This is a genomic window from Actinomadura luteofluorescens, assembly GCF_013409365.1.
In the GTDB taxonomy this organism is placed as follows: Bacteria; Actinomycetota; Actinomycetes; order Streptosporangiales; family Streptosporangiaceae; genus Spirillospora; species Spirillospora luteofluorescens.
The window spans coordinates 9,016,167-9,244,184 of the sequence record NZ_JACCBA010000001.1; the positions used below are offsets into that span (position 1 = coordinate 9,016,167).

A 228,018-nucleotide genomic window follows, 5' to 3' on the forward strand; every position below is an offset into this window, starting at 1 on the left:
ACCACCCGAGGTGATGTGGCGGAAGCTCATGGACCCGGAGGAGTCCACCGCCACCAGCAGGCGCCGACCGGACGGCTCCATGTGCCCGAACGACTTCTCGTACGCCTCTTCGAGCGCGTCGGCGATGGCCGGGACCGGCGACCAGTGCTGCACGTCGGCGCGCGGGTGCGGCTGCGCGCGGCCGGCCCCGTACACGCGCAGGGCGAGGAACAGGTCCATCGGGTGGATCCGGGCCTTCGCGAGCGCGCCGGCGTCGGTGAGTCGGCCCGCGGCGCGGCGGGTCGCGTCACCCATCGGTGTCAGCGTCCCTATCCGAGTCATCCGGGACAGGTTCCGAAGCAGCGCGGTCATCCCGATGGTGTCGACGAGTTCGTCCCACACATCCGGCTCGGTGAGAACCGCGTCCGGGAGGAACTCCCACGGCACGCCCCGGGACCGCACCACCTCGATCGCCTCGACCGGGCCGGTGACGGCCTGCGCGGTGAGGAACGCGTCCACTGCGGGCACGTGCGCGCGGACGTCATCGTCGGAGACGTTCCCGGCGATCCACCCGAACAGCGCACGCCGCGCCGGGGAGTCGGCCTTGGGGTGCGCGATGCGGAGCGCGTCCCGCAGCGCGAACGCCTCCCCGGCCGGGGTCCTGCGCTGCCGGGCCTTGCACACTCGCCACGCGACCTGGTCGACGTCACCGTTGAGGAACCACGACGCGAGCGCGGTCCGCATCGCCCGCCCGATCACAGGCGCGGTGCCGCTGCCGCTGCCGCTGGCCTTGCCGCCGAGGTTCTTCCAGTACCCGAAGAACGACGCGAGATGGTCCGTGGTCCGCGCGACCCGCGCCAGCGATGCCTTTACGGCCTGCCGGGTGCCGGCGTCGCCACGCGCCGCCGCGGCGGCCATGACGAAAAGCGCGGGACGGTTCTTCGGAGCACGCGGCGGGCGTGCCGTGGAGACCTCCGTCGCGAGGTTGACGGCCCGGACACCGTCCGCGGCGACCGCGTCGAACACGACCTGCGCGTTGTCCGCGGTAAGCCTGTCTTCACCGACGTAGTAGGTGCCGCCGGTGGTGCCGAGGATGAGGAAGTCCTCCAGTCGCGTCCACAGGTCCTTGGCGAAGCCGTAGCCGCCCGCGTTGTTGCGGACCTGCTCGGCCCCACGGCCGGGAATCGGCCGGCTCTGCGGCGTCTGAAAGGTGGACACCGAAGCAAGAGGATCACGGGCCATCGATGGCCTCCAAGGAATTCGACCCGCCTCAGGGGAGGATGTGGGGGCGGAGCAAGCACACGGGGGAGGGCGGATGTGGTGGCGCCCACCGGGTTTTTAGTCCAATGCTCTTCCTGACTGAGCTACCACCCGAAATTGCCGGGTGGGCAGGATTCGAACCTGCGACCCTTGGATCCGATAACCGACGGACTTCGACCCGCCCTTCCCCTGTGCTTTCAGCTCGACCCGTAGGGCCGGGTACACGCACGGATGTGGGAACGACCACCGGGCTGTTTCTTTTCCAAAGAGATAACCGATGGTCTTCGACCCGTGCGCGCACCGGACCCGACGCGCTGATCAAAAGGTAGCCCGCTTCTAAACCGCTCGCATCTGAATATCGGCGGGACTGTCCGCAGCGGCGGTGAGGCGGTCACGGTCCTGGCCGTGGCCGCCAATGCCGGGGGCGTAGCCGCTCCCTGGTCGCCCGTCACTCCCCGAAGCCCTCGCTTGGCCGGCGCGGGGGCCCGGCCCAGCGGACCAAGTTGTGGAACAGCTCCGCCTGCTCGACAGCGTCGTCCAGCGCGTTGTGCGTGTGCGGTCGGTCGGACAGCAGCTCGGAGGGCATCTGGCGTTTGGTCGAGCGGCTGATCGGAGTGCCCGCCTTGGTGGCGTACATGCTCTTGAGGTCCAGGTGCCGGGAGTGGCCGAACGGAGACCCGGTCTCGGTGAACCGCGTCCAGTACCAGTACAGGAACATCCAGTCGAAGCCGAGCGGGTAGGCCACCAGCACCGCCGTGGCGTCAGCCGAGGCCGCCGCCGCCCTCACCCAGCCGGCGGCTGCGCTCATCGCCTCACCCGGCTCACGGCCCTCGACGGCGAGCCGGCCGCGGTCCAGACCACTGATGCCCAAAGCCTCCGGCACGTAGTCGTCGCTGATCGGTTTCAGCTCCGCGTAGAACGTGGTCTCAGCCGGATCAACCGGCCTGAACTCGACCCCGTCAAAAGTCCCACACACGCTCATGCCAAAACTCAGCATGGAATACGGCCCCGGAATCGGCCCATCGGCCTCCACATCAACCGAAATATATGCCTCGCGCTTACCCATAAATGCTCAGCGATCTTCCTCAAGGAGCTGTGAGCGGATTGAGATCCGGGAGCAGGTCTCATCTGCCGCTGAAAAGGTATTCGGCTGTGCGCCGGAGGGCTGACTATGTCAGTGTGAACGTTGGGTTGGGATTTGGTGTGGTTCGAATAGAAGGATCTTGGACGAGGAGTACGGATGGTCGGCCCCCCAATCGGCCGTCCTCCTTGAAGACGATGGGAACGCCGCCCGGGGCGGCATAAGAGCTGTCGTTGTCCACGATGAATTCGCGGGCGCCGACGTTGAAGACATAGAATTCGTCGTTCTCGGTGATCAAACGATCATCCAGGCAGAAGGTTCCCATCGACCAGCCGGGCTCGAAATGTTCGCGGACGATCTCGCGAGCCTGCTCGTAGGTCACGGCCATGCCTTGCCTCCGAACGGTAGGTTCAGATCAGGGTTCGAAGAGAGGATCTGTCTGATTCTTGGGTGGTGTTGGGCGGTCGTCAACCCGAAGATACTCGGGGGAGTGTCCCATGGTGAAGTAGTACTCGGCGTCCTGGACGGGAGGTTTGGGTTGACCGTCAACAAAGCGAACTTTTCCTCCCACGTTCTCCACGCTGAAGACGTGCGAGCCGAAATAAGGGGCGTTCCAGGCGATGTGGATGATGCCCCGTGCCCCTGGCTCTTTGAACGCCTCCTCGATTTCAGCCTTGGTTCCACGGGTGAACGTGCCTCCCCACGCCTGCTCGATGGTGCTCAGGGGTCGGCCGCCTGGCCCGCCCTCGTCAGACCGCAGGTGCTTCTCCAGTGGACCGGCCGCTACTTCGTGTCCGCGTCGTCGCAACTCGTTTGCCTGTACGACGCCGGTGCAGTTCTCAGAGTATGCCGAGCTGGCCGTGTCATATCTCGAGTTTACTTTGTTCAGGGTCTGGTCGATCTCGGTGTCGACCTTCTTGTCGGCGAGTTGAGCTAGTTTGGCGCCGGTGTCCATCTGTCGTTCAATTTCGCTCTTAGTTCCCGCGACGGCAGCCGGAGAATCTGATTGTAGTGTCGATGTGCGGGCGGGTGGCGTGCGTATCGGTGGCTGAAGCGGGCTTCTCTGTCTGGGCTGCTGTGTGTGGTGCGACGATGAGCACGCACGATGACATATCGGCCCCTCTGTGTTGAGGAACCATGGTCAGCCAACTTCCCTCGTGCCCGTCCCCGCCGCCGCACAGCGCTGGCGGTGCGCCTTTCCCGGCGAGCTCGTCCAGGCGTGCGCCGCCCGTAGGTTCACCGCGATCCTTCTCGACGGCTGCCCGCTTCTCGACGAGGTGCTCCTCGCGGTGGACGAACTGGTGGTGAACGCCCTGCGGCACACCAGGTCCGGCCAGCCCGGCGGGGCCTTCACGGTGGAGCTCACCCGCTGGGGCGGCGCCGTCGCCGTCACCGATGAGGGCGCACCGTCCGAACCCGTCGTCACCGACGCGGGTGACGACGCCGAGTCCGGGCGCGGCCTGCGGACCGTCTCCCTTCTGGCCGCCGGTTGGGGCTGGTTCGGCAACGACCGGTTCCGCACCGTCGCCGCGCTGTTCGCCACGTCACTTGGTCTCAGCGCTCGCATCCACGGGCGAGACGCGCACGATCGCCTTGTCTGCATGGCTGCGGCGTCGAACGCTGGCGGACGGTCCGCAACGTCTCCGATGTGCTCGCCGCCGGGGCTTTGCCGTCAGCCCGGTGGGACGGTCTCTGGCCACCTGGTGAAGTATTTGCCCAGGTTCGGGTTCTCCTGTGTTCCCGTATGGCCGGTTCGGCGGTGTGGTGAAGAGAGCGATGTGGTGGGACCTCCGCGGAGGGACACTCGTCCATGCCTAGACGATTCAGACCCGTGCGGGCCATCGAGCGTGTTTTTCTCGGCCCTTCCACCCATTCCACTGCCCGCCGGACCTTGCGGCATGCTGCTCGGAGCGCTGACCCTCCTCCTCGCGGTGCTCGCCCTGAGTCCGTTGACGTCGCCTTCCCGGCAAGCGCAGAACCAGGGGGAAGGAACTCCCTCCGGTACTTCGTCCGGATCGTCAGATGAGTCTCCGACCGGGGTTGCGCCGAGTGGTGGGGGGACACAGCCGAACCCGAAAGCGACGGTTCCCAGCACCGGTTCGACGTCGACCGCTCCCGAGGAGAGACGCACGTCCCGGAAGGCGGCTCCACCAGGTCCCACGAGTGAAGGGCCACCGGGCACCCGGGAGCCGAGTTCACCGACGACGCCCGCACAAGTCCCGCAAGACGGGGGGTCGTCGGGCGAGGGGACGCCCAGTGACGAGCCGCGGCCGAGTGAGCAGCCGAGCTCGGATCTCGATCCCCGGTTCGGCACGTGCAAGGAGGCCAACGCCCACGGCTACGGGCCCTACGTGAAGGGAACCGATCCTGAGTACCGCTGGTACACCGATCGCGATCAGGACGGTGTCGATTGCGAACCGGCCCACAGCCGGATGCCCTGAAGAGATCAGTTGGCCTGGCAGGTGGGGCACCAGACTGTTCTGCGGCCGGATAGGCGGCGGCTTTCCAGAGGGGTGCCGCAGCGGGGGCAGGTGGGGGTCTGGGCGTCTCGGGCTCCGGTCAGCCAGGTTTTTCTGGGTGGGACGCGTTCGGCCTTGAGGGAGTCGCGGAGGACGCGGTGCATTGCTCGGTGGAGCGTGGTGACTTCGGGGGCGGTCAGGTCGCGGGCGGGGCGTAGGGGGTTGAGGTGGGCTTGCCAGCAGATCTCGTCGGCCAGGAGGTTGCCCAGGCCCGCGGTGATCGTCTGGTCGGTGAGGGTTGTCTTGAGGCGGCCTCGGTGGGCACCGAGGGTGGCGGTCAGGTCGTCGCGGGAGAGGTCCAAGGCGTCCGGGCCCAGGTTCTCGACGGTTTCGTCGGCCTCCTTACTGTTGGCGGCCAGGTGGACGCCTTGGAGTTTGCGCATGTCGCGGAAGCGGAGTTCGCCGTCGGGAAGTGCCCAGATGACGCGGTCGTGGCGGTGGCGCGGGTCGTCCAAGGGGTGCCAGGTGAGGGAGCCCGTCATGCCGAAGTGGAGCAGGACGACCGGGCCCTGCGCCGGGGCTAGCAGCCACTTGCCGTGGCGGTGCGGTTCTTCGAAGCGATGGCCGCGCAGCGACGTGCTCAGGCGCCGGGCGGTGACTCCGCGGAGGACGCCGGGGTCGAGCACCGACACCGAGGCGATCGGCTCCCCGGTGTGCTCGGCGAGCACCCGGCGGAAGCCTTCGACGTCAGGGAGTTCCGGCATGGCGGGTTCCTACCCGCCGCCGGCTCAGATCCGCGGGACGACGTGCGGCGCGATGCTGGAGAGCTTTTCGCAGGTCTCCTCGTATTCGCGGTCGGGGGTCGATGCGCTGACGATGCCCGCGCCGGCGCGCAGCCATGCCCGGCCGTTCTCGGCGTAGAGGGCGCGGAGGACGAGGGCGGAGTCCAGCGCGCCGTCGTGGGAGACGGTGACGACGGCACCCGAGTACAGGCCGCGGCGCTCCTCCAGGCGGGTGATGGCCTCGATCGCCTCGGGCTTCGGGATGCCGGACGCCGTGACGCCGGGGAAGAGGGCGTCCAGGGCGTCCCACGCGGTGTGGCCGGGGGAGAGGGTGCCGCTGACGCTGGAGCCCAGGTGCTGGACGCTGCCGCGTTCCTTCACCGTCATGAAGCCGGTGACGTGGACGGAATCCTGGTCGCAGACCCGGTAGAGCTCCTCCTGGGACGTGCGTACGGAGACGGCGTGCTCGTAGATCTCCTTGGGGTCGGTCTCCAGGTCGTGGCGGGTGCGGGCGTCAGTGGCGGCGCCGAGGCCGAAGGCGCGGGTGCCGGCCAGGGGCTGGGTCATGACGTGCCCCGAGGCGTCGACGCTCGCGAGTACCTCGGGGCTGAACCCGGTGGCCTGGAACCCGTCCAGGTCGAGCAGGAACGAGCGGGCCGGGGTGTTGGCCTCGCGGCCTCGGACGTAGGTCGAGACGACGTCGACCGGGTGGGGGATGTCCAGGCGGCGCGACACGATGACCTTCTGGTAGCGGCGCGCGTGGATTTCGCCCAGGGCCTCGGCGACGCGCTCGCGGTAGGGAGTGCCGCCGGTCCTGACGTCGACGGGGGAGGGCTCGCCGACGGAATGGCCGTCCGGCTTGGCCAGCAGTTCGGTGACCTGCTCGACGTCCGCTTCGTCCACGCCGGTGACGGTGACGCGGCCGTTTTCGGCCCGTACTTCGGCGCGGGGGACGATCAGGTGCGCGAGTCTTCCGGCGGGACGAGGCGCGGCGAACTCGAACGCGATCCAGCCGTAGGCGTTCCAGACGGGCAGGGGCGCGTCGGCGAAAGTGTCGCGGAGCGCGTCGGAGGGGCGTCCCGCCCAGGGTCGGATGACCGGGGCCTGGCCCGGCCAGTGGGCGCGGACGGTGTCGGCGTCGAGGACGACCTCGGCGAGCATGCCGCCCGCGAACGTCCATGAGCCGGGACGCTCGTAGACGACGTAGTCGTCGAACAGGCCCGATCCGGCCAGGCGGGCCATGAGGGCGAGCGGCGCCGAGGCATGCTCGACGGCCGGCTCGGCGGGGTTGGCGTCGGTGCGCAGACCAGTGGACAAGGCAGCTCCCTTTCGTGGCCGGAAGGTCAAACTTAGGTAAGGCTAACCTTGCATGATTTTTATAGGCAAGGCTAACCTAACCCGCGGTGGCGAAGCCGACGACGAAAGAGTTGAGCGTGGAGCAGACGACGGCGGCGCGGCGGCGCGAACTGATGCGGCGGATGATGGCCGAGGCCGGGCTGGGCGCGGACACCGCCCGGCTCGCCCCCCGAGAATCGGACGGACCCGCCCCCCTGTCCTACGCGCAGCAGAGCATGTGGCTGCACCACCGCGCCTTCCCGGACAGCCCCGCCTACAACGTCTGCCTGCTCGTCCGCATGGCCGGCCCGCTCGACGCCGAGGCCCTGCGCGAGGCGTTGCGGGCGCTGATCCGGCGGCACGCCGTCCTGCGCACCGTCTACGCGGACGATCCCGAGCAGCGGCCCGTGCAGATCGTCACCGGGGACGACTCGCTCGACCTGCCGCCGGTCGGGTGCGCGGACGCCGAGGCGCGGGCGGCGGAGATGGCCGCGCTCCCGTTCGACCTGCGGGCCGAGCGGCCGATCCGGCTGGAACTGCTCCGCCTGGGGGAAGACGAGCACGCGCTGGTGCTCGTCGTGCATCACATCGCCTGGGACGGCATGACCTGGGGTTCGCTCTCCCGCGACCTCTCCGCGCTCTACCGCGCGGCCGTCACCGGCGCCCCGGACGGGCTGCCTTCGCTGGACGTCCAGTACGCCGACCACGCCGACTGGGAGCAGCGGCGGCCCGTCGCCGAGGACGACCTCGCGTACTGGCGGAAACGGCTCGATCCGCCTCCGGCTCCGCTCGACCTGCCCGCGGACCGTCCGCGCGGGGCGGCCGTGTCCGAGCGCGGGGGGCGGCGGGCGCGCCGCTTCGACGACGCCGTCACCGAGGGCATGCGGAAGCTCGCCGCCGAGGAGAACCTCACCCCCTACACGGTCATGACGGCCGCGTACGCGGTCCTGCTGCACCGCTACACCGGTGCGGAGGACGTGGCGATCGGGTCGTCGGTGATGAACCGCGAGCACGCCGAGGTGGAGCGGCTCGTCGGAAACTTCGGTAACACGCTCGTGCTGCGCACCGACCTGTCCGGGACGCCGACGTTCCGGCAGGCGCTGCGCAGGGTGGGCCGCACCGTCACCGAGGCCTTCGCGCACCAGGCGCTGCCGTACGACCGGCTCGTCCAGGAACTGCGGCCCGCGCGCGGACGGGGGCGCTCGGCGTTCTTCGACACGATGCTGCTGTTCCTCGCCCAGGAGATCGGCGAACTGGACCTGCCCGGCATCACGTCGAGCTGGACGCACGTCCACAACGGCACCACGCACTTCGACCTGTCGCTGGAGGCGTTCGTCCGGCCGCAGGGGATGACGGTCGAGGCGACCTTCCGGCGCGAGCTGTTCGAGGACGAGCGCATCGACGCGCTGCTCGTCCACCTGGAGGCGCTGCTCCGCGACGCGCTGGCCGACCCCGATCGGCCCGTCGGCGCGCTGGAGGTCCTGAGCGCGGACGAGCGCGCCCTGATCGGTGAGGCGAACGCCACCGACCGCGCCCTGCCCGCGACCGATGTCGTCACGTTGTTCGAGGAGCAGGCGGCCCGTACTCCGGACGCCGCGGCGGTCGAGGCGGGTGACACCGCGCTCACCTACGCCGAGCTGGACGAGCGGGCGGCCGCGCTCGCCGCCGAGCTGCGCGCCCGGGGCGCGGGCCCGGAGAGCGTCGTCGCGCTCGCGCTGCCGCGAACGACCGAGCTCGTCGTCGCTCTCCTCGGCGTCCTGAAGGCGGGCTCCGCCTACCTGCCGCTGGACCTCGACCATCCCGCCGACCGGCTCGCCTACATGCTGGACGACGCCGGGCCGCTCTGCGCGATCGTCACCCGCGACACCGCGCCGCTGCTCCCCGAAGCCACCGAGCTCCTGGTGCTCGGCACCGATCTCCACGAAGGCGGAAACACCCGCACCACGTCCCCGCGCCCGGACGACCTCGCCTACGTCATCTACACCTCCGGCTCGACCGGCCGCCCCAAGGGCGTGGCGATCCCGCACGGCGCGCTCACGAACTTCCTGCTCACCACGCGCGCCCGGCTGAACCTCGGCACCGGCGACCGGCTCGTCGCGGTCACGACCATCGCGTTCGACATCGCCGCCCTGGAACTTTTCGTCCCGCTGATCAGCGGCGCGACGGTCGTCCTCGCGGGCCGTGACACGGTCCGCGACCCGGCCGCTCTCGCCGGGCTCCTGGCGGACGCGACGATCGTCCAGGGAACCCCGTCGCTGCTCGGCACGCTCGACCCGCAGGCGGTGAAGGGCCTGCGCGTCCTGGTCGGCGGCGAGGCGCTGCCGCCCGCGCTCGCCGCGTCGCTGGCGGAATCCGCGACGCTCGCGACCAACATGTACGGGCCGACCGAGGCGACGATCTGGGCGACGTCGGCGGATCTGCCCGCGGAGGGCATCGGCACCCCCTTCTGGAACACCCGCGCCCACATCCTGGACGCCGCCCTCCGCCCGGTCCCGCCGGGCGTCCCGGGCGAGCTGTACTTGGCGGGCGCGCAGCTGGCCCGCGGCTACGTCGGCCGCCCCGACCTGACCGCGGAGCGCTTCGTCGCGGACCCGTTCGGCCCGCCCGGGGCCCGCATGTACCGGACGGGCGACCTCGCCCGGCGCGCCCGCGACGGGGCCGTGGAGTACCTCGGCCGCACCGACGACCAGGTGAAGATCCGCGGGTTCCGGATCGAGCCCGCCGAGGCCCAGGCCGTGCTCGCCGCGCAGCCCGGCGTCGCGCAGGCCGCGGTCGTCGTCCGGGAGGACCGCCCCGGCGACCCCGGGCTCGTCGGCTACTACGTCCCCACCGGGGGCCTGGACGAAGCGGCCCTGCGCGGCGCGCTCGCCGAGGCGCTGCCCGAGTACATGGTGCCGTCCGCGCTTGTCGCCCTGGAGGAACTGCCCCGGACGGTCAACGGCAAGCTCGACCGCGCCGCATTGCCCGCTCCCGAGGCCGAGGTGTCGGGACGGGCGCCGCGCGACGCCCGCGAGGCCGCCCTGTGCGCGATCTTCGCCGAGCTGCTCGGCGTCGAGGGCGTCGGCATCGACGACGACTTCTTCGCGCTCGGCGGGCACTCGCTGCTGGCGGCGCGCCTCGCGGCCAGGGCCCGGACCGTCCTCGGCGCGGAGCCGACCATCGCGGACGTGTTCGAGGCGCCGACCGTCGCCGCGCTCGCGCCCCGCCTGGTCGCGACCGGCGCCGTCCGCGTCCGCGACGTCGCGCGGCCCGAGACCGTCCCGGCGTCGGCGGCGCAGCGCGGACTCTGGCTGGAGGAGCGGCTGCGCGGCCCGTCGGCCTCCTACTCGCTGCCGCTCGGGATCCGCCTGCACGGCCCGGTCGACGAGGACGCCCTCGACCGGGCGTTCGCCGATGTCGTCGCCCGGCACGAGGCGCTGCGCACCCTCCTCGTCGAGGGACCGGACGGCCTGCCCGTCCAGCGCGTCCTCGCCCCGGACGTCCCCGTCCGCCTCGCTGTCATCGACGCGCGGGACGAGACACCGGAAGGCCGCTCGGCCATCGAGAAGGCGGCCACCGCGCACGTCTTCGACATCGGACGCGATCTCCCCGTCCGAGGCACTCTCGTCCGGACGGGCGACGCCGACTGGTCGCTGATCCTGCTCCTGCACCACGCCGCCGCCGACGAATGGTCGTTCACGCCGCTGCTGGCCGACCTCGCCCGCGCCTACGAGGCCCGCCGGGACGGACGGCCCCCCGGCTGGGACCCGCTACCCGTCCAGTACGCCGACTACGCGGCCTGGCAGGTCGAAGCGGCCCCAGACACGGCGCCCCAGCTCGACTTCTGGGAAGAGACGCTCGCCGGGCTGCCCGAGGAGACCGCCCTGCCCTTCGACCGGCCCCGCCCGGCCGAGGCGAGCCGGCGCGGCGGGCTGGTGCCGTTCCGGCTTCCGGCGGCGGGGGCGCGGCGCCTGGCCCGCGAGACCGGCGCCAGCGTGTTCATGGTGCTGCACGCCGCAGTGGCGGCGCTGCTCCAGCGGTCCGGTGCGGGCGACGACATCGCGCTCGGTTCCCCGATCGCGGGACGCGCCGACGACGATCTCGCCGACCTGGTCGGTGTCTTCGTCAACCCGCTGGTGCTGCGCACCGACCTGTCCGGCGACCCGACGTTCGCCGAGCTGCTCCAGCGCGTCCGGGCCGCCGACCTCGCCGCGTTCTCCCACGCCGACGTCCCGTTCGAGCGGGTCGTCGACCGGCTCGCGCCCGAACGCTCCCTGGCCCGCGGACCGCTGTTCCAGATGATGATCGTCCACCAGCGGCTGGACGACGTGCGGCTCGCGCTGCCCGGCGTGCGCGCGGAGCCGTTCCTGCCGGAGACCGGCGGCGTGAAGTTCGACCTCGACCTGTACTTCGCGGAAGGCGACGACGAGGTCGAGGGGTTCGCGGCGTTCGCCGCCGACCTGTTCGACGCGCCGACCGTCGAGCGCCTGACGCGCGAGCTCGGCACGCTGCTCGCCCAGGTCACCGCCGATCCCGGCCGCCGGCTGTCCTCCCTCGGCGCGCCCGTGGAGCACCCCGACACGGCGCGGGAGTGGCCCGGCAGGACGGCCGCCGAGCTCATCAAGGCGCAGGTCGCGCGGACCCCGCACAGGACCGCCGTGGTCTTCGGCGACACCGCGCTCACCTACGCCGAGTTCGACCGCCGCGCCGAGGCGCTCGCCGACCGTCTCGCCGCCGCCGGGGCGGGCCCCGAGCAGGTCGTGGCGCTCGCGCTGCCCCGCTCGGACGCGTTCGCCGTCGCGCTGTACGCGGTGCTCAAGACGGGCGCCGCGTACCTGCCGATCGACGTGTCGTACCCGCCCGCCCGCATCGCCGCGATGCTCGACGCCGTCCGGCCGCTCCTGGTCCTCGGACGCGACGAGCCGCCGCTGGACGCGCCCCGCCGCGAACGCCCGGACGTCCGGCCCGACCACGCGTCCTACGTCGTCTTCACCTCCGGTTCCACCGGGGCGCCCAAGGCCGTCGCCGGCACCCAGCGAGCCCTCGCCAACCGGCTCGCCTGGGGAGCCGGCCTCGCCGCGCCCGGAATCCGCGCCGCCAAGAGCTCGCCCGCGTTCATCGACGGGACGACCGAACTGCTCGGCGGCCTCGTCGCGGGCGACACGGTCGTCATCGCCGACGCCGAGACCGCCGCCGACGCCGTCGCGCTCGCCGGCTTCATCGAGCGCCACGGCATCGGCCTCGTCACGCTCGTCCCGAGCCTGCTGGCGGTCCTCGCGGACAACGGCCCGCCGCCCTCGGTGACCACGTGGATCAGCAGCGGGGAGGCGCTGCCCGGCGCGCTCGCCGACCGGGTCCCGGCGCGGCTGGTCGACCTCTACGGGTGCTCGGAGGCCGCCGGGGACAGCCTCGTCGCCGAGGGCGGCGGGCTGCGGCCCATCGCCAACACCCGCGCCCACGTCCTGGACGCGGCGCTACGCGAGGTCCCCGCCGGGGAGCTGTACCTCGCGGGGGACGGGCTGGCGCGCGGGTATCTCGGCGACCCCGCCCGCACCGCCGAGCGGTTCGTCGCGAACCCGTTCGGCCCGCCCGGTTCCCGCCTCTACCGCACCGGGGACCGCGTCCGGCGCCGCCCGGACGGCGGGCTGCACTTCCTCGGCCGCGCCGACGAGCAGCTCAAGCTCCGCGGCTTCCGGATCGAGCCGGGGGAGGTGGAGGCCGCGCTCGCCGCCCAGCCGGGGGTGCGGGGCGCCGCCGTCGCCGCGCACGGATCCCGCCTCGTCGGCTACGTCGCGGGCGACGTCGAACCCGAGGCGCTCGACGCCGCGCTGCGCGCCCTGCTGCCCGACTACCTCGTCCCCGCCGAACTGGTCGTCCTGGACGAGCTTCCTCGCAATCCCAACGGGAAGGTCGACAGGCGCGCCCTGCCCGCCCCCGGGCGCCCGGCGGGCGGGCGGGCCCCGGCCACCGAGCCCGAACGCGTCCTCGCCCGCCTCTCCGCGAGCGTCCTCGGCCGCGACGCCGTGGGGGCCGACGACGACTTCTTCCGCACCGGAGGCGACAGCATCAGCGCGGCGCTCCTCGTCGCCCGCGCCCGCCGCGCCGGCCTGTCGTTCACCGTCCGGGACGTCTTCCGGCTGCGGACCGTCGAAGCCCTCGCCCGGACCGCCGCGCCCTCCGAAGGGAGGGGGACCGCCCAGGCGGCGGAACCGGCCGGTGAGCTCCCGCTCTCGCCGCTCCAGGAAGGGCTGCTCTACCACCTGATGCTGGCCGGCGAGGCCCGCGACATCTACGTGCAGCAGGCCGTGGTGACGCTGTCCGGCCCGGTCGACCCCGGGCGGATGGCGGACGCGGTGCGCGCCACGCTGGAGAAGTTCCCCAACCTCCGCGCCGGGTTCCGGACGGACGGCGACCGCGCGGTCCAGTTCGTCCCGGACGACTTCGACACTCCCTGGACGCACGCCGACGTGACCCCGCGGGACCTGGAGGCGTTCGTCGACGCCCAGCGCGCCGAGCCGTTCGATCCCGCCGCGCCGCCGCTGATCCGGTTCGCCCTCGCCCGCCTGGCCGACGACGACCACCGGCTGGTCCTCACCTCCGAGCTGATCCTGCTGGACGGATGGTCCGGCGGGCTGCTCGTCACCTCGCTGCTCGGCGCCTACACCGACGCCGCCGCCGAGGCCCGCCGCCCGGTCCCGGCCTTCCGCGCGTTCCTCGACTGGGTGAACGGCCGCGACCGGGACGCCGCGTCGGACGCCTGGCGCCGCGCACTGGACGGCTTCGACGAGCCCGCACTCGTCAGGCCGGGTCTGGTCGACGCGCCCGCCGACCTCGCGGGCGCCGGCGAGGTCCACCGCGCGCTGCCCGCCGGGCTCGCCGAGCGCCTGGAGGAGGTCGCGCGGGACCGGGGCGTCACCCCCGGGACCCTGTTCCAGACCGCGTGGGGCCTGGTCCTGATGGGCCTGACCGGCCGCGACGACGTCGTCTTCGGCGCCTCCGTCTCCGGACGCCACCCCGACGTGGACGACGTAGAGTCGATGGTCGGCCTGCTGTTCAACACCGTCCCCGTCCGCGTGCAGGCGGGCCCGGCGGACGCGCTCGCCACGGTCCTCGACCGGGTCCAGGCCGCGCAGTCCGAGCTGTTCGACCACTCCTTCGTCGCGCTCGCCGACGTCCAGCGCGCGACCGGGCTCGGCACCCTGTTCGACACGCTGTTCGTCTTCCAGAACTTCCCGGGCATGCCGACCGGCCGTGCCTTCGGGCCGGACGGCGACCTGCGGGTCCTCGGGCGCGAGGTCCGCGACGCCACCCACTACCCGATCACGATGGTCGTCGAGCCGGACGCCGGGCTGCGCGTCATGTACCGGGGCGACGCGTTCACCGGGGCCGAGGCCAAGCGCGTCACCGACCGCTACGTCCAGGTTCTGCGGCGGCTCGCCGAGGCGCCCGGAAGCCCGTGCCACCGCCTCGACCTGCTCGTCCCGCGGGAGCACGACCGGCTCCGGTCCGGCTGGGACGAGGCGCGGCATCCCGTGCCCGAGCTGACGGTCGCGGAGCTGCTCGCCGAGCGCGCCGCCGAACGGCCCGGCGACCCCGCGCTCGTGTCGCTTCCGGACGTCCGGCTCACCTACGGCGAACTGAACGCCGAGGTCAACCGGCTCGCGCGGCTCCTGCTCGCGCACGGCGCGGGCCCCGAGAAGGTGGTCGCGCTCGCCCTGCCGCGCTCGGCGCGGATGGTCGTCGCGCTGTTCGCCGTCCTGCGCACGGGCGCCGCCTACCTGCCGCTGGAACTCGACTACCCGGCCGACCGGCTCGACTTCATGCTCCAGGACGCGGCGCCGGTCTGCCTGGTCTCGCACCGCGACATCGCGGCCGGCCTCACCCACTCCGGGGCCACCCTCGCACTGGACGACCCGGCGACAGCGCAGCACCTCGCCGCGCAGCCCGGCCACGACCTGGCACCGGGCGAGGTCCCCGGGTTCGCGCCCGGCACGCCCGGCAGGCTCGACCACCCGGCCTACGTCATCTACACGTCGGGTTCGACCGGACGGCCCAAGGGCGTGGTGACGCCCTACCGGGGCCTCACCAACATGCAGTTCAACCACCGCGCCAACATCTTCGACCCGGTGGTCGCGTCGGCGGGGCGCCGCCTCCGCATCGCCCACACCGTCTCCTTCTCCTTCGACATGTCGTGGGAGGAACTGCTCTGGCTCATCGAGGGCCACGAGGTGCACGTCTGCGACGAGGACCTCCGCCGCGACGCCCAAGCCCTCACCGCCTACCTGCGGCGGCACGAGATCGACGTCATCAACGTCACGCCGACCTACGCCCAGCAGCTCCTGGAGGAGGGCCTCCTCGACGGCGGGCACCGGCCGCCGCTCGTCCTCCTCGGCGGCGAGGCCGTCCCGACGACCGTGTGGGAGCGGCTCGCGCGCGCCGACGGCGTCCTCGGCTACAACCTCTACGGCCCGACCGAGTACACGATCAACACGCTCGGCGGCGGCACCGAGGACAGCGCCACCCCCACCGTCGGCAAGCCGATCTGGAACACCCGCGGGTACGTCCTGGACGCCTGGCTGCGGCCCGTCCCACCCGGCGCGCCCGGCGAGCTGTACATCGCCGGCGCCGGGCTGGCGCGCGGCTACCTCGGCCGCCCCGACCTGACCGCCGAGCGCTTCGTCGCCGACCCGTCCGGACCGCCCGGATCCCGCATGTACCGGACGGGCGACCTCGTGCGCGTCCGCGACGACGGCAACCTCGACTTCCTCGGCCGCACCGACGACCAGGTGAAGATCCGCGGCTACCGGGTCGAGCTGGAGGAGATCGAGACCGCCCTCTCCGCCGAGCCCGGCGTCGGCCAGGCCGCCGTCGTCGCCACCGAGACGGACGTCCCCGGTGTGAAGCGCCTCGTCGGCTACGTCGTCCCGGACGGCTCCCGCGAGGGCGCGGCCGACGAGCAGCTCGCCGAGTGGCGGCAGATCTACGACACCGAGTACACCGAGGTCGGCACGGTCGTCCACGTGGAGGAGTTCGCGGGCTGGGACAGCAGCTACGACGGCGCCCCCATCCCGCTCGACGACATGCGCGAATGGCGGGAGACCACCGTCGAGCGCATCCGCGCGCTCGGCCCCCGGCGCGTCCTGGAGATCGGGGTCGGCGCGGGCCTCCTCCTCACCCGGCTCGCGCCCGGCAGCGAGGAGTACTGGGGGAGCGACTTCTCCGAGCCGGTCATCGCCAAACTCGGCGCGGACCTCGGCGGCGCCGGAGGGCCCGCGTCCAGGGACTGGAGGGCCGTGGGCCCCGGCTCGCCCGTCCGCCTCAGCTGCCGGCCCGCCCACGACACCGGCGGCCTGCCCGAAGGCCACTTCGACACCATCGTGATCAACTCGGTGGCGCAGTACTTCCCCGGCGCCGCCTACCTGGAGGACGTCGTCGCCAAGGCGATGCGCCTGCTCGTCCCCGGCGGGGCCCTGTTCGTCGGGGACGTCCGCGACCTGCGCACGGTCCGCTGCCTGCACGCCGCGGTCCAGCTCGGACGCGGCGCGGGCGATCTGGACGCGATCGAGCGCGCCGTCCGCATGGAGAAGGAACTCCTGGTCGACCCCGCCTTCTTCGCCGCGCTTGACGTCCCCGCCCGCGTGGACGTCCTCATCAAACGCGGCACCCACCACAACGAACTGACCCGCCACCGGTACGACGTCGTCCTGCGCAAGGACGCGGCCCCCGCCCCGGCGACGCCGGCCGTCGACTGGACCGCCCTCGACGACCTCAGGAACAGGCCTGCGGGACCGCTGCGGGTCCGGGGCATCCCCGACCCGAGGTCGGCGAGCGAGGTCGCGGCACTGCGGGCGCTGCGCGAGGGGGCCTCGCCGGACGAGGCGCGGGCCGCACTCGCCTCGGCCCCCGAGGGGATCGAGCCCGAGACCCTGCACGCGATGTTCCCGGACGTCGTGCTCACACCGTCCGACCAGGCCGGCCGCTACGACGCCGTGTTCGGCGGGGGAGCGGCGTGCCCGCCCGCCGAGCCCGGACGCGCGCCCGCCTCGTACGCGAACGATCCGGTCGCCGCGCGCGACCACGGCGTGCTGGCCGCGCGGGTGCGCGAGAGCCTCAAGGCGCGCCTGCCCGGATACATGGTGCCGAGCGCGATCATGACGCTGGACGCGCTGCCGCTCACGGTGAACGGCAAGCTCGACCGGCGCGCCCTCCCCGAGCCCGGGCAGGACGGCCCGCGCCGCACGGGACGGGCCCCGCGCACCCCCGTCGAGCGCCTGCTCTGCACCCTGTTCGCCGAGGTGCTGGACGCGCCCGGCGCCGGGATCGACGACGACTTCTTCGACCTCGGCGGCCACTCGCTGCTCGCGACGAGGCTCGTCGGCAGGGCGCGGGCGGTGCTCGGGGCGGAGCTGGCCATCCGCGACCTGTTCGAGGCGCCGACCGTCGCGGAGCTGGCCGGGCGCCTGCACCGCGGCGCCGAGGCGCGGCCCAGGCCCGTCCTGGAGCCGGGGGAGCGGCCCGAGCGCGTGCCGCTGTCGTCGGCCCAGCGGCGTCTGTGGATGCTCGACCAGCTGCTCCGCGAGGACGACGGGCCCCGCGACGCCTACCACCTGCCGCTCGCGGTCCGGCTGCGGGGCGAGCTCGACCTCGAAGCCCTGGAGGCGGCGGTCGGCGACGTCACCGCCCGGCACGAGAGCCTCCGGACGGTCTTCGCCGAGCACGTCGGCGTGCCCTACCAGCGGATCCTCGACCCCGACGAGGCGCGTCCCGTCCTGGAGGTGGCGACCTGCGCGCCCGAGGACGTCATCGCCAGGCCGTTCGACCTCGCCGAAGAGATCCCCCTGCGGGTCGCGGTCTTCCCGGAGGGCGAGCGGGACCACCTGCTGCTCGCCGTCTTCCACCACATCGCGTTCGACGAGTGGTCGTTCGGACCGTTCGCCCGCGACGTGGCCGAGGCGTACGCGGCGCGGCTGGACGGCAGGGAGCCCGCCTGGGAGCCTCCGCCCGTCCAGTACGCCGACCACGCCCTGTGGCAGCGGGAGCTGCTCGGCGACCCGGCCGACCCCGGCAGCGTCCACGCCCGGCAGCTCGACCACTGGGCGCGGGCGCTCGCGGACCTGCCCGAGGAGATCCCGCTGCCGGTGGACCGGCCGCGCCCCGGCACCGTCGGGCAGCGCGGCGGCACCCTCGCCACCGCCCTGCCGCCGGGCCTCACGGGCCGGCTCGGACGCCTCGCGCGGGACGCGAACGCCAGCATGTTCATGGTCTGCCAGGCGGCCGTCGCGGCGCTGCTGCACCGCACGGGCGCGGGCGACGACATCCCCCTCGGCAGCCCCGTCGCGGGACGCACCGAGGAGGCCGCGCGGGACCTCGTCGGCTTCTTCGTGAACACGCTCGTCCTACGCTGCGACGTGTCCGGCGACCCGGCGTTCACCGAGCTGCTCGCCCGCGTCCGGGAGGCCGACCTCGCCGGGCTCGCCCACCAGGACCTGCCGTTCGAGGCGGTCGTGGAGGCGCTGCGCCCGCGCCGCGTGCCAGGCCGCAACCCGCTGTTCCAGGTGATGGTGGGGTACGAGAACCAGGGCGTCGGCGACGTGCGGTTCCCCGGTCTGGAGCAGCGGGAGGCGCTGTTCGGGCCGGGCTCGGCGAAGTTCGACCTGGACTTCATCTTCCGGGAGGGCCCGGACGGGCTCCGGCTCGTCGTCGACTACTCCGCCGACCTGTTCGACCGCGCCACGGCCGCCGCGCTGGCGGACGGCCTCGTCGCGCTGCTCGCGGCCGTCGCCGACGACCCCGGCGTCAGGGTCGGCGCGCTGCCGGCCGTCCTGACCGCCCGCGCCGTGACCGCCGAGGAGGCCCCGCGGGCGGCGCGCCGGGACGACGACCGGGAGGCGGCCCTGTGCCGGATCTTCGCCGCGGAGCTCGGCGTCCCCGAGGTCGGCCCGGACGACGACTTCTTCGACCTCGGCGGGCACTCGCTGCTCGCGATGACGCTGGTGCGGCGCCTCCGCCGCGAGCCGGGCTGCGCGGGCCTGAAGATCGCGACGCTGATGGCGGCGCCCACCGTGGCGGGACTGCTGGCCCGGCTCGCTCCCGCCGATGGGAGCGAGGCCCCGCGGGAGTGAGGCGGCTCATACTTGCCCGGCCATTGCCTAGTTAGGTAAGCCTAACCTAATATCCCTGATCAACACCCTCCGGCTTCTCGACCCCCAACATGGAAGGTCCGCCATGCGCACCACGATGCGGCGCCTGACCGTCGCCGCCGCGCTCGTCCTCGGACTCGGATCGGCCGCCGCCTGCGGCGACGACGAGCCCACCGGCGGAGCCGGCGGCTCCGGCGGCGCGGCCGGGGCGTTCCCGGTCACCGTCGCCCACAAGCTCGGCTCCGCGCAGGTGAAGTCCGCGCCCAAGCGGATCGTCGCGCTCGGCGAGGTCGACCAGGACGCGCTGCTCGCCCTCGGCGTCACACCCGTCGGCATGGCCGAGCTCACCGGCGTCCAGCCCGACGGCCTGACCCCCTGGAGCGCGCCGAAGCTGACCGGGGGCAGGCCCAAGCTGCTCAAGGAGAACGAGGCGGGCTTCAACCTGGAGGAGATCGCCGCGCTGCGGCCCGACCTGATCCTGGCCGCCGGCGACTTCGCCATCGACAAGGAGTACGGCAAGCTCTCCAAGCTCGCGCCGACGCTCGCCTACCAGAACGGCCCCGCCGAGGACTCCTGGCAGCAGATCACCCAGCAGGTCGCCACCGCGATCGGCCGCCCCGAGGACGGCCGCAGGCTCGTCGCCGGCGTCGAAGCGAAGATCGCCGAGGTGAGGACGAAGCACCCGGAGCTGGCCGGCAAGGAGTTCGCCTTCACCAGCGTCTTCCCCAACGGGAACATCGCCGTCATGAAGTCCGGCGACGACACGAGCGTGAAGCTGCTCCAGCAGTTCGGCATGACGCTGCCCGAGTCGCTGAAGAAGCTGCCAGGCGACGGGTTCGCCGCCGAGCTGAGCATGGAGAAGGTCTCCGTCCTGGACGTCGACGTCCTGCTCGGCCACTACAACGACGACCCCGCCACCCAGAAGAAGATCGAGGGCAACAAGCTGTTCGCCGGGCTCGGCGCCGTGAAGCGCGGCTCCTACGTGCCGCTGGACCTGAAGTCGTTCTGGCCGCTGCGCACCCCCACCCCGCTCGCCGTCCCCTACGTGATCGACCAGGTCGTCCCGCAGATCGCCAAGGCCGCGAGCGCGGCCGGGCCCGCCTGATGCCGGAGGAGCGCATGCACACCCCCGTCCGCGACGTCGTCGGCATCGGGTTCGGCCCGTCCAACCTGGCGCTCGCCGTCGCGCTGGAGGAGGAGCACGGCGGCGCGGACGCGGTGTTCTTCGAGAAGCAGCCCGCGTTCGGCTGGCACCGCGGCATGCTGATCGACGGCGCCACCATGCAGGTCCACTTCCTCAAGGACCTGGTGTCGCTGCGCAACCCCGCCAGCCCGTACTCGTTCCTGGCCTACCTGCACGCCCGGGGCCGGCTCGTCGACTTCGTCAACCACAAGACGATGTTCCCGACGCGGCTGGAGTTCCACGACTACCTCGAATGGGCCGCCGCCGCGTTCGAGGGCCGCGTCCGCTACGGGACGGAGGTCGTCGCGCTCCGCCCGCACGACGACGAGGCCCTGGAGGTCGTCGTGCGGCGCGGCGACGAACTGGAGACGCACCTCGCCCGCAACGTCGTCATCGGCGCGGGTCTCGAACCCGTCCTGCCGGAGGGCGTCCGGGCGGGGGAGCGGATCTGGCACACCGAGGACCTGCTCACCCGGCTCGGCGAGCGCCGGGACTGGGCCCCGAACCGGATCGTCGTGGTCGGCGCCGGGCAGAGCGCCGCCGAGGCCGTCGAGTACCTGCACCGCACGTTCACCGGCACCGAGGTGTGCGCGGTCTTCGCGCGGTACGGGTACTCGCCCGCCGACGACAGCGCGTTCGCCAACCGCATCTTCGACCCCGAGGCCGTCGACCACTACTACGCCGCGCCCGGCGACGTGAAGCGCATGCTGTTCGAGTACTCCCGCAACACCAACTACTCCGTCGTGGACCTCGACCTCATCGACGAGCTGTACCGGCGCGCCTACGCCGAGAAGGTCGCGGGCGCCGAGCGGCTGCGCATCCTCAACGTCTCCCGCGTCCTGGACGTCGCGGACCGCGGCGCCGGCGGGGCGCGGGTCCGGGTCGCGTTCCTGCCGACCGGCGAGGTCGCCGACCTGGACGCCGACGCCGTCGTCTACGCCACCGGGTACCGCGAACGCGACCCGTTCGACCTGCTCGGCGAGGCGGGTGCGCACTGCCGCACCGGCCCGGACGGGCGCCCGGTCGTCGAGCGCGACTACCGCATCGCCACCGAGCCCGGCCCCGAGTGGGGCGTCTACCTGCAGGGGGCCACCGAGCACAGCCACGGGATCGCCTCCTCCCTGCTGTCCATGACCGCCGTGCGCACCGGGGAGATCGTCCGGTCCGTGGCGCGGCGGTCCGCCCCCGTCACCCCCGGCGTCCAGAGGAAGGCACGAGCATGACCACCAACCCGTTCGACGACCCCGAGGGCACGTTCCTCGTCCTCGCCAACGCCGAAGGCCAGCACTCGCTCTGGCCGGCGTTCGCCGACGTCCCCGCCGGGTGGACGACCGTGCACGGCCCCGAGTCCCGGTCCGACTGCATCGGGTACGTCATGGACAACTGGAAGGACATCCGCCCGCGGAGCCTGGCCGCCGAGACGCCGTGAGCCCGCCGGTCACGACCGCTCGGCCCTGGCCGCCTCCTCGAAGGCGGCCATGCGGGGCAGGACGTTGCCGAGCGGCGGGACCACCTCCGGCAGCGCCGCCATCATGACGGCGGGGGGCGGCAGCCAGCCGTCCTCCCGGATGCCCTGGACGATGAGGCGCTCGGCCTCGGCGCGGTCGCCGTCCTCCACCAGGCGGGCGATGACGCCCTCGAACGCCTCCCGGCGGCGGGCCGGCGACCGGATCTGGGCGACCATCCGCTCGGCCTCCGGCAGCCGCCCCGCCGCGGCGACCGCCAGCGCGATGTCCCGCAGGATCGGGCCCTGCCGGTGGTGGTGCTGCGGCTCCTCGCCGAGGATGCCCTGCGCCTGCTCGGGCAGCCCCGCCCGCAGCGCGGCGGCGGCGATCCCCGCGAACGTCGCCCCGCGGACCTTGGGGTCGCGCACGCTCCGGGCGATCCGCAGCGCCTCCTCGATGAGCCGCACGGCGCGGCCGGCGTCGCCGAGGGCGGCGGCCCGCTCCGCGACCGTGGTCATGGTGCTCCACGCGGGGAACGGCAGCCGCGACGCCCGCATGATCTCCGTCACCCGCTCCGCCTCGTCCAGCAGCCCGAGCTGCGCGGCGGCGTGCGCGATGTGCGACAGGGCCCGCTGGTGGCGCTGCTCGTCCACGTAGGTGGCGGCGAGCTGCTCGGCCTCGCGCAGCAGCCGCCGCGCGCGCTCGGGGTCGCCGATCGCGTCGGCGAGCAGGGCCAGCTCCACGAGCCCCCGGCAACGGGGCTCCGGATTGGTGATCGCGATGGTGCGGACGGCCGTCTCGGCGTCGTCCATCGTCCGGCCCGCCAGGTTCGCGTTGCCGGTGGCCGCGATGGCGGCGGCCAGGGATCCGAGCAGCTCGCCGCGGATCCGCATGTTGCGCACCCCGCGCGCCTCGCGGACCACCCGGCGGCGCAGGGCCCGCAGCCGCTCGGTGCTCGCCCGGCAGACCGCCAGCAGGACCTCCACCCGCAGCCGCGGGTCGGCCAGCCCGGTCGCGAGCCGCTCCGCCAGGTCCAGGTCGCCGGTCTCCACGGCCGCCGCCGCGAGCTCGGTCGCCGCCCCCTCGCTGGAGTCGGCGTCGAACCCGGCCAGCCGCTTCTCCCCGTCGGCCAGCAGCCGCCCGGCCGCGGCGGCGTTCCCGAAGCCGTGGGCGGCGCGCGCGACCTCGGTCAGCGCGGACAGGCCCATGGCCGGATCCGACACGAGCGCGACCAGCCGCCGCGCTGTGTCGAGGTCGGTGACCCGGGCCGCGGCCGCCGCCAGCTCCGTCGCGACGGCGTCGCGGGAGTCCTCGTCCAGACCGCCGAGCAGCTCCTCGGCGGCGGTCAGGAAACGCGCCACCCGGGGGTAGGCCCCGGCGGCGTAGGCGGTCTCGGCGAGCTCGGCCAGCGTCGAGACCCGCCGCCGGGGGCTGTCGACGACGGCGGCGATCCGCTCCGCCTCCCCGAAGCGGCCCCGGCGGGCGGCGACCACGGCGGCGGCCGTGATCTCGGACTGGGTCAGGTGCCGCACCGAGCCCGCGGGAGCCAGCTGCTCCGCCGCCAGGAGGTAGGCGACGGCCCGGTCGCGGTCGCCCCGGGCCGCGACGATCCGGGCGAGCCGGGCCAGGCCCGTGGCCCGGCGAAAGCCGTTCTCCACCCGGTCGACCAGCTGTTCGGCGTCGCCGAGACGGCCCGCCTCGGCCAGCTCACCGGCGGCGTTGACGCTCGCGAACAGCTGCTTGCGGGTGCGGCTCATGCCGGCCAGCGCCCGGTGGACGACGTCCAGGCGGCCGTCCCGCGCGGCCCGCTCCGCGATCGTCCCGAGCAGGGTGTTGCGCTCGTGCACGTCGATGACGAAGAAGGCCGCCCGGACGGCCAGCCCGGTCAGGCCGAGCTCGGTCGCGGTCCTCGCCGTCTCCGACGGCAGATCCTGCTGGGACGGGAGGCGCAGCGCCGCGTCGACGCCCGCCTCCAGCACGCCGGAAGCGCCCCGCAGCTCGGCGACATAGGTCTTGATCAGCAGGTTGACCGCCCGCGCCGCCTTGGGGGACGTCCCCTCGGCCACGGTCAGCGCGAGGGCCAGCAGGCCGCGCGCCGCGTCCAGGTCGCCTTCCGCCGCGACATCCGGGGCCGCCTCGACCAGCGGCGCCCACTGCCGCCGCGGCTGGAGCGAGACGAGGTCGGCGGCCGTCCTCATCAGCCGGATCGCGGTGTCCGGCAGGCCGGCGTCGAGCGCGCCGACGGCGGTACGGGCCGCGCCGAGCACCCTGCGATGGCCCTCCAGCAGCGCCGTGAGCCGTTCGGCCTCGTCGAGCAGCCCGGCGTCCACGACGCAGGTGAGCAGCTCGCCGAGCGCCGCCTGCCGGGACGCGCCGCCCTTGGCCGTCACGGCGTCGATCGCGGTCGCGAGCATCGCCTCCGCGGCGGCCCGCTCGCCGCGCAGCGCCCGCGCCCGCACGATGCCGCCGAGCGCCCGGGAGAGCGCCCGGGCCCCGTTGACCGACGTCCCCGCCAGCTCCTGCGCCGCCGCGAACTCGCCCCGGTCGGCCAGCAGCCGCACGAGCTCGGCGAACGTCTCCCACCGCAGGTCGTCGGGGGTCAGGAGACCCGCCAGGCGCTCGGCGTCCTCCCGCAGGCCCTGCTCGGCGGCGGCGCGGGCGGCGGCCACGATGATCGGCCACTGGTGCTTGCGGTCGGCGAACGACCGCGCGATGCGCTCCACCGAGTCGCACAGCCCGGCGCGGGCCGCGTCGCAGGCCATGTCCGTCATCAGCTCCCTGCGCCGGATCCGGGACGGGACGACGGAGGTGAAGAGCCGGGTGGCCTCGTCCAGGAGGGTCTCGGCGCGGGTGAAGCCGGGGCCGAGGGCCAGCGCGATCCGGGCCAGCGTCCGGGCCCTGCGCACCCCGCTCAGGATGCCCCCCGCCAGCAGCTCCGCCTCCTGGAGCCACAGCGCCGCCTCGGTCTCGGCGCCCGCCCGGTTCGCCGCCTCCGCCATGGAGATCAGGATGTTGGCCTTGATCGAGGCGACGGGGATGTCGCGGGCCATCCGCTCGGCGCGCTCCAGCTCCCCGAGCTCGGTCCAGGCCACCGCGATGACCTCGGGATGGACGCGGACCGGCAGGCGCAGCTGGTCGCGCCACAGCGCCAGCACGTAGATCACGGCGAGGTCGGGGGTGCCCGCCGCGAGGAGCAGCCGGATCGAGTCGGTCAGCGTCAGCACGGCCGGCTCCACCGTGCCGGTCCGCTCCAGCAGGCGGCTCCACCGGTCGGGCTCGTTGAGCCGCAGCAGGCGGTCCAGGTCCCCGTCGTCGGCCAGCGCCTGCGGGAACCGGTCCAGCAGGTACAGGGGGGTGTCTGCGGGCCAGCCGCCGGTCCGGTAGGTCTCGGCCCAGTCGAGCAGCCTCCCCCAGAAGCCCGCCATCGCCTCGGCGCCGAGGCGCTCGGTCGTGGTCTCCCGGATCAGGTCGTGGGCGAAGGAGTAGCGGCCACGGCCGTCGTCCTCCCGGCGCTCGACCAGCCGGGCGATCGTCTGCTCGACCAGTTCCCGGACGTCGTAGAGGTCCAGGCCGGTGAGCCGGGCGATGTCCTCGTCGGCCAGCCCGCCGCCGGAGGCCGCGAGCAGCCCGAGCACCTCGCGGCTCGTCCGGTCGCTCAGGTGCTGCTGCAGGTCGCGCTCGGCGGCGTTGCGCGAGGCGCGCGAGGCCTCGTTCGCGGCGAGCGTGCGGCGCTCGCACCCGCGCAGCGGATGCCCGTCCGGGACGTCGGCGGGCACCTCGGGGAAGTGCCTGCTGGTCACCAGCACGTGGCTGCCCGGCGGCACGTACTCGGGGAGCTGCGCCGCGACGCTGCTCTCGCGGTGCCGCAGGTGGTCGTCCTCGTCGAGCCCGTCCACGATGAGCATGAGATGGCGCCCGTCGGCGGTGACCCGCTCGACCGCGCGCTGCCACAGGTCGTCCAGGTCGAACGCGGTGGGCACGACCCCGGGCGTCGGAGTCTCGCCGACCAGCGGGGCCAACTGGTCGGCGAGCGCGGCCCGGTAGTCGGCCAGCCGCGAGCCGGCCGACCGGGACACGAAGAACGCGACCGTGACGACGTCGGGGGCGGGGTCCCCGGCGAAGGCGGCGGCGAGCGTCGTCTTGCCGGCCCAGGGCTCGCCCACCAGCCACAGGTAGGGCGTGCCGCTCGTGGCGAACTCCTGGAGCCGGCCGAGCTCGGCGTCCCGGTCGGCGGGGTCGGGGCAGCGGGCCCGCAGCTTGGTGATGGTCGACCAGTACCGCGACCGGCGCAGCGGCGCGGACGGCCCCGCGCCGCCCGGGTCCAGCCGCACGCCCGCGCCGTCGAGGAGCCCGTTCAGCCGCTCCCGGCTCGGCCGGGGCTCGACGAACTCGCCGGCGATCCGCGGCCGGTGCGGTCCGGCGGCGCTGAAGACGCGGGAGGCGGTCAGGGGCCCGTCCGGCTCGGCCCAGCGTACGACGCCGACCAGCTTGCCGCCGACCAGGACGGGACCGCCGGACAGGCCCCGGTACCGGCGGCCGGCGCGCTGCGGGGCGTCGTCGCGGTGCAGGTCGAGCAGGCCCGTCTTGACGTTGGCGCCGAGGAGGACGTCGCCGTCGACCTGGTCGACGTCGCGGACGCCGCCGAGCTCGCTCTCGCGGTCGTGGGAGGCGGGGAAGCCCCACGAGACGAACCGGGCGCGCCCGGTGCTCCAGGGGTCGACGTCCGCCAGCACCGCAGGGGCCACCGCGGGCAGCGAGCCGTCCGCCACCCGCAGCAGCGCCAGGTCGACCTCGGCGCCCTCGGCGGTCCAGACCCGCTCGGCGGCGACGGAGACCGACTCGTCCGGCGTGGCGAGCCGGACCGTCACGGTGCCGGAGGCGGCCAGGACGTGCCGGCAGGTGAGCACCAGCCCGGCGGAGATCCGGTAGCCGGTGCCGTAGCCCTCCTCGCCCTCCCCGACGAGCACCTCGACGGTGCGCCAGCGTGGTTCGTCAGGGATCACCGGCCGGGCTTGCGGAGCCGGTCACCCACCTCGATCGGCTTGCCGTCCACCTGCGGATTCAGCGTGACCGCCACCCGGTGCGTGGTGGTCTGAGCGAGCTTGCCCGACGCGCCGACCTCGACCACCCAGACCTTCACCTTGCCGTTGGCGCCGCCCTCCCTGACCACGGCGACCTCGAACTCGACCTCGACCGGCCCCACGCTGAAGCGGATCTCCTCGTCGGCACCCTCGAGCTGAGCCCGCGCCAGGTCGTCGCGGATCGCTTTGACTGCCTCTGCCAAGCCGATTTCCTGCATTGCTCCCCATTACTCGTAAGTGGGGAGAGTTTAGCGCTTTGTAGCGGGCCGGATTGAATTGAACGGAGGTCATGTCTTCGGCAGGGACGGCCTGTCCGCGAAGAACCTGGCCATGAGCTCGCTGGCATAATCCGGCCATTCGTGCCCTCCGCGCTGCCGGGTGCAGAGCGCGACGACGACGGGGCCCGGGCCCGTTCCGACGCAGTCGTCCGGCGCGTCCGGCACCGGCCACGAGAGCGCGGGCAGCTTGTCCACCCATCTCCAGAACTCCATGAGGACCTGGACGGGGATGAACGGGAAATGGACGTCCGCGTCCATGTTCCCGCCGCCCGTATAGGGGACCGACGGGTCCCACGTCCCGTGGAAGGCCAGCACCGACACCGGTTTGCGGGGCGTGCAGCCGATCGCGAGGGCGCCCGACACCACGGCGATCCCGGCGATCCTGTCCGACCGCTCGCACGCGTACCGGTACGCCATGCCGCCGCCGTTGGAGAAACCGGTCACGAAGACGCGGCGCGGGTCGGCGACGCCCTGCCGCACCAGCGTGTCGATCAGCTTGTCGAGGAACGCGACGTCGTCGACGCCGGTCCACCGGGCGAACCAGCAGCAGGCCCCGGCGTTCCAGGTGCCGAGGAGCCCGTCGGGGTAGGCGACGGCGTAGCCGTGGCGGTCGGCGACCTTGTCGAGCCCGCTCTGCTCGCGGACGTACTCGGAGTCGTTCAGGCCGCCATGCAGGGCCACGATGAGCGGCACGGGCGCGCCGTCATCGCGCTGGGGCGGGACGTGAAGGAGGTAGGGGCGGTTCCAGTCGCCCATGGGAATGGTGTGCTTCGACGTTCCCGGGGCGTCCTCGGACGCTCCGGCGGGCAGGGGGTGGGCGATGAGCGTCGCGAGGAGCGCCACGATCATCGCCGCCCGCACGGCGATCTTCATAGCGCGATCTAACGCCCGCCGCGCCCCGCCGGGCTACGCACCGGCGCGCAGAAAAGCCCGGCCCTTTTTGGCACGCCGGCGCGCGTCGCGGGACGAGGCGCCCCCGATGCAGCCACGAACCCGGCCCCGAACCGGCCTCCGCCGCCTCGGTGATGACGTGGCGGGCGGGTCAGTCGCGAGCGAGGGCGGCCAGCTCCTCGTCGGCCGCGCGCCGGTGCGCCTCGGCGTCCTCCCGGGCGCGCCAGGGGCTCCAGCGGCCGCTCATGACGAAGATGAACGGCAGGAACACGATCTGGCCGCCCAGGCAGACGTACCACCAGGTCCGCCACTGGCCGGGGCCGTCCTGCGAGGCCTTTTTCACCTGAACAGCCAGGCGAAGGTGTAGTAGCCGTTGTCCGGGTAGACGGCCAGCTGCGCGAAGCAGGCCGTGGCCGCGACCGAGCCCGATCCCGCCGACGAGCAGGAGGGGCTTGCGGACGCCGAGCCGGTCCGACAGCTGGCCGTACGCCACGAGGTTCGCGCGGTCCCACCGACAGCAGGATGAAGAAGCCGGACGACATCCCGTAGTGGGACATGATCGCCGTCGCGACGGCGCCGTCATGATGGTGGCGCGCGCTCGCCATCGTCCGGTCAACGTAGACCCGCAAAGTCGAAATGGCAATAAGTTCGACTGGTGAAACCGACCGGTCGGTATGACTACGTTTACATGCGGTTACCCCCTCGGCGATGGCCGCCGCTGTGCCCTCGCGGTGTGCCTCGACCGCATGCGACGCTCGCCATCCTGCGCAATGCCGACCGGACGGTACACGGCAGATCGGGGGCGGTTTCCGGCGGAGCCCGGAGTGGTCCATCGAGGGCGTTCATGCCGTTTTGGTCCAGGTGGACCAGCGCGCCGCTGACGTGTGTGACATGCCACGGGGCTCGGGCGCTGTGGAGAGTGGAAACCGGATCACGGCGGCGCCGGCGGGCTGCGAGGAGGGGAGCCCGCGCGTCGACGGCGCGGACCGGTGGCAGGCCGGGGCCGGACGGTTCCGCGGCGCCGGGGCGGACGCCGCGGGACCGTCCGGCCCCTCGGCGTCCCCGCCCCCCGGCCGACGGAACATTGACGGCGGGCCGCGGCGAAAATAAGGTGAACCGACCGGTCGGTATGTGCGGAATTTCCGGCGCCCGGCCGTTCCTGTCGCCGTCGCGGGCCTTCTCGGAGCAATGCCATGATCCTCAGCACGATGCAGGACTTTCCGCTGTCCGTCGCCGCGATCCTGCGGCACGGCGCGCGCGTCTACGGCCGCAGCGAGTGCGTGACGTGGACGGGCGGCGGTGCGCCCCGGCGCGCGACCTTCGCGCAGATCGCCGGCAACGCCGAGCGGCTGGCGTCCGCCTTGGCGAGGCTGGGGGTCCGCCCCGGGGACCGGGTGGCGACGTTCTGCTGGAACAACCAGGAGCACCTGGAGGCGTACTTCGCGGTGCCCGCCATGGGCGCCGTGCTGCACACGCTGAACATCCGGCTCTTCCCCGAGCAGCTCTCACACATCATCAACCACGCCGACGACCAGGTCATCATCGTCGATGACAGCCTCGTCCCGCTCCTGGCGCGCGTCGTGCACGAACTTCCCGCCGTGGAGGCGTTCGTGGTCGTCGGGGACGGCGACGCCTCGGCCCTGGAGGCCAACGGGAACGGGGCGCCCGTCCTGCGCTACAGCGAACTGCTCGCCGCGGAGGAGCCCGGGTACGCCTGGCCGGCGGTGGACGAACGCTCCGCCGCGTCCATGTGCTACACCAGCGGCACCACGGGCGACCCCAAGGGCGTCGTGTACTCGCACCGCTCCACCTTCCTGCACGCGATGGCCGTGCAGTCGGCGTCGCTGGTGGGCATCACCGAGGCCGACCGCGTCCTGACGATCGTGCCGATGTTCCACGTCAACGCCTGGGGCCTGCCGTACGGGGCGTTCCTGTCCGGGGCGACGCTGCACATGCCGGGGCCGTTCATGCAGCCGGAGCACCTGGTGAGGTTCGTCGCCGCCGAGCGCAGCACGCTGGCCTCGGCCGTCCCGACGATCTGGAACGGGATCCTGTCCCTCGGGGAGCGGGAGGAGATCGACCTGTCGTCCCTGCGGGCGGGAACCTCCGGCGGCGCCGCCGCGCCCCGCGTCCTGCTGGAGCGCTTCGAGCAACGGTACGGGCTGCGCATCATCCAGGGCTGGGGCATGACGGAGACGAGCCCGCTCGGCGGCATGGCGTTCCCGCCGCCCGGCGTCGAGCCCGGCACCGACGAGGACATGTACTGGCGGCTGAAGTCCGGCCGCGTCGCCGCCGGCGTCGAGATGCGCATCGTGGACGACGCCGGCGCCGAGCTGCCGTGGGACGGCGAGTCCGTCGGCGAGATCGAGGTGCGCGGGCCGTGGATCACCGGCGCCTACCACCGCGACCCCGCGCCCGGGAAGTTCGACGACGGCTGGCTGTGCACCGGCGACATCGGCACCATCGACGACCGCGGCTTCTACCAGATCACCGACCGCGCCAAGGACGTCATCAAGTCCGGCGGCGAGTGGATCTCCTCGGTGGAGCTGGAGAACCACCTGATGGCCCATCCGGCCGTCGCGGAGGCCGCCGTCATCGGCATCCCCGACGCCCGCTGGGACGAGCGCCCCCTCGCCTGCGTCGTCCTGCGCCCGGAGGCGTCCGCCGCTCCCGCGGAGCTGGCGTCGTTCCTCGCGGACAAGGTCGCCCGCTGGCAGGTCCCCGAGTACTGGACGTTCCTGGAGGAGATCCCTAAGACCACCGTCGGGAAATTCGACAAGAAGCCGCTGCGCGCCCGGCACAAGGACGCGGCGCTGGAGATCGAGCGGGTGGAGCGCTGACGGGCGGTCCTCAGTTCTCCAGGCCGTGGAGGAACAGGTCCACGTAGTGCTCGCTGATGGCGGCCGTCTTGAGGCGGCCGCCCGGGCGGTACCAGGCGCCGATCTGGTGGACGGTCCCGAAGAAGAAGTGGACGGCGATGTCGGCGGGCGTCTCGGTGCGGAACGTGCCCTCGCGCTGGCCCTCCTCGACCAGGGCGCGGAAGCGCTCGTGGTAGCGGCGCCGCTCGGCGCGGACGGCCTCGCGGCGGTCGCGGGAGAGCAGGTGCGTCGAGCGGAAGAAGACGGTGAAGTCGTCCAGGTAGAGGAACGAGGTGTTGAGGACGTCGACGGCGGCGGCGCGGAGCCGCTCGGCGGCCGTGCCGGGGCCGTCCGCGATCTGCTCCAGCCGGGACGTCTGCAGGCCGAGGAGCCGGTGGTAGATCTCGTAGAGGAGGTCGTCCTTGGAGCCGAAGTAGTGGTACATGGCCCCCTTGGTCACGCCGGCGGCGTTCACGATCTCCTGCACCGAGGTGCTCTCGAAGCCCTTCTCGGCGAACATCCGGGTCGCCACGGCCAGCAGCCGGTCGGGCAGCGGCAGGGTGCCGGGGATCCGGCCCGCGGGCGCCTGCGCCATCACTCCACCTCCGTCCGGGAACTCCCGGGTCTCGCGCCGCCCCGGCGCGGCCGCCCGCAGATCGCGGATCAGCCTACCGCCCGATGAGGATCCGCCGCGGTGGGCGCGGGGCCCGCGCGGATCGGCTGTTGACCGCGGCGCCCGGTGATTCTATCTTCATAAAATCCGACCAGTCGGTATGTGTTTTTTGGCCTCGGGGGATTCGCGCTGATTCATCGGCGAGGTGAGGCGACGTGTCCGGCTCCTCCGCGATCCTGGAACTTCGAGAGGTGACCGTCCGCTTCGCCGGGCTGGTCGCACTGGACGGGGTATCGCTCACGGCGCCCCAGGGCCGGGTCACCGGGGTGATCGGCCCGAACGGCGCGGGCAAGACGACGCTGTTCAACGTCGTGTGCGGGTTCGTCCGCCCGGAAGCCGGCGAGGTGCGCTGGCGGGGCCGGGTCCTCGGCCGCCACCGGCCGCACGACCTGACGAGGCTCGGCATCGCCCGCACCCTCCAGGGCCTCGGGCTGTTCCCGGGGCTGACCGTGCTGGAGAACGTGATGGTCGGCGCCGACCCGCACGCCAGGGCGGGGTTCTGGAGCGGGCTGTTCGCGCTGCCGCGCGCCGACCGCGACGAGGCGGCCCTGCGCGAGCGGGCCATGGCCCGGCTCGCGGAGCTCGGCGTCGCGGGCGAGGCCGCCCGGCTGCCGGGGCAGTTGCCCTACGGCGTGCAGAAGCGGGTCGCGCTGGCCCGCGCGCTCGTGGCCGAGCCCGGCCTGCTGCTGCTGGACGAGCCCGCCGCCGGACTGTCCGCGGCCGAGATCGACGAGCTGGCCGGGCTGATCCGCGGGCTGCGCGGCGGGCCCGGCGTCGTCCTCGTCGAGCACCACATGGACCTGGTCATGGGCGTCTGCGACCAGGTCGTCGTGCTGGACTTCGGCAGGGTCATCGCGAGCGGCCCGCCCGAGCGCGTGCGCGACGATCCGGCCGTCCTCGACGCCTATCTCGGCGAGGAGGTCACCGGTGCTTGAGGTGAAGGGCCTCACCGTCGCCTACGGCGCGGTCCGCGCGCTCGGCGGGGTGGACCTGTCGGTCGACGAGGGCTCGGTGACCGCGGTGCTCGGCGCGAACGGCGCGGGGAAGACCACGCTGTTGCGCGCCGTCTCCGGTCTCCTGCGGCCCCGGTCGGGACGCGTCGCGCTGGACGGCGCCGACATCACAGGGCTGGCGGTCGAGGAGATCGTCCGGCTCGGCGTCGCGCACGTCCCGCAGAACGGCGGCGTCATCACCGAGCTGACCGTGCGGGACAACCTGCGGCTCGGCGGGCTGTGGCGGCGCGACCGGGCGGCCCTCGCGCGCCGGGTCGCCGAGATGTACGAGCTGTTCCCGCCGCTCGCGCAGCGCCGGTCCCGCCTCGCGGCCACCCTGTCCGGCGGTGAGCGGCAGATGCTCGCGCTGGCCCGGGCGCTCACCGGCGCGCCGCGGCTGCTGCTGGTGGACGAGCCTTCGCTCGGCCTCGCGCCGCGCGTGGTCGCCCAGCTGATGGCCGTGCTGCGGCGGTTGTCCGACGAGGACGGCCGCACCGTTCTGCTCGTGGAGCAGAACGCTCGCAGCGCGCTTTCGGTCGCCGACCGCGCCGTCGTCCTGGACCTCGGATCCGTCGTGGCGGACGAGACCGCCGCCGCCATCGCCGCCGACGACCGTCTCCGCCACGCCTACCTGGGGTTCTGATGGTGCGCTTCCTCAATCTCACGCTCGCCGGGATCACCTCCGGGGCGGTGTTCGCGGCGGTCGCGCTCGCCCTGGTGCTGATCTGGCGCTCCACCCGCGTCGTGAACTTCGCGCAGGGCGGCATGCTGATGTTCACGACGTTCCTCGCCTGGAGCGTCATCGACGCGGGCGGCTCCTACTGGCTCGCGCTCGGCGCCGCGCTGGCGTCCGGGCTGGTGCTGGGCGCGGTCGTCGAGCGGGTCGTGGTCCGGCCGGTCGAGGACAAGCCGCCGCTGAACGCGGTGATCGTCACCCTCGGCCTGCTCGTGCTGCTCCAGGCGGCCGCGGGCATGATCTGGGGCGACACGCCGCACTCCTACCCGCCCGCCTTCACCATCAGGGGGTTGTCCGCCGGCGGGACGCGGCTGCTGCTGTCGCCGTTCGACCTGTTCGTCATCGGCGCCGTCGCCGCGGTCATGGTGCTGCTGACGCTGCTGTTCGTCCGCACCGACCTCGGGCTGCGGCTGCGGGCGTCGGCGTTCGCGCCCGAGATCGCCCGGCTGCAGGGCGTGCGCGTCGGCCGGATGCTGACCCTCGGCTGGGCGCTCGCCGCGCTCGTCGGATCCCTCGCCGGGGTGCTGATCGCCCCGTCGGTGTTCGTCGGGCCCGCCCAGTTCGACGCGATGCTCGTCTTCGGGTTCACCGCGGCCGTGATCGGCGGGCTGGACAGCCCCGCGGGCGCCGTCACCGGCGGGCTGCTGCTCGGCTGCGCCCTCAGCTACGTGTCCGGCTACCTCGGCTCGGAGCTGGTCGCCCTGGGGGCGCTCGCCGCCCTCATCACCGTCCTGATGATCAGACCGAACGGCCTGTTCGCCGCGAGCACCGGACGGAGGGTGTGACCCCGTGACCGCGCCCGTGCGAAGCGCCCTGCGCCGCTCCACCCTGACCCGGCACGCGGCCTGCGCCGCCCTCGCGCTCGCCGCCCTGTACGCCCTGACCACGGCCGCCGCCCCCTACCGGGACCTGCAGATCGCGCAGGCCGCCTACCTCACCTGCGCGGTCGCCGGCCTGACGGTGCTGACCGGGCTCGGCGGGCAGATCTCCCTCGGGCACGGCGCGTTCATGGCGGTCGGCGCCTACACCGCCGCGCTGGTCATCGGGCACTGGGGCTGGCCGCTCGCGGCGGTCCTGCCGGCGGCGGCCGGGGCCACCGCCGCCGCGGGCGCGGTGGTCGGCGCCGTCGCCGCCCGGCTGCACGGCCCCTACCTGGCCGGCGCCACCCTCGCCTTCGCCGTCGGGCTGCCCGGGCTCGCCAACTACGAGCCGCTCACCGGCGTGCTCGGCGGCCAGAACGGGCTGACGATCGTCCCGCCGGTCCCGCCCGCCGCGCTCGGCGAGGCGTTCCCGCTGGAGCGCTGGCAGGCGTGGATCTGCTGCCTCGGCGCCGTCGTCACCCTGTTCCTGCTCGCCAACCTGACCCGCGGCCGGTTCGGGCGGACGCTGCGCGCCAGCCGCGACGACGAGATCGCCGCCGCGCTCAGCGGGGTCCGCGTGGCCCGGCTGCGGATCGCCGCGACCGTCGTCTCGGCGGCCTGCGCCGGGCTCGCCGGCGGGCTGCTCGCCGTGGTCGCCACGCTGGCCGCGCCGGGCGCCTTCCCGCTCACGCTGTCCCTCCAGCTCATCGCCGCGATCGTCATCGGCGGGCTCGGCAGCCTGCCGGGCGCCGTGTGGGGCGCGCTGATCCTGGTCTACGTGCCGACCTGGGCGGCGGACCTGTCGTCCTCGTCCGGCCTCTCCCACGACATCGCGTCGAACCTGCCCCTCGCCATCTACGGCCTCGTCCTCATCGTGGTGACGCTGGCCTTCCCGCGCGGCGTCCAGGGCGGGCTGCGCGACCTCGGCGGCGCCGTCCGGCGCCGCGCACGCGGGAGGCGCGACCGGGCTCCCGGGCCGCGCGCTCCGGCGCCGAGCGACACATCGGGGCCCACCACAACGCACCCAGGAGGAGCAGATGAAGCGACCCCGGACGAGGCGGGCGCTCGCCCTGACGACCGCGGTGACGCTGGCGGCCGCGGCGAGCGGCTGCGGCGGTGACGGAGGGGGCGGCGGGTCGGCGGCGCCCGGCGTGACCGCCACCACCGTCACGATCGGCAGCCACCAGCCGCTGACCGGGCCCGCCGCGCCCGGGTACAGCGCCAACTCCGCGGCGTCCAAGGCGTTCTTCGACTACGTGAACGCGAACGGCGGCGTGCACGGACGCAAGATCGTCTACAGGTACGTCGACGACGCCTACAACCCGACGCAGACCGTGAGCGTGACGCAGAAGCTCGTCCTCCAGGACAAGGTCTTCGCGATCTTCAACGGGCTGGGCACGCCCACGCACTCCAAGGTGGTCGACTACCTGAACGCCCAGCGCGTCCCGGACCTGTTCGTCGCGTCCGGCTGCGGCTGCTGGGACCGGCCGGACGAGCACCCGCAGACGTTCGGCTGGCAGGTCGACTACATCCGCGAGGGCAAGATCCTCGGCGACCACGTCAAGAAGGCCTACGCGGGGAAGAAGGTCGCCTACTTCTTCCAGAACGACGACTTCGGCCAGGACGGGGTGAAGGGCCTCGACAAGTACATCCCCAAGGACCAGGTCGTCTCCCGGCAGTCCTACCAGCCGGGCAGCACCGACATCGGCGCGCAGGCGCAGGCGATCGCGCAGTCCAAGGCGGACGTCGTCGTGATGTTCAGCATCCCCACGTACACGGCGCTGTTCCGCCTCGCCTCGCTGAAGCTGAACTTCCAGCCGACGTTCGTCGTCAGCAACGTCGGGTCCGACCCGATCACCCTCACGGGGCTGCTGGAGAGCTTCGCGAAGAAGGGCGGCAGCGAGGTCGAGGGCAGCCCGCTCATCCAGGGGATGGTGACCGACGGCTACCTCGCCGCGCCGGGCGACGCCGCCAACAGCTGGACGGCGCTGTTCAAGAGGATCCACGGCCAGTACATCCCGAAGCTGCCGTTCAACGGCAACATCGTGTACGGGATGTCGGTCGCCTACACCTTCGTGCAGGCGCTCCAGGCGGCCGGGAAGAACCCGACCCGCAAGGGCATCGTGGAGGCGCTGGAGAAGTCGCGCTTCACGGGTCCGGGCGTGGTCCCGTTCGCCTACGGCGCGGATTCGCACGCCGGGTACACCGGGGCGGTCATCGGCACGATCAAGGGGCAGAACGTCGTGCCCCAGGGGCAGCCGCTGACCACCGACGACGGTGACGGGCCGATCCAGCCCTACACGGCCCCGCAGCCGCAGGCGCCCGCGGGCGGCGTCCCCGCCGCGGGCTGACGGGTTCCCGCCGTCCCGCGCGCTCCGGCGTGGGACGGCGCGGCCCGCCCGGCCGCCGCCCGCCTCAGGCGCGGACGACCTCCGGGCCCGCGGCGGCCATGTCGGCGGCGAGGTCGGTGTCCAGGCCGCTGTCGGTGATCAGCACGTCGATGTCGGCGAGGTCGCCGAACCGCACGAGGTGGTCATGCCCGATCTTGGTGCGGTCGGCGAGCAGCACCCGCCGCCGGGACGAGGCGATCATCGCCCGCTTCACGGCGGCCTCGGCCTGGTCGGAGGTGGTCAGCCCGCGCTCGATCGAGCAGCCGTTGGTCGCCATGAACGCCACGTCCACCCAGAGGTCGGCGAGCGGGCGCAGCACCCAGTCGTCCACCGTGGCGAGCGTGCGGCCGCGCACCCGCCCGCCGAGGATGATCACGGTGAGGTTGGGGCGGGTCGCCAGCACCGCGGCGTGCGGCGGAGAGTTCACGATCACGGTCAGCTCGCGGTCGGTCGGCAGCAGCTGCACGAACCGGGAGGTGGTCGTCCCGGCGTCCACGATGACCGAACCGTCGGCGGGCAGCTCCTCCAGCGCCGCCTTGGCGATGCGCTGCTTCTCCTCCGTCATCACCGCGTCCCGCGCCGCCAGCTCCGGCTCGAAGCCGAGCCGTTCGACGGGCATCGCGCCGCCGTGCACGCGCCGGACCGTTCCGGCCCGCTCCAGCACGGTCAGATCGCGGCGGATCGTCTCGGTCGTGACCGAGAACTCCTCGGCGAGCGCGACCACGTCCACCCGGCCCTTCGAGCGCGCCAGCGCAAGGATCGCCTGCTGCCGTTCCTCGGCGTACATGACCGTCGTCCCCACCTGTTCCATCTACGTCCCGGTGCGTCCATTGTGCCGGGGCCGCCGTGCCGGGGCTCGCAGGACGGTCAGGCGGGCTGCTCGGCGTCCAGATCGCGGGCGAGCAGGCCCGCGAGTTCGTCCAGCGCGCCGGCCGCCCCGTCCCCCTCGGCGGACAGGGTCACCTCCGTCCCGTGCCGCGCGCCGAGCGACAGCACGCCGAGGATGCTGCTCGCGTTGACGGGCGCGCCGTCCCCGATCCGGATGGTCACCGGCACCGGCTGGCGCGCCGCCGCCTGGACGAACAACTGCGCGGGGCGGGCGTGCAGCCCCTGCGCCGCGGCGACGACGACGTTTCGTTCGGACATGGCCGTCTCCTTCAGGGTTCGATCGTGACCTTGATGGCGGCGCCCCGGGTGACCAGGTCGAGGGCGTCGTGCAGGGCGTCCAGCGGGAGCCGGTGGGTGATGAGGTCCTCGACGGGGACCCGCCCGGACCCGATCATCTCCAGCGCGCGGGCGTTGTGCGCGGGGCTCGACCCGTTCGCGCCGACCAGGGACAGCTCCCGGTAGTGGACGCGGTTGGCGTCGACGGGGACGACCGGGTCGTCCTTGGGCAGGCCGCCGAACAGGCTGACCCGGCCGCCGGGCGCGACGAGCCGCTGCGCCAGGCCCTGCGCGGCGCCCGACGCCGCGGCGGTGATCGCGACGTCGGCGCCGCGCCCGCCGGTGCGTTCGAGGATCTCCTCGACGACGTCGACGGCGCCCGCGTCGAGCGCGGCGTCCGGCTTGACGAGCGCGGCGGCCCGCTGCAGCCGCTCGGCGTTGACCTCCACGAGGAAGACGCGGGCGGCGCCGCGGGCCCGCGCGACCCGCACGTGCAGGCAGCCGACCGGACCCGAGCCGAACACCACGACGTCGTCGCCCTCGCCGACCCGGGCCAGCTCCTGCCCGTTCAGCACGCAGGCGAGCGGCTCGGCGACCGAGGCCTCGGCGAACGAGACGCCGTCCGGGATCCGGTTCACCCCGTCCACCGCGAGCACCTTCGCCGGGACGATCATGTACTCGGCGAACCCGCCGTCGTAGTGGTAGCCCATCGACTCCTGCGCGGCGCAGACCGTCATCCGGCCGCGGCGGCACTCGGCGCACCGCCCGCACGGGATCGCCGCGATCACCTGGACGCGGTCGCCCGCGGCCCAGTCCCCGGCGCCCGCCCCGGCCTCGACGACCTCGCCGGCGATCTCGTGGCCCATCACCCGCGGCGGGACGATGTGGTGGTGCCCGAACCGGGAGATCTTGACGTCGGTACCGCAGGTCGAGCAGTTGCGGACGCGGATCTTCAGCTCGCCCGGGCCGGGCTCGGGTTCGGGGGCGTCCTCCAGGCGGATGTCGGCGGGGGCGTAGAAGCGGGCGACCTTCATGCGGTGTGTCCCTGTCCTGTCGGTTGCTCGTCCTCGGCCGGCGGGGCGAGCAGGGCGAGGACCTGCTCGGCGCCGGTGGCCTCGCGCAGCGCGCGGGCCCGGTCCGGGTCCATGAGGACCTGGGCCAGCTCGGCGAGGATCTCCATGTGGCCGTCGCCGCGCGCCGCGATCGCGATGCAGACGGTGACGGTCTCGCCGTTCCAGTCCGTCCCCTCCGGGAAGCGGACGACGGCGAGGGCGTCGCGGTGGATGAGGTCGCGGCCCCCGGACGTGCCGTGCGGGATCGCCACGCCCTCACCGAGGTAGGTGGAGATGGAGCGTTCACGCTCCAGCATCGCGTCGATGTAGCCGGGCTCGACGGCGCCCGCGTCGACGAGCACCTGCCCGCAGACCCGGACGGCGTGGTCGCGGCCGCCGGCCCGCGCGTCGAGCCGGATCGCGTCCGGGGCGAGCAGGCCGGCGGCGCCGTCAGGCATCGACCTCACCGCCGTCCTTGATCGCCTTGACCAGCCGGTCGACGGCGGGGTCGCCGAGGTAGACCTCGAACGGGATCACCGGTGTGCCGCCGGCGCCGCGCCGGGCGCGGGCCGCGAGCCCGGTGTGGCAGACGACCACGTCGGCGTCCGCGGGGATCGCGTCGACGGGCGTGTGCTCGACCGCGACGTCCTGCTTGCGCAGCGCCTTGCGGAGCTGCCCGGCGAGCATGACGCTGCTGCCCATCCCGGCGTCGCAGGCGATGACGAGTTTGCGGATGTCCTTGCCGTTCATCGTGGTGCGCCTTCCGTCAGTGGGCGGTCGTTTCCCGGGCCGCGCCGTCGGCGGGCTCCTGCGGGCCGGTCTGCTCGTCGGTGCTCTCCTTCGTGGCGCTCTTGTCGGCGGCGCTCTCCTCCGCGGCGCCCTCCCCCTCGCCGGCCGCGGGGTCGCCGTCCTCCGGGTCGGACTCGGCCAGCTTGCCGAAGCCGAGCAGGGCGGCGCCGACGCCGAAGGAGACGGCCGCGGAGGCGACCAGGCCGGTGTAGACGCCGACCCAGTTGCCGGCGCCGCGGGGCGTCTGCGCGAGGTAGGCGAAGATGCTGCCCGGCGACGGGGTCGCCACGAGCCCGGCGCCCGTGGCCACGAAGATCGCCACTCCGGTCACGCCGCCCGCCATCGCGGCCAGCATCATCCGCGGCTTCATCAGGATGTACGGGAAGTAGATCTCGTGGATGCCGCCGAAGAAGTGGATGACGGCGGCCGCCGGGACGCTCGGGCGCAGCCGCCGCGGCCCGAAGAACCAGTAGGCGAGCAGGACGCCGAGACCCGGCCCCGGATTGGACTCCAGCATGAACAGCACGGACTTGCCGTGCTGTGCGGCTTCCTGGACGCCGAGCGGCCCGAGCACCCCGTGGTTGACGGCGTTGTTGAGGAACAGCACCTTCGCCGGCTCGATGAGCAGGGAGGTGAGCGGCAGCAGGTCGTGGTCGACCAGCCATCCCACGCCGTCGCCGGCCCATTCGGTGAAGGTGTTCATGACCGGGCCGATGACCCGGTTGCCCGCGACGGCCATCGCGGCGCCGACGATCCCGGCGGAGAAGTTGTCGACCAGCATCTCGAACCCGGTCCGGACGCGGTCCTGCACGAGGCCGTCGAACAGCCGCAGCAGGTACGCGGCGAGCGGCCCGGTGATCATCGCGCCGAGGAACATCGGCACCTCGGCGCCGACGACGATGCCGACGGTGGCGACCGCGCCGACGACGGCGCCGCGCTGGCCGTGCACCATCCGGCCGCCGGTGTAGCCGATGAGCAGCGGCAGCAGGAACTTGATCATCGGGTCGACGAGCTCGCCGAGCTCCTTGTTCGGCAGCCAGCCGGTCGGGATGAACAGGGCGGTGATCAGGCCCCAGGCGATGAACGCGCCGATGTTCGGCATCACCATCGCGGCCATCCGGCCGCCGAGCCGCTGGATGTTCGCGCGGATGCCGCTCCCGGCGGGCTCCGGGGTGTAGGTGGTGGCCATCTCGGCCTCCTGTCGTTCGGGGGGTGGGGGTGGGTGCTGCGGTGTCAGGTGGGCAGGGGACGGGCGAGGTCGGGTCGCGGATGGATGCGGACGATGTCGCGCCGCACGTCGGAGGCGCCCGGCATGCGGCTGGCGGGCAGCCGCACGGCGGCCGCGCCCCAGGCGAGGCCTTCGGCGAGCGCGCGGGGCCCGCGGGCGCCCGCGGCGAGGAACCCGGCGAGCAGGGCGTCGCCGGCGCCGACGGTGCTGCGCGGATGGGCGACGGGCGCCTCGCCGGTGAGGACGCCGTCGTCGTCGACGAGCACCGCGCCCTGCGCGCCGAGGCTGACCAGGACCGCGCGGGCCCCCCACGCCCGCAGCTGCCCGGCCGCCTCGACCGCGTCGGCCACGGTGTCGACCGGGCCGCCCGCGGCCTCCGCGAGCTCCTCCCGGTTGGGCTTGACCAGGTCGGGCGAGGCGGCGACGGCGGCGCGCAGGGCCGGGCCGCTGGTGTCGACCGCGACGCGGACGCCGCCCGACGCGAACCGGCGGCACATCCGCGCGTAGGTGCCGTCCGGGACGCCGGGCGGCAGGCTGCCGCAGCCGACGACCCAGCTCGCGGAGCCGGCCGCGGCGGCGACCGCGGCGGCGGCCTCGTCCAGTTCCCCGGCCGACAGCGGGCCGCCGGGCTCGTTCAGCTTGGTGACGACGCCGCCGGGCTCGACGATGGTGACGTTGGACCGGGTCCGCCCGTGGGCGCGGACGGCGTGCACCCGCATGCCCTCGGTCTCCAGCAGCCGGCGCAGCTGGTCGCCGTCCGCGCCGCCCACCGCGACCACGGCGGCGGACGCGACGCCGTTGGCCAGCAGCGCCCGGGACACGTTGACGCCCTTGCCGCCCGGGTCCAGCCGCGCGGACCGGGCCCGGATGACCGCGCCGCGGGTCAGCACGTCGACCTCGATCGTGCGGTCGAGGCTCGGGTTGAGCGTCACCGTCACGATCATGCGCCGACCGCTCCGGGCTCCATGTGGCTTCCCTTCTGTTTGAGTTGGTTTCTCTTGTTTTAGTTCCGTTTTCTCTCCGGGTCAAGAGCGAACGGGCCGTCATGGTCGTCCCGTCCGATGGCGGGAAGGATGATCCGTGGTGGGCGGGGCGATGCGCGAGGCGGGAGGGGCGGCGTGAGCCGGAGCGAGGCGGTCGCGTCCGGGACGGAGGGCGAGCGGGACGGGGGACGGGCCGCGCCGGCCGCGCGGGAGATCGCCGCCGGGCTGGCCGTCCTGGTGGTGTACCGGGTGTTCACCCACGCGTTCAGCGGGGACCGCGGCGCGCACGGCGCGGCAGGCACCGGTACCGGCGGCGGCGCGCAGACTGGGGCGCTCTGATGGCCTGGTCGGTGGGCTTCAGCCTGCTCGCGGCGTTCCTGTTCGCCGCGGCGGCGGCTCTGCAGTACCGGGCCGCGAGACGGGCCGTGCACGGCGTCTCGGACGCCTCCGCCGCCCACGGGCTGATCCGCCGGCTCGTCCGCGACCCGGTGTGGCTGACCGGATGGGGGGTCAACCTCGGCGGGTTCTGCGCGCAGGCCGTCGCGCTGCACTTCGGCTCGACGGCCGTCGTCCAGCCGCTGCTGGTCACCCAGCTGGTCTTCACGATCGTGCTCGGCACGATCGGCACGGGACGCCCGCCCGCGCGCCTGGACCTGCTCGGCGGCATCGCCGTGTCCGCCGGCCTCGCCGTCCTGTTCACGGTCCCGGGAGCGATCCCGCCGCAGGGCGAGCCTTCCCGGCCGCGGATCCTGCTCGCCGGGCTCGTCGCCGCGCCGATCGTCGTCGTGCTGTCCCGGGCGGCGTGGCTGCGCAAGGGCCCGGTCCGGGCCGCGCTGCTCGGCGTCTGCGCCGGCCTGTGCTTCGCGGCGACCGCCGTCCTGATCAAGCTCACCACCGCCGACCTGGTCGACCGCGGCGTCGCGGCCACCGCGGTGGACTGGCCCGGCTACGCGCTGGCGGGCAGCACGCTGCTCGGCCTGGTCATCGAGCAGCGGGCGTTCGCGGCCGGATCGCTGCCCGCCGCCATGACCGCGATGACGATGACGAACCCCATCGCGTCCTACCTCGTGGCCGCCTTCGCCTTCCAGACGCTGCCGCCCCGGACGGCCGCGGCTTTCACGGCCCTGTCGTTCAGCGTGCTCCTGCTCACCGCGGGCGTCGCGCTGCTGTCGCGGTCCGCGCACGCGTCCCGCGAGGGCGATACGGTGCCCGAACCCTCCTGAAAGGATCCTCCGTGATCACCCGACGCGCCCTCGTCCTCGGCGGGCTCGGCGGCCTCGGAGCCGTCGCGGCCACGGGCGGCACCGGCTACGCGCTGGTGGAGAGCGGGACCGTCCCCGGCAAGGTCCGGCTGGACCGCGCGCTCGGCAGGTGCGGGGACGTCCCGGCGCCGCCGCCCGCGTCCGTCCGGACCGAGACGATGACCTGGCGTTCCGCGCATCGCCGGACGACCGTCACCGCGACCGTCGTCCCGCCCGCCGCGAACCGGTCGCCGCGCGGCCTGCCGGTGGTCGTCGCCCTGCACGGCACCGGCGAGGACGGCTCCTCCCTCGTGCGCGGCCTGGCCCTGGACCACTACCTGCCCGACGCCGTCGCCAACGGCGGCGTCCCCCCGTTCACGCTGGTGAGCGTGGACGGCGGGTCCTCCACCTACTGGCATCCCCGCGCGAGCGGCGACGACCCCGTCGGCATGATCGTGGACGAGCTGCTGCCGCGGCTGCGGGAACGCGGCGCCCGCACCGGCCGCGTCGGCGCCATCGGCTGGTCGATGGGCGGCTACGGCGCCCTCGTGCTGGCCCGCCGCCTCGGCCCCGCCCGCACGGCCGCCGTGGTCGCCGCGTCCCCGGCCCTGTTCGCCTCCTACCAGGACGCGGCCGCCACCAACCGCCGCTCGTTCGACGATGCGGCGGACTACGCCCGCAACGACGTCTTCGCCGCGCCGGACGAGCTGAGGGGCGTCCCGCTGCGCGTCGACTGCGGCACCAGCGACCCGTTCGCCGACCGGGTGCGCGAGTTCCGCGACCGGGTCCGCCCCGAGGGCGGGCTGGGGGACGGATGTCACGACGCGGCCTTCTGGCGGCGGCAGCTCCGCCGCGAACTGGCGTTTCTCGGGCACCGCCTGGGCGCCCGCTGACCACCTGGGAACTTCGGCGGTACCGGGCATGATGGCGTCATGAGCGACACCCCGGCCCGCACCGAGATCGGCGACCGGGCGGCCTACGCCGCCGCCGTCCAGACCGCCGTCGCGGCCTCCGCCGCCTACTACGGCGAGGGCGACTCGCCGCTCGACGACGACGCCTTCGACCGGCTGGTGCGCGGCATCGCCGCCTACGAGGCCGAGCATCCGGACGAGGTGCTGCCCGAGTCCCCGACGGGCAAGGTCGCCGGGGGAGCGGTGGTCGGCGACGTCCCGCACACCGTCCCGATGCTGAGCCTGGACAACGTGTTCTCCGCCGAGGGCCTGGAGACGTGGGCGGCGCGGCTGGCCCGCAGGCTCGGCCGCGAGGTCGCGGAGTGGAGCGTGGAACCGAAGCTCGACGGCATGGCGATCTCCGCCCGGTACCGCGGCGGGCGCCTCGTCCGGCTGGTGACGCGGGGCGACGGCGCCGCCGGGGACGACGTCTCGCACTGCACCGGCATGATCCTCGGCCTGCCGGGACGCCTCGCCCGGCCGCTCACCGTGGAGCTGCGCGGCGAGGTGCTGATGACGCGGGCCCAGTTCGAGGCCGCCAACGCCGCCCGCGTCGCCGCCGTGGGGTCGACGTTCGCCAACCCGCGCAGCGCCGCCGCCGGGTCCCTGCGCACCAGGGACCACCCCTACAAGGTGGAGATGACCTTCTTCGCCTACGGTGCCCTCCCGCTGGACGGCACCGACGGCGAGACGGCCGGGCTCCTGCGCGACCTGCCGCACAGCCAGGTCATGGAGCTGGTCGCCGGCCTCGGCGCCAACACCACCGCCGCGACGTCCGCCCCGGGGATCGTCGCGACGTCGATCGGCCGGGTGCTGGAACGGGTCGAGGAGATCGCCGCGCTGCGCGCCGGGCTGGACTTCGGCATCGACGGCATCGTGATCAAAGCGGACGCGGCGGCCGACCAGGCCGACGCCGGCCTGTCCTCCCGCGCCCCGCGCTGGGCGATCGCCTACAAGCTCCCCGCGGTCGAGAAGATCACCCGGCTGCTGGACGTGGAGTGGAACGTCGGCCGCACCGGCGTCATCGCGCCCCGCGCCGTCCTGGAACCGGTCGAGGTGGACGGCTCCACCGTCACCTACGCGACCCTGCACAACGCCGCCGACATCGGGCGGCGCGGCCTGATGATCGGCGACCACGTCACCGTCTACAAGGCGGGCGACGTCATCCCGCGCGTGGAGGCGCCCGTCGTCCACCTGCGCACCGGCGAGGAGCGGCCCATCGAGATCCCGGCGGCCTGCCCGCGCTGCGGCGACGGGATCGACGCCTCCCAGCAGCGCTGGCGGTGCGTGCGGGGGCGCGCCTGCCACGCCGTCGTGTCCCTGCGCTACGCGGTGGCCCGCGACCAGTTCGACATCGAGGGCCTCGGCGAGGGTCGCATCGACCAGCTCATCGCCACGGGGCTGATCAGCGACTTCGCCGACCTGTTCACCCTCACCCACGACCAGGTCATCGCCCTGGAGCGGATGGGCGAGACCAGCACCACCGCTCTTCTCGCCGCGATCGAGGGCGCCAAGGCCAAGCCGCTGAGCAAGGTGTTCTGCGCGCTCGGCGTGCGCGGCACCGGCCGGTCGATGTCGCGCCGCATCGCCCGCCACTTCGGCACGATGGACGCGATCCGCGCCGCCGACGCCGAGGCGTTCCAGGAGGTCGAGGGCGTCGGGCCGGAGCGCGCCGCGGTCCTGGTCGCCGAGATCGCCGAGCTGGCCCCGCTGATCGACAAGCTCGCCGCGGCCGGGGTCACCATGACCGAGCCGGGCGCCGCGGGGCCCGCCGCGCGGGAGGCCGGGCAGGCCGGGGCCGGCGCCGCGGCCCCCCTGACCGGGATGTCGGTGGTCGCCACCGGAGCGATGACCGGCCCGCTCGGCGGCCTGTCGCGGAACCAGGTGAACGAGCTGATCGAGCGCGCCGGCGGCACGGCGTCCTCGTCGGTGTCGGCCCGCACGTCCCTGCTCGTCGCGGGGGAGAGGGCCGGGTCCAAGAAGGCCAGGGCGGAGGCGCTCGGCATCGAGATCGTCACGCCGGAGGAGTTCGCCGCCCGCGTCGCCGCCTTCCTGTGAGCCGCGGCTACGCCGTCCGTTCGGCGCGGCCCGTCCGCACCAGCCAGCTCAGCATCAGCATCAGGTCGAGCCGGCCGTCCGGCTCGGTGAACCGGCCGCCGGTCAGCTCGGTGATGCGGCGCAGCCGGTACCGGACGGTCTGCTCGTGGATGTGCAGCCGCTCCGCGGCGATCACGGCGTTGTCGCCGCACTGCAGGTAGGTCAGCAGCGTCTCGGCGAGCGGCTGCCGGCGCGCCGGCGGCAGCTCCAGCAGCGGCCCGAGGGCGGCCTCGGCGGTCGCGCCGACCAGCTCGTCCGCCGCGAGCGTGGCCAGGGCCGCGATGTGGTCGGCGCACCGGAAGGGGCCGTCGCCAGGCAGCAGCCCCCGCTCCGCCAGGGTCAGGGCGTTGCGGGCCCAGCGCAGCGACACCGCGCCCTGCCCGATCGGGACGGTCGGGCCGAGCGCCGAGGTGCCGAGCCTGCGCAGCGCCGGCCACAGCCGGTCCTGGCCGGGGCCCTCCGGGTCGGGCACCACGAGGAAGGGGATCGGCGCCTCCCAGTCGGCCAGCACGGCGGGCGGCAGGATCCGGGCCCCGGCGGGCGCCCCCGCCGGCAGCGCCACCAGCGCGATGCTCTTCGGCAGCTCCCAGCGGGCGGCGACCGCCAGTTCGGAGATCGCCTCGTGCCCGGGCGGGGGCTCGGCGACCAGCAGGTCGCGGAGCCGGTCGCGGCGGCGCTCCCGCTCGGTCGCCAGCTGGCCCTGCTCGCGGGCGTAGCCCTGCGCCGCGGCGTCGGCGGCCCGTGCCAGCAGCAGGAACAGCGAGTCGGTGAGCCGGCCCAGCGTCTCGCGCGACCAGCCGAGCCGGTAGGCGTCCTTGATGAACCGGCGGCAGGCGACCTGGCTGCTCACGCGCATCGCGTTCTGCAGCGCGGCCAGGCTACGGCCGTGCCGCGCCTCCTCCTCGCCGAGCCGCATGTACAGCTCGGTGATCCTGCGCGGGTCCGAGGTCGGATGGTCGACGGAGTCCACGAAGAACGCGACGGTGTCGCTGACCGTCCGCTCCACCTTCCGGGCGTACTCGCCCCCGTCGGCGCTCGCGTACTCGGGGACCTGGTCGCGGATCTCCCGCTCCATCTCGTCCACGGCGGCCTGGAGGTGCTGCCGCAGCACGTCGGGCAGCTCGGCGGGCATCGGCCCATCTGTCATCCGTTGTCCGATCGGCGGGGTGGGTTCGGGCGAATCACCCTAGGCAAGAAAGCGAACGCTGTCATCACCGCCGGGAGGGAGGTCAGGGGTGGACGGGCTGCGCCGTGGAGGCGGCCGTGGAGGCGGCCGCGGGGACCGCGGGGGACCGCCGCCGCGCCGTCAGGCGGCGGCCGAGGTTCTGCGCCGGCCGTTCGACGTAGCGGTGCGCCAGCGCCGCCGAGGTGAGGACGGTCGCCAGCAGCACCACGCCCCAGGCCGCCCGGACCGGCGCCGACAGCCCCCAGGTGTCGCGTCCGGCGGCGTGCCAGATCGCCTGGATGACCAGCGGGTGCAGCAGGTAGACCGAGTAGCTGACCAGGCCGAGCCACACCAGGACGCGCGGCATGGAGCGGTTGCGCAGGGCGAGGCCGCCCAGGAACGTCAGCCACGCGGCGCCCACGGCGATGGACCAGTCCGGCCCGAGGGGGTTCGGGTTGGCGTGCAGGGCCCAGCTGGTCGGGGTGCGCATGCCCGCCGTCAGCGACAGGACGGGGACGATCGCCACCATCGCCGCGGCGGGCCAGAGCCGGAGCCGCCCGTCGTGGATGCCGCGGATCGCGGTCCCGGCGAACATGGTGGCGATGATGCACAGGCTCTCGATGGCGCCGATGCGGCTGTTCAGCACGAGCAGGACGAGGGCCAGCACGGCCACGACCGCGACGCCCGTCCGCCGCAGCCCGCGGCGCCGGCTGACCATGGCGGCCAGGCCGCCGGCGAGCAGCAGCGCGGCGGCGAGGATCGTCCCGCCCGGCCAGCGGGAGGCCAGCAGCCCGGACGGCAGCGCGACCCCGAGGATGGCCGCGCCCACGCCGAAGCCGAGGGCGACCCGCGCGCTGGCGCGGTGCACGCCGGCGACGAACATCGCGGTCACGAGCAGGTAGAAGACCATCTCGTAGGACAGCGTCCAGAACACGTTGACGACGTTCGGGACGCCCAGCAGGTCCTGGAGCATCGTCAGGTGCGCCAGCGCCGACGCCCAGGGCCGGTCGCCGATCGCGGCGGGCAGCCCGTAGGAGAGCCCGGCCGCGCCGAGCAGCAGGGCCAGCACCACCGACACGCCCCACGCCGGGTACAGCCGGAAGAACCGCCCGGCCCAGAACTGCCGGACGCTGCCGCGCCGTTCCAGGGAGAACGGCACCACGTAGCCGCTGACGAGGAAGAACACGAAGACCCCGTACCGGCCGAAGTCGAACCACGGGCCGGTCGCCCGGCGGACCTCGGGCAGCAGCACGTCCAGGGAGTGCTCGAACACCACCACCAGGGCGGCGAGGCCGCGCAGCGCGTCCAGCCAGCCCATGCGCGCCTTCGCCCGGGGAGCGCCGATCGTCGTGTCAGGGGTCGGGGTGTTCGTCGGCATCCGGGCCACCATAGGGGCCGAACCGTTACCGTTTCTAACGGGCTAATGAGATTTCTCTTAATCGCGGCAGCCGCTGCCTGACACAGCGTCACGGGCCGGGGACGCCGGATGAGCGGCGAGAGCAGGGCAGGCGCGGCGAACCGGAGGGCTCCGCCGGGCCCGGCCCGGCGGGGAAAATGTGATCTAATCCACAGTTCGCGTCAGCGGACGGCGACGGCGCCGTACAGGACCGGCTTCTCGCCCGGACCGGCGGGCCCTTCGCCGGGCAGCGGCGTCACCCCGGGCGGCAGCGGGCGGAACGGCCCGAGCAGCCGCGCGATCTCGGCGCCGCCGCGCGGGTGCACCGGGACCGAGGTCCCCTCGCGGTAGAGCCGCGCGGCCTCGGTGACCGGGCCGGGGGCGAAGTCGGCGGTGGCGTGCGAGACGACCAGCGCGCTGCCGGGCGCCGTGGCCGCCGCGAGGTCGGCGACGAGGTCCCCGGCGCCGGGGACGAAGTGCAGGACGCAGGAGAACACCAGCGCGACCGGTTCCGCCGGGTCGATCAGCCGCCGCACCTCGGGGCTGCCCATGACCGCGGCCGGGTCGCGGATGTCGGCCCGCAGCGCCGCGACGTTGCCGCCGTCGACGAGCAGCGCGCGGGCGTGGGCGATGACGAGCGGGTCGTGGTCGACGTACACGACGCGGGCGCCGCCGGCGCGGCCCGCGGCCATCTGGTGCAGGTTGTCGGTCCTCGGCAGGCCGCAGCCGAGGTCGACGAACTGCCGCACGCCGCGTCCGGCGAGCAGCGCCACGGAGCCGGCGAGGAAGCGGCGGGCGGCGCGGGCGGCGGCCGCCGCCTGCGGCAGGAGCCGCAGGATCCCCTGGGCGAGGTCGCGGTCGGACGCGTAGTTGTCCTTGCCGCCGAGGAGGTAGTCCTGGACGCGTGCCGGACCCGGCCTGTGCAGGGCGAGCGGGGTGGACTCCGGCGCCCTCGTCCCGGCCATGGGCATGGTGCTTCACCTGTCGCCTTCACCAGAGGGGATCGGTGCAATGGCTCACTTACGACGGTAGGCGGCCGCGGCGGGCCCGGGGGCGGCCGCGGCCGGTGGACCGTCCGAAACCCACCGGACACATGGCCGCATGGGGCCATCCGGGTTTGGCGCACCCCCGCCCGGTTCTGCGGCGGGCGATCGCGGCGCCGGTGCGTCCGCGCGCGGGCACCGGCGCGCGACTGGCCTTTTCCGGCCATGACAAGCACTTAACCGAAGACGCCGATTCGCAGTGGAGGGCCCTCCGGGTCACCGTCCGGGGTCGCGCCACATGAGCCAGACCGGCGGGCACCCCTTGCCCGGCAGCGGCAGCTCGCGCGTCACCCGGAAGCCGAATCGCTCGTAGTAAGGGACATTCCGCTCCTTGGACGACTCCAGGTAGGCGGGTAGACCTTCGGTATCGCAGCGGTCGAGCCGTGACCGCAGCAGTGCCGCGCCCAGGCCGTTGCCCTGCGCGGGGGGATCGGTGCCGAGTACTGCCAGGTACCAGTGCGGCCCGCGCGGGTGGTGCTTCTCGATCGCGCCGAGGGTGCGGAGGGTGGCGGGTGTCCTGGCCCCCAGGATGCGCAGCAGCGGCAGGGCGTGGGCCGCCTGCAACCTCAGGGGCACGCTCCACATGCCGGGCGGGTCCCACAGCGCGGCGGCCTCTGCATCGTCCCCGCGCCCGGTGGTCTCGACGGCCCCGTGGGGGAGGTGCACCCGCCGCAGCAGGATGCCGAACAACGCGGTCATCCGCCGCACGCGGGAGGCGTCGTCAGGCAGGAGCCAGCGCCACACCGGGTCGTCGTCGAAGGCGCGCCCGAGGACGGTCGCGATCGGTGCGGCGTCGGCGTCGTCCGCCACGCGGACGAGGGGGGACGAGCGGGGCTCGGACGTCATGGCGCGGCCTCCTCGGGGACGCGCCGATCCTCACCGGGGGCGCGGCCCCGAGTCAAGCGGGCTCACGCGCGGCAGCGGCGCTCGGCCCGCGACTTGGCCAGTTCCTCCAGGACGAGCGAGGCGCCGATCCCGACCAGCCAGGTGTCCTTCGCCAGCGGGATGCCCTGCGGGGAGGGGCGCAGCCCGCCCTCCTGCCGCGTGCCGGGCAGCCGCAGGTACAGGCCGGTCAGCCCGGCCGAGAACGCGGTGAGCGCGGCGCCCGCGATGAGGGAGGGCACCAGCGGCACCAGCAGCGCGGTGCCGAGCGCGACCTCCGCCCTGCCGAGCGTGCGGGTGAAGTCCCGCGGGTCCTGCGACTCCAGGAACGGGTAGGCGGCCTTCGCCGTCCCGTGGGTCTCTTCGGCCGCCGCGTCCAGTCCCTGGAGCTTCGACAGGCCCGAGTTCAGGACGAACGCGCCGACGGCCAGCCGGACGGGCATCTGGTGAGCGCGAGCAAGAAGACGCATCGTGTCCCCACAAACAGTCGGAAGACCGGGCGCAGGGCATCATTCCCGCCGATTCGCCTCTACACCCGATCGCCGGGTCAAGTCTCGTCATGCCGGCGCGGGAGGTTGTCTACCGCGCGGGGAGCAGGCGCCCAGGCGGCGAATGCCGCCGGTGGGGCAGCCGGAAAGCCTCCGGACGGACGACGACGCCCCCGGTGCCGCCGCTGCACGATCGGGACGTCGTCGAGAGAACCGGGAGAGCTGAGATGTCGACCGTCCAGTCGCGGCCGGCGGCCGCCGGGCAGTGGTGGCGGCCGCGGCCGCCGGTCCGCAAGACCGTCACCGTCGTGCACGTCGTCGCCTCCGTCGCGCTGCTGGGGGAGGTGTGGGGCCTCGTGCTGCTCAACCTCACCGCCGCGCTGACCGACGACGCGACGCTCGCGCATTCCGCCTACCGCCTGATGGGCGTGCTGGTGTTCGGGGGAGGCATCCCGCTCAGCCTCACCGCCCTGGTCACCGGCGTCGCGCTCGCCATCGGCAGCGCGTGGGGCCTGGCGCGGCACTACTGGGTGCTCGCCAAGCTGGTGCTGCTGATCGCCGTGATCCTCGCCGGGATGCTGCTGTTCACGCCCGGGGCGATGGCGGACGCGACCGCGGGCGGGGCGCCCGCGGCCGCCGGGCGGCAGTGGGAGCAGGTCGCGGTGGTCTCCTGCCAGCTCGCGATGCTGCTCACCGCCACCGCACTGTCGGTGTTCAAGCCCCGCGGCCGCGTCGGGCGGCGGCGCGCCCGCTCATGAAGCGGGCCGCCCGTCAGGCAGGCGCTCGGCGACCGCCCGCAGCGCCTCCACGCACGCCCGGACCGCCGGCCGGTCCGACCCGGCCTGCCACGTCGCGTAGATCTTGCGGCGGATGGCGGGCCTGGTCGCGACGATGCGGACCCCGTGCGGTACCGGGTCGCGGCCGAGCCGGGGGATGAGCGCGGCGGCGAGGTCGGCCGCCACGAAGGCCAGCTGGGTCGGGTAGTCGGCGACGTTGCAGACGATGTCGGGCTCCACGTTGTGCTCGCGCAGCGTCTGCACGAGCTGCTGGTCGCAGGTGCCGCCCGCCGTCCACGAGGCCCAGCGCATCCCGCGCAGCTCGTCCAGGGCGACCGCGCGGCGCCGGGCGAGCGGGTGTCCGGCTGGCAGCGCCAGGTCGATGACGTCGGACGACAGCAGGACGTTCGACACCGACGCGGGGAACGGCGTGACGAGGGTGTCCCAGCTCTCGACGACCGCGACGTCGATGTCGCCGCGCGCGAGGGCGGGCAGGATGTGCTCGGTCTCCGCCTCCAGCAGGGTCGGGGTGAGCCCGGGGTGCCGCTCGCGCAGCGTGGTGAGCGCGGCGGGGAGCACCGAGCGCGCCGCCGTCACGAACGCGCCGAGCCGCAGCGGTCCGGCGGCGGCCTCGCTCAGCCCGTCGAGCTCGGCCGCGGCGGCGGCCAGCTGGGCCATCACCCGCTCGGCGTGCCCGGCCAGGACGTGCCCGGCTCGAGTGAGCCGGACGCCCCTGCCCTGCGGTTCGAGCAGGGAGTGGCCCGTCTCGCGTTCCAGCTTGGCGAGCTGCTGCGACACCCCCGAGGGCGTCACGTGCATGGCCTCGGCGGCGGCCGCGATCGACCCGTGCACGGCCACCGCGTGCAAGGCGCGCATGCGCTCAACGTTGAGTGTCACAGTAGCGATGTTACCGGTTTTAGCTTAAAAACATTCGCTTGTGCTAAGTAGTCGCGAGACGGCAGCGTGGTGCGCATGCGACGGATCGATCCGCGGCTGCTCCTGATCGCCGGTGCCGCGTTCATCTCGGTGTCGGCGATCCTGTTCCGGCTGTCCGGCGTCTCGTCTGGGACGGCCGCGTTCTTCCGGTGCGCGCTCGCGCTGCCGGTGCTGGTGCCCCTGGCCCTCTGGGAGCGGCGCCGGACGGGACCGCGGCGCCGCGCCGGGGTCGACGTTATCGCGGGGCTGCTGCTCGGCGCCGACTTCGTGCTGTGGGGCGCGTCGATCGACGGCGTCGGGGCGGGAATCGCGACGGTGCTGGTGAACGTCCAGGTCGCCGTGGTCCCGCTGCTGGCGTTCGCGGTGTTCGGGGAGCGGCCCTCACGGGCCTTCGCGCCGGCCGTGCCGGTGCTGCTGGCCGGGGTCGCGCTGGCCGGCGGCATCGCGGGGCACGGCACGAGCGGGACGGACCCGGTGCTCGGATCGCTGTTCGGCGCGGGTGCCGGGCTGGCCTACGGCGGCTACCTCTTCCTCACCCGCCTCGCCGGGCACGGCCAGGAGCACCGGGCGCAGCCCGTCCTCCTGGCGACGCTGGGCGCGGGGGCGGCCTCCCTCGCGATCGGCGGGCCGTGGCAGGGCGTCGACCTCGCGCCGGGCTGGCCCGCCCTCGGCTGGCTCGCCGTGCTGGCCGTGACGGGACAGGTGTGCGGCTGGATGCTGATCGGCGCGGCGCTGCCCCGCCTCGGCGCCGACGTCGCCGGGGCCCTCCTGCTCCTCCAGCCGGTGCTGGCGGTCGCGCTCGGCGCGGTGATCCTCGGCGAGCGGCCCGCCCTCGCCCAGCTCGCCGGGTGCGGTCTCGTCGTCACCGCGATCCGGCTGGCCGGCAGGGGTAGCGTCTCCCCGCGTGACGACTCCGGAATGGGCCCCCGAGCACGAGGCGACGCCCGAACTGGCGAGCGCGCTGATCGGGCGGAGGTTCCCTGAGCTGCGCGGCGCCCCCGTGGAGCGGCTGGCCACCGGTTGGGACAACACCGTCTTCCTCGTCGGCGGGGACTGGGTGTTCCGCTTCCCGCGCCGGCGGATGGCGATCGGCGGGGTCGAGCGCGAGATCGCGGTGCTGCCCGTCCTCGCGCCCCGGCTGCCGCTGCCGGTGCCCGTGCCGCGTTTCGTCGGGGGGCCGTCGGACGACTTCCCTTGGCCGTTCTGGGGCGCGCGGCGCATCCCGGGCCGCGAACTCGCCGACGTGCGGCCGCCGGACGGGGACCGGGTCGTGCTCGCCGCCGAGACCGGGGCCTTCCTGCGGGCCCTGCACGATCCGGCCCTGGCCCGGGAGGCGGGGAAGGGCCTGCCGGTCGATCCGATGGGGCGCGCCGACCCCGCCGAACGCGCGTCGCGCACCCACGGCCGCCTGGACGCGATCGCCGCGCGAGGGGTGTGGGAACGGGACCCGGCCGTCGGTGAGTTCCTGGCCGCGGCCCAAGGCTGGGCCGCGCCGGGCGGGGAACCGGTGCTCGTCCACGGAGATCTGCACGTCCGGCACCTCCTGCTCACCCCCGGCGGGCGGGCTGCGGGAGTGATCGACTGGGGGGACGTCTGCCTCGGCGCACCGGCCGTCGACCTGTCGCTGGCCTACGCGGGGTTCGAGGGCGCCGCGCGGGAGGCGTTCCTCGCGGAGTACGGGCCGGTGCCGGGGGAGCAGGAGGCCGCCGCGCGCACCCTGGCGCTGAACCTCAGCGCGACGCTGGCCGAGTACGCCGCGTCGACCGGGCGGGAGGCGCTGCTCGCCGAGACCATCGCCGGGATCGGCCGGGCCCTCAGCTGAGGCCGGGGCTCTGGGTGCTCATGTAGACGCGGATCGTGGTGCCGTCCGGACCGGTGTGGACGCGGACCAGGTCGGCCAGGTGGTTGACCATGAGGATGCCGCGGCCGCCGTTCGGGCTCATGTCCGCGGGACGGCGGCCGGCGAGCGGGTCGATGATCGTCCCGGCGTCGCTGACCTCGCAGACCACGTGCCCGTTCTCCGACCAGAGCCGCGCGGTGCCCGAACCGCCGCCGTGCAGGCAGGAGTTGGCGGCCAGCTCGTTCACGGCGAGTTCGAGGTCGCCGACGGCCCCGGTGCCGAGGCCGAACCGCGCCCCCCAGTGGCAGGCGAACTCGCGGACGAGGGGGAGCGCGTCGATGTCGAAGGCCATCGCGACCGCCCCGGCCGACTCGGCCGGCTCGGGCAGCGGCAGGTTGTAGCGGCCGATGACGCGGTGCGGCGCGTAGTCGCCGCTCGGGTGCGGGCCGTACCGGTCGATCACGACCGGATGGGTGGCGCGGGCGTCGGCGATCGCCACCGGGTCCAGCCGGGCCACGTCGTAGGGGCACAGGATCGTCGCCTCGTGCCCCGCGAAGGCCAGGTTGATCAGCGCCTCGTGCTGGGCGCAGGCGGGGTACTCGGTCGCCGAGCGGCCGGGCCAGACCGGCTCGCCGATGATCCGCACCCGGCCTCCGGCGTGCCGGTCGGCGAAGTGCCGCAGCACCCCCGGGATGATCCGTCCGGGGTTGCGGCCCGCCTCCGCCATGTCGACCCAGGTCACCTGGCCGGCCGCCGCGCCGAGGGCGCCCTTCAGCTGGGCCGTGCGGGGGCCGGGGACCGCCACGGCCACCGGCTCGCCCGCGTCGAGGCCGGCGCGGACGAACGGCACCGTGCCCGCGAGGTACTCCGAGTCGCCGCGGTAGAAGAGCGCGGGGTGGACGAACGCGTCCTCGCGTGCCACGCCCGTTCCGCCGGGCCTGAGGCTCATCGTTCGGTCGCTCCGTCCGGTGCCGCCGTCTCGTGCATTCGACCGAGAATACGCGCAGGAAGGAAGCCGTACGAGCAGGGCCATGCGGACATCCCCCGAGGTCAGCCGATCTGATCTTCCGATCCAGCGGTACCCGCGAGGCGCCCTCTGAAAACAGACAATATCCGGACCAATCGCGCCCGGGGCCGCCGCGCCGCCCGCCCGCCACCATGTGACCGGGAGGTCATCAGCCGGGCAGGAGGACCGCGTCGACGACGTCGGTCAGCCGCCCGCGCACGCGGTAGGCGGCGCGCTGCCGCTCCGCGCCCGTCCCGCCGGCGGCGGCCAGGCGCCGCACCCCGCGGGCGACGGCGGCGAGGTCGCCGGTGCCGCGCAGCGCGGGCAGCACGTGCGCGAGCAGTTCCCCGGCCAGCTCGCCGAAGCTCGCGGACCGTCCCGTGCGCACGTCCAGGCCCCGCCCGCCCAGACCGTGCCGCGCCGCGAGCCAGTAGGCCGCGCGCAGCATCTCGGGGGGCGGTTCGGGCGCCCGCTCGCCGGCGTCCACCGCGTCGGACGACACCTGCACCAGTGCCCGGACCAGCGCGGCGAACTCCGACGCCTCGCCGGCCGTCGGGGCGACGTCCGCGAGCCGGACCTCGATCGTGGGCAGCCGCGCCGACGGCCGGACGTCCCAGAAGATCGTCCCGGAGTCCATGAGGGCGCCGCATTCGAGCAGCGCCCCGACGAGGTCGTCGTAGTGGCCGGCCGACGCGAAGTAGGGCGGAGGCCCCGCCACCGGCCACCGCGCCCAGGTCAGCGCCCGCCAGCAGGCGTGGCCGGTGTCGCGTCCCGCCCAGTACGGCGAGTTCGCCGCCAGGGCCAGCAGCGTCGGCAGCCAGGGGCGCAGGTGGTTGCTGACCTGGACGGCGCGCTCGCGGTCCGGCATCTCGACGTGCACGTGGCACGAGCAGATGCTCTGCTCGTCGTCCAGGCCGCGGTAGACGGCGAGGCTCTCGGCGTAGCGGGCGCCGCGCTCGATCGGGGCCGGCACGAGGTCCCCGAGCACGGGGGTCCCGGTCGCCGCGAGCCGGACGCCCTCGGCCGCCGCGGCGGCGGCCATCACCGCCCGCATCGAGCGGACCTGCTCGGCGAGCTTGTCCAGGTCGTCGCACGGGGAGGTCTTGGCCTCGGCGAGGTAGGCGACCAGCTCGGTCGAGGCGCGCTCGCCCAGCGCCGCGCCCGCCCGGCGCACCACGGCGGCGGCACGGGGGACGACCTCCCGGGAGACGGGATCGACGACGAAGTACTCTTCCTCGATTCCGAATCGCAGGGCCATCCCACCACCTCGGGCTCGGGCCTTCGAAGCTACGTCGCCGCGGCGCCGCGCGCACCTGCCGGGCGGTCCGGAATAGGCGTAAAGGGATCTCTTTGACCTCTTTTGACCCTGCGCCCAGCGGGCACTGGCCCCGGAGACCCGGTGGAAGGAAAGGGGGTGAGATCAGATGCCCGGATCGACTCCCGTCGGCGTGCTCCTCATCCTGCTCGCCGTCGCCGTGTTCGTCCTGGCGGGGCTGTTCTACCTCGGCGACAAGCGCGACGGCCCGCCCAACGGCTCGGACCGCGGCCGCTGAGACGGGCCGTCGGCGCGTGCCGCGCGGGCCCTCGGGTTCCTCAGGGGCCGGGGTCCACGAAGTACATCGACAGCGCGATGAGGTGCGTGACGACGACCACGCCGATGCCGAAGAAGAACAGCATCTTGGCGGGGCCGTGCGGGAAGACGGTGCCCGGCTTGAGCGGTCCGCGCTCGCGCTGCCGCGCGGCGATCCGCTCCTCGATCGGAGGCCGGCCGAACATCGCTAGCCCCGGGGCTCGTCGACCACGACGTCGGTCATGATGTCGACGGCGAGCGCGATGATGCCGCCGATCGCGACGACCGCGGCGCCCACTCCGAACACGATCCAGTCCGGGCCCAGGGTGATGCCGACGCCGCCGATGGCGAAACCGATGAAGATGATGGCCACGGCGACCCAGGACTTGGGGCGCCCGGCGTGGCTGCCAGTCGACATGCGTTCGTCTTTCCTCTTCGTGGTTCGGCGGTCGGGCGGGATTCGGGGGATGGGGCTACGACGCCGAACTCTAGCAACGCCCCTAGCCACGGGGCCTTCGGGGGTACCCGAAGATCGCCCCGTGGCCGGGGAGCGGCCGCCGCGGGGCGGGACGGATCAGACGAAAGCCCCCATACCGGTCGCCGCGCGCCCGACGATCAGCGTGTTGATCTCCCGGGTGCCCTCGTAGGAGTAGAGCGCCTCGGCGTCGGCGACGAACCGGCCGATGCCGTAGTCCAGGACGATCCCGTTGCCCGCCATCAGCTCGCGCGCCCAGCCGACCGCCTCGCGCATGCGGCTGGTGCAGTAGGCCTTGGCGAGCGCGGAGTGCTCGTCGCGGTAGAGGCCCTCGTCCTGGAGCTGGGCGAGGCGCACCACCATGCCGAGCGAGGCGGTGGCGTTGCCGAGCATCCTGACCAGGAGGTCCTGGACGAGCTGGAACTTGGCGATCGGCCGCCCGAACTGCTCGCGCTCCACCGCGTAGTCGCGGGCGATCTCGTAGGCGGCGAGCATCACCCCGACGGCCTGCCAGGCGACGCCGCTGCGGGTCTGGCGCAGGATCGCGGCGGTGTCGCGGAAGCCGCCGGCCCCGGCCAGCCGGTCGGACTCGGGGACGCGGCAGTCCTCCAGGAGGATGTCGGCGTTCTGCACGGTCCGCAGCGCGATCTTGTTCTCGATCCGGGTCGCGGTGAACCCGGGCGTGCCCTTGGCGACCACGAACCCCTTCACCTGGTCGTCGGCCTCGTCCCTGGCCCACACGACCGTGTGGTCGGCGAAGGTGGCGTTGCCGATCCAGCGCTTGGCGCCGTTCAGCACCCAGTGGTCGCCGTCGCGCCGCGCCGTGGTGCGCAGGCCCAGCGCGACGTCCGAGCCCCCGTCCGGTTCGGTGAGCGCGAACGCGCCGATCCTCTCCATCCGCCCCATCGCGGGGAGCCACCGCTCGCGCTGCTCCGGGGAGCCGCACCGTCCGATGCTGCCCATCGCGAGCCCGGCGTGCACGCCGAAGAACGTCGCCATGGACGGGTCCACGCGGGCCATGTCCATCGCGAGGAACCCGGTGAGCAGGCTGCTCGGCTTGTCGCCCGGGCACTCGTCGTAGGCCAGGCCGGCGACGCCGAGCTCCCCGTACTGCGGGATCAGGTCGAACGGAAACTCAGCCCGCGCCCAGCAGTCGTTGGCGATCGGCGCGACCTTCGCCTCCAGGAAGCCGCGCACCCTCCCGAGGATCTCCTTCTCCCGCCCGTCGAGGAGTTCCTGCATGTGGTAGAGGTCGCCGGGGAGTGGTTCCAGGGTCATGACCACCCCCCTTCCCGGACGGCGCACCCCTAACCGGGCGCCCCGCCGCGCGCCGTGTTCTGGTCAGCGGGACCCGGTTTCGAGCCGGATTCGGCCGCTCACCTACGATCCAGGGCATGACGGTGCCGCCTGAGGAACTCGAACTGGCCGCCGCCTTCCCCACGGCCGACCGCGACCGGTGGCGGGAGATGGTGAAGGGCGTGCTGCGCAAGTCCGGCGCGGCGAGCGAGGACACCCCCCTCGACGAGATCGAGGGCCTGCTGACCCGGGACTCCTACGACGGAGTGCCGATCGCCGCGCTCTACACGCGCGACGACGCGCCGCCGGGACGTCCCGGGCTGGCCCCCTGCGTGCGCGAGGTGCGCCCCGACGGCGAGGGCATCGCAGGATGGGACGTCCGGCAGCGGCACGCCCACCCCGACCCCGCCGTCACCCGCGAGGCGATCCTCGCCGACCTGGAGAACGGCGCCACCTCCGTCTGGCTGCGGCTCGGCGAGGGCGGCCTGCCCGTGGCCGCGCTCCCCGAGGCGCTACGCGGCGTCCTGCTGGACCTGGCCCCCGTGGTCCTGGACGCGGGAGCGTCCGCGGGCGAGGCCGCGGAGGCGTTCCTGGCCCTGGTCGCCGAGCGCGGGAACGCGGCTGCCGCGTCCGGCAACCTCGGCGCCGACCCGCTCGGCCTCGCGGCGCGCACCGGCACGCCCGGTTCGCTGGACGAGGCCGCCGCGCTCGCCGTCCGCTGCGTCCGCGAGTTCCCCCGGCTGCGCGCGGTCGTCGCCGACGGCACCCCCTACCACGACGCGGGCGGCGGCGACGCCGACGAACTGGGCGCCGCGGTCGCCGCCGGCGTCGCGTACCTGCGCGCACTGACCGGCGCCGGGCTGAGCGTGGACGAGGCGTTCGGGCAGATCGAGTTCCGCCTCGCCGTCAACGCGGACCAGTTCTCCTCCATCGCCAAGCTCCGCGCGGCGCGCCGCCTGTGGGCCCGGGTGGCGGAGGTCAGCGGCGCCGCCGAGGGCACCGTCGCGCGCGTCCACGCGGTCACCTCGTCGGCGATGATGACGCGGCGCGACCCGTGGGTGAACATGCTGCGCACCACCATCGCGACGTTCGCCGCCGGGGTCGGCGGCGCGGACGCGGTCACCGTCCAGCCGTTCGACGCCCGGCTCGGCCTGCCCGACGGCTTCGCCCGCCGCATCGCCCGCAACACCCAGACGCTGCTGCTGGAGGAGTCGAGCCTCGCCCGCGTCGTCGACCCGGCGGGCGGCTCCTGGTACGCCGAGAGCCTGACGGAGGGCCTCGCCCAGGCCGCCTGGGCCTGGTTCACCGAGATCGAGCGGGCCGGGGGCCTGGCCGCCGCGCTCGACTCGGGCCTCGTCGCCCGCCGCCTCGCCGCCACCTGGGAGCGGCGCCGCGAGGACATCGCCCGCCGCAAGGCGCCGCTCACCGGCGTCAGCGAGTTCCCCGACCTCGCGGAGACGCCGCCGCGGCGCGACCCGGCGCCGCCGGCGCCCGGCGGCGGGCTCCCGGTCGTCACGTACGCGCAGGACTTCGAGGCCCTGCGCGACCGCTCCGACGCCCACGCCGAGGCAGCCGGCGCCCGTCCGAAGGTCTTCCTCGCCACGCTCGGGCCGATCGCCGTCCACACGGCGCGCGCGTCGTTCGCCGCCAACCTCTTCCAGGCGGGCGGGATCGAGACGGTGACGGGCGCCCCCGAGGAGTTCGGGACGTCCGGCGCCGCGGTCGCCTGCATCTGCTCCAGCGACGCCCTCTACGAGGAGCGGGCCGCGGACGCCGCGCGGGTTCTGCGCGAGGCGGGTGCGGTGAAGGTCTGGCTGGCGGGTAAGGGAACCTACGAGGGGGTCGACGACCGCGTGCACGCGGGATGCGACGCGATCGAGGTGCTGGAGACCACCCTCCGAGATCTGGGAGTGAACGAATGATCCCCGACTTCACCGAGGTCGACCTCGGGACGGCGCCCCCCGCCGACGAGGCCGCCAAGCGGTGGCGCGCCGCGGTCGAGGGCGCCACCGGCGCCGACCCCGAGGCCCAGACCTGGGACACCCCGGAGGGCATCGGCGTCAAGCCCCTCTACACCGGCGATGACCTGGCCGGGCTCGACTTCCTCGGCACCTATCCGGGGATCGCGCCGTTCCTGCGCGGCCCCTACCCGGCGATGTACGCGACCCAGCCGTGGACGATCCGGCAGTACGCCGGCTTCTCCACCGCCGAGGAGTCCAACGCCTTCTACCGCCGCAACCTCGCCGCCGGGCAGAAGGGCCTGTCGGTGGCGTTCGACCTGGCCACGCACCGCGGCTACGACTCCGACCACCCCCGCGTGGCCGGCGACGTGGGCATGGCCGGGGTCGCGATCGACTCCATCTACGACATGCGGCAGCTCTTCGACGGCATCCCGCTGGACCGGATGAGCGTGTCGATGACCATGAACGGCGCCGTCCTGCCCGTCCTCGCGCTCTACATCGCCGCCGCGCAGGAGCAGGGGGTGGAGCCGGAGGCGCTCGCGGGGACCATCCAGAACGACATCCTCAAGGAGTTCATGGTCCGCAACACCTACATCTACCCGCCGCAGCCGTCCATGCGGATCATCTCCGACATCTTCGCGTTCACCTCGCAGCGGATGCCGAAGTACAACTCCATCTCGATCTCCGGCTACCACATCCAGGAGGCCGGAGCCACCGCCGACCTGGAGCTCGCCTACACGCTCGCCGACGGCGTCGAGTACATCCGCGCCGGCCGCGAGGCGGGCCTCGACATCGACGCGTTCGCGCCGCGCCTGTCGTTCTTCTGGGCGATCGGGATGAACTTCTTCATGGAGGTCGCCAAGCTCCGCGCCGCGCGGCTGCTGTGGGCGCGGCTGGTGAAGACGTTCGACCCGCGCAACCCCAAGTCGCTGTCGCTGCGGACGCACTCGCAGACGTCCGGCTGGTCGCTGACCGCGCAGGACGCGTTCAACAACGTCGCCCGGACCTGCGTCGAGGCCATGGCCGCCACGCAGGGCCACACCCAGTCCCTGCACACCAACGCGCTGGACGAGGCGCTCGCGCTACCGACCGACTTCTCGGCCCGCATCGCCCGCAACACCCAGCTCGTCCTGCAGCAGGAGTCCGGGACGACCCGCACCATCGACCCCTGGGGCGGCAGCGCCTACGTCGAGCGGCTGACCTACGACCTCGCCCGCCGGGCCTGGGGCCACATCACCGAGGTCGAGCAGGCCGGTGGCATGGCCAAGGCGATCGACGAGGGGCTGCCCAAGCTGCGCATCGAGGAGGCCGCCGCCCGCACCCAGGCGCGCATCGACTCCGGGCGGCAGCCCGTCATCGGCGTCAACAAGTACCGGCCCGACGTCGAGCAGGAGATCGAGGTCCTCAAGGTCGACAACGCCTCCGTGCGCGCGCAGCAGATCGACAAGCTGCGCCGGCTGCGCGAGGAGCGCGACGAGACCGCGACGCGGGGCGCGCTGGAGGCGCTCACCCGTGCCGCCGAGGCCGCCGAGGACGGCACCCGCCCGCGGGGGCTGGAGCACAACCTGCTCGCCCTCGCCATCGACGCCGCCCGGGCCAAGGCCACCGTCGGCGAGATCTCCGACGCGCTGGAGAGGGCCTACGGGCGCCACGCGGCGCAGATCCGTACGATCTCCGGTGTGTACCGGGAGGAGGCGGGACGGGTGACGGGCATCGAGAGGGCGCGCGCCGCGACCGCCGCGTTCGAGGAGGCCGAGGGCCGCCGCCCCCGCATCCTCGTGGCCAAGATGGGGCAGGACGGACACGACCGCGGCCAGAAGGTGATCGCGACCGGGTTCGCCGACCTCGGCTTCGACGTCGACGTGGGCCCGCTGTTCCAGACCCCCGGCGAGGTGGCCCTGCAGGCCGTCGAGGCCGACGTGCACATCGTCGGCGTCAACTCGCTCGCCGCCGGCCATCTGACGCTGGTCCCCGCGCTGCGCGAGGAGCTGGCCGCGCTGGGCCGCGACGACATCATGATCGTCGTCGGCGGCGTCATTCCGCCCGGCGACTTCGAGGAGCTGCGCGCGGCCGGCGCCTCGGCGATCTTCCCGCCCGGCACGGTCCTGGCGGACGCCGCGGTCGGCCTGCTGGAGGAGCTCACCGCCGCGCTCGGGCACGGCGCGCCCGAGCGCGCCTGAGGAGCGGGGCGGGAGTGACGAGGGAAGGCGGCGCCGAGGGGCGCCCGGCGGGCGTGCGGGGAGCGCCGTGAGCGCGCCGGGCCTCGACGACTACGCGGCCGGGGTGCGGGACGGGTCGCGGGCGTGGATCGCGCGGGCGATCACGCTCGTGGAGTCGGCCCGCCCGGACCACAGGGAGCTGGCGCAGAAACTGCTGGTCGAGCTGACCCCGCATGCCGGGAACGCCCGTCGCGTCGGGATCACCGGGGTGCCCGGGGTCGGCAAGTCCACGTTCATCGACGCGCTCGGCACCCGGCTGACGGGGGAGGGGCACCGGGTCGCGGTCCTCGCCGTGGACCCGTCCTCCACCCGGACGGGCGGCAGCATCCTCGGCGACAAGACCCGGATGCACCGGCTCGCCACCGATCCGGCCGCGTTCATCCGCCCCTCGCCCACCGCCGGGACGCTGGGCGGCGTCGCGAAGGCCACCCGCGAGGCGATGGTGGTCATGGAGGCGGCGGGGTTCGACGTCGTCCTGGTCGAGACGGTCGGTGTCGGGCAGTCCGAGACGGCCGTCGCCGAGATGGTCGACTCCTTCCTGTTCCTCACCCTCGCCCGCACCGGCGACCAGCTCCAGGGGATCAAGAAGGGCGTCCTGGAGCTGGCCGACGTCATCGCGGTGAACAAGGCCGACGGCGAGCACCGGAGAGAGGCCGAGCGCGCCGCCCGCGAGCTGGCGGGCGCGCTGCGGCTGCTGCGCAGCGACGAGCGCGTCCGCGCCACCCCGGTCCTGACGTGCAGCGCCAAGGAGGGCACCGGGCTGGAGGAGGTGTGGGGCGCGCTGGTCGAGCACCAGGACCGGCTCCGCGAGACCGGCGAGCTGGAAGCCCGGCGCCGCCGCCAGCAGGTCGGCTGGACGTGGGCGCTGGTGCGCGAGCGGCTGCTGTCCGACCTGCGCGGGCATCCCGGCGTCCGGGACGCCGCGCCCGGTCTGGAGCGGGAGGTCGCCGAGGGGACGCTGACCCCCGCCCTGGCCGCCGAGCGCCTCCTGGAGGTGTTCTCGCGGGACCGCTGAAGGGGTTCCGTATGTCCGAAACCTTGGGTTGTCCCAGGTCCCGGTCGCGGCGCACGGGGATCAGGTAGAAAAGTCGGATGGACGTCATCGCGCTCGATGATCCGACGGACGCGCAGATCCGGGGGTGGCACGCGGTGCTCGCCGCCGTCCACGCGGCCGAGCCGGACGGCGACCCCGCGCCCGACCCGGAGGGGACGGCGCGGCTGCTGCTCGGCGCGGAGGCCGGCGCGCGGCAGCGGCTGTGGGCGGCGGCCGCCGGCGGACGCGGCGCGGGCGGCGCCCTGGCCGCGGTGGCGGCGCTGCGGTTGCCCGGCGAGCCGGGCGCCGACCGTCCCGGCGAGGTCGACATCCAGGTCCGCCCCGAGCACCGGCGGCGCGGGCTCGGCGCCCGGCTCCTCGCCGCGGCCGCGCAGGGGCTGCGCGAGGACGGCCGCTCCAGCGTGATCGCGCAGGTCCTCGCGGGCACCCCGGCCGTTCCCTTCCTGGAGTCGCACGGTTTCGAGTGCGTGCTGACCCTGCGCGGCATGCTGCTGCGGCTGGAGGACGTCCCCGCCGAGCGCGTGGCGCGGCTGCTGGCCGAGGCGCCCGCCGGCTACCGGCTCGCGCGCTGGCGGGGGGCGGTGCCGGACGAGCACGCCGAGGCCCTCGCCCGCGCCAAGCACGCCATGGCCGACTTCGCCGAGTACGAGGGGACGCCCTGGGACGCGCACCGCGTCCGCGAGATGGCCGAGATCGTCGCCAAGCGCGGTGACGACCTCTACACGGTCGCTGCACTGTCGGGCGACGTCATCGCCGGGTTCACCGAGGTCGTGGTGCCGGCGGGGTGCGCCGGGCGCGCGGCGCAGTACGACACGGCGGTGCTGCCCGAACACCGCGGCAGGCGGCTCGGCATCTGGGTGAAGGCGGCGATGCTGCGCTGGCTGGGGGAGGAGTGCCCCGGCGTACGGGAAATCGAAACGGACAATTCCGGCGACAACGCCCACATGATCGCGGTGAACGAGGAGCTCGGCTTCCGCCTGGAGCGCGAGTCCCTGGAGTACCAGGCCGCGGTGTCCGCCCTCCCCGCCTCCGGTCGCTGACCGGAAAACACGTTGCCCCCGCGGCCCGCCGCTGGGCATTCTCATGGAGGTCTTCCGGGAAATGCCCGGAAGGCGGAGAATTGCCGAAGCATTTCCTCGTAGTTCAACGGCAGAACGCCGCACTGTTAATGCGGATATCCAGGTTCGAATCCTGGCGGGGGAGCGGCACGGGCCAGGGAGGTGACGCGGTGAACGTGCTCGTCCTGAACGCGTCGTACGAACCCATGCAGAGGGTCGATCTGCGGCACGCCATCCGGATGCTGGTGCGCGAGGTGGCCGTGGTCGAGGAGGCGGAGGAGGGCCGCACCTTCGGTCGCTTCCCGGTCCCGCGCGTCCTGCGGCTCGTTCGCTATGTCGCGATGCGCTGGAGGCACGGCAGGCGCCCGCCCTGGAGCAAGCGCGGCGTGTACCTGCGCGACGGGGGCCGCTGCTGCTACTGCGGCAAGCGCGGCAACACGATCGACCACGTCCACCCGCAGTCCCGCGGCGGGGCCGACACCTGGGAGAACACCGTCCTGGCGTGCGGCAGGTGCAACAACCGCAAGGGGGACCGGACGCTCGCCGAGGCGGGGCTGCGGCTGCCGTCGCCGCCGCGGGTGCCGCGCTGGGAGGAGCTCGTCGGGCCGTGACGGGGGCCGCCGGATCGGCCCGGCGCCGCCGGGGGAGGGGCCGGACCGCATCGCGCGGTCCGGCCCCTGGCCGTTCGCGGCGGCGCCGTCCGGTAGCCGCGCGTGACTCTATGTGTTTTGTGGAGCTTGTGAGGAAAATAGGGCGATTGTGGTAATGTGCCGCCAATCTTGAGCTTTGTTATCTAGGAGAGATCTGTGGCGGCCCTCGATCCCCCCGGCAGAACGCCGCGCCCTCCGCGCGGGCGCGCAGCGGCGAAGCGCCTCGCGGCGCTGGCCCTCGCGGCGGGCGTCTCGGCGGCCCTGCCGCCGGTGTCCGGGAGCGCGGCGGCACTCCCGGAGCGGCCGAAGGACCTGAAGAAGGAGTACGCCAAGCTCAAGGCGCGCTCGGAGAAGCTCTCCAAGGAGTACCGGGGCGAGCTCGTCTCCCTCGAGGAGGCGAAGAAGGCCGCCGAGCGCGCGGGCGCGGACGCGACCAGGGCCGGCCGCGAGTACGACGCCGCCCGGATCGACGTGGCCCGCCTGGCGGCCGGCACCTACATGACCGGCCGCCTCGACGTGATCCCGATGATCTCCTCGGCGGAGCCGGGCGCCGCCGTCCACGACGCCGCCGTGGTCGAGCACATCAGCCGCAACAACGGCCGCCGCATCCAGAGCCTGGAGGCGCTGAACACCAGGGCGGTCCAGTCGGAGGCGACGGCCCGCAAGAAGCTGGACGCGGTCAAGAAGGAGATCGACGACCTGGAGGGCCAGCGCGCCCGCGTCAAGAAGCTGCTCGTCAAGTACAAGCCGGAGACGACCCGCACCACCGTGCCCGGCGGCGGCGGCCGCCCGGACGGGGCGAGCGGCACGAAGTCCCCGATCGTCGGCAACTCGATGACCGCGCGGATGCGCACCGTGCTGCTGGAGATCGACGGGAAGTTCGGCGCCTTCCCGACCATCGGGTGCTCGCGCCCCGGCGACCCGCAGGACCACGGCTCGGGCCGGGCCTGCGACTTCATGGAGAGCACCGGCGGCAAGATGCCGAGCGCCTCCGCCCAGGCGCACGGCGACCGCGTCGCCCAGTACGTGATCGACAACGCGTCCCGCCTCGGCATCAAGTACGTCATCTGGAAGCAGCGCATCTACGACATGCGCGGCAGCGGCGGCTGGAGCCAGATGGAGGACCGCGGCAGCGTCACCCAGAACCACTTCGACCACGTCCACGTCTCGGTGCTCTGACGCGCCCGCGCTTCCCGGCGCGGGCGCCGGGACGCCGCTCGGGCGTCCTCACCCGTCGCCGAGCTCGACGACGGCCGACTCGCGCGCGGAGCGGGCGGCGGCCTCGATGACCTCCAGCCCGGTGATCGCCTCGGCGAGGGTGACCGGCGGCGGCGCGCCGTCCCGCAGCGTGCGCAGGACGCTCGCGTAGAAGTCGTGGTAGGCCCCGGCGGCCGTGGGCTCGGGGGTCTCGTGTCCGGGTGTGCCGAGCAGGCCGCTGGATCCGGGCGGCGCGATGCCGTAGCCGGGGTCCTTGGGGGTGAGGCCCGCGCGGAGCTGCTCCTCCTGGACGTCCATGCCCGAGACCGCGTACGCCGCGCGGCTGCCGAGGACGCGGAAGCGCGGGCCCTGGTGGGCGGCGGTGGCGCTCATCCAGAGGTGCGACCGGGCGCCGCCCGGGTGGGCCAGGGCCACGAACACGTCGTCGGGGGCCGCGGCTCCCGGGCGGCGGGTGTCGATCTCGGCGTAGACCCGCTCCGGCGGGCCGAGCAGCGCGATCGCCTGGTCGACCAGGTGGGACCCGAGGTCGAACAGGATGCCGCCGGCGTCGCGGGGGTCGGCGCTCTCCTTCCAGCTCTCCTTGACCTCCGGCCGCCAGCGCTCGAAGCGGGACTCCAGGCGCAGGACGTCGCCGAGGGCGCCCGAGGAGGCCAGCCGCCGCACCGTCTGGAAGTCGCCGTCCCAGCGGCGGTTGTGGAACGGGAAGACCGGCAGCCCCCGGACGGCGCTGAGCGCGGCGAGGGAGCGGGCCTCGGCCGAGGCGGCCGCGACGGGCTTGTCCACCACGACGGGCAGGCCCGAGGTCAGCGCGGTCCGGGCCAGCGGCACGTGCTGCCGGTTGGGGGCGGTGACCACCACCAGGTCGCAGGCGCCCGACGCCCCCCACAGCCGGTCCACGCTGTCGAGGACCTCGGCCTCCGGGTACCGCTCGCGCACCGCCCGCTGCCGTTCCGGGGAGCCGGTCACGACCGCGGCCAGCCGCATCCCCGGCACCGACGAGATCAGCGGGGCGTGGAACACCGAGCCGCCGGTGCCGTATCCGATCAGGGCAACACGCAGGTCCATGACTCGATCATGACCGATGGCGCGGCGGCGGCCGGGCGGCGGGGGCCCCGATGGGCCGGTCCGGGCCCGCACGGCGGCGCCGGTTCCACGTAGGCTTTCGTACGGGTTGTGTTGGATCGAGGGGGGCATGTTGCCGAAACCAGTGCTGCTGACGGTCGACGACGACCCGGGAGTGTCCCGGGCCGTGGCGCGGGACCTTCGTCGCCGGTACGCCGAGACGTACCGGATCGTGCGCGCCGAGTCGGGCGGGCAGGCCCTGGAGGCGTTGAGCGAACTGCGGCTGCGCGGCGACGACACGGCCGTGCTGCTCGCCGACTACCGGATGCCCGGGATGGACGGCGTGGAGTTCCTGGAACGCGCCATGGACCTGTTCCCGTTCGCGCGCCGGATCCTGCTCACCGCCTACGCCGACACCGACGCGGCGATCCGCGCGATCAACGACGTCGACCTCGACCACTACATGCTGAAGCCGTGGAACCCGCCGGAGGAGAAGTTCTACCCGGTGATCGACGAGCAGCTGGACGCCTGGGCGCGCGTCGACCGGCGCCCGCCGGGCGAGCTGCGGGTGGTCGGGCACCGCTGGTCGTCCCGCTGCTACGAGGTCCGCGACTTCCTGGCCCGCCACCAGGTGCCCTACACCTGGCTGATGGACGGCGACCCCGAGGGCGCCCAGCTGGTCGCGGCGGCCGCGTGCCCGGAGCTGCCGCTGATCGTGACCGCGGACGGGGCGACGCTGTCGGCCCCGTCCGACGCCGAGCTGGCCGCCGCGGTCGGGCTGCCGAGCACCCCGACCGCCGGCTTCTACGACCTGATCGTCGTCGGCGGCGGCCCGTCCGGGCTCGGCGCGGCCGTGTACGGCGCGTCCGAGGGCCTGAAGACGGTGGTCGTGGAGCGCCGCGCCCTCGGCGGCCAGGCCGGGCAGAGCTCCCGCATCGAGAACTACCTCGGCTTCCCCGACGGGGTGAGCGGCGCGCAGCTCGCCGACCGGGCCCGCCGCCAGGCCGACCGGTTCGGCGCCGAGCTGCTGCAGGCCGGCGAGGTCACCGCGCTGGAGTCGCGCGGCACGGCCCGGGTGGCGCGGCTCTCGGACGGCTCGGAGATCGCCGCGCACGCCGTCATCCTGGCCACCGGCGTCTCCTACCGCCGCCTCAACGCGCAGGGCGTGGACGACTTCGTCGGGCGCGGCGTGTACTACGGCGCCGCGCTCACCGAGGCGCCGTCCTGCGCGGACGAGGAGGTCGCCGTCGTCGGCGGCGCCAACTCCGCGGGCCAGGCCGCGGTGCACCTGGCCAAGTACGCCAGGAAGGTGCACATCATCGTCCGGGCCGACGGCCTGGAGAAGTCGATGTCGCACTACCTGGTCGAGCAGATCGCGGCGACGCCCAACATCGAGGTGCACACCGGCAAGACGGTGTGCGCGGCGGAGGGCGCCGACCGGCTGGAGCGGCTCACGTTCGCGTGGCCGGGCGGGAAGAAGACCATCGACGCGCACTGGCTGTTCGTGTTCATCGGCGCGGAACCGGGCACGGGGTGGCTGGACGGCTTCGTCGAGCGCGACGCGCGCGGGTACGTCCTCACCGGGCCCGACCTCGTCGGCGGGGGCCGCCGCCCCGCCGGGTGGCCGCTCGCGCGCCAGCCCTACCACCTGGAGACCAGCGTCCCCGGGGTGTTCGCGGCGGGCGACGTCCGCTCGGAGTCGATGAAGCGGGTGGCGTCCGCGGTCGGCGACGGCGCGATGGCCGTCGCGTTGGTCCACCGTTACCTGGAGCAGGCATGAACACGGCGTCACCGGAGCAGCTGCGGGAGCTGTTCCTCTTCGAGGACCTGGACGACGAGAAGCTCGGCTGGCTGTCGGCCTGCGGGACGGTCGCGGACTACCCCGGCGACGGGATCATCTGCGACCAGGGCGACGCCGCCGAGTTCCTCTACGTGCTGCTCGACGGCGAGATGGTGATGACCCAGAACGTCCGGGGCCACGTGGCGCAGGTCAGCCGCACCGACCGGCCCGGCACCTACGGCGGGGCCGTGCAGGCGTACCTGGGCGACAAGATCGAGCAGAGGTACCAGCACTCGCTGCGCGCGACGCGCCCCACGCGGGTCTTCGTGCTGCCGGCGTACAAGTTCGCCAAGATGGTCCGCAAGTGGTTCCCGATGGCCACGCACCTGCTGGAGGGCGTCTTCTTCGGGATGACCAACGCGCGGCGGGTCGTCGACCAGCGCGAGCGCCTCACCGCGCTCGGCACCATCACCGCGGGCCTCACCCACGAGCTGAACAACCCGGCCGCCGCCGCGGCGCGGGCCAGCGCCGAGCTCGGCGACCGGCTGATCGGCGCGCAGAAGAGCCTCGCCGACCTCGCGGCGCAGGGCGTCGACTGCACCCATCTCAGCGCGCTGGTGTCGCTGCGCCCGGCGCTGCCCGCCTCGCCCGGCGGGCGCCGCAGCCCGCTGGAGGTCAGCGACGCCGAGGACGAGCTGGGCGACTGGCTGGAGGAGCACGGCGTCGGCGACGCCTGGGACCTCGCGCCCGGCCTGGTGGCCGCCGGGATCGGCATCGAGCAGGCCGAGGAGGTCGAGCGGGCGGCGGGCGGCCACCTGCCCGCCGCGATGCGCTGGCTGGCCGAGGTGATGGAGGTGACCCAGCTCCAGGCGGAGATCTCCGAGGCGATGGGCCGCATCACCGCGCTGCTGGACTCGGCCCGCCAGTACTCCCAGCTGGACCGCGCGCCCTACCGGCGCACCGACCTGCGCGAGCTGCTGGACAGCACGCTCACCATGCTCAAGCGCAAGTTCGGGGACGGTGTGACGGTCAAGACCGTCTACGACGAGGCGCTGCCGCCCGTGCCGGTCTACGCGGCCGAGCTGAACCAGGTGTGGACCAACCTGATCGTCAACGCGCTGCAGGCGATGCAGGGCAGCGGCACGCTGACGATCCGCACCGCCCGCGAGGACGACTACGCGCTGGTGGAGATCGCCGACACCGGGATCGGCATCCCCGAGGAGGACCTCGACCGGATCTTCACGCCCTTCTTCACCACCAAGCCGGTGGGGCAGGGCACCGGGCTCGGCCTCGACATCTCCTGGCGCATCGTCGCGGGCCGGCACGGCGGCGACATCCGGGTGGAGTCGCTGCCCGGCGACACCCGGTTCCAGGTCCTGCTGCCGCTCACCGAACCCTCGGAGGAGTCCGCCGGGGAGACCGCTCAGTAGGACTGGAGCTCCAGCAGGTTCCCGCCGGGGTCGCGCAGATGGGCGGTGCGCAGCCCCGGCCCCCACTCGGGGCGGTCTTGCGGCCCGGCCACCTGGACGGCGCCGAGCCCGCGGAGCGTCGCGGCCGCCTCGTCCACGTCGTCCACGCGCAGCACCAGCATCGAGCCGTCCTGCCCGGACGGCGCAGGCAGGCCCGCGGTGCCGACGGCCTTCGCCATCCTGGAGCGCCCCATGACGACCAGGGCGGCCTCGCCCCGCAGGTCCCAGTTCGCGTACTCGGCCTCCGGGATCAGCTTGACCGGGTCGATCCCGTGCAGCGCGCGCAGCGCCGCCTCGTAGAAGCCCGCGCAGGCGCGGAAGTCGTCCACCAGAAGGCGCGGATACAGCGCGTCCATGCCGTCCCCTATTCATGGGTGTTCACCAATGATTGGGGTAACCCTACAATAGGCGGATGGACGAGACCGCCGGACCGCTGCCGCCCCGCCTGCTCGGGATCACCACGTTCGTGCTCGCCCAGGTCGGGCGGGCCGGACGCGTGCGGATGGGCCGGATGATGGACGAGCACGGCCTCGGCCTCTGGCACTTCGCCGTCCTGTCCGCGCTGGACGACGCCGCGCCCGCCTCGCAGCGCGACCTGGGCGCCCGGCTGCGCATCGACCCGAGCGACCTCGTCGAGGTCGTGGGCCGTCTGGAGGGGGCCGGCCTCGTCCGCCGCGAGCGCGACCCGGCCGACCGCCGGCGCTACGTGGTCGAGCTGACCGGGCGGGGCCGCGCGGAACTGGACGAGGTCACCCGCCGCGCGGCCGAGCTGGACGCCGCGCTGCTGGCGCCGCTCACCCCGGATGACCGGGCCGCCTTCGAGCGCATCGCCCGCGTCCTGCTCGCCCACCACGACCCGCGGGCGCGGCCGGGGCGCGCCGAGGCCCCGGCGCCGCCGAGCGCGCCGGGGCCGGGGGACGCGCCGCCTACTCGAAAAGGTCGGGCTGCTCGCGGGTGATCTGGTCGTAGAGGGGCTGGTAGTTGATCCAGCCGACCAGGTCGTTGCCGATCTGCTCGTGGGTCAGGACGGCGTTGTCGTGCTCGATCGGGACGACCTGCCCCGCGGCCTTGGCCAGCAGCTGCACCTGGCAGGAGCGCTCCATTGTGATGAACCACCAGGCGGCGGCGTCCACGGTGTCGCCGACGGTCAGCAGGCCGTGGTTGCGCAGGATGACGGCCTTGTGGCCGCCGAGGGCGGCGGCGATGCGCTTGCCCTCCTCCAGGTCGGTGACGACGCCGGTGTAGTCGTCGAACAGGCCGTGGTCCTGGTAGAACGCGCACACGTCCTGGGTGATGGGCTCCAGCTTCTGGCCGAGCGCCGAGATCGCCCGTCCGTGGGTGGAGTGGCTGTGCGCGGCGGCCACCACGTCCGGGCGCGCCTGGTGCACCTGCGAGTGGATCGCGAACGCCGCCTCGTTGACCGGGTAGCGGCCCTCGACGACCTTGCCCGCGTGGTTGACCAGGATCAGGTCGCTGACCCGGATGTGCTTGAACGACATGCCGAACGGGTTCACCCAGAAATGGTCGGTGCGCTCGGGGTCGCGGGCGGTGATGTGCCCGGCCACGCCCTCCTCGAAGCCGAGCTTGCCGAAGACGCGCAGCGCGGCGGCGAGGCGCTCCTTGCGGTGCCGGCGCTCGTCCGCGACGTCGTCGAACGTGGGCGGCAGCCGGAAGATCAGGTCGGTCGGCAGCTTCTCCAGGAACTCTTCCTCGTCGGACATCGCGCACTCCTCGGGCTCGTCTCCCGACCACCGAACACCATGGCCCCGCCCTCCGGCTAGACCGGCGGCGCCCAATGCCGCGCGCCCGATTGTCCGGACGGGACAACCAGGACGCAGAATGGAGGGATGGAGCCCAGCCCAGGAGACCGGTTCCTGCGGTTGCTGATCGAGCACACCGACGACCCCGTGCTGCTGGAGGCGACGGTCCGCGCCGCCCGCGGCCGGTCGGAGCTGGTGGCCGCGCTGCCGGAGGAGGAGACCAGGCGGCACACCCGCGCCCTGGTCCACGGGGTGCTCGCCGCGCTGGAGGACGGCGAGCCGGGCGAGGAGGTCCTCGCGGCCGCGGAGCGGCTCGGCTCGGACCGGGCCCGGCAGGGCGTGCCGGTCGCGGCGTTCCTGGACGGCTTCCAGGCGGGCCGCGCCCACCTCGTCCGGGCCCTCGTCGCCGACGGCCGCCGGATGGGCGTCCCGGACGCGGCGCTGCTGGACGGCGTGACCCGCATCGACGAGATCACCACCGCGCTCGTGCGGCGGATGGTCCACGCGCACCGGGTCGCCGAGCTGGAGATGGCGCGGACCGTCCGCGAGGGGCGCCTCCAGATGCTCCGGCAGCTGCTGCACGGCGAGGCCGTCCCCGTGCTCGCGCCGCTCGACCCCCGCGCCGCCTACCACTGCGTGGTGTCCGACGTCAGCGACCCCGCCGTGGCGGGACGGCTGGAGTCGGCGCTCACCGCCGCCGGGCCGGGGCTGTGCGGGCTCGTCGACGGGCGGCTCGCGGCCCTCGTCGCCCGGCTGCCCGGGCCGCGGGGCCCGCTCGCCGGGCCGTCCGGGCCGCTGCTGGTGGCGGCCCCGCCCGCCCGGCCCGGCGAGGTCGCCCCGATGTACGCGCTCGGTCGGCGGGCGCTGCGGGCGGGCGCCGCCGCCGGGCTCACCGGCATGCGGGAGCTGGCCGACCTCGCGCTGCTCACCGTCACCGAGGCCGAGCCGGAGCTCGGAGGCCTGCTCGCGGGCGCGCTGCTGGCGGGCCTCGACCCCGGCGAGCCGTTCCACCGGGAGCTGGCCGAGACCGCGCTGGCCTACCTCGACCACGGCGGCCGGATCGAGCCGACGGCCGCGGCGCTGCACGTCCACGGCAACACGGTGAAGTACCGGATCCGCCGCTTCCAGGAGCTGGCCGGGCGGCCGCTGCTCGATCCCGGCGCGGGCGCGGCGGTGTCGCGCACCGCGAACTGGTGGTGGGCCCTGCACCGCTGGCTTGCGGGGTCCGGGACGTGAACCGCCGCGGCGGCATGTATCTATTGGTGGGAGTGTTCCGCGGGGGACGCCCGAGAGAGCGGAGGAGCCGGTGAACGCACCGAGGATCGGCGCCGTGATGTGGCCCATGCAGTCCTGGCCGGAGGCCGGGGAGCTGTGGCGGCGTGCCGAGGACCTCGGCTTCCGGCACGCGTGGGTGTACGACCACATCGCCTGGCGCGGGACGACGCCCTGGTACGACGCCTACACCACGCTCGCCGCGGCCGCGGCGGTCACCTCGCGCGTCCGCATCGGCACGCTGGTGACCTCGCCGAACTTCCGGCATCCCGTGCCGACCGCGCACGCGATCAAGACGATCGACCACGTGAGCGGCGGGCGCCTGACCGTCGGCATCGGGGCGGGCGGCACGCGCCGCGCGTCCGACGCCGGGACCATCGGCCCCGACTGGAGCCCGGACGAGCGCGCCTCCCGGTTCGCCGAATGGGTGGAACTGCTGGACCGCCTGCTGACCGGCCCCGAGACCACCTTCGAGGGGGAGTTCTACACCGCTCGCGAGGTCGTGCAGGAACCCGGCTGCGTCCAGCGACCCCGGGTGCCGCTCGTCATCGCGGGGAACGGCCCGCGCGGGATGCGTGTCGCCGCCCGGCACGGCACCGGCTGGGTGACCAGCGCCCACGGCGCGGGAGACGAGCCGTACGGCATCGTCCGCTCCCGGCTGGACGCCCTGCGCGCCGCGTGCGACGCCGAAGGCCGCCGCCTCGACGATCTCGTCCTGCTGACCGGCTTCAACGAGGAGCCCTGGCTGGAGTCGGCCGGCGCGTTCGCCGACCTGGCCGGCCGCTACGCCGAACTCGGCATCACCGAGATCGCGCTGCACTGGCCCCGCCCCGGCTCGCCGTTCGAGGCGGACATGAAGGTCTTCGAGGCGATCGCCGCCGAGCACGGCGAGCCCCGCTGATGCCGTTCGTCCTGCTCGGCCTCGCGATCGCCTTCGAGGTGACGGCGACGCTGGCGATGCGCGCATCCGAAGGCTTCACCCGGCCGGGTCCCTCGGTGATCGTCGTGGCCGGGTACCTGATCTCCTTCGTCTTCATGGCCAGGGCGCTGACGTCGCTGAACGTCGGGCCCGTCTACGCCATCTGGTCCGCGCTCGGCACGATCGGCGCGTTCGCGGGCGGTGTGCTGCTGTTCGACGAGCCGGTCAGGCCGCTGACCATCGCGGGCGCCGTCATCATCGTGCTCGGCGTCGTCGTGATGAACCTGGGCGGCGGGGTGCACCAGGGCTGACCTCGGGGCGTGTTCGCCCGGCTCAGGCCTCGGCCGGCGTGGAGACGCGCTGCTGCTCCAGCTGGCCGCCGATCAGCTCGGTCGGCGTGCAGCCCGACAGCGTGCGGAAGTCGCGGTTGAGATGGGCCTGGTCGTAGTAACCGCAGGCGAACGCGGCCTCGGCGATCCCGGCGCCGCCGAGGAGCAGCCCGACGGCGCGCTGGAAGCGCAGCACCCGCCCCATCACCTTGGGCGGCAGCCCGGCCTGCTCCCGGAACCGGTGGGTCAGGTGCTTGCGGCTCCAGCCGACGTCGGCGGCGAGGTCGGCGACCGACACGGCGCGGTCCCCGTCCAGCAGCCGCCACGCCCGGACCACCTCCCGGTCGGGGGCGGGGCCGGCGTCGAGGCGGCGCAGGAGGAAGGCGTCCAGGATGGCGAACCGCGCGCCCCAGGTCGGCGCGTCGCCGAGCCGCTCGACCAGCGTCCGCGCCTCCCGGCCGAGCAGGTCGGGCAGGTCGGCGGCGGCGTTGGTGAGCCGCGCCATCGGGACGCCGAGCAGCGTGTAGGCGCCGAGCGGGGTCACGTCGAGCTGGATGCCGCGCTGCCCGCCGGGGCTGAGGTACATGCCGTGGCCGTCGTGCATCCCCGCGACGAACGATCCGTACGCGCGGTCGGCCACCCCCGGGTCGGGGACCTCCAGGTGGAGCGGCGGGCCCAGGTTGAGGATCATCACGGTGGTGCGGGTGGGCAGGGTCCGCATCCGGGACGGCACGGCCTCGGTCTCCCAGTAGCCGTCGTAGGCGCGCAGGAAGGGGCGCAGCGCGGGATGGGGGCGGCCCCGCGCCAGGCACCAGCCGCCCCGGTCGCTGAACTCGACCGGCCTGTCGCTCATGGGGCCAGTCCTACCACGTGAGGGTGACGGGACGGGCTACTCGTACACCTGCCCGCACACGGCGATGCGGGCCAGGTCCGCCCAGCTCATCGTGGTGATCGTGCGGACGTAGGAGCGCGCCGGCTGCTCCCCGGGGCCGGCCGGCAGGGGCACGCGGGCGCCGTCGGCCGCGTCCCAGCCGCCGAGGCTGCCCGCCACCGCGCACTCCAGGTACGTCGCCGGGTCGAAGTTGTACCAGCGGGCCGGGGTGGCGCGGGCGCCCGAGCCGGGCGGCCGGGGCGCCGGCACGCCGAACCGGGCCCGCGGGCCCGGGGGAGCGGACAGGAAGTCCTCCAGATCGGCGATCTGGGAGAGCAGGACCCGCTCCCAGTCGGCGTACCCGTCCGGCTCGTCGCCGGGCAGCGACAGGTCCTCGCCGCTCCAGGCGGGGTCGAAGGCCGCGGGCGGCGTGGTGGCGGCCGCCGCGAACATGGCCGCCACGTCGTCGGGCTCCAGGTGCGCCTGGCCGGCGAGCGTGGCGCCGACCTTCCACAGCGAGCGCAGGAACGCCGAAAGCGACCACGAGGCCGCCCTCGCCTCCTGGCCGAGCTGCAGGAACACCAGGTACAGGTCGCGGTTGGTGCGCACGGCGGGCCCCGGCGGGCCGTCCACCCAGTACATCTGCCGGTGCCGGACGCCGCTCTCCAGGACCATGACCTGGGCCAGCGCGGAGATCCGGGAGTCGTGCGCCGCGACGCGGAAGGCGTTGCCGAGGTCGTCCTGCCGCATGACGTCCCAGGTGTCCATCCGGCTCCTCCACGGTCGGTGCGGTGATCCACGCCCCCCGTCCGGAAAGTGTCCCATGTCCGGTGGGGGCGCGGCGGTCGCCGCGCCCCCACCGGAGGTGCTCAGGCCTTCGAGCGGTAGATCACCTGGAGCTCGGTGAACCCGTACAGTCCCCACGGGCCGTTCTCCACGCCGACGCCGCTCCACTTGAACCCGCCGAACGGCTGGTTGGGGGCGAGGGCCAGGTGGGTGTTGACCCAGGCGGTGCCGCACTCCAGCCGCCCCGCGACCTCCGCGGCCCGGTCGGCGTCGGTGCCCCACACCGACCCGGACAGCCCGAAGTGGGTGCCGTTGGCGCGCGCGATGGCGTCCTCCAGATCGGTGTACCTGACGATCGGCAGCGCGGGGCCGAACTGCTCCTCGTCCACGATCCGGGTGCCGTCGGAGACGTCGGCGAGGATCGTCGGCTCGAAGAAGTAGCCGGGCCCGTCGATCGGCCCGCCGCCCGCCGCCGCGCGGGCCCCGCCCGCGATCGCGTCGGCGACCAGCTCGCCGACCCGCTCGTACTGCGGCCGGTTGTTGATCGGCCCGTACTGGACGCCCTCGTCCATCCCGTTGCCGACCCGCGCGGCCCTGGCGCGCTCGGCGAGCGCGTCCACCACGTCCCCGTAGAGCGCCTCCGGGACGTACACGCGCTTGATCGCCGAGCAGACCTGCCCGTTGTTCTGGAACGCGGCGCCGAAGAGCCTGTCGGCGACCGCGGCCGGGTCGGCGTCGTCGAGCAGGATCGCCGGGTCGTTGCCGCCGAGCTCCAGCGTGACGCGCTTCAGGTCGGGCGCCGCCGCGGCCGCGACGCGCTTGCCGGTCGCGACGCTGCCGGTGAAGCTGATCTTGCGGGGCACCTCGTGCGCGGTCATCCAGGCGCCGAGCTCGTCGCCGCCGGTGACGACGTTCAGCACGCCGGGCGGCAGGACGTCGCGCAGCACCTCGCCGAGCTTCAGGCTCGACAGCGGGGTGAACGGGGACGGCTTGAGGACCATCGTGTTGCCCGCGAGCAGCGCCGGGGCGAGCTTCCAGATGCCGAGCAGCAGCGGGTAGTTCCACGGGGTGATCGCGGCGACCACGCCCATGGGCCGGCGCACGACCTCCACCCGCGCGCTCGCGTCGTCCTGGATGACCTCGCGCGGCAGTTCGAGGTCGGCGAAGTACTTCAGCCACACGCCCGCGCCGACGACCTCCATGGTCGCGTCGGCCAGGGGCTTGCCCTGCTCCAGCGTGAGGATCCGGCCGATCTCCTCGGACCTGGCGAACATGACGTCGGCCGCCGCGAGCAGGGCCTTGCGGCGCGCGGCCTCGTCGCGGCGCCAGTCGGCGTAGGCGGCCTGCGCCGAGGCCATCGCCGCGTCGAGCTGCTCCCGGGACGCGTCGGGCGCCTGCTCGGCCACCTCGCCGGTGGCCGGATCGATCACGCCGAAGGTGCCGGGCGCGGTCACGGCCCGGCCGTCGATGGTCATCGAGAAGTTCTCGGACACCTGGGTCCTCCGCTCACGGGGTTTACCGAACGAGATTCAGTATTCCCCCTCGCCGTCCTCCTGACGAGGGGCCGGGGCCCCGGCGGCGGAACGGGCGGCCCGGGTGGGCGGCGTCGACCTGACCGGTTCCGGCGACATCCCGGCGAACGCGGGCCGGCGGAGAGAGGATCCCCCCATGCGACCACGTTGCACAGCGGTGTTCGCCCTCACCCTCGCCCTCCTAGGACCCGGCGTGGCGACGGCGGCGGCCGCACCCCAAGCGCCTCCCGCCCGCCCGGCCGCGCCCGGGCTGTCCGGCTCCCGCCCCTGCGCGGGGCAGCCCGGCTTCACCTGCTCGTTCCTGACCGTCCCCCTCGACCACCGCGACCCCGGGGACGGCCGGACCCTGAGGCTGCAGGTCGCGGCGGCGGACAACGCCCGCGCGCCCAAGGGCGTCCTGATGTTCCTGACCGGCGGCCCGGGGCAGCCCGGCGTCCCGTTCATCACCGGCATCTCCAAGCGCCTGCCGGAGCTGGCGGAGAAGTACCGGTTCGTCATGGTCGACCAGCGCGGCACCGGCGAGTTCGGCGCGATCGACTGCCCGCGGCTCCAGGCGCAGGTGGACGGCAGCGACATCGAACCTCCCACGCCCGAGGCGGTGAAGGAGTGCGCCGGCGTCCTCGGCGGCCGGCGGCACTACTTCACCACCGAGCAGACGGTCGGCGACCTCGACCTGCTGCGCCGCGCGCTCGGCGTGCGGACCTGGACCGTGGACGGCGTGTCCTACGGGACCATGACCGGCGCCGCCTACGCCGCGTCCCATCCGGGGAACGTCAGGAGGCTCGTCCTCGACTCGGTGCTGCCGTTCGTCGACCCGCAGGGCGACGACATGCTCTACCTCACCGGGCAGCGGGCCACCGCGCGCGTCCTGCGCGACGCCTGCGCCGCCGCGCCCGCCTGCGGCTTCGACCCGGCCCGCGACCTGGCGTGGCTGGCCCGGCACCGCGAGGACGCGGTGCTGATCTGGGACATGCTGGTGACCTACGAGTTCCTCGACCCCACCTACCGGGACGCCGGCGCCCTCGGCGGGCTGGGGGACGTGGTGTCGGCGATCCACGACGCCCGCGGCGGCGACGCCGCGCACCTGGACCGCCTGCTCCGGGCGCTCGACTCCGGCGGCGGGGACCCCGCCGAGTACAGCTCGGGCCTGCACATCGCGACGATCTGCGGGGACGGCCGGTTCCCCTGGGGGACGTCCGAGACGGCGCCGGCCCTCCGCGAGGCCGCGCTGGAGCGGGCGCGCGACCACCTTCCGGCCGAGGCGACCTGGCCGTTCACCGCCGACACGGCGGTCGGGAACGGATTCGTCCAGGAATGCCTGCACTGGCCGTGGGCGCGGCACACGGCCGAACCCCGCCGCGCCAGGCTCTCGGTCCCGGTCCTGCTGGTGAACGGCGACCGGGACCTGTCCACGCCGCTGGAATGGGCGCGGGAGGAACTGCGGTACGCCCCGCGCGGCACGCTCGTCGTGGTGAAGGGCGCCTCCCACTCCATCCAGAACCGCGAGCGGGGGACCCAGGGCCGCGAGGCGGTCTACAGGTTCCTCAACGGCTGAGCCCGGACGCCGACGGGCGCCCCCGCGATTCCGCGGGGGCGCCCGTTTCGGCAGGTCAGGCGGCGAAGATGCGGTCCAGGAGGTCGCGGTAGCCGCGCAGCGCCAGGCGGAGGCGCTCGGTGTCGGCGGGCCCGCCGCCGTCCAGCGCCTCGGTGAGCGAGCGCCGGTGCGCGGCGAGCGCGCGCCCGAGGGCGTCGACGGCCTCGGAGGCCAGGCCGTCCGCCTGCCGCACCGACTCGCCGGGGTCGTCGACGAAGGCGGCCTGGACACCGTGCCACCGCTCCCGGAACCGCTCGGCCTCGGCTGAGGCGATCAGCTTCTCCTGGACGCCGGTCGCGGAGCCCGGAGCCGTGCCCGGAGCGGCGCCTGGCGCCGTGCCCGGTGCCGGGCCCGGCTTCTCCGGAGCGGCGTGCTTCGGCTCCGTGCTCTGGACGGGGGTCCCGATCGGGTCGGTGTCCCGGGTGGTCGCCTTGACCTGGTTGGCCTCCTGGCTCGGGGTCTTGATCGCGCCCGCGTCCCGGACGGGGGTGCCCGGCCGGTCCGTGCCGCGGTGGGCCGGCATCGGGTCGGGGACGGTGTCGGGCACGGTCTCCGGTGCCTGCGTCCCGGGGGCGGCCGGGGTGGATCCGGCCACGTGCCGGTCGTCCGTCGCCCCGGGCCCGCCCGTTCCCGCGGCGCGGGCGCGCTCGCCGGTGAGCGGACCGGTGGCCGCGGGCGTTCCGGTCTCAGTTCGCCTGTGCTCCATCGGGTCAGCTCCTCATGGTTCGTTCGTCGCCGCGCCGCCCGGCGGCCGGGCCGGTGGGCGCGGCGGCGTGCCTGCCGTCGTGTTCGCCGCCCGCGGTGGGCTCCGCGGCGTGCTCTTCGCCCTTGCCGTGGTGAGCCTTGCCGTGGTGAGCCTCGCCGTGGGGGGCGAGCAACTCCTCGAACAGGGCGCGGTAGTGCACCATGGCCTGGCGCAGGTCCTCGGTGGACGCCTCCTGGGTCGTGGCCTTCCCGCTGATGGTGTGGGCCCGCCGGTAGTGGTCCATCGTGCGGCCGTGCTCGACCGACAGGTGGGCGACCTTCTCCTCGAAGCCGCGCGCCGGGTAGCCGCGCTCGCCCATCACGACCGTGACGAGCTGGTCGGCCTGCTCGACCGCCGCCTCGGGGGCGTCGACGAAGCGTTCCTGGACGCGGACCCACTGCTCGCGGTACTCCTCGCGGCGCCGGGGGTCGAGCTCGCGCAGCTCCAGCTCCTCGTGGCGCTGCTCGCGGGAGCGCAGCTCCCGCTCGGCGGCCGCGCGGCCGCCCTGGCGCTCCAGGACCCGGTCGTACTCGGGGCCGAACCGCCGCCTGAGCCGCGCCGTGCGGGACCGGGTCATGGCGAGGTACCCGGCCGCGGCGAGAACGGCGACGACCACCAGGGCGACGACGACCCATATCGCGGTCGACATTGTTTCCTCCAACGTGCTGTCGGATCGAATGAGACCGCGATGCCCACCCCACGGCGTTCAAAACGATTCGCCATAAAACGGTACGGATTTCCTGCGGCGTCTCCGGCGCCCGTGTTCTGATGGGGGCGCTACCGGAACCCCGCGCCCCGCGGCGGGCGCGCTCGAATGGATGTGATGCGCGGTGCGCCACGCGTTCGGCTTCGTCCTCGGCGTCCTGCTGACCCCCGCGCTGGTGTACGGCGCGGCCTGGGGGTACGTCCAGGCCGGACAGTCCTTCGACGGCACCGGACAGGCGATCACCGACCGCACGCGCATCTACGGCGCGTTCGCCCTGCTCGCCGCCGTGGGCCTGGTGACGGGCGTGATCATCGTCGCGCGGTGGGCGTCGCCGCTGGTCTCGCTGGTCCCGGCGCTGGCGCTGCTCGGCGCGTCCGCCTTCTTCCTGGCCGACCCCGGCCGCGCCCTCGACCTGCCCGGCAGGGTTCCGCCGGCCGGCGACATGGACTACGGCCTGCGCATGCTGCTCGGGTCGGGCGTGTACGCGATGATGGGGTTCGCGCTGCTGATGCCCGCCTGGGCGCCGCGGCGCTGGGGGTCGGGCCGCAGGGAAGACCGCGCCGACGCGGACTTCTACTCCGCCGTGGGACGCTGACGGGCCGGGCCCCCGCGCGAGGCCCGGCCCGCGTCACGGGGCCCGGTCAGGTCCGGCAGAGGCGATCAGCCCTGCTTCGCGTTGATGACGAAGTGCGTCGTGTAGGTCTCGGCCAGGTCGATCTCGCCCTTCTTCTCCGCCACCTCGGGGGAGAACTGCGCCAGCACCTTCAGGACGTTCTCCGCGGCGTCCGGCTTCATCACGCCGTCCCCGTTGAACATGCTGATCGAGTCGCCGACGGCCTTCTCGTACAGCGCCGGGTCGCCGCCCGCGTAGTCCTTCGGCATCTTCGCCGCGATCTCCGCCGGCTTGTGCTGCTTGATCCAGCCGAGCGTCTTGACGAAGGCGTTGGCGAGCTTCTGCACGGTCTCGCCGTGCGACTTCACGTACGCGCAGTCCATGTAGAGCGAGCTGGACGGGTAGAGCCCGCCGAGCGCCTGGCGGGTGCCGTCCTCGGTGCGCATCTCGACCATGACCTTGCCCTTGCCGGTGCTGACGAGCTTGGCGATGGTCGGGTCGGTCGTCATGCCGGCGTCGATGCCGCCGTTCTCCATCGTGGAGATGAACGTCTGGCCCGCGCCCGCCTTCACCGTCGTGTAGTCGGAGGTCTTGACGCCGTTGCGCACGGCCAGCGCGCGGGTGATGAAGTCGGTGGACGATCCCGGGCTGGTCACGCCGAGCTTCTTGCCCTTGAACCCGGCCGGGGAGGTCAGCGAGCCCGCCTTGGACGCCGTGACCATCTCCGCCTCGCCGGGCACGTCCGCCATCTGCACGACGCTCTGCACGCACTTGCCCTTGGTCTGCAGGTGGATGGCGTGGTCGTAGAAGCCGACGACGCCCTGGACGTCCCCGGCGATGAGCACGTTCTCGGCCTGCGCGCCGGCGGGCTCGGTGAGCAGCTGGACGTCCAGGCCCTGCTCCTTGAAGTACCCGAGCTGCTCGGTCAGCTTGGCGGGCAGGTAGATGACCTTGTCGATCCCGCCCACCATGATCTTGACGGTGCCGCCGGACCCGCCGTCGGCCCCGGACCCGGAACGGGAGTCGCGGCAGGCGGACAGGGACGACAGGGCTGTGAGGGCGGCGAGCGCGGCGGCGCCCGCCCGGAGGGAGGTGCTGGGCATGACGGTTCTCCTGGTCGTGCTGGTGAGGGGTGGGAAGGCCCGGGAGCGGGGGCCGGGCGGGGCGGGGTCAGAGCTGGACGTCGTGGCCGGACGCGGCGGGCCGCCAGCGCAGCAGCCGGCCCTCCAGCAGCGTGAGCAGGTACTCGGCGAGCAGGGCCAGCACGGTGATGATGATCATCCCGGCGTAGATCCCGGCGGCGTCGAAGGTGCCCTGGGAGTGGTTGATGAGCAGGCCGAGGCCCTTGTCGGCGCCGGTGTACTCGCCGACGATCGCGCCGATGATGGCGAACCCGAACGCCGAGTGCAGCGAGGCGAGGATCCACGAGGTGGCGCTCGGCACCACGATCGTCCACAGCACCTGCGTCCGGCCCGCGCCGAGGATCCGCGCGTTGTTGACCAGGTTCCGGTCGACCTCGCGGGCGCCCTGGAAGGCGTTGAAGAAGACCGCGAAGAACACCAGCACGAACGCCGTCGCGATCTTGGACTGCATGCCGAGCCCGAACCAGATGATGAACAGCGAGGCCAGGATGATGCGCGGGATCGCGTTGACGGCCTTGATGAACGGCGCGCACACGTCCGACAGGAACCGGCTGCGGCCGAGCACGATGCCGAGCACGACCCCGCCGGCCGCACCGAGCGCGAAGCCCGCGACCGCCTCCTGGAGCGTGACCGAGATCTGCTCCCAGATCGACCCCTGCGAGGTGCCCTCGGTGAACCAGTCGACGAGCCGTTCCCAGATCTTCGACGGCATCGAGTAGTAGAACGGGTCGATCCAGTGGCGCGCGGCCAGCTCCCACGATCCGAGCCAGACCGCCACGAGCGCGACCCGGACGCCGGTGATGCCGAGGGTGCGGCGCAGCCCGGCGGTGCGCAGCCGCGCGATCGCGGCCCGGTCGCCGTGGTCGTCCGCCGGTACGGCGGCCTTCGGAGCGGGCTCGGGCGGGCCGGTGGTCTCCGCGGCGGTCTCCGCGGTGGTCTCCGCCTCGCGCGTCCTCGTCTCACGCCGCATGTCCGGCCCCTCTCTCGCGGGTGATCTGGACCTCTTCGCGCAGCGATTCCCACACCTCGCGGTAGATGTCGAGGAACGCGCCCGTCAGCCGGACCTCCTCGGCGTCGCGCGGCCGCTCCAGCGGCACCTCGAACACGCCCTTGATCGTCGCGGGCCCCGCGGTCATGACCACGACCCGGTCGGACAGCACGAGCGCCTCCTCCAGGTCGTGCGTGACGAACACGACGGCGGCGCCGGACCCCGACCACAGGCGCAGCAGCTCGTCCTGCATGAGACCGCGGGTCTGGACGTCCAGGGCGGAGAACGGCTCGTCCATGAGCAGCACGGACGGCTCGTTGACGAGGGTCTGCGCGAGCGCCACGCGCTTGCGCATCCCGCCCGACAGCTGGTGGGGGTAGTAGCCCTCGAATCCGGCGAGGCCGACCCGCGCGACCCAGTCCCGGGCGCGGTCGCGGGCCTCGCGCTTGCCGGCGCCCCGGTAGCGGGGCCCCGCCGCGACGTTGTCGAGGACGGACCGCCACGGCAGGACGGCGTCGTTCTGGAACATGTAGCCGACCCCGTCGGGGATCCCCTCGACGGGCCGGCCGTGGACGAGGACGCGGCCCGCGGACGCCGGCTCCAGTCCGGAGACCAGGGACAGGGTGGTCGACTTGCCGCAGCCGGTCGGGCCGACCACGGCGACGAACTCGCCCGGCCCCACGGCCATGTGCAGGTCCCTGACCGCCGTGTGGACGCCGCCCGCCGACCGGAAGCGCTTGGTGGCGCCGTCCAGTTCGATCACGGGCCCGGCGGGCCGCCCGGCGCTGTCTGGCTTGGGTGATGCTGATGTGGACACGGCGGCACCGTACGAATGTGGCGCGCGTCACCGGAACCCTTGCCCGCGATGTGCTCGCAAGCCGCGAATCCCCACGTTGAGCGCGATAGCCGAGGTTCTGCGCGTTCTGCTCACGCGGGGTCTGGGCGGCCGGGCCGGATTGGTCTACGGTGCACCTCATGCCCGTCCGGCCCCGCATCTCCTTCGCCCGCCAGGTGCTGATCCTGCAGGTGGGCGTGGTCGTCGTGGTGGCGGTCCTCGGGTACGGGCTGGTCGCCTGGATGCTCGACGGGCGGCTCCGCGACCAGTACGGCCAGCGGGCCCTCACGGTGGCGCGCAGCGTCGCCGTCGACCCGCAGATCGCGGCGGCGGTCGCCGCCGGCGACCCCGCCGGGCTCGTCCAGGACCGCGCCGAGCGGGTCCGGGTCCGGACCGGGGCGCTGTTCGTCGTGGTGACCGACAACCGCGGGCTGCGCCTGTCCCACCCGAACCCGCTGGAGCTCGGCCGGCACGTCAGCACCGACCCCTCCGACGCGCTCGCCGGGCGGGAGGTCGTCCGCGTCGAGCGCGGCACGCTCGGCCTGTCCGCGCGCGGCAAGGTGCCGCTGTACGGCCCGGGCGGGCGGATCCTCGGCGAGGTCAGCGTCGGGTTCGACGCCCGCGCCATCGACCGGGAGCTCGGGCACGTGCTGCGCGAGATGTCGCTGTTCGTCGCGGGGGCCGTCCTGCTCGGCGTCGTCGCGTCCGCCGCGATCGGCCGCAGGCTGAAGCGGCAGACGCTCGGCCTCGAACCGTACGAGCTGGTCGAGCTCGTCCACGAGCGGGAGGCGGTGCTGCACGGCGTCGGCGAGGGAGTCGTGGCCGTCGACACCGCGGGCCGGATCGCGGTCTGCAACGACGAGGCGTCCCGGCTGCTCGGCGTCGCGCCGGAGCGCGGCGCCCCCGCCGGGGACCTCGCCGCGCGGGGTGCGCTCCGCGACGTCCTCACGGGGCGGCGCGACGCCGCGAACCTGTTCGTCACGGCGGGGGAGCGCGTCCTCGTCGTCAACCGGCGGGAGGTTCGCAGGCACCGCCGCGACCTCGGCGCCGTCATCACGCTTCGCGACCGCACCGACCTGGAGACCCTCGCCCGCGAGCTGGACTCGGTCAGCACCCTCTTCGACGCCCTCCGCGCGCAGCGCCACGAGTACGCCAACCGGCTCCACACCCTCTCGGGGCTGCTCCAGCTCGGCCACAGCGAGGAGGCCGCCGACTACGTCGGCACCCTGATGGAGGACGCCGCGCGCCGCGCCCCGGCGCCCGACAACCTCCCCGACCCCCTGTCGGACCCGTACCTGCGCGCGTTCCTGTCCGCCAAGTCCGCCGTCGCCGCCGAGAAGGGCGTCCGGCTCGACATCGGCGCCGGCAGCTACGTGCCGGGCCGCGTCGCCGACGCCCTGGACGTGACGACCGTCGTCGGCAACCTCGTCGACAACGCCGTCGAGGCGGCGCGGCTCGGGCGGCGGCGGCCCGCCCGCGTCGAGGTCGAGCTGCTCGGCGACGGCCGCGACCTGCACGCCACCGTCACCGACTCCGGCGACGGCCTGCCGGACGGCCTGCGCGACGCCGTCTTCGACGACGGCGTCTCCACCCGCGACACCGCGGCGGGCCGCTCGCGCGGACTCGGGCTCGGCCTGGCGCGCCGCACCGCCCGCGCCCGCGGCGGCGACGTGACGTTCGTGGACGCGGGAACGGGCGGGCCGGAGGGGTGCGGGGCCGTGGCGGTCGCCCGGCTCCCCGGGGTGCTGGGCGCGGAGGCGGTGCGATGATCGACGTGCTCGTGGTGGACGACGACTTCCGCGTGGCGCAGGTCCACGCCGGGTTCGTGGCGGCGCTGCGGGGGTTCGCGGTGACCGGGCTCGCGCACTCCGCCGCGCAGGCCAGGTCCATGGCCGCCGAGCTGCGGCCCGCCCTGGTCCTGCTGGACGTCTACCTGCCGGACGCCTCGGGCCTGTCCCTGCTGCCCGAGCTGGACGCCGACGTCATCATGGCGACGGCGGCGGCCGACCCCCGCGCCGTGCGCGAGGCGCTCCGGCACGGCGCCCTGCACTACCTGATCAAGCCGTTCACCGCCGCCGCGCTGAACGAGCGCCTCACCGCCTACGCCCGCTACCGGGAGGCGCTGTCCGGCGGGAGCGAGCTCTCCCAGGCGGCCCTCGACGGCGCCGTCCGCGCCCTGTACGCGCCGCTGCACGCCCGCACGCCCGCCCCCAAGGGCCAGTCGCCCGTGACGACGCGGCTGGTCAGCGACGCGCTGCGGCGGGCGGACGCGCCGCGTTCCGCGGCCGAGATCGCCGACGAGGTCGGCATCTCCCGCGCCACCGCCCAGCGCTACCTCGCGGCGCTCGCCGAGGCCGGGCGGGTCGTGGTGACGCTGCGCTACGGCGCCACGGGCCGGCCCGAGCACCAGTACGCGTGGTCGCCCCGGTAGAGGCCGGCGAGGACGTCCTCGATGCCCGCCTCGCGCAGCGAGATGTCGCGGATGTCGTGGTCGCGGGCGAGCGCCGCGACCACCGCCGCCGCGTTCGCCGCGTTCGGCAGCCGGAGCCACTGCCGCGGCCCCTCCACCCGCTCGGCCTCGATCCCGTCCAGCATGATCGGCGGCGCCGGCCGGGCGAGCTCCACGACCAGCAGCCGGTCGGCGTCCACGGTGCGGCGCAGCTCCTCCAGCCCGCCGTCGTAGGCGAGCCGGCCGTGGTCGACGATCATGACGCGGCGGCAGAGCCGCTCGATGTCGCCGAGGTCGTGCGTGGTCAGCAGGATCGTGGTGCCGCGCTCGGCGTTGACGCGTTCCAGGAAGTCGCGGACGGTCGCCTTGCTCACCACGTCCAGGCCGATCGTCGGCTCGTCCAGGACGAGCAGTTCCGGGTCGTGCAGCAGCGCCGCCGCGAGGTCGCCCCGCATCCGCTGGCCGAGGCTGAGCTGCCGGACCGGGGTGTCCAGGAACGGCTCCAGCTCCAGCAGCGCGGTCAGCTCCGCGAGCCGGGCCCGGTGCGCGGCGGCCTCGACCCGGTAGAGCCGCCGCACGAGCGCCAGGCTGGCGCGCAGCGGCAGGTCCCACCACAGCGTCGTCCGCTGCCCGAACACCACCCCGATGCGGCGCGCGAGCGTCGTGCGGCGCCGCGACGGGTCCAGCCCGCACACCCGCAGGGTGCCGGACGACGCGGTGAGGATCCCGGTCAGCATCTTGATCGTCGTGGACTTCCCGGCCCCGTTGGGGCCGAGGTAGCCGACGAACTCGCCCCGCTCCACCGTGAACGACACCCCGTCCACCGCGCGCACCGGCCGGCGCGCCCGCCGCAGGACGCCCGAGCGCGTTCGCACGGTGAAGGTCTTGACCACGTCCTCGGCCTCGATCATCGGCACCGGCATCAGCTCCCTGTCGATCGGTAGTGCCGCAGGCCGGCCCGCCATGCGGTCGCCGCCGCCGCGCACAGCGCCGCGGCGACCGCCGGGGAGGCGAACCGCGCCGCGCCCGGCAGCCCGAGCGGGTCGGGACGGTCCAGGACGTACAGCGCGGGCTGCCAGTTGACGAACGCCAGCGGCACGACGAACGTCACCCCGCGGACCAGGTCGCGGGCGAACACGGTCAGCGGGTACTGGGTGAGGAACGCGCCGCCGTAGGTGAGCGACTTGCTCGCCCCGTGGCTGTCGACGAGCACGAACTGCATCGCGGCCGTCAGCACCCACAGCCCCCCGAAGATCGCCCCCCCGGACAGCACCATGACGGGGATCATCACCAGGCGGCCCGGGGTCCAGTGGACCTCCAGCCCGCTGAGCGCGTACCCGAGCACCAGCACGGCCGGGACGAGCTTGCCGAGCCGGCGCGGCGTGAAGCCCTCCGTCGCGATCTGGACCAGCGGACTCACCGGGCGCACCAGCATCGCGTCCAGCGACCCCTCCCGCACGTGCGCCCCGAGCCGCTCGGTCGAGCCGAGGACGATGTCGGAGAGCGCGAAGGACAGCGCCGACGTACCGTACAGGAACAGGACCTCGGACACGCCGAACCCGGCGATGCGCGGCGCCCGCGAGAACAGCACCATGATCGCGGCCGCGTCCAGGACGGAGACGACCGCGGTGGCCAGGCCGAGCAGCACCATCGACACCGGGTACTGCGCCGCGGCGCGGATCCACGTCCAGGCGAGCAGCCCGTACACGCGCAGCGCGCCGGGCGCGGCGGGCTCAGCCACCGTGGACCACCAGCCTCCGCCGGGCCGCCCGCGTGACCAGTGCCCCCGCCCCGAGCAGGACGGCCGCCCATCCCGCCTGGAAGGCCAGCGCGCCGGCCAGGCCGGCGCCGTCGTGGCGGCCGAGGAACACGTCCGCCGGCACCTGGATCTGCGCCGCCCACGGCAGGAGTTCGGCGGCCTGGCCGAGCCGCCCGGGGAACACGACGAGCGGCAGGATCATCCCGGAGAAGAACAGCGACATCACGAGCGTGACGGCGCTCAGGCCGCGGTCGTCGTGCAGCCAGAACATCCCCATCGCCACCAGGTAGCGCAGCCCGAAGCTCACCACCGCCGCCAGGACCAGCGCCACCGCGAACGCGGCCAGGTGCGCCGGAGCCGGCCACCGGAAGGGGAACGCCAGGGCGCCGGCCAGCAGCGGCGGCCCCGCGCGCAGCACCAGCGAACTCGCCGCGCGGCCGAGGTCGTGCGCCAGCCACCAGCCCATCAGCCCGGCGGGGCGGTGCAGGTCGATCGCGACGTCCCCGTTGCGGATGCGCTCGGTCAGCTCCATCCCGCCGAAGACCTGCACCGGCCCGATCAGGGCCTGGGTGACGAAGCAGAAGGTCACGGCGTCGGCGGCCGCGTACCCGCCGAGCGACGGCCGGACCTCCCACAGCGCCAGCAGCACGTAGGCGCGCAGGAAGCCGAACATCGTGTTGGTGAGCGACTCGGTCAGGGATCCGAGCGGATAGGCGGTGTGGCGGCGGAACCCGTACCACCACACCCACGGAAGAACGCCCACCTGCCGGGATCCTAGACCGGCGGCCCGGCCCCGACCACGTACTTTCGCACACAGACGGGCCCCCGGCGGGTCGCGCCGGGGGCCCGGTCCACGTGCGGGACGGACTCAGTCCTGCGGGATGTCGGGCTTGACGGGGGAGTAGAGCCAGTCCTTGAAGAACCCGCTCAGGTCCTGCCCGGCGATCCGCTGGGCCAGCGCCGTGAACTGCCCGGTCCGGGCGTTGCCGTACTTGTGCTGCGCGTACCACGTCCGGAGCAGGGTGAAGAACTTCTCGTCACCGATCTTCTCGCGGAGGAACTGCAGCATCATGCCGCCGCCGCTGTACACGCGGTCGTTGAACATGGTGTCGCGCTGCGGGTCGGCGGTCAGCACCGACCAGTACGGGCGCCCCGCCGCGTCGGGGAACGGGCGGGCGGCGTAGGTGGCGCGGGCCGCGTCGTGCACGGAGCGGCCGCCGTCCACCTCGGTGTAGTACCACGCGGACCAGGTGGCGAAGCTCTCGTTCAGCCACACGTCCTTCCACTGCGCGGGCGAGACCGCGTCGCCGTACCACTGGTGCGCCAGCTCGTGCGCGATCGTGCCGGTGCTGCGCACGGCCGAGTACACGGGCTTGCTCTGCGTCTCCAGGGAGAACCCGAGCGGCTGGCCGTTGAAACGGGCGTCGTCGGCGATCGCGCCGGTGCTGCCGAACGCGTACTCCCCGAACGTCTTCGACCAGAGGTCGGTGACCTCGCTGGTGGTGTCGTAGAAGAAGCTCACCGCGTCCGGCTGGGCGGCGAGCAGCTCGGGGTCGACGGCCGTGTAGTTGGGGACGCCGCGCGGCGTCCGGCCCTGCCTCACGTCCCACCGCCCGATGTCGATCGTGGTGAGGTAGCTCGCCATCGGGCTGTCCTCGCGCCATTTGAAGACCTCCGCGCGGGTCTTGGACGCGCGGCGGCTGAAGCCGGCCACGGCGGAGCGGTGCCCCGCCGGGCGGCCGTTGGCGACGGCCGTCAGGCCCTTCGGCACCGTGATCGTGTAGTCGTAGGTGGCCTTGTCGCTCGGGTGGTCGTTCACGGGGAACCAGGTGCTGGCGCCGTTCGGCTCGCCGCCGACGAACGCGCCGTCGGGGGTGTGCAGGAAGCCGTAGGGGGAGCCGAAGACGATCGGGGAGCCCACGATGGTCTGCGGCACGCCGCCGTACCTGATGACCGCGGTGAAGGTCCGTCCCTTGCGCAGCCCCTGCCGCGGCGTGATGACCAGTTCCTGGCCGTGCCGCTCGTAGCGGGCCTGTCGCCGGTCGACCCAGACCTTGTCGACGTCCATCCCGGACAGGTCGAGGTCGAACCGCGACAGGTCCTGGGTGGCGCGCGCGGTGACGGTCACGGTGCCGTCGAGCTGGTCGTGGTCGGGGTCGTAGCTCAGGTCCAGCGAGTAGTGGCGGACGTCGTAGCCGCCGTTGCCCTCCAGCGGGAAGTAGGGGTCGCCGACACCGGGGGCGCCGGGGGTGAAGCGCCCGTGCTGGCCGTGCCCGTCCGCGGAGGCGGCGGGCGCGAGCGCGACGACGCTCACCGCGGCGACGGCGAGCGGAAGCATCCGGCCGGGGATCGCCCGGGACCGGATGAACCGGGGGTGACGCGCCATCAGGGGTCCTCTCTCAGAGAGATCGAATAGCGGGGCTCACGATGCGCCCCGACGGCGGCGTTTGTCGAGATCCATTGCCGAATGTGGCCGGAACGTGAGGGCCGGACAAGGGTGGCCAGAGGGGCGGCGGGGGTGTTCCGGGACGCCGTAAGGCCCCCGCGGGTGTAGGGACGCGGGGGCCTTAGGGGTCCTGGGGATCAGGCCGGAGAGCGGGGCCGGCGGCGCCGGCCGGCGCGGGTCAGTGGAACTGGCCCTCTTCCGTCGAGCCCTTCAGGGCGGTGGTGGAGGAGTCGGGGCTGATGGCGGTGCTGACCATGTCGAAGTAGCCGGTGCCGGCCTCGCGCTGGTGCTTGACCGCGGTGAAGCCCTTCTCGGCCGCCGCGAACTCGCGCTCCTGCAGGTCGACGTACGCCGTCATGCCCTCGCGGGCGTAGCCGTGCGCCAGGTCGAACATGCCGTAGTTGAGCGCGTGGAACCCGGCCAGGGTGATGAACTGGAACTTGAAGCCCATGTGGCCGAGCTCGCGCTGGAACTTGGCGATGGTCGCGTCGTCCAGGTGCGCCTTCCAGTTGAAGGACGGCGAGCAGTTGTAGGCCAGCATCTGGTCCGGGTACTCGGCCTTCACGGCCTCGGCGAACCTGCGCGCCTGCTCCAGGTCCGGGGTGCCGGTCTCCATCCAGATGAGGTCGGAGTACGGCGCGTAGGCCTTGGCGCGGGCGATGCAGGGCTCGATGCCGTTGCGGACGTGGTAGAAGCCCTCGGCGGTGCGCTCGCCGGTGATGAACTCGCGGTCGCGCTCGTCCACGTCCGTCGTGATCAGGGTCGCGGCCTCGGCGTCGGTCCGCGCGATGATCAGAGACGGGACGCCCGAGATGTCCGCGGCGAGGCGGGCCGTGTTCAGGGTCTTGATGTGCTGCGAGGTCGGGATGAGGACCTTGCCGCCGAGGTGGCCGCACTTCTTCTCGGAGGCCAGCTGGTCCTCCCAGTGCACGCCCGCGGCGCCCGCGGCGATCATGCCCTTCATCAGCTCGAAGGCGTTGAGCACGCCGCCGAAGCCGGCCTCGGCGTCGGCCACGATCGGGGCGAGGAAGTGCGTGTCGCCCTCACCCTCGGCCCACTGCACCTGGTCGGCGCGCAGCAGCGCGTTGTTGATCCGGCGCACGACGGCCGGGACCGAGTTCGCCGGGTAGATGCTCTGGTCCGGGTAGGTCTGGCCCGCCAGGTTGGCGTCCGCCGCGACCTGCCAGCCGGACAGGTAGATGGCCTTCAGGCCCGCCTTGACCTGCTGGACGGCCTGCAGACCGGTCAGCGCGCCGAGCGAGTGGACGTAGTCCTCCTCGTGCAGGAGGGTCCAGAGCCGCTCCGCGCCGAGACGCGCGAGCGTGTGCTCCTCCTGGACCGATCCGCGGATCCGGACGACGTCCTCGGCCGTGTAGGTCCGCTCGATGCCCTTCCAACGAGGGTCGGACTCCCACTGCCGCTGCAGCTCCTCGGCTGCGCCCTTGAGGCGACTGTCGCTCATCATCTTGCCCTTCCGTGTCGTCCCCTGGGTGCTTGCTCCCGACTATGCCCCCGGCGCAAGCCCGTTATGAACTGACGAGTAACAGAAGAAGTGCGAAATTTCCGCTACGATGAAGCCGTGACGACCTTGCGGACAGAAGAACCCCTCAACTTGACGAGTGACGTCGATCTTGTGACCTTCGGCCAGCGGCTGCGCCATCTGCGCCGCGCCCGCGGCCTGACGCTGTCGGAGCTCGGCGAGCGCGTGGGCCGCGCCCCGTCCCAGCTCTCCCTGCTGGAGAACGGGCGGCGCGAGCCCAAGCTGTCCCTGCTGCAGGCCCTCGCCGCCGCGCTGGAGTGCCCGGTGGAGGAGCTCCTGCGCCGCCAGCCCCCCAGCCGGCGCGCCCAGCTGGAGATCCAGCTGGAGGAGGCGCAGCGCGACCCGCTGTACCGGACGCTCGGCCTGTCGCACCTGAAGGTCGGCAAGCGGATGCCGAACGAGATCATCGAGCACATCCTCGCGCTGTACGGGGAGCTCAAGCGCAGCCGCACCAAGCCCACCGCGAGCCCCGAGGAGGCTCGCAAGGCCAACGCCGAGCTGCGCCGCCAGATGCACGAGCGCGGCAACCACTTCGCCGACATCGAGCGCGTCGCGTCCCAGACCCTCGACTCGGTGGGGTACCGGCGCGGCGCGGTGTCGCAGGGGCTGCTGATGACGCTGGTCGGGCACTTCGGCTTCAGCCTCCAGTACGTCCAGGACCTGCCGCGCTCGGTCCGCTCGATCACCGACCTGCGCAACCGGCGGATCTACCTGGAGCGCGAGCAGCTCGGCATGCACACGCCGCGGACGATCCTGCTGCAGACCCTCGGGCACATCGCCCTCGACCACGACCAGCCGCGCGACTTCGCCGACTTCCTGCGCCAGCGCGTCGAGGCCAACTACTTCGGCGCCGCGATCCTGATGCCGGAGCGCAGCGTCGTCCCGTTCCTCCAGGAGGCCAAGGCCGCGCGGGAGCTGTCGGTCGAGGACCTGGCGGACGTCTTCTCCGTCTCCTACGAGATGGCCGCGCACCGCTTCACCAACGTCGCGACCCACCACCTCGACCTGCAGCTGCACTTCACCAAGAACGACGAGAACGGCACGATCTACAAGGCGTACGCCAACGACGGCCTGGCCTTCCCGCAGGACGAGGACGGCGCGATCGAGGGCCAGCGGATGTGCCGGGAGTGGGCCGGGCGGCACGTGTTCGGCGCCGCGGACCGCTTCTCCGTCTACTACCAGTACACCGACACCCCGAACGGGACGTACTGGTGCCTGTCACACATCGACCCCAGCCACGAGCGCGACTTCGCGATCACGCTGGGCGTCCGGTTCGAGGACTCCCGCTGGTTCCGCGGCCGGGAGACGACCCGGCGGGTCAGGTCGGCCTGCCCCGACGGCGACTGCTGCCAGCGGCCCCCGAAGGCGCTGTCGGACCGGTGGGAGGGGATGGCCTGGCCGTCGGCGCGCGCCCACTCGCACGTCCTGTCGGTCCTGCCGCCGGGAGCGTTCCCCGGCGTCGACGAGGCCGACGTCTACGAGTTCCTGGACCGGCACGCCGCCGAATGACGGACGTGTTGTGGCCGCGTTAAACCTTCGGGTCGGTCCGCCGTGAGCGGCGCGGGCGGCCGCTGATCTGGGCGGATCTGGCGTTTGCTGGGAGGCGAGGGGGACGTCGGCCGCAGGACGCCCGGTCCGGGCCGCCCCGCACGGAGAGGGGGCGCGCGTGCTGCCCGAGGTCGCGTCGTGGTTGGCCCGCCGTACGAGCGCGGCGGAGGACTGGCCGCCGCGTCTCCTGCTCGCCGCCAAGGGAGCGACCAGGATCAGCGTCGTGCTGCCCGCGCGCGACGAGGAGGCGACGGTCGGCGCGATCGTCGCGGCCGTGCGCGCCGACCTGGTCGAGCGGATCCCGCTGGTGGACGAGATCGTCGTGGTCGACTCCCGCTCCGCCGACCGGACCGCCGCCGTGGCCGCCGCGGCCGGCGCGGAGGTGGTGGCGCAGGACGCCGTGCTGCCGGAGCAGGGCCGCATGTCCGGCAAGGGCGAGGCCCTGTGGAAGTCCCTCGCGGCGACGTCCGGCGACCTGGTCGTGTTCGTGGACGCCGACCTGCGCGAGTTCACCTCGTCCTACGTGACCGGGCTGCTCGGGCCGCTGCTGACCGACCCCTCCGTCGGCTACGTCAAGGGCTGCTACGACCGGCCGCTGGTCGAGGGGGAGCGGCGCGTCGAGGGCGGCGGCGGCCGGGTGACCGAGCTGGTCGCGCGTCCCCTGATCAACCTGCACTGGCCGCTGCTGGCAGGCGTCATGCAGCCGCTCGGCGGCGAGTACGCGGGGCGCCGGGCGCTGCTGGAGCGGCTGCCGTTCGTGACCGGCTACGGGGTGGAGCTCGGCCTGCTGCTGGACGTCTGGCAGGACTCCGGGCTCGACGCGATCGCGCAGGTCGACCTCGGCCGCCGGTTCCACGCCCACCAGTCCACCGAGGCGCTCGGGGCGATGTCGGGCCAGATCCTGCTGACCGCCTGGTCGCGGCTGGAGCGGCACGGCCGGATGATGCCCCTCGCGGCCCCCTCCACCGCGCTCACACGGTTCCGGCGCGGCGCGGACGGGCACGACGCCCGCACCGCCGACGTGGCCGTGGGGGAGCGCCCGCCGATGATCGAGGTCCCCGGATACGCCGCGGCCCGCTCCCTGGCTCCCGGCCGCGGCTAGCGTCCCTTCCCGTTCCGCGCGAACCCCGCCGGCATGTTACCCGTGGTAACTCCGAAGGTGCTACCGTTGGTAACACGCGATATTGGAGAGAGGGTCAATTAATCATGACGAGTGCGGAGCAGACGCCGTTCTCGCTGGAGCCCAGCGAGGACGTTCGCGAGGTCAGGGACTGGGTGCACGAGTTCGCCAAGGACGTCATCCGCCCCGCGGCCCAGGAGTGGGACGAGCGCGAGGAGACCCCCTGGCCGCTGATCCAGGAGGCGTCCAAGATCGGCATCTACTCCCTCGACTTCTTCGCCACCCAGTGGCTGGAGGCCACCGGCCTCGGCATTCCGGTGGCGTTCGAGGAGCTGTTCTGGGGCGACGCGGGCATCGCCCTCTCGATCGTGGGGACCGGTCTCGCCGCCGCGTCCGTCGCCGCCGTGGGCACGCCGGAGCAGGTCAGCGAGTGGGTGCCGCAGATGTTCGGCAGCGCCGACGACATCAAGCTCGGCGCTTTCTGCGCCTCCGAGCCCGACGCCGGCAGCGACGTCGGCTCCATCCGCACCCGCGCCGTGTTCGACGAGGCCAAGGACGAGTGGGTGCTGAACGGCACCAAGACCTGGGCGACCAACGGCGGCATCGCCGACGTCCACGTGATCGTCGCCTCGGTGCACCCCGACCTCGGCAGCCGGGGCCAGGCCAGCTTCATCGTCCCGCCGAACACCCCGGGCCTGAGGCAGGGCCAGAAGTTCAAGAAGCACGGCATCCGCGCCTCCCACACCGCCGAGGTGATCCTGGAGGACGTCCGGATCCCGTCCCACCTGATCGTCGGCGGCAAGGACAGGTTCGACGAGCGCATCGCGCGCAGCCGCGAGGGCAAGAGCTCCAAGGGCCAGGCCGCGATGAAGACGTTCGAGACGACCCGCCCGTCCGTCGGCGCGATGGCCCTCGGCGTCGGCCGCGCCGCCTACGAGTACGCCCTCCAGTACGCCCAGGAGCGCGAGCAGTTCGGCAGGAAGATCGGCGACTTCCAGGCCATCGCCTTCAAGCTGGCCGACATGAAGTGCCGCCTGGACGCCGCCCGCCTCATGGTGTGGCGTGCCGCCTGGATGGCCCGCACCGGCAAGGACTTCCAGAACGCCGAGGGCTCGATGGCCAAGCTGATGGCCAGCGAGATGTCGGTCCAGGTCACCGAGGAGGCCATCCAGATCCTCGGCGGCAACGGCTACACCCGCGAGTACCCCGTCGAGCGCATGCACCGCGACTCCAAGATTTTCACCATCTTCGAGGGCACCTCGGAGATCCAGCGCCTGGTGATCGGCCGCACCGTCACGGGCCTCCCCGTCAGATAGCGACCGATCTGCGTGAACAGCCGAGCCGCCGCGGGTGTGCCGCCCGGGATGGGGCCCACTGTCGGCGGCTCGGCTCAGCGGCGGACGCGGTAGCGGATGTGGGTGGCCTCGGGCGTGTCGAGCACCTGAATGATCTCCAACTCGATCTCCGACGGCAGGACGTCGAACAACCGGCGGCCCGCGCCCAGGAGTACTGGAATGTGGTGTATCTGCACCTCATCCAGCACTCCGGCCTCGAGTGCCTGCTGCACGGTGTACGCGCCGCCACGAATCTGGACGTCCCGTTCCCCGGCGGCGGCCTTCGCCTGCGCCATCGCGCTTTCGATCCCGTCGTTCACGTAGGTGACCAGCGGATAGCCCCATCTGGCGGCCGGGCCGGGCGGCCGGTGGCTGGGGACGAAGATCGGGAGACCGCCGTGAGAGCCGCCCCAGTGGTCCATGAGCTCAGCGGTCCGCCGTCCCGCGAGGATCGCGCCGGCCCCGTTCCATTCGTCTTGGAACTGCTTGACCGGCTCGGGATGCTGGTCGGAGTCAGCCCACTTGTGCAGCCGCTCGCCGTCGTCGCCGCCGAGGAAGTCGTTGGGATCGGCGATGTACCCGTCGAGGGACATCGACATGTCGAGCACTGATTTGGACATGGCCCACTCCCTCGTTTCACGGCGTGGCCCCTCGGCCACCGCCCGCTTCCGGGTCCGGAGAATAACTGTGTCCCCAGAACACTGTGTACGGTAGAGACAGTTTCTGTGGATGGCAAGCGGGAGGCGACGTGGCGGTCAACGAGGATCCGAGGACACTGGCGGAACTGTTGTGGGGCCAGCGGAAGCCACGCAGCAGAGGCCCCAGGCCCGCCTTCGACCTCGCCCGGCTGGCCGACACCGCCGTCAAGGTCGCCGATGCCGAGGGTTTGGAGGCGGTCTCCATGCACCGCATCGCCGCCGAGCTCGGTTTCACCAAGATGGCCCTGTACCGCTACGTCAACGGCAAGACAGAGCTGATGGCCATCATGATCGAGGCGGCGGTCGGCACACCCCCCGACCTGAGCGGGGCGGCCGGCTGGCGGGCCAAGCTGGAGGAGTACGCCCGCGGACTGTCCACCGCCTGGCGGCGCCACCCCTGGCTGCCGTCGGTCACCGTGGGCGACCGCGTCATGGGCCCACGTGAGACCGCATGGTCCGAAACAGCCCTCAGCGCCCTCACCGGCACCCCCCTGACCCAACGCGAACGGCTCGACGCGGTCATGATGGTGTCCCACCACATCCGCGCCACCCACCCGGCCGCCACCCAAGGCACCCAGACCTGGACGGACGGCAGCGCCGCCCCCATCATGCGCGAGCTGCTACTCCTCAACGCCGACCGTTTCCCGCTGCTTGCCACCACCGTGGCCACCCCCTCAACCACCACCCGGCAGTTCGGCCTCCTCGCCCTCCTCGACGGCCTCGAACGCACCATCACCCAACGCACCCACAACAACGGCGACGAACAAACGGCTTCGCGCCCAGATCCTCCGTAAGCGGCGACCGCCAGCGAGGGCAGTGGGCGGTTTCCTGCCATTCGGCCGCTACGCAGTCGGGGCATCGCAGCCAGCGAACGCTACCCGCGCGGCTCGTGGATCCGGCTCCTCGAAAACCAGGGCCGAGGAGGATGGAATCACCTATGACCGCGAACTGGGTCGGGCGTCTGCTCGTAACCGAGGCGGCCACGTGTAACCACAATGAGAGCCAAACCGAACACGCCGTATCCGATCACGCTCACGATCGAGACGCCCTGCGTCAGACTCAAATGGACAGCAGGGGATGATATTCCAAGACTGATATAAGCAGGGCGAGAACGGGCACCGAGCAGAGTGACGATGACCAGCCACAACCTTCCTTCCGGTGATGGGCCGCGAGTCGACCGGCCCAAACGGCGGACCTTTTCCTCCGCCTTCATGTTGCGGATGGTCGAGGAGTACGAAGAGGCCGAGCGAGGTGACAAGGGTGCGTTTGCTTCGCCGCGAAGGACTTTGTGAATCCAGCATTGCGCTGTGGTGTCGGCAACGAGATTCCGGTGAATTGACCCCTTCGGGGAGCTGCCTCGGCCACACGGAAGGAAAGGACGCCGGACCAGGCATAGCTGGAGCAGGTGCGCAAGGAGAAAAAGTGGCTGGAGGGACCGAACGCAACGATGAGCAAGAAGCTGCACCAGACCGAGGCCGCGGTGGAGATCATTGAGGTGGTTCCATCCTCCTTGGCCCTGGCTTGCGGCCCTTCTTCCGCTTGGAAGGAGTGCCGATGGCCCCTCCGATGTCCCTTGTCGGCGTAACCGGCGGTCGCCCAGGTCACGGTGGTCTGCCGGATCATGGCGATCAAGCACCCGCCGCTGAAGCGCGGCCCCGTCGCTGCGCGCGCCCTCCGTGTGGGGGCAGGGAGGCGTCACCGGCTTACGCGCGACCGCGCAGACCCTGGACCAGCTCACCGGTCCGGCCATGCGGATGCGCCGCGAGCGGTGAACCGACCTCCGCCACACGATCCTCGATTACGTCATCGACCAGGCGGCGCGGACCAGCACGGGCTTCGCCTCGATGAGGTCGCCGGCCTGAAGGGCGCCGGCGCGCAGGTCCAGGTGGCTCGGCGTGGACGACCAGCCCGCGCCGCATGTCAGCGCCGCACCGCACGGGCACTGGCCCTTGAACGCGTTGCGGGCGATCCGCCGTCACTTCGGGTCGTGGCCCGGTTGCGGCCTCCATGTCCCAGGCGTCCCGGGCGGGGGAGAGGTCGGCCGGCGAGCCGACAAGGTCCTTGTCATCGGCGAGCCAGACGAGGACGGGATCAAGCGCGCCGAACACGAGAGGTCATATCTGGGCTGAGCAGGTTAAATGCAGGTCACCGAGCCACCCACGAAGATCTTCGCCATCTTCGAGGGCACCTCGAAGATCAAGCGCCTGGGCGCCGTCACGGGCCTCCCCGTCAGGTAGCAGGCGACCCGCACGGACGGCCGGGCGCCTCGCCCCGCCCGGCGAGGCTGGACGCCCTGTTCGAGCGCGAGGCCCGTTCCGACGGACCGCTCGGGGGCAAGGGAGAGGCGCCGTACCCTCATCGGTTACGTTGGGTGTGTGGAGGAGAACCTCACCGTGGAGCGGATCATCGACGTCGCTACCAGGCTCTTCGCCGAGCTTGGCTTCGACGGGACCCCGGTCGAGTTGGTGGCAGAAGCCGCCGGGGTGGACACGGCCACGCTCACGGCGCTTACGGGCGGCAAGACCGAGCTGTACAAGACCGTGATGGCGCGAGTGCATGAGGCCGAGGTGCACATGGTGCAGGCCGCGCTGGCCTCGACTCCTCGCACCATGGCAGGGCTGACCGAGTTGGCGGACGCCTACCTGGACTTCCACGTCAGCAACCCTCACACCTCGATGCTGTGGATGCACCGCTGGATGGGCGACGCGGCGGCCACCGCCGAACTCGACGTCCGGTACCGCGGACCGATCATCAGCATGGTCACCGACGCGGTCGGCCCCATGGCGCCGGACGACGTCCAGACCGACTTCGTCACCTGGACGATCATCTGGTCGGTCGCGGGCTTCATCACCGGTGGGATGCTGCACAGCGACCACTCACCGGCCAGGACCGCCCCGGCCGAGTCCGCCATCTCCCCCGAGACACTCGAAGAGTTCCGCACCAACCTGCATGCGCTGGTCCTGCGCATGTACGGCCCCAAGAACTACCCCTGATCCACCGCTCCGGAAGCGTCCGCTCTGCCGGGTCCCGGTATGCCTCGGACGCCCCGCGGGCTCCGGCGGTCTCGCTCTCGCTGACGGTCTCCCCGGAACGGAAACCGAGAGCCCGAAATGACGACCACCCGCCCCGTGGACGAGCCGCCGAGCCCGGAGGAATGACCGGGGGGACCGCCCCCCACATGCCGATTCCAGGCATCAGGACCAAATGAAAGAGACCATTCCAATACCCCGCTTCTGTCTCCGATTGTTGAGCTGGAGGCAGCCACCGTTTGGAAGAGACCGCCGGCGCAGCCTGTGGAACACACGGCGGTCAACCGATGGACCAGTCCCGAGACCGACCTGGCGAACGTCGCCGCCCGCGCCGTGACCGAAGCGACCGCTGCCGCTCACCTCGCGACCTTGCCCGACTTCGGAACCGCGCTGATCGAGCGGGCCCGCAGCGACCTGGCGAGACGGGCCGGGGAGTGCTGGTGATCAGTGCGGCGGAATTGAGCAGAGTAACCTAGACGGGCACAAACGCCAATAAAACCGTAGACCCCCCATCGCCCTCAAAAGGACAAAGAATGGCCGAAGAGCCCGGCGCTCCGACCGCCCGCCATCCGGAAGGCCCCCAGACGATCCCGGCGGCCCGCCGCCCCACCGCTGGAGTGGCCCGGTGAGTGACACCACGGCGCTCGGTGACCGGATGAAGGCGTACGAGCAGGCCACCCGCATGATCCTGCCGCGCCGCACCTACACGGTCGTGCGGGTCGACGGCCGGTCGTTCCACTCGTTCCTCCGGCACGCCGAGCGGCCGTTCGACGATGCCGTCATGGCCGCGATGAACACCGTCGCCGAGGCCCTCTGCGCGGAGATGTCGGGTGCGGTGTTCGCCTTCACCCAGTCCGACGAGTGCTCGGTGCTGCTGAGCGACTTCACCGGGACGGGCACGGAGCCATGGTTCGGCGGGGTGGTCCAGAAGATGGCCTCGGTCGCGGCGTCGACGGCGACGGTCGCGTTCAACGACGCGTACGTGCCCGCGAGTGGTGCGTCGCCGGCGTCCCGGGCGACGTTCGACGCACGGGTGTTCACGATCCCGGGCCAGGTGGACGTCGCGAACTACTTCCTGTGGCGGCAGCGCGACGCCGTCCGCAACAGCATCTCTATGGCGGCGCAGGCGCACTTCTCCCACAAGCGGCTCCACAAGATCGGCACCGGCGGGATGCAGGAGCTGCTGTGGAGCGAGGCCGGGGTGAACTGGAACGACTACCCGGCCGGCTGTAAGCGGGGGCGGGTCACGGTGCGGCGGACGGGGGAGCGGCCCGTGTCCTACACCGACCGCCGGACCGGGGACCAGGTGACGACGACGGCGATCCGGTCGTGGTGGGAGACCGACGCGGCCCCGCACTTCACCGCCAACCCCGGCGACTGGCTCGCCGAGACGGTCCCGGCCCTTCCCGCCCTGGCCGAGGAGCCCCACGTCTGACGACAGGCCCGCCCACACCCTGCCGCGTGGTCGATGGCCACGCCCGCCGCGGGCTCAGCGGTGCGGGTGTCGGGCGGGCCTGCCGGGCCGCTTCGCGGTAGCGCCGCGGCGCGTTGGGCGGCGGCCCGGCCGGGCTCAGGCCGCGGCGCCCAGGGTGCCGTGCGGGTCGAGGACGTACTTGCGCGCCGCCCCCCGGTCGAACTCGGCGTAGCCCTGCGGCGCCTGTTCGAGCGGGATGACCGACGCGTTGACGTTCCGGGCGATGTGCACCCGGTCGTGCAGGATCGCCATCATCAGCTGCCGGTTGTACTTCATCACCGGGCACTGGCCCGTGACGATGTACTGCGACTTGGCCCAGCCGAGGCCGATCCGCAGCCCGAGCTGCCCCTCCTTCGCGTTCTCGTCCGACGCGCCCGGGTCGCCGGTGACGTACAGGCCGGGGATGCCGAGCCCGGCGGCGGTGCGGGTGACTTCCATGAGCGTGTTGAGGACGGTCGCGGGCTGCTCGGTCCTCGCCCCCTCGTGCCCCTGGCCGCGTGCCTCGAACCCGACGCAGTCGACGGAGGCGTCCACCTCGGGGACGCCGAGGATCTGCTCGATCTGCGCGGCCACGTCGCCGTGCTCCGACAGGTCGATCGTCTCGCAGCCGAAGCCGCGGGCCTGCTCCAGCCGCTGCCCGTTCATGTCGCCGACGATCACGACGGCGGCGCCGAGCAGCAGGCAGGCGGTCGCCGACGCGAGGCCGACCGGTCCCGCGCCCGCGACGTACACGGTCGAGCCGGTGGTGACGCCGGCGGTGTAGGCGCCGTGGTATCCGGTCGGGAAGATGTCCGACAGCATCGACAGGTCGGGCAACTTCTCCATCACGGTGTCGCGGTCGGCCGGGAACCTGAGCAGGTTGAAGTCGGCGTACGGGACGACCGCGTACTCGGCCTGGCCGCCGTGCCAGCCGCCCATGTCGACGTACCCGTAGGCGGCACCCGGCCGTTCCCGGTTGACGTTCTCGCACACGCCGGTGTGGCGCTCCTTGCAGTTGCGGCAGCGGCCGCACGCGATGTTGAACGGGACGCTGACGAGGTCGCCGCGCTTGATGAACTCGACGTCCCTGCCGGTCTCGATCACCTCCCCGGTGATCTCGTGGCCGAGCGTGAGCCCGGCGGGCGCGGTCGTCCGGCCGCGCACCATGTGCTGGTCGGAACCGCAGATGTTGGTGGCCAGTACCTTCAGGATGGCGCCGTGCTCCAGCTTGCGCCCGCCCTGTTCGGCGAGTTCGAGCTTGGGGAAGTCCAGGTTCTCGACCGTGACCTCGCCCGGCCCCTGGTACACGACCCCTCGGTTGGTGTCCGCCACGTCCTCCCCCTCCGTGTAGAGAGTCGGCTCGCAGGCGCCCGGAACGGCGGACCGTGCTCGTCGCCCCCGTCCTCGGACGTCACGGGTGTCCACGAGGGATGTACCCGGTTTATAGCTAATAGTCCGATTTTCTGGCCAGGGGCTCGGGAGTCCGGCCGCCCGGAGCCGGGTGCGGGGGGACCGGAGTCGCGAATGGGGTCTTGACGGACGAAATGTTCGCGCTCACAATCGGCCCATCGGATCACCGCCGGGCACCGGCACGACTGCGGAGGAGGAGGCGATGGCGGACCACGGCACCCCGAATCCGCCGATCATGGCCGACGTCGCCCAGCTGGCGGGGGTGTCGCACCAGACGGTGTCGCGGGTGGTCAACGACCACCCGAACGTCTCGGCGCGGACCCGGGCCCGGGTGCAGGCGGCGATCGCCGAGCTCGGCTACCGGCCGAACTCGGCGGCCAGGACCCTGGTGACCCGGCGCTCCAGGACGCTCGGCGTGGTCAGCTTCGAATCCACGCTCTACGGTCCGGCCTCGATGCTGCACGGCATCGAGCAGGCGGCCCGGAACGCCGACTTCTTCGTCAGCATCGTCAGCCTGCGGGCGATCACGCAGCGCGCGCTGCTGGACGCGGTCGGACGGTTGGCCGAGCAGGCCGTCGAGGGCGTCGTGGTGATCGCCCCGCACACCTCGACGAACGACGTGCTGGCGCAGGCCGGCCGGCTCGTGCCGCTGGTGGGGGCCGGGTGCGGCCTGACCGCGGGGGTTCCGATGGCGGCGATCGACCAGCGCGAGGGCGCGGTGGCGGCCACCCGCCACCTGCTCGACCTCGGGCACCGCACGGTCCACCACGTCGCGGGGCCCGTGACCTGGCTCGACGCGGTCGGCCGGGCCGACGGCTGGCGGGCGACCCTGACCGAGGCCGGTGCGGCGGTGCCGGAGCCGCTGACCGGTGACTGGAGCGCCCGGTCGGGCTACGAGGCCGGGCGGCGGCTCGCGCGGGACCCCTCGGTCACGGCGGTGTTCTGCGCCAACGACCACATGGCCCTGGGCGTGCTCCGCGCGCTGCACGAGGCCGGCCGCCGGGTCCCCGAGGACGTCAGCCTGGTGGGCTTCGACGACATCCCGGAGGCCGCCTACTTCATCCCGCCGCTGTCCACGGTGCGCCAGGACTTCGGCGAGCTCGGCCGCCGTTCGCTGGAGTTGCTGGTGCAGCGCCTGGGCGAACCCTCGGGGCCGCCGGGGAATGTGCTGATCCCGCCGGAGCTGGTGGTCAGGTCCAGCGCCCGGCCGGCCCCGCGCACCTGACCGACCGATGCCCGCGTACTTCAGCGATGAGGGAATTGTGAGCGCTAACATCAACCAGGCCGCCTGCGTCGTCGGCGTCGACTTCGGCACGCTGTCCGGCCGGGCGGTCGTCGTCCGGGTCGCCGACGGCGCCGAGCTGGGCGGCGCCGTCCACGACTACGGCGACGCGGTGATCGAGCGGGTGCTGCCGGGCACGGGGGAGCCGCTCCCGCCCGACTGGGCGCTGCAGAACCCCGCGGACTGGCGGGCCGTGCTGCGCACAGCCGTCCCCGCCGCCGTCGCCGAGGCCGGAGTGGACCCGGCCCAGATCATCGGGATCGGCACCGACTTCACGTCCTGCACCGTGCTTCCCGTCCGGTCGGACGGCACCCCCCTGTGCGAGCTCCCGGAGCTGGCCGGACGGCCGCACGCCTGGCCGAAGCTGTGGAAGCACCACGCGGCGCAGCCGCAGGCCGACCGCATCACCGCGCTGGCGCACGAGCGCGAGGAGAAGTGGATCAAGCGGTACGGCGGCCGGATCTCCTCGGAGTGGCAGTTCGCCAAGGCGCTGCAGGTACTGGAGGAGGACCCGGACACCTACCGGCGCACGGAACGCTGGATCGAGGCGGCGGACTGGATCGTCTGGCAGCTGACCGGCCGCGAGACGCGCAACGCCTGCACGGCCGGCTACAAGGGGCTCCACCAGGACGGCGGCTACCCCTCCACCGACTATCTGGGCGCGCTGCATCCGGGCTTCGCCGACTTCGCGGCCACGCGCCTGGCCCACCCGCTCTCGCCGCTGGGGTCGCGGGTGGGGACGCTGACCGCCGAGGCGGCCCGCCGGACCGGCCTGCCGGAGGGCGTCGCGGTGGCCGCCGGCAACGTCGACGCCCATGTCACCGCCCCGGCGGCCCGCGCGGTCGAGAACGGCAGGCTGCTGGCGATCATGGGGACGTCGACCTGCCACGTGGTCAACAGCGGCGTCCTCGCCGAGGTCCCGGGGATCTGCGGCGTCGTGGACGGCGGCATCACCGCCGGAGCCTACGGCTACGAGGCCGGGCAGAGCGCGGTCGGCGACGTCTTCGCCTGGTGGACCCGCATGACCGGCCGGGACCACGACGAGCTGGCGGCCGGATCCGCGGCCGCGCCCGTCGGCTCGCACGGGCTGGTGGCGCTGGACTGGATGGGCGGCAACCGCTCGGTCCTGGTCGACCACCACCTGTCGGGCGTCGTCGCGGGCATGACCCTGGCCACCCGCCCGGAGGAGGTCTACCGCGCCCTCATGGAGGGGACGGCCTACGGGACGCGGGTCATCGTCGAGGCCTTCGAGGCGGCCGGGATCCCGGTCGAGGAGTTCGTCGTCGCCGGCGGGCTGAAACGCAACGCGGCGCTGATGCAGATCTACGCCGACGTCCTGCGCCGGCCGGTCTCCATCGCCGCCTCCGACCAGGCGCCGGCGCTCGGCGCCGCCATCCACGCCGCGGTCGCGGCGGGCGCCTACCGGGACGTCCCGGAGGCCGCGGCGGCGATGGGCCGGGTGGTCACCGCGGCCTACGCGCCCGATCCCGCGAGGGCCCGGGCCTACGACCTCCTGTACGCGGAGTACCGCGAACTGCACGACCATTTCGCGGCCAGGGGCGGAGCGAGCAGCGACGTCCTGCACCGGCTGCGGCGGCTGCGCAACGACGCGCTCGGCTCGGAAGGAGACCGGTGATGCCCGGCGCCCAGGACGACGGGATCCACGCGGTGCGGCGGACCGTCAGCGACCTGCACGCCGAGCTCGTCAGGTACGGGCTGGTGGTGTGGACGGCCGGGAACGTCTCCGCCCGGGTGCCCGGCCGCGACCTGATGGTCATCAAACCCAGCGGCGTCTCCTACGACGACCTGTCCCCGGAGGCGATGGTGGTCTGCGACCTCGAAGGGGCGGTCGTCGAAGGCGACCTGCGGCCTTCGAGCGACACCGCCGCGCACGCCTACGTCTACCGGCACATGCCCGAGGTCGGCGGGGTGGTGCACACCCACTCCGCGTACGCCTGCGCCTGGGCCGCGCGCGGCGAGCCGGTGCCCTGCGTCCTGACGGCCATGGCCGACGAGTTCGGCGCGGAGATCCCCCTCGGCCCGTTCGCGCCCATCGGCGACGACTCGATCGGGCGCGGCGTCGTCGGCACCCTGCGCGGCCACCGCTCCCCAGCGGTGATCATGCGCAACCACGGCGTCTTCACCATCGGCGCGGACGCGCGGGCCGCGGTCAAGGCCGCGGTGATGTGCGAGGACGCGGCGCGGACGGTGCACCTCGCCCGCCAGCTCGGCGATCCCGTCCCGCTCCGGCCCGAGGACATCGACCGCCTGTACCACCGCTACCAGAACGTCTACGGACAGCGTCCGTGACCCGCGAAGGGAGCAGCCCCGCGATGGCACCGACCATCTGGTTCCTCACCGGAAGCCAGTCCCTGTACGGCGAGGACACGCTCCACCAGGTCGCCGGGCAGTCACGGCGGATCGCCCAGGCCCTGGACGAGGATCCGGACATCCCGGCGGCGGTGCGGTGGCGCCCGGTGCTCACCGAGGCGGATGCCATCCGGCGCACGATGCTCCAGGCGAGCGCGGACGACGACTGCATCGGGGTCATCACCTGGATGCACACGTTCTCGCCCGCCAAGATGTGGATCGCCGGGCTGAACGCGCTGCTGCGACCGCTGCTGCACCTGCACACCCAGGCGAACGTGGAACTGCCGTGGTCGAGCATCGACATGGACTTCATGAACCTCAACCAGGCCGCGCACGGCGACCGGGAGCACGCCCACGTCCAGACGCGGCTCGGCATGGCGCGCACCACGGTGGCCGGGCACACGGCCGACCCCGCGGTCCGGGCGCGGATCGGCTCCTGGGTCAGGGCCGCCCGCGGATACGCCGACCTGCGGACGCTGCGGCTCGCCCGCTTCGGCGACAACATGCGGGACGTCGCCGTCACCGAGGGTGACAAGGTCGAGGCGCAGATCCGGTTCGGCGCCTCGGTCAGCGCCTTCGGCGTGAACGACCTCGTCGAGGCCGTCGACGCGGTGCCGGCCCACCGGGTCGGCGACCTCGCCGAGGAGTACGAGCAGGCGTACACCGTCGCACCGGAGCTGCGGTCCGGCGGCGAACGCCACCCGGCGCTGCGCGACGCCGCGCGGATCGAGCTCGGGCTGCGCGACTTCCTCGCCGCCGGGTCGTTCCAGGCGTTCACCACCAACTTTGAGGACCTCGGCGGGCTCACCCAGCTGCCGGGCATCGCCGTCCAGCGCCTGATGGCCGACGGCCACGGCTTCGGCGCCGAGGGCGACTGGAAGACGGCCCTGCTGCTGCGGGCCCTCAAGAGCGCCGCCGCGGGACTGCCCGGCGGCACCTCCTTCATGGAGGACTACACCTACCACCTCGTCCCGGGCCGGGAGCTCATCCTGGGCGCCCACATGCTGGAGGTCTGCCCCTCCATCGCCGACGGCGTACCGAGCTGCGAGGTGCATCCGCTGTCCATCGGGGGACGGCGGGACCCGGTCCGGCTCGTGTTCGACGCGGCGCCGGGACCGGGGCTCGTCGTCGGGCTGGCCGATCTCGGCGACCGGTTCCGGCTGGTCGCCAACGAGATCGACCTGGTGGGGCCCCCGGAACCGCTGCCCCGGCTGCCCGTGGCCCGGGCCGTGTGGGCGCCCCGCCCGGACTTCCGTACCTCCACCGAGGCCTGGCTGTCGGCCGGGGGACCGCACCACACGGTGCTGTCCCAGGCGGTCACCACCGAGATCCTGGCCGACCTCGCCGAGATGACGGGCGTGGAACTGCTCGTCATCGACGGCGACACCGATGTCGCCCGGTTCCGCCGCGAGATGCGCTGGAACCAGGCGTACCACCGCCTGGCGCAAGGCTTCTAGCCGCCAGGACCCCCCACCCCCGAGATCTGTGAGGAAACCCGTCCCATGACCAGATCACGCTTCGCGGTCAGGCTGGTCGCGCTGGCCGCGCTCGCCGGCGCCGCGATCGGCGGATTCGCCCCCTCCTCCACGGCGTCCGGCCGCCCCCTGAAGCCCGGGATCGGCAAGGACCTGTTCGGCACGATGCCCGACGGGACCAAGGTCTGGCGCTACACCCTGACCAACGGCTCGATGCGCATCCGGGTGATCACCTACGGCGGCATCGTCCAGACCATCGAGACGCCCGACCGGCACGGCAGGCTCGCCAACGTCACGCTGGGCTTCCCGACCCTCTCCGACTACCTCACCAAGAACAGCACGTACTTCGGAGCGCTCATCGGCCGGTACGGCAACCGCATCGCCAAGGGCCGGTTCACGCTCGACGGGCACGCGTACCAGCTGACCACCAACAACAACGGGAACACGCTGCACGGCGGCACGACCGGCTTCGACCAGCGCGTCTGGTCGGCGACCCCGGTCGCGTCCGGCGGCGACGTCGCGCTCAGGCTGTCCCACACCAGCCCGGACGGCGACCAGGGCTTCCCCGGGACGCTCAAGACCGAGGTGACCGTCTCCGTCACGCGGCACAACGCCATCCGGTTCGACTACCGCGCCACCACCGACAAGCCGACCGTCGTCAACCTCACCAACCACTCCTACTTCAACCTGGCGGGCGAGGGCACCGGCACGGTCTACGACCACCGGCTCCAGATCAACGGCTCCCGGTACACCCCCGTCGGCTCGTCCGAGCTGATCCCGACCGGCAAGATCGCCCCGCTGCGCGGGACCCCGCTGGACTTCACCAGGGCCACCGCGATCGGCGCCCGCATCCGCACCGGCTTCGACCAGCTCCTCTACGGCCAGGGCTACGACCACAACTTCGTCCTGGACGGCTCCGGGTGGAAGGTCGCCGCGCGCGTCCAGGACCCCGCGAGCGGCCGCACCCTGGCCATCTCCACCGACCAGCCCGGGCTCCAGTTCTACTCGGGCAACTTCCTCGACGGCACGCTGGTCGGCACCGGCGGCCGCGTCTACCGGCAGGGCGACGGGTTCGCCCTGGAGACCCAGCACTTCCCCGACTCGCCGAACAACGCGAACTTCCCCTCGACGGAGCTGGACCCGGGCCAGACCTACCACTCCACGACCGTCTACCAGTTCGGAGCCTGACATGGAGCGCATCGATCCAGTGGTCGAAGAGGCCGTCGACACCCTCGGCCTGAGCGAGCCCACACGGCGCCGGCTGCTCAGCGGCGCCGGCCTGGTCAGCGCGACGGCGGCCGCGTCGGCGCTGCTGGCCGCCTGCTCCTCGGACAACAAGAGCTCGTCCTCGGCCAAGGGCGGGCCCGGGCACTTCCCGAAGACGCCGAACTGGAAGTTCGTGTTCGTCAACCACGTCACCACGAACCCCTTCTTCACGCCGACGCAGTACGGCGCCCAGGACGCCTGCGCCCTGCTGGGCGCCTCGTTCCAGTGGACGGGGTCGCAGACCTCCTCGGTGCCCGAGATGGTCAGCGCCGCCAACGCCGCCATCTCCGGCAAGGCCGACGGGCTCGCGGTCTCCGTGGTGGACAAGTCCGCCTTCAAGGCGCCGGTGGACAAGGCGCTGGACGCCGGCATCCCGGTGGTCTCCTACAACGCCGACGGCGCCAAGGACGACCCCGGCACCAACCGGCTCGCCTACATCGGCCAGGACCTCTACACCTCCGGCTACCAGCTCGGCACCAAGATCGCAGGGCTGATGACCGGGGGAGACGCGGTCGGCTTCATCGCCACCCCGGGCTCGCTGAACATCCAGCCGCGCATCGACGGCGCGGCGGACGCCATCAAGGCCTCCGGCAAGCCGATCAAGTTCACCTCGGTCGCCAGTGGCGCCGAGCTGCCGAAGGAGCTGTCGACCGTCGACGCCTACGCCCAGGGCCACCAGAACGTCAAGGGCATGTTCGCGGTGGACGCGGGCTCGACCGAGAGCATCGGCAAGGTCATGCAGAAGTACGGCCTCAAGGGCAAGGGCGTGGTCGCGGGCGGGTTCGACCTCACCCCGGGCACCCTGAACGCCGTCAAGGCCGGCGACCTGGACTTCACCATCGACCAGCAGCCGTACCTGCAGGGGTTCCTGCCCGTGCTCGCCCTGTGGTTCTACAAGCTGTCGGGCGGCCTGGTCTTCCCTCCGGTGACCAACACCGGGCTGACCTTCGTCAGCAAGCAGACCGTCGGCCCGTACCTCACCACCAAGACCCGGTACGAGGGCTCCAGCCCGGCCCAGCAACTGGTGCCGCGGTCCGGCGCCATCGCTCACGTCTGACGGGAGGGGCACGGAGTGAGCGAGAGCACCCTGCGAGACCAGGCGGCGACCCCGGGCACGCCACCGCGGCGGCCCGCCCGGGGGCTGCCCGGCCTCGCCACCGACGCGTTCCTGCGCCGCCGTGAGGCGACCATCCTCCTGGTGGCGCTCGGACTGCTGATCTACTTCCAGACCGCCAAGTCGGTCTTCCTGACCCACGACAACCTGGTCAACGTGTCCCAGGGCACCGCGCCGTACGCCATCATCGCCGTCGGCGAGGTGTTCCTGCTCGTCAGCGGCGAGATCGACCTGTCGGTCGGAATGGTCTTCGCGCTGGCGCCCTTCCTCATGCACTACATGGTCGACTTCTCCGGCGTCTACCCGATCATCGCGATCGTGCTGGCGGTCCTGGCCGGCGCGCTCATCGGACTCGGCAACGGGCTGGTGACGGTCGTGCTGCGGGTGCCGTCGTTCGTCGCCACCCTGGGCTCGATGTTCCTGGTCCAGGGCATCATGCTCACCACCTCCCACGCCTACCCGGCGCAGATCCCCGAGGCGGCGGACGGCCTGGCGGGCTGGTTCGGGCGCGCCCCGTGGGCGGAGCTGACCTGGTGCCTGGTGATCGTGGTGTTCTTCCACCTGGTGCTCACCCGCACCCGGTGGGGGCTGCACACGGTCGCGACCGGCGGCAACCCGCTCGGCGCCGCCGAGGCGGGCATCCGCACCGGCCGGATCAAGATCGGCAACTTCATGCTCACCGGCGCGCTCGGCGCCTTCGCCGGCATCCTGGAGGCCTTCCGGGTCGGCTCCATCGACCCGAGTTCGGGCGGGTCGAACGCGATGTTCATCGCGGTGTCGGCCGCGGTCATCGGCGGCACCGCCCTGGCCGGGGGCTCGGGGACCGTCGTCGGCGCGCTGCTCGGAGCGCTGGTGCTGGCCGAGATGCAGAACGGCTTCAACCTCATCGGGATCAGCGCGAACCCGTTCAACATCATCCTCGGGTCGGCGATCATCATCTCGATGGTGCTGAACGTCCACCTGGCCCGGCTGCGAAGGGCGGGGCGCTCATGAGCGACGCGCTGAGGGTGGAGGGCATCAGCAAGCGCTTCGGCGGCGTGGAGGCCCTCGCCGACGTCACGCTGCGCCTCGGCAAGGGCGAGGTGCTCGGCCTCATCGGCGACAACGGCGCCGGGAAGTCCACGCTCATCAAGATCATCAGTGGCTTCCAGCGGCCGGACTCCGGGCGCATCCTCATCGACGGCACGGAGGTCAGCCCGCGCTCGGTGGACCACGCCCGCTCGCTCGGCGTCGACACCGTCTACCAGGACCTCGCCCTCGTCAACGAGCTCAGCGTCTACCACAACATGTTCCTCAACCGGGAGCTGGTGCGCTGGCCGCTGCTCAGCAACCGCGCGATGCGCCGGCGGGCCGCGCGGCAGCTGGCCGACATGGGGGTCCGGATCCCGTCGGTGGACGTCGAGGTCGCCAAGCTGTCCGGCGGCCAGCGGCAGGCCATCGCGGTCGCCCGCTCGGTCTACTCCGACGCGCGCATCCTGCTGCTCGACGAGCCGCTGGCCGCGATGGGCGCCAAGGAGGGCACGATGATCCTCGACCTCGTCCGCGACCTCAAGGAGCGCGGCGAGGTGTCGATCATCATCATCGCGCACAACTACGCCCAGGTACTGGACGTCTGCGACCGGGTCAACCTGCTGCAGCACGGGCGGATCTCCTTCGACAGGCCGACGTCGGAGACCTCCCTGCAGGAGCTGACCGACCTGGTCGTCGCCGACTACCGCCGCGGCCGGGGACTGTAGGCGCCCTTCGGGCCGGGCCCGGCTGGCCCGGCCCGAAGGCGTGCCCGCCTTCGGCGGGAGGCATGGTCAGGCGGACTCCGCCTGGGCCTTGAACCAGGCTCTCCGCTGGCCGAAGAAGAAGAGCACGGCCCACAGCGTCCAGACCAGGCCGTAGACGGGGTGCTCGCTGAACAGCGCTCCGACCGCGCCGGCGACCGCGCCGAACATCGCCGGAAGGCAGGCCGCGAAGGTCAGGCGGGGCATCACGGCGGCCGACAGCAGCAGGCCGATCAGCAGCCCCGGTGAGACGGCCACCGCCCACTCGGGCGGGCAGACCGCGACCATGCCCTCGCGGTGGGGGACGAGCACGATGCAGATCGCGGCGGCGATTCCGCTGAGGGCGCCCAGAAGCATGAGCCTGCCTTCCGCCGGGTGACACCCACGGTATTCCCGTCCCGCGCGGACGCCGCCGATCCCGGGTGGCCGGATGCGGGCGCCTCGCCGCCGCGGCCTCTACCGGGCGCCTCCGACCTGCTCGCGCAGGGGGAAGCGCTGCAGCTTGCCGGTGTTGGTGCGGGGGAGCCGATCGACGAAGCGGACCGACCTCGGGTACTTGTAGGGGGCGATCGTCCGCTTGGTGAAGTCCTGCAGCTCGGCGGCCTTGGCCGCGTCCCCCTCGACCCCTTCGCGCAGCACCACGAACGCCGTCACCACGGCGCCGCGGTCGGGGTCGGGGGCGCCGACCACCCCGCATTCGAGCACGTCCGGGTGCTCGATCAGCGCCTGCTCGACCTCGGGCCCGGCGATGTTGTAGCCGGACGAGATGATCATGTCGTCGCTGCGGGCCTGGTACCAGAAGTAGCCGTCGGCGTCGCGGATGTAGGTGTCGCCGGTGATGTTCCAGCCGTCCTGGACGTAGGTCTTCTGCCGGGCGTCGGCGAGGTAGCGGCACCCGGTCGGGCCGCGGACCGCGAGCTGCCCGGGAGTCCCGTCCGGGACCGGCCGGCCGGCGGCGTCCACCACGGCCGCCTGGTAGCCGGGGACCGGGACGCCCGTCGCGCCCGGCCTGATGGCGTCGTCGGCGGCCGCGACGAAGATGTGCAGCATCTCGGTCGAGCCGATCCCGTCGATGATCCGCACGCCCGTCTCCTCGTGGAACGCCCTCCACACCGAGGCCGGAAGGTGCTCGCCCGCCGAGACGCAGCGCCGCACCGCGGCCAGCCGCCGGGCCAGCCCGGCGGCCAGGATCGCCCGGTAGGTCGTCGGCGCGGTGGACAGCACCGTCACGCCGTGCTCCGCCGCGATCTCGGCGAGCTCGGCCGGGGTCGCCTTCTCGATCAGCAGGGCGGAGGCGCCGGCGCGGAGCGGGAACACCAGCAGCCCGCCCAGCCCGTAGGTGAACCCCAGCGGCGGCGACGCGGCGAAGACGTCGTCGGGAACGGGCTTGAGGAGATGCCGGGAGAAGGTGTCGGCGATCGCCAGCACGTCGCGGTGGAAGTGCATGGTGGCCTTGGGGCGTCCGGTGGTGCCCGAGGTGAACGCCAGCAGCGCGACGTCGTCGGCGGCGGTGTCGACGTCCTCGAAGGTCCCGTCCTTGCCCGCCGCCCGGGACACCAGGTCGCCGGCGTCGTCCGAGCCGTAGGGCACGGTGCGCATGCCTGGGGTCTGCGCCGCGGCGAGGTCGTCCAGGAAACGGTGGTCGCACAGTGCCAGGTTCGGCCGGGCCGACTCGGCGATGGCGGTCAGCTCCCGGGCGCGCAGCATCGGCATGGTCGTGATCACCACGCCGCCCGCCTTGAGCACGCCGAGCCAGGCCGCGGCCAGCCAGGGGTGGTTCGGCCCGCGCAGCAGCACGCGGTTGCCCGGCACCAGCCCGAGGTCGTCCACCAGCACCCGGGCCACCTGGTTCGCCCGCCGCAGCACGTCGCCGTAGGTCCACAGGAGACCGCCGGGGGTGCGCAGGCAGGGCCGGCCGGCGCCCACGGCCCTCGCCGTCTCGTCCAGCAGGACGTGCGCGCAGTTGAGCCGCTCGGGGTAGGCGACCTCCGCCGGTGTGAGGTCGAGATCGGGCCATTCGTCGTGGGGAGGCAGGTTGTCGCGGCAGAACGTGTCGACGTGCGCGGAGGCGCTGGGCTCCATCGGGCCACCTCTCCGTCCAAGGCGGGCGATGCCTCCGGCCGGGGGCCGGAGGCATCGCGCTGGAATGAGCGCGGTCAGAGAGTCCGCTATAAAAAAATATAGCTGGGTCGGCCGTGTCGTGGTAGTGACCGGTACCCGTCGCGGCGTCCGCGCCCTGGCCCCCTGGCCGCAACCGGCCCCGGCGGGCAGGCGGGGTCCGGCACGTTGTTTAGCCATTGACTTATATAAGTCGCACCGAAATAATGGCGTGATGCACGTGTTCGATGTCCTGGGGGACCCGGTGAGGCGCCGGATCCTGGAGCTGCTCGCCGACGGCGAGCAGACCTCGGGCGCGATCGCCGCGGTCATCCAGGCGGAGTTCGGGATCTCGCAGCCCGGCGTGTCCCAGCACCTTCGCGTGCTGCGGGAGAGCGGGCTCGCGACGGTCCGGGCGAGGGGCGCGCACCGCCTCTACGCCGTGGACTCCGCGACCCTGCGGGAGATCGACACGTGGCTGGAGCGCTTCCGCCGGTTCTGGACCCAGCATCTGGACGCCCTGGGCGCCGAGTTCGAGGACAAGTGAGCCCGCTACGCCCCCAGGAACTCGCCGCCGTTCAGGTGCAGGGTCGCGCCCGTCACGTGCGGGTGGGAGACGAGAAAGGAGACGGCGTCCGCGCACTCGTCCATCGAAAGGGTTCGCTCCAGGAGGGAGGCCTCACGATGGCGGGCGCGAAAGTCGGGCGTCATACGCCGGGCCACAGGTGAGTCTTCGACGATGCTGGGGGACAGCGCGTTGACGCGCACGTCCGGCGCGAGTTCCTTCGCCAGCGTCCGCGCGAGAGCGATCGTGGCCCCCTTCGCCGCGGCATAACACGGGTCGTAGCTTCCGCGATAGGCCGCCGGGGACGACAGGAAGACGATGCTCGACCCCTTCGCCAGCAGGTGGCGCGCACTCCGGATGAACAGGAGCGGACCGGTGACGTGCGTGGCGAACATCGCCGCCGCGTGCCGGCCGGTCAGCTCGGTCAGCGAAGCGCTCGGCTCCAGGTTGGTGGCGATGACGAGCGCGTCCAACGGCGGGCACGCCGCCGCCGCCGCGACGACCGAAGCCTCGTCCCCGATGTCGAGGCCGATGTCGGCACGCGGCGACCGGGACGCCACGAGGCACTCCCAGCCGGAGCCCCCCAACCGCCGGACCACGGCGCCGCCGATCGCGCCCAGCCCGCCGATCACGAGCGCCCGCCGCGGCCCTGCCTCCCGATCCCGCACGCGAGGGCTAACCCGCGACCGCGCCCTGGGACGGCGCGTCGGGCACCGACGTGGACTTCGGCACGCCCTTGAAGGTGAACTTGGCGTTTTCGGCGGTGTCGGTGTTGTCGGGGTCGAAGCCCTCGGTGCCGACGATGACGATCTGGCCGGGCTTGAGCTCGTTGTAGAGGATCTTCTCCGAGAGGTTGTCCTCGATCTCGCGCTGGATGGTGCGGCGCAGTGGCCGGGCGCCCAGGACCGGGTCGTAGCCGCGGATGGCCAGCAGGTCCTTGGCCTCCTGACGCAGCTCGATGCCCATGTCGCGGTCGTGGAGCCGCTGGTCGACCTTGGCGATCATCAGATCCACGATCTGGATGATCTCCTTGGGGGTGAGCTGGTGGAACACCACCGTGTCATCGACACGGTTGAGGAACTCGGGCCGGAAGTGCTGCTTGAGCTCTTCGGACACCTTGGCCTTCATCCGCTCGTACGAGCCCTGCTCGTCGTTCTGCCGCGCGAACCCCATCGACACGCCCTTGGAGATGTCCTTGGACCCAAGGTTGGTCGTCATGATGATCACGGTGTTCTTGAAGTCCACCACCCGGCCCTGGGCATCGGTCAGACGACCGTCCTCCAGGATCTGCAGCAGCGAGTTGAAGATGTCCTGGTGGGCCTTCTCGATCTCATCGAACAGCACCACCGAGAACGGCTTGCGCCGCACCTTCTCGGTCAGCTGACCGCCCTCCTCATACCCGACATAGCCGGGCGGAGAACCGAACAGCCGCGACACCGTGTGCTTCTCCATGAACTCCGACATGTCCAGCTGGATCAGCGCGTCCTCGTCCCCGAACAAGAACTCCGCCAGCGTCTTGGACAACTCGGTCTTCCCCACCCCGGAGGGGCCGGCGAAGATGAACGAGCCACCCGGACGCTTGGGGTCCTTGAGGCCCGCCCGGGTCCGCCGGATCGACTGCGACAGCGCCTTGATCGCGTCCTCCTGACCGATCACGCGCTTGTGGAGCTCGTCCTCCATCCGCAGCAGCCGCGTCGACTCCTCCTCGGTCAGCTTGAACACCGGGATCCCGGTCGCGGTGGCCAGCACCTCGGCGATCAGCTCATCGGTGACCTCGGCGACCACGTCCATGTCACCGGCCTTCCACTCCTTCTCCCGCTGCGCCTTCTGCCCCAGCAGCTGCTTCTCCGAATCCCGCAGCGCCGCGGCCTTCTCGAAGTCCTGCGCGTCGATCGCCGACTCCTTGTCACGACGCACATCGGCGATCTTCTCGTCGTACTCGCGCAGGTCCGGCGGTGCGGTCATCCGACGGATCCGCATCCGCGACCCCGCCTCATCGATCAGATCGATCGCCTTGTCCGGCAGGAACCGATCCGAGATGTAGCGGTCGGCCAGCTGCGCCGCCGCCACCAGCGCACCATCGGTGATCGACACCCGGTGATGCGCCTCATACCGGTCCCGCAGCCCCTTGAGGATCTCGATCGTGTGCGACAACGACGGCTCGGCCACCTGGATCGGCTGGAACCGCCGCTCCAGCGCCGCGTCCTTCTCCAGATGCTTGCGGTACTCATCCAGCGTCGTCGCACCGATCGTCTGCAACTCACCCCGCGCCAGCATCGGCTTCAGGATCGAGGCGGCGTCGATCGCGCCCTCCGCGGCGCCCGCACCCACCAGCGTGTGCAGCTCATCGATGAACAAGATGATGTCGCCGCGAGTCCGGATCTCCTTGAGGACCTTCTTCAAACGCTCCTCGAAATCACCCCGATACCGCGAACCCGCGACCAGCGCACCCAGGTCCAGGGTGTAGAGCTGCTTGTCCTTGAGCGTCTCGGGCACCTCACCCTTGACGATCTTCTGCGCCAGACCCTCCACCACCGCGGTCTTACCCACACCCGGCTCACCCACCAGCACCGGATTGTTCTTGGTACGCCGCGACAGCACCTGCATGACCCGCTCGATCTCCTTGTCCCGGCCGATCACCGGGTCGAGCTTGCCCTCACGCGCCGCCTGCGTCAGATTCCGACCGAACTGATCCAGCACCAGCGACGTCGACGGAGCCGCCTCCGACGGACCACCAGAAGCCGCCGGCTCCTTCCCCTGGTACCCGTGCAGCAACTGAATCACCTGCTGACGCACCCGGTTCAGATCCGCACCCAACTTCACCAGCACCTGAGCCGCGACACCCTCACCCTCACGGATCAACCCCAGCAGGATGTGCTCGGTACCGATGTAGTTGTGACCCAGCTGCAACGCCTCACGCAGCGACAGCTCCAAAACCTTCTTCGCCCGCGGAGTGAACGGAATATGCCCCGAAGGAGCCTGCTGCCCCTGACCGATGATCTCCTCGACCTGCTGACGCACAGCCTCAAGACTGATCCCCAGACTCTCCAGAGCCTTGGCGGCAACCCCCTCACCCTCGTGGATCAGACCCAGGAGGATGTGCTCGGTACCGATGTAGTTGTGGTTGAGCATCCTGGCCTCTTCCTGAGCCAGAACAACAACCCGCCGCGCGCGGTCGGTGAACCTCTCGAACATCTCCTCGCTCCTCCCGGGGCCGCCGGTTACTATCAGATTCTAAAGTGTTCTGGCGAGGATCGGTGGATGTTCGCAATGGGCGTAAGAGCCTGGGACGTCCCCGGCCCCGGCCGGTCGTCCGCGCGCCGGCCCGCGACCTGGAGGGGATCCATGTCTCTCGAGAACCATCCCATGGTCGACGCGCTGGTCTCGGGTCGCACCGATCAGTCCGGCGACCCGCGCGCCCCGCACGAGCGCCCCGAGCGCGATCAGTCCCGCTTGCGGATCAGCGTGACGCCGTCCCCGATCGAGAGGATGACCGCCTCGACCCGGCCGTCCGCGGCGACGTGATCGTTGAACTCGCGGATCGCCCGGGTGTCGGCGTCCCTCGCGCGCCTGGCCGCGGAGACCTCCGCGGGGGGAGTGTCGGCGACGGGGGCGACGACGTGGCCGCGCCACAGGACGTTGTCGGCGAGGACGGCGCCGCCCGGCCGCATGCGCGGGAGCAGCTCCTCGTAGTAGGCGATGTAGTTCTCCTTGTCGGCGTCGATGAAGGCGAGATCGACGACCGGGTCGGGGGCGAGCGCCCGTAGCGTGTCCAGCGCGGGGCCGAGCCGCAGCTGGATCCGGTCCGCCACGCCGGCCTCCGTCCACGCCTCGCGGGCGATCCGCCCCCATTCCTTGTCGACGTCGCAGCAGAGAAGGCCGCCGCCGGGAGCGAGCCCCCGGGCGATGCACAGCGCCGAGTAGCCGGTGAACGTGCCGATCTCGATCGCCCGGCGGGCCCCCATGAGCCGGGTCAGCAAGGTCAGGAACGCCCCCTCGTCGGGGCCGATCTGCATCCGGGCCACCGGGCCGAGCCGGGCGGTCCGCTCCATGAGCCGGCGCTGCGCGCCGTCCGCGGGGAGGCTGTGCGCGATGAGGTAGTCGTACAGTTCCGCCGTCACCGGCGTGGTCTTGAGCGCGCACATGGCCCTGGCCTCTCCGTGATTCTCCCAGAAACTTTAATAAATTGTAGCAACATCCTTCTCATTTCCAGGGAGCCCGCGCCGTCCCCATCGGCCCGCCTTGCTCGCTTTGAGCTGGTCAGTTAAGTGACCACTGAAATCCTCCGCCGCAGGGGCGCTGGCGGGAGGGCCTTGGGGTAGGGGTTGACGACGAAGAATCGCTATATAAAACTTCAGCGACAGGGCCCCGTCAACGATCCGCGGACCAGGCAGGTGCCCACCACACGTTCTCGACAGACGCTGGAGGTGTCTGGTTTGAGCTCTCTCCGTGAGACGTACGAGTCCCTCAACCTCGAACCCAAGCCGATTCGTCCGCACATCCTCGCCGCGGCCACCGTCGTGTTCGGCGACGACTACTACGCCGGCCGGCGGGAGACCATCAACCTGTCCGGCTTCGTCCAGCTGAACAAGTGGCCGATGCCGGGCTTCGAGCACCGGGTGGACGAGAAGGGCCACGCCGAGCTGGAGACCGAACTGATCAGCGCGCCCGAGGTCGGCATCAAGGGGTACAGCTACGAGCTGGACGACCGCATCCAGGTCCTGTCCAACCCGTTCCTCCCCAACTCCGGCCACGTGCGCCAGATCGTCCCGGGCAAGAACTTCCCGGCCGAGTTCTACATCCGGCGCTTCGGCATCCTCGAGACCAGCACCCTGCGGCTGGCCCACCGCAACGTCATCGACATCTACGGCGTGGTCGACAGCATCCCGCCGTACAAGAAGCCGCTGACCGGCCCGTACCTGGGCAGCCCGCGCGGCGACGGCCCGTTCGACGTGGTGCAGGCGCCCAACGTGGTGCGCGGGACCACCCTGCCCGAGGCCTGGTACCCGGCCAACGACGACAACGAGCCGGTCGGCCTGACGCCCACGGTGTTCTTCGCCGCGAGCGCCGGCCCCTGCATGTCGATGCTGGTCGACCCCTCCATGATCATGCAGGTCTCGCTGGAGGGGCAGATCGAGGTCGAGGTCGACGGCAGGACCGAGGTCATCGAGCTGGAGGGCGACTACCGCAAGGCGGCCGGCACGGAGATCCTCCTGTTCGGCCCCGACAAGCACGACGAGGGCCAGGGCGTTCTCGCCCAGATGGCCCGGGTCGCCATGGTCGGCCACAACGAGGCCCTCGGCGGCCGCGTGATGCTGCGGGCGAGCTGGCCGCGGCCGTCGGGCGGCACGCTGGGCGACGGCACCGAGGACAGCCTCAGCCGGGTCCGGTTCCCGAGCGAGCTGCACATCGACGCCGAGTTCGAGCTCGTGACGCCGCACGGCAACCTGTACGCGGCCCGGCCCGCCCACGTGGCCGGCAAGCTCAGGGACCTCGAGGCCACCGGCAGCGAGCTGAGCATGGTCGGCGCGGACGCGCCGCTCGTCACCACCGACGGCACGGTCAAGGCACGGCTGACCGGCGTCCGGCTGGCGATGCGCGACGCCCACGTCGGTGAGACGGCGGCGGTCAACATCTGAGGTTTCCCGCGAACCTCTTGACGTGTCCGGCGGGACTGGATCTGATGGAAATTCCAATAGTTCCAGTCTCGCCGGGACGTATGTGCGGCCCGCCCCGCCGGCCGTTCCGGGTACCTGCGAAGGGGAGGCGTCGTGGACCAGCGACTGCTGCTGATGCACCAGGCGATGCTCGCCGACCGGCCCCGGCTGGAGGCCTACGAGCGGGCGCTCGAAGACGCGATACCGCCCGGCGGGGTGGTCGCCGACGTCGGGGCCGGCACGCTCGCGCTGTCCCTGCTCGCGCTGCGGTGCGGCGCCGAGCACGTCTACGCCGTCGAGGCCGACCCCGAGACGGCCCAGGTCGCGGCCAGGATCGCCGAGCAGAACGACCTCAAGGGCCGGCTCACCCTCGTCCAGGGAGACGCGCGCCGCGTGCGGCTGCCGGTCAAGGCGGACGTCGTGGTCTCGGAGATGATGGGCAACCTCGGGCCGGAGGAGCAGATGATGGAGGTCCTCGGCTCCTTCGCGCGGCGCAACCTCGCCCCCGGCGGGCGGGTCGTGCCGGAGCGCCTGGTCACCCGGCTGGCGGCCATCGAGTTCGACGGCGAGGGCTGGGGGCTCTGGAACGAGGACTTCTTCGGCTACCGGCTGGACGCGGTTCAGGATTGTGTAGTTCCCGCCGCCCAGCTGCACTTCTTCCAGCGCCCGCCCACGATGCTCGGCGAACCGGCGGCCATCGCCGACCAGCACGGCGGCAAGGGGGCCTACCAGCGGGCGAGCCGGCGGCTGACCATCAACCGGACCGGCCGGCTGCACGCCATCGCCGGATACTTCACCGCCACCCTCGCGCCGGGCGTGACGCTGTCCAACCTCCCCTCGTATCCGGGCTGCAACTGGGCGGTCTGGATCTGGCCGCTGCGGCACACCGCGGTGTCGGCGGGGGACGTCCTGCACGTCCGGATGCACCGGCCCGAAGACGTCCGGGCGGCCACCGACTGGCGGCTTGAGTGCGGCCTCAGCAAGAAAGGAGGAGGCTGATGCCTTACGCGGCGGGGTCGGTGCGCGACATCCCGGTTCGCGGCGGCCTGAAACTGTGCGGGCTGACCTGGAGCGGGCAGTACCTCTGGTACTCGGAAGCGGTGCAGAACCAGATCGCGGCGATGGACCCCCGGACCGGCGAGGTGGTGCGGAGGATCCCGTGCCACGGCGTCCGCACCGACCTGACCACGCTCGGCGGCAGCCTCGTCCAGGTCGTGGGCGAGCGGCGGACCCTGCGCGTCTTCGACCCCGAGTCCGGCGACGTCGTCGGCGAGCTGCCCAACCCGCGGCCGGGGCGGCTCCTGTGCGGGCTGGAGGCCACCAGCCAGGGCGTGTGGACGGGATACGAGGACCTGCAGGTCATCGACCTGCGCAGCGTCGAGGACCTGCGGCTCATCGCCAGCTACCCGGTGCGCCGCCCGGTCGCCGGGGTCACCGTCTCCGACGACTACCTGGCCTACGCCGACTACCGCGGATGCTCCATCAACCTGATCGATCTGAACCAGGGGCGCGAGGTGGCCTCGATCACGGTCAACGGCAGTCCCACCGGGATCGCCTGGGACGGCAGGCTGATCTGGTACTGCGACCACGCGACCCTCCAGCTGCGGGCGATCGAGGTGCCGGGAATCACCGGAGGCAGGCAGCATGACGACGACAGGCGCTGAGCGGCGACCGGCGGCGGTCCCCGCCGCACGCGTGGCCCCCGCACGCCTCGCGCTCGCCGGCCGGGGCGCGCGCGTTCTGGCGATCGTCGCCGTCACCCTCGTGCCGGCCGGGATCGCCGGCCTCGTCCGGACGGCGCTGCGCGGACGCGCGGCGGGGCGCCGGTACCTCTACCGCCGGACGGCCGTCCTGCTGATGAGGCTCGGCCCCACGTTCATCAAGGCCGGCCAGGTCCTCGGCACCCGGCGGGACGTGCTTCCCGCGGAGCTCTGCGACGAGCTGTCGGTCCTCCAGGACTCGGTGGCGCCGCTGAACCGCGCCGAGACCCGCCGCGCCTTCGCGGAGGCCTACGGGACGCAGCCCCTCGGCGGGCGCTTCGCGCACGTCGACCGGCGGCCGGTCGCCAGCGGGAGCGTCGCCTCCGTCTACCGGGGCGCGCTCGCGTCCGGCGACCAGGTGGCGATCAAGCTGCGCCGCCCCGGCATCGACCGGGTGATGCGGCAGGACCTGGCGCTGATGAGGGCGGGCGCCGGGCTGGCGGCCCGCCTGCCCGTGTTCCGCGGCGTCCCGGTCACCGACGTGGTGGACAACATGTGCGCCGCCGTCCTCGGCCAGCTCGACTTCGGCCGGGAGGCCGACAGCCTGACGCGGCTGCGCGACAACCTCGCGCCCGTGCCCCGGGTGTGGGTCCCGCAGGTGCACCAGGCCGAGTCGAGACCGCGCTGCATCGTCATGGAGTTCATACCGGACCTGGACGTGGGCGCCGCGGCGAGATGCCCCCTGGCGATGCGGAAGCGGTTCGCGGTGTCGGCGCTGACCGCCATCTACCAGATGCTGTTCGTCGACGGCTTCGTGCACTGCGACATGCACCCCGGGAACCTCTACTTCACCCGCCAGGGGCAGGTCGTCGTGCTCGACGCGGGGTTCAGCGTCCAGCTGACCGAGCGCCTGCGCCGGCTGTTCGCCGAGTTCTTCATGAACATGTCCACCGGCCGGGGCCGCCGCTGCGCCGAGATCGTCATCGAGAGCTCGGCGGGGGTGCGCGACGACGCCGACCTCGAGGGCTTCATCGTGCGGATGGCCGACCTGGTCGAGCGCAGCCACGGCCTGCCGGCCAAGGAGTTCAGCCTGATCGCCTTCGCCACGGAGATGTTCGACCTGCAGCGCCGGTTCGGCATCCACGCCGCGCCCGAGCTGATCTTCCCGCTGCTGTCCCTGCTCGTCATCGAGGGGACCATCCGCGAACTCGACCCGGAGATCGACTTCCAGGAGACCGCGAAGCCCGTCCTGAACCGCGGCCTCTTCGGCGCCCGGTAGCGGCGCGGGAGCGCGCCCGGCCGGGCGGCCGGCGTTCGAGGCCGAGTTATATAAGTTTGATATTATTATTCCGTGCACGCGTTCGATGTTCTCGGCGATCCGGTCCGCCGCCGCATCCTGGAGCTGCTGTCCGGTGGCGGACACTCCTCCGGGGAGATCTGCGCCGTCATCCAGGAGGAGTTCGGCATCTCCCAGCCGGCGGTGTCGCAGCATCTGAAGGTGCTGCGCGACAACGGGTTCGCCTCCGTCCGGCCCGAGGGGACGCGGCGGCTGTACGCGATCGACCCCGCGCCGCTGCGCGAGGTCGACGGTTGGCTGGAGCAGTTCCGGCGGTTCTGGTCCCAGCCGCTCGACGCACTGGCCACGGAGGTCGCCAGGGGACGGCGCGAGAGCCGCGGCGCGGCCGGGAGCCGGGCGCCGGGAGAGGGCTGATCCCCCCTCAGACGGCCCGCCCCGGGCGGCGCGACGGCGAACGGATCGGCTACAGGCGCGCGACGAGGTCGGTGAGCTCGGCGGCGACGGCCGTGGGAGAGGGCAGGCCCGCGACCTCCGTGCGGACCTCGGCGGTCGCCGTCCTCAGCGTCTCGTCTCCGAGCAGGCGTTCCAGCATCGTCGCGGTGATCTCGTCGGCCGGCGCCGTCAGCCCGATCCCCCGGTCGCGCACGTCCTGCCCGATGGCCTCGGAGGCCACGTCCTGCGGGTCGAGCGCGACCATCTGGGGGACCCCGGCCTCGACCGCGGTCAGGACGGTGTTGGCGCCGCCGTGGTGCACGACCGCCGAGCACGTCCGGAACAGCTCGCCGAAGGGGACCCAGCCGTCGGCGGGACGGACGTTCGGCGGCAGCGTGCCGAGGGCGGAGGTGTCGACGTTGCCGAGGGCGAGCACGAAGTCGGCGTCCACCTTCGACGCGGCCTCGATGACCGGCGGCAGCGTGCCGAGGCCGAAGAACCTGGCCGAGAAGCCGCCGCCGAGCGAGAGCACGACTCTCGGCCGCCGCGGCCGCTGCCGCCAGAGCCCGCCCAGGACCCCGCCGCCGTCGTAGGAGTGCCCGCCCATGAACCCGCCCTCGGGCCTGGCGTGCAGCATGCTCGGCGGCAGCCGCTCCAGGATCATCGCGGGCCGCGGGATCGCCGGTATCCCGTACTCGTCGCACTGGTCCGACAGCAGGCCGGCCGTCAGCTGATGGGTCCGCCCGGTGGTGAAGGGCCCCAGGTTCCGCTGGACGGCCGGAACGCCGAGCCTGGCCGCCGCCATCGCCCCGGCGGTGGTCGTCTGCTCGTAGACGACGAGGTCCGGCCGCCACTGGTCGACCACCTCCATGGTCCCGGGGACCAGCGGCCGGTTGAACCCGGCGAACATGGGCGCCCGGGGGGAGATGTCCCTGTCCGGCCCGACACTCCGGAACCACGTCTCCGCGAACTCCGGATCGTCCTCGAGTACCTTCTGGGCGATCGCCACGGCGTCGTAGCCCGGCGCGACGTCGACCACCGGCAGGCCGGCGCCGGTCGCCCACTCGGGGCGTTCCGCGAGCGCCACGAGCACCTCGTGACCCGCGGAGCGGAAGGCCCAGGCCAGGGGCACGAGCGTGAAGACGTGGCCGGCCGCGGGGACGGAGATGAACAGCACGCGCATGGTGGGATCCTCCCTGGGGGGGCGTGGACCGGGCGCCGACGAGGAAATCTCCGGTCTACTCCTCCAGGAGATTACTATATATAGTTCAAGTGTCTAGCGAGCTGGAGGAGTTCGTGACGCCGCCGATCTGCCCGCCCGACCTGTCGGCCAGGCCGTACCGCGCGATCGTGGACCATCCCGCGGGCGTTCCGGCCGGCGCGGTGTTCCGCGCCTGGACCGAGCGCTTCGACCAGTGGTTCGCCCAGCCGGGTGAGATCGTGATGAGGGCCGAGGTCAACGCGCCCTACTTCTTCCAGACGTTCCACGAGGGGCGGCGCCATCCGCACTACGGCCGGTTCCTCCGGGTCGACCCGGGCCGGCTGATCGAGCTGACCTGGCTCAACGAGGCGGGGACCCGCGGGGTCGAGACGGTGCTGACCGTCGAGACGTCGCCCCGGTCGAGCGGCTCCCTGCTGCGCCTGACGCACGCGGGCTTCCCGGACGACAGGACGAGGGAAGAGCACGAGACCGCGTGGAGATCGATCCTCCTGGACCGCCTCGACCCCGTGCTGCGAGGGGCGGAGACCTGACCGGTGGCGACGCGCGCCACGCGTTCCCGATCCGAGGAGTGTTCCGCATGGCCACTGCCGAAGAGTACGAAGCCCTCTTCAAGGCCTTCGACCACGACGGCGACGGCGTCATCGAGCAGACCGACGTCGACCTGCTCGTGCAGCGGTGGTGCCGCGCGCTGCACGTGGTGCCCGGCTCTCCCCAATGGCTGGCGATAACGAGACCGTCCAACAGGCTGTGGCAGCACCTGGAGGGAACCGTCGACGCGGCCGGGGACAAGAAGGTGAGCAAGCGGGACTGGGTCGCCTCGCACGAGCTGCCGGGCTTCATCGAGAACGTCGCCATCCCATGGGGCGTCGCCGTGTTCGACATGGGCGCGGACGCCGACAAGCGGGTCTCCCTCCAGGTGTGGATGACGACGCATTCGGCGACGGGCTACCCGCAGCTGGAGAGCCTGGCCGGGTTCCAGCGCCTCGATGAGGACGGGGACGGGTACCTCGACAGGGATCCCTTCGTGAAGTACATCGAGGCCTTCTACCACCGAGAGCACGCCTGATCCCTCCCAGGGCGGCCCGCGGGGCATGGCATTAGACTTGCCTTATATAAGCTGCCGATTTATTATTTGCCCTGGACGGCCTGAACGCGGAGTGAGGGAGGCGGGCGAGATGACGACGTCCCAGCCGGTGGCGGGCGAGACAGTGCGCGGACCCCTGCTGACGCCCCGCGAGCGCCCGCCGGGGGCGGGCGCGCTCTCGGCGTCGCTGACCTTCGCGTCCCGCTCGCTTCTGAAGATCAAGCGGGCGCCCGAGGGGCTGTTCGGCGCCGTGCTGCAGGCGGTCATGTTCACCCTGCTCTTCACCTACCTCTTCGGCGGTGCGATCGCGGGGTCTCCCGGCAGGTACCTGGACTTCTTCCTCCCCGGGGTGTCGGTCATCGCGATCGTGCTCGCGAGCATGAACACCGGGTTCGTGCTGAACGTGGACATCGACCAGGGGGTCTTCGACCGGCTGCGGTCATTGCCGGTGTGGCAGCCGTCGGTGCTGGTCGGGGCGATGCTGGGGGACGTGGTCCGGTACGCGGTGGCGTCGGTCGTGCCGCTGCTGCTCGGGCTGGCGCTCGGGTTCCGCCCTGACGGCGGGCTGGGCGGCGTGGTGCTGGCGCTGCTGTTCCTCCAGGTGTTCGCCTTCAGCCTCGCCTGGGTCTGGGCCCTGATCGGCGTGGCGGTGCGCCAGGCGGCGTCGGCGCAGATGCTCATCATCACGCTGGACTCGGTCCTGCTGTTCGGCAGCAACATCATCGCGCCGCGCGAGACCATGCCGTCGTGGCTGCAGACCGCCATCGGGGTCAACCCGATCACCCACGCGGCGACGGCCGTGCGCGGGCTGATGCAGGGCACCGAGACGGCGGGCCAGATGGGGCGTGCGTTGCTGGCCTGCGCGATCCTCGTCGCGGTCTTCGCGCCCCTGACGGCGTACGCCTACTCGCGGCGCGGCCGCGCCTGAGCGGCGGGCGGCCGCCGCGCTTCCCTCCGGGACGCGAGCACGGGCTGTGCTACGTTATTTTAAAGTCAACTCGATGGAGCGGTGGCGCGACCGCACCCGGTCCGGACGGAGGGTCATGCCTGGCCAGCACACTTCGGGTCCCGCGCCCGTCCCGGCGGAGCCGGGCGGGCCCCGGTACGTCGCCGACTACCTGGAACGCCTCGGCGTCGGCGACCCGGGCGGGCCGTCGCGCTCCGGGCTCTTCGCGCTGCACCGGGCCCACGTGGAGCGGGTGCCGTACGAGGTGCTGGAGATCCAGCTGGGACGGCCGACCACCGCGGACCCGCGTGACGCGGCCGGCCAGGTGCTGAAGGGGCGCGGCGGGTACTGCGTGCAGCTCAACGGCGCGTTCTCCACCCTGCTCGCGGCGCTCGGATACGACGTCACGTGGCACCGGGCCGGCGTTCACGCGAGCCGCAAGCTGCCGCCGGTCGGCCCGGCCGAACCGGCTCCGCACCTGGTGCTCACCGTGAGCGTCGAGGGTGAGTCCTGGATGGTGGACGTCGGCCTCGGCGACGGGCTGCACGAACCCCTGCCGTTGCGTCCCGGCGAGTACCGGCAGGGCCCCTTCGCCTTCCGGCTCGGCCCCTCGGAGTTCGGGCCCGGCTGCTGGCGCTTCGAGCACGACCCCGGCGGCGCGATCGCCGGGCTCGACTTCTCGACGGCGCCCGCCGGTCCGGCGGACTTCGCCGAGTGGCACCCCTACCTGGCCACCGACCCCGAATCGCGCCTGGTGAGAACGGTCGCGGTGATGCGGCGCGACGCGACGAGCGTCGACAGCCTGACGGGATGCATGCTGCGGCACACCGGCGACTCCGGCGGGACGACGAGAGAACTCGGCACCTCGGAGGAGTGGTACGGCGCGCTCGCCGAGGTCTTCGGTCTCCCGCTGGCGGATGTGGGCCCGCAGGAGCGGACCGCGCTGTGGGCGAAGGTGCGGGGCGCCCACGAGGCCTGGCTCGATGCGCGGGCCCGGCGGTCCGCCGCCCGCGCCTGAGCGCACCGCACGGTCCCGGGCGCACCGGCCGGGCTAGGCCGGAACCTCGACCCGCGTGTCGTCGCCGACGACCAGCCGGGGCCGGGCCGAGGCGCTCACGCTGGCGTTGCGGCCGATGATCGAGTCGTGCAGGCCGGCGAAGCCGGAGACGGACGCGTTGTCGAGGACGATGGAGCCGGCGACGCCGGTGCGCCGCAGGACGCAGCCCCGGCCGATCGACGTGCGGGGACCGATGTGGCAGTCCTCGATGACCGAGCCGGCGCCGACGATCACGGGGCCCTCGATGCGGGAGCGCACGACCCGCGCCCCGGCCTCGACGACGACCACGCCGCCGACCTCGCTGTGCGCGTCGACCTCGCCGGCGATGCCGGGCTGCAGCGCCTCCAGGAGCCGCCGGTTGCAGTCCAGGACGTCCTCCGCGCGGCCGGTGTCCTTCCAGTAGCCGCCGTACTCGGTGGCCCGCACGTCAGCGCCCCGGGCCAGCATCCACTGGACGGCGTCGGTGATCTCGAGCTCGCCCCGGGCGCTCGGCTCGATCGACGCCACCGCCTCGTGGATGGCCGGGGTGAAGAAGTACACGCCGATGAGCCCCAGATCGCTCCGGGGCTCCTCCGGCTTCTCCACCAGCCGCTCGACCCGGCCCTCGACGTCCAGCTCCACGACACCGAAGGCGCGCGGGTCCGCCACCTTGTGCACCAGCACCTGGGCGTCGGGCCGCTGCGCGGCGAAGTCGTCGGCGACGTCCGCGACCCCCTGGGGCAGCATGTTGTCGCCCAGGTACATCACGAAGTCGTCGTCGGCCAGGAAGGCGCGGGCCAGGATCACGCAGTGCGCGAGGCCGAGCGGCCTGTCCTGGTGGATGTAGGTCACCCGCGCGCCGAACCGGGAGCCGTCGCCCGCGAAATCGATGATCTCCTGCGCCCGGTCGCCGACGATGATGCCGATCTCCGTGACGCCGAGGGCGCGGATGTTGAGCAGGACGTACTCCAGGACCGGCTTGTTGGCGATCGGCATCATCTGCTTGGCCATGGAGTGGCTGAAAGGGCGCAGCCGCATTCCCGATCCACCCGACAGCACCAGAGCTTTCATCGGTTGCTTCCTCGCAGGCGCGTAGAAGGATCGCCGGGCTCCCGCCAACGGGGCAGGAGGCCGGCGGATACGGTTTCGGCCATGCTGGGCGCCGCCGCGTCCCCGTCGGACAGCAGCGGCGGCTCGGTCGTCCCCCAGGGGAGCGCGAGGTCGGGATCCAGCGGGTTGATGGAGATCTGGGCTTCGGGCGCGTGGGTGCTGGACAGGGCGTAGCAGACGCAGGTGTCGTCGGTGAGCGCCAGGAAGGCGTGGCCGGCGCCTTCGGGGATGTAGACGCTCCGGCCCGACCCGGCGTACAGCTCGTTGACCGCGTGGTGCCCGAAGGCCGGGGAGCCGACCCGCAGGTCGACCACGATGTCGCGCACCGCGCCGCTGACGCAGGTGACGTACTTGGCCTGTCCGGGCGGGACGGTCACGCCGCGGATGCCGCGGAGCGTGTTGCGCCGCGACGTCGAGCAGTTGATCTGCCGCGGGACGAAGGGGCGCCCCAGCACGGCTTCGAGGACGTCGGCGCGCATGACCTCGAAGAAGCCGCCCCGCCGGTCCGAGTGGTGGTCGGAGGTGAGGACGTAGGCCCCGGGAACGGCCGTCTCACGGACGTGCATGGCGCGCCGATCGTGGCAGTCGCATCGTGGGGCCGCCCTCAGCCCCGGTCGGCGCGGTACGCGGCACGCAGGGTGGTCGAGGGGGCCAGCCAGGCCATGTCGGCGACGTTGGCCCGCGCGTGGGTCCAGTTCGCCACCAGCCGCCAGCCGCGGCCCTGCATGTAGGCCGCGACGGCCTGCCGGGTCGCCCCGCAGTGGTAGCGGGCCTCCGCGCTGCCCTCGATCACGGCCAGGTCCAGCCGGTCCAGGTCCGCGCCCGCCAGCACGTCCAGCTCCGCGCCCTGGGCGTCCACCACGAGCACGTTGCAGCCGTGCTGGACCTCGCGCACCGGAATGACCTCGGTGGTGTCCAGCCTGGTCACCGTCATCGGCGGCAGCGGCGCGAGCAGGCTGGCCTGCTGGTCGTACTCCGTGACGTGCAGGGTGGCCGTTCCGCGCTCCCGCCCCGCGGCGGCCATGACGACCTCCTGGGCGGGCCGGCCTTCCCCGGGCTCCGGCCGGCCGGCCAGGTGGCGCCCGAGTTCGCGGGCGAGCGCCGCGGAGTGGTCGCGGTTGGGCTCCACCATGACGAGCCGCCGGAAACCGCACCGGACGAGCGCCGGCACTTCCTGCCCGACATGCGCCCCGACCTGCACCACTCCCACCGGATCCACGCCGAGCCGGCCCATCAGCCCCGGGAGCTGCCGCTCCCACCGGACGTACACCGGGGCGGCCGACCGATCGACCTCGGTCAGGGCGCGGCCCTGCGGGGCGGGGGAGGACCCGTGGGACATCGACGTACCTCCAGAGAGGGCGGACACCACCCGCGCGGTGTTAACTTTAGAAGCATATAGTACAGTGAGGTTGCGCGGCGGGCCCGGGCGGTCCTCCTCCGAGATCGCGTCCGCGGCCGGCGGGACGCGGCACGGACCGGGACGCCGCCGGGTGAGGAGTCCTGCATGGCCTTGCGTGATGTACGTGTCCTGCTTCTGTATCCGCCGAACCAGAGCGCCCCGGGGACGGTGTGCAAGCCGAACGGATCGCTCGCGTACCCCAACCTCGGCGGCGCGCTGCGCGACCACGGCGTGGACGTGCGCGTGTTCGACGCGTGCGTCGGGGACGACTCCGACGAGCTCGACGGCATATTCGACAAGCCCGTCCAGCTGCCGAGCGGCTTCCTGCGGACGGGCGTCAGCGACCAGCGGATCCTGGAGGAGGTCGCGGCCTACGACATCGTGGGGATCACCTCGATCTTCACGGACCAGGAGACGATGGTCCTGCACTGCGCGCGGCTCATCCGGGCGGCCTTCCCGGAGAAGGTCCTCGTCTCGGGCGGGGTCAACGCGCGGTCACGGCTGCCGCAGTTCTTCCGGGCCGGGTTCGACGCCGTCTGCCTCTCCGAGGCCGAGGGCACGATCATCAAGATCGTCGACGAGGTGCGCCGGTCGGCCCGTCCGGACTTCGCGGGGATCAGCGGTGTCGCGGTCCTGGACTCCGGCGAGATCCGCGTCAACCCCGCACGCCCGGACGACGTGGTGTGGGATCTGGACACTCTTCCCATGCCCGCCTGGGACCTGCTGCCGAACGAGCGGTACTGGACCATCGCCCGGCCGCACTCGGGCGTGTGGGAGTCCGGCACGGAGCTGCGCTACGCGGACATGATGACCTCCCTCGGCTGCCCCTTCCACTGCGCCTACTGCCATATCGCGGGGGAGCAGGAGGGGAGCGTGAGCGGCCCCATCGGGCGGTACCGCGCCAAGTCCGACGATCGCGTGCTGCGCGAGCTGGACGTCCTGAAAGGACTGGGCGTCGAGCACGTGATGATCGAGGACGACTCGCTCCTCGGGAACAAGAAGCGCGCCCTGCGGCTGCTGGGGAAGATCCGGGGAGCCGGGGTCGACATCTGCGATCTGAACGGCATCAACATCATCCACCTCCTCAAGCGGTGGAAACCCGACCACGAGGTGCTGGAGGCCCTGGCCGAAGCCGGGTTCACCCAGCTCAACCTTCCGTTCGAGTCGGGCAATCTCCGGATCCTGCGCAAGTACGCGAGCAACAAGCTGAACATCGAGATGGCCGACATCGAATCGCTGATCGTGGCATTGAAGGACTACGGCTTCAAGATTTTCGGCAACTACATGATGGGGTACCCCGACGAGACCATGGAGGAGATCCAGTCCACGATACGGATGGCCCGCGATCACGTGTCCTTCGGACTCGACGCCGCGAACTTCTTCATCGTGGTCCCGCTTCCGGGGACGCCCCTTTTCGACACGGCGATTTCGGAGGGGCATCTTCCGCGCGACTTCGATCCGGACACGATGAACATCTACCGGGCGAACATGTCCGGAACGGTCGTTCCGTCGCATGTCCTTGAGGAGTTGCGCAGCCGTGCGTGGGAGGAGGTCAACTCCTCGACGTGGAAGAACGCGAAGAAGGCGTGGGCCGCGACGGAGAGCTGACGGCCCCGGGCGGCGCCGCGCCGGGGGCGGTCCCGGAAAGGCCGGCCGCGGTGCGGAAGGGACCCGCGCCGCCCGGCATCGCCGAAGGTTCCGCGAAGTGCGTCCCTCTGGGTATACACTTCTAAAGTGAACCTGGGAGGCGGTAGGAGTACGTGAATCAGCGTCGGAACTACGGACAGTACTGCGGCCTCGCCGGCGCGCTCGACATCGTCGGTGAGCGCTGGACGCTGCTCATCATCCGGGAACTGCTCACCGGCCCCTGCCGCTACAACGAACTGCTGGCGAATCTGCCCGGTCTCGGGACCAACCTGCTCGCCGACCGGTTGAAGTTCCTCACCGAGGTCGGGCTCATTCGGCAGCGGTCCCGCGAAGGTTCGAAAGTCAAGGCCTACGAACTCACGGAGCAGGGCGAGGGCCTGCGCGAGGCGGTGCTCGTGCTCGCGCGCTGGGGGCTCGGCGTGCTCACCGAGCCCAAGGCCGAGTACATCGTGCGCCCCCGGTGGGCGGTGCTCGCGGTGGAGGCGATGGCCGCACCGACCGTGGAAGGCCCCGACGAGCAGTACGAGTTCCGCATCGACGACGACGTGTTCCACATCACGGTGCACGAGGGCAAGGTGGCGGTCGCGCACGGGAAGGCGACCGAAGAACCGGCGCTCGTCGTCCACACGGACGCGGTGACCTTCGTCGACATCGGTGCCGGGCGCCTGGACCCGCTGGAGGCGACGCTCACGAAGCGCATCGTCATGGAGGGCGACGAGGACGCGATCATCCGCTGCTCGCGCCTGCTCGGCCTGGTGGCCTGAGAGCCGCTCCCGCAGGCGCCGTATCGGCGGCCGCCTTCCGGCCTTCAAAGACAGATCTCGATAGCCGCCCGCCCCTGCCGGTAAAATCGCGCGCGCCCGGGCCGCGGTCTTCGATGTCGCGTTCTACGGCGGGATCTTCCGGCGCCGCGCCGCCGGCCCGCGCCGGACTTGGACGTCCTATCTTGACGCCGTCGCGGCGATAGCTTTTACTGGCGGCGAGCGCCTCTATTTCCGTGACGACATGACCAAGACGTTGCACCGGCGCAGAGTAATGAGCCCACTACGTGATCGCCATCGACATGAGACCGTCAGCCGATTCTGATCGCCGATAGCACGGAAAGCGAAGAGCGCGTCGCGGCCGTCATCGGGAAGGTGCCATCAGTGGACTATGTGCGCATGGCCAGGCCGGCTCGTCCGAATCTCAGCGCGGGCGGCCTGACATCATATGGCTTCGCCATCGAGGCCGCGATCGGCCGGCGACCCATGCGCTATCTCGTCGGCCGTCGTTTTGTCGGCCCCTCGGCGGTGACCGGTCTATTCGTACTTCTCCCGCAGATCCTTGCCGGCAGCCATGTCTGGATAACCGAGAACTCCGATCGCGGCGAATGTGAAGTGGAAACACATATACCCACGATGAAGAATTCGGTGCGCCCGGTCGAACGCTATCTTTTCGACTGCCTTCCGCTCACCGACATCGGATACCTGGATCTCATGGCCTGGCGCTATCCCGGGCTGGGCGCCACTCCCGAGGACGTCGAGGTCGACATGTCCTGGAGCCGGTGGTCCGCGGCCGAGCCGCGGTGCTACCTGGGGCCGGTCACCACGCCCGGCCTCACCGTCACCGAGGCGGTCGACCGCGAGACCGGCATGGTCGTCGCGCGCGCCGTCGACCGCCTCCGGGAACCGTTCCGCCGCTGGGAGGTCGTGGAGATGGGCCGCCCGGACGTCGGCGGGTTGCCCGAGCGGGTCAGGGCCTCCCGCACCCGGACCGGTGGCTGGACGGACTTCCGCCGTGTCGGGGAGCCGGTCCCGGTGCCGCGGGAGGCGTTCGACGCCGGGCCCGCACGACTCCGGGAGGCGCTCGAACACGGGCTCTCCGGAAAGGCGGCCTGAGGATGGAGGATCGCGCCGGTGTCCGTTCACTGGCGGCGCGAGCGGTCCGGATAGGCGCGTTCGGCGGAGCGGCCGCGGTCCGCATGGCCGCCATCGCCGCGACGTCTTCCGGGACCACCCGCGGAACGCGGCTGGCCGCCGAGCTCGCGCGTCTCACGGAACGGCTGGGCGGGGCCTTCGTGAAGGCCGGGCAGATTCTCGGGACCCGCGTGGACCTCGTGGGGGAGACGGTCGCGAGCGCGCTCGGCAGGCTGCACGACAGCGTGGAGCCGATGACCCCCGAGGAGGCGCTGCGGACGCTCCGCGCCGGGCTCGGACCGATACCGCCCGAGCTCGTGAGGGCGGTCGGGGGGCCGTCGGTGGCCGGCGGTTCGATCGCCTGCGTGTACCGCGCGGAACGCGGGGGCCGGGCGGTCGCGGTGAAGGTGCGCCGCCCCGGCGCGGGCGCCGCGATCGCGGCGGACCTGGCCGTGCTGCGGGCCGTCGCCGCCGTCGCCGCGCGGCTTCCGGCCCTCCGCCGGGTGCCGTTCCTGGAGATCGTCGACCAGGTCGGCGACTGCCTCATGGCCCAGCTCGACTTCGGCGCGGAGGCGGCGAACCTGCGCCGGCTGCATGACGATCTCGCCGAGGTCCCGGGTGTCGTCGTTCCGAGGCCCGTCCCCGAACTGTGCGGAGACGGCATCATCGCGATGGAGTTCATCGAGGGGCTCGACCGCGGCGCGATCGACTCGCTTCCCGCACGGGTCCGAGAGGCGCAGATCACCTCGCTGGTGCACGCCGTCTACCGGATGCTGTTCATCGAGGGCTTCCTCCACATCGACCTGCACCAGGGGAACACCTACTTCATGCCCGACGGCACCGTCGTGCTCCTGGACGCCGGTCTGGTCTTCCGGATGAGCGCCGAGGCGCGGGAGAGGTTCACCGGGTTCTTCGCCGGCATGATCCGGGGGGACGGGGAGGTGTGCGCCGACATCCTGCTGTCCACGGTGCGGCGCACGGAATCGGAAACGAACATCGAGGCCTTTCGTGGTGAGGTATCCGACCTTGTCATGCGAAATGTTGGCATGGTGGCCCGAGACTTCGATCTCCCCGCGTTCTGCCTGGACCTCTTCGATCTGCAGCGGAAATACCGCCTCTACGCCGAGCCGGAGTTCATTTTCCCCATGCTCTGCCTGCTCACCTTGCAAGGTGTGGTCAAGCGCCATCATCCGATGATGGACTTTCAGTTGGAGGCCGCGCCTTTCGTGATGCACGGTCTTCTCGTGACAAGCGGCGCGACCGGCTGAGGCGGCGCCCCGGCAGGGGCAGGCGGTTAAACCGCGCAGGTGCGCGGCCGGCGGCCCATCGGTGCCGTGCGGGGCCCACGGGGCCGGCTGGGGGCGCCGCCCGGGCGGCGTGATCCCGGCGAGTTTATCCACGGCGGCGCATTCGTCATCTGGTAAGCGGCCGGAGCGATCGGCCGCGTCGTGCGGGGCATGCGCGGGAGCACGCTTCCGGCGTGGCACACGGGGAACCTCTATTAGGCGGTCTACGCAGCGCCGGGCGGACGAGCAGGGGATTTCGTGGTCCTGTCCCGCGGCGGGCCCGCCCGCCGCCGCCTCGGGCCAACACGACACCGGCGGGGCCTGCCGGAGCAGGTCCGCGCCCCACTCGGCGGTGCGAGGGCGGTGCGGCCGCCGCCGGCGGCGCCGGATCCGGGCCCCGGACCGAACGAATTTTACGGAGACGTCCAGCGTGCGCGCGATGAACGAGATCACTCAGAGCCCAACGCCATTGAGCTGATCTTTTGTGGTGAGACAACTTCATAGCGTGGCTTCGCGCTGTTCGGGCCGACGCGAAGCGTCCCCGCGGCTTCCCGAGCCCGCCTGTCCGAGATTACTAAGAGCATGTCTCATGTGGTCGGCCGGTGGATGCGGCATGATCGGTGCTCGTGATGTCGGACCTTGCGATCCGGCTGGTGCCGGATGAGCTGTGGGAGATCGTCGGCCCCCTGATCCCGGAGTTCGCGCCGCGGCGGCAGGGCGGCGGGACGGCGCCCGTGGACGATCGGATGGTGTTCACCGCGATCGTGTACGTGCTGACGAGCGGGTGCGCCTGGCGGCACCTGCCGGCCGAGTTCGGGGTGAGCGTGCCGACCGCGCATCGGCGCTTCGCCGCGTGGTCCGGCGCGGGGCTGTGGCCGCGCCTGCGCGACGCCGTGCTGGAGGAGCCCGGGACGCGCGGGCAGCTCGAGTGGGCGGCGGCGATCGTGGAGGCGGCCACCGCCCGGTCGGCGACCTGACCGTCGCGGGCAGGGCCCCGTGCTGTGCCGGCGGCGCGCCCGCCACAGAAAACTCACCCCTTCCACGTGAGACACGCTTGAAAGGTCAATGGCAGCGGTTCATCTCGATGAGATCACCTCGGCAAGGCGTTAATCACCGATTCGCCCTATTGACAACCTGCTGAAATAGTTTGACGATGACCATCATTGCTGCTCGCAGCGAAGGCTGGAGACGATCGCAGGTGGGCGGCCGACGGGCGTTAGGCGCGATCGGAGGGGGGCGGCCGCCGGTGGTGGGCGATCAGAGGGGGCCGAAATCAAGTCTGCCGGGAATTCGCATGCGCCACGGCCAAGGGGACCAGTAGAAGCCGTGGTCGAAATATTTTTCTCCAGCCTGTGACCTGAAGCGGTAAAAATGCAGCGTCTGGCGACTGTTCGGGAGGATATTCGTGTCCGGCTCCGGGAATGGGCAGCGTTACACATCGCCTCATCGGTCCCCCATAGAAGAGGCAAACCGGGTCTCCGCGGCCAGAATGGTCCTCGACCAGTCGGCGAGGCCGCGGCGGAGCGGTCTGGAGCTGCCCCCTCGCCTTCCCTTTGAGACATGGCAGCGGATCGGACGCCAGATATCCCTTATTTCGGACTGCTCGCGCTGGTGGCTCGGCGACTGGCTCATCTACGGAGAGCGGCATTACCCGAACCGGTACCGGATGGCCATCGAGGCCACCTCGCTCGACTACCAGACACTCAAGAACTACGCTTGGATCGCGCGCCGCATCCCGAGGTCCCGCCGGCGGGACCAACTCAGTCTCCAGCACCACGCCGAGGTGGCCGCACTCCCGCCATCCGAACAGGAGCACTGGCTGCAGCAGGCGGCGGAACTGGGCTGGACGAGAAGAGAGCTCAGAAAGCGCCTGCGCGGAATTCGCAACGGCGGCGACGGCAAGAAGCCGGTCGAGGCTACCGTTCGCATCGACGTGCTCGCTGAGCGCCAACGCCGCTGGCAGGAGGCCGCGGAAGCGATGGAGCTCAGCCTGGCGGAATGGATTGTGGTCATTCTCGACCAGGCCGCGGGCCAGCTCGACGAGGCCGTCGCGAAGAACGAAGAAGAGGCGTGACTTTTCGCCTTGCCGCGTGTATGAGTAGAAGGGCGTAAGGCCGCTCATACGCACTGCGCGGAAGTTGCTGGGGCGCTAGTCGGTCGTCTTTCGGCGACGCTGCCCCATAAGACCGCCCCGGCCGATGGCCACGGCGGTCGCCGCCGGCACGGCGGAAAACTCCCCGGCTGAACGCCGCCGGTCAGTATTGCCACTGTGGGGTTGGAATGGCCGCTGTAGGGAATCTGCTGACGCCGCCGTTGCGCGGCTTCCTGGAAATCGATCCGAAGACCCTCGACGTCGGGCGCCTGGGTTTTCCGCCGGGTGATCCGCAGGCTCGTGCCCGGCTGGCGGACGTGGTGCAGAGTTTCGCCACCGGATTCAACACCGCCCTCGGCGCGGATCCGGCGAGCCTGGATTTCACGGCACTGCCGCACGATCTACGCGGATTCGCCTTCGAAGGCGCGGCCATGGGCGTCGCCCTGGTCGACCTGGCCACGTTCTCGGGGGGCCGCAGGGTGCGCCTGCTGGCCGAAGGGCCGGGCGCGCGGTACATCCACCTGATCCACGTCGGAGTCGGCTGGGCGTACGCGCGCACGCATCTGCATCCGTGGACGGGCATTCGCTTCGGGCGGCCACTGCTGCGCTGGCTCGTATGGGACGGATGGGGTTTCCACCAGGCTTTCTTCAAGTCCCGGCGGGTGCTGGTCCGGCACTGGGTCGAGCGGCCGGCGCGCGGAAATATGCGGACAATTCGTGATCAGGGCGTCGGTCGGGCGCTGTGGTTCTACGCCGGCGGCGACCCGGCCGGAGTGGCCGAGACGATCGGTGCCTTCCCGGCCGCCCGCCGGTCGGACGTGTGGGCCGGCATCGGGCTGGCCGCGGCGTACACCGGGGCGCTGTCCCCGGAGCGGCTGGGCGAGCTGCTGGACCGGGCCGCGGGCTTCGAGGAGCACATCGCGCAGGGCGCCGCGTTCGCGGCGAAGGCGCACGTGGTGTCGCTGGAGGTGCCGGAGCGGTCCGCGGCCGCGATCGAGACGCTGACCGGAGCCGCCCCCGCGGTCGCCGCGGCGTGGACGGACGAGGCGGCGGTGACCGCCGAGCGGTGCGGCGGCGGCCCGGAGGGCTACGAGGTCTGGCGCGCGAGGGTGCGCCAGGCGTGGCGGAAGCACAACGAGGGGTGAGGGCATGACCAGAAGGATTCGGGTGTGGCTGGCCCCGATCTGCGCGGCGCTGCTCATCGTGGCGGGCTGGTACAACGCCCGGCTTCCGTCGGTGGCGCGGGCGGAGAACGAACGGCTGGCGAGCCGGTTCGCCTTCCAGCGGCAGCCGCTGAACGGCACGGCCTCGCCGCGCGACATACGCACGGTCGCCCCCGCCTACAAGGGGATCGACCACTGGATTTCCTCGGTCGGCGCGGCGGTGGCGCTCGCCGACATCGACGGCGGCGGCCGGGCCGACGACGTCTGCCTGGTCGATCCGCGCGACGACAGCGTCATGCTGACCCCCGCGCCGGGCACCGGGGCGCGGTTCCCCGCGACGAGCCTCGCTCCGCGCGGCCTGCCGTACGACAGGACGATGGCGCCGATGGGGTGCGTGCCCGGCGACTACAACGAGGACGGCCGCATGGACGTCCTCGTCTACTACTGGGGCCGTTCGCCGGTGCTGTTCCTGCGCACTCCGGCGGCGCTCGGCAAGAGCGACGCCTTCGCGGCGCAGGAGCTGGTGCGCCCCTACAAGGTGTGGAACACCAACGCCGTGTCGCTTGCCGATCTGGACGGTGACGGCCACACCGACATCCTGGTCGGGAACTACTTCCCGGACCGGGCACGGGTCCTCGACCCGACGGCGCGCCAGAGCGAGCTGCAGATGCAGGGCTCGATGTCCGCGGGCGTCAACGGCGGGGTCAACCGGGTCCTGCGGTTCCGGTCCGCGCAGGGCGGCGCCCGTCCTTCGGCCGTCTACGGCGAGGAGCGCCGACCCTTCTCCTACGAGGTCGCCAGGGGCTGGACGCTGGCGATCGGGACGCAGGACCTCGACGGCGACGGCCTGCCGGAGCTGTACTACGCCAACGACTTCGGCCCGGACCGCCTGCTCTACAACGAGTCCCGGCCGGGGAAGATCAAGCTCCGCCTCCTCAAGGGCGTGCGCCACCTCACCACGCCGAAGTCGATGCAGCTGGGCAGGGACTCCTTCAAGGGCATGGGCGTGGGGTTCTCCGACATCAACGCCGACGGCGTGCCCGACATCCTGGTCAGCAACATCACCCAGGAGTACGGGCTCCTGGAGAGCAACTTCGCCTGGGTGAGCACCCGCGAGAAGGTCGTGGGGCCGGACGGCCCCGCGTACTACGACGATCACAGCGAGCGGCTGGGGCTGTCCCGTTCGGGCTGGGGCTGGGACATCAAGGCCGGCGACTTCGCGGGCGAGGGGCGCGACCAGATCATCCAGGCCACCGGCTTCGTCGAGGGCAAGGACAACCGCTGGGCGCAGCTGCAGGAGCTGGCGATGTCCAACGACGAGGTCCTGGCGCACCCGCGCCTGTGGCCCAACGTGCAGAAGAAGGACGACATCTCCGGCAGGAACCCCAACCGGTTCTTCGTGCGCGGCTCGGACGGCCGGTACCACGACGTCGCCGGTCGGCTCGGCGTCGCCGACCGCGGGGTGTCGCGGGGCATCGCGCTCGCGGACGTGGACCACGACGGGCGGCTCGACTTCGCCGTCGCGAACCAGTGGGGTCAGTCGCACCTCTACCGCAACGTCCGCAGTGCGCAGCGGCCCTATCTCGGGCTGAGGCTCCTCCGCCCGTCCGGGGGATGCGAAGCGCGGCCCGGCGGTTCCGCCGCGCCGCTGCGGGCCGGCTCGTCCGGAGTGCCGGCGATCGGCGCGAAGGTCGTCCTGGACTCCGGAGCCAAGGGCCAGCGGACGGGCCAGGTGTATCCGGCCAACGGCCATGCCGGCGTCTCCTCGCCGGAGCTGCTGTTCGCGCTGGACGGGGCCGCGGCGCCGGTCCCCGTCACGGTCACCTGGCGCGACTCCTGCGGCAACCGGCACACCGGCAAGGTCCAGGCGACGCCGGGCTGGCACAGCATGCTGCTCGGCCCCGACGGTTCGATCAGGGAGATGGACTCGTGAACTCGGCGAACGCGGAAAGCACGACCGGCCCGGCGCCCGCCGCCCCGGCCAGGCCCGCCAAGGATCCGCGGATCGTCGCGCTGCGCCGGTTCGCGATCTCGATCACGGTCTTCAACATCCTCGGGCACACGGTCCTCGGGTTCGAGCCGTCATGGGCGACGCCGCTCGCCGCGATGGCCGTCGCGTACGTGATGGAGCTGGGGCTGGAGACCCTGGACGCCTGGGCGACGCGGCGGCCGGTGAAGTACGCGGGCGGGCCGGTCGCCTTCGTGAACTTCCTGATGCCGGCCCACATCACCGCGCTGGCCTGCGCGATGCTCCTCTACGCCAACGCGAGGCTGGGCCCGGTCGTCTTCGCGGTCATCGTGGCCGTCGCCTCGAAGTATCTGGTCAGGGTCCGGATCGGCGGACGGCCGCGGCACGTGCTGAACCCCTCCAACTTCGGCATCGCGGTCGTCCTCGTGCTGTTCCCCTGGGTCGGGATCGCGCCCCCGTACCAGTTCACCGAGTGGGTCGGCGGACCGCTCGACGTGGCGATCCCGGCGCTCATCCTCGCGGCCGGGACGATGCTGAACGCCAAGCTCACCGGGAAGATGCCCCTGATCCTCGGCTGGGTCGGCGTCTTCGCGCTCCAGGCGCTGATCCGGACCCCCATCGAGGGCACGGCGACGCTCAGCGCGCTGCTCGCGATGACCGGCGTCGCGTTCGTCCTGTTCACCAACTACATGATCACGGACCCGGGGACCACGCCGGTGCGGCCGCGCAACCAGGTCGTCTTCGGTGCGTCGACCGCCCTCGTGTACGCGCTCCTGGTCCACCTCCACGTCGTGTACGGACTGTTCTTCGCGCTCGTCATCGTGTGCGTGCTGCGCGGCGCCGCCCTGGCGATCATGGACGTGCGGCAGCGCGCCACCGCGGGCCCGGCGGCGCCCGGATCCGAGCCCGCGGCCGGACCCGGATCCGAGCCGCGGTCCGTGCCCCGCCCGGCGCCCGCCCGCGGGAGCGTGCTGGCGACCGGCGAGGAGGCGAAGTGACCGTCGTGAGCGACGCGATCGCCGTCGTCGGCCTCGGGTGCCGCCACCCCGACGCCGCCACCCCGGAGCAGCTGTGGGAGACGGTGATGGCGCGGCGGCGGGCGTTCCGGCCGCTCCCGCGCGAGCGCCTCGACCTCGGCGACTACGGCGACCCGGCGGGGGGACCCGACACGACCGATCTGCGGTACGCGGCGGTCCTCGACGGCTGGTCCTTCGACCGCTCGCGCCACCGCGTGCCCGGGCCGGCGTACCGGGTGACCGACCTCGCGCACTGGCTCGCCCTGGACGTCGCCGGGGACACGCTGACCTCCGCGGGCCACCCCGAGGGGCGCGGGCTGGACCGCCGGCGCGTCGGCGTGATCCTCGGGAACACCCTGACCGGCGAGTTCAGCCGGGCGGCGCTCATGCGGCTGCGCTGGCCCTACGTCCGCAGGAACCTGGTCTCGGCGCTCGCCGCGCGCGGCTGGGAGGCCGAGGAACTCGGCGGCCTCCTGCGGGAGGTCGAGGCGTCCTACAAGGAGCCGTTCGCCGAACCCAACGACGAGAGCCTCGTCGGCGGCCTGGCCAACGCCATCGCGGGCCGGGTGTGCAACCACTTCGACTTCCGCGGCGCGGGCTACACGGTCGACGGCGCCTGCTCGTCGTCCCTGCTCGCCGTCATCACGGCCTGCACCTACCTGCGCGACGGCGATCTCGACTTCGCGCTCGCGGGCGGCGTCGACCTCAGCCTCGACCCGTTCGAGCTGGTCGGGTTCTCCCGGCTCGGCGCGCTGGCCGGCTCGGCGATGCGGGTGTACGACGCCCGGCCCACCGGCTTCCTGCCCGGCGAGGGCTGCTCGATGGTCGCCCTGATGCGCGCCGGGGACGCGGCCGCCGCCGGGCGGCGGCCGATCGCCCTCATCAAGGGCTGGGGGATGTCCTCGGACGGCAACGGCGGACTGACCCGGCCGGACGTGTCCGGGCAGCGGCTCGCGCTGGAGCGCGCCTACGCGCGCGCGGGCTTCGGACCGGAGACGGTGGCGCTGTTCGAGGGCCACGGCACCGGCACCGAGGTCGGCGACCGCGCCGAACTGCACGCCCTCTCCGAGATCCACGACGGCCGGCGGAGGCCGCGGCCGGCGGCCCTCGGCTCCATCAAGGCCAACATCGGGCACACGAAGGCGGCCGCCGGCGCCGCCGGGCTGATCAAAGCGGCGCTGGCGCTGCGGCGCCAGGTGATCCCGCCGACCACCGGATGCGACGAGCCCCACCCGCTCCTGTGCGAGCCCGGCGCGCCGCTGCGCGTCGTCCGCGAGGCCGAGCCCTGGCCGGACGCCCCGCTGCGGGCCGGCGTCAGCGCGATGGGCTTCGGCGGCATCAACACCCACGTCGTCCTGGAGGCCGCGGACGTCCGCCGCACCACGGCGCGGCTGGCGACCCGGGACCGCCGGGTCGCGCGCGAGCCGCTCGACTGCGAGGTCTTCGCCCTCTCCGCCGACACGCAGGCCGACCTGGCCGCAGTCCTGGAACGGGTGGCGGCGCGGGCGGCGACGATGTCGTTCGCCGAGCACGCCGACCTGGCCGCCGCCCTCGCGGAGCGCGCGCACGGTGACGCGCCGGTGCGCGCCGCCATCGTCGCCCGGGACCCCGCGGAGCTGTCCGCGCGCGCGGAACGCGCCGGCGAGCTCCTCGCCGGGCTCGGCGCGCAGGGACTCGCCGCCCGGCCCGGCGTCTACGTCGGCCGTGGCGCCCCGGGCCGGGTCGGGCTGCTGTTCCCGGGGCAGGGCGCGCCCGTCCGGGACCGCGCCGGGGCCCTCGGCGTGGTCCTTCCCGAGACGGGGGAGTGCTTCGAGGGAGGGCTCCCGGAGGACCCGGTCGACACCGCCGTCGCCCAGCCCGCGGTCTTCCGCGCCTCCACGGCGGCGCTGCACTGGCTCGACCGGCTCGGGGTCGCGGCGGCCGCGGCGGTCGGGCACAGCCTCGGTGAGATCACCGCCCTGCACTGGGCCGGCGCGCTGAGCCGCCGGGACGCCCTGCACCTGGTGACCAGGCGCGGCCGCATCATGGCCGACCACTCCGAGGCGGGTACCGGGATGGCCTCCCTCGCCGCGCCACCCGGCGCGGTCACCGAGCTCATCGACGACGCCGACCTCGTGATCGCCGCCGACAACGGCGCCGTCCAGGTCGTCGCCGGCCCCCTCACCGAGGTCGACCGCGTCGTCAAGCGGGCCCGCGCGAAGGGGATCACCGCCGGAAGGCTGCGGGTCAGCCACGCCTTCCACTCCCCGGCGGTCGCCGCCGCCGAGCCGGTGCTCGCGCGCCACCTCGCCGATCTGGAGGTGGCCGGACCTCCCGGCCGCGTCTACTCCACGATCACCGGCCGCGAGCTGACCGCGGCCGACGACGTCCGCGCGCTGCTCGCCCGGCAGCTCACCGCGCCCGTGCGGTTCCGCGAGGCGCTGGAGCTCCTGGCCGCCGACTGCGACCTGCTCGTCGAGGCCGGCCCCGGCCACACCCTCGCGGCGATGGCCCAGTCGGTCACGGACGTGCCGGTCCGCACGCTCGACGCGGGCGCCGGGTCGGCGGCCGCGCTCGGCGACGCCACCGCCGCGCTGTTCGCCGTCGGCGCCGTCTCCGACCTCACGGCGCTCTTCGCCGAGCGCTTCCACCGCCCGTTCGACCTCTGGCGGGATCCGGAGTTCCTCGCCAATCCCTGCGAGAGCGCCCCGGCCGACGGCCTCGACGTCCGGTCCGGCCGTCCCGTGCCGGACGCCGCGGCCCCGGCCGGCCCCGCCACCGCCGCGGCGCCGGCGGCGGAAGCGCCGCCGGGAGCGGACGCCGACGTGCCCTCCGTGGTGCGCGGGCTCATCGCCGAGGCGCTGGAGCTTCCTCCCGATGTGATCGGCGACGGGGACCGGCTCCTCGGCGACCTCCACCTCAACTCCCTTCGCGTCGTCCAGCTCGCCGCCGAGGCCGCCGAGCGGACCCGCCGGGCCGTGCCGGCGGCCCCGCCGCTGTTCGCCGAGGCCACGGTCGGCGCGTTCGTCCAGGCGATCGAGGAGCTGCCCGCCGCGGAAGGCGAGACCGGCTCGCAGGGGCCGCCGGAGGGCGTCCGCGAATGGCATCGGGTGCTGGTCGAGTTCACCCGTCCCGTCGAGGTGGACGCCGAGCCCGCGTCCTGCACCTGGCGCGTCTTCGGCGGCGGGCGGCTCCGCGCGCTCGTCGAGCCGCGCCTGACCGCCCTCCCCGAGCAGGACGCTCGCCCGGCGGTCGTCGCGTTCCTCCCCGAGGACCCTGACGACCGCGCGATCGACGCGCTGCTCGAAGCGGCCCACCTCGCGGTGGACACCGGGGCGCCGTTCACCGTCGTCGACTCGGGGGACACGGCGTCGGGTTTCGCGGGCACCATCGCCGCCGAGTACCCCTCCCTGCCGGTCCGCTGGATCCGGGCCCTGGAGGCCGCCCCCGCGGACGCGATCGGCGCCCTGCTCGCGGCCTCGTGGCAGGGCCATGCCGAGATCGTCGTGGACGAGGACGGCCGCATCGGCACCCCCGCGTACCGGGCCGCCGGTCCCGCGCAGACCGGACGGGCGCCGGACGCCGCGCCTCCGCTGTCCGCCGGGGACGTGCTCGTGGTCACCGGAGGCGGGAAGGGCATCGGCTTCGCGAGCGCGAGCTTCCTGGCGCGGCGCTGGGGAGTGCGGCTGGGACTCATCGGGCGCAGCGGGCCCGACGGCGACGCCGAGCTGCGTGACAACCTCGCCAGGCTGCGGGAGGCCGGTGTCGAGTTCTGCTACCAGCCCGCGGACGTCACCGACCCGGAGTCGCTCCACCGCGGCGTCGCCGCGATCGTCGACCGGCTCGGACCGGTCAGAGGAGTGATCCATGCCAGCGGCCTGAACCGCCCGGCGCGGTTCGGCGAGATCGGCGCCGCCTGGGCCGAGCACGCGGCGCCCAAGCACCACGGGCTCCGTGCGCTCCTGGGCGCCGTCGACGCCGGGGGCCTGCGGCTGCTCCTCACCTTCGGCTCCGTGATCGGCCGTTTCGGCCTGGCCGGGGAGGCGCACTACGCCCTGGCCAACGGCCGCATGCGGGAGCTGGTCCGGACCCTCGCCCGGGACCTGCCGGACTGCCGGGTCGCCAACCTCGACTGGACGGTCTGGTCGGGAGTCGGCATGGGCGAGCGGCTCAAGGTGCTGGACGACCTCGCCCGCGCCGGCGTGGCGCCGGTCGCCCCCGACCGCGGGACCGAGCTCCTCGCCCGGGCGGCCGAGGCGCGGCCGCCGTCGCACTCCATGGTGATCAGCGGGCGGCTGCCGCAGCTCGGCCGCGCCGGGGAGGAGGCCCTGGACGGGCACCGCTTCCTGCGGCGGGTGCGCGCGTGGACCCCGGGCGTCGAACTGGTGGCCGAGGCCGAGCTGAGCCTGTCCGCCGACCCCTACCTCGACGACCACCGCATCGACGGTGTGGCCGTGCTGCCCGCGGTGTGCGTGCTCGAAGCGATGGCCCAGGCGGCGGCCGCGCTGACCGGCCGTCCCGTGGCGGGCGTGGCGGACTCCCGCTTCGACCGTCCCGTGGTCGTCCCCGAGCACGGGACCCGCACCGTCCGGGTATGCGCGCTCGTCCGCGAGGACGGGGACGTGGACGTCGCGGTGCGCAGCGACGAGACGGGCTTCGCCGTCGATCACTTCACCGGGACGGTCGCCTCGGCGGACTCCGGGCCCCCGGAGATCCCGGCCGGGACGGCGCCGGTGCCGTCCCACACCGGCGACGACATGTACGGGCCGCTGTTCTTCCACGGCCGGCGCTTCCGCAGGCTCCGCCGCTACACCCACCTGGAGGCCACCGCCTGCACGGCGGTGCTGGACGGCGACAGGCCCTGGCGGTTCGGGGAGGGCCTCCCAGCGGACCTCCTGTTCGGTGACCCCGCCCGCAATGACGCCTCGATCCACGTCCTCCAGGGGTGCGTCCCGCATCGGCGGCTGCTGCCGGTCGGGTGCGCGCGGTTCGCCGTCCACCGGAGCGGGGCCGGAGAGGGCGAGCTGACGCTCGCCGCGGTCGAGCGCGAGCACTCCGGCGCCGACTACACCTACGACGTGGTCGTGCGCGACGGCTCCGGCCGGCCGGTCGTGAGCTGGAGCGGGCTTCGCCTTCGCGACGTCGGCCCGCTACCGGTCACGACCTTGCGGCCGGTTCTCGTCGGGCCCTACCTGCAGCGCACGCTCAACGCCCTGCTCCCGGAGCGCGACATCCGGTTGGCCGTCGAGGCCGCCGGGCCGGACCGCGACCGCACCTCCGGCCGAGCGAACGGCGGGCCCTGGGCCGTGCTGGTGGACGGGGAGCCCGTCGCGTGTGCGCGGACCTCCGATCCGGCGCCGGAGCCCCCCGCGCACTGGAACGGTCTCGCCGACCGGCTCGGCCGCCTCGCCGGCGAGCCGGAACAGCAGATCCGGACCCGCCTCCAGACGGTCGGCGCCTGCCTGTCCGGGCCGCCGGGCCCGCCCGGCCTCACCGTCCAAGGGGTTTACGAGAACGGATGGGTGGTCCTTCAGACCGGGGGCGCGGACATCGTGTCCGTGGTCCTTTCCGTCGAAGGCGAAGCCGGGCCGGTGGCGATGGCGATCCCCGTCAAGGGGGCCTCGTGAAGGCGTACTTCGAATACCGGCACCGGGTGACTTTCGCCGACACCAACCTGGTGGGGAACGTCTACTTCACGAACTACCTGTCCTGGCAGGGGACGTGCCGGGAGCTGTTCCTCGCGGAGAAGGCACCGAAGACCGTGGCCCGCCTGAACGGCGACCTCGCGCTCGTCACCTCGTCGTGCTCGTGCGAGTTCTTCTCCGAGCTCTACGCGCTCGACACCGTGTCGGTGCGGATGTCCCTCGTGGGAATGGACTTCTCGCAGATCACCATGGGTTTCGAGTACTACCGGATCACCGATGGGCCGGCCCGGCTCGTGGCGCGCGGTGAGCAGACCGTCTCGTGCACGCTGAGGGCGGAGGACGGCCTGACCACCGTCGAGGTCCCGGGCGAGCTCCGGGCCGCCCTCGACGCCTACGCGCCGGATCCGCGGGGAGCCGGCCGCCCGCGTCCGGAGACGTCGCCGCGATGAGGTTCCGCGAACCCGCCGCGGGCGCGGAGGCCCGCGCGCCGGTCATCGGCATCGTCGGCTGCGGGCGGATGGGCACGGCGCTCGCGGAGACCTTCGCGGCCCAGCGGCGGCCGGTCCTGCTGGCCAGCCGGGACGGCCGGTCCGCGAGCGGACTCGCCGAACGGCTGCCGGGCGCCGGGGCGGGCGGCCTGGAACGGGTGGCCCGCGAGGCCGACATCGTGGCCCTGGCCAGCCCCCTCGCCGCCATCCAGACCGAGATCGCACCGCGCATCCGCGCCCACGTGGTCGGCAAACCGGTCATCGACATGTCCAACCCGTGCGGCCACGACCTGCTCGGCCACGGCTCGGCCGCCGAGCTGATCGCCCGCCTGCTGCCCGGCGGCGCGGTGGTCAAGGCGTTCAACTGCCTCTCCGCACGGCAGCTCGCCGGCGTCGCGCGGGGCGGCGTCACCCTGACGGTCCCCATCGCCGGAGACGATCCCCGCGCCAAGCAGGCGGTCCGGTCGATCATCGAGCCCGCCGGACTCGACGTCGCCGACGCGGGCGGCCTTCCCGGCAGCCGCTGGATCGAAGCGCTCGCGCAGCTGCTCATGCGTCTTGAGAAGCAGCCCGGACCGAGCGATGCCGTCGGGTTCCGGTTGCTTCGTCTCATTGCATGCGAAGCCACCTGGGCGAGGCCGTAGCTTCGAGATCACGACCGGATTCTGCTCGCTGAGCGTCTAGTCGATCGCTATCGGGAAGTGGTCGATGCCGCGTCCCACCCACGAGTCGCGGCGGACGGGCTCTCCGGCGGGCCGGATGCGGGGGAAGCGGTGCAGCAGCCGGGGGAGCGCGATCCGCGCCTCCAGGCGCGACAGCGGCGCCCCGAGGCAGAAGTGGCCGCCCGCGCCGAAGGTGAGCGGCGCGGTGTAGGGGCGGTCAGGGTCGAAGCGGTCGGGCCGGTGGAAGCGCCGGGGGTCCCGGTTGCCGGCCGCCAGGATGGCGACGACCTTCGTGCCCGCGGGGACGGTCGTCCCCAGCAGTTCCACGTCGGCCCCTGCCCAGCGGCTGGTCGCCTGCACCGGCGGCTCGAACCGCAGCACCTCCTCCGCGTAGGCGGAGGCGAAGCCGGGCTCGGCGCGCAGACGGTCGGCCAGGTGGGGATGCTCGAAGGACAGGAGCAGCGCGTGTGCCATGAAGAAGTTCGTCGTCTCGAACCCGGCCGTCAGGAGCAGCATCATGTTGCCCACCAGCTCGTCGCGTTCGAGCCCGCCCCCGTCGTCGTGCACCCGGACCAGGGAGCTGACGAGGTCCGCCTCGGGGCAGCGGCGGCGCCGCTCGATCAGCTCGTCGAAGTACACGGCCAGGTCGTCCATGGCCGCGTCCGCCGGGGCGAGCTTGGAGGCGTTCGTGATCCCCTCCAGGGCGGTCGTCACGTCGGCCGCGATGGACCGGAACCACGCCTGGTCGCGCTCGGGCACCCCGAGCAGCCCGCTGATCACCGCGATCGGGAGCCGCGAGGCGAACCCGGCGATGAAGTCGACCGGCGCGCCGCCCGCGCCCGCCTCCGCCAGCGAGTCCAGGAGCCGGTCGGTGATCTGCTCGATCGCCGTCTCGTAGCCCGCCACCCGCCGGGGCGTGAACTCTCCCCGCAGCAGGCGCCGCAGGCGGGTGTGCGCCGGGGGATTGCTGTAGAGCATGGAGTCGGTGTACGCGCGCAGCGAGGAATGCGCCCGCCACGCCGGGTAGAAGAGGTCGAAGCTGTCCCCGTCCTGGACGCGCAGCCGCGGGTCCCGCAGCACCCGGTCGCACTCGTCGTACCCGACGGCGGCCATCACCCCCGGTTTGATCCGCACCAGGTCGCCGTGCGCCCGTAGCTCCTCGTACAGGGGATACGGATCCCGGAGCCCCTCGCCCACCAGCGCCGCGAGCGCCTCGCGCGGCCGCATCGTGCCCGTCGCCATCGCCTCGTCCCTTCCGCGAGATTCCTCGTGGTCGCCGCGTCGCGGCGGCGGTCACCTGCCGGGGTGGAGCTCGACGATCGACACCGCTCCCGCGGGGTGGACGGCGGCGACGCCGAGTCCGGCCTCGGCGGCGAGCGCGGACAGCTCCGGCAGCGACCGCACCTTCCCGCCGCAGTAGGCGAGCATCCGCAGGTCCAGCCCGGTCGGCCCGGAACCGTCCGGACCGACGTTCTCCACGACGAACACCGAGCCGTCCGCGCCCGCCGCCTCCGCGCAGCGCGCCAGGATGGCGCGCGCGGGGTCGTCGGCCCAGTTGTGGACGACCAGGGACAGCACGTAGCCGCCGGCGCCCGGCGGGAGCGGGCCGAACATGTCGCCCGCCTCGACCTCGGCGCGGTCGGCGACGCCCGCCGCGGCCAGCGCCTTTCGCGCCGCGTCGCTGGCGGGGGGCCGCTCGACGAGCACGCCCCGCAGCCCCGGATGCGCGGTGAGCAGCGCGGCCAGCAGCGTGCCGTCGCCGCCGCCGACGTCCACCACGCGGCCGAGGGACGCCCAGTCGTAGGCCGACGCGATCCGGCGCGCCCGGTCCGCGCCGCCCGGGCGCAGCACGGCGCGGAAGGCGGCCTCGTGGCGGGGCTCGGCGGCCAGGTCGTCCCAGAAGGACAGGCCGAAGCGCCGCGGGTAGGCGGGCTCGCCCGTGCGCACGCTGTGCAGCAGTTCGACGTAGCACAGCTCGGCGCGGCCGCCCTCCTCGACGTCGAGGCAGGCGCGCAGGCCGCCCGGATGGTCGTCGCGCAGCGGCTCGCCCAGCGCGGTCAGCGCGTACCGGCCGGAGTCGTCCCGGCTCAGCACGCCGCGCACCGCGAGGTAGCGCATCAGCCGGGCGAGCCCGTCGGCGTCGGCGCCGGCGGCCTCCGCCAGTTCGGGCACGGTCCGCAGCCCGGACGCGATGTGGTCGGCGATGCGCAGCGTCGCCGCCACCCGCACCGCCATCGGGGTCGCGAGCTGGGCCATCGCCCACAGCGCGGGGACTGCCTCGTCCGCCGCCGCCGACACGGGTCCCGCGTCGTGGCGCCGCCGTGCGGGGTCCCCGGAGCGTCGGCCGTGCGGTTCGTCAGGCGTGACCATTCGGTTCATCGATCTCCCCGGTGCGCGGCTAGGGACGGAACAGCTCGGAGGGCATGGTGGTGATGCCGGCGGCGGTGCGGACCGGGAAGCCGATCTGCCCCAGGACGTCCCGCCGGACGTCGACGCCGGGCGCCACCTCCGTCAGCACGAGTCCTTCGGCGGTCATCTCGAACACGGCGCGTTCGGTGACGACGATGGCCCGCTGGCCGCGCTCCAGACCGGCGCGGACCGCGTAGGTGATGTGGTCGACCTCGGGCACGAGCTTCTGGATCTCGCCTTCCCGCAGGATGTCGAGCCGCCCGCCGTCGCAGGAGACGTCGAGGCCCTTGGTGGTGAGGGTGCCTCCGAGGACGATCCGCCGCGCGTTGTGCGCGATGTCGACGAATCCGCCGCCGCCCGGGCTCGTGCCCGCGAAGCGGCTGACGTTGACGTTCCCGGCGGCGTCGAGCTGGGCGAAGGAGAGCGCGGCGAGCGCGCAGCCGCCGCCGTCGATGAAGTCGAACTGGTAGGTGCCGTCGACCAGCGCCTCGGGGGAGTAGTTGGCGGAGAACTGCCAGCCGCCCATGACGACGCCGCCGAAGGAGCCGTGCTCGGTGGTGAAGGTGTAGTCGCCCAGCCGTCCGTCGTGGAACGCGCCGTCCTCCGCCATCGCGAGGATCGCGCTCGACGCGGCGCCGAACCCGAGGATCGTGGTCTCGCCCGGGCGGATCTCCCGCGCGACACGGCGCGCGATGACCTTGCCCGGGCCCGGCCGCAGGCGCGGGAGGCGCTCGACGGGGTGCGGCACCGGCCGCAGGTACCCCGGGTCGTTGCGCACCTCCGTCCCGATCAGCTCGCCCGCCGCGACCACGACGCGGTCGACCAGCGCGCCGGGCACCTGCACCTCGCGCGCGGGCCGGGAGCCGCGCGGCACGATCCGGGACACCTGCGCGATCACGGTGCCGCCGCTCGCCTTGACGGCGAGCGCGAGGGCGAGGGCGGCGGAGGTGAGCGGCAGGTCCTCGAAGGACAGGTTGCCCTGGGCGTCGGAGCTGCTGGCCCGGATGATCCCCACGTCCAGCGGCCAGGTGGGGTAGAGCAGGAGCTCCTCGCCGCGCAGCTCGACGACCTCCACCAGGTCGTCCTTGGCCCGCCCGGTGAGGCGGCCGCCGCCGTGCCGCGGGTCGGCGAAGGTGCCGAGGCCGATGCGGGTGAGGTACCCCGGGCTCCGCCGCGCGACCTCCCGCAGCCAGTGCATGGCGGCGCCGATCGGCCAGCTGTAGGCCTCGATCCGATCGTCGCGTATCAGCTCCGTGAGCGCCGGGCGGGTACCGGTGCGCGGGTGCCGCGGATTGATGTAGGAGCCGGCGACGATCCGGCGCATCAGCCCCTCGCGGGCCACGCCGTCCATGCCGCCGATGTCCATGGCGTCGCCCGTGGCGCAGGGGAAGAAGAAGGTCAGGTCGCGGGGGGAGCCGAGCCGCTCGAAGCGCTCGCCGATCGCGCGCAGCACCGCGTCGGGCGTGATCCAGCCGATGACGCCCGTGCTCGCGACGGACCGCCCGTCCCCGACGAGGGCCGCCGCGGTCGCCGCGTCACAGACCTTGCCCCCCACGGCAGCAGCCGCGACATCGTCCATCGCGTCCCCTCGGCGTCGCACCGGTCCCGGTCGTCCCGTCGCGGACGTGGTTCCCTCCGACCGGACGGCGTCAAGAACCAATACTATCAAAAACTATAGTTATCTCCCAGATCGGCGAATGGAGATCCCCGCATCACTCGCAGCTTTCGGTGTCGGTGGTCGGCCTTTTCGATCGCGAGACAATATGTTTTTCTAGTAGGACGTGCCGGAGGCGTGGAAAGCGAGGCAGCGTGCGACGTGGTCTGGACGCCTCGTTCTCCGCCCTTCCCCTGCACGCGCTGGCCGATGCGGCGCTCGCCCGCGCGGCCGAGCTCGGAGCCGAGCACGCGTCCTTCCGCCTCGACCGCGTCCGCACGGCCCGGCTGCTGCTGCGCGACGGCGTCCTCGGTGGCGGACAGGACGCCACGGACACGGGGCTGGCCGTGCGCCTGTGGCATCGGGGCGTCCCCGGCTTCGCCGCCGCCCCCGAGCTGACGCCCCGGGCCGCCGCCGGCGCCGCCGAGCAGGCGGTGGCCGTCGCCCGCGCGTGCTCGGCGATCGGCGGCGGCTCCGGTGAGCCGGTCGGCGAGCCGGTCCACCCCGCCGCGACGTGGATCTCCTCGTACCGGGTCGATCCGTTCGAGGTGCCCGAGGAGGAGCGCATCGCGCTCATGGCCGGCTGGAGCCGCCGGCTGCTCGCCGCGCCGGAGGTCGACCACGTGCTGGCCTTCCTCACGCTCGTCCAGGAGAACAAGTTCTACGCCGATCTCGCGGGCACGGTGACCGCCCAGCAGCGGGTCCGGGTCCATCCGCTGCTGTTCGCGCAGGGGTCGGACCCGCGCGGCGGCGGGGCGGCGACGCTGCGCACCCTCGGGCCTCCGACGGCCCGGGGCTGGGAGTACCTGTCCGGCGACGGCTGGGACTGGGAGCGCGAGCTGGCCGAGCTGCCCGCGCACCTCGCCGCCAAGCTCCGCGCCCGCCCGGTGCGGCCGGGCCGCTACGACCTCGTCATCGACCCCTCCAACCTCTGGCTGACCGTGCACGAGTCGGTCGGCCACACCACGGAGATGGACCGCGCGCTGGGCCACGAGGCGTCCTCGACCGGCACGACGTTCCTCTCCCCGGACGGGCTCGGCTCGCACAGGTACGGCTCGCCGCTGATGAACGTCACCGCGGACCGCACGGCCGAGCACGGCCTCGCGACGGTCGGCTTCGACGACGAGGGGGTCGCGGCGCAGTCGTGGAGCCTGGTGCGCGACGGGGTGCTCACCGGCTTCCAGCACGACCGGCGCACCGCGGGCCTGGCGGGCCTCGAACGTTCCAACGGCTGCTCGTTCGCCGAGTCCGCGACGCACGTGCCGCTGCCGCGGATGCCCAACGTCGGGCTCCGTCCCGCGCCCGGCGGGCCGTCCACCGCCGACCTCATCGCGGGGATCGAGGACGGGATCTACCTCGCCGGCTCCGACAGCTGGTCCATCGACATGCGGCGCCAGAACTTCCAGATGACCGCCCAGCGATGCCATCGGATCCGCAACGGCAGGCTTGACGGCCAGCTGAGCGGGGTCGCCTACCAGGCCTCCACGACGGAGTTCTGGTCGGCGCTGACCGCGCTCGGCGGCGAGGAGACCTACCGGCTCTTCGGCGCCGACCTGTGCGGGAAGGGCCAGCCGATGCAGGTGGCCGCCGCCAGCCACGGCTGCCCCGCGGCCGTGTTCACGGGGATCGAGGTCATCGACACCGGTGCGGAGGGGCTGCCGTGACGCTCGCGGAGCTGGCCGTCGAGGCCGGCAAGGACGCCGACGCCTACGTGGCGATCGTCGACGAGGCCTCCACCGCGCACGCGCGGTGGGCGGGCAACGCGCTGACGTCGAGCGCTCTCACCGCCGACACGAGGCTGACGGTGATCGCCGTCAGCTCGGACGCGCGGGGCACCGCCGCCGGCGTCGTCTCCCACCGCGGCGCCGTGGACGAGGACGCGGTGCGCGCCGTCGTGGCGGCGGCCGAACGCGCCGCGCGCACGGCGACGCCCGCCGCCGACGCGCGCCCCCTGCTGACCGGCGACGCCGTGCCCGCGTCGCCGGACTGGACCGAGGCCGCGCCCACGGCCTCGGCCGACGTCCTCGCCCGGTTCGCCACCGGCCTCGCCGCCACGTTCGAGCGGGCCCGCATGGAGCGCCGCCTCCTGTACGGTCACGCCGAGCAGCGGCGGCACACCACCTGGCTGGCGTCCTCCACCGGGCTCCGGCTGCGGCACGTCCAGACCGCGGGCGTCGTGGACCTGACCGCCAAGACGGAGGACGGCGCCGCCTCGACGTGGAGCGGAACCGGGGCGGCCGACCTCGGCGAGATCGATCCGCTTCCCATGTACGAGGGGCTCAGCACGCGGCTCGGCTGGGGACGCAGGCGCGTCGAACTCCCCGCCGGGCGTTACGAGGTGCTGCTGTCCCCGTCCTGCGTCGCCGATCTCATGCTGCGGCTGTACCGCGCCGCCGGGGCGAAGGACGCCGCCGACGCGCGCACGGTGTTCCGCGGCCCGGACGGCGGGACCCGGATCGGCGAGCGCCTGACCCGCGCGCCGCTCACGCTGCGGAGCGACCCGCACGAGCCGGGACTCCGGTGCGCGCCGTTCGTCACCGCCCGGGGCTCCGCGGACGTCGCGCAGGTGTTCGCGGACACCGTCTCGGTGTTCGACAACGGGCTGCCGCTCTCAGCGACCGAGTGGATCCGCGACGGCGTCCTGACCGGCCTGGTCCAGACCCGCCACTCCGCCGATCTCACCGGGCTCCCGGTCACGCCGCAGGTCGGCAACCTGGTGCTGGAAGGCCCGGGGGAGGGCCGGTCGCTCGCCGAGATGGTCGCGACCACGAGGCGCGGGCTCCTGGTGACCTCGCTGTGGTACGTCCGCGACGTCGACCCCCGGACCCTGCTGCTCACCGGGCTCACCCGCGACGGCGTCCACCTGGTCGAGAACGGCGAAGTGGTGGGGGAGGCGAACAACTTCCGATTCAACGAGAGCCCGGTGGACCTGCTGGGGCGGGTGACGGAGATCGGCCGCACCGAGCGGGCCCTGCCCAGGGAGAGGGACGACTCCACGCCCCGGACCGCCATGCCCGCGCTCCGGGTGGCGGACTACACGATGTCGGCGGTCAGCGAGGCGACCTGAGCATCGGCCCCGGCGCCTCCCGGAGCCCGGCCTTCAGCGGCTCCCACCAGGCCCGGTTCGCGCGGTACCACTCGACGGTCGCCTCCAGCCCGTCCTCGAAGCGCACGCGCGGGACGAAGCCGAGCCCTTCCTCGATCTTGGTGGTGTCGAGCGCGTACCGGCGGTCGTGCCCCTGGCGGTCGGGGACGTGGTCGACCCTCTCCCAGCCGGCGCCGCACGCCTCCAGCAGCAGGGCCGTCAGGTCCTCGTTGGACAGTTCCTTCCCGCCGCCGACGTGGTACACCTCGCCCGGGCGGCCGGACCGCAGCACCAGGTCGAGCGCGCGGCAGTGGTCCGACACGTGCAGCCACCCCCGCCGGTGGCGGCCGTCGCCGTAGAGCGGCACCCGCCCGCCGTCGAGCAGGTTGGTCACGAACAGCGGGATCACCTTCTCGGGGAACTGGTAGTGGCCGTAGTTGTTGGTGCACCGCGTGACCACGACCTCGAGGCCGCGGGTCCGGTGCCAGGCCAGCGCCAGCAGGTCCGACCCGGCCTTGGCCGACGCGTAGGGCCCGTTGGGCAGCAGCGGAGCGTCCTCCGCCCACGCCCCCCGGGCTATCGACCCGTAGACCTCGTCGGTCGACACGTGCACGAACCTGGCGACGCCGTGCCGCTGGGCCGCCTCCAGCATGTTCTGCGTGCCCAGCACGTTGGTCCGCACGAAGGGGGTGGCGGTGTCGATCGAGCGGTCCACGTGCGATTCGGCGGCGAGGTGGACGATCGCGTCCTGCCCGGCCACGGCCGCGTCGACCGCGTCCGGATCGCAGGTGTCGCCGTGCACGAACCGGTAGCGGGGATGCCCGGCGACGGGGGCCAGGTTCCGCGGGTTGCCCGAGTACGTGAGCGCGTCCAGCACGGTGACGTGCGCGCCCGCCGTGCCCGGCAGTTCGCCGCGCAGCGTCGCCCGCACGAACTCCGAGCCGATGAAACCGGCGCCCCCGGTGACCAGGAGTCTCATCGCCCCGCCTCCTCGGCGTTCGCTGGTGGTGGCACGCCCGCGGCGGGCGGGACGTGCCGGGGCATCGTCCCGCCCGCCGCGAGCGTCGATCAGGCCTGCGCGTCCCGGGGGGCGCGCACCGCCTCGGCCCGGACGGGCGTCTCGGCGGGAGTGCTGACGGCGACGCTCAGCTCGACCGGCGCCTTGCCCAGGCGCGGCCGCAGCATGTGGAACGGCTTCTCCACGACGATGTAGCTCGCGTAGCCGACCATCACGCACAGCGCCAGTTCGACGCCCAGGACTTCCCAGTAGCCGCCGATCTCGGGGGCGAAGAGCGGCCCGACGAACTTGGCGTACACGAAGATGTGCCAGAGGTAGACGCTGTAGGAGATGCGGCCGAAGAACCGCAGCAGCGAGTTGTCCAGCATCAGGCCCGCCAGCCGGAAGCGGACGCCCGGCACGGTCAGCGGCGCGAAGACGGCCACGGAGAAGGCGAGGAAGAGCCAGTAGTCGGCCGCCGCGGCCGGCGCCGCGACGTAGTCGACCAGGCGGTAGTCGGCGAGCGGGGAGAGGCAGGCCAGGACGAAGATGAGCAGCGCCCCCAGCCAGAGTTTGGCCGGATGCCGGCCGATCAGGCGGTACACCCGCGGCACCGCGTCGGGGCGCGTCTCCGCGGCGGCGGACAGCACGGCCAGCATCATGCCCACCGAGAGCCAGCCCATGTAGCTCATCGGCCAGAAGTACTGCGTCGGCCACAGCTTCATCGGGTCGTCCCGGAATTGCGGGAAATGGAGCCAGGTGAAGAAGCCGAAGCCGATGAACACCGGGACGGCCAGCGGCACGAGCAGCCGCTTCACCCGGGCCTCGTGGGATTCGGCGCGCCGCGCGTACCGGTGGAGGAGCCATGCGAACGCGGGCATGGCCAGGTAGAACAGGAAGTCGTTGGCGTTGCTCCAGGTGTGCATCATTCCCATGGGAATGGCGCCCTTCTCCCAGATCTGCAGGAGGAGCAGCGGGCGGACCCATTCCCAGACCCCGTGGACGGTGTCCCGGTTGAGCACGAGGAGAGCGGTGATCGTCAGTACCCAGTAGGCGGGCAGGATCCGCAGCGCCCGGCGCCAGAAGTAGCGCTTGACGTTCGGCTTCCGTTCGCCGGTGAGCGTGTACAGCGCGAACGCGCGGTACAGCAGGTAGCCGGTCATCACGAACCAGATCGGGAAGGCGACCGCCACCCGGTTCAGCATGATGGCCCAGACGCCGTTGCCGGTCGAGTGCATGTAGCTCCAGCCCTGCACGCTGGTCGCCACTCCGGTGTGGCCGAGGACGACGAGCAGCACGACGGCGCCGCGCAGTCCTTCGAGTTCCGGGATGAACTTCCGAGGCCGGTCCGATGCCGGGTCGGGTGCGGCGGCTCCCACAGCATCCCCGCCGGATGCCTTCGTTACCATGGGCGTTTCTCCCATCTCGCGCGACCCTGGATTCGACGGGTCGAGGCGAAGAGCGGATCGGATCAGACGATCCGTCGAGGCCGGCCGGCAGGCCGGTGCCGCCCGCAGAGCCGCGCGTTCCCCGTCACCGCCCTCGGGCCCATGTGGACCGCCTATGCCCGCCAAAGGTCCTACACTTGAGAAAACGATAGCATCGGCGTCGTAGAACGCGATAGTAGGCGACATAGGGGAATCTGACTTGAATAACTAGTATCGTGAAAGGCCGATCGAGAGCCTGAGGAGGCGGTCGATGCCCCACCCCGGAGAGTTCCGCGCGTCGCTGGGTTCCACCGGCCTGGAGATCGGCCGCCTCGGCCTCGGCACCGTGAACTTCGGCGGCCGCGTCGACGGGGCCGACGCGCACCGCCTCCTGGACCACGCGCTGGCGAACGGCCTCAACCTGGTCGACACCGCCGACATCTACGGCTGGCGCGTCTACAAGGGCCACACCGAGGAGGTGATCGGGAGCTGGCTGGCGGCGCGCCCGGGCCGCCGGGACGAGGTCGTCGTGGCCACCAAGGTCGGGAGCCCGATGAGCGACGACCCGGCCGACCGCGGCCTGTCGGCGCGGCGCATCGTCGCCGCGTGCGAGGCCTCCCTGCGCCGGTTGAACACCGACCGGATCGACCTCTACCAGATGCACCAGGTCGACCGCTCGGTCCCCTGGGACGAGATCTGGCTGGCCATGGAGCTGCTGATCCGCCAGGGCAAGATCCGGCACGTCGGCTCGTCCAACTTCGCCGGATGGGACATCGCCCTGGCCCAGGAGACCGCCGCGCGCCGCCGCGTCCCGGGGCTCGCCTCGGAACAGTGCGTCTACAACCTCGTCACCCGGCACGCGGAGCTGGAGGTGATCCCCGCGGCGGCGGCCCTCGGGCTCGGGGTGCTGGTCTGGTCGCCCCTGCACGGCGGCCTGCTCGGCGGCGTGCTGCGCAAGAAGGCGGAGGGGACCGCGGTCAAGTCCGCGCAGGGGCGCGCGGTCGACGCGCTGAAAGAGCACGGGACCGCCATCGCCGCCTACGAGCGGTTCTGCGCGGACATCGGGCGGGACCCCGCCGAGGTCGGCCTCGCCTGGACGCTCGCGAGGCCGGGGGTGACCGGGGTGCTCATCGGCCCGCGCACCCCCGACCACGTCGACGGCGCGGTCAGGGCGCTGGACAAGCCCCTGACCGAGGAGGAGACCGACCGGCTGGACGCCCTCTTCCCGCCCGTCGGCCGGGGCGGGCCGGCGCCCGCCGCGTGGATGAGCTGACCCCGCCTTACGCGATCTCTGCCGCTGGGAGGACGAGACAGGTGACCGCACCGAACCACCGGGACCCGCGCTCGCTGGCACGCGAGTCGGACCAGGAGCGCGACGTGCGCGAGCGGCTCACCCGGCTGCTGCGCGACACCCCGATCCCCGCCGAGTACCTGATCGACAACCTGGCGCTGTACCTGCGGCGCCACCAGCTCACCGATCTGCTGTGCATGGACGCGCTGTACCGCATGATCCTCGACGTGCCCGGCGTGATCATGGAGTTCGGCGTGCTCCACGGGCGGCACCTGGCCACGCTGACCGCGCTGCGCGGGTGCCACGAGCCGTACACCTCGGTGCGGCGCGTCATCGGCTTCGACACCTTCACCGGCTTCCCCGACGTCGCCGACGTCGACAGGGCCGGGCCGGGCGCGGTGGCCGGCCGGTTCGCCGTGGGCGAGGGCTACCCCGACCACCTGCGCGAGGTGCTCGACGCGCACGAGTCCGGCGAGCCCTTCGCGCACGTGCGGCGGACCGCGGTGGTCCAGGGCGACGTCCGCGAGACCCTGCCGCGCTATCTCGCCGACAACCCGGAGACCGTGATCGCGCTGGCCTACTTCGACCTCGACCTCCACGCGCCGACCCGCGCCGCGCTGGAGGCGATCCGGCCCTATCTGACCAGGGGCAGCGTGCTCGCCTTCGACGAGATCGCCTACTCCAAGTGGCCCGGGGAGACGGCCGCTCTGCGCGAGGCCGTCGGCCTGGACGGGGTGGCGCTGCGCACCCTCCCCGGCCGGGAGCCGCCCATCACGTACCTGCGCTGGGGCGAGTAGCGTCCGCGGCCTCCCGGGCCTCGGGCCGGCCGCGGCGGACCCCGACGAACAGGCCGTAGCCGTTCAGGCCGGCCTCCTCGTGCTCGACGTCGCATCCGGAGTCCTGGAACGCCGCCCGGAACTCGTCCGCGGTGAACATGGTGAAGGTCTCCACGGTGCGGAACGCGCGGACGCCCGCCGGACGGCCCACCGTCCAGCGCACGTCCATGTGCGCGGCCCGGTCCCGCCGGGTCGAGTGGGAGACCCGGGCGACGACCGTGTCGCCGTCCCGCACCAGGTCGGCCCCGACGAACCCCTCGATGAACCTTTCCGGCGGCCACCAGGGCTCGATGACCAGCACCCCGCCGGGGACGAGGTGGCCGGCCATGGCCCGCACCGCGGCGCGCATGGCGGCGACGGTCGGCAGGTAGGCGATCGCGGTGTAGAGGCACGTCACCGCGTCGAAGGCGCGGCCGAGGTCGAAGCCCCGCATGTCGCCGTCGTGCACGGTCACCCCTGGCAGCCGCCGCACGGCCCGCTCGCGCATCGCGCGCGAGAGCTCCAGGCCCTCGACATGGTCGAAGCCCGCTCGGAACGCCTCCAGGTGGGCCCCGGTGCCGCAGGCGACGTCGAGAAGGGACCGCGCGCGGGGACGGTGGGCGCGGATGCGCCGCGTCACCTCCGCCGCCTCCGCGCCCCAGTCCTTGCCGCGGTGCCGGTACGTCAGCTCGTAGACCTCGGCGTGCTCCGGGCCGAAGGCGGCGTCGCGCTCCGAGGCGGGCACGGGGTCTCCCTTCCCACCGCTAGGTGCTATATATAAATTAAGTAAATGGTACAGCCGAGCGCGAACGGCGGCCAGCTCCGGCGGCCGTGGACGGAGGCGGGCATGGCGGGCACGAACGCGGGCACTCGGCTGAGGGCGGCGCCGAGCGGGGAATCCGACGAGCTGGGCCGGCGGCTCGCCGCGTCGGCCGAATACCGGCCCCGCCCGGCCGGCGACGTCGTCGAATGGCTGGCCGGACGCCGCCGCAGCGTCCCGGTCGAGGTGACGCGCATCCCGTTCGACCGCATGGCCGGATGGTCGTTCGACCCGGGTTCGGGCGACCTCGTGCACGAGAGCGGCCGCTTCTTCACCGTGGGCGGCATCCACGCCCGCACCGACTACGGCGTCGTCCCCGACTGGCGGCAGCCGATCATCTACCAGCAGGACGTCGCGATCGTGGGCATCCTCGCCAAGGAGATCGACGGCGTCCTGCACTTCCTGATGCAGGCCAAGATCGAGCCCGGCAACGTGAACACGGTGCAGCTGTCGCCGACGGTCCAGTCCACGTCGAGCAACTACCTGCGGACGCACCGCGGCGCCCGGTCCCGGTTCGTCGAGTACTTCACCGAGCCCGGGCGGGCCCGGGTGCTGGTCGACGTCCTGCAGTCCGAGCAGGGGGCGTGGTTCTGGGCCAAGCGCAACCGGAACGTGGTCATGGAGGTCACCGGCGAGGTCGAGCCGCACGACGACTTCGCCTGGATGACGCTCGGGCAGATCCTCGACCTCCTGCACCACCCCAACGTCGTGAACATGGACTCCAGGACCGTGCTGGCCTGCCTGCTGGCCTCGGCCTCGTCCATCGTGCGGCCGGGCGACGGGGCCGCGGCCGCCTTCGCGGCGCCGCCGTACGCCTCCGGCGAGGACGCGTTCCTCTCTCCGGTGCAGGTGAGGAGCTGGCTCACCGAGCGCAAGTCCGCGTACACGCTCGCGACGCGCGCAATCCCCCTCGACTCCGTGGACGGATGGGAGCGGGGAGCGGATGCGATCCGCCGTCCCGACGGCAGGTACTTCAGCGTCGTCGGGGTGGAGGTCCACGCGGGCAACCGGGAGGTGTCCGACTGGTGCCAGCCGCTGCTCGAACCCCGCGGCATCGGGCTGGCCGCTCTCGTCGTCCGCCGCATCAACGGGATCCTGCACGTCCTCGCCCGCGCCGACCTGCGTCCGGGATGCCGCGACACCGTGGAACTCGGCCCCACCGTGCAGTGCACCCCCGAGAACTACGAGGGGGCGCCCCGCGAGACGCGCCCCCGGTATCTCGATCTCGTCCTCTCCAGAAGTGTCAAGGTGCGGTACGACGTGGTGCAGTCAGAGGAGGGCGGCCGGTTCCGGCACGCCCAGACCCGTCATCTCGTGGTCGAGGTCGGCGGCGGCTTCCCGGCCCGGACGCCCGCGGACTTCTGCTGGCTCACGGTGCCCCAGGCGATGGCGCTGGCGCGCCAGAGCTACCAGGTCAACATCGAGGCCCGGAGTCTCCTGCTCTGCCTGCACGCGCTGTGAGCGCCTAGTGGCGGCTGCGGCCGTACCGGTACACGGTCAGCGGCGCGAAGACCGCGACGAGGATCGCGCAGGCCAGGAACGCCCAGCCCATCTGGCCAGCGGTCACGGTGCCGTCCATCAGCCCGCGCATGGCGGTCGTCGCGACGCTGACCGGATTGACCTTGATCAGCGCCTCCAGCCAGCCGGGCATCGTCTGCTGCGGCACCATGACGTTGCTGGCGACGACGAGGATGAACAGAAGCGTCCAGCTCAGCGTCTGGGCCGCGGTCGGCGTCCGCACGCTGACCCCGACGAAGGTCCCGATCCAAGCGAGGCTGAACGCGAACACCTGGAGGAACAGCAGCGCCAGCACCACGCCGCCCACGCCGCCGTCAGGACGGAACCCCAGCACCAGCCCGAGCAGCAGCGGCACGACCGACGCCACCGCGTACCGCACGACGTCACCCAGCATCGCCCCGACCAGCACCGACGACTGCCACACCGGCAGCGACCGCACCCGGTCGAAGACCCCCTGGTCGACGTCCTGGTTCAGCACGATGCCGGTGTACGCCGTCGTCAGCGCCACCGCCATGACCATGACGCCGGGCAGGAAGAAGTGCAGGTAGCGGCCGGGCGATCCCGCGATCGCCCCGCCCACCAGGTAGGTGAACGAGAGCGTGAAGACGACCGGGAGCATGAGGGCGTCCACCAGCTGGTTCGGTGAGTGCTTGATCTTCAGCAGCGCGCGCCACCCGAACGTCATCGACGCCGACAGCGCGCCGGCCCTCGGCGGGCGCTCGCCGGGCGCCGCCAGCGGCCCCCGCGCCCGCGTCATCGGCTGGGACGTCGTCATCTCGCCCGCCTCCTCACTTCGCCGTCTGCTTGTCGCCGGCCTCGGCATCGGCTTCGGCCCCGTCAACGGCCTCGGCCTCGGCCTTCTCCGCCTGCCCGTCGCCGGTGACCGGATGACCGGTCAGGGCGAGGAAGACGTCGTCCAGGCTCGACTGGGCCATCGAGAAGTCGTCGAGGGCGATCCCGGCGTCGGCCAGTGCCGTGACGGCCCGGGCCGCCTGCTGCGCGTCGGTGACCCGCACCGACAGCCTGTGCGGATCGGAGTCCGCGCCCGGCTCCACGGCCAGGGTGCGGGAGAGCATCTGCTCGGCTTGGGCGCGCTGCCCGGGATCCTGGAGCCGCAGCTTCAGCGCGCCGGTGCCGATCTGGGACTTCAGCCTGCCGGGCGCGTCCTCCGCGATGACCTTGCCGTGGTCCAGGACCGCGACGCGGTCGGAGAGCCGGTCGGCCTCGTCGAGGTACTGCGTCGTGAGCAGCACGGTCGTGCCCCCGGCGACCAGGGTGCGGATGATGTCCCACACCTGGTTGCGGGCCCGCGGGTCGAGGCCCGTGGTCGGCTCGTCCAGGAAGAGCAGGTCCGGGGTGACGATGATGCTGGCGGCGATGTCGATCCGGCGCCGCTCGCCGCCGGAGCAGGTCTTCACCGGGCGGTCCGCCACCTCCGACAGCTCGAAGGCGTCCACCAGGTCGTCGGCCCGCTGCCGCGCCGCGGCCCCCCGGTGCCCGAGCAGCCGCCCCACCATCGCGAGGTTCTCCCTCCCGGTGAGGTCCTCGTCGATCGAGGTGGACTGCCCCGTGACGCTCACGCGGGACCGCACCGCGTCGGCCTCCCGCACCACGTCGTGGCCGAGCACCCGGGCCGTGCCCTCCGTCGGGCGCAGCAGCGTCGTCAGGATCCGGAGGAGGGTGGTCTTGCCGGCGCCGTTCGGCCCCAGCAGGCTGTGCACGATGCCGGTGGGGACGGCCAGGTCGACGCCGTTCACCGCCCGCGTCTCGCCGAAGGTCCTGACCAGCCCGGACGTCTCGACAGCGAGGGTCGAATTCGATCCCACGGTTGTGCCTCCCGTCGCCACCAGAAGATCAAGCTCATCTTAAAGCAGCAGCTTATATAAGTCAATGCCTAAGGAGCGTGACCGGGCGGCGCGCGCGTGCCGGGTGATCGGCGTCTTGCTGGCTTGAAAAAACTATAGTAGTGTCCGTTTCCATGGCTCATCTCGCCCGATCCGGGGAATCGTGATGCGACCACGCCACATTCTTTTCGCCGTCACCGGCGGGTACGGGCACATCCGCCCGACCTTCGGCGTCCTCGACGAGCTCTCCGCCCGGGGACACCGGATCAGCTTCGTGACCTCCGGCGACTATGTCGACGACCTGGCGAAGGTCGGCGCCCGGCAGATCCGCCACCGGTCGGTGTTCGAGGACGGCGTCGACCTGCCGGAGATCGTCGAGCAGGAGGACGCCGAGGCGCTGACGGTGAGCGCGTTCGTCAACGAGAACCTCGCGATGCTCAGGGCGGCGGAGAGCGCCCTGGACGACGACCCGCCGGACCTGGTCGTCTACGACATCTTCCCCCTGATCGCCGGGCGCCTGCTGGCCGCCAGGTGGCAGCGGCCGGCCGTGTGCGTCAACGGAGGCTTCGCCTCGAACGAGCACTACTCGGTGTGGGAGGCGCTCAGCGCGGTGCACGGGCACCGGCCCATAGTCGAGACCGAGACCTTCCAGCGGATGATGTCCGAGCTTCTGCCGGAATATGGCATCGACCGTTCCCCGGCGGAGTTCTGGAACGCGATCGAGGACCTGAACGTCATCTTCCTGCCGCGGTCGTTCCAGGTGAAGAGCGACACATTCGACGACCGTTTCGTCTTCGTCGGGCCGAGCTTCTCGCAGGGGCGGCTCCAGCCGGGATGGCGTCCGCCGAACGAGGACGACGACGTGCTCCTCGTGTCCCTGGGATCGACGTTCAACGGGCATCCGGAATTCTTCCGCAGCTGCGCGCAGGCGTTCGCGGGAACGCCGTGGCATGTCGTCATAGTGACGGGGAACGGCACCGACCCCAAGGCGCTGGAGCCGTTGCCGCCCAACGTCGAGGCGCACCAGTACATCTCGTTCATGGAGGTTCTCCGCCACGCGAAGGCGTTCATCCTGCAGGGCACGCTCGGCGCCACCATGGAGGCCGTCCACTGGGGCTGCCCGATGCTGTTCTTCACCGAGTACGCGGTCGAGGCCCGGCCTTTCGCCGAGCGGTCCGCCGAACTCGGCCTGGGACATGTGCTGCGGCCCGAGCAGGTCGACGGCGCGAGCCTGGTCTCGGCGGTGGAGGACCTGATCGCCGACGACGCCGTCCGCGGCCGGATCGCGCGGATGCGCGCCGAGGCCCGCGACGCCGGCGGCGCGGCCCGGGCCGCGGAAGTGATCGATTCGTACGCGCGGCGGGCCGCCTCCCCGTCGGGCGGCGCGTCCGGCGCCGTCCGCTGACAGGGCGGCGGTCGCCTCGTTCAGGCCGGTCGTAGCGGGAAGGGCGGTACACCGATGGCGGTCGTGGTCACCGGCGGCTGTGGCTTCATCGGCAGCCACCTCGTCGAACGCCTCGCGCGGCAGGGCGAGGACGTCATCGTCTACGATCCCGCGCCGCCGCCGCCCGACCTGGACTGCGGCGGGGCCGCCGTCCGCCACGTCAGGGCCGACATCCGCGACGAGCGGGCGCTGGCCGACGCCCTCGGCCCGGACGTGCACACCGTCTACCACCTCTGCGCCCTGGTCGGCGTCGACCAGTACCTCGACGACCCGCTCGAAGTGATCGACGTGGCGGTCTCCGGCACCCGCAACGTGCTGCGCTCGGCGTCCGCCGCCGGGGTGAAGGTCGTCGTCTCCAGCACCAGCGAGATCTACGGCAAGAACCCCGACGTCCCCTGGGCGGAGGACGCGGACCGGGTCCTCGGCAGCGTCGCCGCCGACCGGTGGTCCTACTCCGCGAGCAAGGCCGTCGCCGAGCACATGGTCGTCGCCTACGCCCGCCACCGGGGCCTGCGCGCCTCGGTCGTGCGGTACTTCAACGTCTACGGGCCGCGGCAGCGCCCGGCGTACGTGATCAGCAAGACCGTCCACCGGGTGCTGCGCGGACTGCCCCCGCTGCTGTACGACGACGGCTCCCAGACGCGCTGCTTCACCTTCGTCGAGGACGCGGTGGAGGCCACGCTGCGGGTCGGCGCCGCCGAGATCGCCGACGGCCAGTGCTTCAACGTCGGCAGCGACCGGGAGACCTCGGTCGCCGACGCCGTCCGGCTGGCGACCCGGCTGGCCGGGGCGGAGTTCGCCCCGATCCGCGTGAGCACCGACTCGGCGCTGGGCAGCGCCTACGAGGACATTCCCCGGCGCGTCCCGGATGTCGGGAAGGCCAGGGACCTGCTCGGCTGGCGCAGCCGCATCCCGCTGCGGACCGGCCTCGCCAGGACGATCGCGTGGGCCCGGGAGAGCCCGTGGTGGCTGGACGCCGTCGCGGGCGCGCCCCCGCGCCCGCTGGTACCCACAGGCGTCACGACGGCCGCGGACGGCCGGAAAGCGAGGGGACATGACATCGGGTGAGACGGCGGCGACGGCCGCGGGCGCCGGCGCCCTGCCCGCCCCCGCCGCCTACATGTGCGGGCTGACCTGGGACGGCGCCCTACTGTGGCATTCGGACCAGGACGCGGAGAAGATCTTCGCGATCGACCCGGCGACCGGCGGCGTGACCAGGACGTTCGCCTGCGACAGGGTCCGGGCGGACCTGGCCTACGACGGCGCCCGCCTGTGCCAGGTCGGCGGCCGCCCGAAGCGGATCGTCCTGATCGACCCCGACGACGGCGCGATCACCGGGGAGAAGGAGGTGCTCCCCGCGAGCGGCAGGCTGACCGGGATCGAGTTCGGGCCGGAGGGCCTCTACATGTGCCTGCGCGGTCCGACCGTGGTGCAGGTCAGGGACTACGACACGATGACCGTCGTGCGGGAGTTCCCGGCGGCGGGGGAGTCCCCCTCCGGACTCACGTACGCCGACGGCGTCGTCGTCTACGGCGACTTCGACGACGCCGTGCTCCGTGCGATGGATCCGGCGACCGGCGAGGAGCTTGGAGTCCTGCCCGTTCCGGGCCGCCCGACCGGGCTGACCTGGGACGGCAGCCGTCTCTGGTACTGCGACTTCCCGGCGCGCGCGATCCGTCCTCTGGAACTGCCGGCGATCCTCTCCGACTGAACCGGACTCCCGGGCGCGGGCCCTACTTCCCCTTCTTCTTGCCGACCACTTCGCTGATCCAGATGGGCACGAAGGGAGACGTGCAGTTCGGGGGAGTGGGGTAGTCCTTGAGCACCTCCAGGCGCTCACCGATCTCGATCGCGCGGGCGCGGTGCTCCTCGTGCTTGATCCCGATGTTGCCCAGGCAGTCGTTCATCGCCCACTGCAGGCGGTCCGGCGCGTCCTTCATCTCCGCCTCGATGACGTCGAGCAGCTTGTCGAGGTCGAGGGCCGTCGGGCTTGCGCATCACGCGCTCGATGGTCAGCGCCCAGCCGGCGCTCGCGATCACCGGATCCGCGTCGTCGAGCCAGGCCAGCCGCAGCTCCTCGGAGTGCGGGCTCTTCTTGACCACGTAGTTGACGAGCCAGTCGTGCACCTTGGGGGTGCGCGACTCGCGCAGCATCGCGTCGAGCTCGTCGCGCTCGAACGCCTTCGGGCGGCAGATCAGCGTCGCCAGCAGCCGTGCCGAACTGTCGTCGGTCTTCCAGAGCTCGCGCGCGAGGTCCTGCTGCGTCTTCAGACGCTTCGCGACGGCGCGCAGCTTGCTGAGGTTCACGGCGTGGTCGTCGCCGCGCTTCTCGTTCACCTCGCGCGCCTTGGGGTCCTCCAGCTCGGCCAGCTCGGCCATCACCTCGGCCACCGCCGTCTCGGCCATCCCGGTCTCCTGTGCCTCGTATCGCGAGCGTCTGACTAAATTGGCATAGTTGACAATTGCCGGAATATCGAGCTTAACATGGTGTGCTTTTCTCTTCAACTCTCCCGGTCATCGCCTAGAGGTCTTTCGCCTTCTTTATACGGACAGTTGCTATGTGGCGGATGGCGGCGTATCGGCCGATCTCATCCCGTATTCGAGAGCGCGGAGACGGCCCCGGCCGAGTGCCCTTCCCGGCCGCCATGCCGCCGGACGAGGGCGAACCCGGCACGTCGGCGGGTTCATTATCGTAGAGTCCGATGTCGAATTGACACATGCCGCCGACGGACCCGAAGGGGCCAGCGATGAGCGACGACGAGCCGAAGATCCCGCCGATGTGGCCGGTGGGGACGAGCCAGGAGTACATCGACGCGCGGATCGAACTGGCGAAGGCCGAAAGGCTGCTGCGCGACCGGGTCGAGGAGGTCGCCGCCGCGCGGCGCCGGATGCCCCGGGGCGCCGTGCTCGGCGACTACACCCTCACCGCGGGGCCGGCGGACCTCGAGAAGGACGAGCCGACCGAGCCGGTGACCGTCCGCGAGCTGTTCGGCGACCGCGAGACCCTGGTCGTCTACCACCTCATGTACCACCCCGACGACGAGGCGGCGTGCCCGATGTGCTCGATGTGGGTGGACGGCTTCAACGGCGTCGCCGCGCACCTGGCGCAGCACACCGCCTTCGCCGTCATCGGGAAGGCGCCGCTGCCGAAGCTGCGCTCCTGGGCGCGGCGACGGGGGTGGGACGAGGTGCGCGTCCTGTCCAGCCACGGCACGTCCTTCAACGCCGACATGCACGCCGAGCGCCCGGACGGGGCGCAGCGGCCCATGATCAGCGTCCTGGCCCGCGAGGGCGGGGAGGTCCGCCACTTCTACACGCTGCCGGCCGACTTCCTCGACGGCGCCCAGCGCGGCATCGACCTGCTCTCCCCGGTCTGGAACGTGCTCGACCTGCTGCCCGGCGGCCGCGGCGACTGGTACGCCGGCAACGCGTACGCGGGGCGCGACTGAACCACGACCCCGGGGCCGTTCGGTATATTTTTTCTTAGTACCGACCGATCGGGGGTCCCGATGACGACTCAGCCCGAGGACGCCGTCGGCGTGTTCCCCGTCCCGCGCGCGTGCCCGTTCAGCCTGCCTCCGGAGTACGAGCGGCTGCGATCGGGCGGGCGCGCGGTCCGCGCCCGCATGGCCGGGGGGAACTCGGCGTGGCTGGTCGCGCGGCACGAGGACGCGCGCAAGGTCCTCAGCGATCCGAGGATGAGCGTCGATCGCCGCCGCGAGGGGTTCCCCCGGTTCGCCCCCGTGACCGAGGAGGAGCGGCAGGAGTCCTTCCGCGCCTTCCGGCCGCCGATGAACTGGATGGACCCGCCCGAGCACACGGTCGCCCGGCGGTCCGTCCGCGCCGAGTTCTCGCCCGGGCGGGCGGAGGCGCTGCGCCCGCGCGTCCAGGAGATCGTCGACCGCCGGCTGGAGCTGATGGCGGCCTCCCCGCGCCCGGTCGACCTGGTGCGCGAGCTCGCCGTTCCGGTGCCGTCACTGGTGATCTGCGAGCTCCTCGGCGTGCCCTACTCCGTGCACGGCCACTTCGAGGAGCGCACCGCGCGGATGTTCAGCCACGCCACCCCGGCCGCGGAGCGCACCCGGGCGGCGCACGAGATCCGGGCCCTGCTGGCCGAACTGGTGGCGGACAAGGAGCGCGACCCGCCCGACGACCTGCTCGGCCGCCTCATCGCCGCGGGGCGGCAGGAGGGCACGGCCGACCGCGAGGCCGTCGTGAGCATGGCGTTCGTGCTGCTCGTCGCCGGGCACTCCACCACCGCCGACATGATCGCGCTCGGCGCCCTGACCCTTCTCGAACATCCGGACCGGCTCGCGTGGATGCTCGCCGATCCGGCCAGGACCCCCCTCGCCGTCGACGAACTGCTGCGGTTCCTGTCGGTCGTCAACGCCTCCACGGCGCGCACGGCGCTGGCGGACGTCGAGGTGGGCGGCGTCACGGTGCGCGCGGGGGAGGGCGTGGTCGTCCTCGGCCCCGCGGCCAACCGTGATCCGGAGGTGTTCGAGCGCCCGGACGCCTTCGACCCGGGGCGCGGCGGCGGGCGGCACCTGGCGTTCGGCGTCGGCAGGCACCGGTGCCTCGGGCACCATCTCGCGAGGATGGAGCTGCGGATCGTGTTCGACGCCCTCTTCCGGCGCCTGCCGGGACTGCGGCTCGCGGTGCCGTTCGACGCGCTGTCGTTCAAGGAGAAGGCGAACATCTACGGGGTGCGCGAGCTTCCGGTCACCTGGTGAGGCGCCACCGCCTCCGCACCGCCGCGGATATTGAACCGGCGAAGATCGTAGTTTAAATTCATATAGTGGCGTTCGCGCGCCGGGGTGCCCGGACCGGGCGCCGTCCGGTCCTGCCGCGGACGCGGACACGGGGAGAAGGGATCTTCCGGATATGCGTGTGATGTTCTGCTCTCACCCAGGTCTCGGGCACTTCTTCCCGCTCGTCCACCTCGCCTGGGCGTTCCGCACGGCGGGCCACGAGGTGATCGCCACGATCGCGGGACCCACCGAAGGCGCGGCCGGCTCCGGTGTGGAGATCGTCGACGCCGCGCCCGGGTTCAGCATGGAGGCCGTCAACAAGCGGCTGGCCCGCGAGCACCCGGAGTTCGTCCGGACGGTCGCGACCAAACCGGCGATCAACCTCGACGAGTGGGGGCCCGGGTTCGCCGCGATCAACCGCCCGCTGATCGACGGGATCATGGCGCTGACCGACGACTGGGGCCCGGACCTGGTGGTCTACGACCAGGGCACCACCGCCGGCCTGTTCGCGGCGGCGCGCGCCGGGGCGCCCGCCGTCCAGCGGAACGTGAGCGCCTGGCGCACCAGGGGCATGCACGAGGCGGCCGCGGCCCACCTGCCCGACGTCTGCGAGCGGTACGGCGTGACCATCTCCAAGCCGGCCGTCACCATCGAGGAGTTCCCGCCCAGCATGCTCGCCGGGGAGCGGCCGGAGGGATGGTTCATGCGCTGGCTGCCGCACAGCGGCGGATCGGTCGTCGGGGACCGGCTGCTCCAGCCGCCCGAGCGGCGGCGCGTCGCCGTGAGCATGGGCACGGTCGAGCTGCAGATGCTGGGCACCGGGACCATGCGCACGATCATCGACGCGGCGGCCGGCGTCGACGCGGAGTTCGTGCTGGCGCTCGGCGGGGTCGACATCGGCTCGCTCGGCCCGCTGCCGGACAACGTCAGCTCCGTCGGCTGGATCCCGCTGCACCACCTGCTGGCCACGTGCACCGCCATCGTCCACCACGGCGGCGGCGGGACGGCCCTGACGGCGATCGACGCCGGCGTCCCGCAGCTCATCACGCCCGACCCCCGGGACCTGTTCCAGCACACGACCCTGGAGGCGGTGCGGAAGCGGGGCATCGGGTTCGTGAGCGAACGCGAGGACGTCGACGCCGACCTGCTCACCCGGCTGATGACCGACGAGGGCGTCCGCGCCGCGACGGCGGAGGTCCAGCGGGAGATGGCGACGCTGCCCACGCCCGCCGAGACCGCTCAGCGCATCATCGAGCACCTGTTCTGAGTTCCGGGGAGCCCGCGGCCGCCAGGTCGGCGCGGAGGTCGGACGGCAGCAGCGGCTCGTCGAGGAGCCTCTGGTACCGCTCGACGAGGGACGTCCGGCCGGCGCCGGCGTCGAGCCACGCGCCCACCAGCCGCGGGCCCTCGATGTACGTCACCGAGTAGGCGCGCCAGAGCGGATCGGTGAGGAACCGCGTCATCCGCCGGGCGTGGTCCGGGGGCACCAGGAGCCACCGTTCCAGGTAGTCGGTGACCTCGTCGGGGTCGGCTCCGCGGTCGTGGAGCATGACGGCCGCGTCCTGGCGGGCGGGCATCAGCAGCCGGATCAGCCGCAGGACCTCCTCCACCAGCTCGCCCTCGACCCGGACGCCCGCGCCGGCGAGGACGTCGGCGGTCCAGCGGCCCCAGCCCGGGCCCGGCACCGCCGCGTCGGCCATCTCGGCGGTCCCCTCGGCCATGAGGCACTGCGGGGTGTTGACCAGCGAGATCAGGTGCTCGCCGTGCCCGGCGCCGTCGACGAGGCCGGCCTCCTTGCGGCAGTGCTCGGTGTGGTGCCCTGGGTAGGACTCGTGGATCGCCAGCAGCGGCAGCGCGGCGATGGTGCGGCCCGCCTCCGCGTTGAGCTCCACCCTCGAGCGGAACCCGCCGAGGTAGCGGTTGTAGGCGTTCCAGGGCTTGTCGCGCACCACCACGTACTCGACGCTCTCCTGCTCTGGCAGGCCGAACACCGTGCGGGTCATGGCGCGCAACTCGCCGGACACCGCCTCAACGGCCCGTGCCAGCCGGTCCGGGGGGACGGCGTTGCGCTCGTAGAACGCCGCGGTGCGGGCGCACAGGTCCCCGGGGCCCGGCAGCAGCGCGCCGATCGCCTCGTGGATCTCCGCGTAGCGGCCGGGGTCGCCGAGTTCGATGTCGACCTCGAAGTACGTCCGGACCTCGTCCCCGAACGGGATCTCCTCTCCGGCCATCCGGCGCGCCGCGCAGTTCAGCGCGGCGAGCTGCGCGGACAGGAACCGGCGCCGAGGCTCGGCCAGGCCGCTGTCCGGGAGCGCGGCGAGCAGCCGGGCGGACTGGGCGGCGAGCCCGGACGCGTCGGGCCTCGGCTCGGCGTCCACCCGGCGCGCCAGTTCCGGGTCGCCGTACCAGGAGTCGACGAACCCGTCCGCGAGCCGGCCGAACCGCAACCCGAGTTTCAGGTACTCGGTCACCACGTCGTCGAGCATCCGCGCTCCCTGGATCGCTGTGGTCCGCCGCCGTCACCCCGCGGGATCGTCCGGCGGGTCGAGCCAGATGCCGGCGAGGTCGTAGGAATGGCCGAACGCGGGCATCGGGACGGCGCCCCGCACGCGCTGGCCGCGCAGGCGCGGGACGACCGGCCGCTGGAACAGGACGGGCACGACCGCGGCGTCCTCCAGCACCGTCCGTTCGGCCAGGTTCCAGGCCGCGGTCGACCGCGCGGGCTCCTCGATCGTGCCGAGCGCCCGCTCGATCAGGCGGTCGACCTCCGGACGGCGGTAGCGTCCGCGGTTCGCGGAGTTGCGGGAGTCGCCCGACTGGAACATCGGCTGGAGGAAGACCCGGCCGTTGGAGGGGTGCCAGTCCGGCGACCACGACGAGGCCGCGACGTCCCACTCGCCCGCCGCCGCGCGGCGCGGATCACCGAGTAGAGCGTCCCGGGCGTCGTGGTCCAGCGCCACCAGCCGCACGGTGACGCCGGCCTTCTCCAGGTCGGCCGCGTACGACCGCGCGACCGCGGTGTCCAGGGCGGTGTCCAGGTGGACCGCGGTGAGCGCGAGGCCGTTCTCATGACCCGCCTCCGCCAGCAGCGCCCGGCATTTCTGTGCGTCACCCCGGCTTCCCGGGGTCGCGTAGAGGTCGAGTTCCTGGTGCGCGTCGTTGCCCGGCGGCACGACGGAACCGGCGATCCGCACCAGCGCACCGCGGCCGGACCGGCGGTACAGGTCGGCGATCGCCGCCTTGTCGATCGCGTACGAGAGCGCGCGGCGCACCCTGGCGTCGGCCAGCGCGCCGCCCGCCCCGGGGCTCTGCACGTTGAAGACGAGGTACGGGTCGAGGGAGAGGCCGAGGCCGTCGCCCGGATCGGCCGGCTCGGCGTCGTGCGGCTCGGCGACCGGCCCGCCCCACGGCAGGTCGGCCGCGCCCGACGCGACCCGCTCGGCGACCTGTTCCGGCGCCGCGTCCTCGACCGTGATCTCGACGCCGTCCAGGTACCGGTGCCGGAGCGGATCGGTGTCCTGCCGCCAGACGGGGTTGGGTTCGAGGCGCAGCTCGCGGCCCGGCACGAGACGGACCGGCCGGTACGGCCCGTTGCTCCGGAGGTTCCGGTGCAGTTCCGGGCTTCCGGGCAGGAACGCGTCGTACTCGGCCGGGGCGGGCGACGCGCACGGCAGGGCCATGATGGCGGCGAAGTCGATGGCCGGCCGCATGAGCTCGATGACCAGCGACTCGTCGTCCAGGACGAAGACGCCGGGGATGTCGTGGGAGTTCTGGAAGGCGGCCAGTTCCTCGGCGGTCGGGTCGTCGCGGCGGACCGCGGCGGCGTAGTCCTCGCAGTACTGCGCCATGCCCCTGATCGTGCTGGTGAAGTAGGGCAGGGCGGCGGGCCTCGTGAGCGGGTTGGCCAGCCGTTTGAGCCCGCGCACGACGTCGTGCGCCGTGACCTCCCGCGCGGGCGCGGTGTCCCAGAGGACGCCGCGGCGCAGGTGCACCACGTAGTTCGTGTGCCGCGCGCCCATCCCGGTGTTGTAGGTGGACGGGACGTCGGTCGCGAGATCGGGCGCCGGGGCGATCGCCCGCCAGTCGCGCAGGTCCGGCGCGGGGGCGTAGCCGAACAGCTGCCGGGCGAACAGCCTGATGATCTGGTCGGCGGGCGCCTGGTGGGAGGCCGAGGGGTCGAGGCGGTGCACGGGGGCCGGGCCGTGGAGGCGGAGCGTCCCGCCGAGCCGCGGCCGGTCCCCGCTCCACGGGGCGGTCTGGGGCCGCTCGGACACGGTCATGACATCTCCTCGCCGATGCGGGCCATGATGCCGATCGCCCGGTCGATCTCCTCGCGGGTGTTGAACAGGTGGGTGCAGACCCGCGCCGCGTAGTGCTGGTGCGGCGAGCCCGGGACGTCGAACTCGGTCCACCGGATCCAGATGCGGTGCTCCCGCTCCAGCCGGTCGGTGAACGCGGTGAACTTCTTGATGTTCCAGGCGGCCTCGGGGTCGCGGAACGGGTTGAAGGCGATGAGGGGGGACTTCAGCAGCGGATCCTCGCCGGGCGAGAAGATCGACTCCTTGCCGAAGGCCTCCACCAGGCGCTGCCGGGCGTGGTCGCCGAGCTCCATCGCGCGCCTCTCGATGCGGTCCCGGCCGATCTCGTCCCAGATCTCGCAGGCCCGCGCCAGCGCGGCGCCCCTGGCGATGCTCGCGCTGCCGGCGCTCTGCACGTACAGGGCGGTGTCGTCGCTCTCGACCGACGTCCTCGTCCGCGGCGGGGGACTGCCGATCATCGGGTACCAGGTGGAGATCACCGGCCAGAACGTCGGCAGCGGCAGCGGGTTGTACTCGGGGAAGACCTTGTTGCGCAGGTAGAGGATGCCGGTTCCCAGCGGGCCGCACTGGAACTTCGAGCCCGAGCAGGCGATGAAGTCGGCGCCGAGCGCCCGCATGTCCAGGTTCACGAGGCCGGGCAGCAGCGCGCCGTCGATCACGGTGGTCAGGCCGTGCCGCTGCGCCAGCTCGCACAGCCTGCGCATCGGCATCATCGTGCCGGTGAACAGGGTGATCCCGGCGAACGCGAGCACCTTGGTGCGGGGGGTGATGGCCGCCTCGAACTGCTCGACGATCTCGTCGGCCGTGACGTCGTAGCCGGTCGGCATGGTCAGCGTCTTGATCGTCAGGCCGTACCGGTTCCGGACGAGGTTGAAGTTGGAGAGCACCGAGTAGCACTCGTGGCTCGTGGTGACCACCTCGTCGCCCTCGTGGAGGTCGAGCCCCTGGATGATGCGGGCGACGCCCTCGGTGGCGTTGTGGCAGATCACGATCTCGTCCTGGTCGACGCCGAACGCCCTGCCGATGAGGGCGCGGTGCTCGTAGTAGCCGGACGGCTTGTAGACGTCGGCCAGCCCGCCCGTCCACTCGCGGGTCACCCGGTCCATCGTGTCGAGCACGTCGTAGGGCATCGCGCCGACGGTGCCGGTGTTGAGGTGGGTCGTGGTCGGATCCAGGGCGAACAATTCGCGGATGCTTTCCCACGGCGCGTCGCGGAGCCGCCGCGGCGATCCGCCGTTCGCCGTCCCGGCCGGGTCCGGGACGCTGCGCTCGCCGGGCTTCACGGACTGTGTCACGAGTGACCCCCTCCACCGTGCGGATGACCAGTCGTCCCCACAATACAATATGTTTTTGAAGTTATCTGGCCATGGGTCGCGGATGTGGGCATTCCGCGCGCCAGGGTCGGGATCGCGCGCCGTGTCCCGTTCACGTGGGTGCTGACCACGGAATATGCGTGTATGTGCGAGGCCTCGGGGGTGGCGGGGAGGGCGTCGGGCTCGGCCGCGGGAGGCGCAGGCGAGGGGCTGCGGTCGGACTCGATGTCCCTCTAGCGCTTTAAGAAGAGGTGGTAATCTTCGGCTGGGACAGGTGGGGCGCCGGCGGTGGCCGCGGGGCCCGGTGACGTGCAGGGAAGGTGATCGGTGTGGAGCCTCGTTACGGCGGTACCCTCCGCTACTTCGGGCCTGGCGGAATGGACCATGTCGATCCTGCGTGCGCCTATTACGCCTTTTCGCACCAGATCATCAGGCTGTTCGCGCGGCAGTTGTTCGGCTACCCGACGGCCGTGGACGAGACGGCCCTGACCCCGGTCCCGGACGTCGCCGCGGAGTCGCCGACGGTCGCCAACGGCGGGATGAGCCCGGACGGGCTCGTGTACCGGATCCGCCTGCGCCAGGGCGTCATGTGGGACACCGACCCGCCGCGCGAGGTCACCGCGGAGGACTTCGTCCGCGGCTTCAAGCGGATGTGCAACCCGGTGGCCGGCGCCGGGGCGATCGCCTACTACACGAGCACGATCAGGGGGATGGCCGAGTTCGCCGACGGCTACCGGCGGGAGTTCGCGGGACGGACCCCCTCGGCCGCCGACCTGGCCGGCTACCAGAACGCGCACGAGATCTCCGGGCTGCGGGCCGACGGCGACCGCACCCTGGTCGTCGAGCTGGTGCGGCCCGCCAACGACCTGCTGAACCTCCTGTCGATGATGTTCGCGTCCGCGGCGCCGCGCGAGTACGACCGGTTCGTCCCGGACAGTGCCGAGTTCATCGCGAACGTTCGCTCCAACGGCCCGTACCGCCTCACCGGCTACGAGAACGGCCGGTTCCTGACGATGGAGCGGAACCCGGTGTGGCGGCAGGACACCGATCCGCTGCGGCACCAGTACGTCGACGGCCTCGACGTGCGGATGGCGCGCGTCGACGACGACCGGGTGCGGGAGGCGATCCGGAGCGGGGAGGCCGACCTGTCGTGGGGCGCGCCGGTCATCAGCGAGGACCGCCGCCCCCCGGACGCGGACCGGCATCTCGGGTACGCGATGAACCCCTACCTCGTGTTCAACATGAAGAGCCCGAACGAGGGCGGGGCGCTGCGCGACGTCAGGGTGCGCAGGGCCGTCGCGTACGCCGTCGACAAGGCCTCCATGGTCAGGCTGCTCGACGACATGGATCTGGGGACGGTGACCCGGACGGCGCACACGGCGATCCCGCCGGGCAACTTCGGGCACCGCGAGTACGACCGCTACCCGACGCCGGGGGACCACGGCGATCCGGCGAAGGCGCGGGCGCTGCTCGCCGAGGCCGGGTACCCCGACGGCCTCACCCTCAAGGCGCTCTACCGCGCCGACGCCCCGCACGCCGACATCGCGCGGTACTACGCCGCCGACCTGGAGAAGGCGGGGTTCACGGTCGAACTGCGGTTGATCAGCCAGCCCGACGAGTACTACCGGTTCCTGCAGAACCCGGCCATGGCCGAGGCGGGCGAATGGGACGTCACGGCGGCGGCGTGGACGCCCGACTGGTTCGGCAACAACGGCCGCGCCTACGTCCAGCCGATGTTCCAGTCCAACTTCGCCGCCGGCACCAGCAACTACGGCGGGTACCGCAACCCCGAGGTCGACCGGCTCATCGAGGAGGCCCTGTCCGAGCGGGATCCGGTGCGCGCGGAGGAGTTGTGGCACCGGATCGACCGGCAGGTCATCGAGGACGTCGCGATCGTGCCCGTCCTGGCCTGCGAGCCGACCATCCCCCACATGACCAGCGCCCGCGTGCGCAACGGCCTGCCGCTGCCGCAGGTGGACCGCTGGCTCGACGCGGCCTGCATCTGGCTCGACCCGCCCGGCTGACGCGGCGGGCGGCGGGCCGCGGTCAGCTCGGCACGCCCTCGGCGATCGACATGACCGAGGCGGTGGGCAGGACGCGGGCGAGCCGCAGGCCGGCGGCCTCGAACAGCGGGTGCAGTTCCGCCTCGGTGCGTTCCCGCCCGGTGCGCGCCGCGAGCATCATGAAGTCCATCGGCTTGCTCTGGTGGGCCTCGTTGCCGGCCGGGACGATCGCGTCGACGGCGAGGACCCGCCCGTCCGGCTTCATCGCCCGGCGGCAGTTGCGCAGGATCGCCACGCACTTCTCGTCGTCCCAGTTGTGCAGGATGCGCTTGATCAGGTACACGTCCCCGGCGGGGACGGAGTCGAAGAAGTCCCCGTCGGCGACCTGCCAGCGGCCGGTGATGTCGCCGCCGTCCAGCAGGTGGTGGCCGAGCACGTGCTCCTCCTGGTCGAGGAGGACGCCGTGCAGCCCGGGGTTCGCCCGCAGCACCGCGCGGAGGAATCCGCCCTTGCCGCCGCCGACGTCGACGACCGTGCCCGCCGGGGGGAACGAGTAACTCCCCGCGACGAGGGCGTTCTCGGCCTCGGAGACCGTCGCCATCCCGTCGTAGAAGAGCGCCTCGGTGTCGGCGTTCTCCGCGAAGTATCCGCCGATCGTCGTGCCGAAGAGTTGCTCGAAGGTCGTCGCCTCGTCCCGGGCGACGGTCGCGGCCTCATGGCTGACGGTCCAGAACATCCGGTCGGTGAACATCAGGATCCCGGCGCGGGCGGACATCGGCGCGTCGGTGCGCAGCGCGTCGCCCCTGGCGGTCAGCCGGAACCGCCCCGGCTCGTCCTCGTGGACCACGTCCCGCGCCGCGAGCAGGCGCAGGATCCGGTACAGCGCGTCCTGCCCCGTTCCGGTGGCGGCCGCGAGTTCGGCCGTCGTGCGCGGGCCCGCGGCCAGGTGGTCGGCCACGCCGATTTCCGCCGCCGCGCGCAGCGCGGCGGAGTAGGTGAATCCCATCGCCTCCTCGAAGAGGAAGAGCGCGGACTGCTGCGCGTCCATCGGCCCCCTGCTCCCTTCCGGCGGCGGTCCGCCGTGCTCGACCCGGCCCACTACTTACTCTATGAATATAAAGTAACTGTGGTCGCGAGCAACGGTGAGCGGCCCCCGCGCCGATCCATCGTGGAGGATCCTGATGAGCTACGGAGCGGCGCACGCCGAGCTCTACGATCCCGTCTTCCGCAGCCGCGGGAAGGACTTCGCGGGGGAGGCCGAGGGGCTGAACCGGCTGGTCCGGTCCCGGTTCCCGGGAGCGCGCACCCTGCTCGACGTCGCCTGCGGCACCGGCGCCCATCTGGAGCACCTCGCCGGGTACTTCGACCACGTGGAAGGGCTCGACCACTCGCCCGCCATGCGGGAGGTCGCGCGGGGGCGGCTGCCCGGGGTCGCGGTGCACGGCGGCGACATGCGGGACTTCGAGCTCCACCGCACCTTCGACGTGGTCATCTGCATGGGCAGCGGGCTGGCCGAAGCGGATTCCCCCGGGCAGGTGGCCGACTCGGTCGCCAGGATGTCGGCGCACCTCGCGCCGGGCGGGGTCCTCATCGTCGAACCGTGGTACTTCCCCGACAACTTCCTCGACGGGCACGCCGCCGGGCACCTGTTCCGGGACGACGGGCGGGTGGTCTCGCGGCTGACGCACTCGGCGAGGCACGGGGCCAGGAGCCGCGTGGAGATCCGATTCACGGTCGTGGACTCGTCCGGGTTCAGGGAGTTCACCGATGTGATCGTCAAGTACCTGCTTCCCCGCGAACGGTACGAGGCCGCCTTCGAGCGGGCAGGCTGCGCCGTCGAGTTCGTGCCCGGCTTCTCGCTGGCCGACGGCCGGCCGAACGGTCCCGGGCTCTTCGTCGGCGTCCGCACCGCGGGAACGGACCCGGACAACGAAACTTGACTTTAATATAGTTATGGCTCGATGCTACCGCCATGCGGAGCGCAGTGGCCCACCGGATCGCCCTCGTCAACGTCGCCAACCACGGCAGCGTGCTCCCCACCCTGCCGGTGGTGTCGGAGCTGGTCCGGCGCGGGCACGAGGTCGGTTACGTGACGTCGCCGGAGTACGCCGGGCCGGTCGGGCGGACGGGCGCGACGGTGATCCCCTACGCATCGGGGGCCTCCGGCGCGGCCGAGGCGTTCGCGGACGACGACCCGGCACGGCCGCACCTGCTCTACCTCGCCGAGAACGAGGCAATCCTGCGGGCGGCGCGTGCGCACTACGCCGAGGACGTGCCGGACCTGGTGCTGTACGGGGAAGTGCCGATCATCGCCGGCCAGGTGCTGGCGGCCGCCTGGAAGCGCCCCGCGTGCCGGATGAACCCGGGCTTCGCCTCCAACCACGCGTACTCCTACTCGCGGGAGATGATCGAGGAGACCGGGGGCGTCGACGAGCGCACGCAGGGCGTCGTCGGCGCGAGGCTGGCCGCCCTGCTCGCCGAGTACGGCCTCCAGGACCGGGCCGGGGAGTTCGCGGACCGCGTCGAGGACCTCAACCTGGTCTTCATCCCCCGCGAGTTCCAGATCGCGGCGGACACCTTCGACGAGCGGTTCGCCTTCGTCGGGCGCTCGGCCGCGCGCGAGGAGCGGCCCGGCGCGTGGCGGCCCCCCGAGGACGGCGCGCCGGTGGTGCTGATCTCGCTGGGGACGACCTTCAACGACCACCCCGACTTCTACCGGCAGTGCGCGGAGGCGTTCGAGGGCGCGCCGTGGCACGTGGTGATGGCCCTGGGGGACCGGGTCGACGCGGGCGATCTCGGCCCCCTGCCCGCGAACGTCGAGGCCCACCGGTGGGTCTCCCTCCCCGCCGTGCTCGAACACGCGCGCCTGCTCGTCACCCACGGCGGCATCGGCGCCGTGATGGACGCCCTGATCGCGGGCCGGCCCATGGTCGTCGTGCCGTTCACGTTCGACGTCAAGCCGATGGCCCGGCGGGTGGGCGAGCTGGGGCTGGGGACGGTGGTCCCCGCGGAGGAGTTCACCGGCGCGCGGCTGCGCGAGGCGGTGGAGGGGCTGGCGGGCGACCGGGCCGCGCTGGAGCGGGTGCGCCGCATGCGGGAGCACACGGCCCGGGCCGGCGGCGCCGCCCGTGCCGCCGACGTGATCGAGGAGTATCTCGCGCGGGGGCGTTGACCGGCGCGAAGGGCCAACCGTAACTTTAAAAAACGATACTGATACGGGTCGGGCGTCGTCCCCACGAGAAGGAGTCCGCGATGATTCCGCTGTTCAAGGTCGCGATGGCGCCGGACGCGCTCGGCCGGATCTCCGAGGTGCTCGGCAGCGGCCGCCTGGAGCACGGCCCCAAGATGGCCGAGTTCGAGGCGGCCCTGGCGCGGCGCCTCGGCAACCCGCGCGTCCTCGCGGTCAACTGCGGCACCTCCGGCCTGCACCTCGCGCTCAGCATGGTGGCCGACCCCGACCGGTTCCCCGCGGCGGCCCAGCCCTCCGGCGGGGCCGGCCCGGGCGAGGTGCTGAGCACGCCGCTGACCTTCGAGGCCACGAACTGGCCGATCCTCGCCCACGGGCTGCGCGTGCGCTGGGTCGACGTCGACCCGGCCACGCTGACGATCGACCTCGACGACCTCGCCGCGAAGATCACGCCGGCCACCCGGGCGATCGTCGTCGTCCACTGGCTGGGCTATCCGGTGGACCTGAACCGGCTGCGCGAGATCGTCGACCGGGCGGAGGAGGCCCACGGATTCCGCCCCCTGGTGATCGAGGACTGCGCGCAGGCGTGGGGCGCGACCTACCGCGGGTCGCCGCTCGGCAACCACGGGAACGTCTGCGTGTACAGCTTCGGCGCCATCAAGATCCTCACCTGCGGAAGCGGCGGGCTGATCGTGCTCCCTGACGAGGACCTGCACCGGCGGGCCCGGCTGCGCCGCTGGCTCGGCATCGAGCGGCAGGCCGACCGGGTGCACGGCGACTACGACGTCGCCGAGTGGGGCTACCGCTTCCCGATGAACGACATCTCCGCCGCGATCGGACTGTCCAACCTGGAGATCGTCGACGGCCTGCTCGCCAGGACGCGGAGGAACGCCGCCTTCTACGACAAGGAGCTGTCGGGGATCGCGGGCGTCGAGCACACCGAGCGGGCGGACGACCGGGAGCCCTCGTTCTGGGCGTACCCGCTGAAGGTGGCGGACCGCACGTCCTTCATGCGGAAGATGGCCGACGCCGGGATCATGACGAGCATCATCTCCCGGCGCAACGACGCCCACAGCTGCGTCGCCGCGGCGCGCGGCGAGCTGCCGGGCCTGGACCGCGTGCACGACCGCGTGGTCTACGTGCCCGTCGGCTGGTGGCTGTCCGAGGAGGACCGCGCGCACATCGCCGACACGATCCGGTCGGGCTGGTGACGGCCCCGGCGGGCGGGACCCCTAGCCTCCTGCCAGCGGCGCGATGATCTCGACGCGGCTGCCGGGGGCGAGCTCGACGTCGTCCGCGGGCGTCGTGCGGGGCACCTGCTCGCCGTCGACGAGGAACAGGTGGTAGGGCAGCAGCTCGCCGGCCGGGGAGTAGAGCCGGTAGCCGGCCTCCGGGTGGGAGCGCACGAACGTGTCCAGGAGCTCGCGCAGGTTGGCCGCGGGCAGCTCCGAGCGCACCTTGCCGGAGGTCACGTTGTGCCAGCTGCCGGGGACGATGAGATGGGGCATGGGGCATCCTCACGGGTCGCGGACGCATCGGAAACCACTGGCGAAGCAGGCCCATCCGGTCGGGTCGCCGTGCAGGCGCTCGCTGGTCCGGGCCTGGAAGCGCAGGTTCATCCAGGAGCCGCCGCGGATGACGCGGAAGCGGTCCATCACGCTCAGCAGCGACTCGTCGCAGTCGGGCGACGGGCCGTAGAGCCGGCTCGGCGAGGCCGTCCACTCGTAGACGTTGCCCGCCATGTCCGCCACCCCGTACGGGCTGTCGCCGTGCGGGCTGAAACCGCCGACCGGCGTGGTCAGCGGGATCGGGCCCCCGTCGCTCTGGAGCGCCTTCCACCACGCGCGCCACTCGGCGGCGCTGCGGGTGGCGTCGCCCAGCCGCAGCTCGGTGGTGTTGGTCCGCTCGCGGGACCATTCGTCGCCCCAGGGCCACAGCCGGTACTCGGGGCCGCGGGCCGCCAGCTCCCACTCCGCCTCCGTCGGCAGCCGCCCGCCCGCCCACGCGGCGAAGGCCTCGGCGTCCTCGACCGCGATGTGGACGGCGGGGTGGTCGTCCGGCGGGACGTAGCCGGCGTCCCGCCCCGCCGGACGGCGCCAGGACGCGCCGGGAGCCCCCTGCCAGTAGTCGGCCCCGTAGACCAGGCTCCAGCCGCGGCGCTCGGCGACCGTCCGGTACCCGGTGGCCTCCACGAACGCCGCGTACCTGCCGGAGGTGACCGGGTAGCGGTCGATCAGGAACGGCGCGACCTCCACGAGCGTCTGCGGGGTCTCGTCGCGGAACCACGGGGTGGGGAAGGGCTGGTCCTGCTCCGCCAGCCAGTCGATCACCCATTCCGGCGAGCCGAGCCGGAAGGCCGCTCCTTCGACGAGGACCGGTTCCGCGGCCTCCGCGTCGCCGCGCATCGCCGTCTCGTGGTCTGCCACAGCGCCGTCCCGTAGACGAGGGTTCTCAACGAGCAGAAACTATATAAATATATAGCACCTGTGCCGGGCGTGCCACGCTCACCGCCCGATCCCGCGGTAGCCGAACCCGAGGCCGCGCAGCCGCCGGATCGTCTCCGGCCGGTAGTGCATGCGCCCGTCGAAGATCAGGCACGGCATCGCGACCCGCCGCCGCAGCCGCTCCAGGTCGAGGTCGCGGAACTGCCGGTGCCCGGCGAGGAGGGCGACGGCGTCGGCGCCCCGCACCGCCTGGTCGAGGTCGTCGACGGGGAAGCCGCCCACCTGCGACCGGATGAGCTCCTTCTCGGCGAGGGGGTCGAAGATCCGGACCTCCGCGCCCGCCGCCAGCAGGGCTCGGACCACCCCCGTGACGGGGGTGTTGCGCAGGTCGCCGGTGTCGTTCTTGAAGGCCGCGCCGAGAACGGCGATCCGCGCCGAGGCCAGGTCCTTGCCCATCTTCGCGAGGCCGTCCCTGAGGACCTCGTAGGCGTACTCGGGCATGGCGTCGTTGACGCGCCGCGCCGTCTCCACCGTCCGCAGCCGGACGCCGCGGTCGCGGGCGGTGCGCCAGGTCATCCACGGGTCCTTGGTCAGGCACGGTCCGCCGACGCCCGCGCCGGGCCGCAGGATGTTCACCCGCCCGTCCCCCTTGGGCAGCGAGTTCGCCGCGGCGATCACCTCCATCACGTCGACCTCGAACAGCGCGCAGAACCGGGCCAGCTCGTTGGCCATCGCGACGTTCGCGTCGATCCACCAGTTGTTGGCCAGCTTCACGATCTCGGCGATGTCGGCCGTGGGCACGATCCGGACGGGCACGTCCAGCGCCGCCTTCCAGAACCGGGCCGCCGCCGCCGTGCTGCCGGGGCCGCACCCGCCGACGACGACGGTGAGCTCGCGCAGCTGGGCCAGCGCGTCCCCCTCGGCCAGCCGCTCCGGGCAGTAGGCGAGGCCGAAGTCCCGGCCCTCCACCAGGCCGCCGCTCTCCAGCAGGGGGACGACCAGCGTGCGCGTGGTCCCCGGGGCGACGGTGCTCTTGAGGATGACCAGCTGGCCGGGCCGCAGCCGGGGTGCGAGCTGGCGGCACACCTCTTCGAGCTGGGCGGTCAGCAGGGCGCCGTTCCCGTCGACGGGCGTGCCGACCGTGATGAGCACGACGTCGGCGTCCTCCAGGGCGTCGTAGTCGGTGGTGCACGCCAGCCGCCCGCTCGCGACGAGCGGGGCCAGTGCCTCGGCCAGCCCGGGCTCGGGGACCGCGCGGCGGCCGGCCCGCAGCCCGGCGATCATCGATGCGTCGCTGTCGATGCCGACGACGCTCATGCCGCGCTCCGCCAGCGCCGCCCCGAGGCACGAGCCGATGTAGCCGAACCCCAGGATCGCGATCCGCGGGCTGGGAGAGTCTGACAGGAATTCCATGGTCGCCTCCGACGCCGCCGGACATAGTTACAATATATTACTAAAGTGATGTTGTCCCGGGCTGGCCTGCGAGACCCTCGCTTGGCACCGGGAATGCTGCTCGTGCGCGGGGAGCTTCCGGGCGGCGTCCTTGGAGTCGCCCGATCAAGTGCTATATGATAGTTAAGTGAGTGACCTCGCGCTCGTGACCTCCGGAACGGGAGATGGTGACCGAGGAACGCCCTGCCGGCGTCGATCTGTCCTCGCTGGCGCAGCGCCATGTCGACCAGTGGGCCCCCGCGGGCGGACGCGGCCCCGCGATCGCCCGCCTGGCCCGGACCGCCGTACGGCTGGACGAGGGCTACTGCCGGGCCGTGGCGGCGTACTACGACCGCGCGCCCCTGCGCGCCGACGACGCGGGTCTGCGCCGGCGCTACGCGCGGTTGAGGCGGCAGAACCTCCGGCAGTTCCGGTCGATCGTCGAGGCCGGCATCGAGATCGCGCCGTGGCTCGGGGAGGGGCAGCCGTACAAGGGGTCGCGGGACCTGCGCGAGAGCGTGCACCGGACCGGGAGGCTCCACGTCTACCTGACCAGCTCGGGCCACGGGCCGTCGCCGGCCGCCGGGGACCATCCGCTGTCGGGGCCTTCGGGCGTCGTGGTCGACGGCGTGGAGTTCTGCCACAACGACCTCTTCCGGGCCGTGCACGACATCTTCGGGCACGTGATGCTCGGCCACGGGTTCGGGCCCAAGGGGGAGTTCCTCGCGGCCTTCTGCCACATGCACACGTACTCGCGCGACGTGCGTCCCATCCTGTTCACCGAGCAGATCGGCCAGATCTGCTGGTTCTTCTACGGCCCGCACCTGCTGGACGGCGCGGGCGCGCTGCCGGGGCCCGGCGACCCCGGTCATCTGCCGCCGTCCCGCCGCCCGTACCCGGAGCAGAAGGTCTTCGCGTTCCCGGCGCGGTTCCTCGACGCGTTCACGAGCCTGTTCCAGCCCGAGAGGAGTCCGGATGACTGACGTGATGCCGCAGGGAGGGGGATCTCCGGTACGGCTCGCGGACCAGGCGTTCCTTCCCAGATCCATCAGGGACGACTTCCCGATCCTGGCGGGCGGGCGGGGCGGCGATCCGCTCGTCTACCTCGACAACGCCGCGACGGCGCAGAAGCCGCGCGCGGTCCTCGACGCACTCGTCGACTACTACTCGACGGCGAACAGCAACGTGGGCCGCGGCCACTACCGGCTGAGCATGGCCTCCACCGACCTCTACGAGGAGGCGCGCGAGACCGTCCGGCAGGCGCTCGGCGCCGAGCACGCCGACGAGATCGTGTTCACCCGGGGCACCACGGACGCGGTGAACCTGATCGCGGACGGCTTCGGCGCCCGGCTGGTCGGCGAGGGGGACCAGGTCGTCGTCACCGGGATGGAGCACAACTCCAACCTGCTGCCGTGGCGGCGGCTCTGCGAGCGGGCGGGGGCGGAGCTGGTGGTCGCCCCCGTCGACGAGCGGGGCGCCGTCGACGTCGCGGCCTTCGCCGCCGTGCTCGGCCCCCGCGTCCGGATCGCAGCCGTCGCCCACGTGTCCAACGTGCTGGGGACCGTCAACCCGGTCCGCGCGATGATCGCCGAGGCGCACCGGCGCGGTGTCCCGGTCGTCGTGGACGGCGCCCAGGCGGTGCCGCACGCGCCGGTGGACGTGCGCGGGCTCGACGCCGACTTCTACTGCTTCTCGGGGCACAAGGCCTACGGCCCGATGGGCACCGGGGCCCTGTACGGCAAGCGGGACCTGCTCGCGGAGCTGCCGCCGTACCAGGTCGGCGGGGGGACGGTGAAGGGCGTGAGCCACACCGAGCCGGTCCGCTACGTTCCCGTGCCCGCCCGGTTCGAGGCGGGCACCCCGAACGTCGCGGGAGCCGTCGCCCTGGCCGCCGCGCTGCGCTACGTCCGCGATCTCGGCTGGGACGCCGTGCGGCGGCACGACGAGGCGCTGGTGCGGTACGCGGTCGAATCGCTGGGGCGGATCGGCGGCGTGCGGGTGGTCGGCGACCCTGCCGCCGCGCCCAGCGGGATCGTGTCCTTCGTCGTCGACGGCATCCATCCCTACGACGTCGGCGGGCATCTGGACCGCCACGGCGTGGCCGTGCGCAGCGGCGTGCACTGCGCCAGCACCTTCCTGGACGACATGGGCCTGCTCGGAACCGTGCGGATGTCGTTCGCCGTCTACAACACCGCCGAGGAGATCGACGTCGTGGCCGGCGCCCTGCGCTCGGTGCGACCCGGCTCGTGGACCGCCGACCACCCGACCACGCGGTTCCTCTGACATGCGCTTCGACACGAGGCTGGTCCACCTCGGCCAGGAAGCCGACGGCGCCACCGGGGACGTCGTGCCGCCCGTCCACGTCGCCGCGACGTTCGAGCGGCGGGTCCAGGATCCGCTGCGCTACTTCTACTCGCGCGGCGAGAACCCGACGCGCGAGGCCCTCGAACGATGCCTGGCCGGGCTGGAGGACGCCCGCTTCGCCCTCGCCTTCGCCTCCGGGCAGGCGGCGGGGACGACGGCGCTCTCCCTGCTGCGCCCCGGCCGCAGGCTGATCGCCTCGGACGACGTGTACGGCGGCACCCGTTCGCTGTTCGCGCTGCTCGGCCGGTACGGCATCACCGTGGACCACGTCGACCTCACCGACGCGGGCGCGCTCGACGCGGCGCTCGGCGACGACGTGGACATGATCTGGGTGGAGGCGCCGACCAACCCGCTGCTCAAGGTCGCCGACCTCTCGGTGGTGTGCGAGCGGGCCCGGCGGGCGGGCGCCCGCGTGGTGGTGGACAATACCCTCGCCGGCCCGGCCCTGCAGCGGCCGCTGCGGTTCGGCGCCGACATCACCCTGTACAGCACCACCAAGTCGATCGCCGGCCACTCCGACGTCATCGGCGGCGCCCTGGTCTACGACGACGAGGAACTGCACCGCGAGCTGGCGTCCCACCGCACCACCACGGGCGGCGTGCCCGGCGGCATCGACTGCTTCCTGGTGCACCGCGGGCTCAAGACGCTCTCGCTGCGCGTGGCCCGGCAGGTGGGCAACGCGGAGGCGATCGCCACCGCGCTGCGCGGGAGCGAGCGGGTGGGCGCCGTCCACTATCCGGGGCTGCCCGAGCATCCGCAGCACGAGGTGGCGGCCCGGCAGATGTCGGCGCCGGGGTCGATCCTGAGTTTCGAGTACCTGGGCGATCCGGAGAAGCTCCTGGACCGGGTGCGGCTGTACGCGTGCGCGGTCAGCCTCGGCGGCGTGCGCTCGCTCATCGAGTGCCCCGCCATGATGACCCACGCCTCCGTGCCCCGCGAGGTCCGGGGGGCGCTGGGCATCTCCGACGACCTCATCCGGGTGTCGGCGGGCATCGAGGACCCCGCCGACCTGGTGCGGGACCTGATGGACGCGCTCTGAACTGCGGAGGGATGACACATGAACGACCTATCCGGGGGCCGCCGGTCCGGAAGCGGCGGACCCCTGTGGCTGGACGGCGGGACCGCGACCGAACTGCAGCGCGCCGGCATGAGCGTCGACGGGCCGTGGTGGACCAACCGGGCCATGAACTCCGAGGCCGCCCGCACGCGGTTGCGCGGGATCCACCAGGGCTACCTGGACGCCGGAGCGCAGGTGATCACCGCGAACACCTTCCGGTCCAACCTGCGGGCGCTCAGCCGCCTCGGCCTCTTCGACGCCGGCCTGGCGTGGATGGTGCACGCCGCCGTCGGCGTCGCCGAGTCGGCGGTGCGGGCCTGCCAGGACGGGCGGGCGCCGGACGCCGGCCGCCCGCGGATCGCGGGCTCGGTGGGGCCCGTCGAGGACTGCTACCGGCCCGACCTCGTCCCTCCCGACGACGAGCTGCGGGCCGAGCACCGCTGGCTGGCGACGGAACTGATGCGGGTGGGCGTGGACCTCGTCCTGGTCGAGACGATGAACTCCGAGCGGGAGGCGCGCATCGCGCTGGAGGAGGTGCGGCGGGCGGGCGCGCGGGCCTGGGTCGGCTTCGTGTGCGACGCCGACGCCCGGCTGCTGTCGGGGGAGAAGCTGACCGAGGCGGCCGCCGCCGTCGAACGCGACGGCGCCGAGGCCGTCCTCGTCAACTGCACCGGCCCGGCCGACAGCGAGACGGCGCTGCGGGCGCTGCGGGACGCCTGCTCGGGCCCGATCGGCGCCTACCCCAACATCGAGGACCGCGACGGCATCCCCCGTTCGGCGCACGTCGACCGGCACGTGCCCGCCGCGCTGGGGCCCGACGAGTTCGCCGACCTGATCGCCCGCTGGGACGCGGAGTTCTCCCTCGACGTGGCCGGCGGCTGCTGCGGCACCACGCCGGCCCATCTGGCCGCGGCCCGCGACCGGCTGCCGCGGAGCGGGCGATGAGGGTCGGCGAGGCCGCCCGCCGGGCGCGGACCGGCTCATGAGGATCCTCGTGACCGGCGGCGCCGGGTTCGTCGGGTCCCACTACGTGCGCCGGCTCCTCGGCCCGGAGCGCGCCGGAGGCGGCGCGCACCAGGTCACGGTGCTGGACAAGCTCACCTACGCCGGCAACCCGGCCAACCTCGACCCCGTGCGCCGCGCGCCGGGCTTCGCCTTCGTCCACGGCGACGTCGCCGATCCCGCGGTGGTCGACGAGCTCGTCGCCGCTCACGACGCGATCGTCCACTTCGCCGCGGAGTCCCACGTCGACCGGTCGATCCGGTGCGCCCAGGACTTCGTGGTCACCAACGTCCTCGGCACGCAGACGCTGCTGGAGGCGGCGCGGCGCCACGGCACGGCCCCGTTCGTGCACGTGTCGACCGACGAGGTGTACGGGCCGATCGGGACGGGGCGGTGGAGCGAGCGGGCTCCGCTGGCGCCCGGCAACCCGTACGCGGCGTCCAAGGCCGCGGCCGACCTCGTCGTGCTCGCCTGCCACCGGACGTTCGGGATGGACGTCCGGATCACCCGGGGCTCCAACACCTACGGCCCGTACCAGTTCCCCGAGAAGATCGTCCCGCTGTTCGTCACCGAGCTGCTCGACGGGGGGAAGGCGCCGCTGTACGGCGACGGGCTCCACGTCCGCGAGTGGCTCCACGTCGACGACCACTGCCGCGCCGTGCACCTGGCGCTGACGAGGGGGCGGGCGGGCGAGGTCTACAACGTCGGCGGGGTGCCGCTGACCAACCGCGAGCTGACCGGCCGGCTGCTCGCCCAGTGCGGCGCGGGCTGGGAGGCGGTGTCGTACGTGGAGGACCGCAGGGGGCACGACCGCCGGTACGCGATGGACTGCACGAAGATCGCGTCGGAGCTCGGGTTCCGGCCCCGCCGGGACCTCGCGGCCGGCCTCGCGGAGACCGTCGCCTGGTACCGGGACAACCGCGAGTGGTGGGAGCCGCTCACGATGCACGTGCCGCGGGACGTGGAGGTGAACTCGTGACGGCCGCGAACATCGACCCGGCCGCCGTCAAGCAGGGGCAGCGGGCCTCCTGGGACGCCCTCAGCGCGAACTGGGAGGCGGTGGGGGAGCGGTTCGAGCTGGGCGCGGCCGCGGTGACGGAGCGGCTGCTCGACGCCGGCGGCGTGCGGGCGGGCCACGCGGTCCTGGACGTCGGGACCGGGCACGGGGAGCCCGCCCTGACGGCGGCCCGGCGGGTGGGGCCCGCCGGGCGGGTGACCGGAGTGGACATCTCCCCGGCGATGCTCGACCTGGCCAGGCGCCGGGCCGAGGGCACGCCCAACATCGGGTTCGCCGAGGCGGACGTGGAGTCCATCGACCTGCCGGCGGCCTCGTTCGACGTCGTGCTCAGCCGCTGGGGGCTGATGTTCGCGGTGGACCACGTCGCCGCGTTCCGCGGCCTCGCCCGCCTCCTGGTCCCGGGGGGCGTGCTCGCCGCGGCGGTCTGGGGCGAGGCGCCCGGCGCGCCGACGATCTCGCTGGGCTTCCGGGTGCTGAGCGAGCGGCTCGAACTGCCGCCCCCGCCGCCGGGCACGCCGGGCCCGTTCAGCATGGCCGACCCGGAGCCGCTCGCCGCCGAGCTGGCCGCGGCGGGGTTCACCGACGTGTCGGTGACGGAGTTCGTCGTGCGGTTCCCGTTCGACTCCGTCGAGCAGTGCGTGGCGTTCACCAGGGCGGTGACGCCGCCGATGCTGCTGCGGAAGGTCGCCGAGCGCTTCGGGTCCGCGGACGACCCCGGCACGTGGCAGGCCTTCGCCGACGCCACCGAGCCCTACCGTTCCGGCGACGGGGCCTTCACGCTGCCGTCGACGGCGCTGATCGTCCGGGCCGCCGTCCCCGCCCGTGAGTAGCGCACTGCGCCGGGCCGCCGGCGTCACGGCGCGGGCGGCGGGCACCGGCGGGGAAGCGCGACCCTGCCGGGGCCGTGCTCGAACGTCGACATCACGAGCCACTCGTCCAGTTCGGGGTCGTAGAGGTTCTGGAGGCCGAACTGGAGGACCTGCCAGAAGGTCGTCGGGTCGCGCTGGTCGACGTAGACGTCGCCGAGCGCGATCGGGAACCTGAGGTACTTCCCCGGTGGCAGTTGCGGGGCGACGACGCCGACCCGCCAGTGGTTCACGTGGCGCTGCGGCTCTCGCTGCAGGATCTCCCGCCCGACGAAGCGCGCCGTCCTGAGTTTCCGGTTGAGCAGGCCGAGGTCGAATCCCGGGATTCGCGAGCACCGGTGGTCGCTGAGACCGGGCCATTTGTACGTCAGGGTGTAGAGGGAATTCTTGTAGATCAGGTTCGTGAACCAGATCGGATATCGCGGGCCGCCCGCGATCATCTGGCTGTTCCCGTTTCTCCCCGCCCAGGTGAACGGGACCGTGATGCCGAGATCCCGGACGATCCATTTTCCTGTCCCGTGGAAGTCCCTCGGGAGCTGGGGCGGTGGGGGCGTGCGCGGGCCGGTCTCCATCGCGGTCGCGGCGCCGCCCGGCGGCCGGGGTGCGGCGGCGTAGGCCGGCGGCAGGGCGGCCGGGACCATGGCGATCAACCCGGCGAGCGCCCCCGACGCGGCCGCCCGGTGCGAGCGTGTCCAGTCCATGACTCTCCCGGCCGCCGCGTCCCGCGCGGTTGCGGCGCGGCAGGTCGAACGCGGCGATCATCCTGCTCCTCCCCGGAGGCCGCGGGACCGAAGACCACAGGCAGGTCAGGGTCCTTCCTCGTCCCGGTACGGGATCGGCGCTGTCAAGGGCGAAGACCGCCGCCCGGCGGCACTTCTTAAATGTAGTAATTCGCCATAGTTGAGTGGCGATTGTGCTGCTTGTCTCTAGATCGGCCGGGTGTCCCCTCCGGCCGATCCCCCCGAGACCGGGCCCCGCGGCCCGCCTCCAGGAGGCAGAAGGTGCCCAGGACACGCTGGACCACCGTGACCGCTCTGGCGGCCACCGGAACACTGCTCACCACCGGCCTCGCGGTCCCCGGACGGGCCGAGCCGCCGCCGCCCCGCCCGCGGCCGCCGGGCGAGCACACCGAACTCCCCGACAAGGACGCGCGGCCGGGGCGGCTGGCCCCGACGAGCCGCCAGGTGGGCGCCGCCCGCGGCGTGACCGTGCGCTGGAACAGGCTCGGCACCCCCGCCTCGGTGACCGATGCCGGCCCCCTCGCCGGCGGGCTGTCCGGGGATCCGGAGAAGGCCGCCCGCGCGTACCTGGCCGGGCACCGGGACCTTTACGGCCTCGACGGCGCCGCCGTCGGCGCCCTGGAGAAGGTCGCCGTCAACCCGGTCGGCGACGGTGCGGCCGTGCTGCTGCGCCAGCGGTTCGGCGGCCTGCCCGCCGGCTACGACGGGCTGGTGGCGGTCGGCGTGGCAGGCGGCGAGGTCGTCTCGGTCACCTCCACCCTCTCCCGGGACGGCGCCGCCCCGGCGCCCGCCACGCTCTCCCGCGAGGACGCGGTGGCCGCCGCCGGGCGGGACGCGGGCATCCCCGCGTCGGCCGGCGACCCGGGCAAGGCGCGGCTCGTCGCGGTGCCCACGGCCGAGGGCGTCCGCAGCGCTTACCAGGTCACGCTCATGGACGCCTCCGGAGCGGAGCCGAAGGCCGTCACGTCCTACGTCGACGCCCGGACCGGCTCGGTGCTCGTGCGCGAGAACCTCGTCGACCACGACAGCGACAACCCGCGCTGGGCGGTGTTCCCGGCGACCCCGCCCGGCGACTACTCCTCCCGCGACACCAGGGAGACCTGGTGCTTCGCGCCCGCGGCGGGCTGCCGCCCCGTCGGCGGAGACCCCTCGAGCGGGCGGCCCTGGGACGTCGACCCGGCGACCGGCGCGCCCAGCGCGACGACCGTGGGCAACGCGGCGCGGGCGCACGAGAACCGTGCGAGCAGCGACCCCTTCACGGTCGGGACCCGCACCAGCGCGCCCAGGCCCGACGGGAACTACACCTACCCGTGGACCAACCAGTGGCACACGAGCAAGTGCGATCCCGCGACGCTGGACGGCCCGCAGGAGGCGGACCTGGAAGCGGCCATGTCCAACCTGTTCGTCCAGCACAACCGGATGCACGACTGGTCGTACCGGCTCGGCTTCACCGAGTCGGCCTGGAACATGCAGGCCGACAACGGTGAGCGCGGCGGCCGGGGCGGCGACCCCGAGCAGGGCAACGCGCAGGCGGGCGCGCGGTTCCCGACCGTCCGCGACAACGCCAACCAGATCACCCCGCCGGACGGGACCCCCGCCATCACCAACATGTACCTGTGGCAGCCGGTCGCGGGCTCGTTCTACCCGCCGTGCGTCGACGGCGACTTCGACATGAGCGTCATCGGGCACGAGTACACTCACGCCATCTCCGGCCGCATGATCGCCGGACCGGACGCGGGGTGGAGCGGGCCGCAGGCGGGCGCGATGAACGAGAGCACCTCCGACCTGTTCGCCATGGAGTACCTCAACGAGTACGGGCTGCGCCAGCCCGGCCGCACGCCGTACGTCATCGGCGGGTACGTCACCGGCGACCGGCGCGCCGGGATCCGCAACTACGACATGAGCCGGAGCCCGCTGAACTACGCCGACCTCGGGTACGACCTGGTCGGCACCCAGGTCCACGCCGACGGCGAGATCTGGACCGCCACCCAGTTCGATCTGCGGGAGGCGTTCGTCCGGCGGTACGGCGACGGAAGCGCGGCGTCGCAGCGCGCCTGCGCCGACGGGGCGGTGCCTGTGGCGAAGTGCCCGGGCAACCGGCGGTGGGCGCAGGTCTCGTTCGACGCGCTGCTGCTCATGGCCAGCGGCGCGGTCAGCTACGTCGACCACCGCGACGCCCTGCTCGCCGCCGACACGCTCCGCTTCGGAGGCAGGGACCACGAGATGATGTGGAAGGTCTTCGCCGAGCACGGCCTCGGGGAGGACGCCGCAAGCAACGGCCCCGCCGACGCCGACCCGACGCCGAGCTTCGCCTCGCCCCTGTCGCGCAACGCCCGCGTCCGGCTGGCGCCCCTCGGGGACGCCAGGGGCGCCAAGGTCCGCCTGTACGTGGGCGACTACGAGGCCCGCGCGGTCCCGGTCGCCGACACCGACCCGGCGACCCCGCTCGGCGACACCGTCGCGCTCACCCCGGGCCGGTACTCCTTCGTCGCGGTGGGGGCGGGCTTCGGGCACCGGAGGTTCACCGCCACGGTCGGCGCGTCGCAGCGGACCCTTCCGATCGCGATGTCCCGCAACGAGGCCGCGGGTGCCAACGGCGCGACGGCGACCGGTGACGGCGTTTCCCAGGCCGCGCTGCTGGACGAGACGGAGACGACCAACTGGCAGTCGGTGACGGCCCCGGTCGCCGGCCGCCAGGTGACCGTGGACCTGGCCGGCGACCGCCCGGTCAGGGTCGGCCGGGTGCAGGTCAGCGCGATGCTGCGGCCGTCGGTGGCGGGCGACCCGGAGGGTGCGGGCGGCACGCAGAACCGGTTCACGGCGCTGCGCGCCTTCCGGCTCCTGGCCTGCGACGCCTCCAAGGCCGACTGCGCACGGCCGGGCTCGTACCGCACCGTCTACACCAGCCCGTCCGACGCCTTCCCGGCCGACCGGCCGCGGCCCACGGCGCCCGACCTGATCATGCGCTCGTTCGACGTGCGGGACGTCACCGCGACGCACCTGCGGCTCGAGGTGGTCTCCAGCCAGTGCACCGGCGCGCCGGCCTACGCGGGGGAGCAGGACGAGGATCCGCGGTCCGCCACCGACTGCGGCACCGCGAGCCCGAGCGCCGGCATCGTCCGGACCGCCGAGCTCCAGGCGTTCGCCCGGTAGGCGGCACCGGCGAGGCGGGGGGCGGAGCATCCGCCCCCCGCCTCGCCGTGCGCGGCGGGCGGACCGGACGGCCATTCGGGCTTTGCAATGCCTGCCAGGGGCTTGTCCCCGCGTGCCCGGCCCGGGCCGGTCCGGTTGACGGAGCGCCACGGTGAAGCGACTTTCTGAAAGGAAAGTTTCCTTAGAGTTGGCCCGCGGGCCGGCTCCCCTCCGCCTCCGGGTACGCCGTACCTCCCCCGCCAAGGAGAAGCAGGATGCCAAGGAAGACCAGCATCGCCGTGGCCGCCGCCGTGACCGCCGGGCTGCCGCTGGCGCTCGCCGTGCCGGCGTGGTCCCACGGGTACACCACCTCGCCCCCGAGCCGCAGCTACCTGTGCGGGACGCACCAGGTCCGCAACTGCGGCCAGATCCAGTGGGACCCCGACGGCGTCGAGGGCCCGAAGGGGTTCCCCCAGCGCGGACCGGGCGACGGCAGGATCTGCGCGGGCGCCGACGGGCGCTGGGCGCCGCTCGACGACCAGCGCGGCGGGACCGGGTGGCCGGCGACCAGGGTGACCGCCGGCCAGTCCTTCGGCATCAGCTGGCAGTTCACCGCCGCGCACGCCACCACGTCGTTCCGCTACTTCCTCACCAAGGACGGCTGGGACGCCACCAGGCCGCTGACCCGCGACGCGCTGGACCTCACGCCGTTCCTCCAGCAGAACTACAACGGGCGGCCGCCGTCCGGCCAGACCACCCACACCGGGACGCTCCCGCAGCGGCACGGCCGGCACCTGCTGCTCGCCGTGTGGGACATCGCCGACACCGGCAACGCCTTCTACCAGTGCTCCGACCTCGACTTCGGCTGATCCGCGGAAAGCCCGGCCGGCCCGAGGCGGGCGTGCCTCCCCGCCGCGGGCCGGCCGGTGTTGTCACCGGGTAACACCCCCGGATACCGTGCTGTCATGACGAGTGCGGCGGGCCGGCCGGGGCCCGGACCACGGCGCGACCCCGGCCGCCGCCGTGCCCTGCTGGAGGCGGCCGACCGGGTCATCCAGCGCGAGGGCCCCGAGGCGTCCATGGCCGCGATCGCCGCGGAGGCGGGCATCAGCAAGCCGATCCTGTACCGCCACTTCGGCGACAAGAGCGGCCTCTACCAGGCGCTGGCCGAGCGGCACACGCGCAAGCTGATCGAGGGGATCCGGGACGAGTTCTCCCGCGGCGACCCGATCCGCGACCGCACCCGCTCCACCATCGACACCTACCTGGCGACGATCTCCAAGAACCTCAACCTCTACCGGTTCCTCATGCACCGGGCGAGCGCCGAGGACACCGCCACGCACAGCGCGATGAGCACCATGATCCGGGACGTGAGCCGCGAGCTGGCCGAGGTGATGATCGCCGAGGGGGAGATGGCGGACCGGACCCGCGCCTACGTGTGGGGGCACGCGATCGTCGGCATGGTGCAGACGGCGGGCGACTGGTGGCTCGACCACGCCGACGACGTGCCGCGCGAGGCCGTCGTGGACGGCCTCGTCGACCTCGTCCTCGGCGGGCTGCCCGCCGCCGCGTCCGAAGCCCGCGGCCCCCGGCCGCCCGACGACCCGCGATCCCCGAGGTGACCGTGCAGACCCCTGTGCAGACCCCCGCGCAGCCCCGGCCCCAGGGCGCCCAGCGGCCCGAACCGGCCGTGCTCACCGAGGAGCGGCCCTGGGGCCGCTTCGAGCGGTTCACCCTCAACGAGCCCTCCACCGTGAAGATCATTCACGTGGAGCCGGGGCAGCGGCTCAGCCTCCAGCGGCACCGGGACCGCGACGAGCTGTGGGTCGCGCTCGACCCGGGCGCGGTGTTCGAGGTGGCCGGGCGGCGCATCCTGCCGGAGGTGGGGGAGCGGGTGCTGATCCGCGCCGGGGACGCCCACCGGCTCGGCTCGGACGGCCCGGCCGTGCGCGTCATGGAGATCGCCTTCGGCCGGTTCGACGAGGACGACATCGAGCGCCTCGAAGACGCCTACGGCCGCGCCTGACCCCCGTCCTCCGGCGCCCGTCCCTCCACGGGCGGGGCCGTCGCGCCGGCGCCGTCGGCGAAGTGGCAGGCCACCGCCTGGGGCGGCCCGCCCCGCGGGACGAGCGCGGGCGTCTCCCGCTCGCAGACGCCGGCGGCCATGTAGCAGCGGGTCCGGAACCGGCACCCGCTCGGCGGCTCGGCCGGCGACGGCACCTCCCCGCGCAGCACGATCTCGCCCGCGTCGTCGTCCGGCCGGTCGCGGACGGACGGCGCCGCCGACAGCAGCGCCCGGGTGTAGGGGTGCTGCGGGTCGCCGAACACCTCGGCGGCCGGGCCCTGTTCCACGATCGTCCCGAGGTACATCACGGCGACGTCGTCGGCGATGTGCCGGACGACGTCCAGGTCGTGGGAGATGAACAGGTACGCCACGCCCAGCTCGGACTGCAGGTCGGCCAGCAGGTTGAGGATCTGCGCGCGGACCGACACGTCCAGCGCGGACACCGCCTCGTCGCACACCAGGAGCTTCGGCCTCAGCGCCAGGGCGCGGGCGATCGCGACGCGCTGGCACTGGCCGCCCGACAGCTGGTGCAGGTGCCGGGGGCCGTGCTCGGGGCTCAGGCCCACCAGATCGAGGAGCCGGGCGACCTCGGCGTCCTCCCGGTCGCGCGGCACGATCCCGGAATGGACGCGCCAGCCCTCGGCGATGACGTCGGCGACGGTCATCCTCGGATTCAGCGACGTGTAGGGGTCCTGGAACACCATCTGCAGGTCGCGGCTCATGCGGCGGCGGCGCCGCGGCGGGACGGACGCCAGGTCCGCCCCCGCGAACTCGATCGACCCGGCGAACGCGGGGCGCAGCCCCACCACGGCCCGCGCCAGCGTCGACTTGCCGCAGCCCGACTCGCCGACGACGCCGAGCGTCCGCCCGGCCCGCACGGTCAGGTCGAGGCCGGCGACGACGGGCACCCGGCGCCGCCCGAACCCGTGGCGGCCGGGGCGCTCGTACCCCGCCTCCAGGCCGCTGACCTTGAGCACGACCTCGGTGTCCTGCGCGGTGGCCGTCATCGGGGCTCCTCGCTGTGCTGGGAGGCGACGACCTCCGCGGAGTGGTGGCAGGCGACCGCGCGGTCGCCGTCCCCGGCGAGCGGCGGGTCCTCGGTGCGGCACCGGTCGGTCGCGAACGGGCAGCGCGGGTGGAACGCGCAGCCGCCGGGACGGTGCCGCGGGTCCGGCGGGACGCCGTCGATCGGCTTGAGGCGACCGCCGGACCCGGCGTCCGGCATGGCCTCCAGCAGGCCGAGCGTGTACGGGTGGGCGGGACGGGTGTAGACGGCGTCCAGCGGGCCCCGCTCCACGATCCGCCCGGCGTACATGACCGCGACGTCCTGCGCGACCCGCGCCACCACGCCGAGGTCGTGCGAGACCAGCAGCGTCGCGAGGTCGGCCTCGCGCTGCCGGCGCGCGAGCAGCCGCAGGATCTGCGCCTGCACGGTGACGTCGAGCGCGGTGGTGGGCTCGTCGGCGAGCAGCACCGACGGGCCCAGCGCGAGCGCCATCGCGATCACCGCGCGCTGCCGCATGCCGCCGGAGAACTCGTGCGGGTGGTCGCCGTACCGGGACTCGGCGGCGGCGATGCCGACCTCGCGCATCAGCGCGACCGCCCGTTCCCGGGCCTCCCGCCGGCCGAGGCCGAGGCGCCGCCGGAAGGGCTCGGCGATCTGCGGGCCGACGGCGAAACCGGGGTTCAGCGCCGCCATCGGGTCCTGGAAGATCATCGCGACGCGGCTGCCGCGGGTCTCGCGCCAGCGCCGGGCGGAGAACCCGCCCGTGTCCTCGCCGTCCAGGACGACCGAGCCCGAGGTGACCTGCGCGCCGGGCGGCAGCAGCCCGATGAGCGCGAGGGAGGTCAGGCTCTTGCCGCTGCCGGACTCGCCCACCAGGGCGAGCACGCGGCCGCGCCGCAGCCGCAGGTCGACGCCCCGCACGACCGGCGTGACCTGCCGGCCGGAGCGGAACCCGATGTGCACGTCGCGCAGCTCCGCGGCCACGTCCCCCGGGGCGGGGGCGTCCGCGTGGTCGACGGCTGGAACGGTCATGTGCGTCTCCATGGGATGTGCGCCATCAGATCTGGGAGCGCGGGTCGGTCAGGTCGCGGAAGGCGTCGCCCACGAGGCCGACGCCGGTGACGACGGCGGCCAGCGCGATCGCCGGCATCGTGGAGATCCACCAGGCCGACCCGAGGTAGTCGCGGCCCGCCGAGACGGTCGCGCCCCACGACGCCTGGTCCGGCGGGATGCCGAGGCCGAGGAAGCTCAGCGACGCCTCCGCCACCATGACCAGGCCGATCTGCACGGTCGCGGCGACCAGCAGCGGCTGCCAGCACGACGGCAGCACGTGCCGGAACAGGATCCGCGCGTGCCCCGCGCCGAGCACCCGCGCCGAGTCGACGAACTCCAGGTCCCGGGTCGCGAGCGCGGACGCCCGCACCACCCGGGCGAAGATCACCCAGCGGGTCACCGCCAGCGTGATGACGATGTTGGTGACGCTCGGGCCGAGGACGCCCGCGATGAGGATGGCCAGCAGGATCGACGGGAACGCCAGCTGCACGTCCCCGAACCGGGACAGGACGCTGTCGGTCCACCCGCCGAAGTAGCCGGACACCAGTCCCGCCACCAGGCCCACGGCGCCGCCGATGAGCACGGTGGCGGCGCCGACCAGCAGCGACACGCGGCTTCCGGCGAGCAGGGCGGTCAGCATGTCGCGCCCGACCTGGTCGGTGCCGAGCCACGCGACCGACCCGTCCCCGAGCCGGGAGCCCGGCGCCAGCAGCCGGTGCGGCAGGTCCGTCGCGGCCGGGTCGTAGGGCATCAGCATCGGCCCGAACACGGCCGCCAGGACGAACAGCCCGACGATTCCGAGGCCCGCCCACGCCCGCGCGGGCAGCCTCCTGCGCCGCCGGACCGCGGGAACCGGGATCGCGGCGGGAGCGATGGCACTCATGCGTCCTCCTTGCGGGGGACGATCCCCCGCGCCCCCTGGTTCACTGCGTTCATGCGTTCTTTTGGTGGGGGGGCGACCCCCCACGCCCCCCGGTTCGCTGCGCTCATGCGTTCTCCGGGGTGAGTCGTGGATCGAGGGCGACGCACAGGACGTCCACGAGGAGGTTCAGCGCGATGTAGGAGACCGTGATCGTGACGATCGCGGCCTCGACGACGGCGTAGTCGCGGTTGGTGATCGCGTCCACCATCAGCGAGCCGATGCCCGGCCAGGAGAACACGACCTCGATGATCACCGCGTTGGCGATGAAGTTGCCCATCAGCAGCCCGAGGACGGTGACGACCGGCAGCGCGATGTTGCGCGCCACGTGCACGTACATCACGGCGCCCTCGCCGGTGCCCTTCGCGCGGGCGGTGCGGACGTAGTCCTTGCCGCTCTCCTCCAGCGCGCCGTTGCGGACGAGCCTGGCCAGCCATCCGACGAACGGCAGCGCCAGCGTCACCGAGGGCAGGATCACCGCCTCCGGGCCGCCGCCCGCCGTGCTCGGCAGCCAGTTCAGCTGCCGGGCGAACAGCAGGATCAGCACGATGCCGAGCCAGAACGACGGCACCGCCTGCCCGACCAGCGAGCCCGTCGAGACGAGCAGGTCGAGGATCTTGCCGGGCCGCCGCGCGCACAGCATGCCGAGCGGGTAGCCGGCGGCGAGGGTGATGACCAGCGCGAGCGCGGCCAGCGTCAGGGTGGCGGGGAACCGGTCCAGGACGGCGCCCATCGCGCCGCCGCCGAGCCGCCACGAGTCGCCGAAGTCGCCGCGCAGCACCTCGCCCATGTGCGCGAGATACTGCTGCCAGAGCGGCTCGTCCAGCCCGAAGTCGGCGCGGACGGAGGCGAGCTGCGCGGGGCTGGCGTCCGGCCCGAGGATCAGCGTCGCGGGATCGCCGGGGACGACGCGCACGACGAGGAACACGACCGAGATGGCGCCCCAGGCCACGATCAGGGCCTGCCCGGCCCGCCTCAGCAGGAACCGTCCCATCAGGCGCCTCCGTTCGCGGTCCGCGACGAGGCGCGGACGACCAGTTCCGCGGGCAGCAGGGTCTGCCGCGGGGAGCCCGCGCCGGACTCGCCCGACATCCGTTCGAGGAGCCGGTCCACCGCGGCGGCGCCGACGCCGGCGGCCGGCAGCCGGACCGTGGTGAGCGGCGGCGCGAGGTAGGCGGCGAACGGGTGGTCGCCGTGCCCGGCCACGAGGACGTCGCCGGGGATGCTCAGCCCGTGCTCGGTGAGCGCCCGGTACATGCCGAGCGCGAAGTAGTCGTTGCCGGCCAGGACGGCGGCGCCCGGCCCCACGCGGCCGGCGAGCTCGCGGCCGATCTCGTAGGAGTCCTCCGGGTCCCACGGCTGCGAGCTGGCCTCGCGGCGCCGGGTCGGCACCTTCACCATGTGGTCGTCGCGCACCGCGATGCCGTGCTCGTCGAGCACCGCCCGGAACCCCCGGACGCGTTCCGCCACGGGCGAGATGTCCAGGTCCTCCTCGACGAGGTACAGGTCGCGGGCGCCCTCGGCGACGAGGTGCTCGGTGGCGCGCCGCGCGCTGTCGTAGTAGTCGACGCCGACGAGGTCGGTGTCGAGCCCGGGCAGGTCGCGGTTGACCAGGACGACGGGCGTCCCGGACTTGCGGAGCCGGTCCCAGTGGTCGATCCCGTGCTGGACGGGCACCGCGAGGACGCCGTCCACGCCCCAGCGCATCAGCTCGTCCACGACGCGCTTCTCGTTGTCCACGCTGTCCTCGGTGACCATCAGCATCAGCGAGTAGCCGTGGACCCGGCCGCGCTCCTCGATCGCGCTGATCAGGCGCGTGTAGAAGGGGTTGGACGGGTTGGTGATGACCAGGCCGAGGGTCATCGCGTTGCCCTGCACGAGGGACCGCGCCATCGTGTTCGGCACGTAGCCGAGGCGGTCGGCCTCGGCCCGCACCCGCTCGCGGGTCTCGGGGCTGACCGCGTCCTTGCCGGCCAGGGCGCGGGACACCGTGTTGACCGACAGGTCGAGGGCGGCGGCGATGTCCCGCAGGGTGGCCCTGCGGCGGGGTGTCATGGGTTCCTCCTGACCGTGGACAGGTCCGGCTGGTTGTTCGCCGCCGGGGTGAAGCCGGTGAGCCCGGTCCGCAGCCCGTAGGCGGTGGTGAGCGCGGCGGGGAAGATCCCTACCGCGTCGTCCCAGATCGTCTTGCAGGCCCGCCCGTACAGCTCCTCGCGCCGCTCGGGCTCGGCGGCCTGCCCGGCCTCGGCGAGCACCGCGTCCAGCCCGGGGTTGCGGTAGCCCATCCGGTTGGCCTTGGAGGTGTAGAGCCGGCCGAGGGTGAACGCGGCGTCGCCGGTCGTCACGGTGTTGGTCTGCAACTCCATGTCCCAGTCGAGGGAGTTGAGGCGCTGCAGCCACTGGGCCTTCTCGATGCTCTGCGGCCTGACCTTCACCCCGATCCGCGCCCACGCCGAGATCATCGACTGGGCCAGCTCGCGGGCGAGGGGCCCGGTGGCGTCGAACCACATCATCGTGGTCTCGAAGCCGTCGCCGAGGCCCGCGGCGCGCAGCGCCGCGCGGGCCGCGCCCGGGTCGTGCTGATACGGCGCCTGCTCGGCGTGGCCGAAGACGGTCGAGGGGATCGGGGCGCGCATCTGCTCGGCGCCCGCGCCGAACAGCTTCCCGACGATCTCCTCCATGTCCAGGGCCTGCCACATCGCCCGCCGGACCCGCGGATCGGTGAACGGCTTGCGGCCGCAGTTGAACCACGTGAGGTAGTAGGTCCAGCTCGGCACCGTCTGGACCCGGACCCCGCGCCGCCCCCGCACCTCGCGGAGCTGGTCGGACGGGACGGGCCACAGAAGGTCGACGTCCCCGTTGCGCAGGGCCGTGATCGCGCTGGAGGTCTCGGCGATGAACGGCATCGAGATGCCGGGCAGCCCGGCGGGGCCTCCCCAGTACCCGTCGAACCGGGCCAGCTCCACGTTGGTCGACGGGGTGAACCCCGTCACGCGGAACGGGCCCGAGCCCACCGGGCGGCGCTTCTGCGCCGGGTCGGCCACGCGCCGGGCCGGCACGATGAACAGCAGTGTCAGGTTCACCGGCAGCGTGCCCATCGGACCGTCCGTCACGAACGTGACCCGGTGGTCGCCGTCCGCCCGCGCGGACTTCACCGTGGCCCACAGCGCGGTCTGCGCCGACTTCACGGCCTTGGTGCGCTCCACGCAGGCGACGACGTCCCGCGCGGTCAGCGGGCTCCCGTCGTGGAAGCGGACGCCGGGACGCAGGTCGAACACCCACGTCGTGTCGTCCGTCCGCCGCCACGACGTCGCCAGGCCGGGCGCGAGCCGCCCGCCCTCGTAGCGGACGAGCGTGTCGAACACCAGCCGCTTGACGATCAGCGACGCCTCGTCGACCGCCGTCCCCGCGTTGTAGGGGTCGAGGTCGGTGACCGGCTGCCCGAACGCGGCGCGCAGCGAGCCGTCCGGGGCGGCCGCCGCCCCCGGCGTCGCGCAGCCGCCGAGCGCCACGGCGGAGGCGGCCAGGCCGGTCAGGGCGAGGAACTCGCGCCTGCGCACGTCCATGACGGCTCCTCTCAGCTCTTCAGCGCGAGGTAGATCATGACCTTCGCCGACGCCTCGCCGCCGTCCTCGCCCTCGACGGCGCCCTTCAGCCGCAGCCAGCCGCCGAAGCCGGACGACTCCCAGGTGACGAGGTCGCCGGCCACCTCCCGCTCGGGGTCCAGGTCGCACCAGTGCAGGCCGTCGGGGGAGACCTGCGTGGTGACCCGCATCAGGGTCCCGGTACCGGTCCGCTCCAGCGTCCGGACGAACCAGCGGGCCTCCGCGGCCCACGCCACCTCGTACGGCTCCGTCGCGAAACCGCCCGCGAGGGTGCGGTTGCGCTCCAGTACCGCCGTGAACGACTCGCGCATGCTCTGGGGGCTCCTCACCAGTCGACCGAGATCAGGACGGAGTCCAGGTACAGGAAGTTGCGCACGTCGGTGTGCGTCCTGACCGAGACGTAGAAGTTCAGCAGGTTGCCCAGGGAGCCGTACTCCTCCTCGTACGGCGGCACCGGCACGTCGCGCATGTCGTAGACGGTGTCGTTCACCTGCAGTTCGATGTTCGAGCGCGTGCTGGTGTCGATCACCCAGCGCACGTAGTGCCAGTTCACCTTGGTGGGCACTTCGTTGTAGCAGAGTTCCTGCGGACCGCCGAAGGGCTTCCAGTCGTCCGGCTCCGGGGCGGTGAAGTCCGCGGTCGGCGGCAGCTTGACCTTGCCTTCGAAGTGCTCGCGCGGGGTCGGCTCGGGCACCGTCGGGTACACCCACTCGCGCCGCAGCCGGTTCTCCAGGTCGGTGTTCAGGTAGCGGGCGACGCAGTGGTAGCGGACGCCGTCGCAGATGTCGGTCGCGATGGTGAACGCGCCGAACTGCTGCTCGGACGGGTGCAGGTTCGCGTCCCACTCGCCGGCGCCCGCCTTCGACGCCGCCTGGTTCTCCTCCGAGGCCGCCTCGGTCTTGAAGGTCAGGTACGCCTCGAACTGCACCCGCCCCCGTCCGGCCATCGTGAGCCGCCGGATCGCGACGCCGGTGTGCCCGGCGACGGGACGCGTCGCGACCTTCAGCGCGTACGTCCCGGACATCGCGCCGTGCGTGCCGACGTCGAAGAAGTTGCAGGAGCTGAGCTGCGGCGGCCGGAAGTCGCGCATGTGGTCGTCGACGGTGTCGAGGTTGCCGTGCCCGTCGTAGTTGCCGAGCAGCTCGATCCAGCCGTGGGTGCCGGTGTTGAACTCGTCGTGGACGAGGATCCGGTCCAGCGGGTTGAAGCGGGACAGCGCGGGGTCGGCCCGGCGCAGCTGCGCGACCAGCGACGGGTCGCTCGCGGGGTCGGTCATCGGGTGGGCTCCTGAATCCTGACGGTGGCGTGCACCATGTTGTGGTCGGACCGCAGCAGGTCGCGCGGCTCGCCGGCCTGGGCGGTGGTCTGCGGGACGAGCGTCCACTGCAGGACGCGCGTGCCGTTGCGGACGAAGATGTGGTCGATCTTGTCCTCGGACCTCGGCAGCGGGATCTTGCCGCCGTTGAACGAGGCGTACTCGGCGCCGGTGCGGCGGTTCGCGGGCGCGGCCTCGAACGAGTCGGCGTAGCCGACGTCGGAGAAGGCGTCGTAGGCGCTGTGGCCGTCCTCCTTCGACGCCGAGTTCATGTCCCCGGCGAACACGATCGGCAGCCGCCGGGTGTAGGCGTTGTCCCGGGTGAGGTACTCGGCCGTCCGGCGCGCGTCGAGGTAGCGGACCTCGTCCCAGTTCTTGGTCCAGCCGTTGGGGTCGGTCGCGCCGTTCTTGCGGTACTCCAGGTGCATGTCGACGACCACGAACCGCATCCCGGAGCGCAGGTCGCGCAGGGTGTTCCAGGTCATCGTCTTGCCGTAGATCTCGGTGGAGTCCGGCAGCCACAGCAGGTCGTGGGGGAGCGCGCGGCCGCGCTCGTCCAGGTGGGAGAACCTGCGGGCGTCGTAGTAGGTGTAGCGGCCGGCGCCGGACTTGAGCGGGTAGCCCTCCTGCGGGTGCCGGGTCCCGGCGTAGTCCGCGGGGGCCTCGGCGTAGCCGCGGGCGCTCATCGCCTTGGTCAGCGGGGCGCGGAACGACTCCACGTCCACGCCGGGCTGCGTCGGGGTGGGGTTGTTGCCGATCTCCTGGGTGACGACGACCCCGGCGCGCGCCCGGACGATGTCGTCGGCGACCCGCGCGGCGCGCCCGTCGGCCCAGGGCTCCAGCTTGGTCGCGCAGTCGCGCCCGATCGTGTCGACGCAGGCCTGCGTGGTCGGCAGGCATCCGTGCCCGCAGGTGTTGTAGGTCGCGATCCGCAGGTCGATCTTGCGCTGCGGGCCCTGCGCGGCCTGCGCGCCCGTGGCGGGGACGAGCAGCGCCGCGGCGGCGAGCCCGGCGGTCAGGATCGCCAGGCGGCGGGCGGGGGGACGGGCGGGGGGACGCGTGGTCCTCATCCGAGGGGGCCTTCCTGTTTCCGGGGTGTCACATTAACGTTAACGTGATCGTTCACACACCTTGGATGTTCACCCGTCCGCCTGTCAAGAGCCGAAAAGAAAACGACCCGGCCGTCCGCGTGAGCGGACGACCGGGCCGTCGCCGTGCCGGTCGGGAGGCGCCCGGGTTACTGGAGCAGGGCCCAGTGGCCGGTTTCGCGGCCCGGTTCCTTGCCGGAACCGCCGCGGGTCGCGCGGAAGAGCTCGCCCTGGTGGCGCACCAGTGCGCCCGCCCTGTAGGCCGCGCCGCCCTGCCAGGCCGGGACGCCGGCCGGCGAGATGCGGCTGGTGCGGCCGTCCGCGCTGCGGGTCCGGGCCAGCGCGTACGCGCCGGCCCGCACCGGTGCCGTGTAGGGGCGCCAGTCCACGCCGTCGGTGGAGTACTCGACCGCCAGGCCCGGGTTACGGACGTTCGCCGAGAGCGTCCCTTCGGAGATCTTCGCGCCGGGCGGCGGGACGCGGTAGTTCACCCCGGTGCCGCGCAGGCCCACCGGCTTGTAGAACGACAGGAGCGGGAACGTCTTCTGGCCGAGCGTGTTGCTGAAGTCGTTCCAGGCCGCGTCCATCCTGTCCGGCGCGGGGGTGTCGCGGTTCCAGGCCCGCTCGGCGACGCCGAGCAGCTTCGGGAACGCCTGGTACTCGCGGATCCCGGGCGCCTTGCCGTTCTCGGCCCACAGCTGCGCCTCCAGGCCGAGGATGTTCTTGCGGCCCTCGGGGGTCAGCTTCGTCCAGGCCGGGTTCGGCGTGATCGGGTTGCCCCAGCGGTCCTCGGTGGCGTTGGCGTACACGTCGAACGGCTGGTAGCCGAAGGTGCTCTTCTCGTCCACGTAGGCGGCCCAGTAGTAGCCGGGCTCGTCCGGGTCCTTGCCGTAGGCGAGGTCCATGTACAGGTTCGTGGCGTGCGCGAGGATCACCGGCGTGCCCTCGTTGGCGAACCGGTAGGCCCAGTCCTCGCGTCCCCAGCCCCAGACGTTCTGCCAGGGCAGCGGCGTGAACCCCTTGAGGCGGAACGAGCGGTCCGGGTCGGTGATGTCCTCCCAGCCGGAGGTCGCGGGGGCGTACTTGTGCGCGATGCCGTTCCAGCGGGTGAAGAACAGCTCCTTCAGCTCCTCACCGGACTTCCCGGCCGTGTCCGGCGCCTTGCGGCACGCCGGGGAGCCGGACCACCAGCCCTCGGGCGGGCCCGGCGGCTCGTCGCCGCCGAGGTTGAGGCGGTTGAGCGGCGCGCCCGCGCGCTCGTACATCTTCGCCACCTCGGACGCGACCTTGTCCAGGAAGGCGTAGGTGCTGGGCAGGCACGGGTTCGCGAGGTTGTCGGTGTAGTACTGGACGCTGGTGTGCCGGCTCGTGTCGGCCGGGTCCAGCAGCCGGTACGCGGAGTCGTGCGTCCGCTGGTACCGGCGCTCCATCGACTGGACGGCCGCCCGCGCGTGCGCCGGGAAGTTCAGTTCGGGGACGACCTCGATGTGCCGCTCGGCCGCGTACCTGAGGATCTCCTCGAAGTCCTGGACGGAGTAGAAGCCGCTCCCCTTGCCGACGAAGTTGAGCGTGCCCTGCTCGAAGCCCTGGTAGGCGGGCGCGCGGCCGAGGTTGGCCTCGGTCTCGCCGGACGCCTTGCCGGAGATGCCGTCGCCGGGGCGCAGGTCGTCCGCCGACCCCATGCCCTGGTGCAGCGCGCCGGTCTCCCGCAGGTCGAACTCGCGCCTGGAGCCGAATCCGGTCAGCTCGGGCAGCCCCGGGATCTGCAGCCGCCACCCCTCGTCGTTGGTCAGGCCGAGGTGCAGCCGGTTGAGCTTGGTGAAGCTCATCAGGTCGAGGAACTTCTCGATGGTCTGCCTGGTCTCGAAGTGGCGGCCCACGTCGATCTGCAGGCCCCGGTAGCCGAACAGCGGCGCGTCGGAGATCCGCGCGCGCGGCACGTCCACCGTGGCCGGGCGGCGCCCCTTCGCCGCCGCCGCGTACGCGCCGGCGGGAACGAGCTGCCGCAGCGTCTGGACGCCGTAAAGGACCCCGGCCCGGTCGGTGCCGGTGATCCGGACGCCGCCGCCGTCGGCGGTCAGCGTGTAGCCCTCCGCGTCGGCCTTGCCGTCGCGGTCGACGTCCAGCTTCGGGTCGACGGCCAGCGAGACGGGCGCGCCGCGCCCGGCGGCCACGTCGTCCAGCGCGGAGCGCAGGTAGGCCGCCTCCCCGCGCAGCGGGCCCGGCGCCGAGACGCGCGACCCGCCGCCGATCGCGACCGTGCCGCCGGACGCGGCGGCCGACAGCGGCTGCGGGACGATGCTCTGCCGCAGGGTGAGGTCGAGCCTGCGCGCCGTGTTCTCGGCGTACCGCGACGCGGCCGTCTGCACCGGCCGGTGGTCGCCCGAGAAGGCGGTGGTCTGCTTCGGGTCGGCCGGGTCCAGCAGCGCCTTGGCCGGGACCCACGAGGGGCGCCCGCCTCCGAAGGAGACCGTCCACCCGGCGGGCGCGTCGGACTTGTGCACGGCCCACAGCTCGAAGTTCACGTCGATCGCGCGCCGCTCACCGGGGGCGACAGCCTCGAAGCCGTCCGCGGGCTCGAGCGTGTAGAAGTCGCCGCTGCGCGCGTCGTCCGCGCGGGTGATCGCGAGGCCCTGGGCCGCGAGCTGGGCGCGGGCGGTGTCGCCGGCCGCGCCGTCCAGAACGGCGGCGGGCCGGCGGACGGCGTTGAAGCGCATCGCCCATCCGCCGGAGCCCAGCGCGCAGCGGTCGTCGCGGTTGTCGATGGTCAGCCGCGCGCGGTGGTACTGCGCGTCGGCGACGGTATGGTCCACCGGCTGGTAGGTGACCATGAGATCGCGCGCGTCCGGGTGGCAGTCCGCCGCGGCGGCTCCCGGCGTGACGATGGCCGCGAGGCTCGCGGCGAGCGCGGCGGCCGACAGCACGGCCGCGGGTCGGTTCGGCATGAATAGGAAAGTAACCTAATAGTTTGCCGCGGGGCCGCGCCTGATCCGGCCACCGCGGAACGCGCAGGCGGCGCCGCCCGTCCGTTCCCGGTCAGTCCGGGAATCTTGACGCGGCGGCGCCGCCGCTGATCGGCGGGATCAGGTGCTCGCGCTCAGCTCCAGATCCTTGATCTTCGGGTCGCCCTCGTCGGCGAGGTAGTCCGCCGCGCGCGTGGCGTCCTTGCCGTCCGCGAGCTTGGCGGCCTTGCAGACCAGGGTGCCGGCGACCGCGACCACCACGTTGACGGCGAGCGCCAGCATGCCGACGTACACCGTCGTCTTGGTGTCCAGGCCGAGGTCGCTCAGCGGGTAGGCCGAGCCGCCGAAGTGCTCCTTGCCCTTGGCCGGGTTCGGGATCTGGTACAGCATCCACAGGCCGGCCGCCATGCCCGCGGCCCAGCCGGCGATGAGGGCGCCGCGGTGGAACCAGCGGGTGACGAGGCCGAGACCCACCGCCGGCAGCGTCTGCAGGATGATGACGCCGCCGATGAGCTGCAGGTCGATCGAGAACTCGGGGTCGAGCGCGAGGATGCACACGACCGCCCCGGCCTTGACGATCAGCGAGACCAGCTTGCTGACGGTCGCCTCCTCCTTGGCGTCGGCGTCCCGCCGGATGTACTCCTTGTAGATGTTGCGGGTGAACAGGTTGGCCGCCGCGATCGACATGATCGCCGCCGGGACCAGAGCGCCGATGCCGACGGCGGCGAACGCCACGCCCGCGAACCAGTCCGGGAACATGTGGTCGAACAGCAGCGGGACCACGGTGTTGGTGTCGGGCTTGCCGCCGGTGCTGACCGGCTTCACCCCCGCCGCGATGGCCATGTAGCCGAGCAGCGCGATCAGGCCGAGCACGAAGCTGTAGGCGGGCAGCGCCGCCATGTTGCGCTTGATCACGTTGCGGTTCTTGCTGGCCAGCACGCCGGTGATGCTGTGCGGGTAGAGGAACAGCGCCATCGCCGAGCCGAGCGCCAGCATCGCGTAGTTCAGCTGGCCGCTGGCGGCGACCGTGATGCCGTCGCCCGGCGCGGGCGTCTTGTCGAACTTGGCCTTGGCCGCGTCGAAGATGTCGCCCCAGCCGCCGAGCTTCGCCGGGATGTACAGCACCGCGACGATGATGACCAGGTAGATCAGCACGTCCTTGACGAAGGCGATCAGCGCGGGCGCGCGCAGTCCGGACTGGTAGGTGTAGGCCGCGAGGATCACGAACGCGATGATGATCGGCCAGTGCCCGTTCACGCCCATCGCCTTCAGCACCGCCTCGATGCCGACCAGCTGCAGCGCGATGTAGGGCATCGTGGCGACGATGCCGGTGATCGCGATGACGAGCGCCAGCGTCGGGGAGCCGAACCGGGCCCGGACGAAGTCGGCCGGCGTCACGAAGCCGTGCACGTGCGACACCGACCAGAGCTTGATCAGTACCAGGAACACCAGCGGGTACACGACGATCGTGTACGGGACGGCGAAGAAGCCCGCCGCGCCCGCGCCGAACACCAGCGCCGGGACGGCCACGAACGTGTAGGCGGTGTAGAGGTCGCCGCCGATCAGGAACCAGGTGATCCAGCTGCCGAAGCTGCGGCCGCCGAGGCCCCACTCGTCGAGGCTGTGCATGGAGTCGGGCCGCCGCCACCGCGCGGCGACGAAGCCCATCCCGCTGACCAGCAGGAACAGGACGGCGAAGACGATGATCTCGGTGAGGTGGTCGCGTGCCATCGGCTCAGCCCCGCTTCTTCGTCATCTGGTACACGAGGACGGTGCAGGCGACGCCCAGCGGGATGAAGGCCAGCTGGATCCAGTAGAAGGCGGGGAAGCCCGCGAGGCGGGGCTTGTCGCTGTTGTAGAGGAACGTGAGCAGCGGGAGCGCGACGGGCACGATCAGCAGCCAGTTCCAGGGGCTCCGGTCGGTGCGGTCGGCGACCGGCGGAGGCTGGGTCGGAGTCGGTTCCCGGGAGTCGTCGGGAGTCATGGGGGTCCTCCTCGTCTTGCCCGCGCACGGTCCGCCCGGGTCGCGTGACGGGACCGTGCCGGGGGTGCGGCCGGGCGAGCCTACACACCCCCTGGTCACAGCCGGATATCGGCCGCGGCACGACTTCGGTGGATCGCTCCACCCTAGGAAGGGCCAGGTAGGGAACCGGTCGGCGCCGCGTCAGGGAACGGTCAGGACGGTCCGCGCGGCAGCCGTCTCCGGCCAGGGCCGCCCGTCGCCTGCGAGCGAGAGAGGAGCGCCCCCGCCCGGCTGGGGGGCCGGTGTTCGTCCAGGTCATGGACGTCGCTCTCGGTGTACGGCCGACCCCGTGCGGGGGCGTCATGGTAACCTCGCCGCATGCGAACCGCAGCCTCCCGGTGGTGGTGGCGCCGCTGAGGCGGTGCCGGTTCGCGCGTGTTCAAGACCAGGCGACCGCCCTCACCCGGCGGTCGTTTCGTATTTGCGACGCCCGGTGGGGGCCCGACATGAGGGGCCACCGCGGTGGAGACCGTCTCACGACAGCCGCTTACCAGCGAGTTCGTCACGGCCGGGGGCGTACGGGTGACCCGTACCGCCGTCCCGGTCGACTCCGAGCGCAAGTCCGACGTGCTGAACGTCCTCGTCGCCGCCGTGGGGGAGCGGCGCGGGGGCGTGCTCAGCTCCGGCATGGAGTACCCGGGCCGCTACAGCCGCTGGCACATGGCCTACGTCGATCCCTGCCTGGAGATCGTCGCGCGCGGCCGGACGGTCGCCGTCCGGCCGCTGAACGGGCGCGGCCGGATCGTGTTGCCCGCGCTGGCGGGGGCGCTGCGCGGCGTCGGCGAGGTGCGGACCGACGAGCCCGGCCTGTTCGAGCTCTTCGTCCCGGCGGCCGAGGGCTTCTTCACCGAGGAGGAGCGCAGCCGCCAGCCGACCGTCTTCACGGCGCTGCGCGCCATCGTCGACCTGTTCCGCTGCGACGACCCCCACCTCGGCCTCTACGGGGCGTTCGGGTACGACCTGTCATTGCAGTTCGAGCCCCTGCGGACCAGGCTGGAGCGGCCTGACGACCAGCGCGACCTCGTCCTGCACCTGGCCGACGAGATGGTCGTCGTCGACCGCAAGCGCGAGACCTCGCACCGGATCTCCTACGAGTTCGAGGTGGACGGGTCGGGCACCGCGGGTCTGCCGCGCGACACCGGGGCGACGCCGGTCCGGCGGCGGGCCGGCGTCCCGGCGCAGCCCGTCCCCGGCGTCTACGCGCAGATGGTGCGAAACGCCAAGGAGAAGTTCGTCCGGGGCGACCTGTTCGAGGTCACGCCGGGGCACGCGATGTACGGCCGCTGCGACGCGCCCGCCGCCTTCTTCGAGCGGCTGCGGGAGTCCAACCCGGCCCCGTACGAGTTCCTGTTCAACCTCGGCGACGGCGAGTTCCTGGTCGGCGCGTCGCCGGAGATGTTCGTCCGGGTCAGCGGCGACCGCGTCGAGACCTGCCCGATCGCCGGGACGATCAGGCGCGGCGCCGACCCGCTGGAGGACGCCGAGCAGATCCGCACCATCCTGTCCTCGGCGAAGGACGAGTCCGAGCTGACCATGTGCACCGACGTGGACCGCAACGACAAGTCCCGGATCTGCGTGCCCGGCAGCGTGCGCGTCCTCGGCCGCCGGCAGATCGAGATCTACTCCCGGCTCATCCACACCGTCGACCACATCGAGGGGCGGCTGCGCCCGGGCTTCGACGCGCTCGACGCGTTCCTCACCCACATGTGGGCGGTCACCGTCACGGGCGCGCCCAAGGCGTGGGCGATGCAGTTCATCGAGGACCACGAGGACTCGCCCCGCCGCTGGTACGGCGGCGCGGTCGGCTGCGTCGGCTTCGACGGCTCGATGAACACCGGCCTGACGCTGCGGACCGCGCAGATCCGCGACGGCGTGGCGACCGTCCGCGCCGGCGCGACGCTGCTCTACGACTCCGACCCCGACGAGGAGGAGCGCGAGACGCACCTAAAGGCCAGCGCCCTGCTGAGCGCGCTCGCCGCCGCGCGCAAGGGCACCGGGGCCGCGCCGCAGGAGGCGCCGCTCCCCGCGCAGCCGGGCGAGGGCGTCAGGGTGCTGCTCGTCGACCACGAGGACTCGTTCGTCAACACCCTGTCCGACTACTTCCGGCAGCACGGCGCCTCCGTGGCGACCCTGCGGCACGGGTTCCCGATCCGGATGCTCGACGAGCACGCCCCCGACCTGGTCGTGCTGTCGCCCGGCCCCGGACGCCCGGAGGACTTCGGCACCCGCGCGCTCCTGGACGAGCTGGACGCCCGGAAGCTGCCGGTGTTCGGCGTCTGCCTCGGGCTGCAGGCGATGGTCGAGCACGCCGGCGGCGAGCTGTCGCTGCTGCCCGAGCCGTCCCACGGCAAGCCCGGCCAGGTGAAGGTCACGGGGGGCGACCTGTTCGAGGGCGTGCCGGAGGAGTTCACCGCCGCCCGCTACCACTCGCTGCACGCCACGCCCGACCGGGTGAAGGGGTTCCAGATCACGGCGCTGACCGGGGACGTCGTGATGGCGATCGAGGACCCGGTGCGGCGGCGCTGGGCCGTGCAGTTCCATCCCGAGTCGATCCTCACCGCGGCCGGGGGCGCCGGTCACCGCATCGTCGCCAACGTCCTGCGCCTGTGCCGCGCCGGCGGCTGACGGTCCCCTGGGCGGAGGGCCCCGTAGTTCCGAAGCACTAGGGACGGGGGCCCGGAAATGGGCCTGAGGTTCCTGTCGCGGCCCCCGTCGCGGCGGAAGACTTGTTCCCGGTCACAGCGCGCCGCCGGTCCGGGGTGCGGGTGATCGCCGTTATCCCGCGGAGGGGGGAGGGCCGCCCTCCCCCCTCCGTAACAAAACGGATAATTCGGTCATCCGTAACGTGCTTGTGGTTTCTTGGGTCTCTCTGGGGGGACGCCGGGGGCCATGATGACAATCCTGTGGCTCATCGCGGTCATCCTGGTGATCGCCGGCATCTACGTGATCCTCGCGCGGCGCGACCTTCTCTGGGGCATCGTCCTCATCGTCGTCGGACTTCTCGTCGGCCCCGGCGGGGTGAGCATCTTCACCTGACCGGAACATGGCCGGCCGGGGTGAAAACCTGACGAGACCTGTCAGGTTTCGGTGCCAGCATCGTCCCCATGAGCCGTCCACTGACAGGAAAGATCGCACTGGTCGCGGGCGCCACGCGCGGAGCGGGTCGGGGAATCGCCGTCCAGCTCGGCGCCGCGGGCGCGACCGTCTACGTGACGGGACGGTCCACCCGGACCCAACGGTCGGAGATGGACCGTCCCGAGACCATCGAGGAGACCGCCGAGCTGGTCACGGCCGCGGGCGGCGAGGGCATCGCCGTCCAGGTCGACCACCTCGACCCGGCACGGGTCGCCGCCCTCGTGCGCCGCATCGACGGCGAGCGCGGGCGGCTGGACGTCCTCGTCAACGACGTCTGGGGCGCGGACCGCCTCTTCGAGTTCGGCAAACCGCTGTGGGAGCAGTCCCTGGACGACGGCCTGCGCATGCTCAGGCTGGCCCTCGACACCCACGCCATCACCAGCCACTGCGCCCTGCCCCTGCTGATCCGCCAGCCCGGCGGCCTGGTCGTGGAGATCACGGACGGGACGGCCGAGTACAACGCGGCCTACCGCAAGGAATGCGGCTACTTCTACGACCTCGCCAAGACCGCCGTCATCCGGATGGCCCTCGCGCAGTCGGAGGAGATCGCGCCCCACGGCGCGACCGCCCTCTCGCTGACGCCCGGATGGCTGCGCTCGGAGGCGATGCTCGACAACTTCGGCGTCACCGAGGAGACCTGGCGCGACGCGACCAAGGCGACGCCGCACTTCGCGATCTCCGAGTCGCCGGCGTTCGTGGGACGCGCCGTCGCTGCCCTGGCCGCCGACCCGGAGCGGGCGCGCTGGAACGGGGCGTCGCTGTCCAGCGGCGGGCTCGCCCAGGTCTACGGGTTCACCGACACCGACGGCAGCCGCCCCGACGCCTGGCGCTACATCGTCGAGGTGGAGCAGGCGGGCCGCCCCGCCGACGTCACCGGGTACCGCTAGCCGGCGGGCCGGTCCGCCGCCCGGTACAGCTCCGCGAGCCGGGCGGCGTCCCGCGCCATCCGCTCCCGCAGCTCCGGCGGGGCGAGGACCTCGATCTCCGGTCCGAGCCGCCTCAGCTCGGACGCCGCGACGAGCGCCGACTCCACGGGCAGCACGGTCACCATCCACCCCCGCTCGTCGGGCTCGCCCGCGGCGGCGGCCGCCTGCCGGGCCGCGTACGGCTCGACGGCGTACCGCAGGATCCGCATGCCGGCGGGGGACAGGCGCACCGTGGCCTCCTCGCGCAGCACCGACCGCACGAAGGCGGCGGCCTGACCGCGCCAGTGCCCGGCGAGGTCGAACTCCTCGTCGCGCCGGAAGAACTCCCCGGTGGGGCGGACGGCGGCGACGCGGTCCACCCGGTAGGTGCGGTGCCCTCCGCCGGCCCGCGCGACCAGGTACCAGGTGCCGTTCTTGAGGACGAGCCCGTACGGCTCCGCCGTCCGGGTGACCTCGGTGTCCTTGCGGCGGTAGCGCAGTTCCACGGTCTCGTCGTCCCACACGGCGCGGGCGAGGTCGCGCAGCAGCGGCGGCGGCCCGCTCTCGCCGAACCAGCCGGGCGCGTCGAGGTGGAAGCGCTGGTTCGCGCGGGCGGGCGCGTCCCGCAGTGCCCTCGGCAGCGCGGCGAGGACCTTCAGCTCGGCGGCGGCCAGCGCGTCGGCGCGTCCCATGTCGCCGGCGGGGCCGGGCAGCCCGGACAGGAACAGCGCCTCGGCCTCCTCGCGGGTGAGCCCGGTGAGCCGCGTCCGGTAGCCGCCGACCAGCCGGTACCCGCCGCCGCGCCCCTGGTCGGCGTAGACCGGGACCCCGGCCGCCGACAGCGCCTCCATGTCCCGGTAGACGGTGCGCTCGGACACCTCCAGCTCGCGCGCCAGCTCGGCGGCGGTCATCGTCTCCCGCGACTGCAGCAGGAGCACGGCGGAGATCAGTCGGGCGGCGCGCACGGGGACCATCCTGCCGAACGGGAGGGTTCTTGACAATTTCGTGGGAGGTTCGCCGCATTCGCCTGTCCCGGCGGGCCGGGGGGCTGTTAATTTCGCGGCGTGCCTACCGACGACACCACCCTCGCGGCGTTCATCGACGCCCTCCCGAAGGTCGAGCTCCACGTCCACCTCGTGGGCTCCGCCTCCGTCCCGACCGTCCTCGAACTCGCCCGCCGCCACCCGGACGGGCCCGTCCCCGTCGGCGAGCGCGAGCTGCGCGCCTTCTACGAGTTCCGCGACTTCCCGCACTTCGCCGAGGTCTACGAGTCGGTGTCGAGCCTCGTCCGGACCCCGGAGGACGTCGGCACGCTCGTCTCCGGCGTCGCCCGCGACCTCGCCGCGCAGAACGTCCGGTACGTCGAGCTGACCGTCACGCCCTTCACCCACCAGCGGGCCGGGATGCCGATGCCCGCGGTGACCGAGGCGCTCGACCTCGCCGCCCGCGAGGCCCGCGACCGGCTCGGCATCCGCGTCTCCTACATCTTCGACATTCCCGGCGAGTTCGGCGCCGAGGGCGCCCGCGGCACCCTCGACCACGCGCTGCACCACCCGCCGGAGACGCTCGTCGGGTTCGGGATCGGCGGCATCGAGCAGTGCCGCCCGCCGTTCCGGGACGCGTTCCGCGACGCCTTCGCCGCCGCCCGCGCCGCCGGCCTGCGCAGCGTCCCGCACGCCGGGGAGATGACCGGCCCGGAGACGATCTGGGAGGCCATCGAGGGGCTCGGCGCCGAGCGCATCGGCCACGGCACCAACTGCCTGGACGACCCGCGCCTCGTCGCCCACCTGCGCGAGACGCAGCTGCCGCTGGAGGTCTGCCCGACCTCCAACGTCTGCACCGGCCAGGTCGCCGACCTCGCCGCCCACCCCCTGCCGCGGATGCTGGAGGAGGGGCTGTTCGTCACCCTGAACAGCGACGACCCGCCGATGTTCAGCACCACCCTCACCGGCGAGTACCGCGTCGCGGCCGAGGCGTTCGGCCTGGGCCGCGCCGAGCTGGCCTCCCTGGCCCGCAACGCGGTGACGGCCTCGGCGCTGGACGAGGAGGGACGCAAGGCGATCATCGCCGACATCGACGCGCTGGGCTGAGCCGGACGGTCAGCCCCAGGCCATGCGCCGCCAGGGGCTGCCCGGGTCCTCGGCGAGGACGCGGTGGCCGGTGAGGGAGCGTTCGTACCATTCGCCGAACTCGCCCTCGTCGAACCGCAGCATCCGGCCGAGGACGTACCCGGCGGAGAACTCCTGCCACGACCCGTACACCTGGTGGGCGCGGTGCCCCGCAGTGAGGACGCGCTTCTCGGCCTCCTCCTCGTCGCAGTACCCGGCGTTCAGGCCCCACCGGGCCATGTTCACCGCGCGACCGAAGTCGTAGCCGAAGACGCTCTCCACGCGGCCGTCGGGCGGGAGCAGGCCGTCCGCCCGGAAGCGCGCCTCGTAGCGCAGGACCGCCTCGGACAGCTCCACGACCTCCCGGACGGTCTGCTCCGAGATGTCGCGCTCGCCGCACCAGGCGACGATCGCCTCCTGCCAGGCCCGCTTGCCGGTGCCCTTGCCGCGCCGGTCGAGCACCATCTGGATCGCCGGGTCGCTGTTGCGGGCGTCGAGCAGCGCGTCCATCTGCTCGCGCCAGCCCTCGGAGTCGGTGACGCCCCAGTCGCGCTCCAGCAGCACCCGGTCGTCGCGGGCGCCGTCCCGGTCGGCGAGCCTGTTCCAGGCGACGCCGTTCCCGACGGCCAGATGGGCGCCGACGGCGAGGGCCGCGGCGAGCCGCCCCCACGCGGCGCCGCCGGGGTCGGTGACGAGGATGTCGTGGTCGCGGTCGGGGCGCCGCTCGGCGTCCGCGAGCAGCTCGGCGACCCGCCGGTGCGCCTCGCCGCCGGGCGGTATCTGCGCCAGCAGTTCGCGCAGCGGCAGCAGCGCGCCGCGCGGGCCCGCGTCCTCCAGGATCAGCCGCGCGGCGTGCACGCCCGCGGCGCCGGCGCGCTTGGGGTCCTGCAGCGATCCGAACCCCGACATCGCCGCCCAGGCGCGCCGCGCGGCCTCGCCGGTCCGCCCCGCGGCGGCCAGGACGTGGGCCGCCTGCGCGTCCAGCCCCGCCCGGACCCCGGCCGGCATCGACGCGGCCCCCCGGTCGAGGACGTCCAGGACGCGCTGGGCCTCGCCGGTCCTGCCCGCGGCGGCGAGCGCCCGCGCGTACCGCGCCCGGGCCCCCGCGGCGGCGGCCGGCTCGCCGCGCGCCTCCATGGCCTCGGCGGCGTCCGCGTAGGCGGCCGCGGCCTCCGCGTTCCGCCCCTGCCGCTCGTACTTCCTGGCGCGGTCGAGCACGGCGCCGGCATCGGCCTGAAACGTCATCGATCCCTCCAGGCCACACCGTACCGCCCGCGAAGATCTTGGTGACCGCCCTCCCGGAAAGCCGTCAGGATGGAGCGGTGAGCACCTTCATCGACAAGATCGCCTGGATCCACCTGGACGGCGGCAGGATCCTCAGCACCCGATCGCGGGGCAAGGACGTCTACTACCTCCCCGGCGGCAAGCGCGAACCCGGCGAGAGCGACCTCGACACCCTGGTCAGGGAGATCCAGGAGGAGCTCGCCGTCACGATCGCCCCCGCCACCGCCGCGCGCCTGGGCACCTTCCGAGCCCAGGCCCACGGCCACTCCGAAGGCGTCACCGTCCAGATGACCTGCTACACCGCCGACCATCAGGGCGAGCCGACCCCGAGCAGCGAGATCGAGGAGGTCACCTGGCTGACCTACGCCGACCGCGCCCGCGTGTCCCCGGTCGACCAGATCATCTTCGACCACCTCCACACCACCGGCCACCTCCACTGACCACCTGGTCGCCCGGCACGTCCTCACAGCCGGTCAGACGGACCCGGCCCGGATTCTCCGCGTGCCCAGCGTTCGGCGCGCGCGAGAGCCTGGCTGATCCAGGGCATCTTGTCGCGACCGTAGTCGTCGACGTCATGTCCCGGTCGCCCGGCCAGCGCCCGCTTCAACGACGCGTACTCGTCCCGGTGGCGCCGGTCGGCGCGGAGCCAGTCCCGGAGCAGCAGCATCTCCCGCCAGATCGGGGACGCGAGAGGATGAAAGTGGACGTTTGTCGGGCGTCGCGGATCGGCGTCCACCGCGACCTGCTCGTCGTGACGGATTCCGTGCCGGTCGATGCCGTAGAACGGGCCGGCGACATGGACGAAGCCGGCGGCCTGGCCCGCCGCCGCGCAGGCGGTCGCGGCCTCCAGGTCATCGACCACGACCTGGAGGTCGATGATGTCCTTGGCGGGCAGGCCGGGCACGGAGGTCGACCCGATGTGATCGATCCGCCGGGCATGCGCTCCCAGCACCGCGGCGAGACGCCTCATGAGCCGGTCGGCTTGGACGGGCCAGGACGGGTCGGGCTCGGCCACCATCGCCGTCCGGCAGCCTGGGAGCGCGCCGGCGTTGGGCAAGATTGGTCGCGAACGGCGCGATCCGCTGCCGCCACAGGTCCTCCAGCTCTTGTCGGCCATCGGTTACGGAGACCCAGGCGTCCACTTCCGGGTCGCGGCCCGCTCGACGCTGGTCGTGGCCCGCGTCCACGCCGATGACCAGATGGCAGGCGCCGGCCTCCGGCACCGTGGCCTGAGCGAACTGGACGGTGACGGACTCGCTGGTCGAAAGGCTTCGCAGGCGACCGAGCGCGTGACGCACAGCGGAGTCGTCGTCGCCGGTGACCGTCACCTTGAACACGCTCACCACCCCTAGTGATCGCCTCGTTGGGGTCTCATTCTCCGGTTCGGCCGTCCAGGGCTTCGCGCAGGAGGTCGGCGTGGCCGTTGTGGCGCGCGTACTCTTCGATCATGTGGAGGTAGACCCAGCGCAGGGTCAGGTCGCCGGTCCTGGCAGGGAACTCCTCCTGCAGTGACCGGCCCTGTGCGGTCTGCCGAGCCTGTTCGACCTCCCTGGCGTAGACGGCGAAGTCCTCTTGGGCGCCCGCCGCGTCGCCGAGGTCGAAGTCTCCGTCGGGATGCTCCTCCGAGCAGTACAGGTCACCGAGGGCGTCCTGCCTGTCGAACATGCGGCGGAACCACCATCGTTCGTTCTCCGCAAGGTGGCGTACGAGGCCGAGCAGGGTCAGGGTCGTGCTCGGCACGGGCCTTGACGCGAGTTGTTCACCGGTCAGTCCGCTGCACTTGAGCAGCAGCGTGGAGCGGTGGAAATCCAGATACGCCTCCAGAGACGCGCGCTCGTCGTGTCCGTATGGGAAGGCGCCGCGATCAACTGCGGGTGCGGTCCATGTCATGGGAGCGAATCCTCGCCTACGGGCATCCGGGGATCCACGGGTTATTGCCTCCGCTGGTCAACTCCCACGGAGGGGCGCACGTCACATCGGTACGTTCTTGACCGGGAGCCGCCGATGTACTCGCAGCCAGTTCCGCCCCGATTCCCTCGCACGCCGGGACCGCGCGGCGGTTTACCGGGTGCCGTCGTGGCGGTCATCGCCGGAGCGTGCCTGCTCTTCGGCGGGCTCGGCGGCTGCGCGGTCGGCATGGGGATCGGCGGCGCGGCGGGGCCGACCGCTCCGCCGTCACCCGTGGCCTCCACCGGCGAGCTGGCATCTGGTCGCGCGACGCCTTCGTCTCCTGCGCCGTCCCCGTCGACGTCCGCTCCGAAGCGCAGGGCCCGCCCGACCGTCAGCCCCACCGTTCGCAAGGTCGAGCCGAGGCCGACGCGCCACAGGACGCCCCGGCCCAGGGGGACCAGCGCGCGCCCGCCGGCGCGGACCGTCCACCCGGGGGCTTTCTGCTCACCCGCCGGAGCCGTCGGCACCGCCAACGGCAGGGTCTACACCTGCAAGGGGCCCGGCCAGCCCAGGTGGCGCCGGTAGGGCGGTGACCTCTACGCGGGTGTCGTGGAAGACGGGCCCGCCGCCGAGGTCGGTGTCGCGCTCGTCGACCACGGCGTTGGCGTTGGAGCCGCCGGAGAGCTTGGCCCAGTGGCCCTTGGAGGTCGCCGCCACGCCGGGGCGCACCTCGTCGGTGATCTTCAGGACGGCCTCGAAGGAGCCCCGGTCGTTGGCGACCGCGACCCGCTGGCCGTCGCTGAGGCCCCGGGCCTTCGCGTCGTCCTCGTGGAGGCGGACGGTGAGGCCGCCGGAGCGGCGCCTCAGCTCCGGGTTGTTGGCGAACTGGGTGTTGAGGAACTCGTGCGACGCCGCCGAGACCAGGGCGAGCGGGTATCTCCCGGCCCGCTGCTCGTCGGCGACCTCCGCGGGCGGGACGTACCCGGCGAGACCGGCGGCGGGGGAGCGGAACTCGAACCGTCCCGACGGGGTGGGGAAGCCGTCGGCGTACGGCAGGAACGGGTCCGGGACCGACATGCGCACGAACCCCTCCTTGCGGAGCCGGTCCAGCGTGACGCCCGCCATCCACGGGTGGTCCGACGCCAGCAGTTGCTCGGCGAGGCTCTCGTCGGAGTCGCACAGGGCCGGTTCCCGCAGGCCCATCCGGCGCGCCAGGCGGCGGAAGGTCTCGGTCGTCGGCAGGCACTCGCCGGGCGGCGCCACCGCGGGCTCGTTCCACGTGAGGTACAGGTGGCCGTAGCCCTCGTGCAGGTCGGCGTGCTCGTGCTGCGCCGTCGCGGGCAGCACGATGTCGGCGTAGTCGACGGTGTCGGTCGGGAACTGCTCCAGGACCACGGTGAACAGGTCGTCGCGGGCCAGGCCCCGCCGCACCTTGTTCTGGTGCGGGGTGCTGCCCGCGGGGTTCGCCGCGATGACGAACAGGGCCTTGACGGGCGGGTCCTGGACGTCCAGCAGGCCCTCGCCGAGGCGGCTCATCGACAGCGTCCGCACCGGGTGGGGGCGCAGGTCGTCGCGCCACAGCGCGGCCTTGGCCAGCTTCACATGACCGGACGTGGAGAACGCGACGCCGCCGCCGCGCCGTGCCCAGTCGCCGGTCACGGCGGGGATGGCGGCGATCAGCCGGAGGGCGGCCCCGCCGCCGGAGTGCCGCTGGAGCCCCTGCGTCGCGCGGATCGCGGTGGGACGGGTGCGGGCGATCCGCTCGCCGAGCGCGACGATGCGGTCCGCGGGGACGCCGGTGATCCGCGCGACCCGTTCTGGCGGGTACTCGGCGATCCGGTCCCGGAACTCCTCCCAGCCGAGCGTGCCGCGGTCCAGGAAGTCCGCGTCCTGCGCGCCGAGGCCCACGATGACGTGGAGCAGGCCGAGCGCGAGCGCGCCGTCCGTTCCGGGCAGGGGCGCCAGATGCTCGTCGGCCTGCCGCGCCGTCCGCGTCCGGACCGGGTCGATCGCGACCAGGTGCGCGCCCGCCTTCCGCGCGTCCTGGACGAACTTCCAGACGTGGTGGCCGCTGGTCAGGGGGTTCGTGCCCCACAGCAGGACGAGCCGCGCGTGCGCCAGGTCCTCGGGATCCATGCCGCCCGGCGAGCCGACCGCCTCGGCCATCCCGGCGCTGCCCGCCGCCGAGCAGATGTTCGCGTCGTGGGCCGAGGCTCCGAGCACGTTGAAGAAACGCCGGCCCGAATACCCTTCGAGGCCCTGCAGGTAGCCGAGCGTCCCCGTCCCCCAGTAGGGCCAGACCGCCTCGCCGCCGTGCTCGCGGACGACGTCCTCCAGCCGCGCGGCGATCTCGTCGAGTGCCTCGTCCCACCCGATGCGCTCGAACCGTCCCTCGCCCTTGGCGCCGACCCGGCGCAGCGGGTGCAGGATGCGGTCCGGCTGGGCGGCGCGCTCCAGCCACCGGTTCACCTTCGCGCACAGCGCCCCGCGCGTGTACGGGTGGTCGGGGTTGCCGCGCAGCCGGACCGCCGCCCCGTCCCGCACGGTGACGATCCAGGAGCAGCCGTCGGGACAGTCCAGCGGGCAGGCCCCCAGCACGGTCAGCTCCGATGGCATGAAACCTCCTCTAGCTGGACGAACCTCTCCAGTGTGCGGCACGACACCATGAGCGTCGTCCAGGACGTTCATTACCTTCGATGGCCGTGCCCCGGGTCGCGGCCGGGGGGCCGGGGTGGTTTCCTAAGGGGCGACGGAAACGACCCGTAGGGGGAACGAGAGTGAAGAGCGTCGAGCCCGAGGTTTATCTCGTTGCGCGGCCCGAACTGGACTACGACGAGGTCGCCCGGTACCTGCGGGACGTGGGCGGGGAGGGCTGGCTGGAGCGGCTCGACCGCGGCGACCTCGACGACGAGCTGAACGACCCGCAGAACCTCGCCGAGTTCGCGGGCCGCCTCTGCTACCGCTCCTGGGAGCCGGGCCTCAACCCCAACGTGACCAAGATCCGCACCGACTCCGGCCAGTACCTGGAGAACATCCTGCGCAGCCTGCACGGTTCGGTGCTGGAGCACGTCAGCTTCAGCTTCGTCCTGCACAACGTGAGCCGGGTGCTGACCCACGAGCTCGTCCGGCACCGCCCGGGCGTGGCCATCTCGCAGGAGTCGCTGCGGTTCGTCCGGCTGCAGGACATCCCCTTCTGGTTCCCCGAGTGGGCCCGCGAGGACCCCGAGCTGATGAAGCGCGCCACCGCCGTGCTGGAGCAGATGGAGGAGTTCCAGGGCTGGATGGCCGCGCACTTCGGCCTCGACGACGAGGGCGTGCCGTTCAAGGAGAAGAAGCACAAGACCTCGTTCATGCGCCGCTTCGCCCCCGAAGGCGTCGGCACCGGCCTGGTCTGGACGGCCAACGTCCGCACCCTGCGCCACACCCTGGAGAACCGCACCGCGCCCGGCGCCGAGGAGGAGATCCGGCTGCTCTTCGGCAAGATCGGCGAGGTGATGCGCACGGAGGCCCCGGACCTGTTCGGCGACTACGTCGTCGAGGACGGCTCCTGGGTGCCGAAGTGGCGCAAGGTCTGACCTGGCCTGGGCGAACGCGGCATCGCTTCGCGATCTGCCCGGCTCCGCTCGCCTCCGGCATCGCTCCACCGGGCAGGTCACGCGTTCGCGCGCTTGACCGGAGCCACTTCGAGACAGGCCCTAGGCGCGCCCGGCCCGTCTGGGGAATTATTGGACGTTATGTCTGACATCTCCATTCCGGTGGGTGCCCGCGAGCTGCCGGGCTACCTCGCCGTCCCCGAGGGGGAGGGGCCCTGGCCGGGCGTCGTGATCGTGTTCGAGGCGATGGGCGCGAACGACGACATGCGCGCGCAGGCCGACCGGTTCGCCGCCCACGGCTACCTCGCCGTCCTGCCCGACCTCTACGACGGGGCGCCCTGGGTGCGCTGCGTCACCAAGGCGATGCGCGACATGCGCGCCCAGCGCGGGCCGACCTTCGACCACATCGAGGCGGCCCGCGCGTGGCTGGCCGGCCGGGACGACTGCACCGGCGGCGTCGGGGTGTGCGGGTTCTGCATGGGCGGCGGGTTCGCGCTGGTCGCGGCGGCGAAGTACGACTTCGAGGCCGCCGCGGCCAACTACGGGATCCTGCCGCGCCGGCCGGAGGAGTCTCTGCGGGGCGCGTGCCCGATCGTCGGCAGCTACGGCGCCGCGGACCCGTCGCTGCGGGGGGCCGCGGGCAGGCTGGAGCGCGCGCTCACGGCCGCCGGCGTGACGCACGACGTGAAGGAGTACCCGGGGACCGGCCACGGTTTCCTCACCGACCTCACGCCGCCGCCCCCGTTCGGCCCGATCGCGAAGATCGTCATGGGGTTCGGCAAGGGCCGCGAGAACGCCCCGGACGGCTGGTCCCGCATCCTCGCCTTCTTCGGCGAGCACCTCGCCAAAAAATCTACAACGTAAAGGCGCCGGGCCGGTATCGCCGACTCGAGCCTCTCGTGCCATCCCCTCTTCGCGCATGACCCGGCGAATATCCCACTTCGCGCCTTTTGTTGGTCATCGCATCGCGCCAAGCCGTGTTTCCCCGGAAACGCCTGCCGAGCATCAGGCGTCTCACATTCGCATTCATCGTTCTGTCACGGGATCGAACACGGGGGAGACCACATCATGCGCAAGTTCATTCTGTTCGCCGCGACCGCCGCCGGCCTCACCGCGACCGCGGCCTGTGAGCCGGTGGAGGACGCCCCGCCCGTTCAGGGCGCCGACGCCAGGGGCGGCGAGACCGGCGCGACCACCAAGAAGGCCAGGCCGCCGATCGGGCTGGCCGCCAAGCGCACCATCGCGGAGCGGTCCATCCTGTCCGAGGGCGGCGCGCTGACCTGCGTCAAGGTGACCGTCGCGAACAACGCCAAGAAGAAGGTGGAGATCAACCCGCTGTACTTCGCGATCACCGGGACCGACAGCGTCAAGCACGACACCGGTGACGCGCTCGGCGAGTACGAGGGGCAGATCGCCACGACGGACATCGCGCCTGGGGAGAAGGCCAAGGGCGTGGTGTGTGTGAAGGGGAAGTTCGTGCCGAAGACCGTATCCATGACGAACCCGCTGTTCTCGACGGCGGCCCGTGCGGCGGTCGCGTCCTGAGCGTCGCCTAGGGCGCGGGCGGCGGCCAAAAGAGCCGGGCGCGCCGTCATTCCAGATGTGTGCCGGCTGCGGGGCCGCTGCCGTTATCCCACGAGTCCATCGGAACTGCGGCCGGCACGCTTGATTTCATGTTCGGCCGATCGTGCGGGGCCGAGCATCAACGTTTCAGGACGCGTGTGTCCGCGTGACCCGAGCCATGAGGCGGTCATCCGGATCGACGCGGTCTCACCGCGTCCATTACCCCGCACGTAATCGTGGGCTTGATCCGGGGGCCGGTAGCGTCGTGGCGTGACGACGATGACGATGACGACGGGTTTGAGCGACGTGCGGCCGATCGGGGACCAGCTTCGGGCGTGGCGGCAGCGGCGCCGGCTGAGCCAGCTGGAGCTGGCGTCGGAGGCGGACGTGTCGACGCGGCACCTCAGTTTCGTGGAGACGGGGCGTTCGGCGCCGAGCCGGGAGATGGTGCTGCGGCTCGCCGAGCACCTGGACGTGCCGCTGCGCGACCGCAACCTGCTGCTGGTGGCGGCCGGGTACGCGCCGGTGTTCGACGAGACGCCGATCGAGGAACCGAAGATGGACACGGTCCGTGCGGCGCTCCGGCAGGTGCTGGAGGGCCACGAGCCCTATCCGGCGGTGGTCGTGGACCGGTTCTGGAACCTGATCGACGCCAACGGCGCGGCGGCGTTCTTCATGGAGGGCGCGCCGCCGGAACTGCTGGAGCCGCCGCTGAACGTGCTGCGGCTCAGCATGCACCCGGACGGCATGGCCAAGAACATCCTGAACCTGGCGGAGT

Annotated in this window: 198 protein-coding genes and 1 tRNA gene (2 of these 199 running past the window's edge); 108 read left to right on the plus strand and 91 right to left on the minus strand. The window is 72.9% G+C overall.

Annotated features, from left to right (window positions below; translation table 11 throughout):
• The 4 genes from BJY14_RS41500 to BJY14_RS41515 form a co-directional block, all read right to left on the minus strand.
• Window positions 1-1,197, minus strand: the 5' portion of a protein-coding gene (locus BJY14_RS41500; protein ID WP_179848596.1) for a TROVE domain-containing protein. 447 nt of this gene lie to the left of the window's left edge; the window shows 1,197 of its 1,644 coding nt (coding positions 1-1,197); its start codon is at window positions 1,195-1,197; its stop codon lies beyond the left edge, outside the window.
• Window positions 1,198-1,687: 490 nt separating this feature from the next.
• Entirely contained in the window at window positions 1,688-2,305 is a 618-nt protein-coding gene (locus BJY14_RS41505; RefSeq protein ID WP_179848597.1) for a 3'-5' exonuclease family protein, read from the minus strand.
• A gap of 103 nt (window positions 2,306-2,408) precedes the next feature.
• Window positions 2,409-2,708 (minus strand): hypothetical protein, encoded by a 300-nt coding sequence (locus tag BJY14_RS41510; RefSeq protein WP_179848598.1) that lies wholly within the window; start codon window positions 2,706-2,708, stop codon window positions 2,409-2,411.
• Window positions 2,709-2,735: 27 nt separating this feature from the next.
• Window positions 2,736-3,275 (minus strand): toxin glutamine deamidase domain-containing protein, encoded by a 540-nt coding sequence (locus BJY14_RS41515; protein WP_179848599.1) that lies wholly within the window; start codon window positions 3,273-3,275, stop codon window positions 2,736-2,738.
• A gap of 202 nt (window positions 3,276-3,477) precedes the next feature.
• On the opposite strand from BJY14_RS41515, the gene BJY14_RS44700 reads away from it, so the two are divergent.
• Entirely contained in the window at window positions 3,478-4,761 is a 1,284-nt protein-coding gene (locus BJY14_RS44700) for an excalibur calcium-binding domain-containing protein (protein WP_376770031.1), read from the plus strand.
• 5 nt (window positions 4,762-4,766) lie between these two features.
• On the opposite strand, the gene BJY14_RS41530 is transcribed toward BJY14_RS44700, so the two are convergent.
• Entirely contained in the window at window positions 4,767-5,543 is a 777-nt protein-coding gene (locus BJY14_RS41530; protein WP_179848600.1) for an Fpg/Nei family DNA glycosylase, read from the minus strand.
• Window positions 5,544-5,567: 24 nt separating this feature from the next.
• Window positions 5,568-6,878 (minus strand): salicylate synthase, encoded by a 1,311-nt coding sequence (locus BJY14_RS41535; protein ID WP_246396308.1) that lies wholly within the window; start codon window positions 6,876-6,878, stop codon window positions 5,568-5,570.
• 86 nt (window positions 6,879-6,964) lie between these two features.
• Between BJY14_RS41535 and BJY14_RS41540 the strand changes: the two genes are divergently transcribed.
• The 4 genes from BJY14_RS41540 to BJY14_RS41555 all read left to right on the plus strand — a co-directional run bounded on the left by BJY14_RS41540 (window position 6,965) and on the right by BJY14_RS41555 (window position 21,627).
• Window positions 6,965-18,997 carry a non-ribosomal peptide synthetase gene (locus BJY14_RS41540; RefSeq protein WP_218905829.1) on the plus strand — a complete coding sequence of 4,011 codons (12,033 nt, stop codon included), beginning with the start codon at window positions 6,965-6,967 and terminating at the stop codon, window positions 18,995-18,997.
• A 103-nt stretch (window positions 18,998-19,100) separates the two neighbouring features.
• Window positions 19,101-20,120, plus strand: coding sequence for an iron-siderophore ABC transporter substrate-binding protein (locus tag BJY14_RS41545; RefSeq protein ID WP_179848602.1), 1,020 nt, complete (start codon window positions 19,101-19,103; stop codon window positions 20,118-20,120).
• A 14-nt stretch (window positions 20,121-20,134) separates the two neighbouring features.
• A complete protein-coding gene (locus BJY14_RS41550; RefSeq protein ID WP_246396310.1) occupies window positions 20,135-21,421 on the plus strand; it encodes a lysine N(6)-hydroxylase/L-ornithine N(5)-oxygenase family protein in 1,287 nt (428 codons plus the stop codon).
• On the plus strand, window positions 21,418-21,627 hold the full coding sequence (locus BJY14_RS41555) for an MbtH family protein (RefSeq protein WP_179848604.1): 210 nt from the start codon (window positions 21,418-21,420) through the stop codon (window positions 21,625-21,627). Before BJY14_RS41550 ends, BJY14_RS41555 begins: the two co-directional genes overlap by 4 nt.
• Window positions 21,628-21,636: 9 nt before the next feature.
• On the opposite strand, the gene BJY14_RS41560 is transcribed toward BJY14_RS41555, so the two are convergent.
• The 4 genes from BJY14_RS41560 to BJY14_RS41575 form a co-directional block, all read right to left on the minus strand.
• Window positions 21,637-26,646, minus strand: a complete 5,010-nt coding sequence (locus BJY14_RS41560; protein WP_179848605.1) for a trypsin-like peptidase domain-containing protein — start codon at window positions 26,644-26,646, stop codon at window positions 21,637-21,639.
• Window positions 26,643-26,942 (minus strand): trypco2 family protein, encoded by a 300-nt coding sequence (locus BJY14_RS41565; protein WP_179848606.1) that lies wholly within the window; start codon window positions 26,940-26,942, stop codon window positions 26,643-26,645. The genes BJY14_RS41560 and BJY14_RS41565 overlap by 4 nt, the downstream gene beginning before the upstream one ends.
• Before the next feature lie 69 nt (window positions 26,943-27,011).
• Window positions 27,012-27,875 carry a CE1 family esterase gene (locus BJY14_RS41570; RefSeq protein WP_179848607.1) on the minus strand — a complete coding sequence of 288 codons (864 nt, stop codon included), beginning with the start codon at window positions 27,873-27,875 and terminating at the stop codon, window positions 27,012-27,014.
• 169 nt (window positions 27,876-28,044) lie between these two features.
• Window positions 28,045-28,236: a hypothetical protein gene (locus tag BJY14_RS41575; RefSeq protein WP_179848608.1), complete on the minus strand. Its 192-nt coding sequence runs from the start codon at window positions 28,234-28,236 to the stop codon at window positions 28,045-28,047.
• Between the two features lie 850 nt (window positions 28,237-29,086).
• Between BJY14_RS41575 and BJY14_RS41580 the strand changes: the two genes are divergently transcribed.
• On the plus strand, window positions 29,087-30,733 hold the full coding sequence (locus BJY14_RS41580) for a long-chain fatty acid--CoA ligase (RefSeq protein WP_218905830.1): 1,647 nt from the start codon (window positions 29,087-29,089) through the stop codon (window positions 30,731-30,733).
• A gap of 10 nt (window positions 30,734-30,743) precedes the next feature.
• Here BJY14_RS41580 and BJY14_RS41585 read toward each other — a convergent pair whose 3' ends face one another.
• Window positions 30,744-31,346: a TetR/AcrR family transcriptional regulator gene (locus BJY14_RS41585; RefSeq protein ID WP_179848609.1), complete on the minus strand. Its 603-nt coding sequence runs from the start codon at window positions 31,344-31,346 to the stop codon at window positions 30,744-30,746.
• A gap of 233 nt (window positions 31,347-31,579) precedes the next feature.
• Between BJY14_RS41585 and BJY14_RS41590 the strand changes: the two genes are divergently transcribed.
• From BJY14_RS41590 to BJY14_RS41610, 5 genes are read left to right on the plus strand one after another with little or no spacing between them, the layout of a single operon-like run.
• Window positions 31,580-32,359 carry an ABC transporter ATP-binding protein gene (locus BJY14_RS41590; RefSeq protein WP_179848610.1) on the plus strand — a complete coding sequence of 260 codons (780 nt, stop codon included), beginning with the start codon at window positions 31,580-31,582 and terminating at the stop codon, window positions 32,357-32,359.
• Window positions 32,352-33,059 (plus strand): ABC transporter ATP-binding protein, encoded by a 708-nt coding sequence (locus BJY14_RS41595; RefSeq protein WP_179848611.1) that lies wholly within the window; start codon window positions 32,352-32,354, stop codon window positions 33,057-33,059. Before BJY14_RS41590 ends, BJY14_RS41595 begins: the two co-directional genes overlap by 8 nt.
• Complete coding sequence (locus BJY14_RS41600; protein WP_179848612.1) at window positions 33,059-33,937, plus strand: branched-chain amino acid ABC transporter permease; 879 nt, start codon at window positions 33,059-33,061, stop codon at window positions 33,935-33,937. The genes BJY14_RS41595 and BJY14_RS41600 overlap by 1 nt, the downstream gene beginning before the upstream one ends.
• 4 nt (window positions 33,938-33,941) lie before the next feature.
• On the plus strand, window positions 33,942-35,132 hold the full coding sequence (locus tag BJY14_RS41605) for a branched-chain amino acid ABC transporter permease (RefSeq protein ID WP_179848613.1): 1,191 nt from the start codon (window positions 33,942-33,944) through the stop codon (window positions 35,130-35,132).
• Window positions 35,050-36,363 (plus strand): ABC transporter substrate-binding protein, encoded by a 1,314-nt coding sequence (locus tag BJY14_RS41610; RefSeq protein ID WP_179848614.1) that lies wholly within the window; start codon window positions 35,050-35,052, stop codon window positions 36,361-36,363. Before BJY14_RS41605 ends, BJY14_RS41610 begins: the two co-directional genes overlap by 83 nt.
• Before the next feature lie 64 nt (window positions 36,364-36,427).
• Here BJY14_RS41610 and BJY14_RS41615 read toward each other — a convergent pair whose 3' ends face one another.
• The 7 genes from BJY14_RS41615 to pfkB form a co-directional block, all read right to left on the minus strand.
• A complete protein-coding gene (locus BJY14_RS41615) occupies window positions 36,428-37,189 on the minus strand; it encodes a DeoR/GlpR family DNA-binding transcription regulator (protein ID WP_179849965.1) in 762 nt (253 codons plus the stop codon).
• 80 nt (window positions 37,190-37,269) lie between these two features.
• Window positions 37,270-37,548 carry an HPr family phosphocarrier protein gene (locus BJY14_RS41620; RefSeq protein WP_179848615.1) on the minus strand — a complete coding sequence of 93 codons (279 nt, stop codon included), beginning with the start codon at window positions 37,546-37,548 and terminating at the stop codon, window positions 37,270-37,272.
• 11 nt (window positions 37,549-37,559) lie between these two features.
• Window positions 37,560-38,600 carry a zinc-dependent dehydrogenase gene (locus BJY14_RS41625; protein ID WP_179848616.1) on the minus strand — a complete coding sequence of 347 codons (1,041 nt, stop codon included), beginning with the start codon at window positions 38,598-38,600 and terminating at the stop codon, window positions 37,560-37,562.
• Window positions 38,597-39,076 carry a PTS mannitol transporter subunit IIA gene (locus BJY14_RS41630; protein ID WP_179848617.1) on the minus strand — a complete coding sequence of 160 codons (480 nt, stop codon included), beginning with the start codon at window positions 39,074-39,076 and terminating at the stop codon, window positions 38,597-38,599. The genes BJY14_RS41625 and BJY14_RS41630 overlap by 4 nt, the downstream gene beginning before the upstream one ends.
• Complete coding sequence (locus tag BJY14_RS41635; protein WP_179848618.1) at window positions 39,069-39,368, minus strand: PTS lactose transporter subunit IIB; 300 nt, start codon at window positions 39,366-39,368, stop codon at window positions 39,069-39,071. The genes BJY14_RS41630 and BJY14_RS41635 overlap by 8 nt, the downstream gene beginning before the upstream one ends.
• A 16-nt stretch (window positions 39,369-39,384) precedes the next feature.
• On the minus strand, window positions 39,385-40,596 hold the full coding sequence (gene mtlA, locus BJY14_RS41640; RefSeq protein ID WP_179848619.1) for a mannitol-specific PTS transporter subunit IIC: 1,212 nt from the start codon (window positions 40,594-40,596) through the stop codon (window positions 39,385-39,387).
• Window positions 40,597-40,640: 44 nt separating this feature from the next.
• Window positions 40,641-41,579, minus strand: coding sequence for a 1-phosphofructokinase (pfkB, locus tag BJY14_RS41645; protein ID WP_179848620.1), 939 nt, complete (start codon window positions 41,577-41,579; stop codon window positions 40,641-40,643).
• Between the two features lie 174 nt (window positions 41,580-41,753).
• On the opposite strand from pfkB, the gene BJY14_RS41650 reads away from it, so the two are divergent.
• The 4 genes from BJY14_RS41650 to ligA are packed head-to-tail and all read left to right on the plus strand — an operon-like array spanning window position 41,754 to window position 45,867.
• On the plus strand, window positions 41,754-41,957 hold the full coding sequence (locus tag BJY14_RS41650; protein WP_179848621.1) for a hypothetical protein: 204 nt from the start codon (window positions 41,754-41,756) through the stop codon (window positions 41,955-41,957).
• Window positions 41,957-42,841 carry a DMT family transporter gene (locus tag BJY14_RS41655; protein WP_179848622.1) on the plus strand — a complete coding sequence of 295 codons (885 nt, stop codon included), beginning with the start codon at window positions 41,957-41,959 and terminating at the stop codon, window positions 42,839-42,841. The genes BJY14_RS41650 and BJY14_RS41655 overlap by 1 nt, the downstream gene beginning before the upstream one ends.
• Before the next feature lie 11 nt (window positions 42,842-42,852).
• Window positions 42,853-43,752 (plus strand): alpha/beta hydrolase, encoded by a 900-nt coding sequence (locus BJY14_RS41660; RefSeq protein WP_218905831.1) that lies wholly within the window; start codon window positions 42,853-42,855, stop codon window positions 43,750-43,752.
• A 39-nt stretch (window positions 43,753-43,791) separates the two neighbouring features.
• Complete coding sequence (gene ligA / locus BJY14_RS41665) at window positions 43,792-45,867, plus strand: NAD-dependent DNA ligase LigA (RefSeq protein ID WP_179848623.1); 2,076 nt, start codon at window positions 43,792-43,794, stop codon at window positions 45,865-45,867.
• A gap of 7 nt (window positions 45,868-45,874) precedes the next feature.
• Here ligA and BJY14_RS41670 read toward each other — a convergent pair whose 3' ends face one another.
• From BJY14_RS41670 to BJY14_RS41690, 5 genes are all read right to left on the minus strand, one after another.
• The gene (locus BJY14_RS41670; protein WP_218905832.1) at window positions 45,875-47,038 is read right to left on the minus strand and encodes a PucR family transcriptional regulator; all 1,164 of its coding nucleotides are present in this window, start codon (window positions 47,036-47,038) and stop codon (window positions 45,875-45,877) included.
• A gap of 97 nt (window positions 47,039-47,135) precedes the next feature.
• Window positions 47,136-48,449, minus strand: a complete 1,314-nt coding sequence (locus tag BJY14_RS41675) for an acyltransferase family protein (protein ID WP_179848625.1) — start codon at window positions 48,447-48,449, stop codon at window positions 47,136-47,138.
• A 200-nt stretch (window positions 48,450-48,649) separates the two neighbouring features.
• Window positions 48,650-49,432 carry an SAM-dependent methyltransferase gene (locus BJY14_RS41680; RefSeq protein ID WP_179848626.1) on the minus strand — a complete coding sequence of 261 codons (783 nt, stop codon included), beginning with the start codon at window positions 49,430-49,432 and terminating at the stop codon, window positions 48,650-48,652.
• A gap of 294 nt (window positions 49,433-49,726) precedes the next feature.
• The gene (locus BJY14_RS41685) at window positions 49,727-50,356 is read right to left on the minus strand and encodes a GNAT family N-acetyltransferase (RefSeq protein ID WP_179848627.1); all 630 of its coding nucleotides are present in this window, start codon (window positions 50,354-50,356) and stop codon (window positions 49,727-49,729) included.
• 62 nt (window positions 50,357-50,418) lie between these two features.
• The gene (locus BJY14_RS41690; protein ID WP_179848628.1) at window positions 50,419-50,862 is read right to left on the minus strand and encodes a hypothetical protein; all 444 of its coding nucleotides are present in this window, start codon (window positions 50,860-50,862) and stop codon (window positions 50,419-50,421) included.
• 245 nt (window positions 50,863-51,107) lie between these two features.
• Between BJY14_RS41690 and BJY14_RS41695 the strand changes: the two genes are divergently transcribed.
• Entirely contained in the window at window positions 51,108-51,638 is a 531-nt protein-coding gene (locus BJY14_RS41695; RefSeq protein WP_179848629.1) for a DUF2269 family protein, read from the plus strand.
• On the opposite strand, the gene BJY14_RS41700 is transcribed toward BJY14_RS41695, so the two are convergent.
• A complete protein-coding gene (locus BJY14_RS41700) occupies window positions 51,633-52,553 on the minus strand; it encodes a LysR family transcriptional regulator (protein ID WP_312879725.1) in 921 nt (306 codons plus the stop codon). The two genes, BJY14_RS41695 and BJY14_RS41700, sit on opposite strands and share 6 nt — an antisense overlap.
• A 75-nt stretch (window positions 52,554-52,628) precedes the next feature.
• Here BJY14_RS41700 and BJY14_RS41705 point away from each other — a divergent pair, with 75 nt between their 5' ends.
• A complete protein-coding gene (locus tag BJY14_RS41705) occupies window positions 52,629-53,576 on the plus strand; it encodes a DMT family transporter (protein ID WP_179848630.1) in 948 nt (315 codons plus the stop codon).
• On the plus strand, window positions 53,497-54,414 hold the full coding sequence (locus tag BJY14_RS41710; RefSeq protein WP_179848631.1) for a phosphotransferase: 918 nt from the start codon (window positions 53,497-53,499) through the stop codon (window positions 54,412-54,414). Before BJY14_RS41705 ends, BJY14_RS41710 begins: the two co-directional genes overlap by 80 nt.
• Here the strand turns inward: BJY14_RS41710 and BJY14_RS41715 are convergent.
• Together BJY14_RS41715 and BJY14_RS41720 are read right to left on the minus strand one after the other, a co-directional pair.
• Window positions 54,407-55,381 carry an anti-sigma factor RsbA family regulatory protein gene (locus BJY14_RS41715; RefSeq protein WP_179848632.1) on the minus strand — a complete coding sequence of 325 codons (975 nt, stop codon included), beginning with the start codon at window positions 55,379-55,381 and terminating at the stop codon, window positions 54,407-54,409. The genes BJY14_RS41710 and BJY14_RS41715 overlap by 8 nt on opposite strands.
• Window positions 55,382-55,607: 226 nt before the next feature.
• Window positions 55,608-56,696, minus strand: coding sequence for a carboxylate-amine ligase (locus tag BJY14_RS41720; RefSeq protein WP_179848633.1), 1,089 nt, complete (start codon window positions 56,694-56,696; stop codon window positions 55,608-55,610).
• Between the two features lie 166 nt (window positions 56,697-56,862).
• On the opposite strand from BJY14_RS41720, the gene BJY14_RS46990 reads away from it, so the two are divergent.
• Window positions 56,863-56,991, plus strand: coding sequence for a hypothetical protein (locus BJY14_RS46990; protein ID WP_258944150.1), 129 nt, complete (start codon window positions 56,863-56,865; stop codon window positions 56,989-56,991).
• Between the two features lie 40 nt (window positions 56,992-57,031).
• Here BJY14_RS46990 and BJY14_RS41725 read toward each other — a convergent pair whose 3' ends face one another.
• The 3 genes from BJY14_RS41725 to BJY14_RS41735 all read right to left on the minus strand — a co-directional run bounded on the left by BJY14_RS41725 (window position 57,032) and on the right by BJY14_RS41735 (window position 58,761).
• Entirely contained in the window at window positions 57,032-57,214 is a 183-nt protein-coding gene (locus BJY14_RS41725) for a hypothetical protein (protein ID WP_021600299.1), read from the minus strand.
• 2 nt (window positions 57,215-57,216) lie between these two features.
• Window positions 57,217-57,426, minus strand: coding sequence for an HGxxPAAW family protein (locus tag BJY14_RS41730; RefSeq protein ID WP_179848634.1), 210 nt, complete (start codon window positions 57,424-57,426; stop codon window positions 57,217-57,219).
• 156 nt (window positions 57,427-57,582) lie between these two features.
• Window positions 57,583-58,761 carry an acyl-CoA dehydrogenase family protein gene (locus BJY14_RS41735; RefSeq protein ID WP_179848635.1) on the minus strand — a complete coding sequence of 393 codons (1,179 nt, stop codon included), beginning with the start codon at window positions 58,759-58,761 and terminating at the stop codon, window positions 57,583-57,585.
• 116 nt (window positions 58,762-58,877) lie between these two features.
• On the opposite strand from BJY14_RS41735, the gene BJY14_RS41740 reads away from it, so the two are divergent.
• From BJY14_RS41740 to BJY14_RS41770, 7 genes are all read left to right on the plus strand, one after another.
• Window positions 58,878-60,701, plus strand: coding sequence for a methylmalonyl-CoA mutase family protein (locus BJY14_RS41740; protein WP_179848636.1), 1,824 nt, complete (start codon window positions 58,878-58,880; stop codon window positions 60,699-60,701).
• A complete protein-coding gene (gene scpA / locus BJY14_RS41745) occupies window positions 60,698-62,920 on the plus strand; it encodes a methylmalonyl-CoA mutase (protein ID WP_179848637.1) in 2,223 nt (740 codons plus the stop codon). The genes BJY14_RS41740 and scpA overlap by 4 nt, the downstream gene beginning before the upstream one ends.
• 67 nt (window positions 62,921-62,987) lie before the next feature.
• The gene (gene meaB, locus BJY14_RS41750; RefSeq protein ID WP_179848638.1) at window positions 62,988-63,974 is read left to right on the plus strand and encodes a methylmalonyl Co-A mutase-associated GTPase MeaB; all 987 of its coding nucleotides are present in this window, start codon (window positions 62,988-62,990) and stop codon (window positions 63,972-63,974) included.
• Between the two features lie 77 nt (window positions 63,975-64,051).
• A complete protein-coding gene (locus BJY14_RS41755) occupies window positions 64,052-65,053 on the plus strand; it encodes a GNAT family N-acetyltransferase (protein WP_179848639.1) in 1,002 nt (333 codons plus the stop codon).
• A 92-nt stretch (window positions 65,054-65,145) separates the two neighbouring features.
• Window positions 65,146-65,216: transfer RNA gene (locus BJY14_RS41760), tRNA-Asn, on the plus strand.
• 25 nt (window positions 65,217-65,241) lie between these two features.
• On the plus strand, window positions 65,242-65,682 hold the full coding sequence (locus BJY14_RS41765; RefSeq protein ID WP_179848640.1) for an HNH endonuclease: 441 nt from the start codon (window positions 65,242-65,244) through the stop codon (window positions 65,680-65,682).
• A gap of 195 nt (window positions 65,683-65,877) precedes the next feature.
• Complete coding sequence (locus tag BJY14_RS41770) at window positions 65,878-66,900, plus strand: coiled-coil domain-containing protein (protein ID WP_312879726.1); 1,023 nt, start codon at window positions 65,878-65,880, stop codon at window positions 66,898-66,900.
• A 48-nt stretch (window positions 66,901-66,948) separates the two neighbouring features.
• Here BJY14_RS41770 and BJY14_RS41775 read toward each other — a convergent pair whose 3' ends face one another.
• Window positions 66,949-68,004: a Gfo/Idh/MocA family oxidoreductase gene (locus BJY14_RS41775; protein WP_179848641.1), complete on the minus strand. Its 1,056-nt coding sequence runs from the start codon at window positions 68,002-68,004 to the stop codon at window positions 66,949-66,951.
• Window positions 68,005-68,131: 127 nt separating this feature from the next.
• Between BJY14_RS41775 and BJY14_RS41780 the strand changes: the two genes are divergently transcribed.
• Window positions 68,132-69,781 carry an NAD(P)/FAD-dependent oxidoreductase gene (locus BJY14_RS41780; RefSeq protein WP_179848642.1) on the plus strand — a complete coding sequence of 550 codons (1,650 nt, stop codon included), beginning with the start codon at window positions 68,132-68,134 and terminating at the stop codon, window positions 69,779-69,781.
• On the plus strand, window positions 69,778-71,211 hold the full coding sequence (locus tag BJY14_RS41785; protein ID WP_179848643.1) for an ATP-binding protein: 1,434 nt from the start codon (window positions 69,778-69,780) through the stop codon (window positions 71,209-71,211). The genes BJY14_RS41780 and BJY14_RS41785 overlap by 4 nt, the downstream gene beginning before the upstream one ends.
• Here the strand turns inward: BJY14_RS41785 and BJY14_RS41790 are convergent.
• Window positions 71,205-71,606: a VOC family protein gene (locus BJY14_RS41790; protein ID WP_179848644.1), complete on the minus strand. Its 402-nt coding sequence runs from the start codon at window positions 71,604-71,606 to the stop codon at window positions 71,205-71,207. The genes BJY14_RS41785 and BJY14_RS41790 overlap by 7 nt on opposite strands.
• A 56-nt stretch (window positions 71,607-71,662) precedes the next feature.
• Here BJY14_RS41790 and BJY14_RS41795 point away from each other — a divergent pair, with 56 nt between their 5' ends.
• Window positions 71,663-72,208 (plus strand): MarR family winged helix-turn-helix transcriptional regulator, encoded by a 546-nt coding sequence (locus BJY14_RS41795; protein ID WP_179848645.1) that lies wholly within the window; start codon window positions 71,663-71,665, stop codon window positions 72,206-72,208.
• On the opposite strand, the gene BJY14_RS41800 is transcribed toward BJY14_RS41795, so the two are convergent.
• Complete coding sequence (locus BJY14_RS41800) at window positions 72,177-72,971, minus strand: class II aldolase/adducin family protein (protein WP_179848646.1); 795 nt, start codon at window positions 72,969-72,971, stop codon at window positions 72,177-72,179. The genes BJY14_RS41795 and BJY14_RS41800 overlap by 32 nt on opposite strands.
• Window positions 72,972-73,097: 126 nt before the next feature.
• Here BJY14_RS41800 and BJY14_RS41805 point away from each other — a divergent pair, with 126 nt between their 5' ends.
• From BJY14_RS41805 to BJY14_RS41815, 3 genes are all read left to right on the plus strand, one after another.
• Window positions 73,098-74,246, plus strand: coding sequence for a helix-turn-helix domain-containing protein (locus BJY14_RS41805; protein WP_179848647.1), 1,149 nt, complete (start codon window positions 73,098-73,100; stop codon window positions 74,244-74,246).
• Between the two features lie 70 nt (window positions 74,247-74,316).
• Window positions 74,317-75,183, plus strand: a complete 867-nt coding sequence (locus tag BJY14_RS41810; RefSeq protein ID WP_312879727.1) for an LLM class flavin-dependent oxidoreductase — start codon at window positions 74,317-74,319, stop codon at window positions 75,181-75,183.
• The gene (locus BJY14_RS41815) at window positions 75,183-75,512 is read left to right on the plus strand and encodes a DMT family transporter (RefSeq protein ID WP_179848648.1); all 330 of its coding nucleotides are present in this window, start codon (window positions 75,183-75,185) and stop codon (window positions 75,510-75,512) included. The genes BJY14_RS41810 and BJY14_RS41815 overlap by 1 nt, the downstream gene beginning before the upstream one ends.
• Before the next feature lie 22 nt (window positions 75,513-75,534).
• Here BJY14_RS41815 and BJY14_RS41820 read toward each other — a convergent pair whose 3' ends face one another.
• From BJY14_RS41820 to BJY14_RS41830, 3 genes are all read right to left on the minus strand, one after another.
• Complete coding sequence (locus BJY14_RS41820; RefSeq protein WP_179848649.1) at window positions 75,535-76,383, minus strand: helix-turn-helix domain-containing protein; 849 nt, start codon at window positions 76,381-76,383, stop codon at window positions 75,535-75,537.
• 36 nt (window positions 76,384-76,419) lie between these two features.
• Window positions 76,420-77,169 carry a hypothetical protein gene (locus BJY14_RS41825; RefSeq protein WP_179848650.1) on the minus strand — a complete coding sequence of 250 codons (750 nt, stop codon included), beginning with the start codon at window positions 77,167-77,169 and terminating at the stop codon, window positions 76,420-76,422.
• Window positions 77,170-77,270: 101 nt separating this feature from the next.
• Entirely contained in the window at window positions 77,271-78,680 is a 1,410-nt protein-coding gene (locus tag BJY14_RS41830) for an aldehyde dehydrogenase family protein (protein ID WP_312879728.1), read from the minus strand.
• A gap of 175 nt (window positions 78,681-78,855) precedes the next feature.
• Between BJY14_RS41830 and BJY14_RS41835 the strand changes: the two genes are divergently transcribed.
• Window positions 78,856-80,274, plus strand: a complete 1,419-nt coding sequence (locus BJY14_RS41835) for an alpha/beta fold hydrolase (protein WP_179848651.1) — start codon at window positions 78,856-78,858, stop codon at window positions 80,272-80,274.
• 55 nt (window positions 80,275-80,329) lie between these two features.
• Here BJY14_RS41835 and BJY14_RS41840 read toward each other — a convergent pair whose 3' ends face one another.
• On the minus strand, window positions 80,330-81,019 hold the full coding sequence (locus BJY14_RS41840; protein ID WP_179848652.1) for a hypothetical protein: 690 nt from the start codon (window positions 81,017-81,019) through the stop codon (window positions 80,330-80,332).
• A gap of 4 nt (window positions 81,020-81,023) precedes the next feature.
• Window positions 81,024-81,707 carry a hypothetical protein gene (locus tag BJY14_RS41845; protein ID WP_179848653.1) on the minus strand — a complete coding sequence of 228 codons (684 nt, stop codon included), beginning with the start codon at window positions 81,705-81,707 and terminating at the stop codon, window positions 81,024-81,026.
• Between the two features lie 181 nt (window positions 81,708-81,888).
• Here BJY14_RS41845 and BJY14_RS41850 point away from each other — a divergent pair, with 181 nt between their 5' ends.
• On the plus strand, window positions 81,889-82,359 hold the full coding sequence (locus BJY14_RS41850; RefSeq protein WP_179848654.1) for a hypothetical protein: 471 nt from the start codon (window positions 81,889-81,891) through the stop codon (window positions 82,357-82,359).
• Window positions 82,360-82,424: 65 nt separating this feature from the next.
• Here the strand turns inward: BJY14_RS41850 and BJY14_RS41855 are convergent, their stop codons facing one another.
• From BJY14_RS41855 to BJY14_RS41865, 3 genes are all read right to left on the minus strand, one after another.
• Window positions 82,425-83,480: an ABC transporter substrate-binding protein gene (locus BJY14_RS41855; protein ID WP_179848655.1), complete on the minus strand. Its 1,056-nt coding sequence runs from the start codon at window positions 83,478-83,480 to the stop codon at window positions 82,425-82,427.
• 67 nt (window positions 83,481-83,547) lie between these two features.
• On the minus strand, window positions 83,548-84,489 hold the full coding sequence (locus tag BJY14_RS41860; protein WP_179848656.1) for an ABC transporter permease: 942 nt from the start codon (window positions 84,487-84,489) through the stop codon (window positions 83,548-83,550).
• Window positions 84,479-85,324, minus strand: coding sequence for an ABC transporter ATP-binding protein (locus tag BJY14_RS41865; protein WP_218905834.1), 846 nt, complete (start codon window positions 85,322-85,324; stop codon window positions 84,479-84,481). Before BJY14_RS41865 ends, BJY14_RS41860 begins: the two co-directional genes overlap by 11 nt.
• A 158-nt stretch (window positions 85,325-85,482) precedes the next feature.
• On the opposite strand from BJY14_RS41865, the gene BJY14_RS41870 reads away from it, so the two are divergent.
• Window positions 85,483-87,111 (plus strand): sensor histidine kinase, encoded by a 1,629-nt coding sequence (locus BJY14_RS41870; RefSeq protein WP_179848657.1) that lies wholly within the window; start codon window positions 85,483-85,485, stop codon window positions 87,109-87,111.
• Entirely contained in the window at window positions 87,108-87,773 is a 666-nt protein-coding gene (locus tag BJY14_RS41875) for a response regulator (RefSeq protein ID WP_179848658.1), read from the plus strand. The genes BJY14_RS41870 and BJY14_RS41875 overlap by 4 nt, the downstream gene beginning before the upstream one ends.
• Here the strand turns inward: BJY14_RS41875 and BJY14_RS41880 are convergent.
• The 5 genes from BJY14_RS41880 to aceA form a co-directional block, all read right to left on the minus strand.
• Window positions 87,722-88,714, minus strand: coding sequence for an ABC transporter ATP-binding protein (locus tag BJY14_RS41880; protein ID WP_246396312.1), 993 nt, complete (start codon window positions 88,712-88,714; stop codon window positions 87,722-87,724). The genes BJY14_RS41875 and BJY14_RS41880 overlap by 52 nt on opposite strands.
• Complete coding sequence (locus BJY14_RS41885; RefSeq protein ID WP_312879729.1) at window positions 88,714-89,532, minus strand: ABC transporter permease; 819 nt, start codon at window positions 89,530-89,532, stop codon at window positions 88,714-88,716. The genes BJY14_RS41880 and BJY14_RS41885 overlap by 1 nt, the downstream gene beginning before the upstream one ends.
• Complete coding sequence (locus BJY14_RS41890) at window positions 89,525-90,313, minus strand: ABC transporter permease (RefSeq protein WP_179848659.1); 789 nt, start codon at window positions 90,311-90,313, stop codon at window positions 89,525-89,527. The genes BJY14_RS41885 and BJY14_RS41890 overlap by 8 nt, the downstream gene beginning before the upstream one ends.
• A gap of 105 nt (window positions 90,314-90,418) precedes the next feature.
• On the minus strand, window positions 90,419-91,936 hold the full coding sequence (locus BJY14_RS41895) for a M1 family metallopeptidase (RefSeq protein ID WP_179848660.1): 1,518 nt from the start codon (window positions 91,934-91,936) through the stop codon (window positions 90,419-90,421).
• A 238-nt stretch (window positions 91,937-92,174) separates the two neighbouring features.
• Complete coding sequence (aceA, locus tag BJY14_RS41900) at window positions 92,175-93,458, minus strand: isocitrate lyase (protein ID WP_179849974.1); 1,284 nt, start codon at window positions 93,456-93,458, stop codon at window positions 92,175-92,177.
• Between the two features lie 150 nt (window positions 93,459-93,608).
• On the opposite strand from aceA, the gene BJY14_RS41905 reads away from it, so the two are divergent.
• The 3 genes from BJY14_RS41905 (at window position 93,609) to BJY14_RS41915 (ending at window position 97,520) form a co-directional block, all read left to right on the plus strand.
• On the plus strand, window positions 93,609-95,045 hold the full coding sequence (locus tag BJY14_RS41905; protein WP_179848661.1) for an XRE family transcriptional regulator: 1,437 nt from the start codon (window positions 93,609-93,611) through the stop codon (window positions 95,043-95,045).
• A 157-nt stretch (window positions 95,046-95,202) separates the two neighbouring features.
• A complete protein-coding gene (locus tag BJY14_RS41910) occupies window positions 95,203-96,186 on the plus strand; it encodes a glucosyl-3-phosphoglycerate synthase (protein ID WP_179848662.1) in 984 nt (327 codons plus the stop codon).
• Window positions 96,187-96,290: 104 nt separating this feature from the next.
• Window positions 96,291-97,520 (plus strand): acyl-CoA dehydrogenase family protein, encoded by a 1,230-nt coding sequence (locus BJY14_RS41915; protein WP_179848663.1) that lies wholly within the window; start codon window positions 96,291-96,293, stop codon window positions 97,518-97,520.
• A 74-nt stretch (window positions 97,521-97,594) separates the two neighbouring features.
• Here the strand turns inward: BJY14_RS41915 and BJY14_RS41920 are convergent, their stop codons facing one another.
• A complete protein-coding gene (locus tag BJY14_RS41920; RefSeq protein ID WP_179848664.1) occupies window positions 97,595-98,158 on the minus strand; it encodes a dihydrofolate reductase family protein in 564 nt (187 codons plus the stop codon).
• Between the two features lie 128 nt (window positions 98,159-98,286).
• Here BJY14_RS41920 and BJY14_RS41925 point away from each other — a divergent pair, with 128 nt between their 5' ends.
• The 5 genes from BJY14_RS41925 to BJY14_RS41945 all read left to right on the plus strand — a co-directional run bounded on the left by BJY14_RS41925 (window position 98,287) and on the right by BJY14_RS41945 (window position 102,700).
• On the plus strand, window positions 98,287-99,030 hold the full coding sequence (locus BJY14_RS41925; protein WP_179848665.1) for a TetR/AcrR family transcriptional regulator: 744 nt from the start codon (window positions 98,287-98,289) through the stop codon (window positions 99,028-99,030).
• Between the two features lie 1,101 nt (window positions 99,031-100,131).
• Window positions 100,132-100,365, plus strand: coding sequence for a hypothetical protein (locus BJY14_RS41930; RefSeq protein ID WP_179848666.1), 234 nt, complete (start codon window positions 100,132-100,134; stop codon window positions 100,363-100,365).
• Window positions 100,366-100,611: 246 nt separating this feature from the next.
• Complete coding sequence (locus BJY14_RS41935; protein WP_179848667.1) at window positions 100,612-101,229, plus strand: TetR/AcrR family transcriptional regulator; 618 nt, start codon at window positions 100,612-100,614, stop codon at window positions 101,227-101,229.
• Window positions 101,230-101,529: 300 nt separating this feature from the next.
• Entirely contained in the window at window positions 101,530-101,709 is a 180-nt protein-coding gene (locus BJY14_RS41940) for a hypothetical protein (protein ID WP_179848668.1), read from the plus strand.
• A 181-nt stretch (window positions 101,710-101,890) separates the two neighbouring features.
• Window positions 101,891-102,700 (plus strand): tRNA(His) guanylyltransferase Thg1 family protein, encoded by an 810-nt coding sequence (locus BJY14_RS41945; RefSeq protein WP_179848669.1) that lies wholly within the window; start codon window positions 101,891-101,893, stop codon window positions 102,698-102,700.
• Between the two features lie 135 nt (window positions 102,701-102,835).
• Here BJY14_RS41945 and fdhA read toward each other — a convergent pair whose 3' ends face one another.
• A complete protein-coding gene (gene fdhA, locus BJY14_RS41950) occupies window positions 102,836-104,050 on the minus strand; it encodes a formaldehyde dehydrogenase, glutathione-independent (RefSeq protein WP_312879730.1) in 1,215 nt (404 codons plus the stop codon).
• 280 nt (window positions 104,051-104,330) lie between these two features.
• Between fdhA and BJY14_RS41955 the strand changes: the two genes are divergently transcribed.
• Genes BJY14_RS41955 through BJY14_RS41990 form a run of 8 tightly spaced genes read left to right on the plus strand, consistent with a single transcriptional unit; the run spans window position 104,331 to window position 113,371 of the window.
• Window positions 104,331-105,353, plus strand: coding sequence for a LacI family DNA-binding transcriptional regulator (locus BJY14_RS41955; RefSeq protein ID WP_246396314.1), 1,023 nt, complete (start codon window positions 104,331-104,333; stop codon window positions 105,351-105,353).
• Between the two features lie 7 nt (window positions 105,354-105,360).
• Window positions 105,361-107,046, plus strand: coding sequence for a ribulokinase (locus tag BJY14_RS41960; RefSeq protein WP_179848670.1), 1,686 nt, complete (start codon window positions 105,361-105,363; stop codon window positions 107,044-107,046).
• The gene (locus tag BJY14_RS41965; RefSeq protein WP_179848671.1) at window positions 107,046-107,720 is read left to right on the plus strand and encodes an L-ribulose-5-phosphate 4-epimerase; all 675 of its coding nucleotides are present in this window, start codon (window positions 107,046-107,048) and stop codon (window positions 107,718-107,720) included. The genes BJY14_RS41960 and BJY14_RS41965 overlap by 1 nt, the downstream gene beginning before the upstream one ends.
• Window positions 107,721-107,743: 23 nt before the next feature.
• The gene (araA, locus tag BJY14_RS41970) at window positions 107,744-109,237 is read left to right on the plus strand and encodes an L-arabinose isomerase (protein ID WP_179848672.1); all 1,494 of its coding nucleotides are present in this window, start codon (window positions 107,744-107,746) and stop codon (window positions 109,235-109,237) included.
• 45 nt (window positions 109,238-109,282) lie between these two features.
• The gene (locus BJY14_RS41975; protein WP_179848673.1) at window positions 109,283-110,443 is read left to right on the plus strand and encodes an aldose epimerase family protein; all 1,161 of its coding nucleotides are present in this window, start codon (window positions 109,283-109,285) and stop codon (window positions 110,441-110,443) included.
• 1 nt (window position 110,444) lies between these two features.
• Window positions 110,445-111,578, plus strand: a complete 1,134-nt coding sequence (locus BJY14_RS41980; RefSeq protein WP_179848674.1) for a sugar ABC transporter substrate-binding protein — start codon at window positions 110,445-110,447, stop codon at window positions 111,576-111,578.
• 15 nt (window positions 111,579-111,593) lie between these two features.
• Window positions 111,594-112,628 carry an ABC transporter permease gene (locus tag BJY14_RS41985; protein WP_218905836.1) on the plus strand — a complete coding sequence of 345 codons (1,035 nt, stop codon included), beginning with the start codon at window positions 111,594-111,596 and terminating at the stop codon, window positions 112,626-112,628.
• A complete protein-coding gene (locus BJY14_RS41990; protein WP_179848675.1) occupies window positions 112,625-113,371 on the plus strand; it encodes an ATP-binding cassette domain-containing protein in 747 nt (248 codons plus the stop codon). The genes BJY14_RS41985 and BJY14_RS41990 overlap by 4 nt, the downstream gene beginning before the upstream one ends.
• Window positions 113,372-113,437: 66 nt before the next feature.
• Here BJY14_RS41990 and BJY14_RS41995 read toward each other — a convergent pair whose 3' ends face one another.
• Both BJY14_RS41995 and BJY14_RS42000 read right to left on the minus strand, forming a co-directional pair.
• Window positions 113,438-113,764, minus strand: coding sequence for a hypothetical protein (locus tag BJY14_RS41995; protein WP_179848676.1), 327 nt, complete (start codon window positions 113,762-113,764; stop codon window positions 113,438-113,440).
• Window positions 113,765-113,863: 99 nt separating this feature from the next.
• On the minus strand, window positions 113,864-115,489 hold the full coding sequence (locus tag BJY14_RS42000; RefSeq protein WP_179848677.1) for an AMP-binding protein: 1,626 nt from the start codon (window positions 115,487-115,489) through the stop codon (window positions 113,864-113,866).
• A 250-nt stretch (window positions 115,490-115,739) separates the two neighbouring features.
• Here BJY14_RS42000 and BJY14_RS42005 point away from each other — a divergent pair, with 250 nt between their 5' ends.
• Entirely contained in the window at window positions 115,740-116,051 is a 312-nt protein-coding gene (locus BJY14_RS42005) for an ArsR/SmtB family transcription factor (protein WP_179834659.1), read from the plus strand.
• 5 nt (window positions 116,052-116,056) lie between these two features.
• Here the strand turns inward: BJY14_RS42005 and BJY14_RS42010 are convergent, their stop codons facing one another.
• The 3 genes from BJY14_RS42010 to BJY14_RS42020 all read right to left on the minus strand — a co-directional run bounded on the left by BJY14_RS42010 (window position 116,057) and on the right by BJY14_RS42020 (window position 120,214).
• Window positions 116,057-116,737, minus strand: a complete 681-nt coding sequence (locus tag BJY14_RS42010; protein ID WP_179848678.1) for an SDR family NAD(P)-dependent oxidoreductase — start codon at window positions 116,735-116,737, stop codon at window positions 116,057-116,059.
• A gap of 7 nt (window positions 116,738-116,744) precedes the next feature.
• Entirely contained in the window at window positions 116,745-119,264 is a 2,520-nt protein-coding gene (locus BJY14_RS42015) for an ATP-dependent Clp protease ATP-binding subunit (RefSeq protein WP_179848679.1), read from the minus strand.
• 248 nt (window positions 119,265-119,512) lie between these two features.
• The gene (locus BJY14_RS42020) at window positions 119,513-120,214 is read right to left on the minus strand and encodes an O-methyltransferase (RefSeq protein ID WP_179848680.1); all 702 of its coding nucleotides are present in this window, start codon (window positions 120,212-120,214) and stop codon (window positions 119,513-119,515) included.
• Window positions 120,215-120,505: 291 nt separating this feature from the next.
• Between BJY14_RS42020 and BJY14_RS42025 the strand changes: the two genes are divergently transcribed.
• The 5 genes from BJY14_RS42025 (at window position 120,506) to BJY14_RS42045 (ending at window position 125,137) form a co-directional block, all read left to right on the plus strand.
• Complete coding sequence (locus BJY14_RS42025; RefSeq protein ID WP_179848681.1) at window positions 120,506-121,708, plus strand: DUF6004 family protein; 1,203 nt, start codon at window positions 120,506-120,508, stop codon at window positions 121,706-121,708.
• Window positions 121,709-121,840: 132 nt separating this feature from the next.
• Window positions 121,841-122,725, plus strand: coding sequence for a class I SAM-dependent methyltransferase (locus BJY14_RS42030; RefSeq protein ID WP_179848682.1), 885 nt, complete (start codon window positions 121,841-121,843; stop codon window positions 122,723-122,725).
• Complete coding sequence (locus BJY14_RS42035) at window positions 122,725-123,390, plus strand: NHL repeat-containing protein (RefSeq protein ID WP_179848683.1); 666 nt, start codon at window positions 122,725-122,727, stop codon at window positions 123,388-123,390. The genes BJY14_RS42030 and BJY14_RS42035 overlap by 1 nt, the downstream gene beginning before the upstream one ends.
• The gene (locus tag BJY14_RS42040) at window positions 123,371-124,705 is read left to right on the plus strand and encodes an ABC1 kinase family protein (RefSeq protein WP_179848684.1); all 1,335 of its coding nucleotides are present in this window, start codon (window positions 123,371-123,373) and stop codon (window positions 124,703-124,705) included. Before BJY14_RS42035 ends, BJY14_RS42040 begins: the two co-directional genes overlap by 20 nt.
• A gap of 72 nt (window positions 124,706-124,777) precedes the next feature.
• Window positions 124,778-125,137 (plus strand): ArsR/SmtB family transcription factor, encoded by a 360-nt coding sequence (locus tag BJY14_RS42045; protein ID WP_179848685.1) that lies wholly within the window; start codon window positions 124,778-124,780, stop codon window positions 125,135-125,137.
• Between the two features lie 49 nt (window positions 125,138-125,186).
• Here the strand turns inward: BJY14_RS42045 and BJY14_RS42050 are convergent, their stop codons facing one another.
• Window positions 125,187-126,338: a nucleotide disphospho-sugar-binding domain-containing protein gene (locus BJY14_RS42050; protein ID WP_179848686.1), complete on the minus strand. Its 1,152-nt coding sequence runs from the start codon at window positions 126,336-126,338 to the stop codon at window positions 125,187-125,189.
• Window positions 126,339-126,427: 89 nt separating this feature from the next.
• Here BJY14_RS42050 and BJY14_RS42055 point away from each other — a divergent pair, with 89 nt between their 5' ends.
• From BJY14_RS42055 to BJY14_RS42070, 4 genes are all read left to right on the plus strand, one after another.
• A complete protein-coding gene (locus BJY14_RS42055) occupies window positions 126,428-126,907 on the plus strand; it encodes an SRPBCC family protein (RefSeq protein ID WP_218905837.1) in 480 nt (159 codons plus the stop codon).
• Window positions 126,908-126,954: 47 nt separating this feature from the next.
• Entirely contained in the window at window positions 126,955-127,443 is a 489-nt protein-coding gene (locus BJY14_RS42060) for an EF-hand domain-containing protein (RefSeq protein ID WP_179848687.1), read from the plus strand.
• 109 nt (window positions 127,444-127,552) lie between these two features.
• Window positions 127,553-128,389, plus strand: coding sequence for an ABC transporter permease (locus tag BJY14_RS42065; protein WP_179848688.1), 837 nt, complete (start codon window positions 127,553-127,555; stop codon window positions 128,387-128,389).
• 73 nt (window positions 128,390-128,462) lie between these two features.
• The gene (locus BJY14_RS42070) at window positions 128,463-129,425 is read left to right on the plus strand and encodes an arylamine N-acetyltransferase family protein (RefSeq protein WP_246396315.1); all 963 of its coding nucleotides are present in this window, start codon (window positions 128,463-128,465) and stop codon (window positions 129,423-129,425) included.
• A gap of 33 nt (window positions 129,426-129,458) precedes the next feature.
• On the opposite strand, the gene BJY14_RS42075 is transcribed toward BJY14_RS42070, so the two are convergent.
• Genes BJY14_RS42075 through BJY14_RS42085 form a run of 3 tightly spaced genes read right to left on the minus strand, consistent with a single transcriptional unit; the run spans window position 129,459 to window position 131,892 of the window.
• Window positions 129,459-130,514, minus strand: a complete 1,056-nt coding sequence (locus BJY14_RS42075; protein ID WP_179848690.1) for a glucose-1-phosphate thymidylyltransferase — start codon at window positions 130,512-130,514, stop codon at window positions 129,459-129,461.
• Window positions 130,511-131,119, minus strand: coding sequence for a dTDP-4-dehydrorhamnose 3,5-epimerase family protein (locus BJY14_RS42080; protein ID WP_179848691.1), 609 nt, complete (start codon window positions 131,117-131,119; stop codon window positions 130,511-130,513). The genes BJY14_RS42075 and BJY14_RS42080 overlap by 4 nt, the downstream gene beginning before the upstream one ends.
• 38 nt (window positions 131,120-131,157) lie before the next feature.
• Entirely contained in the window at window positions 131,158-131,892 is a 735-nt protein-coding gene (locus BJY14_RS42085) for an FkbM family methyltransferase (RefSeq protein ID WP_179848692.1), read from the minus strand.
• 165 nt (window positions 131,893-132,057) lie between these two features.
• Between BJY14_RS42085 and BJY14_RS42090 the strand changes: the two genes are divergently transcribed.
• From BJY14_RS42090 to BJY14_RS42145, 12 genes are all read left to right on the plus strand, one after another.
• The gene (locus tag BJY14_RS42090) at window positions 132,058-133,560 is read left to right on the plus strand and encodes a B12-binding domain-containing radical SAM protein (RefSeq protein WP_179848693.1); all 1,503 of its coding nucleotides are present in this window, start codon (window positions 132,058-132,060) and stop codon (window positions 133,558-133,560) included.
• A gap of 152 nt (window positions 133,561-133,712) precedes the next feature.
• Entirely contained in the window at window positions 133,713-134,363 is a 651-nt protein-coding gene (locus tag BJY14_RS47575) for an HxlR-like winged helix-turn-helix transcriptional regulator (RefSeq protein WP_179848694.1), read from the plus strand.
• Window positions 134,364-134,744: 381 nt separating this feature from the next.
• Window positions 134,745-135,476: a hypothetical protein gene (locus tag BJY14_RS42100; RefSeq protein ID WP_179848695.1), complete on the plus strand. Its 732-nt coding sequence runs from the start codon at window positions 134,745-134,747 to the stop codon at window positions 135,474-135,476.
• Between the two features lie 83 nt (window positions 135,477-135,559).
• Complete coding sequence (locus BJY14_RS42105; RefSeq protein WP_218905838.1) at window positions 135,560-136,762, plus strand: AarF/UbiB family protein; 1,203 nt, start codon at window positions 135,560-135,562, stop codon at window positions 136,760-136,762.
• 647 nt (window positions 136,763-137,409) lie between these two features.
• Window positions 137,410-137,757, plus strand: a complete 348-nt coding sequence (locus BJY14_RS42110) for a transposase (protein ID WP_246397821.1) — start codon at window positions 137,410-137,412, stop codon at window positions 137,755-137,757.
• 512 nt (window positions 137,758-138,269) lie between these two features.
• Complete coding sequence (locus tag BJY14_RS42115) at window positions 138,270-138,854, plus strand: LmbU family transcriptional regulator (RefSeq protein ID WP_179848698.1); 585 nt, start codon at window positions 138,270-138,272, stop codon at window positions 138,852-138,854.
• Between the two features lie 206 nt (window positions 138,855-139,060).
• Complete coding sequence (locus BJY14_RS42120) at window positions 139,061-140,017, plus strand: DUF1702 family protein (RefSeq protein WP_179848699.1); 957 nt, start codon at window positions 139,061-139,063, stop codon at window positions 140,015-140,017.
• A 4-nt stretch (window positions 140,018-140,021) separates the two neighbouring features.
• Window positions 140,022-141,968, plus strand: coding sequence for an FG-GAP repeat domain-containing protein (locus BJY14_RS42125; RefSeq protein ID WP_179848700.1), 1,947 nt, complete (start codon window positions 140,022-140,024; stop codon window positions 141,966-141,968).
• Window positions 141,965-143,002 carry an RnfABCDGE type electron transport complex subunit D gene (locus BJY14_RS47580; RefSeq protein ID WP_218905839.1) on the plus strand — a complete coding sequence of 346 codons (1,038 nt, stop codon included), beginning with the start codon at window positions 141,965-141,967 and terminating at the stop codon, window positions 143,000-143,002. The genes BJY14_RS42125 and BJY14_RS47580 overlap by 4 nt, the downstream gene beginning before the upstream one ends.
• Entirely contained in the window at window positions 142,999-148,626 is a 5,628-nt protein-coding gene (locus BJY14_RS42135; protein ID WP_179848701.1) for a type I polyketide synthase, read from the plus strand. Before BJY14_RS47580 ends, BJY14_RS42135 begins: the two co-directional genes overlap by 4 nt.
• Window positions 148,623-149,093: an acyl-CoA thioesterase gene (locus BJY14_RS42140; RefSeq protein ID WP_179848702.1), complete on the plus strand. Its 471-nt coding sequence runs from the start codon at window positions 148,623-148,625 to the stop codon at window positions 149,091-149,093. The genes BJY14_RS42135 and BJY14_RS42140 overlap by 4 nt, the downstream gene beginning before the upstream one ends.
• On the plus strand, window positions 149,090-149,776 hold the full coding sequence (locus BJY14_RS42145; protein WP_179848703.1) for an NADPH-dependent F420 reductase: 687 nt from the start codon (window positions 149,090-149,092) through the stop codon (window positions 149,774-149,776). The genes BJY14_RS42140 and BJY14_RS42145 overlap by 4 nt, the downstream gene beginning before the upstream one ends.
• Before the next feature lie 36 nt (window positions 149,777-149,812).
• On the opposite strand, the gene BJY14_RS42150 is transcribed toward BJY14_RS42145, so the two are convergent.
• From BJY14_RS42150 to BJY14_RS42160, 3 genes are read right to left on the minus strand one after another with little or no spacing between them, the layout of a single operon-like run.
• The gene (locus BJY14_RS42150) at window positions 149,813-151,036 is read right to left on the minus strand and encodes a cytochrome P450 (protein ID WP_179848704.1); all 1,224 of its coding nucleotides are present in this window, start codon (window positions 151,034-151,036) and stop codon (window positions 149,813-149,815) included.
• A gap of 51 nt (window positions 151,037-151,087) precedes the next feature.
• Window positions 151,088-152,164, minus strand: a complete 1,077-nt coding sequence (locus BJY14_RS42155) for a methyltransferase (protein ID WP_218905840.1) — start codon at window positions 152,162-152,164, stop codon at window positions 151,088-151,090.
• Between the two features lie 28 nt (window positions 152,165-152,192).
• On the minus strand, window positions 152,193-153,782 hold the full coding sequence (locus tag BJY14_RS42160) for a CoA-transferase (protein WP_179848705.1): 1,590 nt from the start codon (window positions 153,780-153,782) through the stop codon (window positions 152,193-152,195).
• 230 nt (window positions 153,783-154,012) lie between these two features.
• Here BJY14_RS42160 and BJY14_RS42165 point away from each other — a divergent pair, with 230 nt between their 5' ends.
• Complete coding sequence (locus BJY14_RS42165; RefSeq protein ID WP_179848706.1) at window positions 154,013-155,521, plus strand: TldD/PmbA family protein; 1,509 nt, start codon at window positions 154,013-154,015, stop codon at window positions 155,519-155,521.
• Complete coding sequence (locus tag BJY14_RS42170; protein WP_179848707.1) at window positions 155,518-156,924, plus strand: metallopeptidase TldD-related protein; 1,407 nt, start codon at window positions 155,518-155,520, stop codon at window positions 156,922-156,924. Before BJY14_RS42165 ends, BJY14_RS42170 begins: the two co-directional genes overlap by 4 nt.
• Here BJY14_RS42170 and rfbB (BJY14_RS42175) read toward each other — a convergent pair.
• Both rfbB (BJY14_RS42175) and BJY14_RS42180 read right to left on the minus strand, forming a co-directional pair.
• A complete protein-coding gene (gene rfbB / locus BJY14_RS42175) occupies window positions 156,908-157,921 on the minus strand; it encodes a dTDP-glucose 4,6-dehydratase (RefSeq protein WP_179848708.1) in 1,014 nt (337 codons plus the stop codon). The two genes, BJY14_RS42170 and rfbB (BJY14_RS42175), sit on opposite strands and share 17 nt — an antisense overlap.
• Before the next feature lie 89 nt (window positions 157,922-158,010).
• A complete protein-coding gene (locus BJY14_RS42180) occupies window positions 158,011-159,348 on the minus strand; it encodes an acyltransferase family protein (RefSeq protein WP_218905841.1) in 1,338 nt (445 codons plus the stop codon).
• A 289-nt stretch (window positions 159,349-159,637) separates the two neighbouring features.
• Here BJY14_RS42180 and BJY14_RS42185 point away from each other — a divergent pair, with 289 nt between their 5' ends.
• Both BJY14_RS42185 and BJY14_RS42190 read left to right on the plus strand, forming a co-directional pair.
• The gene (locus tag BJY14_RS42185) at window positions 159,638-160,639 is read left to right on the plus strand and encodes an aldo/keto reductase (RefSeq protein ID WP_179848710.1); all 1,002 of its coding nucleotides are present in this window, start codon (window positions 159,638-159,640) and stop codon (window positions 160,637-160,639) included.
• Between the two features lie 41 nt (window positions 160,640-160,680).
• Window positions 160,681-161,454 carry a class I SAM-dependent methyltransferase gene (locus BJY14_RS42190; RefSeq protein WP_179848711.1) on the plus strand — a complete coding sequence of 258 codons (774 nt, stop codon included), beginning with the start codon at window positions 160,681-160,683 and terminating at the stop codon, window positions 161,452-161,454.
• Here BJY14_RS42190 and BJY14_RS42195 read toward each other — a convergent pair.
• Window positions 161,429-162,217 carry a class I SAM-dependent methyltransferase gene (locus BJY14_RS42195; protein ID WP_179848712.1) on the minus strand — a complete coding sequence of 263 codons (789 nt, stop codon included), beginning with the start codon at window positions 162,215-162,217 and terminating at the stop codon, window positions 161,429-161,431. The genes BJY14_RS42190 and BJY14_RS42195 overlap by 26 nt on opposite strands.
• A 45-nt stretch (window positions 162,218-162,262) precedes the next feature.
• Between BJY14_RS42195 and BJY14_RS42200 the strand changes: the two genes are divergently transcribed.
• Entirely contained in the window at window positions 162,263-163,753 is a 1,491-nt protein-coding gene (locus tag BJY14_RS42200; RefSeq protein ID WP_246396319.1) for an NDP-hexose 2,3-dehydratase family protein, read from the plus strand.
• A gap of 4 nt (window positions 163,754-163,757) precedes the next feature.
• Here BJY14_RS42200 and BJY14_RS42205 read toward each other — a convergent pair whose 3' ends face one another.
• The gene (locus BJY14_RS42205; RefSeq protein WP_179848713.1) at window positions 163,758-164,585 is read right to left on the minus strand and encodes an ABC transporter permease; all 828 of its coding nucleotides are present in this window, start codon (window positions 164,583-164,585) and stop codon (window positions 163,758-163,760) included.
• A 13-nt stretch (window positions 164,586-164,598) separates the two neighbouring features.
• Window positions 164,599-165,636 carry an efflux ABC transporter ATPase subunit, DrrA-related gene (locus BJY14_RS42210; RefSeq protein WP_179848714.1) on the minus strand — a complete coding sequence of 346 codons (1,038 nt, stop codon included), beginning with the start codon at window positions 165,634-165,636 and terminating at the stop codon, window positions 164,599-164,601.
• A gap of 184 nt (window positions 165,637-165,820) precedes the next feature.
• Between BJY14_RS42210 and BJY14_RS42215 the strand changes: the two genes are divergently transcribed.
• The 3 genes from BJY14_RS42215 to BJY14_RS42225 are packed head-to-tail and all read left to right on the plus strand — an operon-like array spanning window position 165,821 to window position 168,809.
• Entirely contained in the window at window positions 165,821-167,059 is a 1,239-nt protein-coding gene (locus tag BJY14_RS42215; RefSeq protein WP_179848715.1) for a macrolide family glycosyltransferase, read from the plus strand.
• 54 nt (window positions 167,060-167,113) lie between these two features.
• A complete protein-coding gene (locus BJY14_RS42220; protein ID WP_179848716.1) occupies window positions 167,114-168,166 on the plus strand; it encodes an NAD-dependent epimerase/dehydratase family protein in 1,053 nt (350 codons plus the stop codon).
• A complete protein-coding gene (locus BJY14_RS42225; RefSeq protein WP_179848717.1) occupies window positions 168,153-168,809 on the plus strand; it encodes an NHL repeat-containing protein in 657 nt (218 codons plus the stop codon). Before BJY14_RS42220 ends, BJY14_RS42225 begins: the two co-directional genes overlap by 14 nt.
• Before the next feature lie 22 nt (window positions 168,810-168,831).
• On the opposite strand, the gene BJY14_RS47010 is transcribed toward BJY14_RS42225, so the two are convergent.
• A complete protein-coding gene (locus BJY14_RS47010) occupies window positions 168,832-169,017 on the minus strand; it encodes a hypothetical protein (protein WP_281382473.1) in 186 nt (61 codons plus the stop codon).
• Window positions 168,935-169,504 carry a DNA alkylation repair protein gene (locus BJY14_RS42230; protein WP_281382178.1) on the minus strand — a complete coding sequence of 190 codons (570 nt, stop codon included), beginning with the start codon at window positions 169,502-169,504 and terminating at the stop codon, window positions 168,935-168,937. Before BJY14_RS42230 ends, BJY14_RS47010 begins: the two co-directional genes overlap by 83 nt.
• Window positions 169,505-169,845: 341 nt before the next feature.
• Here BJY14_RS42230 and BJY14_RS42235 point away from each other — a divergent pair, with 341 nt between their 5' ends.
• From BJY14_RS42235 to BJY14_RS42245, 3 genes are all read left to right on the plus strand, one after another.
• The gene (locus BJY14_RS42235; protein ID WP_246396321.1) at window positions 169,846-170,547 is read left to right on the plus strand and encodes a DUF899 family protein; all 702 of its coding nucleotides are present in this window, start codon (window positions 169,846-169,848) and stop codon (window positions 170,545-170,547) included.
• Window positions 170,548-170,607: 60 nt separating this feature from the next.
• Window positions 170,608-171,831, plus strand: a complete 1,224-nt coding sequence (locus BJY14_RS42240; protein ID WP_179848718.1) for a cytochrome P450 — start codon at window positions 170,608-170,610, stop codon at window positions 171,829-171,831.
• Between the two features lie 151 nt (window positions 171,832-171,982).
• Entirely contained in the window at window positions 171,983-173,116 is a 1,134-nt protein-coding gene (locus tag BJY14_RS42245) for a nucleotide disphospho-sugar-binding domain-containing protein (protein ID WP_179848719.1), read from the plus strand.
• Here BJY14_RS42245 and BJY14_RS42250 read toward each other — a convergent pair.
• From BJY14_RS42250 to BJY14_RS42260, 3 genes are read right to left on the minus strand one after another with little or no spacing between them, the layout of a single operon-like run.
• The gene (locus tag BJY14_RS42250; RefSeq protein ID WP_179848720.1) at window positions 173,097-174,335 is read right to left on the minus strand and encodes a DUF885 domain-containing protein; all 1,239 of its coding nucleotides are present in this window, start codon (window positions 174,333-174,335) and stop codon (window positions 173,097-173,099) included. The genes BJY14_RS42245 and BJY14_RS42250 overlap by 20 nt on opposite strands.
• Window positions 174,336-174,368: 33 nt before the next feature.
• Window positions 174,369-176,129: an ABC transporter substrate-binding protein gene (locus BJY14_RS42255; RefSeq protein WP_179848721.1), complete on the minus strand. Its 1,761-nt coding sequence runs from the start codon at window positions 176,127-176,129 to the stop codon at window positions 174,369-174,371.
• Window positions 176,126-177,463: an aminotransferase class V-fold PLP-dependent enzyme gene (locus BJY14_RS42260; RefSeq protein ID WP_218905842.1), complete on the minus strand. Its 1,338-nt coding sequence runs from the start codon at window positions 177,461-177,463 to the stop codon at window positions 176,126-176,128. The genes BJY14_RS42255 and BJY14_RS42260 overlap by 4 nt, the downstream gene beginning before the upstream one ends.
• Before the next feature lie 347 nt (window positions 177,464-177,810).
• Between BJY14_RS42260 and BJY14_RS42265 the strand changes: the two genes are divergently transcribed.
• Entirely contained in the window at window positions 177,811-179,505 is a 1,695-nt protein-coding gene (locus BJY14_RS42265; protein WP_218905843.1) for an ABC transporter substrate-binding protein, read from the plus strand.
• Window positions 179,506-179,527: 22 nt separating this feature from the next.
• Here the strand turns inward: BJY14_RS42265 and BJY14_RS42270 are convergent, their stop codons facing one another.
• Window positions 179,528-180,532, minus strand: coding sequence for a methyltransferase (locus BJY14_RS42270; protein WP_179848723.1), 1,005 nt, complete (start codon window positions 180,530-180,532; stop codon window positions 179,528-179,530).
• 133 nt (window positions 180,533-180,665) lie between these two features.
• Here BJY14_RS42270 and BJY14_RS42275 point away from each other — a divergent pair, with 133 nt between their 5' ends.
• The 3 genes from BJY14_RS42275 (at window position 180,666) to BJY14_RS42285 (ending at window position 183,882) form a co-directional block, all read left to right on the plus strand.
• On the plus strand, window positions 180,666-181,424 hold the full coding sequence (locus tag BJY14_RS42275; RefSeq protein ID WP_179848724.1) for a class I SAM-dependent methyltransferase: 759 nt from the start codon (window positions 180,666-180,668) through the stop codon (window positions 181,422-181,424).
• Between the two features lie 32 nt (window positions 181,425-181,456).
• Complete coding sequence (locus BJY14_RS42280) at window positions 181,457-182,656, plus strand: macrolide family glycosyltransferase (protein ID WP_218905844.1); 1,200 nt, start codon at window positions 181,457-181,459, stop codon at window positions 182,654-182,656.
• An 80-nt stretch (window positions 182,657-182,736) separates the two neighbouring features.
• The gene (locus BJY14_RS42285) at window positions 182,737-183,882 is read left to right on the plus strand and encodes a DegT/DnrJ/EryC1/StrS family aminotransferase (protein ID WP_179848725.1); all 1,146 of its coding nucleotides are present in this window, start codon (window positions 182,737-182,739) and stop codon (window positions 183,880-183,882) included.
• 21 nt (window positions 183,883-183,903) lie between these two features.
• Here BJY14_RS42285 and BJY14_RS42290 read toward each other — a convergent pair whose 3' ends face one another.
• From BJY14_RS42290 to BJY14_RS42300, 3 genes are all read right to left on the minus strand, one after another.
• Window positions 183,904-184,179: a MoaD/ThiS family protein gene (locus BJY14_RS42290; protein WP_179848726.1), complete on the minus strand. Its 276-nt coding sequence runs from the start codon at window positions 184,177-184,179 to the stop codon at window positions 183,904-183,906.
• A 9-nt stretch (window positions 184,180-184,188) separates the two neighbouring features.
• Complete coding sequence (locus BJY14_RS42295; protein ID WP_218905845.1) at window positions 184,189-185,097, minus strand: formylglycine-generating enzyme family protein; 909 nt, start codon at window positions 185,095-185,097, stop codon at window positions 184,189-184,191.
• Window positions 185,098-185,175: 78 nt separating this feature from the next.
• Complete coding sequence (locus BJY14_RS42300) at window positions 185,176-186,528, minus strand: nucleotide sugar dehydrogenase (RefSeq protein WP_179848727.1); 1,353 nt, start codon at window positions 186,526-186,528, stop codon at window positions 185,176-185,178.
• Between the two features lie 203 nt (window positions 186,529-186,731).
• On the opposite strand from BJY14_RS42300, the gene BJY14_RS42305 reads away from it, so the two are divergent.
• The 6 genes from BJY14_RS42305 to BJY14_RS42330 are packed head-to-tail and all read left to right on the plus strand — an operon-like array spanning window position 186,732 to window position 192,817.
• Window positions 186,732-187,529: a hypothetical protein gene (locus tag BJY14_RS42305; protein WP_179848728.1), complete on the plus strand. Its 798-nt coding sequence runs from the start codon at window positions 186,732-186,734 to the stop codon at window positions 187,527-187,529.
• Window positions 187,522-188,829, plus strand: coding sequence for an aminotransferase class V-fold PLP-dependent enzyme (locus tag BJY14_RS42310; protein ID WP_179848729.1), 1,308 nt, complete (start codon window positions 187,522-187,524; stop codon window positions 188,827-188,829). The genes BJY14_RS42305 and BJY14_RS42310 overlap by 8 nt, the downstream gene beginning before the upstream one ends.
• 1 nt (window position 188,830) lies before the next feature.
• Window positions 188,831-189,949, plus strand: a complete 1,119-nt coding sequence (locus BJY14_RS42315; protein ID WP_179848730.1) for a trans-sulfuration enzyme family protein — start codon at window positions 188,831-188,833, stop codon at window positions 189,947-189,949.
• 18 nt (window positions 189,950-189,967) lie between these two features.
• Complete coding sequence (locus tag BJY14_RS42320; protein ID WP_179848731.1) at window positions 189,968-190,912, plus strand: homocysteine S-methyltransferase family protein; 945 nt, start codon at window positions 189,968-189,970, stop codon at window positions 190,910-190,912.
• A 37-nt stretch (window positions 190,913-190,949) separates the two neighbouring features.
• On the plus strand, window positions 190,950-191,948 hold the full coding sequence (rfbB, locus tag BJY14_RS42325) for a dTDP-glucose 4,6-dehydratase (RefSeq protein WP_179848732.1): 999 nt from the start codon (window positions 190,950-190,952) through the stop codon (window positions 191,946-191,948).
• Complete coding sequence (locus BJY14_RS42330; protein ID WP_179848733.1) at window positions 191,945-192,817, plus strand: class I SAM-dependent methyltransferase; 873 nt, start codon at window positions 191,945-191,947, stop codon at window positions 192,815-192,817. Before rfbB (BJY14_RS42325) ends, BJY14_RS42330 begins: the two co-directional genes overlap by 4 nt.
• A gap of 23 nt (window positions 192,818-192,840) precedes the next feature.
• On the opposite strand, the gene BJY14_RS42335 is transcribed toward BJY14_RS42330, so the two are convergent.
• The gene (locus BJY14_RS42335; protein WP_179848734.1) at window positions 192,841-193,554 is read right to left on the minus strand and encodes a hypothetical protein; all 714 of its coding nucleotides are present in this window, start codon (window positions 193,552-193,554) and stop codon (window positions 192,841-192,843) included.
• Between the two features lie 300 nt (window positions 193,555-193,854).
• On the opposite strand from BJY14_RS42335, the gene BJY14_RS42340 reads away from it, so the two are divergent.
• From BJY14_RS42340 to BJY14_RS42355, 4 genes are all read left to right on the plus strand, one after another.
• Complete coding sequence (locus BJY14_RS42340) at window positions 193,855-196,746, plus strand: M36 family metallopeptidase (protein ID WP_312879733.1); 2,892 nt, start codon at window positions 193,855-193,857, stop codon at window positions 196,744-196,746.
• Between the two features lie 254 nt (window positions 196,747-197,000).
• Window positions 197,001-197,594, plus strand: coding sequence for a lytic polysaccharide monooxygenase auxiliary activity family 9 protein (locus tag BJY14_RS42345; RefSeq protein ID WP_179848735.1), 594 nt, complete (start codon window positions 197,001-197,003; stop codon window positions 197,592-197,594).
• A gap of 96 nt (window positions 197,595-197,690) precedes the next feature.
• Window positions 197,691-198,347, plus strand: coding sequence for a TetR family transcriptional regulator (locus tag BJY14_RS42350; protein ID WP_179848736.1), 657 nt, complete (start codon window positions 197,691-197,693; stop codon window positions 198,345-198,347).
• Between the two features lie 2 nt (window positions 198,348-198,349).
• Window positions 198,350-198,751, plus strand: a complete 402-nt coding sequence (locus tag BJY14_RS42355; protein ID WP_312879734.1) for a phosphomannose isomerase type II C-terminal cupin domain — start codon at window positions 198,350-198,352, stop codon at window positions 198,749-198,751.
• Here the strand turns inward: BJY14_RS42355 and BJY14_RS42360 are convergent.
• From BJY14_RS42360 to BJY14_RS42415, 12 genes are all read right to left on the minus strand, one after another.
• On the minus strand, window positions 198,736-199,797 hold the full coding sequence (locus tag BJY14_RS42360) for an ABC transporter ATP-binding protein (RefSeq protein ID WP_179848737.1): 1,062 nt from the start codon (window positions 199,795-199,797) through the stop codon (window positions 198,736-198,738). The genes BJY14_RS42355 and BJY14_RS42360 overlap by 16 nt on opposite strands.
• Window positions 199,794-200,828: an ABC transporter ATP-binding protein gene (locus BJY14_RS42365; RefSeq protein WP_179848738.1), complete on the minus strand. Its 1,035-nt coding sequence runs from the start codon at window positions 200,826-200,828 to the stop codon at window positions 199,794-199,796. Before BJY14_RS42365 ends, BJY14_RS42360 begins: the two co-directional genes overlap by 4 nt.
• Window positions 200,829-200,853: 25 nt before the next feature.
• A complete protein-coding gene (locus BJY14_RS42370) occupies window positions 200,854-201,732 on the minus strand; it encodes an ABC transporter permease (RefSeq protein ID WP_179848739.1) in 879 nt (292 codons plus the stop codon).
• A 103-nt stretch (window positions 201,733-201,835) separates the two neighbouring features.
• Window positions 201,836-202,762, minus strand: a complete 927-nt coding sequence (locus tag BJY14_RS42375; RefSeq protein ID WP_179848740.1) for an ABC transporter permease — start codon at window positions 202,760-202,762, stop codon at window positions 201,836-201,838.
• Window positions 202,762-203,823, minus strand: a complete 1,062-nt coding sequence (locus BJY14_RS42380) for a LacI family DNA-binding transcriptional regulator (protein ID WP_179848741.1) — start codon at window positions 203,821-203,823, stop codon at window positions 202,762-202,764. Before BJY14_RS42380 ends, BJY14_RS42375 begins: the two co-directional genes overlap by 1 nt.
• Window positions 203,820-205,334, minus strand: a complete 1,515-nt coding sequence (locus BJY14_RS42385) for an ABC transporter substrate-binding protein (RefSeq protein ID WP_179848742.1) — start codon at window positions 205,332-205,334, stop codon at window positions 203,820-203,822. The genes BJY14_RS42380 and BJY14_RS42385 overlap by 4 nt, the downstream gene beginning before the upstream one ends.
• Window positions 205,335-205,345: 11 nt before the next feature.
• Window positions 205,346-205,684: a hypothetical protein gene (locus BJY14_RS42390; RefSeq protein WP_179848743.1), complete on the minus strand. Its 339-nt coding sequence runs from the start codon at window positions 205,682-205,684 to the stop codon at window positions 205,346-205,348.
• 14 nt (window positions 205,685-205,698) lie between these two features.
• The gene (locus tag BJY14_RS42395) at window positions 205,699-206,649 is read right to left on the minus strand and encodes a DUF6772 family protein (protein WP_179848744.1); all 951 of its coding nucleotides are present in this window, start codon (window positions 206,647-206,649) and stop codon (window positions 205,699-205,701) included.
• Window positions 206,646-207,758 (minus strand): exonuclease/endonuclease/phosphatase family protein, encoded by a 1,113-nt coding sequence (locus BJY14_RS42400; RefSeq protein WP_179848745.1) that lies wholly within the window; start codon window positions 207,756-207,758, stop codon window positions 206,646-206,648. Before BJY14_RS42400 ends, BJY14_RS42395 begins: the two co-directional genes overlap by 4 nt.
• A gap of 167 nt (window positions 207,759-207,925) precedes the next feature.
• Entirely contained in the window at window positions 207,926-210,721 is a 2,796-nt protein-coding gene (locus tag BJY14_RS42405) for a family 20 glycosylhydrolase (protein ID WP_179848746.1), read from the minus strand.
• Window positions 210,722-210,859: 138 nt separating this feature from the next.
• Window positions 210,860-212,470: a monocarboxylate uptake permease MctP gene (mctP, locus tag BJY14_RS42410; protein WP_179848747.1), complete on the minus strand. Its 1,611-nt coding sequence runs from the start codon at window positions 212,468-212,470 to the stop codon at window positions 210,860-210,862.
• Between the two features lie 4 nt (window positions 212,471-212,474).
• On the minus strand, window positions 212,475-212,723 hold the full coding sequence (locus BJY14_RS42415) for a DUF3311 domain-containing protein (RefSeq protein WP_179848748.1): 249 nt from the start codon (window positions 212,721-212,723) through the stop codon (window positions 212,475-212,477).
• 561 nt (window positions 212,724-213,284) lie between these two features.
• On the opposite strand from BJY14_RS42415, the gene BJY14_RS42420 reads away from it, so the two are divergent.
• From BJY14_RS42420 to BJY14_RS42430, 3 genes are all read left to right on the plus strand, one after another.
• Entirely contained in the window at window positions 213,285-215,387 is a 2,103-nt protein-coding gene (locus BJY14_RS42420) for an anthranilate synthase component I (RefSeq protein WP_376770032.1), read from the plus strand.
• A 264-nt stretch (window positions 215,388-215,651) separates the two neighbouring features.
• A complete protein-coding gene (locus BJY14_RS42425; protein ID WP_165959128.1) occupies window positions 215,652-215,798 on the plus strand; it encodes a GPGG-motif small membrane protein in 147 nt (48 codons plus the stop codon).
• Window positions 215,799-215,866: 68 nt separating this feature from the next.
• Window positions 215,867-216,784, plus strand: a complete 918-nt coding sequence (locus BJY14_RS42430) for an SDR family oxidoreductase (protein WP_179848750.1) — start codon at window positions 215,867-215,869, stop codon at window positions 216,782-216,784.
• Here the strand turns inward: BJY14_RS42430 and BJY14_RS42435 are convergent.
• On the minus strand, window positions 216,781-217,767 hold the full coding sequence (locus tag BJY14_RS42435) for a helix-turn-helix transcriptional regulator (RefSeq protein WP_312879735.1): 987 nt from the start codon (window positions 217,765-217,767) through the stop codon (window positions 216,781-216,783). The two genes, BJY14_RS42430 and BJY14_RS42435, sit on opposite strands and share 4 nt — an antisense overlap.
• 99 nt (window positions 217,768-217,866) lie before the next feature.
• Here BJY14_RS42435 and add point away from each other — a divergent pair, with 99 nt between their 5' ends.
• Window positions 217,867-218,892: an adenosine deaminase gene (gene add, locus BJY14_RS42440; protein WP_179848752.1), complete on the plus strand. Its 1,026-nt coding sequence runs from the start codon at window positions 217,867-217,869 to the stop codon at window positions 218,890-218,892.
• Window positions 218,893-218,901: 9 nt separating this feature from the next.
• Here add and BJY14_RS42445 read toward each other — a convergent pair whose 3' ends face one another.
• Entirely contained in the window at window positions 218,902-220,155 is a 1,254-nt protein-coding gene (locus BJY14_RS42445) for a DUF1266 domain-containing protein (RefSeq protein WP_179848753.1), read from the minus strand.
• A gap of 77 nt (window positions 220,156-220,232) precedes the next feature.
• Here BJY14_RS42445 and BJY14_RS42450 point away from each other — a divergent pair, with 77 nt between their 5' ends.
• A complete protein-coding gene (locus BJY14_RS42450; protein ID WP_179848754.1) occupies window positions 220,233-220,634 on the plus strand; it encodes an NUDIX hydrolase in 402 nt (133 codons plus the stop codon).
• Between the two features lie 23 nt (window positions 220,635-220,657).
• On the opposite strand, the gene BJY14_RS42455 is transcribed toward BJY14_RS42450, so the two are convergent.
• The 3 genes from BJY14_RS42455 to BJY14_RS42465 all read right to left on the minus strand — a co-directional run bounded on the left by BJY14_RS42455 (window position 220,658) and on the right by BJY14_RS42465 (window position 224,700).
• Window positions 220,658-221,251 carry a GrpB family protein gene (locus BJY14_RS42455; protein ID WP_179848755.1) on the minus strand — a complete coding sequence of 198 codons (594 nt, stop codon included), beginning with the start codon at window positions 221,249-221,251 and terminating at the stop codon, window positions 220,658-220,660.
• Window positions 221,252-221,565: 314 nt separating this feature from the next.
• Entirely contained in the window at window positions 221,566-222,084 is a 519-nt protein-coding gene (locus BJY14_RS42460) for a DinB family protein (RefSeq protein ID WP_179848756.1), read from the minus strand.
• Between the two features lie 504 nt (window positions 222,085-222,588).
• Window positions 222,589-224,700, minus strand: coding sequence for a molybdopterin-containing oxidoreductase family protein (locus tag BJY14_RS42465; RefSeq protein WP_179848757.1), 2,112 nt, complete (start codon window positions 224,698-224,700; stop codon window positions 222,589-222,591).
• A 161-nt stretch (window positions 224,701-224,861) separates the two neighbouring features.
• Here BJY14_RS42465 and thyX point away from each other — a divergent pair, with 161 nt between their 5' ends.
• From thyX to BJY14_RS42485, 4 genes are all read left to right on the plus strand, one after another.
• The gene (gene thyX / locus BJY14_RS42470; RefSeq protein WP_179848758.1) at window positions 224,862-225,659 is read left to right on the plus strand and encodes an FAD-dependent thymidylate synthase; all 798 of its coding nucleotides are present in this window, start codon (window positions 224,862-224,864) and stop codon (window positions 225,657-225,659) included.
• Between the two features lie 159 nt (window positions 225,660-225,818).
• A complete protein-coding gene (locus tag BJY14_RS42475) occupies window positions 225,819-226,541 on the plus strand; it encodes a dienelactone hydrolase family protein (protein ID WP_179848759.1) in 723 nt (240 codons plus the stop codon).
• A gap of 204 nt (window positions 226,542-226,745) precedes the next feature.
• On the plus strand, window positions 226,746-227,222 hold the full coding sequence (locus BJY14_RS42480) for a DUF4352 domain-containing protein (protein WP_179848760.1): 477 nt from the start codon (window positions 226,746-226,748) through the stop codon (window positions 227,220-227,222).
• 297 nt (window positions 227,223-227,519) lie between these two features.
• Window positions 227,520-228,018: the 5' portion of a helix-turn-helix domain-containing protein gene (locus tag BJY14_RS42485; protein ID WP_179849988.1), read on the plus strand. It continues 308 nt past the right edge of the window; the window shows 499 of its 807 coding nt (coding positions 1-499); it begins with the start codon at window positions 227,520-227,522; its stop codon lies off the right edge, out of view.

Bases quoted from the DNA above. Each gene is read 5' to 3' on its own strand.
- BJY14_RS42080 (WP_179848691.1), bottom strand. From the start codon at position 131,119: ATGCACGTCCGTGAGACGGCCGTTCCCGGGGCCTACGTCCTCACCTCC.
- BJY14_RS42430 (WP_179848750.1), top strand. From the start codon at position 215,867: ATGAGCCGTCCACTGACAGGAAAGATCGCACTGGTCGCGGGCGCCACG.
- BJY14_RS41975 (WP_179848673.1), top strand. From the start codon at position 109,283: ATGACCAGATCACGCTTCGCGGTCAGGCTGGTCGCGCTGGCCGCGCTC.
- BJY14_RS41690 (WP_179848628.1), bottom strand. From the start codon at position 50,862: ATGCGTCTTCTTGCTCGCGCTCACCAGATGCCCGTCCGGCTGGCCGTC.
- BJY14_RS41855 (WP_179848655.1), bottom strand. From the start codon at position 83,480: ATGCCCAGCACCTCCCTCCGGGCGGGCGCCGCCGCGCTCGCCGCCCTC.
- BJY14_RS41915 (WP_179848663.1), top strand. From the start codon at position 96,291: ATGACGAGTGCGGAGCAGACGCCGTTCTCGCTGGAGCCCAGCGAGGAC.
- BJY14_RS41735 (WP_179848635.1), bottom strand. From the start codon at position 58,761: ATGACCCTGGAACCACTCCCCGGCGACCTCTACCACATGCAGGAACTC.
- BJY14_RS42255 (WP_179848721.1), bottom strand. From the start codon at position 176,129: ATGACCGTGTCCGAGCGGCCCCAGACCGCCCCGTGGAGCGGGGACCGG.
- BJY14_RS42120 (WP_179848699.1), top strand. From the start codon at position 139,061: ATGGCCGCTGTAGGGAATCTGCTGACGCCGCCGTTGCGCGGCTTCCTG.
- BJY14_RS41825 (WP_179848650.1), bottom strand. From the start codon at position 77,169: ATGGACACCTGGGACGTCATGCGGCAGGACGACCTCGGCAACGCCTTC.
- BJY14_RS41630 (WP_179848617.1), bottom strand. From the start codon at position 39,076: ATGCCTGACGGCGCCGCCGGCCTGCTCGCCCCGGACGCGATCCGGCTC.
- mtlA (WP_179848619.1), bottom strand. From the start codon at position 40,596: ATGGCCACCACCTACACCCCGGAGCCCGCCGGGAGCGGCATCCGCGCG.
- BJY14_RS41965 (WP_179848671.1), top strand. From the start codon at position 107,046: ATGCCCGGCGCCCAGGACGACGGGATCCACGCGGTGCGGCGGACCGTC.
- rfbB (WP_179848732.1), top strand. From the start codon at position 190,950: ATGAGGATCCTCGTGACCGGCGGCGCCGGGTTCGTCGGGTCCCACTAC.
- BJY14_RS41530 (WP_179848600.1), bottom strand. From the start codon at position 5,543: ATGCCGGAACTCCCTGACGTCGAAGGCTTCCGCCGGGTGCTCGCCGAG.
- BJY14_RS42350 (WP_179848736.1), top strand. From the start codon at position 197,691: ATGACGAGTGCGGCGGGCCGGCCGGGGCCCGGACCACGGCGCGACCCC.
- BJY14_RS42155 (WP_218905840.1), bottom strand. From the start codon at position 152,164: ATGGTCACGCCTGACGAACCGCACGGCCGACGCTCCGGGGACCCCGCA.
- BJY14_RS41775 (WP_179848641.1), bottom strand. From the start codon at position 68,004: ATGGACCTGCGTGTTGCCCTGATCGGATACGGCACCGGCGGCTCGGTG.
- BJY14_RS42150 (WP_179848704.1), bottom strand. From the start codon at position 151,036: ATGGCGACGGGCACGATGCGGCCGCGCGAGGCGCTCGCGGCGCTGGTG.
- BJY14_RS41585 (WP_179848609.1), bottom strand. From the start codon at position 31,346: ATGGCGCAGGCGCCCGCGGGCCGGATCCCCGGCACCCTGCCGCTGCCC.
- BJY14_RS42215 (WP_179848715.1), top strand. From the start codon at position 165,821: ATGCGACCACGCCACATTCTTTTCGCCGTCACCGGCGGGTACGGGCAC.
- BJY14_RS41570 (WP_179848607.1), bottom strand. From the start codon at position 27,875: ATGAAGATCGCCGTGCGGGCGGCGATGATCGTGGCGCTCCTCGCGACG.
- BJY14_RS42335 (WP_179848734.1), bottom strand. From the start codon at position 193,554: ATGGACTGGACACGCTCGCACCGGGCGGCCGCGTCGGGGGCGCTCGCC.
- BJY14_RS42040 (WP_179848684.1), top strand. From the start codon at position 123,371: ATGACGACGACAGGCGCTGAGCGGCGACCGGCGGCGGTCCCCGCCGCA.
- BJY14_RS41725 (WP_021600299.1), bottom strand. From the start codon at position 57,214: ATGTTCGGCCGGCCTCCGATCGAGGAGCGGATCGCCGCGCGGCAGCGC.
- BJY14_RS41565 (WP_179848606.1), bottom strand. From the start codon at position 26,942: ATGCAGGAAATCGGCTTGGCAGAGGCAGTCAAAGCGATCCGCGACGAC.
- BJY14_RS42005 (WP_179834659.1), top strand. From the start codon at position 115,740: ATGCACGTGTTCGATGTCCTGGGGGACCCGGTGAGGCGCCGGATCCTG.
- BJY14_RS42160 (WP_179848705.1), bottom strand. From the start codon at position 153,782: ATGGACGATGTCGCGGCTGCTGCCGTGGGGGGCAAGGTCTGTGACGCG.
- BJY14_RS42145 (WP_179848703.1), top strand. From the start codon at position 149,090: ATGAGGTTCCGCGAACCCGCCGCGGGCGCGGAGGCCCGCGCGCCGGTC.
- BJY14_RS41990 (WP_179848675.1), top strand. From the start codon at position 112,625: ATGAGCGACGCGCTGAGGGTGGAGGGCATCAGCAAGCGCTTCGGCGGC.
- BJY14_RS42385 (WP_179848742.1), bottom strand. From the start codon at position 205,334: ATGGACGTGCGCAGGCGCGAGTTCCTCGCCCTGACCGGCCTGGCCGCC.
- BJY14_RS41510 (WP_179848598.1), bottom strand. From the start codon at position 2,708: ATGGCCGTGACCTACGAGCAGGCTCGCGAGATCGTCCGCGAACATTTC.
- BJY14_RS42065 (WP_179848688.1), top strand. From the start codon at position 127,553: ATGACGACGTCCCAGCCGGTGGCGGGCGAGACAGTGCGCGGACCCCTG.
- BJY14_RS42090 (WP_179848693.1), top strand. From the start codon at position 132,058: ATGGCCTTGCGTGATGTACGTGTCCTGCTTCTGTATCCGCCGAACCAG.
- BJY14_RS41655 (WP_179848622.1), top strand. From the start codon at position 41,957: ATGGCCTGGTCGGTGGGCTTCAGCCTGCTCGCGGCGTTCCTGTTCGCC.
- BJY14_RS41840 (WP_179848652.1), bottom strand. From the start codon at position 81,019: ATGGAGCACAGGCGAACTGAGACCGGAACGCCCGCGGCCACCGGTCCG.
- BJY14_RS41780 (WP_179848642.1), top strand. From the start codon at position 68,132: ATGTTGCCGAAACCAGTGCTGCTGACGGTCGACGACGACCCGGGAGTG.
- BJY14_RS41705 (WP_179848630.1), top strand. From the start codon at position 52,629: ATGCGACGGATCGATCCGCGGCTGCTCCTGATCGCCGGTGCCGCGTTC.
- BJY14_RS41600 (WP_179848612.1), top strand. From the start codon at position 33,059: ATGGTGCGCTTCCTCAATCTCACGCTCGCCGGGATCACCTCCGGGGCG.
- rfbB (WP_179848708.1), bottom strand. From the start codon at position 157,921: ATGAGACTCCTGGTCACCGGGGGCGCCGGTTTCATCGGCTCGGAGTTC.
- scpA (WP_179848637.1), top strand. From the start codon at position 60,698: ATGATCCCCGACTTCACCGAGGTCGACCTCGGGACGGCGCCCCCCGCC.
- BJY14_RS42235 (WP_246396321.1), top strand. From the start codon at position 169,846: ATGAGCGACGACGAGCCGAAGATCCCGCCGATGTGGCCGGTGGGGACG.
- BJY14_RS41555 (WP_179848604.1), top strand. From the start codon at position 21,418: ATGACCACCAACCCGTTCGACGACCCCGAGGGCACGTTCCTCGTCCTC.
- BJY14_RS41880 (WP_246396312.1), bottom strand. From the start codon at position 88,714: ATGCCGGTGCCGATGATCGAGGCCGAGGACGTGGTCAAGACCTTCACC.
- BJY14_RS42060 (WP_179848687.1), top strand. From the start codon at position 126,955: ATGGCCACTGCCGAAGAGTACGAAGCCCTCTTCAAGGCCTTCGACCAC.
- BJY14_RS41920 (WP_179848664.1), bottom strand. From the start codon at position 98,158: ATGTCCAAATCAGTGCTCGACATGTCGATGTCCCTCGACGGGTACATC.
- BJY14_RS42405 (WP_179848746.1), bottom strand. From the start codon at position 210,721: ATGCCGAACCGACCCGCGGCCGTGCTGTCGGCCGCCGCGCTCGCCGCG.
- BJY14_RS41845 (WP_179848653.1), bottom strand. From the start codon at position 81,707: ATGTCGACCGCGATATGGGTCGTCGTCGCCCTGGTGGTCGTCGCCGTT.
- BJY14_RS42285 (WP_179848725.1), top strand. From the start codon at position 182,737: ATGATTCCGCTGTTCAAGGTCGCGATGGCGCCGGACGCGCTCGGCCGG.
- BJY14_RS42085 (WP_179848692.1), bottom strand. From the start codon at position 131,892: ATGTCCCACGGGTCCTCCCCCGCCCCGCAGGGCCGCGCCCTGACCGAG.
- BJY14_RS42015 (WP_179848679.1), bottom strand. From the start codon at position 119,264: ATGTTCGAGAGGTTCACCGACCGCGCGCGGCGGGTTGTTGTTCTGGCT.
- BJY14_RS41615 (WP_179849965.1), bottom strand. From the start codon at position 37,189: ATGTACGCCGAGGAACGGCAGCAGGCGATCCTTGCGCTGGCGCGCTCG.
- BJY14_RS41785 (WP_179848643.1), top strand. From the start codon at position 69,778: ATGAACACGGCGTCACCGGAGCAGCTGCGGGAGCTGTTCCTCTTCGAG.
- BJY14_RS41685 (WP_179848627.1), bottom strand. From the start codon at position 50,356: ATGACGTCCGAGCCCCGCTCGTCCCCCCTCGTCCGCGTGGCGGACGAC.
- BJY14_RS41815 (WP_179848648.1), top strand. From the start codon at position 75,183: ATGCCGTTCGTCCTGCTCGGCCTCGCGATCGCCTTCGAGGTGACGGCG.
- BJY14_RS41755 (WP_179848639.1), top strand. From the start codon at position 64,052: ATGGACGTCATCGCGCTCGATGATCCGACGGACGCGCAGATCCGGGGG.
- BJY14_RS41720 (WP_179848633.1), bottom strand. From the start codon at position 56,696: ATGGCCCTGCGATTCGGAATCGAGGAAGAGTACTTCGTCGTCGATCCC.
- BJY14_RS42115 (WP_179848698.1), top strand. From the start codon at position 138,270: ATGGTCCTCGACCAGTCGGCGAGGCCGCGGCGGAGCGGTCTGGAGCTG.
- BJY14_RS41580 (WP_218905830.1), top strand. From the start codon at position 29,087: ATGATCCTCAGCACGATGCAGGACTTTCCGCTGTCCGTCGCCGCGATC.
- BJY14_RS42280 (WP_218905844.1), top strand. From the start codon at position 181,457: ATGCGGAGCGCAGTGGCCCACCGGATCGCCCTCGTCAACGTCGCCAAC.
- araA (WP_179848672.1), top strand. From the start codon at position 107,744: ATGGCACCGACCATCTGGTTCCTCACCGGAAGCCAGTCCCTGTACGGC.
- BJY14_RS41505 (WP_179848597.1), bottom strand. From the start codon at position 2,305: ATGGGTAAGCGCGAGGCATATATTTCGGTTGATGTGGAGGCCGATGGG.
- BJY14_RS41715 (WP_179848632.1), bottom strand. From the start codon at position 55,381: ATGAGCCTCAGGCCCGGCGGAACGGGCGTGGCACGCGAGGACGCGTTC.
- BJY14_RS42395 (WP_179848744.1), bottom strand. From the start codon at position 206,649: ATGACCGACCCCGCGAGCGACCCGTCGCTGGTCGCGCAGCTGCGCCGG.
- BJY14_RS42245 (WP_179848719.1), top strand. From the start codon at position 171,983: ATGCGTGTGATGTTCTGCTCTCACCCAGGTCTCGGGCACTTCTTCCCG.
- BJY14_RS42000 (WP_179848677.1), bottom strand. From the start codon at position 115,489: ATGGAGCCCAGCGCCTCCGCGCACGTCGACACGTTCTGCCGCGACAAC.
- BJY14_RS42425 (WP_165959128.1), top strand. From the start codon at position 215,652: ATGATGACAATCCTGTGGCTCATCGCGGTCATCCTGGTGATCGCCGGC.
- BJY14_RS42460 (WP_179848756.1), bottom strand. From the start codon at position 222,084: ATGACATGGACCGCACCCGCAGTTGATCGCGGCGCCTTCCCATACGGA.
- BJY14_RS42200 (WP_246396319.1), top strand. From the start codon at position 162,263: ATGGTACAGCCGAGCGCGAACGGCGGCCAGCTCCGGCGGCCGTGGACG.
- BJY14_RS42275 (WP_179848724.1), top strand. From the start codon at position 180,666: ATGAGCTACGGAGCGGCGCACGCCGAGCTCTACGATCCCGTCTTCCGC.
- BJY14_RS41695 (WP_179848629.1), top strand. From the start codon at position 51,108: ATGTCGACCGTCCAGTCGCGGCCGGCGGCCGCCGGGCAGTGGTGGCGG.
- BJY14_RS42300 (WP_179848727.1), bottom strand. From the start codon at position 186,528: ATGGAATTCCTGTCAGACTCTCCCAGCCCGCGGATCGCGATCCTGGGG.
- BJY14_RS41610 (WP_179848614.1), top strand. From the start codon at position 35,050: ATGAAGCGACCCCGGACGAGGCGGGCGCTCGCCCTGACGACCGCGGTG.
- BJY14_RS42360 (WP_179848737.1), bottom strand. From the start codon at position 199,797: ATGACGGCCACCGCGCAGGACACCGAGGTCGTGCTCAAGGTCAGCGGC.
- BJY14_RS42480 (WP_179848760.1), top strand. From the start codon at position 226,746: ATGCGCAAGTTCATTCTGTTCGCCGCGACCGCCGCCGGCCTCACCGCG.
- BJY14_RS41515 (WP_179848599.1), bottom strand. From the start codon at position 3,275: ATGGACACCGGCGCCAAACTAGCTCAACTCGCCGACAAGAAGGTCGAC.
- BJY14_RS42020 (WP_179848680.1), bottom strand. From the start codon at position 120,214: ATGTGCGCGCTCAAGACCACGCCGGTGACGGCGGAACTGTACGACTAC.
- BJY14_RS41730 (WP_179848634.1), bottom strand. From the start codon at position 57,426: ATGTCGACTGGCAGCCACGCCGGGCGCCCCAAGTCCTGGGTCGCCGTG.
- BJY14_RS41680 (WP_179848626.1), bottom strand. From the start codon at position 49,432: ATGGCCGGGACGAGGGCGCCGGAGTCCACCCCGCTCGCCCTGCACAGG.
- BJY14_RS41860 (WP_179848656.1), bottom strand. From the start codon at position 84,489: ATGCGGCGTGAGACGAGGACGCGCGAGGCGGAGACCACCGCGGAGACC.
- BJY14_RS42225 (WP_179848717.1), top strand. From the start codon at position 168,153: ATGACATCGGGTGAGACGGCGGCGACGGCCGCGGGCGCCGGCGCCCTG.
- BJY14_RS42250 (WP_179848720.1), bottom strand. From the start codon at position 174,335: ATGCTCGACGACGTGGTGACCGAGTACCTGAAACTCGGGTTGCGGTTC.
- BJY14_RS42105 (WP_218905838.1), top strand. From the start codon at position 135,560: ATGGCCGCCATCGCCGCGACGTCTTCCGGGACCACCCGCGGAACGCGG.
- BJY14_RS41875 (WP_179848658.1), top strand. From the start codon at position 87,108: ATGATCGACGTGCTCGTGGTGGACGACGACTTCCGCGTGGCGCAGGTC.
- BJY14_RS42035 (WP_179848683.1), top strand. From the start codon at position 122,725: ATGCCTTACGCGGCGGGGTCGGTGCGCGACATCCCGGTTCGCGGCGGC.
- BJY14_RS42445 (WP_179848753.1), bottom strand. From the start codon at position 220,155: ATGACGTTTCAGGCCGATGCCGGCGCCGTGCTCGACCGCGCCAGGAAG.
- BJY14_RS41635 (WP_179848618.1), bottom strand. From the start codon at position 39,368: ATGAACGGCAAGGACATCCGCAAACTCGTCATCGCCTGCGACGCCGGG.
- BJY14_RS42180 (WP_218905841.1), bottom strand. From the start codon at position 159,348: ATGGTAACGAAGGCATCCGGCGGGGATGCTGTGGGAGCCGCCGCACCC.
- BJY14_RS41625 (WP_179848616.1), bottom strand. From the start codon at position 38,600: ATGAAGGTCGCCCGCTTCTACGCCCCCGCCGACATCCGCCTGGAGGAC.
- BJY14_RS42050 (WP_179848686.1), bottom strand. From the start codon at position 126,338: ATGCGCGTGCTGTTCATCTCCGTCCCCGCGGCCGGCCACGTCTTCACG.
- BJY14_RS41795 (WP_179848645.1), top strand. From the start codon at position 71,663: ATGGACGAGACCGCCGGACCGCTGCCGCCCCGCCTGCTCGGGATCACC.
- BJY14_RS41955 (WP_246396314.1), top strand. From the start codon at position 104,331: ATGGCGGACCACGGCACCCCGAATCCGCCGATCATGGCCGACGTCGCC.
- BJY14_RS41995 (WP_179848676.1), bottom strand. From the start codon at position 113,764: ATGCTTCTGGGCGCCCTCAGCGGAATCGCCGCCGCGATCTGCATCGTG.
- BJY14_RS42390 (WP_179848743.1), bottom strand. From the start codon at position 205,684: ATGCGCGAGTCGTTCACGGCGGTACTGGAGCGCAACCGCACCCTCGCG.
- BJY14_RS41960 (WP_179848670.1), top strand. From the start codon at position 105,361: ATGCCCGCGTACTTCAGCGATGAGGGAATTGTGAGCGCTAACATCAAC.
- mctP (WP_179848747.1), bottom strand. From the start codon at position 212,470: ATGGCACGCGACCACCTCACCGAGATCATCGTCTTCGCCGTCCTGTTC.
- BJY14_RS41870 (WP_179848657.1), top strand. From the start codon at position 85,483: ATGCCCGTCCGGCCCCGCATCTCCTTCGCCCGCCAGGTGCTGATCCTG.
- BJY14_RS42305 (WP_179848728.1), top strand. From the start codon at position 186,732: ATGGTGACCGAGGAACGCCCTGCCGGCGTCGATCTGTCCTCGCTGGCG.
- BJY14_RS41550 (WP_246396310.1), top strand. From the start codon at position 20,135: ATGCACACCCCCGTCCGCGACGTCGTCGGCATCGGGTTCGGCCCGTCC.
- BJY14_RS42070 (WP_246396315.1), top strand. From the start codon at position 128,463: ATGGAGCGGTGGCGCGACCGCACCCGGTCCGGACGGAGGGTCATGCCT.
- BJY14_RS42290 (WP_179848726.1), bottom strand. From the start codon at position 184,179: ATGCCCCATCTCATCGTCCCCGGCAGCTGGCACAACGTGACCTCCGGC.
- BJY14_RS41895 (WP_179848660.1), bottom strand. From the start codon at position 91,936: ATGGCGCGTCACCCCCGGTTCATCCGGTCCCGGGCGATCCCCGGCCGG.
- BJY14_RS41545 (WP_179848602.1), top strand. From the start codon at position 19,101: ATGCGCACCACGATGCGGCGCCTGACCGTCGCCGCCGCGCTCGTCCTC.
- BJY14_RS42365 (WP_179848738.1), bottom strand. From the start codon at position 200,828: ATGACCGTTCCAGCCGTCGACCACGCGGACGCCCCCGCCCCGGGGGAC.
- BJY14_RS42220 (WP_179848716.1), top strand. From the start codon at position 167,114: ATGGCGGTCGTGGTCACCGGCGGCTGTGGCTTCATCGGCAGCCACCTC.
- BJY14_RS42475 (WP_179848759.1), top strand. From the start codon at position 225,819: ATGTCTGACATCTCCATTCCGGTGGGTGCCCGCGAGCTGCCGGGCTAC.
- BJY14_RS42075 (WP_179848690.1), bottom strand. From the start codon at position 130,514: ATGAAAGCTCTGGTGCTGTCGGGTGGATCGGGAATGCGGCTGCGCCCT.
- BJY14_RS41805 (WP_179848647.1), top strand. From the start codon at position 73,098: ATGGAGCCCAGCCCAGGAGACCGGTTCCTGCGGTTGCTGATCGAGCAC.
- BJY14_RS42125 (WP_179848700.1), top strand. From the start codon at position 140,022: ATGACCAGAAGGATTCGGGTGTGGCTGGCCCCGATCTGCGCGGCGCTG.
- BJY14_RS42310 (WP_179848729.1), top strand. From the start codon at position 187,522: ATGACTGACGTGATGCCGCAGGGAGGGGGATCTCCGGTACGGCTCGCG.
- BJY14_RS42110 (WP_246397821.1), top strand. From the start codon at position 137,410: ATGTCGGACCTTGCGATCCGGCTGGTGCCGGATGAGCTGTGGGAGATC.
- BJY14_RS41790 (WP_179848644.1), bottom strand. From the start codon at position 71,606: ATGGACGCGCTGTATCCGCGCCTTCTGGTGGACGACTTCCGCGCCTGC.
- BJY14_RS41800 (WP_179848646.1), bottom strand. From the start codon at position 72,971: ATGTCCGACGAGGAAGAGTTCCTGGAGAAGCTGCCGACCGACCTGATC.
- BJY14_RS42415 (WP_179848748.1), bottom strand. From the start codon at position 212,723: ATGACTCCCGACGACTCCCGGGAACCGACTCCGACCCAGCCTCCGCCG.
- BJY14_RS41740 (WP_179848636.1), top strand. From the start codon at position 58,878: ATGACGGTGCCGCCTGAGGAACTCGAACTGGCCGCCGCCTTCCCCACG.
- BJY14_RS42230 (WP_281382178.1), bottom strand. From the start codon at position 169,504: ATGGCCGAGACGGCGGTGGCCGAGGTGATGGCCGAGCTGGCCGAGCTG.
- BJY14_RS42345 (WP_179848735.1), top strand. From the start codon at position 197,001: ATGCCAAGGAAGACCAGCATCGCCGTGGCCGCCGCCGTGACCGCCGGG.
- BJY14_RS42315 (WP_179848730.1), top strand. From the start codon at position 188,831: ATGCGCTTCGACACGAGGCTGGTCCACCTCGGCCAGGAAGCCGACGGC.
- BJY14_RS41835 (WP_179848651.1), top strand. From the start codon at position 78,856: ATGCGACCACGTTGCACAGCGGTGTTCGCCCTCACCCTCGCCCTCCTA.
- BJY14_RS46990 (WP_258944150.1), top strand. From the start codon at position 56,863: ATGCCCGGATCGACTCCCGTCGGCGTGCTCCTCATCCTGCTCGCCGTC.
- BJY14_RS42320 (WP_179848731.1), top strand. From the start codon at position 189,968: ATGAACGACCTATCCGGGGGCCGCCGGTCCGGAAGCGGCGGACCCCTG.
- BJY14_RS42465 (WP_179848757.1), bottom strand. From the start codon at position 224,700: ATGCCATCGGAGCTGACCGTGCTGGGGGCCTGCCCGCTGGACTGTCCC.
- BJY14_RS42270 (WP_179848723.1), bottom strand. From the start codon at position 180,532: ATGGACGCGCAGCAGTCCGCGCTCTTCCTCTTCGAGGAGGCGATGGGA.
- pfkB (WP_179848620.1), bottom strand. From the start codon at position 41,579: ATGATCGTGACGGTGACGCTCAACCCGAGCCTCGACCGCACGATCGAG.
- BJY14_RS41670 (WP_218905832.1), bottom strand. From the start codon at position 47,038: ATGCCCGCCGAGCTGCCCGACGTGCTGCGGCAGCACCTCCAGGCCGCC.
- BJY14_RS42375 (WP_179848740.1), bottom strand. From the start codon at position 202,762: ATGGGACGGTTCCTGCTGAGGCGGGCCGGGCAGGCCCTGATCGTGGCC.
- BJY14_RS42185 (WP_179848710.1), top strand. From the start codon at position 159,638: ATGCCCCACCCCGGAGAGTTCCGCGCGTCGCTGGGTTCCACCGGCCTG.
- BJY14_RS42205 (WP_179848713.1), bottom strand. From the start codon at position 164,585: ATGACGACGTCCCAGCCGATGACGCGGGCGCGGGGGCCGCTGGCGGCG.
- BJY14_RS42380 (WP_179848741.1), bottom strand. From the start codon at position 203,823: ATGACACCCCGCCGCAGGGCCACCCTGCGGGACATCGCCGCCGCCCTC.
- ligA (WP_179848623.1), top strand. From the start codon at position 43,792: ATGAGCGACACCCCGGCCCGCACCGAGATCGGCGACCGGGCGGCCTAC.
- BJY14_RS42400 (WP_179848745.1), bottom strand. From the start codon at position 207,758: ATGAGGACCACGCGTCCCCCCGCCCGTCCCCCCGCCCGCCGCCTGGCG.
- BJY14_RS42240 (WP_179848718.1), top strand. From the start codon at position 170,608: ATGACGACTCAGCCCGAGGACGCCGTCGGCGTGTTCCCCGTCCCGCGC.
- BJY14_RS41980 (WP_179848674.1), top strand. From the start codon at position 110,445: ATGGAGCGCATCGATCCAGTGGTCGAAGAGGCCGTCGACACCCTCGGC.
- BJY14_RS41820 (WP_179848649.1), bottom strand. From the start codon at position 76,383: ATGAGCGACAGGCCGGTCGAGTTCAGCGACCGGGGCGGCTGGTGCCTG.
- aceA (WP_179849974.1), bottom strand. From the start codon at position 93,458: ATGAGCGACAGTCGCCTCAAGGGCGCAGCCGAGGAGCTGCAGCGGCAG.
- BJY14_RS41620 (WP_179848615.1), bottom strand. From the start codon at position 37,548: ATGTCCGAACGAAACGTCGTCGTCGCCGCGGCGCAGGGGCTGCACGCC.
- BJY14_RS42370 (WP_179848739.1), bottom strand. From the start codon at position 201,732: ATGAGTGCCATCGCTCCCGCCGCGATCCCGGTTCCCGCGGTCCGGCGG.
- BJY14_RS41675 (WP_179848625.1), bottom strand. From the start codon at position 48,449: ATGCCGACGAACACCCCGACCCCTGACACGACGATCGGCGCTCCCCGG.